The organism is Nostocoides sp. (assembly GCF_037045025.1).
Classification (GTDB): Bacteria; Actinomycetota; Actinomycetes; order Actinomycetales; family Dermatophilaceae; genus Nostocoides_A.
The window spans coordinates 115344-346029 of the sequence record NZ_JBAOHM010000013.1; the positions used below are offsets into that span (position 1 = coordinate 115344).

Annotated in this window: 206 protein-coding genes, 6 tRNA genes and 12 pseudogenes (2 of these 224 only partly in view); 153 read left to right on the forward strand and 71 right to left on the reverse strand. The window is 69.1% G+C overall.

Going from position 1 to position 230686, the window contains the following annotated elements; all coding sequences use genetic code 11:
* Together V9G19_RS16375 and V9G19_RS16380 are read left to right on the forward strand one after the other, a co-directional pair.
* On the forward strand, nt 1–2659 hold the 3' portion of the coding sequence (locus V9G19_RS16375) for a hypothetical protein (protein ID WP_462286504.1). The gene continues 485 nt to the left of window position 1, outside the view; only the last 2659 of its 3144 coding nucleotides appear in the window; its start codon lies off the left edge, out of view; the stop codon is at nt 2657–2659.
* Entirely contained in the window at nt 2656–4224 is a 1569-nt protein-coding gene (locus V9G19_RS16380; protein WP_462286505.1) for a DUF5719 family protein, read from the forward strand. Before V9G19_RS16375 ends, V9G19_RS16380 begins: the two co-directional genes overlap by 4 nt.
* A gap of 30 nt (nt 4225–4254) precedes the next feature.
* On the opposite strand, the gene V9G19_RS16385 is transcribed toward V9G19_RS16380, so the two are convergent.
* A complete protein-coding gene (locus V9G19_RS16385) occupies nt 4255–4656 on the reverse strand; it encodes a metallopeptidase family protein (protein WP_462286506.1) in 402 nt (133 codons plus the stop codon).
* A gap of 87 nt (nt 4657–4743) precedes the next feature.
* Here V9G19_RS16385 and V9G19_RS16390 point away from each other — a divergent pair, with 87 nt between their 5' ends.
* The 6 genes and pseudogenes from V9G19_RS16390 (at nt 4744) to V9G19_RS16415 (ending at nt 12222) form a co-directional block, all read left to right on the forward strand.
* Nucleotides 4744–5175 (forward strand): DUF3499 domain-containing protein, encoded by a 432-nt coding sequence (locus tag V9G19_RS16390; RefSeq protein ID WP_462286507.1) that lies wholly within the window; start codon nt 4744–4746, stop codon nt 5173–5175.
* 91 nt (nt 5176–5266) lie between these two features.
* Nucleotides 5267–6693, forward strand: a pseudogene (locus V9G19_RS16395) (phosphomannomutase/phosphoglucomutase); the annotation flags it as partial.
* A gap of 421 nt (nt 6694–7114) precedes the next feature.
* Nucleotides 7115–8272 (forward strand): SIS domain-containing protein, encoded by a 1158-nt coding sequence (locus V9G19_RS16400; RefSeq protein ID WP_462286508.1) that lies wholly within the window; start codon nt 7115–7117, stop codon nt 8270–8272.
* A 7-nt stretch (nt 8273–8279) separates the two neighbouring features.
* A complete protein-coding gene (locus V9G19_RS16405; protein ID WP_462286509.1) occupies nt 8280–9245 on the forward strand; it encodes an acyltransferase family protein in 966 nt (321 codons plus the stop codon).
* 206 nt (nt 9246–9451) lie between these two features.
* The gene (gene ligA / locus V9G19_RS16410) at nt 9452–11626 is read left to right on the forward strand and encodes an NAD-dependent DNA ligase LigA (RefSeq protein ID WP_462286510.1); all 2175 of its coding nucleotides are present in this window, start codon (nt 9452–9454) and stop codon (nt 11624–11626) included.
* A 110-nt stretch (nt 11627–11736) separates the two neighbouring features.
* Nucleotides 11737–12222, forward strand: coding sequence for an SRPBCC family protein (locus tag V9G19_RS16415; protein WP_462286511.1), 486 nt, complete (start codon nt 11737–11739; stop codon nt 12220–12222).
* Between the two features lie 12 nt (nt 12223–12234).
* Here V9G19_RS16415 and V9G19_RS16420 read toward each other — a convergent pair whose 3' ends face one another.
* The gene (locus tag V9G19_RS16420; protein WP_462286512.1) at nt 12235–13176 is read right to left on the reverse strand and encodes a phosphodiester glycosidase family protein; all 942 of its coding nucleotides are present in this window, start codon (nt 13174–13176) and stop codon (nt 12235–12237) included.
* A 1-nt stretch (nt 13177) separates the two neighbouring features.
* The gene (locus V9G19_RS16425; RefSeq protein WP_462286513.1) at nt 13178–14755 is read right to left on the reverse strand and encodes a carbohydrate-binding domain-containing protein; all 1578 of its coding nucleotides are present in this window, start codon (nt 14753–14755) and stop codon (nt 13178–13180) included.
* A gap of 116 nt (nt 14756–14871) precedes the next feature.
* Here V9G19_RS16425 and gatC point away from each other — a divergent pair, with 116 nt between their 5' ends.
* The 3 genes from gatC to gatB are packed head-to-tail and all read left to right on the forward strand — an operon-like array spanning nt 14872 to nt 18251.
* Nucleotides 14872–15168: an Asp-tRNA(Asn)/Glu-tRNA(Gln) amidotransferase subunit GatC gene (gene gatC / locus V9G19_RS16430; protein WP_462286514.1), complete on the forward strand. Its 297-nt coding sequence runs from the start codon at nt 14872–14874 to the stop codon at nt 15166–15168.
* A gap of 30 nt (nt 15169–15198) precedes the next feature.
* A complete protein-coding gene (gatA, locus tag V9G19_RS16435; protein WP_462286515.1) occupies nt 15199–16725 on the forward strand; it encodes an Asp-tRNA(Asn)/Glu-tRNA(Gln) amidotransferase subunit GatA in 1527 nt (508 codons plus the stop codon).
* Nucleotides 16726–16730: 5 nt separating this feature from the next.
* The gene (gene gatB, locus V9G19_RS16440) at nt 16731–18251 is read left to right on the forward strand and encodes an Asp-tRNA(Asn)/Glu-tRNA(Gln) amidotransferase subunit GatB (protein WP_462286516.1); all 1521 of its coding nucleotides are present in this window, start codon (nt 16731–16733) and stop codon (nt 18249–18251) included.
* Between the two features lie 151 nt (nt 18252–18402).
* Here the strand turns inward: gatB and V9G19_RS16445 are convergent.
* Nucleotides 18403–19714, reverse strand: a pseudogene (locus V9G19_RS16445) (ISL3 family transposase).
* 216 nt (nt 19715–19930) lie between these two features.
* On the opposite strand from V9G19_RS16445, the gene V9G19_RS16450 reads away from it, so the two are divergent.
* The 4 genes from V9G19_RS16450 to ahpF all read left to right on the forward strand — a co-directional run bounded on the left by V9G19_RS16450 (nt 19931) and on the right by ahpF (nt 23947).
* Entirely contained in the window at nt 19931–20233 is a 303-nt protein-coding gene (locus V9G19_RS16450; protein WP_462286517.1) for a hypothetical protein, read from the forward strand.
* 47 nt (nt 20234–20280) lie between these two features.
* A complete protein-coding gene (locus tag V9G19_RS16455) occupies nt 20281–21504 on the forward strand; it encodes a hypothetical protein (protein WP_462286518.1) in 1224 nt (407 codons plus the stop codon).
* A gap of 275 nt (nt 21505–21779) precedes the next feature.
* Nucleotides 21780–22343 carry an alkyl hydroperoxide reductase subunit C gene (gene ahpC / locus V9G19_RS16460; protein WP_462286519.1) on the forward strand — a complete coding sequence of 188 codons (564 nt, stop codon included), beginning with the start codon at nt 21780–21782 and terminating at the stop codon, nt 22341–22343.
* A 14-nt stretch (nt 22344–22357) separates the two neighbouring features.
* The gene (gene ahpF, locus V9G19_RS16465; RefSeq protein ID WP_462286520.1) at nt 22358–23947 is read left to right on the forward strand and encodes an alkyl hydroperoxide reductase subunit F; all 1590 of its coding nucleotides are present in this window, start codon (nt 22358–22360) and stop codon (nt 23945–23947) included.
* A gap of 76 nt (nt 23948–24023) precedes the next feature.
* On the opposite strand, the gene V9G19_RS16470 is transcribed toward ahpF, so the two are convergent.
* On the reverse strand, nt 24024–24743 hold the full coding sequence (locus tag V9G19_RS16470; RefSeq protein ID WP_462286521.1) for a DUF937 domain-containing protein: 720 nt from the start codon (nt 24741–24743) through the stop codon (nt 24024–24026).
* A 174-nt stretch (nt 24744–24917) separates the two neighbouring features.
* On the opposite strand from V9G19_RS16470, the gene V9G19_RS16475 reads away from it, so the two are divergent.
* From V9G19_RS16475 to ilvD, 3 genes are all read left to right on the forward strand, one after another.
* Entirely contained in the window at nt 24918–25436 is a 519-nt protein-coding gene (locus V9G19_RS16475; RefSeq protein WP_462286522.1) for a SixA phosphatase family protein, read from the forward strand.
* 120 nt (nt 25437–25556) lie between these two features.
* Nucleotides 25557–28529, forward strand: coding sequence for a S8 family peptidase (locus V9G19_RS16480; protein ID WP_462286523.1), 2973 nt, complete (start codon nt 25557–25559; stop codon nt 28527–28529).
* Between the two features lie 144 nt (nt 28530–28673).
* The gene (ilvD, locus tag V9G19_RS16485) at nt 28674–30518 is read left to right on the forward strand and encodes a dihydroxy-acid dehydratase (protein WP_462286524.1); all 1845 of its coding nucleotides are present in this window, start codon (nt 28674–28676) and stop codon (nt 30516–30518) included.
* A gap of 18 nt (nt 30519–30536) precedes the next feature.
* On the opposite strand, the gene V9G19_RS16490 is transcribed toward ilvD, so the two are convergent.
* A complete protein-coding gene (locus tag V9G19_RS16490) occupies nt 30537–32009 on the reverse strand; it encodes a hypothetical protein (RefSeq protein ID WP_462286525.1) in 1473 nt (490 codons plus the stop codon).
* A gap of 131 nt (nt 32010–32140) precedes the next feature.
* Here V9G19_RS16490 and V9G19_RS16495 point away from each other — a divergent pair, with 131 nt between their 5' ends.
* A complete protein-coding gene (locus V9G19_RS16495; RefSeq protein ID WP_462286526.1) occupies nt 32141–35236 on the forward strand; it encodes an AfsR/SARP family transcriptional regulator in 3096 nt (1031 codons plus the stop codon).
* 5 nt (nt 35237–35241) lie between these two features.
* Here the strand turns inward: V9G19_RS16495 and V9G19_RS16500 are convergent, their stop codons facing one another.
* Nucleotides 35242–36702 carry a hypothetical protein gene (locus V9G19_RS16500; protein ID WP_462286527.1) on the reverse strand — a complete coding sequence of 487 codons (1461 nt, stop codon included), beginning with the start codon at nt 36700–36702 and terminating at the stop codon, nt 35242–35244.
* A gap of 76 nt (nt 36703–36778) precedes the next feature.
* Entirely contained in the window at nt 36779–38506 is a 1728-nt protein-coding gene (locus V9G19_RS16505) for a hypothetical protein (RefSeq protein ID WP_462286528.1), read from the reverse strand.
* A gap of 422 nt (nt 38507–38928) precedes the next feature.
* Here V9G19_RS16505 and V9G19_RS16510 point away from each other — a divergent pair, with 422 nt between their 5' ends.
* From V9G19_RS16510 to ilvC, 3 genes are read left to right on the forward strand one after another with little or no spacing between them, the layout of a single operon-like run.
* The gene (locus tag V9G19_RS16510; protein ID WP_462286910.1) at nt 38929–40758 is read left to right on the forward strand and encodes an acetolactate synthase large subunit; all 1830 of its coding nucleotides are present in this window, start codon (nt 38929–38931) and stop codon (nt 40756–40758) included.
* Between the two features lie 28 nt (nt 40759–40786).
* The gene (gene ilvN, locus V9G19_RS16515; protein WP_462286529.1) at nt 40787–41299 is read left to right on the forward strand and encodes an acetolactate synthase small subunit; all 513 of its coding nucleotides are present in this window, start codon (nt 40787–40789) and stop codon (nt 41297–41299) included.
* 54 nt (nt 41300–41353) lie between these two features.
* Nucleotides 41354–42385, forward strand: coding sequence for a ketol-acid reductoisomerase (ilvC, locus tag V9G19_RS16520; protein ID WP_462286530.1), 1032 nt, complete (start codon nt 41354–41356; stop codon nt 42383–42385).
* Between the two features lie 29 nt (nt 42386–42414).
* Here ilvC and V9G19_RS16525 read toward each other — a convergent pair whose 3' ends face one another.
* Both V9G19_RS16525 and V9G19_RS16530 read right to left on the reverse strand, forming a co-directional pair.
* On the reverse strand, nt 42415–43188 hold the full coding sequence (locus V9G19_RS16525; RefSeq protein ID WP_462286531.1) for an SDR family oxidoreductase: 774 nt from the start codon (nt 43186–43188) through the stop codon (nt 42415–42417).
* Between the two features lie 35 nt (nt 43189–43223).
* Nucleotides 43224–43805, reverse strand: coding sequence for a TIGR03086 family metal-binding protein (locus tag V9G19_RS16530; RefSeq protein WP_462286532.1), 582 nt, complete (start codon nt 43803–43805; stop codon nt 43224–43226).
* Nucleotides 43806–43963: 158 nt separating this feature from the next.
* Between V9G19_RS16530 and serA the strand changes: the two genes are divergently transcribed.
* The 5 genes from serA (at nt 43964) to V9G19_RS16555 (ending at nt 50277) form a co-directional block, all read left to right on the forward strand.
* Nucleotides 43964–45550, forward strand: coding sequence for a phosphoglycerate dehydrogenase (gene serA, locus V9G19_RS16535; protein WP_462286533.1), 1587 nt, complete (start codon nt 43964–43966; stop codon nt 45548–45550).
* Between the two features lie 72 nt (nt 45551–45622).
* Entirely contained in the window at nt 45623–46684 is a 1062-nt protein-coding gene (locus tag V9G19_RS16540) for a 3-isopropylmalate dehydrogenase (protein ID WP_462286534.1), read from the forward strand.
* Nucleotides 46685–46748: 64 nt separating this feature from the next.
* Nucleotides 46749–47846 carry a branched-chain amino acid aminotransferase gene (locus V9G19_RS16545; protein WP_462286535.1) on the forward strand — a complete coding sequence of 366 codons (1098 nt, stop codon included), beginning with the start codon at nt 46749–46751 and terminating at the stop codon, nt 47844–47846.
* A gap of 26 nt (nt 47847–47872) precedes the next feature.
* Entirely contained in the window at nt 47873–48691 is an 819-nt protein-coding gene (locus tag V9G19_RS16550; protein WP_462286536.1) for an HAD family hydrolase, read from the forward strand.
* Nucleotides 48692–48753: 62 nt separating this feature from the next.
* Nucleotides 48754–50277 carry a hypothetical protein gene (locus V9G19_RS16555; protein ID WP_462286537.1) on the forward strand — a complete coding sequence of 508 codons (1524 nt, stop codon included), beginning with the start codon at nt 48754–48756 and terminating at the stop codon, nt 50275–50277.
* A gap of 69 nt (nt 50278–50346) precedes the next feature.
* On the opposite strand, the gene V9G19_RS16560 is transcribed toward V9G19_RS16555, so the two are convergent.
* From V9G19_RS16560 to V9G19_RS16570, 3 genes are read right to left on the reverse strand one after another with little or no spacing between them, the layout of a single operon-like run.
* Nucleotides 50347–51723: an MFS transporter gene (locus V9G19_RS16560; protein WP_462286538.1), complete on the reverse strand. Its 1377-nt coding sequence runs from the start codon at nt 51721–51723 to the stop codon at nt 50347–50349.
* Nucleotides 51724–51780: 57 nt separating this feature from the next.
* Nucleotides 51781–53286 (reverse strand): wax ester/triacylglycerol synthase family O-acyltransferase, encoded by a 1506-nt coding sequence (locus V9G19_RS16565; protein WP_462286539.1) that lies wholly within the window; start codon nt 53284–53286, stop codon nt 51781–51783.
* Nucleotides 53287–53310: 24 nt separating this feature from the next.
* The gene (locus V9G19_RS16570; protein ID WP_462286540.1) at nt 53311–54840 is read right to left on the reverse strand and encodes a long-chain-fatty-acid--CoA ligase; all 1530 of its coding nucleotides are present in this window, start codon (nt 54838–54840) and stop codon (nt 53311–53313) included.
* A gap of 147 nt (nt 54841–54987) precedes the next feature.
* Here V9G19_RS16570 and V9G19_RS16575 point away from each other — a divergent pair, with 147 nt between their 5' ends.
* The 3 genes from V9G19_RS16575 to V9G19_RS16585 are packed head-to-tail and all read left to right on the forward strand — an operon-like array spanning nt 54988 to nt 57821.
* Nucleotides 54988–55770: an esterase/lipase family protein gene (locus V9G19_RS16575; protein ID WP_462286541.1), complete on the forward strand. Its 783-nt coding sequence runs from the start codon at nt 54988–54990 to the stop codon at nt 55768–55770.
* Nucleotides 55767–56510: a maleylpyruvate isomerase family mycothiol-dependent enzyme gene (locus V9G19_RS16580; protein WP_462286542.1), complete on the forward strand. Its 744-nt coding sequence runs from the start codon at nt 55767–55769 to the stop codon at nt 56508–56510. The genes V9G19_RS16575 and V9G19_RS16580 overlap by 4 nt, the downstream gene beginning before the upstream one ends.
* Nucleotides 56511–56534: 24 nt before the next feature.
* Nucleotides 56535–57821 (forward strand): FAD-dependent oxidoreductase, encoded by a 1287-nt coding sequence (locus V9G19_RS16585; protein ID WP_462286543.1) that lies wholly within the window; start codon nt 56535–56537, stop codon nt 57819–57821.
* A 29-nt stretch (nt 57822–57850) separates the two neighbouring features.
* On the opposite strand, the gene V9G19_RS16590 is transcribed toward V9G19_RS16585, so the two are convergent.
* Complete coding sequence (locus V9G19_RS16590; RefSeq protein WP_462286544.1) at nt 57851–58261, reverse strand: MarR family winged helix-turn-helix transcriptional regulator; 411 nt, start codon at nt 58259–58261, stop codon at nt 57851–57853.
* 113 nt (nt 58262–58374) lie between these two features.
* On the opposite strand from V9G19_RS16590, the gene V9G19_RS16595 reads away from it, so the two are divergent.
* From V9G19_RS16595 to V9G19_RS16615, 5 genes are read left to right on the forward strand one after another with little or no spacing between them, the layout of a single operon-like run.
* Nucleotides 58375–59283, forward strand: a complete 909-nt coding sequence (locus V9G19_RS16595) for an SDR family oxidoreductase (protein ID WP_462286545.1) — start codon at nt 58375–58377, stop codon at nt 59281–59283.
* 8 nt (nt 59284–59291) lie between these two features.
* Entirely contained in the window at nt 59292–60173 is an 882-nt protein-coding gene (locus V9G19_RS16600) for an amidohydrolase family protein (RefSeq protein WP_462286546.1), read from the forward strand.
* Nucleotides 60170–60625, forward strand: coding sequence for a MaoC family dehydratase (locus V9G19_RS16605; RefSeq protein ID WP_462286547.1), 456 nt, complete (start codon nt 60170–60172; stop codon nt 60623–60625). The genes V9G19_RS16600 and V9G19_RS16605 overlap by 4 nt, the downstream gene beginning before the upstream one ends.
* 12 nt (nt 60626–60637) lie before the next feature.
* Nucleotides 60638–62461, forward strand: coding sequence for an acyl-CoA dehydrogenase (locus V9G19_RS16610; protein WP_462286548.1), 1824 nt, complete (start codon nt 60638–60640; stop codon nt 62459–62461).
* Nucleotides 62462–62504: 43 nt separating this feature from the next.
* On the forward strand, nt 62505–63248 hold the full coding sequence (locus tag V9G19_RS16615) for an IclR family transcriptional regulator (protein ID WP_462286549.1): 744 nt from the start codon (nt 62505–62507) through the stop codon (nt 63246–63248).
* A 5-nt stretch (nt 63249–63253) separates the two neighbouring features.
* Here V9G19_RS16615 and V9G19_RS16620 read toward each other — a convergent pair whose 3' ends face one another.
* The 3 genes from V9G19_RS16620 to V9G19_RS16630 all read right to left on the reverse strand — a co-directional run bounded on the left by V9G19_RS16620 (nt 63254) and on the right by V9G19_RS16630 (nt 67115).
* Complete coding sequence (locus V9G19_RS16620) at nt 63254–64792, reverse strand: acyl-CoA synthetase (RefSeq protein WP_462286550.1); 1539 nt, start codon at nt 64790–64792, stop codon at nt 63254–63256.
* On the reverse strand, nt 64789–66390 hold the full coding sequence (locus tag V9G19_RS16625; RefSeq protein ID WP_462286551.1) for a wax ester/triacylglycerol synthase domain-containing protein: 1602 nt from the start codon (nt 66388–66390) through the stop codon (nt 64789–64791). Before V9G19_RS16625 ends, V9G19_RS16620 begins: the two co-directional genes overlap by 4 nt.
* Before the next feature lie 155 nt (nt 66391–66545).
* Nucleotides 66546–67115 (reverse strand): DinB family protein, encoded by a 570-nt coding sequence (locus V9G19_RS16630; RefSeq protein WP_462286552.1) that lies wholly within the window; start codon nt 67113–67115, stop codon nt 66546–66548.
* A gap of 311 nt (nt 67116–67426) precedes the next feature.
* Between V9G19_RS16630 and cimA the strand changes: the two genes are divergently transcribed.
* On the forward strand, nt 67427–69022 hold the full coding sequence (gene cimA, locus V9G19_RS16635; RefSeq protein ID WP_462286553.1) for a citramalate synthase: 1596 nt from the start codon (nt 67427–67429) through the stop codon (nt 69020–69022).
* Here the strand turns inward: cimA and V9G19_RS16640 are convergent.
* Nucleotides 68983–70128: pseudogene (locus V9G19_RS16640) on the reverse strand (RtcB family protein). The gene cimA and the pseudogene V9G19_RS16640 sit on opposite strands and share 40 nt — an antisense overlap.
* Before the next feature lie 221 nt (nt 70129–70349).
* Here V9G19_RS16640 and V9G19_RS16645 point away from each other — a divergent pair.
* Nucleotides 70350–71078: a hypothetical protein gene (locus V9G19_RS16645; RefSeq protein WP_462286554.1), complete on the forward strand. Its 729-nt coding sequence runs from the start codon at nt 70350–70352 to the stop codon at nt 71076–71078.
* Nucleotides 71079–71080: 2 nt separating this feature from the next.
* Here the strand turns inward: V9G19_RS16645 and V9G19_RS16650 are convergent, their stop codons facing one another.
* The gene (locus V9G19_RS16650) at nt 71081–71959 is read right to left on the reverse strand and encodes a 3-methyladenine DNA glycosylase (protein ID WP_462286555.1); all 879 of its coding nucleotides are present in this window, start codon (nt 71957–71959) and stop codon (nt 71081–71083) included.
* Nucleotides 71960–72098: 139 nt separating this feature from the next.
* On the opposite strand from V9G19_RS16650, the pseudogene V9G19_RS16655 reads away from it, so the two are divergent.
* From V9G19_RS16655 to V9G19_RS16675, 5 genes and pseudogenes are all read left to right on the forward strand, one after another.
* Nucleotides 72099–72872, forward strand: a pseudogene (locus tag V9G19_RS16655) (fumarylacetoacetate hydrolase family protein).
* A 27-nt stretch (nt 72873–72899) separates the two neighbouring features.
* Nucleotides 72900–74417 (forward strand): glutamate--tRNA ligase, encoded by a 1518-nt coding sequence (gene gltX, locus V9G19_RS16660; protein ID WP_462286556.1) that lies wholly within the window; start codon nt 72900–72902, stop codon nt 74415–74417.
* A 42-nt stretch (nt 74418–74459) separates the two neighbouring features.
* A complete protein-coding gene (locus V9G19_RS16665; RefSeq protein ID WP_462286557.1) occupies nt 74460–75203 on the forward strand; it encodes an HAD family hydrolase in 744 nt (247 codons plus the stop codon).
* Between the two features lie 59 nt (nt 75204–75262).
* A tRNA-Gln gene (locus V9G19_RS16670) sits at nt 75263–75334 on the forward strand.
* A gap of 86 nt (nt 75335–75420) precedes the next feature.
* Nucleotides 75421–75493 (forward strand) — tRNA-Glu (locus V9G19_RS16675).
* A gap of 62 nt (nt 75494–75555) precedes the next feature.
* Here the strand turns inward: V9G19_RS16675 and V9G19_RS16680 are convergent.
* Nucleotides 75556–76308 (reverse strand): IclR family transcriptional regulator, encoded by a 753-nt coding sequence (locus V9G19_RS16680; protein WP_462286558.1) that lies wholly within the window; start codon nt 76306–76308, stop codon nt 75556–75558.
* Between the two features lie 97 nt (nt 76309–76405).
* Here V9G19_RS16680 and leuC point away from each other — a divergent pair, with 97 nt between their 5' ends.
* The 4 genes from leuC (at nt 76406) to murA (ending at nt 80574) form a co-directional block, all read left to right on the forward strand.
* Nucleotides 76406–77797 (forward strand): 3-isopropylmalate dehydratase large subunit, encoded by a 1392-nt coding sequence (gene leuC / locus V9G19_RS16685; protein ID WP_462286559.1) that lies wholly within the window; start codon nt 76406–76408, stop codon nt 77795–77797.
* 24 nt (nt 77798–77821) lie between these two features.
* Nucleotides 77822–78406: a 3-isopropylmalate dehydratase small subunit gene (leuD, locus tag V9G19_RS16690; RefSeq protein ID WP_462286560.1), complete on the forward strand. Its 585-nt coding sequence runs from the start codon at nt 77822–77824 to the stop codon at nt 78404–78406.
* Between the two features lie 174 nt (nt 78407–78580).
* The gene (locus tag V9G19_RS16695; RefSeq protein ID WP_462286561.1) at nt 78581–79117 is read left to right on the forward strand and encodes an HU family DNA-binding protein; all 537 of its coding nucleotides are present in this window, start codon (nt 78581–78583) and stop codon (nt 79115–79117) included.
* Between the two features lie 140 nt (nt 79118–79257).
* Complete coding sequence (murA, locus tag V9G19_RS16700; RefSeq protein WP_462286562.1) at nt 79258–80574, forward strand: UDP-N-acetylglucosamine 1-carboxyvinyltransferase; 1317 nt, start codon at nt 79258–79260, stop codon at nt 80572–80574.
* Nucleotides 80575–80615: 41 nt separating this feature from the next.
* Here the strand turns inward: murA and V9G19_RS16705 are convergent, their stop codons facing one another.
* From V9G19_RS16705 to cofC, 7 genes are all read right to left on the reverse strand, one after another.
* On the reverse strand, nt 80616–82004 hold the full coding sequence (locus V9G19_RS16705; RefSeq protein ID WP_462286563.1) for a hypothetical protein: 1389 nt from the start codon (nt 82002–82004) through the stop codon (nt 80616–80618).
* Nucleotides 82005–82128: 124 nt separating this feature from the next.
* The gene (locus V9G19_RS16710) at nt 82129–82839 is read right to left on the reverse strand and encodes an ExeA family protein (protein WP_462286564.1); all 711 of its coding nucleotides are present in this window, start codon (nt 82837–82839) and stop codon (nt 82129–82131) included.
* Nucleotides 82794–84416, reverse strand: a complete 1623-nt coding sequence (locus V9G19_RS16715) for a transposase (RefSeq protein WP_462286565.1) — start codon at nt 84414–84416, stop codon at nt 82794–82796. The genes V9G19_RS16710 and V9G19_RS16715 overlap by 46 nt, the downstream gene beginning before the upstream one ends.
* A gap of 87 nt (nt 84417–84503) precedes the next feature.
* Nucleotides 84504–84938 (reverse strand): hypothetical protein, encoded by a 435-nt coding sequence (locus tag V9G19_RS16720; protein WP_462283544.1) that lies wholly within the window; start codon nt 84936–84938, stop codon nt 84504–84506.
* Nucleotides 84939–85320: 382 nt separating this feature from the next.
* Nucleotides 85321–85584 (reverse strand): hypothetical protein, encoded by a 264-nt coding sequence (locus V9G19_RS16725; protein ID WP_462286566.1) that lies wholly within the window; start codon nt 85582–85584, stop codon nt 85321–85323.
* 441 nt (nt 85585–86025) lie between these two features.
* Nucleotides 86026–86253, reverse strand: coding sequence for a hypothetical protein (locus tag V9G19_RS16730; RefSeq protein ID WP_462286567.1), 228 nt, complete (start codon nt 86251–86253; stop codon nt 86026–86028).
* A 4-nt stretch (nt 86254–86257) separates the two neighbouring features.
* The gene (cofC, locus tag V9G19_RS16735; protein WP_462286568.1) at nt 86258–86899 is read right to left on the reverse strand and encodes a 2-phospho-L-lactate guanylyltransferase; all 642 of its coding nucleotides are present in this window, start codon (nt 86897–86899) and stop codon (nt 86258–86260) included.
* Nucleotides 86900–86979: 80 nt separating this feature from the next.
* Here cofC and V9G19_RS16740 point away from each other — a divergent pair, with 80 nt between their 5' ends.
* Nucleotides 86980–87765: a lysophospholipid acyltransferase family protein gene (locus V9G19_RS16740; RefSeq protein ID WP_462286569.1), complete on the forward strand. Its 786-nt coding sequence runs from the start codon at nt 86980–86982 to the stop codon at nt 87763–87765.
* Here the strand turns inward: V9G19_RS16740 and V9G19_RS16745 are convergent.
* A complete protein-coding gene (locus tag V9G19_RS16745) occupies nt 87762–88850 on the reverse strand; it encodes a trans-sulfuration enzyme family protein (RefSeq protein WP_462286570.1) in 1089 nt (362 codons plus the stop codon). The two genes, V9G19_RS16740 and V9G19_RS16745, sit on opposite strands and share 4 nt — an antisense overlap.
* A 92-nt stretch (nt 88851–88942) precedes the next feature.
* Here V9G19_RS16745 and V9G19_RS16750 point away from each other — a divergent pair, with 92 nt between their 5' ends.
* Nucleotides 88943–90088, forward strand: coding sequence for a D-alanine--D-alanine ligase family protein (locus V9G19_RS16750; protein WP_462286571.1), 1146 nt, complete (start codon nt 88943–88945; stop codon nt 90086–90088).
* A 22-nt stretch (nt 90089–90110) separates the two neighbouring features.
* Here the strand turns inward: V9G19_RS16750 and V9G19_RS16755 are convergent, their stop codons facing one another.
* On the reverse strand, nt 90111–90476 hold the full coding sequence (locus V9G19_RS16755; RefSeq protein ID WP_462286572.1) for a DUF3515 family protein: 366 nt from the start codon (nt 90474–90476) through the stop codon (nt 90111–90113).
* Between the two features lie 62 nt (nt 90477–90538).
* On the reverse strand, nt 90539–90772 hold the full coding sequence (locus tag V9G19_RS16760; protein ID WP_462286573.1) for an Lrp/AsnC family transcriptional regulator: 234 nt from the start codon (nt 90770–90772) through the stop codon (nt 90539–90541).
* 120 nt (nt 90773–90892) lie between these two features.
* On the opposite strand from V9G19_RS16760, the gene thiL reads away from it, so the two are divergent.
* Complete coding sequence (gene thiL / locus V9G19_RS16765) at nt 90893–91876, forward strand: thiamine-phosphate kinase (protein ID WP_462286574.1); 984 nt, start codon at nt 90893–90895, stop codon at nt 91874–91876.
* A gap of 63 nt (nt 91877–91939) precedes the next feature.
* Here thiL and rpmB read toward each other — a convergent pair whose 3' ends face one another.
* Nucleotides 91940–92134: a 50S ribosomal protein L28 gene (rpmB, locus tag V9G19_RS16770; RefSeq protein ID WP_462286575.1), complete on the reverse strand. Its 195-nt coding sequence runs from the start codon at nt 92132–92134 to the stop codon at nt 91940–91942.
* 179 nt (nt 92135–92313) lie between these two features.
* On the opposite strand from rpmB, the gene V9G19_RS16775 reads away from it, so the two are divergent.
* From V9G19_RS16775 to V9G19_RS16850, 16 genes and pseudogenes are all read left to right on the forward strand, one after another.
* Nucleotides 92314–94479 carry an ATP-dependent DNA helicase RecG gene (locus V9G19_RS16775; protein WP_462286576.1) on the forward strand — a complete coding sequence of 722 codons (2166 nt, stop codon included), beginning with the start codon at nt 92314–92316 and terminating at the stop codon, nt 94477–94479.
* 4 nt (nt 94480–94483) lie between these two features.
* The gene (locus tag V9G19_RS16780) at nt 94484–95125 is read left to right on the forward strand and encodes an RsmD family RNA methyltransferase (protein WP_462286577.1); all 642 of its coding nucleotides are present in this window, start codon (nt 94484–94486) and stop codon (nt 95123–95125) included.
* A gap of 11 nt (nt 95126–95136) precedes the next feature.
* Entirely contained in the window at nt 95137–95622 is a 486-nt protein-coding gene (gene coaD / locus V9G19_RS16785; RefSeq protein WP_462286578.1) for a pantetheine-phosphate adenylyltransferase, read from the forward strand.
* A 148-nt stretch (nt 95623–95770) separates the two neighbouring features.
* The gene (locus V9G19_RS16790) at nt 95771–96403 is read left to right on the forward strand and encodes a YceD family protein (protein WP_462286579.1); all 633 of its coding nucleotides are present in this window, start codon (nt 95771–95773) and stop codon (nt 96401–96403) included.
* 1 nt (nt 96404) lies between these two features.
* Complete coding sequence (gene rpmF, locus V9G19_RS16795; protein ID WP_462286580.1) at nt 96405–96599, forward strand: 50S ribosomal protein L32; 195 nt, start codon at nt 96405–96407, stop codon at nt 96597–96599.
* A 12-nt stretch (nt 96600–96611) separates the two neighbouring features.
* Nucleotides 96612–97346 (forward strand): ribonuclease III, encoded by a 735-nt coding sequence (gene rnc, locus V9G19_RS16800; protein ID WP_462286581.1) that lies wholly within the window; start codon nt 96612–96614, stop codon nt 97344–97346.
* Nucleotides 97347–97450: 104 nt separating this feature from the next.
* Nucleotides 97451–98323 (forward strand): bifunctional DNA-formamidopyrimidine glycosylase/DNA-(apurinic or apyrimidinic site) lyase, encoded by an 873-nt coding sequence (gene mutM / locus V9G19_RS16805; RefSeq protein WP_462286582.1) that lies wholly within the window; start codon nt 97451–97453, stop codon nt 98321–98323.
* A 59-nt stretch (nt 98324–98382) separates the two neighbouring features.
* A complete protein-coding gene (locus V9G19_RS16810) occupies nt 98383–99669 on the forward strand; it encodes an ATP-binding protein (protein ID WP_462286583.1) in 1287 nt (428 codons plus the stop codon).
* 33 nt (nt 99670–99702) lie between these two features.
* Nucleotides 99703–99909, forward strand: coding sequence for a hypothetical protein (locus V9G19_RS16815; RefSeq protein ID WP_462286584.1), 207 nt, complete (start codon nt 99703–99705; stop codon nt 99907–99909).
* A gap of 151 nt (nt 99910–100060) precedes the next feature.
* Nucleotides 100061–100321 (forward strand): type II toxin-antitoxin system Phd/YefM family antitoxin, encoded by a 261-nt coding sequence (locus V9G19_RS16820; protein ID WP_462286585.1) that lies wholly within the window; start codon nt 100061–100063, stop codon nt 100319–100321.
* A complete protein-coding gene (locus V9G19_RS16825; protein WP_462286586.1) occupies nt 100318–100581 on the forward strand; it encodes a type II toxin-antitoxin system RelE family toxin in 264 nt (87 codons plus the stop codon). The genes V9G19_RS16820 and V9G19_RS16825 overlap by 4 nt, the downstream gene beginning before the upstream one ends.
* A 125-nt stretch (nt 100582–100706) precedes the next feature.
* Nucleotides 100707–101582: an Nmad2 family putative nucleotide modification protein gene (locus tag V9G19_RS16830; RefSeq protein ID WP_462286587.1), complete on the forward strand. Its 876-nt coding sequence runs from the start codon at nt 100707–100709 to the stop codon at nt 101580–101582.
* A 44-nt stretch (nt 101583–101626) separates the two neighbouring features.
* Nucleotides 101627–102423, forward strand: a pseudogene (locus tag V9G19_RS16835) (Nmad3 family putative nucleotide modification protein).
* A 224-nt stretch (nt 102424–102647) separates the two neighbouring features.
* Nucleotides 102648–103871 carry an ATP-binding protein gene (locus tag V9G19_RS16840; protein ID WP_462286911.1) on the forward strand — a complete coding sequence of 408 codons (1224 nt, stop codon included), beginning with the start codon at nt 102648–102650 and terminating at the stop codon, nt 103869–103871.
* A 378-nt stretch (nt 103872–104249) separates the two neighbouring features.
* Nucleotides 104250–104462 (forward strand): type II toxin-antitoxin system RelB family antitoxin, encoded by a 213-nt coding sequence (relB, locus tag V9G19_RS16845; RefSeq protein ID WP_462286588.1) that lies wholly within the window; start codon nt 104250–104252, stop codon nt 104460–104462.
* Nucleotides 104462–104728, forward strand: coding sequence for a type II toxin-antitoxin system RelE family toxin (locus V9G19_RS16850; protein WP_462286589.1), 267 nt, complete (start codon nt 104462–104464; stop codon nt 104726–104728). Before relB ends, V9G19_RS16850 begins: the two co-directional genes overlap by 1 nt.
* Before the next feature lie 41 nt (nt 104729–104769).
* Here V9G19_RS16850 and V9G19_RS16855 read toward each other — a convergent pair whose 3' ends face one another.
* Nucleotides 104770–106683, reverse strand: coding sequence for an acyltransferase family protein (locus V9G19_RS16855; protein ID WP_462286590.1), 1914 nt, complete (start codon nt 106681–106683; stop codon nt 104770–104772).
* 132 nt (nt 106684–106815) lie between these two features.
* On the opposite strand from V9G19_RS16855, the gene V9G19_RS16860 reads away from it, so the two are divergent.
* The 12 genes from V9G19_RS16860 (at nt 106816) to V9G19_RS16915 (ending at nt 119258) form a co-directional block, all read left to right on the forward strand.
* Complete coding sequence (locus V9G19_RS16860; protein WP_462286591.1) at nt 106816–107106, forward strand: acylphosphatase; 291 nt, start codon at nt 106816–106818, stop codon at nt 107104–107106.
* 33 nt (nt 107107–107139) lie between these two features.
* Complete coding sequence (locus tag V9G19_RS16865; protein ID WP_462286592.1) at nt 107140–107463, forward strand: chorismate mutase; 324 nt, start codon at nt 107140–107142, stop codon at nt 107461–107463.
* A gap of 68 nt (nt 107464–107531) precedes the next feature.
* Nucleotides 107532–111086 carry a chromosome segregation protein SMC gene (gene smc, locus V9G19_RS16870; protein WP_462286593.1) on the forward strand — a complete coding sequence of 1185 codons (3555 nt, stop codon included), beginning with the start codon at nt 107532–107534 and terminating at the stop codon, nt 111084–111086.
* A 119-nt stretch (nt 111087–111205) separates the two neighbouring features.
* A complete protein-coding gene (locus V9G19_RS16875; protein WP_462286594.1) occupies nt 111206–111439 on the forward strand; it encodes a hypothetical protein in 234 nt (77 codons plus the stop codon).
* A 418-nt stretch (nt 111440–111857) separates the two neighbouring features.
* Nucleotides 111858–112313, forward strand: coding sequence for a hypothetical protein (locus V9G19_RS16880; protein WP_462286595.1), 456 nt, complete (start codon nt 111858–111860; stop codon nt 112311–112313).
* A 213-nt stretch (nt 112314–112526) separates the two neighbouring features.
* On the forward strand, nt 112527–113735 hold the full coding sequence (gene ftsY / locus V9G19_RS16885) for a signal recognition particle-docking protein FtsY (RefSeq protein WP_462286596.1): 1209 nt from the start codon (nt 112527–112529) through the stop codon (nt 113733–113735).
* Between the two features lie 5 nt (nt 113736–113740).
* Entirely contained in the window at nt 113741–114304 is a 564-nt protein-coding gene (locus V9G19_RS16890) for a hypothetical protein (RefSeq protein ID WP_462286597.1), read from the forward strand.
* Complete coding sequence (locus V9G19_RS16895) at nt 114301–115167, forward strand: hypothetical protein (RefSeq protein WP_462286598.1); 867 nt, start codon at nt 114301–114303, stop codon at nt 115165–115167. The genes V9G19_RS16890 and V9G19_RS16895 overlap by 4 nt, the downstream gene beginning before the upstream one ends.
* Nucleotides 115168–115703: 536 nt before the next feature.
* A complete protein-coding gene (locus V9G19_RS16900; RefSeq protein WP_462286599.1) occupies nt 115704–116444 on the forward strand; it encodes a hypothetical protein in 741 nt (246 codons plus the stop codon).
* Entirely contained in the window at nt 116441–117511 is a 1071-nt protein-coding gene (locus tag V9G19_RS16905; protein ID WP_462286600.1) for a peptidoglycan-binding domain-containing protein, read from the forward strand. Before V9G19_RS16900 ends, V9G19_RS16905 begins: the two co-directional genes overlap by 4 nt.
* Entirely contained in the window at nt 117508–118158 is a 651-nt protein-coding gene (locus tag V9G19_RS16910; protein ID WP_462286601.1) for an ABC transporter ATP-binding protein, read from the forward strand. Before V9G19_RS16905 ends, V9G19_RS16910 begins: the two co-directional genes overlap by 4 nt.
* Nucleotides 118134–119258: an FtsX-like permease family protein gene (locus V9G19_RS16915; RefSeq protein WP_462286602.1), complete on the forward strand. Its 1125-nt coding sequence runs from the start codon at nt 118134–118136 to the stop codon at nt 119256–119258. Before V9G19_RS16910 ends, V9G19_RS16915 begins: the two co-directional genes overlap by 25 nt.
* A gap of 1 nt (nt 119259) precedes the next feature.
* Here the strand turns inward: V9G19_RS16915 and V9G19_RS16920 are convergent, their stop codons facing one another.
* Nucleotides 119260–119655, reverse strand: a complete 396-nt coding sequence (locus V9G19_RS16920; protein ID WP_462286603.1) for a thiol-disulfide oxidoreductase DCC family protein — start codon at nt 119653–119655, stop codon at nt 119260–119262.
* A gap of 156 nt (nt 119656–119811) precedes the next feature.
* Here V9G19_RS16920 and V9G19_RS16925 point away from each other — a divergent pair, with 156 nt between their 5' ends.
* From V9G19_RS16925 to ffh, 4 genes are read left to right on the forward strand one after another with little or no spacing between them, the layout of a single operon-like run.
* On the forward strand, nt 119812–121215 hold the full coding sequence (locus V9G19_RS16925; protein ID WP_462286604.1) for an ammonium transporter: 1404 nt from the start codon (nt 119812–119814) through the stop codon (nt 121213–121215).
* Entirely contained in the window at nt 121212–121550 is a 339-nt protein-coding gene (locus tag V9G19_RS16930; protein WP_462286605.1) for a P-II family nitrogen regulator, read from the forward strand. Before V9G19_RS16925 ends, V9G19_RS16930 begins: the two co-directional genes overlap by 4 nt.
* Before the next feature lie 33 nt (nt 121551–121583).
* Entirely contained in the window at nt 121584–123935 is a 2352-nt protein-coding gene (locus tag V9G19_RS16935; RefSeq protein ID WP_462286606.1) for a [protein-PII] uridylyltransferase, read from the forward strand.
* 39 nt (nt 123936–123974) lie between these two features.
* A complete protein-coding gene (ffh, locus tag V9G19_RS16940) occupies nt 123975–125573 on the forward strand; it encodes a signal recognition particle protein (RefSeq protein WP_462286607.1) in 1599 nt (532 codons plus the stop codon).
* Between the two features lie 60 nt (nt 125574–125633).
* On the opposite strand, the gene V9G19_RS16945 is transcribed toward ffh, so the two are convergent.
* Nucleotides 125634–126056: a hypothetical protein gene (locus V9G19_RS16945; protein WP_462286608.1), complete on the reverse strand. Its 423-nt coding sequence runs from the start codon at nt 126054–126056 to the stop codon at nt 125634–125636.
* Between V9G19_RS16945 and V9G19_RS16950 the strand changes: the two genes are divergently transcribed.
* On the forward strand, nt 126046–126240 hold the full coding sequence (locus tag V9G19_RS16950; protein WP_462286609.1) for a hypothetical protein: 195 nt from the start codon (nt 126046–126048) through the stop codon (nt 126238–126240). The two genes, V9G19_RS16945 and V9G19_RS16950, sit on opposite strands and share 11 nt — an antisense overlap.
* 50 nt (nt 126241–126290) lie before the next feature.
* On the opposite strand, the gene V9G19_RS16955 is transcribed toward V9G19_RS16950, so the two are convergent.
* Entirely contained in the window at nt 126291–126470 is a 180-nt protein-coding gene (locus tag V9G19_RS16955; protein WP_462286610.1) for a hypothetical protein, read from the reverse strand.
* A 294-nt stretch (nt 126471–126764) separates the two neighbouring features.
* Between V9G19_RS16955 and V9G19_RS16960 the strand changes: the two genes are divergently transcribed.
* Entirely contained in the window at nt 126765–127226 is a 462-nt protein-coding gene (locus V9G19_RS16960) for a peptidoglycan-binding domain-containing protein (protein ID WP_462286611.1), read from the forward strand.
* A 1-nt stretch (nt 127227) separates the two neighbouring features.
* Here V9G19_RS16960 and V9G19_RS16965 read toward each other — a convergent pair whose 3' ends face one another.
* Complete coding sequence (locus V9G19_RS16965; protein WP_462286612.1) at nt 127228–127536, reverse strand: hypothetical protein; 309 nt, start codon at nt 127534–127536, stop codon at nt 127228–127230.
* A gap of 1176 nt (nt 127537–128712) precedes the next feature.
* Nucleotides 128713–130350, reverse strand: a complete 1638-nt coding sequence (locus tag V9G19_RS16970; RefSeq protein WP_462286613.1) for an alpha/beta hydrolase — start codon at nt 130348–130350, stop codon at nt 128713–128715.
* 197 nt (nt 130351–130547) lie between these two features.
* Here V9G19_RS16970 and V9G19_RS16975 point away from each other — a divergent pair, with 197 nt between their 5' ends.
* The 3 genes and pseudogenes from V9G19_RS16975 (at nt 130548) to V9G19_RS16985 (ending at nt 133568) form a co-directional block, all read left to right on the forward strand.
* Nucleotides 130548–131357, forward strand: coding sequence for an alpha/beta fold hydrolase (locus V9G19_RS16975; protein ID WP_462286614.1), 810 nt, complete (start codon nt 130548–130550; stop codon nt 131355–131357).
* 50 nt (nt 131358–131407) lie between these two features.
* Nucleotides 131408–132361: pseudogene (locus V9G19_RS16980) on the forward strand (glycosyltransferase family 4 protein); the annotation flags it as partial.
* A 112-nt stretch (nt 132362–132473) separates the two neighbouring features.
* Nucleotides 132474–133568 carry an amidohydrolase family protein gene (locus V9G19_RS16985; protein WP_462286615.1) on the forward strand — a complete coding sequence of 365 codons (1095 nt, stop codon included), beginning with the start codon at nt 132474–132476 and terminating at the stop codon, nt 133566–133568.
* Between the two features lie 147 nt (nt 133569–133715).
* Here the strand turns inward: V9G19_RS16985 and V9G19_RS16990 are convergent, their stop codons facing one another.
* Nucleotides 133716–134639: a sulfite exporter TauE/SafE family protein gene (locus V9G19_RS16990; RefSeq protein ID WP_462286616.1), complete on the reverse strand. Its 924-nt coding sequence runs from the start codon at nt 134637–134639 to the stop codon at nt 133716–133718.
* A gap of 178 nt (nt 134640–134817) precedes the next feature.
* Here V9G19_RS16990 and V9G19_RS16995 point away from each other — a divergent pair, with 178 nt between their 5' ends.
* From V9G19_RS16995 to V9G19_RS17020, 6 genes are all read left to right on the forward strand, one after another.
* Entirely contained in the window at nt 134818–135318 is a 501-nt protein-coding gene (locus tag V9G19_RS16995) for a sigma-70 family RNA polymerase sigma factor (RefSeq protein ID WP_462286617.1), read from the forward strand.
* A complete protein-coding gene (locus V9G19_RS17000) occupies nt 135318–135773 on the forward strand; it encodes a hypothetical protein (protein ID WP_462286618.1) in 456 nt (151 codons plus the stop codon). The genes V9G19_RS16995 and V9G19_RS17000 overlap by 1 nt, the downstream gene beginning before the upstream one ends.
* Nucleotides 135774–135922: 149 nt before the next feature.
* A complete protein-coding gene (locus V9G19_RS17005) occupies nt 135923–136717 on the forward strand; it encodes a hypothetical protein (RefSeq protein WP_462286619.1) in 795 nt (264 codons plus the stop codon).
* Nucleotides 136718–136901: 184 nt separating this feature from the next.
* A complete protein-coding gene (locus V9G19_RS17010; protein WP_462286620.1) occupies nt 136902–137366 on the forward strand; it encodes an RrF2 family transcriptional regulator in 465 nt (154 codons plus the stop codon).
* A gap of 223 nt (nt 137367–137589) precedes the next feature.
* Nucleotides 137590–138108 (forward strand): 30S ribosomal protein S16, encoded by a 519-nt coding sequence (gene rpsP, locus V9G19_RS17015; RefSeq protein WP_462286621.1) that lies wholly within the window; start codon nt 137590–137592, stop codon nt 138106–138108.
* On the forward strand, nt 138105–138353 hold the full coding sequence (locus tag V9G19_RS17020) for an RNA-binding protein (RefSeq protein ID WP_462286622.1): 249 nt from the start codon (nt 138105–138107) through the stop codon (nt 138351–138353). Before rpsP ends, V9G19_RS17020 begins: the two co-directional genes overlap by 4 nt.
* A 161-nt stretch (nt 138354–138514) precedes the next feature.
* Here the strand turns inward: V9G19_RS17020 and V9G19_RS17025 are convergent, their stop codons facing one another.
* Nucleotides 138515–139597: an ISAs1 family transposase gene (locus V9G19_RS17025; protein WP_462286623.1), complete on the reverse strand. Its 1083-nt coding sequence runs from the start codon at nt 139595–139597 to the stop codon at nt 138515–138517.
* Nucleotides 139598–140031: 434 nt separating this feature from the next.
* On the opposite strand from V9G19_RS17025, the gene V9G19_RS17030 reads away from it, so the two are divergent.
* The 3 genes from V9G19_RS17030 to V9G19_RS17040 all read left to right on the forward strand — a co-directional run bounded on the left by V9G19_RS17030 (nt 140032) and on the right by V9G19_RS17040 (nt 141267).
* Nucleotides 140032–140277, forward strand: a complete 246-nt coding sequence (locus V9G19_RS17030) for a ribbon-helix-helix protein, CopG family (RefSeq protein WP_462286624.1) — start codon at nt 140032–140034, stop codon at nt 140275–140277.
* Nucleotides 140274–140519 carry a toxin gene (locus V9G19_RS17035; RefSeq protein WP_462286625.1) on the forward strand — a complete coding sequence of 82 codons (246 nt, stop codon included), beginning with the start codon at nt 140274–140276 and terminating at the stop codon, nt 140517–140519. The genes V9G19_RS17030 and V9G19_RS17035 overlap by 4 nt, the downstream gene beginning before the upstream one ends.
* A gap of 127 nt (nt 140520–140646) precedes the next feature.
* Nucleotides 140647–141267, forward strand: a complete 621-nt coding sequence (locus tag V9G19_RS17040) for a GDSL-type esterase/lipase family protein (protein ID WP_462286626.1) — start codon at nt 140647–140649, stop codon at nt 141265–141267.
* A 309-nt stretch (nt 141268–141576) separates the two neighbouring features.
* On the opposite strand, the gene V9G19_RS17045 is transcribed toward V9G19_RS17040, so the two are convergent.
* Nucleotides 141577–142656: a hypothetical protein gene (locus V9G19_RS17045; RefSeq protein WP_462286627.1), complete on the reverse strand. Its 1080-nt coding sequence runs from the start codon at nt 142654–142656 to the stop codon at nt 141577–141579.
* A 199-nt stretch (nt 142657–142855) separates the two neighbouring features.
* Nucleotides 142856–144100 carry a hypothetical protein gene (locus tag V9G19_RS17050; protein WP_462286628.1) on the reverse strand — a complete coding sequence of 415 codons (1245 nt, stop codon included), beginning with the start codon at nt 144098–144100 and terminating at the stop codon, nt 142856–142858.
* Nucleotides 144101–144259: 159 nt separating this feature from the next.
* Between V9G19_RS17050 and V9G19_RS17055 the strand changes: the two genes are divergently transcribed.
* The 6 genes and pseudogenes from V9G19_RS17055 to V9G19_RS17080 all read left to right on the forward strand — a co-directional run.
* Entirely contained in the window at nt 144260–144562 is a 303-nt protein-coding gene (locus V9G19_RS17055) for a transposase (protein WP_462286629.1), read from the forward strand.
* 387 nt (nt 144563–144949) lie between these two features.
* A complete protein-coding gene (locus V9G19_RS17060) occupies nt 144950–145363 on the forward strand; it encodes a transposase family protein (RefSeq protein ID WP_462286912.1) in 414 nt (137 codons plus the stop codon).
* A pseudogene (locus V9G19_RS17065) lies at nt 145294–145663 on the forward strand (transposase family protein). Before V9G19_RS17060 ends, V9G19_RS17065 begins: the two are co-directional and overlap by 70 nt.
* A gap of 405 nt (nt 145664–146068) precedes the next feature.
* A complete protein-coding gene (ltrA, locus tag V9G19_RS17070) occupies nt 146069–147286 on the forward strand; it encodes a group II intron reverse transcriptase/maturase (protein WP_462286913.1) in 1218 nt (405 codons plus the stop codon).
* Nucleotides 147287–147415: 129 nt separating this feature from the next.
* Nucleotides 147416–148297 (forward strand): IS3 family transposase, encoded by an 882-nt coding sequence (locus V9G19_RS17075; RefSeq protein WP_462286630.1) that lies wholly within the window; start codon nt 147416–147418, stop codon nt 148295–148297.
* 422 nt (nt 148298–148719) lie between these two features.
* Nucleotides 148720–149871, forward strand: a pseudogene (locus V9G19_RS17080) (IS701 family transposase); the annotation flags it as partial.
* 275 nt (nt 149872–150146) lie between these two features.
* Here V9G19_RS17080 and V9G19_RS17085 read toward each other — a convergent pair.
* Nucleotides 150147–152924: a DUF4153 domain-containing protein gene (locus V9G19_RS17085; RefSeq protein WP_462286631.1), complete on the reverse strand. Its 2778-nt coding sequence runs from the start codon at nt 152922–152924 to the stop codon at nt 150147–150149.
* Nucleotides 152921–153604: a response regulator transcription factor gene (locus tag V9G19_RS17090; protein ID WP_462286632.1), complete on the reverse strand. Its 684-nt coding sequence runs from the start codon at nt 153602–153604 to the stop codon at nt 152921–152923. The genes V9G19_RS17085 and V9G19_RS17090 overlap by 4 nt, the downstream gene beginning before the upstream one ends.
* Before the next feature lie 81 nt (nt 153605–153685).
* On the opposite strand from V9G19_RS17090, the gene rimM reads away from it, so the two are divergent.
* The 3 genes from rimM (at nt 153686) to V9G19_RS17105 (ending at nt 157113) form a co-directional block, all read left to right on the forward strand.
* Complete coding sequence (gene rimM / locus V9G19_RS17095) at nt 153686–154207, forward strand: ribosome maturation factor RimM (RefSeq protein WP_462286633.1); 522 nt, start codon at nt 153686–153688, stop codon at nt 154205–154207.
* Nucleotide 154208: 1 nt separating this feature from the next.
* Complete coding sequence (trmD, locus tag V9G19_RS17100; protein ID WP_462286634.1) at nt 154209–155453, forward strand: tRNA (guanosine(37)-N1)-methyltransferase TrmD; 1245 nt, start codon at nt 154209–154211, stop codon at nt 155451–155453.
* A gap of 124 nt (nt 155454–155577) precedes the next feature.
* Entirely contained in the window at nt 155578–157113 is a 1536-nt protein-coding gene (locus tag V9G19_RS17105; RefSeq protein ID WP_462286635.1) for an IS1634 family transposase, read from the forward strand.
* 135 nt (nt 157114–157248) lie between these two features.
* On the opposite strand, the gene V9G19_RS17110 is transcribed toward V9G19_RS17105, so the two are convergent.
* The 3 genes from V9G19_RS17110 to V9G19_RS17120 form a co-directional block, all read right to left on the reverse strand.
* Nucleotides 157249–157959: an ExeA family protein gene (locus V9G19_RS17110; protein WP_462286564.1), complete on the reverse strand. Its 711-nt coding sequence runs from the start codon at nt 157957–157959 to the stop codon at nt 157249–157251.
* A complete protein-coding gene (locus tag V9G19_RS17115; RefSeq protein ID WP_462286565.1) occupies nt 157914–159536 on the reverse strand; it encodes a transposase in 1623 nt (540 codons plus the stop codon). Before V9G19_RS17115 ends, V9G19_RS17110 begins: the two co-directional genes overlap by 46 nt.
* Nucleotides 159537–159623: 87 nt before the next feature.
* Nucleotides 159624–160058, reverse strand: coding sequence for a hypothetical protein (locus V9G19_RS17120; RefSeq protein WP_462283544.1), 435 nt, complete (start codon nt 160056–160058; stop codon nt 159624–159626).
* A gap of 332 nt (nt 160059–160390) precedes the next feature.
* Here V9G19_RS17120 and V9G19_RS17125 point away from each other — a divergent pair, with 332 nt between their 5' ends.
* The 4 genes from V9G19_RS17125 (at nt 160391) to V9G19_RS17140 (ending at nt 163408) form a co-directional block, all read left to right on the forward strand.
* On the forward strand, nt 160391–160705 hold the full coding sequence (locus V9G19_RS17125; RefSeq protein WP_462286636.1) for a hypothetical protein: 315 nt from the start codon (nt 160391–160393) through the stop codon (nt 160703–160705).
* 91 nt (nt 160706–160796) lie between these two features.
* On the forward strand, nt 160797–161129 hold the full coding sequence (locus tag V9G19_RS17130) for a DUF3039 domain-containing protein (RefSeq protein WP_462286637.1): 333 nt from the start codon (nt 160797–160799) through the stop codon (nt 161127–161129).
* 148 nt (nt 161130–161277) lie between these two features.
* Nucleotides 161278–162246 (forward strand): zinc metalloprotease, encoded by a 969-nt coding sequence (locus tag V9G19_RS17135; protein WP_462286638.1) that lies wholly within the window; start codon nt 161278–161280, stop codon nt 162244–162246.
* Between the two features lie 217 nt (nt 162247–162463).
* The gene (locus V9G19_RS17140; protein ID WP_462286639.1) at nt 162464–163408 is read left to right on the forward strand and encodes a zinc metalloprotease; all 945 of its coding nucleotides are present in this window, start codon (nt 162464–162466) and stop codon (nt 163406–163408) included.
* Between the two features lie 93 nt (nt 163409–163501).
* Here V9G19_RS17140 and V9G19_RS17145 read toward each other — a convergent pair whose 3' ends face one another.
* Nucleotides 163502–163993, reverse strand: coding sequence for an Lrp/AsnC family transcriptional regulator (locus V9G19_RS17145; RefSeq protein ID WP_462286640.1), 492 nt, complete (start codon nt 163991–163993; stop codon nt 163502–163504).
* A 109-nt stretch (nt 163994–164102) separates the two neighbouring features.
* Between V9G19_RS17145 and hppD the strand changes: the two genes are divergently transcribed.
* Nucleotides 164103–165320: a 4-hydroxyphenylpyruvate dioxygenase gene (hppD, locus tag V9G19_RS17150; protein ID WP_462286641.1), complete on the forward strand. Its 1218-nt coding sequence runs from the start codon at nt 164103–164105 to the stop codon at nt 165318–165320.
* Between the two features lie 51 nt (nt 165321–165371).
* Here the strand turns inward: hppD and V9G19_RS17155 are convergent, their stop codons facing one another.
* The 3 genes from V9G19_RS17155 to gabT form a co-directional block, all read right to left on the reverse strand.
* Entirely contained in the window at nt 165372–168965 is a 3594-nt protein-coding gene (locus tag V9G19_RS17155; protein ID WP_462286642.1) for an ATP-binding cassette domain-containing protein, read from the reverse strand.
* 156 nt (nt 168966–169121) lie between these two features.
* Nucleotides 169122–169709: a histidine phosphatase family protein gene (locus tag V9G19_RS17160; protein WP_462286643.1), complete on the reverse strand. Its 588-nt coding sequence runs from the start codon at nt 169707–169709 to the stop codon at nt 169122–169124.
* 233 nt (nt 169710–169942) lie between these two features.
* A complete protein-coding gene (gabT, locus tag V9G19_RS17165) occupies nt 169943–171289 on the reverse strand; it encodes a 4-aminobutyrate--2-oxoglutarate transaminase (protein ID WP_462286644.1) in 1347 nt (448 codons plus the stop codon).
* Nucleotides 171290–171356: 67 nt separating this feature from the next.
* On the opposite strand from gabT, the gene V9G19_RS17170 reads away from it, so the two are divergent.
* Together V9G19_RS17170 and V9G19_RS17175 are read left to right on the forward strand one after the other, a co-directional pair.
* Nucleotides 171357–172229, forward strand: a complete 873-nt coding sequence (locus V9G19_RS17170; protein ID WP_462286645.1) for an RDD family protein — start codon at nt 171357–171359, stop codon at nt 172227–172229.
* Between the two features lie 99 nt (nt 172230–172328).
* The gene (locus V9G19_RS17175; protein WP_462286646.1) at nt 172329–172820 is read left to right on the forward strand and encodes a hypothetical protein; all 492 of its coding nucleotides are present in this window, start codon (nt 172329–172331) and stop codon (nt 172818–172820) included.
* A 327-nt stretch (nt 172821–173147) separates the two neighbouring features.
* Here the strand turns inward: V9G19_RS17175 and fahA are convergent, their stop codons facing one another.
* Nucleotides 173148–174365, reverse strand: a complete 1218-nt coding sequence (gene fahA, locus V9G19_RS17180) for a fumarylacetoacetase (protein WP_462286647.1) — start codon at nt 174363–174365, stop codon at nt 173148–173150.
* 1 nt (nt 174366) lies between these two features.
* A complete protein-coding gene (locus tag V9G19_RS17185) occupies nt 174367–175287 on the reverse strand; it encodes a hypothetical protein (protein WP_462286648.1) in 921 nt (306 codons plus the stop codon).
* Between the two features lie 163 nt (nt 175288–175450).
* Between V9G19_RS17185 and V9G19_RS17190 the strand changes: the two are divergent.
* Nucleotides 175451–175561: pseudogene (locus V9G19_RS17190) on the forward strand (hypothetical protein); the annotation flags it as partial.
* Between the two features lie 90 nt (nt 175562–175651).
* Here V9G19_RS17190 and V9G19_RS17195 read toward each other — a convergent pair.
* Nucleotides 175652–175792, reverse strand: a complete 141-nt coding sequence (locus tag V9G19_RS17195; protein ID WP_462286649.1) for a hypothetical protein — start codon at nt 175790–175792, stop codon at nt 175652–175654.
* 279 nt (nt 175793–176071) lie between these two features.
* Nucleotides 176072–177142, reverse strand: a complete 1071-nt coding sequence (locus V9G19_RS17200) for a DNA polymerase IV (protein WP_462286650.1) — start codon at nt 177140–177142, stop codon at nt 176072–176074.
* An 82-nt stretch (nt 177143–177224) separates the two neighbouring features.
* On the opposite strand from V9G19_RS17200, the gene V9G19_RS17205 reads away from it, so the two are divergent.
* Nucleotides 177225–177455, forward strand: coding sequence for a ribbon-helix-helix protein, CopG family (locus tag V9G19_RS17205; protein ID WP_462286651.1), 231 nt, complete (start codon nt 177225–177227; stop codon nt 177453–177455).
* Entirely contained in the window at nt 177455–177877 is a 423-nt protein-coding gene (locus V9G19_RS17210) for a TA system VapC family ribonuclease toxin (protein ID WP_462286652.1), read from the forward strand. The genes V9G19_RS17205 and V9G19_RS17210 overlap by 1 nt, the downstream gene beginning before the upstream one ends.
* 263 nt (nt 177878–178140) lie before the next feature.
* On the opposite strand, the pseudogene V9G19_RS17215 reads toward V9G19_RS17210, so the two are convergent.
* A pseudogene (locus tag V9G19_RS17215) lies at nt 178141–179043 on the reverse strand (aminotransferase class I/II-fold pyridoxal phosphate-dependent enzyme); the annotation flags it as partial.
* A gap of 89 nt (nt 179044–179132) precedes the next feature.
* On the opposite strand from V9G19_RS17215, the gene V9G19_RS17220 reads away from it, so the two are divergent.
* From V9G19_RS17220 to V9G19_RS17230, 3 genes are all read left to right on the forward strand, one after another.
* Nucleotides 179133–180365: a homogentisate 1,2-dioxygenase domain-containing protein gene (locus V9G19_RS17220; protein ID WP_462286653.1), complete on the forward strand. Its 1233-nt coding sequence runs from the start codon at nt 179133–179135 to the stop codon at nt 180363–180365.
* 86 nt (nt 180366–180451) lie between these two features.
* A complete protein-coding gene (locus tag V9G19_RS17225; protein ID WP_462286654.1) occupies nt 180452–181075 on the forward strand; it encodes an RNA polymerase sigma factor in 624 nt (207 codons plus the stop codon).
* Nucleotides 181072–182046 carry a hypothetical protein gene (locus V9G19_RS17230; protein ID WP_462286655.1) on the forward strand — a complete coding sequence of 325 codons (975 nt, stop codon included), beginning with the start codon at nt 181072–181074 and terminating at the stop codon, nt 182044–182046. The genes V9G19_RS17225 and V9G19_RS17230 overlap by 4 nt, the downstream gene beginning before the upstream one ends.
* A 243-nt stretch (nt 182047–182289) precedes the next feature.
* Here the strand turns inward: V9G19_RS17230 and V9G19_RS17235 are convergent, their stop codons facing one another.
* Entirely contained in the window at nt 182290–184083 is a 1794-nt protein-coding gene (locus V9G19_RS17235; RefSeq protein ID WP_462286656.1) for an IS1634 family transposase, read from the reverse strand.
* Between the two features lie 140 nt (nt 184084–184223).
* Here V9G19_RS17235 and clpS point away from each other — a divergent pair, with 140 nt between their 5' ends.
* From clpS to rdgB, 6 genes are read left to right on the forward strand one after another with little or no spacing between them, the layout of a single operon-like run.
* Nucleotides 184224–184514: an ATP-dependent Clp protease adapter ClpS gene (gene clpS / locus V9G19_RS17240; protein WP_462286657.1), complete on the forward strand. Its 291-nt coding sequence runs from the start codon at nt 184224–184226 to the stop codon at nt 184512–184514.
* Nucleotides 184515–185168: a DUF2017 domain-containing protein gene (locus V9G19_RS17245; RefSeq protein ID WP_462286658.1), complete on the forward strand. Its 654-nt coding sequence runs from the start codon at nt 184515–184517 to the stop codon at nt 185166–185168.
* A 16-nt stretch (nt 185169–185184) separates the two neighbouring features.
* The gene (gene murI / locus V9G19_RS17250) at nt 185185–186003 is read left to right on the forward strand and encodes a glutamate racemase (RefSeq protein ID WP_462286659.1); all 819 of its coding nucleotides are present in this window, start codon (nt 185185–185187) and stop codon (nt 186001–186003) included.
* Complete coding sequence (locus tag V9G19_RS17255; RefSeq protein WP_462286660.1) at nt 186004–186780, forward strand: MBL fold metallo-hydrolase; 777 nt, start codon at nt 186004–186006, stop codon at nt 186778–186780.
* 11 nt (nt 186781–186791) lie between these two features.
* Nucleotides 186792–187538, forward strand: coding sequence for a ribonuclease PH (gene rph / locus V9G19_RS17260; protein ID WP_462286661.1), 747 nt, complete (start codon nt 186792–186794; stop codon nt 187536–187538).
* Nucleotides 187535–188320, forward strand: a complete 786-nt coding sequence (gene rdgB / locus V9G19_RS17265; RefSeq protein ID WP_462286662.1) for an RdgB/HAM1 family non-canonical purine NTP pyrophosphatase — start codon at nt 187535–187537, stop codon at nt 188318–188320. The genes rph and rdgB overlap by 4 nt, the downstream gene beginning before the upstream one ends.
* Here rdgB and V9G19_RS17270 read toward each other — a convergent pair.
* Together V9G19_RS17270 and V9G19_RS17275 are read right to left on the reverse strand one after the other, a co-directional pair.
* Entirely contained in the window at nt 188267–188812 is a 546-nt protein-coding gene (locus V9G19_RS17270) for a YceI family protein (protein WP_462286663.1), read from the reverse strand. The two genes, rdgB and V9G19_RS17270, sit on opposite strands and share 54 nt — an antisense overlap.
* 81 nt (nt 188813–188893) lie before the next feature.
* Nucleotides 188894–188975, reverse strand: a tRNA-Leu gene (locus V9G19_RS17275).
* Nucleotides 188976–189070: 95 nt separating this feature from the next.
* Between V9G19_RS17275 and bcp the strand changes: the two genes are divergently transcribed.
* The 3 genes and pseudogenes from bcp to V9G19_RS17290 all read left to right on the forward strand — a co-directional run bounded on the left by bcp (nt 189071) and on the right by V9G19_RS17290 (nt 190179).
* A complete protein-coding gene (gene bcp / locus V9G19_RS17280) occupies nt 189071–189556 on the forward strand; it encodes a thioredoxin-dependent thiol peroxidase (protein WP_462286664.1) in 486 nt (161 codons plus the stop codon).
* Nucleotides 189553–189828 carry a DUF3618 domain-containing protein gene (locus tag V9G19_RS17285; RefSeq protein WP_462286665.1) on the forward strand — a complete coding sequence of 92 codons (276 nt, stop codon included), beginning with the start codon at nt 189553–189555 and terminating at the stop codon, nt 189826–189828. Before bcp ends, V9G19_RS17285 begins: the two co-directional genes overlap by 4 nt.
* A gap of 9 nt (nt 189829–189837) precedes the next feature.
* Nucleotides 189838–190179, forward strand: a pseudogene (locus V9G19_RS17290) (GroES family chaperonin).
* A 109-nt stretch (nt 190180–190288) separates the two neighbouring features.
* Here the strand turns inward: V9G19_RS17290 and V9G19_RS17295 are convergent.
* On the reverse strand, nt 190289–190642 hold the full coding sequence (locus V9G19_RS17295) for a YbaK/EbsC family protein (protein ID WP_462286666.1): 354 nt from the start codon (nt 190640–190642) through the stop codon (nt 190289–190291).
* A 222-nt stretch (nt 190643–190864) separates the two neighbouring features.
* Between V9G19_RS17295 and V9G19_RS17300 the strand changes: the two genes are divergently transcribed.
* The 3 genes from V9G19_RS17300 (at nt 190865) to V9G19_RS17310 (ending at nt 191793) form a co-directional block, all read left to right on the forward strand.
* Nucleotides 190865–191614, forward strand: a complete 750-nt coding sequence (locus tag V9G19_RS17300; protein WP_462286667.1) for a copper resistance CopC family protein — start codon at nt 190865–190867, stop codon at nt 191612–191614.
* Nucleotides 191605–191677: transfer RNA gene (locus V9G19_RS17305), tRNA-Lys, on the forward strand. Before V9G19_RS17300 ends, V9G19_RS17305 begins: the two co-directional genes overlap by 10 nt.
* 40 nt (nt 191678–191717) lie before the next feature.
* Nucleotides 191718–191793 (forward strand) — tRNA-His (locus tag V9G19_RS17310).
* On the opposite strand, the gene orn is transcribed toward V9G19_RS17310, so the two are convergent.
* Complete coding sequence (orn, locus tag V9G19_RS17315) at nt 191786–192424, reverse strand: oligoribonuclease (RefSeq protein WP_462286668.1); 639 nt, start codon at nt 192422–192424, stop codon at nt 191786–191788. The two genes, V9G19_RS17310 and orn, sit on opposite strands and share 8 nt — an antisense overlap.
* A 42-nt stretch (nt 192425–192466) precedes the next feature.
* Here orn and V9G19_RS17320 point away from each other — a divergent pair, with 42 nt between their 5' ends.
* From V9G19_RS17320 to V9G19_RS17350, 7 genes are all read left to right on the forward strand, one after another.
* The gene (locus V9G19_RS17320; protein ID WP_462286669.1) at nt 192467–193690 is read left to right on the forward strand and encodes a PrsW family intramembrane metalloprotease; all 1224 of its coding nucleotides are present in this window, start codon (nt 192467–192469) and stop codon (nt 193688–193690) included.
* A gap of 36 nt (nt 193691–193726) precedes the next feature.
* On the forward strand, nt 193727–194953 hold the full coding sequence (locus tag V9G19_RS17325) for a M20 metallopeptidase family protein (protein ID WP_462286670.1): 1227 nt from the start codon (nt 193727–193729) through the stop codon (nt 194951–194953).
* Nucleotides 194954–194980: 27 nt separating this feature from the next.
* Nucleotides 194981–195054 (forward strand) — tRNA-Arg (locus V9G19_RS17330).
* A 97-nt stretch (nt 195055–195151) separates the two neighbouring features.
* Complete coding sequence (locus V9G19_RS17335; protein WP_462286671.1) at nt 195152–196093, forward strand: EamA family transporter; 942 nt, start codon at nt 195152–195154, stop codon at nt 196091–196093.
* 80 nt (nt 196094–196173) lie between these two features.
* Nucleotides 196174–197286, forward strand: a complete 1113-nt coding sequence (locus V9G19_RS17340) for an alkaline phosphatase family protein (protein WP_462286672.1) — start codon at nt 196174–196176, stop codon at nt 197284–197286.
* 51 nt (nt 197287–197337) lie between these two features.
* The gene (locus V9G19_RS17345) at nt 197338–199053 is read left to right on the forward strand and encodes a GTPase family protein (RefSeq protein WP_462286673.1); all 1716 of its coding nucleotides are present in this window, start codon (nt 197338–197340) and stop codon (nt 199051–199053) included.
* Nucleotides 199050–200702 (forward strand): GTPase, encoded by a 1653-nt coding sequence (locus V9G19_RS17350; RefSeq protein ID WP_462286674.1) that lies wholly within the window; start codon nt 199050–199052, stop codon nt 200700–200702. The genes V9G19_RS17345 and V9G19_RS17350 overlap by 4 nt, the downstream gene beginning before the upstream one ends.
* Before the next feature lie 15 nt (nt 200703–200717).
* Here the strand turns inward: V9G19_RS17350 and V9G19_RS17355 are convergent, their stop codons facing one another.
* Entirely contained in the window at nt 200718–201281 is a 564-nt protein-coding gene (locus V9G19_RS17355; protein WP_462286675.1) for a single-stranded DNA-binding protein, read from the reverse strand.
* Between the two features lie 180 nt (nt 201282–201461).
* On the opposite strand from V9G19_RS17355, the gene ettA reads away from it, so the two are divergent.
* Together ettA and V9G19_RS17365 are read left to right on the forward strand one after the other, a co-directional pair.
* Nucleotides 201462–203144: an energy-dependent translational throttle protein EttA gene (ettA, locus tag V9G19_RS17360; RefSeq protein WP_462286676.1), complete on the forward strand. Its 1683-nt coding sequence runs from the start codon at nt 201462–201464 to the stop codon at nt 203142–203144.
* A 117-nt stretch (nt 203145–203261) separates the two neighbouring features.
* Nucleotides 203262–203810: a Uma2 family endonuclease gene (locus V9G19_RS17365; RefSeq protein WP_462286677.1), complete on the forward strand. Its 549-nt coding sequence runs from the start codon at nt 203262–203264 to the stop codon at nt 203808–203810.
* Nucleotides 203811–203963: 153 nt separating this feature from the next.
* Here the strand turns inward: V9G19_RS17365 and V9G19_RS17370 are convergent.
* Nucleotides 203964–204425 (reverse strand): annotated as a pseudogene (locus V9G19_RS17370) (GNAT family N-acetyltransferase); the annotation flags it as partial.
* A gap of 29 nt (nt 204426–204454) precedes the next feature.
* On the opposite strand from V9G19_RS17370, the gene V9G19_RS17375 reads away from it, so the two are divergent.
* Nucleotides 204455–205150 carry a hypothetical protein gene (locus tag V9G19_RS17375; RefSeq protein WP_462286678.1) on the forward strand — a complete coding sequence of 232 codons (696 nt, stop codon included), beginning with the start codon at nt 204455–204457 and terminating at the stop codon, nt 205148–205150.
* A 9-nt stretch (nt 205151–205159) separates the two neighbouring features.
* Here the strand turns inward: V9G19_RS17375 and V9G19_RS17380 are convergent, their stop codons facing one another.
* Both V9G19_RS17380 and V9G19_RS17385 read right to left on the reverse strand, forming a co-directional pair.
* A complete protein-coding gene (locus tag V9G19_RS17380) occupies nt 205160–206164 on the reverse strand; it encodes a TolB family protein (RefSeq protein WP_462286679.1) in 1005 nt (334 codons plus the stop codon).
* 166 nt (nt 206165–206330) lie between these two features.
* Entirely contained in the window at nt 206331–206972 is a 642-nt protein-coding gene (locus tag V9G19_RS17385) for a TetR family transcriptional regulator (RefSeq protein WP_462286680.1), read from the reverse strand.
* Between the two features lie 117 nt (nt 206973–207089).
* Between V9G19_RS17385 and V9G19_RS17390 the strand changes: the two genes are divergently transcribed.
* Both V9G19_RS17390 and V9G19_RS17395 read left to right on the forward strand, forming a co-directional pair.
* Entirely contained in the window at nt 207090–208235 is a 1146-nt protein-coding gene (locus V9G19_RS17390; RefSeq protein WP_462286681.1) for an acyl-CoA dehydrogenase family protein, read from the forward strand.
* A complete protein-coding gene (locus tag V9G19_RS17395; protein ID WP_462286682.1) occupies nt 208232–208990 on the forward strand; it encodes an SDR family oxidoreductase in 759 nt (252 codons plus the stop codon). The genes V9G19_RS17390 and V9G19_RS17395 overlap by 4 nt, the downstream gene beginning before the upstream one ends.
* Before the next feature lie 349 nt (nt 208991–209339).
* Here V9G19_RS17395 and V9G19_RS17400 read toward each other — a convergent pair whose 3' ends face one another.
* From V9G19_RS17400 to V9G19_RS17410, 3 genes are all read right to left on the reverse strand, one after another.
* Nucleotides 209340–210446, reverse strand: a complete 1107-nt coding sequence (locus tag V9G19_RS17400; protein WP_462284535.1) for an IS110 family RNA-guided transposase — start codon at nt 210444–210446, stop codon at nt 209340–209342.
* A gap of 482 nt (nt 210447–210928) precedes the next feature.
* The gene (locus V9G19_RS17405) at nt 210929–211825 is read right to left on the reverse strand and encodes a hypothetical protein (protein WP_462286683.1); all 897 of its coding nucleotides are present in this window, start codon (nt 211823–211825) and stop codon (nt 210929–210931) included.
* Nucleotides 211826–212038: 213 nt separating this feature from the next.
* Nucleotides 212039–212794, reverse strand: coding sequence for an SDR family oxidoreductase (locus V9G19_RS17410; RefSeq protein WP_462286684.1), 756 nt, complete (start codon nt 212792–212794; stop codon nt 212039–212041).
* A 69-nt stretch (nt 212795–212863) separates the two neighbouring features.
* Here V9G19_RS17410 and glgX point away from each other — a divergent pair, with 69 nt between their 5' ends.
* Nucleotides 212864–215050, forward strand: coding sequence for a glycogen debranching protein GlgX (gene glgX, locus V9G19_RS17415; protein ID WP_462286685.1), 2187 nt, complete (start codon nt 212864–212866; stop codon nt 215048–215050).
* On the opposite strand, the gene V9G19_RS17420 is transcribed toward glgX, so the two are convergent.
* Complete coding sequence (locus V9G19_RS17420; protein WP_462286686.1) at nt 215017–215946, reverse strand: acyl-CoA thioesterase; 930 nt, start codon at nt 215944–215946, stop codon at nt 215017–215019. The two genes, glgX and V9G19_RS17420, sit on opposite strands and share 34 nt — an antisense overlap.
* Before the next feature lie 31 nt (nt 215947–215977).
* Between V9G19_RS17420 and V9G19_RS17425 the strand changes: the two genes are divergently transcribed.
* The 4 genes from V9G19_RS17425 to V9G19_RS17440 all read left to right on the forward strand — a co-directional run bounded on the left by V9G19_RS17425 (nt 215978) and on the right by V9G19_RS17440 (nt 220535).
* Entirely contained in the window at nt 215978–216427 is a 450-nt protein-coding gene (locus V9G19_RS17425) for an acyl-CoA thioesterase (RefSeq protein WP_462286687.1), read from the forward strand.
* Nucleotides 216424–217935, forward strand: coding sequence for an inositol monophosphatase family protein (locus V9G19_RS17430; protein WP_462286688.1), 1512 nt, complete (start codon nt 216424–216426; stop codon nt 217933–217935). Before V9G19_RS17425 ends, V9G19_RS17430 begins: the two co-directional genes overlap by 4 nt.
* Nucleotides 217936–218004: 69 nt before the next feature.
* The gene (locus tag V9G19_RS17435; protein WP_462286689.1) at nt 218005–219744 is read left to right on the forward strand and encodes a glycoside hydrolase family 13 protein; all 1740 of its coding nucleotides are present in this window, start codon (nt 218005–218007) and stop codon (nt 219742–219744) included.
* Nucleotides 219745–219746: 2 nt separating this feature from the next.
* A complete protein-coding gene (locus tag V9G19_RS17440) occupies nt 219747–220535 on the forward strand; it encodes a glycerophosphodiester phosphodiesterase (RefSeq protein ID WP_462286690.1) in 789 nt (262 codons plus the stop codon).
* Nucleotides 220536–220555: 20 nt separating this feature from the next.
* Here V9G19_RS17440 and V9G19_RS17445 read toward each other — a convergent pair whose 3' ends face one another.
* Genes V9G19_RS17445 through pepN form a run of 3 tightly spaced genes read right to left on the reverse strand, consistent with a single transcriptional unit; the run spans nt 220556 to nt 224369 of the window.
* Nucleotides 220556–220942, reverse strand: coding sequence for a globin (locus tag V9G19_RS17445; protein ID WP_462286691.1), 387 nt, complete (start codon nt 220940–220942; stop codon nt 220556–220558).
* The gene (locus V9G19_RS17450) at nt 220939–221823 is read right to left on the reverse strand and encodes a mechanosensitive ion channel family protein (protein WP_462286692.1); all 885 of its coding nucleotides are present in this window, start codon (nt 221821–221823) and stop codon (nt 220939–220941) included. Before V9G19_RS17450 ends, V9G19_RS17445 begins: the two co-directional genes overlap by 4 nt.
* The gene (gene pepN, locus V9G19_RS17455; protein WP_462286693.1) at nt 221820–224369 is read right to left on the reverse strand and encodes an aminopeptidase N; all 2550 of its coding nucleotides are present in this window, start codon (nt 224367–224369) and stop codon (nt 221820–221822) included. The genes V9G19_RS17450 and pepN overlap by 4 nt, the downstream gene beginning before the upstream one ends.
* Before the next feature lie 116 nt (nt 224370–224485).
* Here pepN and V9G19_RS17460 point away from each other — a divergent pair, with 116 nt between their 5' ends.
* From V9G19_RS17460 to trmB, 7 genes are all read left to right on the forward strand, one after another.
* Nucleotides 224486–225124 carry a mycothiol-dependent nitroreductase Rv2466c family protein gene (locus tag V9G19_RS17460; protein WP_462286694.1) on the forward strand — a complete coding sequence of 213 codons (639 nt, stop codon included), beginning with the start codon at nt 224486–224488 and terminating at the stop codon, nt 225122–225124.
* Nucleotide 225125: 1 nt separating this feature from the next.
* Nucleotides 225126–225599, forward strand: a complete 474-nt coding sequence (locus V9G19_RS17465; protein WP_462286695.1) for a ribose-5-phosphate isomerase — start codon at nt 225126–225128, stop codon at nt 225597–225599.
* Between the two features lie 34 nt (nt 225600–225633).
* On the forward strand, nt 225634–226716 hold the full coding sequence (locus V9G19_RS17470; RefSeq protein WP_462286696.1) for a PP2C family protein-serine/threonine phosphatase: 1083 nt from the start codon (nt 225634–225636) through the stop codon (nt 226714–226716).
* A gap of 94 nt (nt 226717–226810) precedes the next feature.
* Entirely contained in the window at nt 226811–228268 is a 1458-nt protein-coding gene (locus tag V9G19_RS17475) for an FAD-binding oxidoreductase (protein WP_462286697.1), read from the forward strand.
* Between the two features lie 120 nt (nt 228269–228388).
* On the forward strand, nt 228389–229135 hold the full coding sequence (locus V9G19_RS17480; RefSeq protein ID WP_462286698.1) for a hypothetical protein: 747 nt from the start codon (nt 228389–228391) through the stop codon (nt 229133–229135).
* A 184-nt stretch (nt 229136–229319) separates the two neighbouring features.
* The gene (locus tag V9G19_RS17485) at nt 229320–230060 is read left to right on the forward strand and encodes a hypothetical protein (RefSeq protein ID WP_462286699.1); all 741 of its coding nucleotides are present in this window, start codon (nt 229320–229322) and stop codon (nt 230058–230060) included.
* A gap of 108 nt (nt 230061–230168) precedes the next feature.
* A protein-coding gene (trmB, locus tag V9G19_RS17490; RefSeq protein WP_462286700.1) for a tRNA (guanine(46)-N(7))-methyltransferase TrmB crosses the window boundary here: on the forward strand, nt 230169–230686 show its 5' portion. The gene runs 196 nt beyond the window's last position; only the first 518 of its 714 coding nucleotides appear in the window; it begins with the start codon at nt 230169–230171; its stop codon lies off the right edge, out of view.

Consider the following 230686-nt stretch of genomic DNA (forward strand, 5'->3'; position numbering starts at 1 on the left):
CCAGGCCACCCGCTCCGGCCGGCTGCGGCCCGCGCCGGCACCGGGGCAGCCCGACCAGCAGCAGTTCGACGACCAGCGCGACGCGGTCGCGGTGCCGATCGAGGGCGCGTTGATCCGGCGGGATGCCTTCCTCGGTCTCGGCGGGTTCGACCCGGCCTTCACCGGGCCCGCCGCCGACCTCGACCTCGGCTGGCGCGCCCATCGCGCCGGCTGGTCCGTCGGCCTCGCCCCGGCTGCCCGGGTTCACCTGCGCGGCCGGCCGGCCCACCCGGTGCCCACACGGGACCGGCGCGAGGCCCGGCGAGTCGCCTTGACCCGCAGCCCACTGGCCCTGGCGCCCGTTCCCGCCATCTGGATCGCCCTGTCCCAGCTCGCCAGCGCGGCCGGGCTCCTGCTGCTCAAACGCCCGCGCGCCGCCGGTCGCGAGGTCGCCGACATCGGAGCACTGGCCGCTCCCTGGCGCTTACTCGCCGCCCGCCGCCGCGCCCGCGCCACCACCCGCCGCGGCAAGCGGCACCGAGTGCCGTTCGTGCCTGGTCGCACGGTCCTCGCCGGCGGCCTCGATCGGCTGCCCGAGTTCCTCGTCCCGTCCGCGCGGCCCCCGGTGCGCCCGGGCAGCGACGACCTGGCCGCCGGCGCCGACCCGAACACCCAGGCCGTCATTGCCGAGCCGGAGGAGCACGAACAGGCGGTGCGCAATCCCGGCCCCTGGGCCGTGCTGATCGCGGCAGTCGCCGCCGTCGTCGCCGGCCGAACCCTGCCCAGCGGGCTGACCGGCGGACTCCGGGACGGCTTCGCCGGTGGCCAGCTCACCGGCATCAGCTCCACCGCCGCCGGACTCTGGCACGGCTGGCGTGATCGCTGGCGCGGCCCCGGCCTGGGCACCGATGCCCCGGGATCGACGGCGCAGGCGCCGCTGGCCGCGGCCACCTGGCTCTGGCAACACCTGCCCCTGCACGACTCCGGCCCGAACCCCGCGGGTGGCCTGATCGGGCTGGCGCTCCTGCTCGGAGCCCCCGCTGCTGCTACGAGCGCCTATCTCGCCGGGCGCGTCCTCACCCGGCGGCGCTGGCCGCGGGCCGTGGCCGCGCTCGTCTGGGCCCTCTCCCCAGTGAGCGCCGCCACGATCGGCGAGGGCCGCATCGGCGGCCTCGCCCTGCTCGTCCTGCTGCCGCCGGTGCTGGCCGGTTTCGCGGCGCTTGCGGGCAGCCGCCGCTCCGGGGTGAGCGCCGCGGCCGCCTTGCCGACCGCTTTGCTCGCCGCCTTCGTCCCCGGGACCCTGGTCCTGGCCGCGGTTCTCGCGATCGGTATGGCCCTGGGAGGCGGCGCGCGCACCAAGCGGCGCGCCGCGGCATACCTGTTCTGCACGGCGCTCGCGAGCGCTCCGGTCCTGTGGGAGTTGCGCACCGACCCCCTCCGGATCCTTGGCGGCTGGGGCCTGCTCGCCACCAGCGATGCCGCGATCACCCCCCTGCAGCTGTCCCTGCTCTCGCCCGAGCTGCCCACCACGCTCTGGCCGTATGCCGTGCTCCCCGTCCTCGGGCTCGGCGCCCTCGGTCTGCTGCGCCGCCCGTCGCCAACCGGCCCGGCGTGGTTCGCCGGGGCGGTGATCGTGCTCGGAGTGGCGCTGGCCGTGGCCGCGCCGCGCGTGCTGATCAGCCGCGGAGCGGGGGAGAGCATCGTCACCCCATGGAGCGGCACCGGCATGCTGCTCGCCCTCGCCGGCGTGCTCGCCGCCGGGCTGCACGGGAGCGACCGGATCTCCGGGACGGCACGCCGAATCGTCGGCGTAACGGCCGCCCTCGCAGCGGCGATCGTCGTCGTCGGCTTCGCAGCCGGCGGACTCGGCGATCAGCTGCGCCCGGCCCGCGACCCCCGCCCCGCCGTGGCCGCCGACCAGGCCGGCGGGCCAGCGGCCGGCCGCTCGGTCGTTGTCGACATCTCGCGGGGGTCGGTCTCCTATGCGTTGATCGGTCGGGAACCCGCCGCGCCCGCACCTGAACTGGCCGACGGTCCGCTCGCCGACCCGGGGATCGAGTCGGCGATTGGGGCCCTGACCGCGGCCAGCGGTGCCACCGCCAGCTCGTCAGTCCAGGAACTGGCCCGGTGGGGCGTCGGCTTCGTCGTCGTCCGGCCCCCGGTCCCGGTCGACGTCGAGCACCGCCTCGATGCCACCGAGTTCCTCAGCCGCATCGGTGACTACGACCAGGGCCTGGTATGGCGCATCGAGCCCGCCGCCGCCGGTCCCGGTTTGACCGCGCCCGCCCGCGCCCGCCTGGTCACGAGCACCACCGGTGGCGGCGCCCCCGGCGACCGGCTCGTCCCCGTCACCGGCCAGCACGGCGCCACCCGGACCCACCTGGAGTTGCCCGCCGCCGCCCGCCTCGAGATCGCCGAACCCGCCGCCTGGGCCAACTCCGCTCGGGTCGTCCTCGACGGCACCCGGCTGGAGGGGGCGATCGTCGACGGCCGCCCGAGCTACGTCCTGCCCGCCGGTGAGCACGATCTGCGCATCGCCGTGGCCAACCGCTTCCCGGCGCCCGTCGGGGCCTACCTCGTGCTCTTGGCCGTGCTCGCCTACCTCGCGATCCCGCTCGGGTCGCGCCCGAACCAGCCGGCCGGGTCGCGGCCGGACAAAGCGGCGGGGGCTACCTCATGACCGCTGGCACGCTCCAGGCAGCGATCCGCGGGCTGACCGTTGCCGGCGCCTGCGCCGCGCTCGTCGGCCTGAGCGCGACCACCGACCGCGCGGTCACGCTCGGAGCCACCCGCCCCGGCCCGGCCGCCGCCCGGGTCGCCCTCGACACCAACGCCCTGGCCTGCCCGGGACCCGAACTCGCCGGGGTTCCCGGAGTGGCCGATATCGCGACCCGGCCCCTGGCCGTGGCCGACAGCGCACCCGCGACGGTCAGCAGGGCCGAAGGAGTGCGGCCCGCCGGCGGGCCCCGGCTTGACCTCGGTCCGCTCGGCGACCCCGAGGAAGGTGCCGGCCAAGAGGATGCTGCCCAGGTTGGTGGCGCCCAGCGCGACGGCGCAAGCTCGGACGCCGCGACCGGCGACGTCGCCTGGCGCGCCCGAGGCGACCAGGCGCTGCTCGCAACCGCCAGCGGCTCCCGCGCGCCCGGGCTGATCGCCGCGCAGGAGAGCGCGATCAGCGATACCGCGAGCGCCCGCGTGGGCATCCGCGGCCTGATCGGCGCCGCCTGCGCGGACCCGAGCGCCGACGCCTGGCTAATCGCCGGCGGCGGCGATACCGGACGGCAGGAACGGTTGATTCTCGTCAACCCCGGGGCCAACCCCGCGGTCGTCGACCTCGCCCTGCACGGCCGCGGCGGCGCGATCGAGGCGCCCGCGGGACGCGGCGTGAGCGTTCCCGCCCACGGCCGCACGAGCGTCCTGCTCGACGGACTGGCAAGGCAGGAGTCGGCACCGGCGGTCCACGTCACCAGCCGGGCCGGGCTCGTCGTCGCCACCCTGGTCGACACCTGGGTCGAGGGGGTCACCTCGCGCGGAGCTGACGCGACCGGACCGACCGCCCCCGCCGCGCTGCGCAATGTCATCCCCGCGGTCTCCGGGCCGGGCCCGGCCCGCGTGCGGATCGTCGCGACCAGCGGCAAGGACACCATCGCCCAGGTGCGGCTGCTCACCCGCACCGGCCGGCGTCCGCTGCCCGACGGCGCGGGTGTGCAGCGGGTCGTGGGGGAAGCCAGCGCGGACGTGCGCCTGCCCGAACTGGCCAAGGATGTCGTCGCGATCGAGGTGACCAGTGACCAGCCGGCGATCGCGGCCGCGATGACGACGCGCGAGGATGACGACGGCACGACCGACTTCGCCTGGATGCCCGCCGCGCCGCCGTTGCCGACGGCCGGCGGCACCACGCTTCCGGTCCGGGGGCCCAGCAGCCCCGACACCGAGCGCACGCTCTGCCTCGTGGCCACCGGCGGCCGCGCGGAGGCCGACGTGACGCTCGTGGCGCCGGACGGCAGCACCGAAACCCAGCGGATCGCGGTCAAACCGGACACCTCGACGACGCTCACTCTCGGCTCGGCCACCGCCGTCTGGGTGCGGCGCGCCAACGGTGGCGGCGCGCTGCGCGCCGCCGTGCTGACGACGACCGATCTGCCGGCCGGAGGCAGCCGTCGCGCGCCGGCGCTGACCAGCCGTCCCCTTGTGCCCGCCCGGTTCGCCGCGCGCGAGTTGCCGGTGCGGCAGGACCGACCGTGACCGCGGGGCACGACCGGCTCTGACCGCGGGTCACTCGTCGAGCAGGTCTTCCGGCGACACCCCGAGCAGGGCCGCCACGTGCTCAGTGAGGATCTCCTCGACCAGCAGGACGCGGTCAGTGTGGTCCAGGGCCCGCGCCTCGATCGGGCGGCGATAGAGCACGATCCTGGCAGGCAGCTGCCCCTGGGCCGGGAAGAGCCGCCCGAGCAGCACGCTGGGGGTTTCCCATGGTGCCGGATCGCTGGGCGGCACGTCCTCGACGGCGAACTCGGTTCCCGCGTGCCGCGTCCCCAGCGCCGGTTCCAGGCGGGCGGCCACCTCCACGACGAGGTCGTCGAAGGCCTGCGCCCGAGTCGTCATCGCCGGCACCGCCGGCCAGGCGAGCGGCCCTCGACTGCCGCGCCCGCGCCGATCGCGCGTCGAAGAGGTCATGCCCGGAATGCTACGGGGGCTGGCTGCGGCGCAGCATACGGCGCGGTGGCGGACGGCTGTCGGCGCCATGGCCTAGGCTCCCGGAGTGTGACGTTGTCCCGGAAGTGCTCGCGGACCGCCTGCGGGCGCGCCGCCGTCGCCACGCTCACATATGTGTATGCCGACTCCGTCGCCGTCCTCGGTCCGCTCGCGACCTATGCCGAGCCGCATTCCTACGATCTGTGCGACGCCCACGCCGAGCGGCTGACCGCCCCACGCGGGTGGGAGGTCGTCCGCCTGGCCACCGACACCGCCCCGCAGACCCACGACGACTTGGTCGCCCTGGCCAATGTCGTCCGCGAGGCTCGACCGAGCCGGCCGGTGTCCAACCCGCGCGTGCCGCCGCCCGGCGCCCCGGGCGTCCGCGCCCCCAACCAAACGCCCAGCCGGTCCAGCTCCGGCCGGGCCAACTCCGGCCGGCCCCCCCGCCCCGGCCCCCGCCCGACGCACCTGCGGGTGATCGGCCCACCCACCGACTGAGCCCGACCGACAGAGCCCGGGACCGGGGGAGCAAGTGATCGGGGGAGGCGACGGCCATCCCAGCCGCCGACGCCCATTAGGGTTTTCTCTCGTGGCTGCCCGTGATCTGACCGACATCGTCAAGGCCTACGACGTTCGCGGCGTGGTGCCGGAGCAATTCGACGAGGCCGTGGCCGCCGCCTTGGGGGCGGCCTTCGCCGAGGTGATCGCCCGGCCCGAGTCGGCCGGAGGCGATCGTCATCGGCCACGACATGCGCGCCTCCTCCCCGGATCTGGCGGCCGCCTTTGCCGCCGGCGCCCGCGCCCGCGGCATCGACACGATCACGATCGGGCTGGCCAGCACCGACGAGCTCTACTTCGCCTCCGGGAGGCTGGACCTGCCGGGCGCGATGTTCACCGCCAGCCACAACCCCGCGCAATACAACGGGATCAAGCTGACCCGGGCCGGCGCCCGGCCGGTCGGCCAGGACACCGGGCTGGCCGACATCCGTGCCCGCGCCGCCGCGATCCTGGCCGGCGAGGACACCGCCCCCGACGCCACCTCGGGCCTGGACGAGCAGCGCGACCTGCTCCCGGACTACGGCACCTTCCTGCGCGACCTCGTCGACCTCCGCGGCATCCGCCCCCTCAAGGTCGTCGTCGACGCTGCCAACGGCATGGCCGGGCTGACCGTGCCCGCGGTTCTCGGCACGGCATCCGGGCTCCCCGCGCTGCCGCTGGACATCGTCCCGCTGTATTTCGAGCTGGACGGCACCTTCCCCAACCACGAGGCCAACCCACTCGACCCGGCCAACCTCGTCGACCTGCAGCACGCGGTGGTCGAGCACGGCGCCGACATCGGGCTTGGCCTTCGACGGCGACGCCGACCGCTGCTTCGTCGTCGATGAGCGGGGCGAGCCGGTGAGCCCCAGCGCGATCACCGCTCTCGTGGCCGTCCGCGAGATCGCCAAGGAGGCTGGCAGGGGCGTCCCGCCCGAGCAGGTGCACATCGTTCACAATGTGATCAGCAGCGCCGCCGTCCCCGAAGTCATCCGCAAACACGGAGCCGTTCCGGTCCGAACCCGGGTCGGGCACTCGTTCATCAAGGGCGAGATGGCCGCCGCCAACGCCGTCTTCGGCGGCGAACACAGCGCCCACTATTACTTCCGCGACTTCTGGTTCGCCGACACCGGCATGCTCGCCGCGATGCACGTGCTCGCCGCGCTCGGCGGCCAGGACGGCCCGCTGTCCGCGCTCGTCGCAGACTTTTCCCCGTATGCCGCTTCCGGCGAGGTCAACTCAACAGTCACCGACACGCCCGCCGCTCAGGAACGGATCCGGTCGTGGGCGGCGAGTCGGGGCCTGGTCGCCGAGGAGCTGGACGGGATGACGTTCACCCACCCGGGCATCGGCAGCGAGCCGATGTGGTGGCTGAACGTGCGCCCGTCCAACACCGAGCCGCTGCTGCGCCTGAACGTCGAGGCCGCCGACCCGCAGACCATGGCCCAGATCCGCGACGAGGTCCTGGGCATCATCCGCACCGACTCCGACCCTGGCTCCGGCTCCGACCCTGGCTCCGGCTCTGGCTCTGTCTCCAGCTCCGGGACCGGCTCCGGCTCCGGGAGCGGTCCGGCCAACCCGAACGCGGACGCGAGCCCCGCGACCGAAGCGCCAGCCCGCGTGGCTGGCCAATCCGGCGACGCCCAACCGGCCGGCGAGCCCGCTCAGGCCGAAAGCCTGCAACCGGTGGGCGCGATCGCCGGCTGGGTGCGGGAGCTGTTGCGCTGTCCGGCGTGTCTGTCCGAGTTGCGCGACGAGGATGGCCCCGAGGGCCCGGAGCTGGCGTGCGTCGACGAAACCTGCGCGCGCAACTATCCGATCACCGACGGCATACCGGTGCTGCTCATCGACGAGGCGCGCACCCGAGTATGAGCCGGCCCAGCGCGCAGGAGCAGCGGCGATGAGTTTCGCGACCGAACGGCTGGACGACCAGGAGCAGCTGGCGGCGATCGACCGGTCCGGGATGCTGCGGGCGCTTGCCGGGGCCGGTGCGCAGATCCGCCGCGCCGTCCTCGCCGCCCGGGAGGCCGGCATACCCGATCCGGGAACGGGGGATCGACCGCGCGGCGTGGTGATCGCCGCGATGGGCGCCGACGACCTGGTCGCGGACGCCGCGGGCACGCTGGCGGCCGGCATGTCGCCGATCAGCGTGGTCCATGCCCGCAATGCGCCGCTGCCCGGGTGGGTCGGCCCGCTTGACCTGGTCGTCGCCGTGTCGCTGTCGGGAGCCGCGCCGGGGCCGTTGCGGCTGGCGCTCGAGGCCGGCCGGCGCGGGGCGAGCGTCGTCGGCATCAGCGTCCCCGATTCGCCGCTCGCGCAGGCGACCGCGGCGGCGCGCGGCATTCACGTGCCCGTGGAGGGCACCGGGCGCCACTCCCGGGCGGCGGCCTGGGCGCTGCTCTCGGCGACCGTGGTCGCGCTGGAGGGCTATGACGTCCTCAGCGGCATATCATCTGGTCTCGAGGCCGCCGCCGACCGGCTCGACACCGTCGCCGCCGAGTCGCGGCCGTCCTCGGAGGCCTTCGTCAACCCGGCCAAGCTGCTCGCGGCCGACCTGGCCGGGACGATCCCGCTCGTGCTCGGCGACGGTCCGCTGACCGGGGTCGCCGCCCGCCGGGCCGGATTGATGCTCGCCCGGACGGCCCGCACGCCCGCGATGACCGGGGAACTGCCCGACGCCGCGGCGGCGCTGCTCGCCTGTCTGGACGGGCCGTTCGCTTCGCAGGCCGGCGTCGACGGAGGCCGGGACATCTTCGCCGATCCCTATCTCGACGCGCCACGCACCGAGCCGGCGCTGCTCGTGCTGCGCGACGTCCTGCCCGATGCCCCCGAAGTCCCTGACGAGGCCGACGTGGCCCGGCACGGCCTGGCCCAGACGGTCGTCGACCTGGCCGCCGACCGCGGCACCGTCGTGCGCGAGGTCACCCCGAGCGCCGGCCCCGACCTCGCTCGGCTGGCCGAGCTAATTGCCCGGGTGGACTACACCGCGACCTATCTGGCGTTCGGGCTGGGTCTCGACCCCGCGACCGCCCCGGCCCTCTCGGCGCTCGCGAGGTGACCTCGTCGTGGTCGGTCATTCGGCGCCCCTGGGGGGCTTCCAAACACCGCAAACCTGGCAGTGGGACCGGCTGGTGGTGTGGTCGGTCAGGGGCTTCTTCGCCATCTCCTGCTATCTGATCAGCGACTCCCGCGTCCGACTGCCGATCGGCGAGTTCTTCCGCCGCCGCGCCTTGCGAATCCTGCCCGGATTCTGGGTGTGCCTGGTGGGAATCGCCGTCGGCTTCGCCCCGGTGTCGAGCCTGCTCGGCGGCGGCGAGATCGAACCCGTCTCCGCGTGGGGATATGTCTGGCGCAATCTCGCCCTGTGGATCTTCCAACCGGTGATCGACGCCACCCTGGCCGATGTGCCCCACGGCGGGGTGTGGAACGGCTCGCTGTGGACGCTGTCCTTTGAAGCCATGGCCTATGTCGTCGCGGGCCTGGTTCTGGGCCGAGCGCTCGCCCGGCGCCACCCGTCCGCGACGGGAGCCGCTCTGCTGGTGGCGGCGATCGGCATCCGGCATCTGTTCTCGCGCCTGGGTGGGGCCTGGCTGCTGATGGTGCCGGGGCTGGAGTTGGCCAACTTCTTCTTCGCCGGCATGATCCTGTGGGGGCTGCGTGCCCGGGTCCGCCTCGACGGGCGCTGGGCGCTGCTCGCCGTGCTGGCCTGTGTGGTGGGAATCGTTGCCGGACAGACCGATATCGTCACTCCGTTGCCGCTCGCCTATCTCGTGCTGTGGGCCGGGGCGGTCAGCCCCACCCGGATCGGCGCGGTCAACGACCTGTCCTACGGCATGTACGTCTATGCCTTCCCCACCCAACAGCTGATGGCTGTCGCCGGTGGACCCCGGCTCGGCCATGTCGCGTATGCCGCTCTCGGCCTGCTCGCCACCGCCCCCTTCGCGTGGCTCTCGTGGTTCGGCATCGAACGCCCCGCGCTGCGGCTGGCCCACCGCCGCCGTGCCTGCGCCGCCAAGCGCCAGGGAGTGTGAGGCGTGGTCGTCTCGTTGCTGGGTTTCGCCACGGGTGCCGGTGTCCGGCAATGGGTGAGGTATACGGCACCTTCTGCAGGACGGCAACGCTTGCCTGCGTTGGGGTGACCTGCAGAGGGTGAGGTATACGGCACCTTCTGCAGGACGGCAACCGGAGCCGGGTCGACCTAACCCGGACTGTCGGCGCTGTGGTGCAGGATGGCCCCGTGACCGAGGTCCCCGACGACAGCCAGCACCGCTGGGCCGCCCTGGCCGAGGAGGTGCGCGGCCATCAGTTCGCCTATCACGTCAAGGATGCGCCGACGATCAGCGACGGCGAATACGACGCGCTGATCCGCGAGTTGACCGCCCTCGAGGATGCCTACCCGCAGCTGCGCACCCCCGACAGCCCGACGCAGCAGGTCGGCGGGGCGATCTTCTCGACCGATTTCCAGGCGGTCGACCACCTCGAGCGGATGATGAGCCTCGACAACGCCTTCTCCCCCGAGGAGCTGGCCGCCTGGGCGGCGCGGGTCGAGCGGGAGGCGGGCGGAGCGGCATACCACTTCTTGTGCGAACTCAAGATCGACGGGCTGGCGGTCAACCTGCTCTATGAGCGCGGTCGGCTGACCCGGGCGCTGACCCGCGGCGACGGGCGCACCGGCGAGGATGTCACGCTCAACGTCCGCACGATCGCCGGCGTGCCGACCACACTCACCGGGGCGGACGTGCCCGGGCTGGTCGAGATCCGCGGCGAGGTGTTCTTCCCGATCGAAGCCTTCGGCGGCCTCAACGCGAGCCTGGTGGCGGCGGGCAAGAACCCGTTCGCCAACCCGCGCAATGCCGCCGCCGGCTCGCTGCGGCAAAAGGACCCGCGGGTGACCGCGACCCGCCCGCTGCACCTGCTCGTACACGGCATCGGGGCGCGGCGGGGGTTCGACATCGCCACCCAGTCACACGCCTACGCGCTGCTCAAAGCCTGGGGGCTGCCGGTCTCGACTCACTATCGCGTCCTGGACACGATCGAGCAGGTCCAGGACTTCATTGCCGCGTATGCCGAGCGTCGGCACAGCGTCGAGCACGAGATCGACGGGGTCGTCGTCAAGGTCGATGAGATCGCCGTCCAGCGCCAGCTCGGCTCGACCAGCCGGGCGCCGCGGTGGGCGATCGCCTACAAATACCCGCCCGAGGAGGTCAACACCAAGCTTCTTGACATCCTGGTCAACGTCGGGCGCACCGGGCGTGTGACGCCATATGGCGTGATGGAGCCGGTCGTCGTCGCCGGGTCGACGGTCGCCAACGCGACCCTGCACAACGCGCACGAGGTCGAGCGCAAGGGCGTCCTGATCGGCGACACCGTCGTGCTGCGCAAGGCCGGCGACGTCATCCCCGAGATCCTCGGTCCCGTGGTCGAGTTGCGCGACGGCAGCGAGCGGGCGTTCGTCATGCCGACCACGTGCCCGTCCTGCGGCACCGCGCTGGCGCCGGAAAAGGAGGCCGACAAGGACATCCGCTGCCCCAACGCGCGCACCTGTCCGTCCCAACTGCGCGAGCGCCTATTCGCGCTCGCCGGCCGCGGCGCGCTCGACATCGAGGCGCTCGGCTGGGAGGGCGCCAATGCGCTGCTGGAGTCCGAGGTGATCACCGACGAGTCGGGGCTGTTCGCGTTGGACGCCGCCGAGGTCGCACGGGTGCCGCTCTATACGCGGGCAGCCAAGAAGGGGGACGACCCCGATGCGGTCGTCGGCGGCCGGGTGCTGTCGGCCAACGGCCAGCGGCTGGTCGCCAACCTCGAGGCCGCCAAGGCCCAGCCGCTGTGGCGGGTCCTCGTCGCGTTGTCGATCCGGCATGTCGGCCCGACCGCCGCCCGCGCGCTCGCCCGGCATTTCCGGGCGCTGCCAGCGATCCGCTGCGCGAGCGTCGAGGAACTTGCTGGCGTTGAGGGCGTCGGGCCGGTGATCGCCGAGTCGGTCCGCGACTGGTTCGACCGCGCCGGCAACGAATGGCACGCCGAAATCGTGGAGCGCTGGGCCGAGGCGGGTGTCCGCATGGCCGACGACGGCGGCGAGGCCACCGCGCAGACGCTCGCCGGCAAGACCGTCGTCGTCACCGGCTCGCTGGAGGCGTTCAGCCGCGACTCGGCCAAGGAGGCGATTCTCGCCCGCGGTGGCAAGGCCGCCGGCTCGGTGTCCAAGAACACCGACTACGTCGTCGTCGGCCCAGGCGCCGGCTCCAAGGAGACCAAGGCCCGCGACCTGGGCCTGACGATCCTCAACGAGGCGGGCTTTGTGCGGCTGCTCGCCGGTGAGGAGGCGGTCGGGGGAGGGTCAGAGGCGGGGGATGATCCAAATGAGCAGGGCAACGATCAGCAGGATGCCGACGATGGTCCAGATCATTCCTGAGCCGCGCATGGGTGGCACCTCTCGGTCGAGATTTACAGCGTAAGAACAGCCTAGGAGGTTCGCGCGTCGCGCGGGGCCTAGCGACCCGGTCACTCGCATACATTCTCCGTATGCCGCAGGTCAGCGCCGACGTCTACGTCCCGATCCCGCCGGACCTCGCCTTCGCCGTGTCCCAGACGACCGGAGCGACCCGGCTGCGCTGGGACCGGTTCATCCGTCGGCAGTACTTCCTCGGCGGTGCCACCGCGCCCGGCAAGGGGGTGCGGACCAGGACGTTCTCCCGCCTCGGCCCGAGCATGGTCAGCGAATACGCCTCCTACCGCCCACCGACCAGCGTCGGGATGACGATGGTTTCCGGGCCGTGGTTCTTCGCCCGCTTCGGCGGCGGCTGGCGCTTCGCGCCCGAGGGCCCCGGCACCCGCGCGGTATGGAAGTACACCTACGAGGTCCGCCCCCGCTGGCTGCAGCCGATCGGCCACCGCCTCGGGCAGATCGTCCTCGGCCGCGAGATCCGCCGCCGGATCAAGGGGTATGCCGCCGGCTGCGCCGACGAGGTCGTCCTCGCCGCCGCGCGAGCGAGCCTCCCCCCAAGTTGAGCTGCACCGGGCTCAACCGGCGATGTAGAGGATGTCGCTGGTGCCGCGTTCCTGGCCACGGCCGAGGGGGTTGTTGACCAGCGCGCCGTTGAACACCATCGTCGTCGACCCGCCGCCGTCGAGGTTGTAGGCGACCTGGGCGCCCAGGCCGGTGAAGATCTGCGCGAACTCGGTCATCGTCACCCCGCGGCTATACCCGCTGCTGCGCCCGTCGACGGCAACGAAAAGCAGGTGGTTGGTGTCGATGTAGCCGACGCCGGTGCGTGGCTGCTGGCCCTGGATCGAATGGTTGCCGAAGTTGGTGTCGACCTCGACGCTCTCGATCCCGCTGACCACCCTGCCGCCCGAGACGATCCCCGGGCCGAAGGACAGCGTCTGCCAGACCCCGTCGGCAAGGAGCTTGGCGGCGGACGTGGCGGTCTCGTCATACAGCCGCATGGAGCCGTCGGCAAAGAACGCGAGGCCCTCGCGGGCACCCTTGTCGCGATAGATCACGCCATTGCGGATCTCGATCCCGGTCTCGCGGAAGCCGTAATAGTCGCCGTTGATTGCCAGCACCGCGCCGGCCTGGTTGGCGATGACCGAGGTGTTGGCGACGATGTTGGAGCCGAACTCGTCATTGGCGAAGGCCGACCGGACGATCGTCGCGTCGCTCACCGTGATGTCGGCAACGTAGTAGGTGACGGTGTCGGTGCCGCTGCCGGTCGCAACCGTGGTGATCGTGATCGTGGCCGTGTCGCTCGTGTAGGTCGTGCCGGTGGATGTCCCGTTGGTGGCGGCCTGGGTCGCCTCGACGGTGTCCGAGGTCTGGGCCGAGGCGTTGGTCACCTCGACGTGGTCGATGACGTAGCGGTTGAGGGCCCACCCGCTCGCGGCCCCGGCGGTGCCAAAGATCGCGGCGATCCCCCCGCCGAGGGCGGTGCGCCGGCTGACCCGACTGGTCGTGGCTGGCATGTCAGCGGCCCATCCCGCCGCCGGTGGACACACCTGCGGTCACCGAGCCGGCCTCGGTGGCGCCGTCAACGGACCCGCCGGCCGAATAGGTTCCGACGACCTCGTCGGCGAGCTTTCCGCCGATGTAGATCTGGTAGCTCTCCTCGGCGGTGATCCCCGCGCCGGAGAAGACGAAGTTGGCGACCTCCTTGACCGTGGTGTAGCTGGCGATCACGGTGCCGTCCTGGACGACGCTGATCGTCTCACCGGCGGCGACCGACGGGCTGAAGTTCAGCTGCAGCCAGCCCTGGGAGGAATCGGAGCTGGGGGATTCGGCCATACCCGCCGAGCCGGCCGCGACGAGAGTGCCGCCGCTCACGTCGAAGCCGCCGTTGACGTCGATCGTTCCGTTGCCGTTCATGGTCGGGCCGGAGGCGATCACGGTGCCGCCGGTCATCGTCGCCGAGCCGTTGGAGTCGAGCGCGTCCCCGTCCGCGTTCACGACGAGGGTGCCGCCGCTGATCTGCAGCAGCGAGCCGTCGTCCTGCCCACCGCCGCCCATACCGCCGCCGCTGGAGGTCCCGGAGGTGACGTTGACGCCATCATCGCTGCTGGTGATCGTGGTGGCGCCGCCGGCAATGACGATGTTGGCGCCCTCGATGCCCTCCACGGACTTCGCGATGGTGAGCGTGCCGCCGGTGATTCCGAGGTCGCCCTCGGCGTGGATGCCGTCGTCTCCGGCGTTGACGGTGACGGTGCCTCCGGTGACCAGCACATAGCCGACGGTGTCGTCGGTTTCGTTGTCGGACTTCAGGGAATCGCCGCCCGAGGTGACGTCGAGCTTGCCGCTCTCGACAATCAGATAGTCCTTGCCGCGGACACCGTCGTCGGTCGCGTGCACCGTGATGTCCCCGCCGAGGATGACCAAGCCGTCCTTGCTGGCGATGCCGTCGTTGGTGTTGCCGGTGACGGTCAGGGAGCCGCTGCCGGCGATCGTCAGGTCGGCCATCGAGAACAGCGTCGCGTTCGGCGCGTCTTCGGCGCTGGTGTCGTATGCCGTTCCGTCGGCCAGCGCATTCTCGCTCCCGTCCCCGAGGATCACCACCGCTTCGTCGGCCGCGGTGATGTTTATCGCCGCACCTTGGGAGTTGGTGATGTTTGTGCCGTCGAGGACGAGGTTGACCTTGCCCTCGGCGTCGCTGGTGACGACGACCGAGCCGTCGGAGAGTGTGCCGGACAGCACATAGGTCCCGGGCGCGGTGATCGTCACCGTGTCGCCGTCAATGCTGACGCCGTCGCCGGAGGCTGTGCTGGCGCCGTCGGCCAGGGTGATCGTCACGGCATCGCTGGTGTCGACGTCAGCGTCATCGGTCTGGGCGTGGCTTTCGGCATCGTCGGCGAGCAGTTCCGACGCGGAGGCGGCGCTGCTCGCGTCGCTGCTGGCGTTCTGGGCGCTGGCCCCACTCGTGGCCGCTGACGTCACCGAGGTCGTCGTGGCAGACGATGTGGAGGAGTCGGCGACGGTCGTGCTGCACGCCGCCAGCCCGAGGGCGGCGACCGCGGCGACGATCGAGGCGGTGATCTGCTTGGGGGACTTCATGGTGTGGCTCCTGCGGTCGGTGGCTTGTTGACCTCCACTGAACCGGCCGCGTCTGTCCCTGCCCGCTGGTGATGCTGTGTGCTTGCTGTGCGGCGCGGCCACATAGACTGCCCCTCGTGTCCGAACTGACCCGCGACGATGTCGCGCACCTGGCCGGGCTGGCCCGCATCGAGCTCAGCACCACCGAGCTGGACAAGATGGTCGGCGAGTTGGGGATCATCCTCGAGTCGGTGGCGCAGGTGCAACAGGCGCCGATCGGCGACGTCGAGCCGATGTCGCACCCGATGCCGTTGGTCAACGTCACCCGGCCCGATGTCGTGCGCGAATCACTCGCCGCAACCGCCGCGCTGGCCGGTGCCCCTGAGCAGGACCAACAGCGTTTCGCCGTCCCCCGCATCCTGGACGAAGACTGAGATCCTCACGTGACAAGCGAAACCACTTCCGTGACAACCGAACTCAACACCAAGACCGCGGCCGAACTCGCCGATCTGCTCGCCTCCGGGCAGGTCTCCTCGCTCGAGATCACCCAGGCCTGCCTCGACCGCACAACGGTCGTCGACGGCCTCGTGCACGCCTACCTGCACGTCGACGCGGACGGTGCCCTCGCCACGGCGCGGTCGATCGACGAGCGGCGGGCGGCGGGGGAGAGCCTGCCGGTGCTCGCCGGTGTCCCGATCGCCGTGAAGGACGTCATGACGACCCGCGGCCTGCCGACGACGTGCGGCTCGAAGATCCTGCACGGCTGGATTCCGCCCTATGACGCGACCGTTGTCGCGCAGATCAAGGCGGCCGGTATGCCGATCCTCGGCAAGACCAACATGGACGAGTTCGCGATGGGCTCCTCGACGGAGCATTCGGCATACGGGCCGACCCGCAACCCGTGGGATCTGGAGCGGATCCCGGGTGGGTCTGGCGGCGGCTCGTCCGCGGTGCTCGCCAGCTTCCAGGCGCCGCTCGCAACCGGGACCGACACCGGCGGCTCGATCCGCCAGCCGGCCGCCGTCACCGGGACCGTCGGCACCAAGCCGACCTATGGTGGCGTCTCACGCTATGGCCTTGTGGCACTGGCCAGTTCGCTTGACCAGGCCGGCCCGTGCGCCCGCACCGTGCTCGACACCGCGCTGCTGCACGAGGTCATGGGTGGGCACGACCCGATGGATTCGACCTCGATCGACGCGCCCGTCCCCGCAGTGGTCGAGGCGGCCAGGCGCGCGGATGTCGCAGGCATGCGGATCGGGATCGTCCGTGAGCTGACCGGCGAGGGATTCCAGGCCGGCGTCCAGCAACGGTTCGACGAGGCGGTGCAACATCTCGTCGATGCCGGCGCGCAGGTTGTCGAGGTGTCCTGCCCCAACTTCGTCTACGCGCTGGCGGCCTACTACCTCATCCTGCCGAGTGAGGCGAGCTCGAACCTCGCCAAGTTCGATGCAATGCGCTATGGCCTGCGGGTCTTCCCCGAGGGCATCGACGAGCCAACCGCCGAGCAAGTGATGGCGGCAACCCGCGAGGCGGGCTTCGGCGACGAGGTCAAGCGCCGGATCATCCTCGGCACCTACGCCCTCTCCAGCGGCTACTACGACGCCTATTACGGCTCGGCCCAGAAGGTGCGGCGGCTGATCGCCGACGACTTCGCCCGGGCGTTTGAGCAGGCCGATGTCCTCGTCAGCCCAACGGCGCCGACAACGGCGTTCCGCTTCGGCGACAAGATCGACGACCCAATGGCCATGTATCTCAACGATATTGCGACGATTCCGGCGAATCTCGCTGGGGTGCCGGGGATGTCGCTGCCGAGCGGAGTGGCACCCGAGGATGGGCTGCCGGTGGGCTTCCAAATCCTCGCTCCCGCAACGCAAGACGATCGACTGTATGCCGTGGGCGCCGCCCTCGAGGCGCGCTTGCTCGACGCGTGGGGCGCGCCAATCCTCGGCCAGGCTCCCGACCTGACCGCCGCGACCGTGACGGGGGCGTGAACAGCATGACCCAGACGACGACCGAAGCGACCCTGCCCTACGAAGATGCCCTAGCGGCATACGAGCCGGTGATGGGCCTGGAGGTGCATGTCGAGCTCAACACGGCGACCAAGATGTTCTGCGGCTGCGCGACCACCTTTGGGGCGCAGCCCAATACGCAGGTATGCCCGGTGTGCCTCGGGCTGCCGGGGGCGCTGCCGGTGGTCAACGAGAAGGGCGTCGAGTCGGCGATCCGGATCGGCCTGGCGCTCAACTGTCAGATCGCGCCGTGGTGCCGGTTCGCGCGGAAGAACTACTTCTACCCGGACATGCCCAAGAACTTCCAGACCTCGCAGTATGACGAACCGATCGCGCACGACGGTCACCTTGATGTGGAACTGGCCGACGGCACGACCTACCGGGTGGAGATCGAGCGCGCCCACATGGAGGAGGACACCGGCAAGTCGCTGCACGTCGGTGGCGCGACCGGGCGCATCCACGGCGCGACGCATTCGCTCGTCGACTACAACCGGGCCGGCATTCCGCTGATCGAGATCGTCACCAAGCCGATGACCGGCGCGGGGGAGCGCGCGCCGGAGATCGCGCGCGCCTATGTCGCGACGCTGCGCGATCTGCTTGCTGCGCTTGGAGTTTCGGACGTTCGTATGGAGCAGGGCTCGATGCGCTGCGACGTCAACCTCTCGCTGATGCCGCGGGGATCGGCGACCTTTGGGACGCGCAGCGAGACCAAGAACGTCAACTCGCTGCGCTCGATCGAGCGGGCGGTCCGCTTCGAGATCGGGCGCCACGCCGCGATCCTCACCGGCGGCGGCGCGGTGGTCCAGGAGACCCGGCACTGGCACGAGGACACGGGGATCACGACGTCCGGCCGGGTGAAGTCGGATGCCGAGGACTATCGCTATTTCCCCGAGCCCGACCTCGTCCCGGTCGCGCCGAGCGCGGAGCTGGTGGAGGCGCTGCGCGCCACGCTGCCGGAGCCGCCCGCCGCTCGTCGCAAGCGGCTGCAATCCGCCTGGGGCTACAGCGATTTGGAGATGCGCGATGTCGTCAACGCCAATCTCGTCGATCTCATCGAGGAGACCGTCGCCGCCGGTGCCAGCCCCGCCGCCGCGCGCAAGTGGTGGTCGGGCGAGATCGCCCGCCGCGCCAACGCCGAGGGCCTCGACGTCCCCGCGTATGCCGCGCAACTCGCCGTGACGCCAGCCCACGTCGTCGAGTTGGAAGGCCTGGTCACCTCGGGCCGATTGAACGACGCGATGGCCCGCCAGGTCTGGGACGGCGTCCTCGCCCGCGACGGCGCCCCCACCGTGGTCGCCGATGCCCGCGGGCTCGAGCTGGTCCAGGACAGCGGCGCCCTCGAAGCCGCGGTCGACAAGGTCATCGCCGCGAATCCCGATGTCGCGCAGAAGGTCCGCGACGGGAAGGTCCAGGCTGCTGGTGCCCTCATTGGCCAGGTGATGAAGGAGATGAAGGGCCAAGCCGACGCCGCCGCCGCCCGCGAACTCATCTTGTCGCAGCTGACCTGAGCGAGCGGGCTGATCGGCGCGCGCCGACACCGGCCGCGTTGTCCGCCTCGCCACGAAGCTGCTCTCCACACAGCCCGCTGGTCAACCTCTAGCCCAAGCTCAGGTGATGGTCGGCCGCGGCTGGCTGCAGTGCCGGGCGCCGTTAAGCGGCTCATCCCAAACGAGAGTGTAGTTGGGGTCTGAATCCGCCGGCTTCGAGCAGACTGCGGGCAATGTAGTTGGTCAGGTTCCGGAACCCGAGGGCGGAGCCGCGCAGGTGTTCGAGCCGGCCGTTCAGGGCCTCGGTGGGGCCCGTTTGAGGTGCCGGGCCGGTCGAAGTAGGCCAGGATGTCCGCGGCGCGCTTCTTCAGGGTCCGGCCCAAGGTGATGATCTCGGTGAGCGCGGCCGGGACGCCGGCGCTGATGGAGTCGATGACAGCCTGCATCCGGGCCTTGGCGGCGGCACGGTCGGGATCGCGGTAGGCGCCGATCATTCGCTGGTAGATGCCCCAGGTCGCTTCGACCTCGACATGGTCCTCAACGGCAAACAACGCCTCGATGCGGGCGCGTTGGCGGTCGGTGAGCAGATCGGCGCCGGTGTGCAGGGTCCGCCGCGCGGCATACAGCGGATCGCCTTTGCGGCCGCGGTGGCCGGTCGTGGCCTGCTGGACCCGGCGGCGTGTCTGATCGAGAGCGTCGCCGCCCAAGCGGACCACGTGAAACGGATCCATCACCGCGGTGGCGGACGGGAGTTCTTGGGCGGCCGCGGATTTGTACCCGGTGAAGCCATCCATCGCGACGACCTCGATCCCCTCCCGCCAGGCCGGGTCCCGCTCCGCGAGCCAGGTCGCGAACACCGCTGAGGAGCGGCCCTCGACCATATCCAGCAGCCGGGCCGGCCCCGTCTTGTCCCGCACCGGCGTCAGATCGATGATCACGGTGACGTACTTCTCGCCCTTGCGGGTGTGCCGCCAACAGTGCTCGTCCACGCCAACGACAGCCACACCATTGAACCGGTCCGGGTCATCGATCAACACCCGACGTCCTTCAGCCAGAACCGCGTCGTTCGCGGTGTCCCAGGCCACCGCCAACGCCTCGGCGACCCGGGCGACCGTCAGGTGGTAGAGGACCAACGCCTCCAACGCCCAGGCCAGCGCGGCCCGGGACAGCTTCGCGCGCGGCTCGGCTGCTCGGCTGGTGTCCTGGCGCCACACCTTCCCACACGCCCCGCAGCGGTAGCGGCGGACCGTGATCTCCAAAACTGTTGGCCGCCACCCGAACGGGACATGCGCCAGCCGGCGCACGACCGTGTCCCGCACCCGGCCTTCGCTCCCGCAGCGCCGACACCACGGATCGGGCTCGAGGACCCGGCAGGCCAGCACCGCACGATCGGTCTCAAGCCGCTGCCCCGTGATGACCAGACCGAGATCATCAACACCGGTGAAGGTGTCCAGGTCGGGGCAGGTGAAGGTAACGTCAGCCATGTCGAGGTCTTCCAGATGGGAAGTGTCAGAGCTTCCATCATCGGAAGACCTCGACCCTCAACCCGGCAGCGACGCGCCACCCCCCACACTCTCGTTTGGGAAGAGCCCGTTAAGCGCGTCTTAAGCGGCGGGCCTGAGAGTGGCTACGTCGACCCATCCTGGTTAGACGAAAAGGCGCTCGCATTCTGGTCGAGCGTGGACCTGAAAGGGGCCGTGATGGTCACCGAAGTCGGCACGCTGATGAGCAAGCTGCCCCCACCGCACGGCAAGAGCGCAGGTCTAGCTGCCGTGATCGGATTCCTGGCGGGAGGGATCGGCTTAGCCATCTACTTCCGCAATATCATCGACCTGCTGTTGCCCCTGGGCATTGCCATCGTGGCGGTGGCAATACTCGGCGATCCCGGTTGGTTGGCGGGGGCAGTGCTGTCCGCGATCTACGGGTTCTACAGGGTGGTGGAGGCTGAGGGCCGCTCCGATGCCGCTGGCCACGTCTCCATGACCAACCGGGCAACCGCCTGAACGAAGCTCGACTCGGGGGTCGAGCAGGAAGGGAAGGGGCGCACCTTATGGCCGCCAAGGATGTACCCGACTGGTGGTGGGACTTCTGGGCTGTTGCCGGTGAGGGCGAGCGGTTCCGGACATTTGTACTGGCGACGTTAGCGTTCGGAGCCTTCGTCATCGCGATAACCCTGTCCCGGCGGCGATTCTCGCTGCTGCCAATGAAGCATGTCCTCCTGGGCGAGAAGAAGCGAGTCGAGCGCGAACTCGAGCTCGAGCTTAACCCGAACCCGTCCTTGCCAACCCGAAAGGTCGCGCTCGGTGAGCTTGACTCGGACGCGGAGCTTGACTCGGACGCGGAGCTTGTCGAAGCGCTGATTGTTCTGGCTCAGTTTCGGGTCGAGGCCGAAGAGGCCAGGCTGACGAAGGACGCAAACCTCGCGCCGATGGCCACGGAGTATGCCGCGCGCCTGCCCGCATCGCATAAGTGGCTCGCCAACGGATTGCTGAAAACAGACTCCGAGCCAGCGGATCGTCGTGCGTGGTTGTCCTTGGCGATCCGCACGGCGGCCGAGCTTGGTGTTGCCGAGGACCGGCAGCGACTCACGACGTACCGAAAGGCGTATTGGCTGGCAATCCTGCTCGCCGGGTTTGTTGTAGCGATGGTAACCGTGTTGGGAAACCCCGGGTTTGCGGTCTGGGGGATCGCGGGAGCCTCGATCAGTCGTCTGCTCTTGGTCTTGCGGGCCGAGAACAACACTGACCGCCGCATTGGGTGGCCCATCCTCTTCCTCACGCCGGTCGTCGGTGCCCTCTCCGGAATGTCCAGCGTGCTCGCGGTGGACGCACTTCACGCCTGGGGCGCCTTGGGCGACATCTTTACTCGTGTCGACTGGGCCGATAGCACGATGCACGTCGAAGCGGCGTTCGTCGCATTCCTTGCCGGGTTCTCCGAACGCCTGCTGGACAAGCTCGCCAACCTGGGCTTGGGGAAGTTCGCTTCCGGAGTGGACGCTGAGGGGGCTGCGGTGCCGAATCCGTCATCCGCGCCCGCCCCGTTGCCGTCAGGTAGGAAGTCAGCTGAAGAGAGCGCAGCGGTTGTCAAGGCCACCCTGGACTTTGGGGGGATCTATCACCTGCCTGCGTGCGGCGAGTTATACGAACGGACCGAGGGTGCTCGATCGGCGACATTTTGCGACGAAGCGACTGCCCGAGAAGCTGGCTTCACTCACGGTTCCCACGACCCGCCGCTGCGGTCAGGGGACCGGGTTCAAACCTCTACCGGCGGTTAGGTCCAGAATAAGGTGCCCGGCGGCGCACCTTTGCTGGACCTTCCTCCTGTTGGCGCAGTTCGCCGAACGCGTGCCAACCATCGGCAGCCGATCAATGCAGCGGGCGCGACCCGGGACAGGGCGGTCAGCTGGACCGGGTTCAGGCTGTTCACGGGCCCGCGTCCAACCGTCCCATATCCGACGTGTAAACTGGAATCACTCCAGTTCACGACACGGTGAGTGCCAGCGTCGGCATACTGGAGTGACCACCCGCGTCGAAGGAGCGAACAGACTCGATGTCCCTCATCAACACCCCCCTCAAGCCGTTCACGACCCAGGCATTCCACAACGGCGCATACGTCGAGGTCAGCGACAAGGACGTGCTGGGCAAGTGGGCGATCTTCTTCTTCTACCCCGCCGACTTCACCTTCGTCTGCCCCACCGAGCTCGGCGACCTGGCCGACCAGTACGACGAGCTGCAGCAGCTCGGCGTCGAGGTCTACTCCGTCTCGACCGACACCCACCACGTGCACGCCGCGTGGCACAAGGAGTCCGAGACCGTCGGCAAGATCACGTACTTCATGCTCGGCGACCCGGCCGGTGTGATCACCAACAACTTCGAGAACATGCGTGAGGGCCAGGGCCTGGCCGACCGCGCCACCTTCCTCATCGACCCCGACGGGATCATCCAGGTCATGGAGGTCACGTGTGAGGGCGTCGGCCGCAACGCCGCCGAGCTCGTCCGCAAGGTCAAGGCCGCGCAGTATGTCCGCAACCACCCCGGCGAGGTCTGCCCCGCCAAGTGGGAAGAGGGCGCCGAGACCTTGAAGCCGTCCATCGACCTCGTCGGCAAGATCTGAGGCCGACACCACCAATGCTCGACCCGGCACTGAAAGACCAGCTGCGGACCTATCTGACCAACGTCCGGCAGCCCATCGAGTTGATCAGCTCGCTCGATGACTCCGCGAAGTCGGCAGAGATGGCCGAGTTACTCGACGAGATCGCCGGGCTGAGCGAGCAGGTCACGCACGTCCGGAACGGGGACGACGCGCGTCGTCCCTCGTTCCGGATCGCGCGGACCGGCACCGACGTGTACGTGACCTTCGCCGGCATACCGCTCGGTCACGAGTTCACCTCGCTCGTCCTCGCCCTGCTGCACGTCGGCGGCCACCCGCCGAAGATCGAGGACGACACGGCCGAGCAGATCAAGGCGCTGACCAAGCCGCTGCAGTTCGAGACCTATATGTCGCTGTCGTGCCAGAACTGCCCCGACGCGGTGCAGGCGCTGAACATCATGAGCGTCCTGAACCCGGATCACGTCTCGCACACGGCGATCGAGGGCGGGCTCTTCCAGGACGAGGTCGCCGAGAAGGGCATCCAGGCCGTCCCGACCGTCTACCTCAACGGCGAACTCTTCGACTCCGGCCGGATGAGCCTGGAGCAGATCCTCGGCAAGGTCGACGAGGGCGCCGACGCCAAGGCGGCGGCCAAGGTCGACGCCAAGGAGCCCTTCGAGGTGCTCATCATCGGCGGCGGCCCGGCCGGCGCCAGCGCGGCGATCTATACCGCCCGCAAGGGCATCCGCACCGGCATCGTCGCCGAACGCTTCGGCGGCCAGCTCAACGACACGATGGCGATCGAGAACTACCCGTCGGTCGCGCACACCGAGGGGCCGCGGATGGCGGCCGACCTCGAGCAGCACGTGCGGTCGTATGGCGTGGAGGTCGTTCTCGGCCAGCATGCCGCCAAGCTCATCCCGGCCGAGCAGCCGGGTGGCTACCACAGCGTCGAACTCGCCTCCGGCGCAACACTTCAGGGCCGCACCGTCATCATCGCCACCGGCGCCCGCTGGCGCACGATGGGCTGCACCGGCGAAGAGGACTACCGCAACAAGGGCGTCACCTTTTGCCCGCACTGCGACGGCCCCCTCTTCACGGGCAAGCGCGTCGCCGTCATTGGCGGCGGCAACTCCGGCATCGAGGCGGCGATCGACCTGGCCGGCATCGTCGGGCACGTCACGGTCGTCGAATTCCTCGACCAGTTGCGCGCCGACGACGTCCTCGTCGACAAGCTCGAGAGCCTGCCCAACACCGAGGTCCACCTCGGCCGGCGCACCACCGAGGTCATCGGCGACGGCACCAAGGTCACCGGCCTGACCACCGAACCGCGCGAAGGCGGCGACGCCGAGACGATCAACCTCGACGGTGTCTTCGTCCAGATCGGCCTGCTGCCCAACGCCGAATGGGTCAAAGGCACCCTGGAACTCAGCGACCGCGGCGAGGTCGTCGTCGACGGCCGCGGCGTGACGTCCATCCCTGGCGTCTTCGCCGCCGGTGATGTCACGACCGTTCCGTTCAAGCAGATCACCATCGCCAGCGGAACCGGTGCGACGGCCGCCCTATCGGCGTTCGACTACCTCATTCGCACGCCCGCGCCCCAGGAGGCCGCGCTCGCGATTGCCTAACGGCTCGTATGCCGCGAAGGCCCGGACCGACATCGGTCCGGGCCTTCGGCGCGACCGGCCGTCGGCGCGACGAACGCTACCGGCGACCGCCGCCGAGCAGGCCGCCGAGGATGTCGCTCAGGATGCCGCCGCCACCACCTTGCTGCTGCTCGGTCCGGCTGGACTGGCTGCCCGCGCCCTGGCCGAGGACGTCCTTGAGGATCGAGTCGAGGTTGGGCTGGCCCGACGACTGCTCCGGCGCCGATTGGGGTGCGTCGGTGCGCTGCGGGAGGGCGTTCGGGTCGACGCGGCTGTCCTGCGGGGCCGAGGCGGCGCCGCCGCCCCCCAGCACCTGGCCGAGGATGTCGCCGAGCCCGCCGCCGGACCCGCCGGCCGGGCCACCACTGCGCTGGCTCATCTGCTTCATGACATAGGACAACACGATCGGTGCGAGGATCGGCAGCAACCGCCGGAACAGGCTGCCGCCGAGGCCGCCGGCAGCGCCATACTGCCCGAGCTGGTTATAGACAGCATCGGTGTTGCCGCCGAAAATGTGCTGGGTGATCGCCTCGCCGTCGGCGGGGTCCACCTGAGCGAGGTCGACGCCGCCGTCGAGCAACGACGGGTCGTGCTGGCCGAGGGCATCGAGGATCGATGCGGCACCGGCCGGGTCTTGCGCATTGGCGTCCAACCCGCCAAACAACGCGGGCAGGGCCGCCGCGGTGGCCTGCTCCACCTCGGCGGGGTCGGCGCCGACCTGGGCGGCGAGCTGGTCGATATCCAGGCTGTTGAGGATGTCGTCAACGGGGTTGGTCATCGGTGGGCTGCCTCGTTCTCGTCGGGCGTCCGTGGACGCGGCTCGCCCGGCTCCGCTGCCGGGCGATTTCTTCCGCAGAAGGTATCAAGCCAAACCCACCACGGGGCGGCTCAGCAAGCAGGCTTCTTGCCTCCCGCCGCTGTGTTTGACCGAGGATTGGAGCATGCTGGGGGTATGACCACGGCGGCCATGGACCGGACCCTCATCCTGTTGCGGCATGCGGAGGCGGTCGCGTCCAGCCCGGAGGGTGACCACGAGCGCGAGCTGACCGAGACCGGCCACACGCAGGCGCAGTCGGCCGGCCGCTGGTTGCGCGAGCACGCCCTCGGCGTTGATCAAGTGCTGTGCTCCACCGCCGAGCGAACGCGGCAGACCGCCGAAGGGATCTGGGACGGTGGGTGCGGCGAGGCCGATGTCCACTTCGACCGGCAGATCTACAACGCGCCCGCCGACGCGCTGCTCGCCGTCGTGCGGGGGGCGGACGACGACGCCGATGTCGTCATGCTCGTCGGTCACGCCCCCGGTGTGCCTGCCCTGGCCAGTTTCCTGGCCGACGGTCAGGGCCGGGGCACGGCCCACGAGCAGATGTGCCATGGATTTCCGCCGGGGGCCTTCGCGGTGTTGCGCTACTCCGGGCGCTGGTCCGGTCTCGGTGCCGGTGCTGCATTGCTGCGCTACTTCGTCAGGCCCTAGCGGTCCGGGAAAATTCGCAGTTCACAGCCCCTTCCCCCGAAGGACACACGACGACTACGGTGCCGGTGTCCACTCTTTAGTCTTTGGACGCTTGTTACCCATTGGAAGGAATTCCCCCGTATGCCGCACTCACCGCTCCGCCTGAAGGTGGCCGCCGCCACCGCCGGGGCCGCCGTGCTGCCGCTGGCCTCCCTGGCCGCCAGCACACCCACCGCAGCCGCCCCCGCGGCTGACACAGCACGAACCACGACCTACATCGTGATGACCGACGACAGTCCGCTCGCCAGTTTCAACGGCGGATCGGGCTTCGAGCGGACCAAGCCCGCCGACGGCGAGCGCATCGACACCAGAACCACCAATGCACGGGCATACACCCGCCACCTCGTCGAGCGGCACGACGCCGCCCTGCGCAGCGCCGGAATCTCCACCGCTGCCAAGCGGAGCGACTACACGGTGGCGTTCAACGGCTTCAGCGCCAAGCTGACGTCGGCGCAGGCAGCCAAGCTGAAGAAGACGGCAGGCGTTGCCCACGTGTGGGAGAACGAGACCCGCTACGCGGACACGATCTCGACGCCCGACTTCCTCGGGCTCACCGGGACAAACGGGGTGTGGGCCAAGCAGTTCCGCAACAAGGCCCGGGCGGGCCTGGGCATCATCGTCGGTGACCTCGACTCCGGCATCTGGCCGGAGAACCCTTCCTTCGCTGCCCTGCCCGAGCCGCGTCCGGACTGGGCGCTGATCAACCGCAAGTGGCGTGGCGCGTGCGTGTCGGGCACCGAGGAACCGGTCCCGTGCAATAACAAGCTCATCGGCGCCCGCTACTACACCGAGAACAACACGATCAACAGCTTCGAGTTCAACTCGCCACGTGACTACAACGGGCACGGCTCGCACACGGCAAGCACGGCGGCGGGCAACAATGGCGTCCAGGCAGTCATCAACGGCGGCGTCGTCGGAACCGCGTCCGGCATGGCCCCGGTGGCGCGGCTGGCGGCATACAAGGTCTTGTGGGCAACGACCGACGGGCGCGCCTCGGGCAGCACCGAGGGTATCGTCCACGCGATCGACGACGCAGTCGCCGACGGGGTCGACGTCATCAACTACTCGATTTCCGGCTCCCGGACCTACATTGTCGGCCCGGACGAGATCGCCTTCCTCGGAGCCGCCGACGCCGGTGTCTTCGTCTCGACCAGCGCCGGCAATGACGGCGACGCCGTGGGCACGAGCAGCGTCGCGCACAACGCTCCCTGGACCACGACCGTGGCCGCGAGCACGCACGACCGGGGCTCGACCAACACCGTCACCCTCGGCAATGGCTCTACCTATCCCGGTGTCGGGGTCTCCCCGACCGGCGTCGGGCCGGCGCCGCTGATCAACAGCACTGCCGCGGCCGCCGCTGGCGCCGACCCCAACCAGGCGACGCTCTGCTACGGCACCGCTGACGGCGGCCTGGCGCTCGACCCGGCCAAGGTGAACGGCAAGATCGTCATCTGCACCCGCGGAACGACCGCGCGCGTCAACAAGAGCGCAGCCGTTCAGGAGGCCGGTGGGATCGGCATGATCCTGGCCAACAACACCGACGCCGAGTCGCTCAACGCCGACTTCCACTCGGTGCCCACGAGCCACGTCAACGGCACCGATGGTGCCGCGATCAAGGCGTACGTCGCTTCGGCGACCAACCCGACGGCCACGATCAGCCCGCGGAACGCGAGCCAGGTGCGGGCTCCCCAGATGGCGGGCTTCTCGTCCTACGGTCCCGCCTTGGCGGGTGGGGGCGATCTGCTCAAGCCGGACATCACCGCGCCGGGCGTCGACGTCATCGCGGCCGTCTCTCCCGCCGGTGACGCGGGTGGGAACAACTTCAACGCGAACTCCGGCACCTCGATGTCGGCGCCGCATATCTCCGGTCTGGCCGCGCTGCTGATCCAGAAGCACCCGAACTGGCAGCCGATGTGGATCAAGTCCGCGATGATGACGACCGCGACCACCAAGGACAACACCGGCGCCCCGATCCAGCGGGCCGGCCACGACGCCACCCCGCTGGACTACGGCAACGGTCATGTCGTGCCGAAGAGCATGTTCAACCCGGGCCTGGTCTACGGCAACCGGCAGGTCGACTGGTACAAGTACGGCTGCGCCATCGGCCAGTTCCAGTTGGTGACCTCGGCGAGCTTCTGCCAGACCTACGGTGGGACCGACCCGAGCAACTTCAACTACCCGAGCATCGCGGTCAACGACGTCGCCGGTTCCCGCCAGGTCAAGCGCTTGCTGACCAATGTGACCGGGGCGTCGAGCACCTACAAGGGCAAGATCTCGGTGCCGGGCTTCACCGCCCGCCTCAGCGCCGCGAGCTTGACCATCGGAGCGCAAAAGACCAAGCCGTTCACGATGACCTTCACCCGGACCACCGCTCCGTTGGACCAGTGGGCCTTCGGGTCGCTGACCTGGACCGACACCAAGGGCCATGTGGTGCGCAGCTCGATCGCGCTCAAGCCGGTCGTGGTCGGTGCGCCGGCCGAGGTCACCGGCACCGGCACATCTGGATCGAAGCCGGTCACGGTCTCGCCGGGCTACACCGGCACGCTGTCCTCGACCGTGGCGGGCCTGGAGCCGGCGACGGTCAACACGACGACCACCCCCAAGGGGGCGGCGACGACCGTCACCGTCACCATCCCCGCCGGGACCAAGGTGGCCCGCTTCGCGACCTATGACGCCGACTACCCCTCGGGCACCGACGTCGACCTCGTCGTCCGGCGCGGCACCACGACGGTCGGTAGCTCCGGTGGCGCCACGGCCGAAGAGGCGGTCAACCTCAGTGGCAGCGACGTCGGCGGCACCTACACCGTTCAGGCCACCTACTTCGCCGGCACGCCCGCGACGCTCGACATCCAGGTAAACAGCTTCGCCGTCGGGACCACCGACGAGGGCAACCTGACCGTCTCGCCCGCCAGCGGGCCGGTCACGACCGGCCAGCCGGTGACGCGGACGTTCAGCTGGTCCGGGCTTAGCGCCAACACCCGCTATCTCGGCTATGTCACCTGGACCGACGGGACCAACCCGATCGGCCGCACGCTGGTGGCGATCCTGAAGTAGCGTCCAACAGAAGTAGCGTCCAACAGAAGTAGCGTCCGACACACGCAGACCCCTTGCCGGCGGGACCACCCCGCCGGCAAGGGGTTTTGCGTTCAGCACCCGATCGCCCACCCCCGCCAGCCACGGATGATGCGATCATCGGGTATGCCTGAACTGCGCTCGCGCACATCGACCCACGGCCGGACCATGGCGGGAGCCCGGGCCTTGTGGCGCGCGACCGGGATGACCGACGACGACTTCGGCAAGCCGATCGTCGCGATCGCCAACAGCTTCACCCAGTTCGTCCCGGGGCATGTGCACCTGAAGGATCTCGGTCAGCTGGTCGCCGGCGCGGTCGCCGAGGCCGGAGGAGTGGCCAAGGAGTTCAACACGATTGCCGTCGATGACGGGATCGCGATGGGTCACGCCGGGATGCTCTATTCGCTGCCCAGCCGCGAACTCATCGCCGACGCTGTCGAATACATGGTCAACGCGCACTGCGCCGATGCCCTGGTGTGCATCTCCAACTGCGACAAGATCACTCCCGGTATGCTGCTCGCCGCCCTCCGGCTGAACATCCCGGCGGTCTTTGTCTCGGGGGGCCCGATGGAGGCCGGCAAGACGGTGGCCATCGAGGGCATCGTCCACGAGAAGATCGACCTGATCGACGCGATGATCGCCAGCTCCAACGACGCCGTCACCGACGACCAACTCGGCGCGATCGAGCGCTCGGCTTGCCCCACGTGCGGCTCCTGCTCGGGTATGTTCACCGCCAACTCGATGAACTGCCTCACCGAGGCGATCGGTTTGTCTTTGCCCGGCAACGGATCCACCCTGGCCACCCATGCCGCGCGCAAGGATCTGTTCCTGCGCGCCGGGGCGCTGGTGGTCGACTTGTGCCGCCGCTACTACGACGGCGGCGATGACTCGGTGCTGCCCCGCAAGGTGGCCTCGTATGCCGCGTTCACCAACGCCTTCGCGCTCGACGTCGCGATGGGCGGCTCGACCAACACCGTGCTGCACTTGCTCGCCGCGGCCCGGGAGGCCGACCTCGACTTCCACATGGCCGACATCGACGCGATCAGCCGGCGGGTGCCGTGCCTGGCCAAGGTCGCCCCCAACAGCCCGAAGTACCACATGGAGGACGTCCACCGGGCGGGCGGCATACCGGCGATCTTGGGTGAACTCGACCGCGCCGGGCTGCTGCAGCGCGAGGTCCACGCCGTGCACAGCCCAAGCCTCGATAAGTGGCTGGGGGAGTGGGACATCCGCTCCGGCCAGGCGGGCGAGGCGGCATCCGAGCTGTTCCTCGCGGCGCCCGGTGGGGTCCGCACCACCGAGCCGTTCTCCACGAGCAACCGGTGGGCGAGCCTCGACGTCGACGCCGCCGAGGGCTGCATCCGCGACAAGGAGCACGCCTACACGATCGACGGCGGTCTTGCGGTTCTGACGGGGAACATTGCCCCCCACGGGTGCGTCGTCAAGACCGCCGGTGTCCCTGAATCCGGATGGCGGTTCACTGGCCCCGCCGTCGTCTTCGAGTCCCAGGACGATGCCGTCGACGGCATCCTCAACAAGCGCGTCGATGCGGGCGACGTCGTCGTCATCCGCTACGAGGGCCCCAAGGGTGGGCCGGGCATGCAGGAGATGCTTTATCCGACTTCGTTCCTCAAGGGGCGTGGGCTCGGGCAGGCGTGCGCGCTGATCACCGACGGCCGCTTCTCCGGAGGCACCTCCGGGCTGTCGATCGGGCACATCTCTCCCGAAGCCGCTAGCGGCGGGGCGATCGCGCTCGTCGAGGACGGCGACCCGATCGAGATCGACATCCCCGCCCGCTCGATCAACCTCGCTGTCCCCGAAGAGGTCCTCGCCGAGCGCAGGGCCAAGCAGGAGGCCCGCGAGCGGCCCTACACCCCGATGGATCGCGACCGGCCGGTCAGCGCCGCCCTGCGGGCATACGCGTCGATGGCCGCCTCGGCCGCCGACGGCGCGGTCCGGGTCGTCCCGTGACCGCCCCTGACCACAAGGTCAGGTCAGGGCGTCGTTGCGCGCGACCCACCGGCTGAACGTCGTGGTACGCACGGTGACCTGGGCGTCTCCCCGGTTGGCGACGGTGGAGTCGGTGTTGCTGAAGATCTTGGTCCAGGCCGCGCGCCGGTCTACGCACGATGTCTGACCGACGGGAATCGCGCCGTTCGAGCACGGGCCGATCTTCACGAAGGTGGCGCCCGCGGTGTCTTCCTTGCGCCAGATCGCGATCTTGTTGGCGGCCGTGATGCCCTTGCCGGACAATAGGGTCTTGTCAAACCGGAGGGTCAGGACCGCCGCCGACGTCGAGGTCGTCGTGAGTTCACCGGCCACCTGAACCCATACCGGTGAGGCGAAGGATCCGGCCGGACCGGTCTCCGTGGTTTCGGTGATCGTGACATCGGCCCCATCGGGGTCGACGCCCGGTGCCTGGACCGAAACCGCTACCGGATCGCTGGTGTTGACCTCGGGCCGGCATCCTTCACCTGCGCACTTCCCGGTGGCGATGGTGGCGGCCGCCAGCACGTCGGTTTTCGTCGGAGTGGTGTCGGGGAGGCTCAGTTGCCCGACGTCCACGTTCGCTCCACCCGTCGCGGTCTTTTGGTAGTCGACGGCGATCACGCTGGCTCCGGTCCCCGACGGCTTGGAGATCGAGCCACCGTTGACCAGTTTGCCTCGGGCGAGCGTCGCGGAAGTCCAGCCGTCGTAGACACTGCCGTCGCCGTCGAAAGCCAACTCTCCGACCAGTGCCGGGTTGGCGGACTGCGGCGACAGCTCGATCGCCGACCCATAGTCCTGCGCGACGTAGGCGCTGCCGTGGATCGTCAGCTGTCCCCGGACCTGGAGCTGGTACTGGTCGGAGAGATTGACACCGCGCTGCCGAGCGGTTTCAGCCACATCCAGGACGCCGCTGTCGGTGACAGTCAGGGCTCCCTCGGCGCCGGGAGCGAGGTTCATTGTGCAGCTGCGGGTCGCGGCGCACGGCCGCGACTGCAGGGCGCTCGCGCTGCTCGGGTCGCGTTCCCACTTCAAGGCGCCGCTGGCCAGGATGGCTCCGGTGCCGCCCAAGGTTCCCGACCAGCGCACGAGCGAACCCGACCGAAGGTAGGAGGTCAACACCGTCTTGTCCCCGTTGGCATAGAGCTTCGCTGCGACGGCGAGTTCGAGACTGGCTCCTGCATCAACGTCGATGGCCTGGACGCGAGCCGACTCGCCGGGCGCCATGACGACCGACTTCCCGGACGGGATGCAGACATAACCATTGGCGGAGTTCGCGTTGGTGGGGGCGAGGCCGCCGACCCAGTTCGACCCGGTCGACCACGCGGTGCCCGGCCCCTGGAACTCGAACTTCACCATACCGGCGAAGCCGTTTTGGCAGTACCCGTTGTCGAGGACGCTCGGTGTTGCGGTGGCGGGCGGTAGCCAGGCCAGCAGAGTCGTGACGCTGATCAGCGCGAGGGTCTTGCCGTTCATGCTCCATGCCTCTCCCGGCCGTTCGTGGGCCGGCCTGGAACAGATCTTGTTGTTGACCGCTTAACGGCCACTTAACGTCACGACTCAGAAACACGCAGGCGAGAGCCCCAAGAGCGGCTACCGTTGGCGGCGTGTTCGTCGGTGTGTTGGGGCCCCTGGTCGCCCGCGAAGGCGAGCGCGTCCTGCCCATCGGCGGACCCCTGCAACGCGGCCTACTCGCGATGCTCGCCCTCGAGACCGGGCGGATCGTCTCGACCGACCGGTTGATCGACGGGCTTTGGGGAGAGCATCCCCCGACCAAGCCCCTGTCCTCGCTCCAGGTCTACGTCCACGGTCTGCGCCGGGCCTTCGGCGGGCCGGGAGGCGGACGCGAGGTGCTTCGCAGCCAGCCACCGGGCTATCGCCTTGACCTCGACCCCGCAGGCACCGACCTCGTTCGGTTTGAGCAAGCCTGGGAGCGCGCGCGATCCCTCGCCAAGTCCGGGGACGCGGTCGCAGCGCGCGACGCCCTGAGCTTTGCCCTCGCTCAATGGCGTGGCCCGGCCCTAGAAGACCTCCGCGGGTTGCCCTTCGCCCAGGCCTATGTCGCGCGGCTCGACGACGCGCGGCTGCTCGCCGTCGAGGATCTGATCGACCTGCGGCTTGCCTGCGGGGAGCACGGCAGCGCAGCGCTCGAGCTAGAGAGCCTGGTCATCGACCATCCCACCCGCGAACGCTTCTGGGCGCAGCTGATGATCGCGCTGTATCGCGCGGATCGGCAGGCCGACGCCCTGGCGACCTTTGCTCGTGCTCGGGACCGCCTGGCCGACGAGTTGGGCATCGACCCGGGCGAGGCGCTGCGCGCCTTGGAGGTCAGCATCCTGCGCCACGATCCCGAGTTGGCCGCGCCCGAACTGGCCGACGCGCCCGCGACCGCGCCGACCGGTCGCCACGACGCGGAGGTGCCCGAGTCGACGCGCAGTGACAACTCCGCCTCGGCTCTCCCGCGGCCGCGGGCCGAGGCCAGGGTCCCGCGGCCGGTGACGAGGACCGTCGGGCGGGACGACCTGCTGACGCAGCTGAGGCAACAACTAGCCGACGGTGGTCCCAGGCTCCTCTCGCTCGTCGGTCCGGGCGGCACCGGCAAAACCCGGCTCGCGATCGAACTAGCCGCCGGCGCCGGCGGCTTCCCCGGGGGCGTCTTCTTTGCCTCGGCGACCGACGAGCAGGGTCCCGAGGAGATGTTCGGTGCCTTAGCGCTGGCCGCTGGTGGAGCCGAACCGAAGCGAGCGGGGCTCGAGGGCGCAGTGGACGCGGTGGCTGCGACGCTGCCTACCGGCAGGGTGCTCCTCGTCCTGGACAATCTCGAGGCTCTGGCCGAGCCGGGAGTGCCGGTCGCCGCGATCCTTGAGGCGATTCCGGCGCTCACGGTGGTCACCACCAGCCGGGTGCCGCTGCGGCTCTCCAGCGAATATGTCGTTATCGTCCCGCCGCTGCGCGTTCCTGAAAGCAGGGGGGAGATCGATCCCCAGACCGCGCTGGATTATCCCGCCGTCGAACTTTTCGTCGAGCGGGCCCGGACGAGCGGGCCGCGTTTCGAACTGACCGAGGCCACCGTTGGCCCGGTGGTCGAGCTGTGCCGCCTCCTCGACGGCATACCGCTGGCCGTGGAACTCGTCGCCGCACGAATGCGGCATTTGGCACCCGCAACCGCGGTCGACCGGTTGCGTCGCAGTCTCGACCTGGTCTCAACGACGGCCCTCGACCTGCCCGCGCGGCAGCGGACCCTCGCCGGGACGATCCAGTGGAGCATCGACTATCTGCCGGGAAGCGCTCGCAGCATCCTGGCCGATCTCGTGATCTTCGAGGACGGCTTCGACCTGGAGACTCTCGAAGCGGTGTCGGGGGCGCAGACAGCCGATGTGTTCAGCCCAATCGAGCACCTCGGGGTGCTTGTTGACGCCGGGCTCGTGCGGTTGAAAGACACCCGGGTCGAGCTGCGCTATCAAGTCCTCTCCACCGTGCGCGCCCAACTGCGTGCCACCGGCCAACTGCCGGCCGACCGCGAGGAGACCCTGCGCGTCCGGCACCTGGCTCTGTTGACCGAACGCCTGCAGGAACTCATCCCGCTCATCGACCGCGCGGATGGTGACCTCGTCCTCGCGCGCTTCGCCGACGAGCAGGAGGACATCCTGGCGCTGCTTGATTGGGCCATCGCCCACGGCCGGGCGGAGGCGGCCGCCGAATTGGGCGTTGGCGCCGCTGACGCGTGGCTTGCCACGGGCTGGTTGCGACGCGGGCGTGATGTCCTGGCCCGGCTCGGTTCGCTCGAACTGCCAGACTCGGTGCGTGACCGGGTTGATGTCGCGGAGGCTCGGCTCGCCTACCACCTAGGCGATGCTGGCGCCACCGAGGGATTGTGCCGATCCGTTCTGCAGCGGCCGGTCGAGCCGGCCGTTGAGGCCACCGCACGCTGTTATCTCGGTGCGGCGCTGGTCGGGCTCGGCCGGGTTGCGGACGGGATCGCCGCCGCCGAGGGGGCCTTGGCGTTGGCGCGCGAAACCGGCGACGCCGGCATCCAGGCGGTCACCCTGTCGGTCTTGGCCATCGGCGCGGCCATGCAAGGTGACTTCGCCGCCGAGCGGGCGCGCTATCTGGAGCGGCTCGACGTGGTTCGGGCCCAAGGGGATCGCACCCGGATCGCCGACACTCTGAACACGCTGGCGGAGATCGCCATCGACGAGGCCGACCTCGCCGCGGCCCGCGACCACGTCGACGAAGCGCTTCGTCTGGCCGGGCCCCACCGGCTGCTGGAACGGCGGGACGCGCTGATCACCGCTGCCCGGATCTCCGCGGCCACCGGCGAGCTGTCGCGACTGGCCGCCGAGCTGGGTGAGGCACTGGAGCACGCGACCCGCACCGAGCAGCCGCTGGCGCTGGCGCAGTGCGCCCGCACGGTCGCCACGGTTCTCGCGGGGCAGGGACGCTCCGGCGACGCGTTGCGGTTGTTCGCCCATGCCCATGCCTTGGCGCCGCCGCCGACCGGCGAGCGCGCACCCATGGAGAGCGACCTGGCTGGTGGGTATGCCGCCGCCGTTGCGGCGCTGTCTCCGGACACTCAGGAGCGGGTCTGGCTACACGCAGCGGCGCAACCAGCCGAGGTCGCCGAGTCGTTGCGTGCCGTGCTGGCCGAATTCGCTTTGACCCCAACGGGATCGGCCGGCGACGGCGCTCGCGTCGGTCCCTGAGCGCGTCAGGTGAAGCTGTTGTCCCGGGCAACCCACCGGCTAAAGCCGGTGGTGCGCACGGTGAGGTAGGCATCGCCGTTCACCTTCTTAGACCATGTGGGGCGGCGATCGACGCAGGCGGTCTGTCCTGCCGGGATGGCACCGGTATTGCAGTTGACCACCTTGGTGTAGGACGTCGCGGACTCGGGTTTGCGCCACACGCCGATGTCCGCGATGGCGCGAGTGCCGATCACTTTCTTGTCGTACTTGAGGGTGAGCACGGCTGGTGCCGCCAACGACGCGTCCAGGCCGGCCGCCTGGAGCCGCGCAGGCGGGGTGAAGGAGCCCGCGGGCCCGGTCTCGGTGGTCTCGGCAATCGTCATGGTCGCGCCGTTGGTGTCGGTGCCAGGCACCTGGACCGTGGTGATCAGCGTGTCCGTGCCCGTAGGCACCGGGGCGCACCCGTACACGTGACAGGTCCCGGTGCTCAACGATGCGCTACCGGCGACCAGGGCAGGAACGGGGGCACCGCCGGGCAGGCTGAGCGAACCGCTGTCGACCTGAGCCTCGCCCGCGATGAGGACACCCACCACGGTGGGGATCCGCTGATAGGTCACCTCCATGGTGCTGTTTCCCACGCCGGACGCCTTGATCAACCGACCCTCGTTGACGAGTTTGGGCAGGCCAAGCGCGGGAAAGAGGAAGCCCTGGTAGAACCCGCCGTTTCCGTTGATCGTCAACTGACCGAGTCCGGCGCCATCCTCACGAGGTCGCAACTCGGTGACCGTGCCGTCGTCGGCCGCGACGTATCCATCCGGATGAATGGTGGCCTGGCCGCGCACCACGAGCCGGAACTGGTCGCGCAACTGGACGCCTGGCGAGGTAGCGCCTTGGGCGATGGCAAGTGTGCCGGAGTCGGTCACCGTCAGCTGGCCGCCGCCACCCGAGGGCAGCGTGCCCGAGCAGGTGTTGGTCATCCGGCACGGGCGGCTGAGGATGGTGCTCGTCCCGCCGGCCGACTCGCTGTTCCACTTCAGCTGGCCGGAAACCACATACGCGCCGGTACCGCCGAGCGTGGCGCCGCTCACGGTGACGTTCGACCCCTGCCGGAAGTAAGACGGCCGGGTGGTCTTCGACCCGAAGACATAGAGCTTCGAGCCGCGTTGCAGGGTCAGCCTCGCCGTGCCGGCGATATCGATCGCCTGGATGTGGGCGCTGACGTAGGCGTCCGCGATGACGGTTCGGCCGGCCGGGATGCACACATATCCGGTGGCCATGTCGCCTTGGCCGGGAACGTGCGCGGGTGACCAATTCGACGCGACGGACCACAACGTCCCGGTGCCGCTGGTGGCCGTACTGGTCCACCGATACTTCGTCATCCCGGTGAGGTTGCAGTAGCCGGCGTCCGCCTGGCTGGGCGCAGCTCCCAGAACAAGAGCCGAGCCGGCGACGATCGCCTGGACGAGGAGCACACGCGGCGTGATCATGAGTTTCTCTATTCTTGACGAGAACTGGTGTGACTCTAGGGGAACCGGGGAGCTGTCGGAAGTCCGGCCGAGGGTGTCAGCCGCATACCGAGCTCCGCAGGTAGCCGGTGAGCGTGCCGCGGGCCGAGAGCACGCTCGCAGCACTCGGGAGCGCCTTGAACGTGGGATAGGTGGCGGCCACCAGGGCCTCGACTGCAGCCGAATGGCCGGCGCGTTTGGCGCACGTGAGCAGCTCGTTGTCCTCGCGTCCGTCCCGGAAGCGTTTGAGCCTGATGGACTCGATCGGGATCGGGGTACGCCCGCCCACCACGGCGGGGTTGGGAGCATAGAACAACAACCCGTCGCCGTTCATGCCGGACTCCCCGCCGACGGTGTAGAGGCAGTTGGTGGGTTTGACTCCGGCGCAGGCGTTCCAGGACTGCGCGAACCCGTGCACAGCTGCCCAATAATGCTCACCGGCAATGCCCAGGCGGATGCCATGCCAGCCCATCGCGCGCGCCGCCGTGGTGGGCTGGTCGATCCCGTAGCCGGGCCAGCCGCTCCAGAACGGGTCGGGAGTGTAGTCACTCGTGCAGCCGGCGCTCATGCACGAGGTGTAGGCCCACAGTTGTGCGCCAGGGTGACTGGCCGCCCAGGTCGCGAACTCACCCTCGTGGCCGTCGATGCCGTTGACAAGCGGCACGATCGTCGTGGCCCGCGGCTCGATCGTGCCAGGCAGGTTCGGGTCGTGCAGATAGTCGGGGATGTCTTGCAGCGCCAGGCCGGGGAAGCCGGCCAGGGCGTGGTCGTAGCTGGTGGCGCAGTCCGCGGTGGTCACCTCGTCGCAGAAGAAGCGGGCCGCGTCGGCGTGGCCGATCGAGGTCAGCGCCTGCCGCCACGCCGCCGCGGCGGGAGGGTAGCTGAACGGCACCGTGGTCAACCGTGCCCCGGCGAGGCGGACCACCGGGTCCCGGCCGTCGAGGAGCCGATCGAGCACCGCGGCGCCCGCGCGGGGATCACCACCCTCGATGACGACGCCGATCCGGTTGTCCAGGCCCAATTCGGCAAGCTGTGCATAGCGGGCCCAGGTGGCGCTCACGTCGATCGCCCCGTCCGTGCGGGCCGCGATGTCGTTGTAGCTGACCAGGATCTGGGAGGCCATCGACGGGGTGGACGGGATGCGTGCGGCGAGCACCGTGAGTGTCACGGGCATGTCACGGACGACAACGCCATCGGCGGTGACGCGGATCGTGCCGGTGTATGTCCCCGGCTTCGCGGAGCGGGGTACGAGAACGTCCACCCAGGCGACCCTGTTCTCGTGGGCGGGGATGTCGACGGGGAAGGCATTGCGGTTCTGGTGGACGAGCGCGTCCACCTCGGGGATCAACGCATCCGGTATGCGGCAGTCGCCGACGCAGGTGCCCGCCGCGTCGCGAGGGAACTGCGCGGACAGGTCGCTGTCGCTCATCGTCGTTGGCGTGTAGTAGGCCTCGCGATAGATCCGCACATTGCTTGCCGGGATGCGCGCGCCCGCCATGGTGAACGGCCGCAGCAGGGACACCCGTACGGAGCGCGCGGTCTTCGTCCGGGCAGCGACCTTGACCTGGAAGGACTCGAACTCGTTGCGGGCGGCGGTGAGCGCAACCGAGCCCACCCCGGTGTCGACCGACCGCGGGGTGATGAGCGTGAGCGAGTCGTACGCCGACGCCCCCGGGCTCGCCGACTGCTGCGCGGCGGAGGCGCCGAGGCTGGCGGGAGCGCTCAGGGCGGCGGTGATGCCGAGCGACACGGCCAAGAGGACAAGCCGGGCGGTGACGCGTCGCATGCGCAAGCCTTTCGTGATGACCGTCGAACTGGCTGGCTCCGAACCTTCCGGGCGACGCTTAAGCTCCGCTTAACCCAACCGTTCGCCGTTCATACGCCCGGATCCTGGCCGCCTCGGGGTCTAGTCCGTGAATGAGATCACGAGTCCGGTGTGTGAGACGGGAGGAGTCGCTCGTTGACGACGGTAGGGGTCAGGGAGCAAAGTTGCCGCCGTGGCCATCCTCCTTGTAATCGATAAGCGCGCCTAGCTACTCCGCACAGCAAAGCGCGCACCCCGACGTCCACCCGTGGACCGAGGGGTTTTTTGTTGCCAGGAATGGCCCCGACCACGCACATACAGGCACGAACAGATCCGAAGGCGAGACGCAGATGACAACCACAGACCACGCGCCCGCGCGATCCGCGGCGCCGAGTCCGGCGACGATGGCCCACAAGGCCCAGCCACCCGTCCGTGCAGTTCGTGAGGTCACCGGCGCCCAGGCGCTCGTGCTTTCGCTCGAGGCGGTCGGTGCGGAGACCGTCTTCGGGATCCCCGGCGGTGCGATCCTGCCGGCATACGACCCTCTGATGGACTCCACCAAGGTCCGGCACATCCTGGTCCGCCACGAGCAGGGCGCAGGACATGCCGCGGAGGGGTATGCCGCCGCCACCGGCCGGGTCGGTGTGTGCATGGCCACGAGCGGTCCAGGGGCGACCAACCTGGTCACCCCGATCGCCGACGCCTACATGGATTCGGTCCCGATCGTGGCGATCACCGGTCAGGTCGTCTCGCGCGCCATCGGGAGCGATGCCTTCCAGGAGGCCGACATCCGCGGCATCACGATGCCGATCACCAAACACAACTATCTCGTCACCGACCCCGACGAGATCCCGCGGGTCATCGCCGAGGCCTTCCACATCGCCGCGACCGGCCGTCCCGGCCCCGTGTTGGTCGACATCGCCAAGGACGCGCTGCAGGCCAAGACCACGTTCAGCTGGCCGCCGAAGATCTCGCTTCCCGGCTACCACCCGGTCCTCAAGCCGCACCAGAAGCAGATCCGCGAGGCAGCCAAACTGATCCAGGCCGCCGAGCGGCCCGTGCTCTATATCGGCGGCGGCATCATCAGGTCCCACGCGAGCGAGGAATTGGCCGCGTTTGTCGAGGCCACGGGCATCCCGGTCGTGACGACCCTGATGGCCCGGGGCGCCTTCCCCGACAGCCATGACCTCCATCTTGGGATGCCCGGTATGCACGGGTCGGTCGCTGCGGTCACCGCCTTGCAGAAGTCGGATCTGCTGATCACCCTCGGTGCCCGGTTCGACGACCGAGTCACCGGCGAGCTGAAGTCGTTTGCCCCGGGCGCCAAGGTGATTCACGCCGACATCGACCCGGCCGAGATCTCCAAGAACCGGGTCGCGGACGTGCCGATAGTCGGCGACTGCAAGGCGATCATCGCCGAGTTGCTCGACGCGGTCCGTGAGGGTGAATTCGCCGTCGACACCGCGGCATACGAGAGCTGGCGGGCGACGACCCGCGGGTGGCGCGCGACCTTCCCGGTCGGCTACACCGCACCCGAGAGACCGGATGTGCTTCTGCCGCAATATGTTATCGAGCGTCTCGGTGACATCGCGGGGCCGGAGGCGGTCTATGTGCCCGGAGTCGGCCAGCATCAGATGTGGGCCGCCCAATTCATCAAGTACGAGCGCCCGATGGCATTCGCCAACTCCGGCGGGCTCGGCACGATGGGCTACTCGGTGCCCGCCGCGATGGGCGCGCAGGTCGCCGAGCCTGACCGTGTCGTGTGGGCCATCGACGGCGACGGCTGCTTCCAGATGACCAATCAGGAGCTGGCCACCTGCGTGATCAACAAGATCCCGATCAAGGTCGCGGTCATCAACAACTCCAGCCTCGGTATGGTGCGCCAGTGGCAGACGCTGTTCTACAGCGAGCGCTACTCCAACACCGATCTGCACACCTCCGTCGGCGCGCGCGTGCCGGACTTCGTCAAGCTCGCCGAAGCCTACGGCTGTGTCGGCCTGCGCTGCGAGAAGCCCGAGGACGTCGACCACATCATCCGGAAGGCGATGGAGATCAACGACGTCCCCGTGGTCATCGACTTCGTCGTCGAGCGCGACGCCATGGTGTGGCCGATGGTCGCTGCCGGTGTCAGCAACGACCTCATCCAGATCGCCAAAGACACCGCGCCGCAGTGGGATCGTGGCGACGATGACGCGACGGAACAGCCCGAGGACCAAGACGGGGACGGCCGCTGAACGCGGCGCGGAAGGAACGGCAGACATCATGACCAAGCACACCCTGTCAGTCCTCGTGCAGGACAAGCCCGGTGTCCTCGCGCGGATCTCGGCGCTCTTCTCGCGGCGCGGCTTCAACATCGACTCCCTGGCGGTCGGCCCGACCGAGCTGCCCGACGTCTCCCGGATGACCGTCGTCGTCGACGTCGAGGCGCTGCCCTTGGAGCAGGTGACCAAGCAGCTCAACAAGCTCGTCGAGGTCCTCAAGGTCGTCGAACTCGACCCGCAGAACTCCATCCAGAGCCAGATCGTCCTGGTCAAGGTTCGCGCCGACGCCCCAATCCGCGGGCAGGTCATCGAGATCGTCCAGCTCTTCGGCGGCAAGGTCGTCGACGTCACCACCGACGCGATGAGCATCCAGGTGACCGGCAACGCCGACAAGGTGCGCGACTTCCTGCAACTGTTGGAGCCCTACGGCATCCGCGAGCTCGTCCAGTCCGGTCTCGTCGCGCTCGGTCGCGGCAGTCGGTCCATTTCCGATCGCGCCTTGCGGTCTGCGTAGGCTCTTTTCGTCCCCCTGCCACAACCCCCGAACGACATCCAAGGAGCAGCACCCATGGCCGACATGGTCTATGACGACGACGCCGATCTGTCGGTGATCCAAGGCCGCAAGGTCGCGATCATCGGCTACGGCAGCCAGGGCCACGCCCACGCGCTCAACCTGCGTGACTCCGGCGTCGACGTCCGCGTCGGCCTCGCCGAGGGCAGCAAGTCCCGGCCCAAGGCCGAGGAAGAGGGCCTGCGCGTCCTCACGGTCGCCGAGGCGGTCAAGGAGGCCGACCTGATCTGCATCCTGACCCCCGACCAGGTGCAGCGCAAGGTCTACGCCGAGCACATCGAGCCCAACCTGCAGCCCGGCGCCGCACTCCTCTTCGGGCACGGTTTTAATATCCGCTTCGGCTACATCACCCCCAAGCCCGACGCCGACGTCATCATGGTCGCGCCCAAGGGGCCCGGACACCTCGTGCGCCGCGAATATGTCGACGGTCGCGGCGTGCCGGTCCTGGTCTGCGTCGAGCAGGACGCCTCCGGTGGCGCCTGGGCGTTGGCGATGTCCTACGCCAAGGCGATCGGCGGCCTGCGGGCCGGCGGGATCAAGACCACCTTCACCGAGGAGTGCGAGACCGACCTCTTCGGTGAGCAGGCGGTCCTATGCGGCGGCGCCTCGCAGCTGGTCATGTACGGCTTCGAGACCCTGGTCGAGGCCGGCTACCAGCCCGAGGTGGCCTACTTCGAGTGCCTGCACGAGCTGAAGCTGATCGTCGACCTGATGATCGAGGGTGGCATCGCCAAGCAGCGCTGGTCGATCTCCGACACCGCCGAGTACGGCGACTACGTCTCCGGCCCGCGGGTCATCGACGGCCGCGTCAAGGACAACATGAAGCAGATCCTCGCCGAGATCAAGGACGGCTCGTTCGCCAAGCGCTTCATCGACGACCAGGACGCCGGCGCTCCCGAGTTCAAGGCGTTGCGCGAGAAGGGAGCCCAGCACCCCATCGAGGCCACCGGCCGTGAGCTGCGCAAGCTGATGGCGTGGGTCGACACCGACCGCGACACCGACTACGTCGAGGGCTCGGCGGCGCGCTAGGACACGTACTCAGGTTGGGAGGCCGCCGGTCACCGGCGCGGCAATCTCGCCGGCTGACGGGCGAGCCACTCCACGAACCGCTCGCCGCCGATCTCGGCCCCAGCCGCGGGCAGGATGACACCATCGGCGAAGGCGCGCAGAGTGCCCCCCACCGGGGGCAGGGCCAGTTTTCGTGGCGCCGGCCGGCCCTGGTGCGCGGCCACCAGGGCGGCGATGCGCTCCAGGTCGAACACGTCCGGGCCGGCCAGGTCGACATGGCGGACCGCTGCGGCGGGCCGCTGGCCGGTCGCGATCTCGGCGAGCCGGCCTGCGACCCAGGCGATGTCGACGGGCTGGATCCGCATTCCGCGCAGCCCGAAGGCCACCCGGCCGATGCGCAGTGTGCTGGCGAACGCCGCTGCGAGAGAATGGAACTGGGTTGCCCTCACGACCGTCGCCGGTGCCCCGATCCCGAGGATGGCCTGCTCCGCGGCGAGCTTGGCGCGGTAGTAGCGATAGGGGTGCCGGTCGACCCCGGCGATCGAAATGTAGACGAGGTGCGGCGGCACCGGCCGGGAGGCGGCCGCCTCGGCGACTCTGCGGGTGCCCTCGATCGTGACCCGGGTGAACTGCCACGGCAGCAGCGTGTCGGCGGTGTGGACGACCGCCTCCGCCCCCTCCAGCGCGTCAGCCAGCCCCGCTCCGGTTGTGATGTCCACTCCCGAGCGACGGCTGGCGCTGATGCCGTCATGACCCGCTGCCGTCAGCGCGGCGATCACCTGCCGTCCGAGATTGCCGGCTCCTCCGGTCACGACCACTCGCATGACCCCAGTGTGCCGCCTTGCTCGGCGACCCAGCCTCAGGCCGGCGGACTCCAGTAGGGGTCGCGGCCGATGAACGCGATGAACCGCTGCTGGATGCTCGCGTCCTCGCGGACCGGCTGCTGCTCACCGAATTGCCCGCTGGCGCGGATCCTGTCCTCCATCGCGGACATGCCGTGCAGCATCGCGGCGCACTGGTCCTCGTCCAGGGTGTCGTCCTGGCCGGATGCCCGGGCGAGGTCCCACGTGTGCATAAACACATCAGCCGTATAGAACTGATCGATCACCTCCGGTAGCGGCATTTCCGGGAGCATCTTGCTGCAATAGGTCCGGTGGCTCGTGGCCGGATGATCGAGCACGGCCTGGACCTCATCGCGCTGGTGCTCCCACGCCCCGACCGGATCATCCGTCGCCGACGGGCCGCTTGGCAGGTGGATGTCGGTCCCGGCCACGAGGAAACCCGGAAACCACTCGGTGAGATGGGCCACGACGTCGCGGGCCCGCCATTCGGCCACCGGGGTCGGGGCATCCCAATCGGCGACGCCGTGCACAACCTCGGTGAATCGCCTTGCCCGAGTGCGGTGATTGTGGCCCGGACCATGCCCGGATGCGTCCGTCATCCGGGCATCGTCCCACATCTCCCGACGACGGGGAGGGGGTCACCCGATCCCGGATACCGGAGCGCCCGGTCGGCAGGCGGGGCGCGGCATACGATGAAAGCAAACCGGCACAGCGGCGTGCCCACGGATCACTCCCCCTCGAAGAAGGCCCCACACAAGTGAGCAAGCCCGTCGTCCTCATTGCCGAAGAACTCTCGCCCGCCACGCTCGATGCGCTCGGTCCCGATTTCGAGGTCCGTCAGTGTGACGGTGCCGACCGGGTGGCGCTGCTCGCCGCCCTCCCGCAGGCCGAGGCCGTCCTCATCCGCTCGGCCACGACCATGGACGAGGAGGCGATCGCGGCAGCGCCGGCGCTGAAGGTCATCGCTCGGGCCGGGGTCGGCCTCGACAACGTCGATGTCCCGGCGGCCACTCGGGCCGGGGTTATGGTCGTCAACGCGCCGACGTCCAATATCACTTCCGCGGCCGAACTCGCGGTCGGACTCCTGCTCGCGTCCGCGCGCAACATCCCGGCAGCCAACCAGGCGCTCAAGGGGGGCAAGTGGAAACGCAGCTCCTACGGCGGCGTGGAGTTGCTCGACAAAACCGTCGGTATCGTCGGCTTCGGCCGGATCGGCCAGCTCGTCGCCGAACGCCTAAAGGGGTTCGGCATGCGCGTGCTGGCCTACGACCCGTTCGTCTCGGCGCAGCGGGCCGGTCAGCTTGGGGCGCGCCTGGTCAGCCTCGATGAGCTGTTGGTCGAGGCCGACTTCATCTCCATCCACCTGCCGCGCACCACCGAGACGATCGGTCTGATCGGCAAGGAGGCGTTGAGCAAGGTCAAGCCGACCGTTCGCATCGTCAACGCCGCGCGGGGCGGCATCCTCGATGAGGAGGCGCTCGCCGAGGCGCTACGCGAGGGCCGGGTCGCCGGAGCTGGCATCGACGTTTTTGCCACCGAGCCGACGACCCAATCGGCGCTCTTCGACTTCGAGTCGGTCGTGGTCACCCCGCACCTGGGTGCCTCCACCGACGAGGCGCAGGAAAAGGCCGGCATCGCCGTCGCCAAGTCCGTCCGCCTCGCGCTGGCCGGTGATATCGTCCCGGACGCTGTTAATGTGGCCGGCGGCGTCATCGCCCAAGAGGTCCGCCCCGGCATCGACCTGGTCGAGAAACTCGGCCGGATCTTTACCGCCGTGGCCGGCTCGGTCCCCGTGCAACTCGACGTCGAGGTCGACGGCGAGATCACCGAGTTCGACGTGAGCATCTGGAAGCTCTCGGCGCTCAAGGGCATCTTCATGGATATCACCGAGAATCCGGTGACCTATGTCAACGCGCCACTGCTGGCCAAGGAGCGCGGCATCGAGGCCCGGCTGATCACCAGCCCGGAGGCCGAGGACTTCCGCAATGTGACGGCATTGCGCGGAACGCTCGCCGACGGCTCGGTCGTCGAGATTGCCGGCACACTGACCGGCCCCAAGATGGTGCAGAAGATCATCGGGGTCAACGGATTCGATCTCGAGGTGCCGCTCAGCCAACACATGGCCTTCCTGTCGTATCTCGACCGTCCGGGCGTGATCGGCGCCTTCGGGCGGATGCTCGGCGATGCCGGCGTCAATATCGCCGGGATGCAGGTCTCCCGCAAGGAAGAGGGCGGCGCCGCCCTCGTCGTCCTCACCCTTGACTCGGCCATCCCCGGTGATGTGCTGACTGCAATCAGCCACGAGGTGAACGCCAACCTGGCCCGCGTGGCCGACCTCGACTGAGAGCCCAGTCGCCTCTGCCTGTCATGTGAGACGGTCGTATCACCAGTCGAGAAGCCAGCCTAGGCTGGCGCGATGGCCAGGGACGCTCGAACCATCCAGTTGGCGGTCATCGCGGGCGACGGGATCGGACCCGAAGTCGTCGCCGAGGGCGTGAAGGTGCTCAGCGTCGTCACCGGCCAATGCGGCGTCACCCTCGCAACGACGGACTACGACCTCGGCGCCACCCGATGGCATGCCACCGGGGAGACGTTGCCCGAGAGCGTCATCGACGAACTCCGCGGCCAGGACGCCATCCTGCTCGGTGCCATCGGCGACCCCACCGTGCCTAGTGGCGTCCTCGAGCGCGGTGTCCTGCTCCCGCTGCGGTTCGCCCTCGACCACTACGTCAACCTGCGCCCGGCCAAGCTCTTCCCCGGGGTGCAGAGCCCGCTCGCGATCGAGCGCGTCGCGCCGCACGGGATCGACTTCGTCGTCGTCCGCGAGGGCACCGAAGGCCCGTATGTCGGCAACGGTGGCGCCGTGCGCGTCGGCACGCCCAACGAGATCGCCACCGAGGTCAGCGTCAACACCCGCTTCGGGGTCGAGCGAGTCGTCCGCGACGCCTTCGCCCGCGCCCAAGCCCGCCCGCGCAAGCATCTGACACTGGTGCACAAACACAATGTCCTGGTCCACGCCGGGCATCTGTGGCGCCGCACGGTCGAGGAGGTCGGCGAAGAGTTCCCCGACGTCGAAACCGCCTATCAGCATGTCGACGCCGCGACGATCTTCCTGGCCACCGATCCGGGCCGGTTCGACGTCATCGTCACCGACAACCTCTTCGGCGACATCATCACCGACATCGCCGCCGCCATCGCCGGCGGCATCGGGCTGGCGGCAAGTGGCAATATCAACCCCGACCGCACCGCGCCAAGTATGTTCGAGCCGGTGCACGGCTCGGCCCCCGACATTGCCGGCCAGGGCAAGGCCGACCCGGCGGCCACCATCTTGTCGGTCGCCATGCTGTTAGCCCATCTCGGCTTCGCCGCCGAGGCGCAACGCGTCGAGCACGCCGTCGCCGACGACCTGGCCGAGCGCGGCGCCACCAGCCGATCAACGGCCCAGATCGGCGACGCGATCATCGCCCGCCTGACCTGAGGTTGGTCGAAGGCCCAGCCACGGAAGTACCGTTGGACCCAGACCCGACGGAAGGACCCCCGCGATGGCGCTCAGCTTCGACCTCTTGCCCAACCCGGCTCCCGCCAGCGACACCGAGCGCTCGGCGATTCTCGACAACCCGGGGTTCGGCAAGCACTTCACCGACCACATGGTGACGGCGACCTGGACCGAAGGGCGTGGCTGGCACGACGGGGCGGTCACGGCATACGGGCCAATCACGCTGATGCCGGCGGCGGCAGTGCTGCACTATGCCCAGGAGATCTTCGAGGGCCTGAAGGCCTATCGGCACGCGGACGGCTCGGTGTGGTCCTTCCGGCCCCAGGCGAACGCCCAACGGCTGGCACGCAGCGCGGCGCGGTTGGCGCTGCCGGTGCTGCCCGAGGAGGACTTCATCGCCTCGCTCCAGGCGATCGTGGCGGCCGACCTGGCCTGGGTGCCCGACCCGGGCGAGGGCGGGGAGAAGAGCCTCTATCTGCGGCCGTTCATGTATGCCTCCGAGGCCTTCCTCGGGGTCCGCCCCGCCCACGAAGTCACCTATAGCGTCATCGCTTCTCCCGCTGGCCCCTATTTCGCCGGCGGCCTGAAGCCGGTCACCTTGTGGATCTCGCAGCATTTCGCCCGGGCCGGCGCCGGCGGCACCGGCGCCGCCAAGTGCGGCGGCAACTACGCCTCCTCGTTGGCCGGTCAGCTCGAAGGCATCGAACACGGCTGCGACCAAGCGGTCTTCCTCGACTCCTCCACCCAGACCTATATCGAGGAACTCGGTGGGATGAACCTCTTCTTCGTCACCAAGGACAACCACCTGGTGACGCCCGAGATCACCGGCACCATCCTCGAGGGCGTCACGCGCAGCTCGATCCTCGACCTCGGCAAGGAGCTCGGTCTGGACCCGCACGAGCGGCGGATCGAGATCGAGGAATGGAAGGAGGGCGTGCGCACCGGCGAGATCCTCGAGGTCTTCGCCTGCGGCACCGCTGCGGTCGTGACGCCGGTCGGTGAGTTGCGCTGGGAGGGCGGCTCGGCGCCGTCCACGGCCGGCGAGTCCGGCGGCGAGGTCACCGGCACGATCCGGGCCCGGCTGCTCGACATTCAATACGGCCGCGCCGAGGACACCCACGGCTGGCTGACCCGGCTCGCCTGAGCGCGGCCCCGGACTCCTTTGCGCGTATGCCGCCTGCTCGCCCCCGGGTGATCGCGACCGATCTCGATGGGACCTTGTTGCGGTCGGACGGGACCGTGTCCGATCGCACGGTCTCGTCCCTGAACAACGCTGCTGCCGCGGGGATCTTGACCATCCTGGTCACCGCGCGGCCCCCCCGGTGGCTGCACGACCTGGCACATGTCGTCGGCGAGCACGGGGTCGCCATCTGTGCCAATGGCGCCTTCGTCTATGACGTGGTGGCCCGACGCGTGACCGAGGCGCACGTCTTCGACCCGTCGTTGCTGGCGCGGGTGGTCGCGGAACTGCGAGCGGTCATTCCGGGCATCCGATTCGCCGCCGAGTCGCCGTCGGGGTGCACGGTCGAGCCGGGCTGGCCTGATCCCCACCGAGACGCGGCGTCCGGCCGTGCCCGGCGCGAGCGCATCGAAGAGGTCGTCTTGAGCCCGGCGGCCGCCGATGGGGTGGGAAAGCTCCTTGCGCTCGCGCCGGGAATCGCCGTCGAAGACTTCTTTGCTGCCGTCAGTGTGACCGTGGGCCAGCGCGCCCTGCTCGCCTACTCCGGAGCCACCGGGCTCGCGGAACTCAACCCACCCGGCGTGACCAAGGCGGCCGGCCTGGAGCGGTGGTGCCGGGAGCGTGCCATTGCGGCCGCCGACGTGTGGGCGTTCGGCGACATGCCCAACGATATTCCGATGCTGCGGTGGGCCGGGCGCTCTTTTGCCGTGGCGAACGCCCACAACGAGGTGCACGCCATCGCCACTCACTCGTGCCCCAGCAATGACGAGGATGGTGTCGCTCGGGTCATCGACGCCGTGCTGGGCTAAATTCGTTCCGCAGAGCGGCAGCGGCTATTCGCCCGACAACTGGGCGGTTAGGCTGCCGACGCATGACTGACGGTGTGACCTTTGCGTTGACCGGAGCCAAACGGTCCAGTGTCGCTGCGGCCAAAACGATTCTCGCTCGGTCGGTCGAAGTCGATGATCCCGCTCTCGCTCAACGGATTCCCGGAGTGGGCGATTGGCGCCATGACTATGCAGCTGCCTTCACCGAGATCACCCGCCTGGAGGCAAGTTCCCCCGAGGCGGCGGTGCGGATCGCCGAGCGTGGCCTGGCCGCCGTGGCCGAGGTGATGTGCTTCGCGACCGACGACGGTGACCAGCCGTTGGCTCACGCCCTGGCTGTCGACGCCCCGGTTTTTGAGACCGTGGAGGTCCAGGGCAGCACGCCACGCGAGGACGAACTGATCGTCAACTACCGCGGCCGGGCCCTGCGCGGCGATGCCTTGCTGGCCCAGCTCGACGACTTTGTTGCTCGCGGGATCACCGAGCCGTCCTTTGCCGAGGCCGTTGGCGCGGTCGTGCGCAATCCGGGCTGGCTTGACCTTCGCGGGCGCACCTTCGCGGTTATCGGCGCCGGTTCGGCGATGGGTCCCTTTCCCCAGCTGATGAAGTGGGGTGCCACCGTCGCCGCGGTCGACCTGCCCCGGCCAGCCACCTGGTATCGCCTCGCGAGCGTCGCCGCCGGAGGGGCCGGAAGGCTGCTCGGGCCGGCGCGCGCCGGTGCGGGGTCGGGAATCGAAACGTGTGGCGCCAACCTGTTGACCGAGGTCGGCCCCATCGCCCGCTGGCTGGCGACCGCGCCGGGACCGCTGACGCTGGGCAACTATTCGTATGCCGACGGCGCCCTTTTCGTGCGCCTCTCGGTTGCCGTCGACCTCGTCATCGAGCACATTCGTCGCGCCCGCGACGATGTGTCCCTTGCCTACTTAGCCAGCCCGGCGGACGTCTTCACCGTCCCCGTGGACGCGGTTGTCGAGGCTCGTCGTCGCTTCGCGACCCCGCGGCCGGTCAACATCGCCGCGCGCGGGATTCACGCCGCCACCAAGGGCCGCATCGCTCGGCCCAACTACTCCGACGCGAGCATCATCACGACGGCGACCGGCCAATACGGTCTCCTTGACGCGATCATCACCGAACAGGGGCCGAATTACGTCCTGGCCAAACGGCTGCAGCGGTGGCGCATGGAGGAGACTCGCGCGCACGGACTCCTCACCTCGGTCCACGTGGCGCCGCCGACCCGGACGGCGTCGGTGACCAACAACCCGGCGATGGCCGCTCGGCAGCTCGCGACCGCCCACTTGGGAATCGAGACGTTCGACAGCGAGGCAACCGAGGCGTTGGCCGGCGCCGTCCTCGTCCACGACCTCAACAACCCCGACTCTCCGGCGAACCCGTCGAGCATCCTCAATCACCCGTTGGAGAGTTTCCATTTCGCGGCCAACCCGGGCGGCCGGTGGCGCATCGCCTTGGATGTCTCCTCTTCGCTGCCGGCAGTCGATTCGCTCTCCTCGGCGGCTGGAACCGGTCGCAATGCGGTCAATTGGGTGCGCGGGAGGGCACGCCGACGGTGAGGGCACCACGCAGCTGCCCCGGCCGATCGGCCGGGGCAGCACGCGGGGGAGGCGGGACGGGTTGGGCCTCTACTGCGCGTCGACTGCCGTGGTGCGGTCTGCGTGTGCGGCTGCCTGAGCCTCCAATTGCATAGCGTCGAGGGCATGCTCGCCGCGATAGGTCTTGTGCAAGGCATAGACGGCAAGACCGGAGATCAACAAAACCACGCCATAGACCTGATAGACGTTGGGCGGCGTCAGGCCACGGTTGAGCATGAACGCCGCGATATTGGGCGCGAGGAAGGCCACCGCCCGGCCACAGCCCATCATCAGCCCGACCGCGCTGGCGCGAATCGCCGTCGGATAGATTGGCGGGCTGATCGCGTAGTAGGCCGCGATGCCGCCATTGGCGGCCAACCCGATGAGCACCGCGAGCACGAAGACCATCGACGTCTGCTTGAAGAAGAACGCGAACAGGAAGAACGCGATCGTCCCGAAGAACATTGTCATCGCGGTCACCAGCCGCGGATGCCAGCGGGTGGCCAGGGCGGCGAACAACAGCGCGCCAGCGACGCCGCCGGCCGCCACGAGGGCTTGCGCAGTGATGCCGATATCGGTGTTGCCGGTCGACTCGGCGACCAGCTTCGCGGTGAAGCTGTTCGCGAAATAGAAGGCGGCGGTGAGCAGAGCGTAGGAGAACCAGAGCAGCAGGGTGCGCTGGAGCATGATGCCTTGCCACATGTCCTTCGCCAGCGACGGACGCAAGGCAGCCGATGTCGGCTCCGGCAACGCAGCGGCGGGGGGAACACCGAGGTGGCGGCCGATCTTGTTGTACGCCTCTAAAGCGCCGGCCGGACGCTTCTCCACGAGATAACCGACCGACTCCGGCAGCCACAGGATCACGGTGACGAGCATGATCGTGGTCATGCCGGCGGAGAACAGGAAGGGACCGTGCCAGTCGAAGTTGCGGATCAGCCAGATGGACAAGAACCCGCCGACAGCGGCGCCGAGTGGGAAGCCGATGCCGTAAACACCCATGACGGCGCCGCGGCGGCGGTCGGATGCATACTCGGCCACCAGGACGTTGATGCTCGGCACGATGCCGCCGAGGAAGAGCCCCGCCAGGAACCGGAAGACGAGAAAGAGGCTGAAGCTCGGTGCCAGACCGCTCGCGACCATCCCGATGATGATCGCGATGAGGGAGCCGATGATGTGCTTGCGGCGACCGATCCGGTCGGCCATTGGGCCGAGGATGGCGGCGCCGATCCCCATGCCGAGTGTCCCGATAGAGGCAACCAGACCAGCTTGGGAAGTGGTCAGACCCCACTCCTTGGTCAAGGTCGGGAGAGTGAAGGCGGCGATGAGAATCTCATAGCCGTCGATGACGGTGAGCAGGATGCAGATGACGACGACTCGCCACTGGAATCCCGTCATCTCGTTACGCCGGATGGCATCCCTGAGTTCCATATGGCTCCTTTCTCGGATGCGCCCGACCTCCTGAGGGCGGGCTGTTAGGGCAAGGGGTTACGGTGCCGTGTGCGCGGCCGCCGCGCTTAGCTCGGCCAGCGCGTCCGTCATGTAGTCGGCCAGGACCCACAGGTCCGGGGTAAGGTCGGGACAACCGATGAAACCGAAATTGATCCGGTCCCGGTAGCTCTGCAGGGTGATGTTCAGGCCGATGCCCGGGGTGAGGAAGGCGACCGGCCAGTAGCCGGCCATCTCCCGCCCGCAGAGGCGGAGGGTCTTTGCCGGGCCGCGGACGTTGGAAATCACGACATTCCAGGGCCCGGCCGGGAACCAGTCGGGTCCGTGCGCCATGAGTTTGACGGACACATTCCAAAACGTCTGCGGCACATAGGCCATGACATCGCGCAGGAGGTGCGTCGGGGTCGCGTCGAAGTTGGCCTTGGCCGCGGCCAGCTCGGTGTGCACGGCCCGGATCCGTTCCGCAGGATCGGCTAGGTGCGTGGGGAACTCGGCAAAGAACATGCTGACGTGATTGGCCCAGCGCAGCGCGCTCTCCTCCGAGCGCAGCGCCGCGGGGACGCACACGACCAGAGGCTGCTCAGGGACGCTCCCGAAGTCGGCCATGAAGCGACGAACGGCCCCGGCGCACACGGCAACGACGGCGTCGTTGAGGGTGGCGTCGAAGGCCTTGCCCGCCGCCTTGACCTCACCCAGCGGCAGATCGGCGAAGGCATAGGTCCGGCGCGAGGTGATCGTCCCATTGAATGGCGTCGGGACACTGGCCGACTTGGGCACCAGCGGCTGGACGTCCGCCTTGCCCCGCCGTCGGCGCAGGGCGTTCAGCGGCTTGTTCACGACCGGTGCGATCTGGCCGGGCACCATCCTGCCAACGAAGGACGGCAAGGCTAGCAGTGCGCCGTCATCCCCGCGTTGGTTGATGAGGTGTTTGACGGTCTTGACGTGGATGCGCGCGAGGTCGACGGGGGTGCGGAGGCGGTCGACTACGCCGCGCGCTGCCGCCACCGGGGCGGCGCCAATGGACGGTGACGAACCACTGCGGGCGTCATCGGGATGGGCCGGCGTGGTCGGCTCATCCGAGAGCAGGTCGAGAACGAGCGGCACGGTCGCGCCGTCGACGGCGCTGTGGTGCAGACGGATCAGGTGAGCGATCCGATCGCCCTGAAGGCCGCGAATGATGTAGTACTCCCAGGGCGCCTGGGTGATATCGACGCTGGTCTCCTGGATCTGTGCCGCGAAGGCCGCCAGGTCGTGGTCACTTCCGTCACCCGGTAGGGCTACTTCGTGCACATGGCTTGCCACGTCGAGGTTTGGGTTTTCGACCCAGTGCTGGTTGTTGATTCCGAGTTTGGACGAGACATGTTTCCAGCGCAGCGGCGGGATCGCATCCAGACGCTCGGTGATCCGCTGGATAACTTGTTCACGCCCGCCGGCACCGGGATCATTGCTTGGCTCAAATATCATCAAGCCGGCCATGGTTCCGTGGGTTGTCTCTGCCTGGTCGACGCTGAGGAACATCCCGTCAAGGCCGGAAAGCCGCCGCATCTACTGGTATCCTCTCGTGCCGAACTAGGCTTTGGACTCGACGTCGAGTAGTTCGCGCTTGAGGATCTTCCCGGTAGGACCCTTGGGGAGTTCGCTCAAGAAAGTGACGGTCCGGGGGTACTTGTATGCCGCCACCCGTGCCTTGACGAACTCGATGATCTCCTCGGGACTTGGGTCGAATCCAGGTTTGAGCGCGACGAAGGCGGCAACCTCCTCGCCGAGCCGATCGTTGGGCTTTCCGATGACCGCTGCTTCGCTGACCGCCGGGTGCTGATAAAGCACCTCCTCGATCTCGCGTGGGTAGACGTTGTATCCGCCCCGAATGATCAATTCCTTCTTGCGGTCGACGACGAAAAAGAAGCCGTCCTCATCCTCGTAGCCGAGGTCGCCGCTGTGCAGCCAGCCGCCGGTGAACGCTTCTGCCGTGGCCTGGTCGTTGTGGAGGTAGCCACCCATCTCATTGTGGCCGCGGATGACGATCTCGCCGACATGGTCCTTTCCTCTTGGCAGGCGATTGCCGTCGTCATCCCAGATCTGCACCTCGGTGCCCCAGATCGGCTTGCCGATGCTGTACGCGCGCCTGTCCCCAGGGACATTCGCCGTCGCGAGCGGGCCGCTCTCGGTCAGTCCATACATCTCGGTGATCGACACTTGGAGTGCCTTCTCGATCTCATCGAGCAGCTCGGCGGCGATCGCCGCGCCGGCCGACCCACAGGCCAGCAGCGTCGAGGTGTCATAGGAGGTCCGCTCCGGGTGATGAAGGAGCGCGTGATACATCGTCGGCACGCCGTGCAATACCGTGGCTTTGTCGGATTGGATGACCTCTAGAACACGCGTCGGGTCGAACTTGGCCAGCAAGCGGACGGCGCCACCGCCGAGCACGGTGGCGTTGAGAATTCCGGACAGGCCGAGGGCGTGGAAGAGCGGCATGACGGCGATCGTGACCGTGTTTCCGTCGAGATTGAATGACGTTCGGTGGGCATCGGCGTTCATGTAGAGCTGGAAGTGAGTCAGCTTGACGCCCTTGGGCTTTCCAGTCGTCCCGGAGGTATAAAGCAGGACAGCGATATCCGTGGGCTCGGTCGCGGCAAACGGGTCGGGACCGGAGTCCTCGCCGGCAAGCAAATCGGAGAACGGCCGTGCGCCCTCGGGAAGATCCCCCTCCCCGCGCACATACAGGTGGTTGGCACCTGCCGCCGTCAGGCCTTTATGGGCCTCGTCGGCGCAGCTTACGTCCGTGATCAGGAAATCGGCGCCGGCGAGTTGGAGGAAGTATTCGATCTCCGGTCCCTTGTTGAGGGTATTCATCGGAATCATGAAGCCGCCCGCCTTGATGATCCCATAGAAGGCGACGAGGAACTCGGGCACATTGGGCAGTTGAAGGCCGACCGCTCCGCCCCGCTGCAGGCCCTCGGCGAGCAAGTTTCGGGCAACCCGGTCGGACTGCTTATCGAGTTCGCGATAGGTGAGTTCTCCACCATCGAAGATCACCGCCACGTGGTCCGGAGTCCGACGCGCGGCTTCGCGGACGATAACCGAAAGGTTGAAGCTCATGCTGTTGCTCCTCATGATGACGTCGGCACATGCAACCCGCGCGGCGCCTCGCACCCGATGGCCGGGAGTTGCTAGGGGCGAACCTAGCCGCATGCCCGGCTCACGAGGAATGACGCCAGCGGAGTATTCCACTGTGAGGAATGGAAGATGCGCCGCTTCGATGGGCTTGCCAATCTGAGCCCGATGTCTCTTCATGCCAACGTCGTGCGACCCGCGGGGTGGATGGCAGCGCGCTCTGCCAAGCTGCTCGGGCCCCTGGAGCCGCACCGGGTGATGCTGGAGGCGGCCGCCTTGGCCGCCACCTTGCCCGGACTGCTGACCGCGCCCACTGCGGGCGACGGGCATCCCGTGCTGGTCGTCCCGGGAGTCAGCGGCGGGGCGGGGTGGTGCGCGGCCCTGCGCGCCTACCTTCGCCACCTTGGCCACAACGTCCACCAGCCGGCGGCGTGGGCGACCAAAGGGCGTCCGCGCACGGTCGTCCACCGCCTCGTCGATCAGGTGGCTGAGCTGAGCCGCGTCCACGGTGACGACGTCAGCATTATCGGCTGGAGCGTCGGCGGCGCGCTCGTGCGTCAAGCCGCGCTGTTGTCCCCCGAACCGCTTCGCCGGGTGATCACGCTGGGCGCACCGGTATCCGGCTTGTGGTACCGGGATGTTTTCGGAACGGGGGCCCGGGCGATGCCGGTCCCCACGTCGGCGATCTATTCCAAGACCGACCCCGTCTTCCACTGGCGCACGTGCGCCCAATACCGAAGCCCCCGATGCGAGGACATCGTCATCCCGTCCAGCCATATGGGCATGGCCACCAATGTGTACGCCTATCACGCCATCGCCGATCGGTTGGCGCAACCGGCCGGGTCGTGGACGCTCTATCGGCCCCCGCGCAATCTGCCGGTCCGAGCCACCCCCGCCCGTGGGCGAGTCCGGTGACCGGCGCGGGCACGCACACCCCGCCGCGCCGCACCCTCGAACAGTCGCTGGACTGGGTGGCCGAGGGGAGCGAGTTGCTGCTGGCATCCGTTGAGAGCCTCGCCGATCGGCGGCTCGAGGGCCCCAGCGGGTTGCCGGGGTGGTCCCGCACCCATGTGATCGCGCACGTCTGCGGGAATGCCGAGGCTCTCGCGCGGCTGGCCGAATGGGCCGCGAGCGGGATCCCGACGCCGATGTACGGCTCGTCCGACAAGCGGGCGGCAGACATCGCGGCCGGCGCCGCGTTGGCGCCGGAGGCGCTGCGATCGTGGGCCGTCAGTTCCGCTCAGGCGCTTGCCCGCAAACTGGCCGAATTGACGCCCACGGCGTGGCAGAGCGTCGTCACGGCGACGCCGGGGCGCACCCTGCCGGCAACCGACATCCCGTGGATCCGGGCGCGGGAGGTCTTGGTCCACGCGGTCGACCTGGGAACCGGGCTCGGCTTCCGGGACCTGCCCCGCGATTTCCTGATTGCCCTGCTCGATGACGTCGTTGCCAAACGCTCGGCGGGCGCGGATGGCCCTGCCCTCTCGCTGGCGATCAGCGACGTCGGCGAGCACCGCCTGATCCTCGGGACTGGCGAGATGCGCCGCGTCAGCGCCGGGCTGGCGCCCATGGTGGGATGGCTCACCGGTAGGTCCGCTGGACGGGTTCGGATGGCGAGCGGCGCTCCGGCGCCGGCCTTGCCCCCTTGGATGTAGCTAGATCGGACGAAGGAGATCGAGATGGAATCTGCTGACCGGGTTGATGTCGTCGTGGTCGGCGGCGGTATCGGCGGGCTGAGCAATGCGGTGGCGCTGACTCGCAAGGGACTGCGTGTGCGGGTCCTGGAGCAGGCACCCGAGTTCGGTGAGGTCGGTGCGGGGCTGCAAATCGCCCCGAACTGCACGCGCATCCTCAATCACTGGGAGTTGCTCGACGAGGTCAAGTCCCTCGGCGTCCAGCCCGACAACATGATCATGTTCGACGCGATGGACGGGCACGAATTGACCCGAATCGACCTGCGGGACGCCGAGGAGCGCTACGGCTTCCCCTACATGGTCATCCACCGCAGCGATCTGCACGCGACCTTGCTGCGCGCGGCGCAGCGGCTTGGCGTCGACCTGGTCACCGATGCGCGGTGTGTGGGCTACGAGAACGGCGAGGGCGGTGCGACGGCGGTCTTTGCCGATGGGCGCCGCGAGAGCGCCGAAGTCGTCATCGCCGCCGATGGCATGCACTCGGTTGCCCGGCCGATGGTGGTTACAGACGAGCCGGTCAGCTCGGCATACGTCGCCTATCGCGGCGCCGTCCCGATCGACCTCGCCCGGACCAATGACATCCACGAGGATGCCGTCGTCGTCTATGTTGGTCCGGCGCGGCACTTCGTTCAGTATCCCCTGCGCAGCGGCGAGATGTTCAACCAGGTCGCTGTCTTCCAGTCGCCCAAGGCCCTTGCCGGAGAGGAGGATTGGGGCACTCCGGACGAGATGGACGCCGCTTTCGACGGCTCGTGCGAGCAGGTCATTCGGGGTCTGCCGCTGATGTGGCGCGATCGTTGGTGGCGGATGTTCGATCGCGACCCGATCGACAACTGGCTCGCCGGCCGGGTCGTCCTGAGCGGCGACGCCGCTCATCCGCCGCTGCAATACATGGCGCAGGGCGCGATCATGGCGATGGAGGATTCCTACGTGCTCTCCGAGCACGTAGGAAACCAGCAGTTCACCCGCGCCGGCGAAGGCCGCCAGGCGGGCGAGGCGACGGGCATCGACTGGGAGACGGCGCTCGCGGCATACAACGCCGTGCGGCCCCCGCACTGCCGTCGCGTCCTGTCCACCGGGCGGGTCTGGGGGGAGCTGTGGCACGTCGACGGCGAGAAGCGCGAGATCCGCAACGCGTTGTTCGAGAAGCGGGACACCTACGACTACTCGTTCGTCGATTGGATCTGGGGTCCGACCGCGCTGGTGCCGGCGGACGAGCCGCCGCTCTACACCCCGATCCCCGTGGAATGGTCGTCGGTGCCGTCCGAGTGAGGCCTAGGGCCCCTCTGCCCAGGGGGTGACTATGCGCCGGTAGTCACGATCTTGGCGAGCAGGGCAATCAGTTGGCGGCGCTCCGGCGCCGACAGCGCACCGATAGTCTCGTTCGTCGCCTGTATGGCGGCGTCCTGGGCGCCGGCCAGATGCGCGCGGCCGCTCTCGGTCAAGGCGATCAGGCGCGTGCGGCGGTCGCGCGGGTCCGGCGAGCGGCTGATGAGTTTGGCCGCTTCCAACTCATCAATGAGATTGACGACATTGCTGGGGTCCAGGCCGAGGTTGGTGCTGATCTCGCGCTGGGACAGCGCCGCCCGGTCCACCAACCGCATCAGCGTCAGGTGCCGAGCACGCAGGCGATGCGGCTCGAGGGCTCCGTTAGCGGCCCGCACGACCATCCCGGAGGTGCGTGCCAAGAGGAAGCCGAGGTCCTCCGTCAAGACCGCCGGCAGGACGCCTGGATGTGACATGCTCACCACCATAGCCTCTTCCAATTGTGGTATCTTGCAATTAAGGTAAAGCACAAGTACTCAATATTCGAGGAGGAAGTGGGATGGACCTCACCGGGAAGGTCGCCATCGTCACCGGAAGTGGCCGTGGCCTTGGCTTGGCCTACGCCAAGCGATTGGCCGCGGCCGGGGCCGCCGTCATCGTCAACGATGTGGACGCAGCGGTGGCCGAGCAGGCCGCCGAGGAGCTGCGCGCCGCCGGGGGCAAGGCCGTCGCCGTCGCCGCCGCGGTGGGCTCGAGCGAGGCCGCCCAGCAGCTGGTCAACGCCGCCAAGGACAGCTTCGGGCGCCTCGATGTGCTCGTCGCCAACGCCGGCGTGCTGCGCGACAAGGTGCTGTGGAAGATGACCGACGAGGACTTCGACACGGTCATCGGCGTGCACCTGCGCGGCACCTTCACCACAGCCCGCGCCGCCGTGGTCGCGATGAAGGAGCAGGGCGAAGGCGGCCGGCTCATCCTGATCGGGTCCCCAGCCGGGCAGTACGGCAATTTCGGGCAGACGAACTACGCCGCGGCCAAGGCGGGCATCATCGGTTTCACCAAGGTCTGGGCGATGGAGCTGTCCCGAGACAAGATCACGGTCAACGCCGTCGTCCCGGTGGCGGCAACCGCGATGACCGCCACGGTCCCCTTCCTCAAGCCGTATGTCGAGGCCCTCGAGGCCGGAGAACCATTGCCGCAGTTCGCCCGCCGCGAGCTGGCGTTCGGCACGCCCGAGGATGTCGCGGGCCTGGTCGCCTTCCTCGCCTCCGACGCCGCCGCCGATGTCACCGGCCAAGCCATCGGTGTCGGCGGCGACCGCCTGTCGCTCTATGCCCACACCGACCAAATCGTCAAGGAGTACTCGGAGGGCGGGTGGAGCGAGGACGAGATCGCCGCGATCTGGCCGACCGCTTTCGCTCCGCACCTGCAATCGGTCGGGGAGAAGCTGCCGACCCCTCCTGAGAAGTGAGCAAACCAGTGAGTATCGACCTCGACAAGGTCGTCGCCATCGACACGCACGTGCACTGCGAAATCGACGACCAGGGTCACGCTGCCTTGCCCCAAGAGTTCCTCGACGCCTCGGCCAAGTACTTCAAGGCGGGCACCCGCACGCCGACGATCGCCGAGATCGGCGAGCGTTATCGCGCGCTCAATCTCGCCGCCGTCATCTTCACGGTCGATGCCGAGAGGAAGCTCGGGCACAAGCGGGTGGCCAATGCCGACGTCGTCGCCAGTGCGGCCGAGTTCCCGGATGTCTTCATCCCGTTCGCGAGCGTCGACCCGCACAAGGGCGAGGAGGGCGTGGCCGAGCTGCGCGAGCTGATTGCTTCCGGGTCGGTCAGCGGGCTCAAGCTGCACCCCAGCGTCCAGGAGTTCGCCCCCAATGACGGCACGGCATACGGCCTGTATGACGTGCTCGCCGAGCACCGCCTGCCCGTGGTCTTCCACACGGGGCAGACCGGCATCGGTGCCGGCATGCCGGGTGGTGGCGGCATCAAGCTGCGCTACTCGCAACCGATGCTCGTGGACGACGTCTGCGCTGACTTCCCGGACCTCACGGTGATCATGGCTCATCCGTCGATCCCGTGGCAGGATGAAGCGATCTCGATCGCGACCCACAAGCCGAACGCCTATATCGACTTGTCCGGGTGGTCGCCGAAGTACTTCCCGCCGCAACTGATTCGGGCGATGAACGGCATCCTGCGGAGCAAGGTTCTCTTTGCCACCGACTTCCCCGTGATCGACCCGGAGCGGTGGCTGAGTGACTTCGAGAGCATCGATCTGAAAGACGGCGTGTTCGAACTCGTCATGAAAGACAACGCCGCGCGCATCCTGCACCTGAAAGGCGAGTCCGCATGACGACCACCGTTGCCCTGACCGACCTGGCGAGCTTGATCGGCCAGGAGTTGCCACCCAGCGAATGGTTGACGATCGACCAGGCGCGGATCAACGGCTTCGCCACCGCGACCGACGACCAGCAATGGATCCACTGCGACCCCGACCGGGCCAAGGGCGGTCCGTTCGGGACGACGATCGCCCACGGCTATCTCACGCTGTCGCTGGTCATCCCGCTCTTCGGCGACCAGCTTGACGTCACCGGGGTCACGACCAAACTGAACTACGGCCTCAACAAGGTTCGCTTCCCCTCCCCAGTGCCGGTCGACTCACGCGTGCGCCTGGTGTCGACGATCCGCGAGGTTGAGGAACTGGCCGGCAATGGTTACCAGCTGACCTTCGACGCCGTCGTCGAGGTCGAGGGGCAGGGCAAGCCCGCCTGCGTCGCCCAGCCCGTTTTCCGGTTCTACGCCTAGGGGGTTTCGCTCGTGAGCCACTACAAGTCCTCGCGCCAGCACACCGAGTTCCTGCTCTTCGACGTCATGCGGGACGAGACCGTGCACGCCCGCACCTTCCCGGACTTCGACGAACACACCGCGCGCGATATTCTCGCCGGCGCTCAGGAGTTCGCCGAGACTCATCTGGCGCCGAGCTTTGGCGCGGGTGATCGCGAAGGACTCAAGCTCGATCCGGCCACCGGCGTGGTCACGCTGCCGGCGGACTTGAACAAGGCCCTGCGAGAGCACCTGGCGTCGGACTGGTTGCGGCTCGATTTGCCGCCGGACATGACCGGCCACCATGTGCCGCCCTCGCTGCGGTGGGCGGCAACGGAATTCATCCTCGGCGCCAACCCGGCCGTGGCGATGTGCACGCAGTTGGTGCCGCTGGTGGTCGGGGTGTTGCGCGACAACGGCACCGCCGAACAACGCCGGCTCGCCGAACTCATCGTCGAGAAGGGCTGGACGGTCACGATGGTGTTGACCGAGCCGGAAGCCGGCTCGGATGTCGGCGCCGCTCGCGCACGCGCCATCCCGCAGGACGATGGCACCTGGCACATCGAAGGGACCAAGCGGTTCATCACCTGGGCCGCCCACGACGCCACCGAGAACGTCATCCACATGGTGCTCGCCCGGCCGCAAGGTGTCGAGGGCGTGGGAGGGCCCGGCACCAAGGGACTGTCGCTCTTCGTCGTGCCGGAGCACACCTTTGACCCCGAGACCGGCGAGATCACCGGTCGCAACGGCGCCTACGTTCGGGCGCTGGAAAAGAAGATGGGGATCACCGGCACACCCACGTGCGATCTCGTTTTCGGTGACGACCACCCCGCCGTCGCGACCCTGCTCGGTGACGTCCACGACGGCATCAGGCAGATGTTCGAGATCATCACCTATGTCCGCATGATGGTCGGCGCCAAGACCGCCGCAGCCATGTCCACGGGATATCTCAACGCCCGTGACTACGCCGAAGAGCGGGTCCAGGGCCGGGCCCTGGTCGGCCTGGAGTCGATCGGGGAGCCGATCGAGATCATCGATCACCCCGACGTGCGCCGCTCGATCCTCACCCAGCGCGCGTATGCCGAGGGCTCGCGAGCGCTCGTGCTCTATACGGCCACCCAACTCGACCGGGTCGAGTCGGCCCGGGCACACGGCGAGCGCGACAAGGCCGCCGAGGACCGCCACCGGATGCTGCTGCCGATCGTCAAGACCTGGTGCGCCGAGAAGGGTTTCCAGATCCTCGCGCAGGAGTCGCTGCAGACCTTCGGCGGTGCGGGATACACCCGCGAGACCCCGCTGGAGCAATACGTCCGGGACACCAAGATCGACTCCATCTACGAGGGCACGACGGGGATCCAGGCGATGGATCTGCTGGTTCGGCGCATCGTTCGCGACCGGGGAGCGACCTTGGGGTTGCTGCTGGACGAGGTGGAGAAGTCGGCGCACAACGACCTGATCGAGCGGGACTTCCACGTGGAGGCCGAGCTGCTCCAAGACGCCGTCGCGGCCTTGCGCGATTATGTCCAATTGTCGCTGGACCGCGCCGACTCCGAGCCGGTGCTCGCCGCTTTGGGCGCCACCCGGTTACTGCTCGCGATCGGCGACGTCGTGGTGGCCTGGCTGCTGCTGCGCAGCGCGGAGGTGGCGCACGAGCTGCTCAAGACGGAGGAGGACGAAAAGATGGCGGGCGAGCTGAACAAACGCATCGCCGGTGCCGTCTGGTTTGCTCGCCAGGTGATGCCGCGGGTGCGCACCGACTATGTCTGCGCCGTCTCGCTGAGCACCGAGGCCATGGATCTCTCTCGGGACCACCTCTGAGCGCGGGGGGCCCGCTCCGTCGTGTCCGCGGACTTGGGATGTCGTGTCGCACCTAGAGAGCGTGGACAACGCGCTCAAACTCATCCTCATCCTGTCGCAGGGCCGGCGACTCACCGTGACCGAGGCGGCCCGGGAACTGCAGATCGCGCCGTCGACGGCGCATCGACTGTTGCGTACCCTCGTGCACCGGCACTTCGCCCAGCAGGCGGGTGACCGCAGCTACGGGATGGGGCCGGCGCTGGCGTCGATGCGCGGAACCCGGCGCATCCACACTCGCCTGCTCGATCTGGCCGAGCCGCAACTGGTGCAGCTGACCGAGCGCACCAAGGAGACCTCCCACCTGGCGATTCTCGTCAATCGTGAGATCCGTTTCCTGGCCAGCGTGGAGTCTCATGAAGTGTTGCGCATCGGTTCGCGCGCCGGCGAGGTTTTGGGCGCCCACGTCACGGCGGCCGGCAGAGTGCTGCTGGCCGACCTCGCCGAAGGCGAACTCGAACTCCTCTATCCGCGCGCGGGGCTCCTCGAGCTGAATCTTGCTCCCGACCGGATCGCGGCGCTCCACAAGGACATTGCCCTCGTGCGCCGGCGTGGGTATGCCGTCAACAAAGGCCAGAGCGAGCGCGGGCTCAGTGCCGTCGCGATGGCAATTCGTCGCCGCGACGGGCGCGCACTGGCCGCGCTGACGGTGTCCATGCCGACCGTGCGCTATTCCAGCGCGAAGGTCGAAGTGACCATCGAGGCCTTACGGGCTGCCTGCCTCAGCCTCGCCGGCGACCTAGCGAACTGAGCCGGCTACTCGGTCGACAGATCGTCCCGCAACTGGAACTTGAGCACCTTGCCCGTGGGATTGCGCGGCAACTCATCGACGACGAAGAGCTTCTGCGGCAGCTTGTAGCGGGCGAGCGACTCGTTCGCGAACTCCCGGAGCTCGGCCAGGGTCAGCGTCGCGCCTGGGTGTAGGGCGACGACGGCGGTCACCGCCTCGCCCCACTTCTCGTCGGGGAGGCCGATGACGGCGGCCTCGGACACAGCGGGGTGGCCGAAGAGCACATTCTCGACTTCGGCGGGATAGACGTTTTCGCCCCCGCTGATAACCATGTCCTTGACCCGGTCAACGATCGAGATGATCCCGTCATCGTCGTATTGGCCGACATCCCCGGTGTGGAACCAGCCACCTGGATCGAACGCGGCGGCCGTGGCCTCCGGGCGATTCCAGTAGCCCGTGGTGATATTCGGCCCCTTGAGCAGGATCTCGCCGCGCTCGAATGGTGCGGTGACTTCCCGGGTGCCGTCCATGAGCTTGGCCTCGATGTACAGCGGCGGCTGGCCGGCAGCGCCAAGCTTGGACAGGGCGTATTCGGCCACCAGGAAGATCGCGGCCGGCGCGGTCTCGGTCAGCCCGTAGCCCTGGAGAACTCCGATGCCGCGGTCGGCGAAGATGCGCAGCAGCGGCTCAGGGGCGGGCGCGCCACCGCATACGGCCATGCGAACGGTGGACAGGTCGGCGTCGGCGAAGCCGGGAAGCTGGCTGATCGCGATAAACATCGCGGGGACCCCGAAGAGCGTCTTGATCCGATACTTCTGGATGTCGTCCAAGGTCGCCTGGGCATCGAAGGAGCGGTGCAGGACGACATGTCCGCCGCGCATCCAGGTGATACCGATCATGAAGTTGAGGCCAGCGATGTGGAAGAGGGGGGAGAAGGCCAAGGTGACGTCGTCGGCACTGATGTCGATCCAGCTCAACAAGGCGATGTCGCTCCACCAGAGATTCTCGTGGCTGAGCATCACCCCCTTGGGGGTCCCGGTCGTCCCCGAGGTATACATGATGACCGAAAGTTCTTCGGGGCGAACGACATCGGGAGAATCGAGGCGCCCGTTTGCGGTGATGAGTTTCTCGTATGACGCCCACCCCTCGGGCCGCTGCGCGCCTTCGTCCACGCCGATGTAGTGCCGGACGTTGACCTGTTCGCGGATCGCGTCGATGCCCGCCATCTGCGCAGACCCGGCGACGACGGTGTGGATGCCCGCGTCCTCAATGATGAACGCGAGTTCGGGGCCGGCGAGGCGGAAGTTGAGCGGGACGTAGATCGCACCCAGGCGGGAGCAGGCGACCCAGGTTTCCAGTGACGCCGGCTGGTTGAAGCCGATGAAGGCCACCCTGTCGCCGTGCTTGACGCCGGAAGCGCGCAGTGCCGCAGCGAGCCGGTCGATCCGCTCGAGCAGTTCGCCGAAGGTCCACGTCGTGCCCTCGAAGGTCAGCGCCGGCCGCCTCGGGGAGCGGGCGGCGCGGCCGGAGAACCAGCCGCCCAGCGTGATGTCGGGGCTGCTCATGAGGAAGTCCTTCGTGCTCGCTGGCTGGTTGCTCGGGGTCGGCGGGCGCGGGGAGCGGGTGTCGTCCGCTCGGTCTCACGCCGCGGCACCAAGGGGGTCGGCGCGCTTGCCTTGACCGCCGCGACCGTCTCGGCGAGGACCTCGCCGAGGGCGTCAACGAGCGGCTGGAGGTCTCCGGCCTGTTCCGGTGCACCGACGATCCCGAAACAGATCCGGTCGGTGTAGCTCTGCAAGGTGATATTGATCCCTCCACCGATCGACAAGAACGACGCCGGCCAGTAACCCTTGACGCGCAGGCCGTCGACATGGTTCGGCTTCGACGGGCCTTTGACGTTGGACACCACAACATTCCAGGTGCCCCGCGACCAGTTGCCCGGCAGCTTCACGAACGCTTTGACCATGAGGTTGAACGTGGGCGGCGGGATGAACTTGAACATCTCGCGCAGATGGACGGTCGGCATCGCATCGAAGCTGCCCTTGGACAGCTTCACCGCCTCGCTCGACTTGCGCACCCGCTCGACGGGGTTTTCGATGTCGACCGGGAAGGGCGCGAAGATCATGTGCACGAAGTTCGCCCACTGGATCTTCTCGTCGGGCTGGCGGATGGAGACCGGCACACAGACGATCAGCGGTTCGTCGGTGGAGATGCCGCGTTGGGTCATGTAACGGCGCAAGGCCCCGGCGCACACGCCCAACACCATGTCGTTGATCGAGGCGCCGATGAGCTTGCCGCTGTCCTTGAAATCCGCGAGCGGCAGGTCGGCGAAGACGAATGTGCGCTGCGCGGTGACGCGGCGGTTGAATGGGGTCTTGGGCGCGACCAGACGCGGCACGTAGGGCACGATCTCGGGCGTGCCCCGCTTGCGGAGCATCGGATTGAAGGCGGCCTGGATGGGTTTGGCGGCCTTGCCGGGCAACATGATCCGGGTCGGACCGAGCAAGGCCCCGACGACGCCTTGCTCCTTGACTGCCTTGACCATCCAGCCGGCCATCTTGGCGCTGAAGAGGGTCCAGTCGACCGGCCGCTTTGCCACGCCAACGGCCTCGCGGACGAGCATCTCCGGCGTGCCGAACCTGGGCTCGGGGAAGCCTGGCTCATCCTCCTTGACGAGCGGCATCGTGGGCTCGTCCTGCAGCGCGTCCCACAAGCGGGGCATCGAGCCGCCGTCGACCACGAGGTGGTGGACCCGCAGGAGGTGGGCGACCGATCCGTCCTCCAGTCCTTCGATCACGATGTAGTCCCACGGGGGACCTGACATGTCGAGGTCGGTGCTCATCAGCCGGCTGACCTCGCGGGCCAGCTGGTCGTGCGTGCCCGGTGCCGGCAGAGTGAGCGTGCGGACGTGCTTGGTCAGATCGACCCGCTTGGCCCGGCCGAGCCAGTCGTGGTCCATCCGCAGTGGAGCCTTTTTGACCTCGCGGTAGAGCGGGGGCAGGTAGTCGATGCGTTCCGCGATTCGCTCACGCATGAAGCCGGCATCCGCTGCTCGCCGCCCGTCCTGCGGCGGGTCATAGAGAACCAGCCCGCCCAGAACGCCGTTGGTGGTCTCGCTGTCCAGTGAACTGAACATGCGATCGAGCGTCGTGAGCTTCTGCATCCGCAACCTCATCGTCGAAGGAACGCCGTGGCCGTTGAGGTCGTGCCACGAGCTTTGGGCGCCGAAGGGTCACCTTAGCGAGCAGGCGTCGGCCGTGGCTACGGCATGCCGCTCAGCGGAAAACACCGTGACCTCGGCCTGCGCCGGCGCGCCGCTCACCCCCAGGAGGGGTAGTCCTCGTCGTCGGCGACGAGGCCGTCCGCGCGGTCGTTCAGTTCGTAGGCTCCCTTGCCGTCGATCGACTCGCGGATGATGTCGGCGTGGCCGGTGTGGCGCGCAACTTCGGCGATCAGGTGGTGCAGCACCCACCGCGACTGCCAGCCGGTCAGGTCCTCGGGATACCACGGCGCCTTCGGCGTGGGAACGATCGCGTCGAGATCGGCGGCCGCGACGATGCCGGCCAGCTCATCGACCGCGGCATCGAACTCGGCGAGGAGATCGGTCAGCGTCTCGGACGGATCGACCGTGTAGTCGCCGCCGTCAGTCTCGGCGCCCGCCTCCGACGGGAACTCTGGCGCGGCGGCCACACTGCGTCCCCAGTCACGGGCGACCTGCCCCAGGTGGCGCAGCAGCGACGCCAGGGAAAAGGCGCTGGCGGTCGGGGTGAGGTGGATCTGCTCGTCGCTTAGGCCATAGACGGTCGTCCGTGCCTGCGCGAATTGCTGCCTGAGGAAGGCCGTGATGACCTCGCGCTCGCCGGTGCCATTCGGGGTCAGGAAGGACATCCATACTCCTTGGTCGTCGCTGTTGTGGTGCCCTCAGCCTCGCATGCCTTCCGGTCACTTCCTGATCTCTCATCAGGATTCGACGTGGTCCAGGGCGCATTCTCGCGCGCAGGGCGGGACTGGAACCGCGACGGCATACGGACACCTCTTGGCAGCAGCGCGGGGATGTGTTTGAGTAGCTCCGTGACCTCCGCGAGCATCATTATCGACTAGCGCAACGAGCCCCCTCGTTGCGCTGACCTCCCGGCTCGGGAGGTTTTTTGTTGCCCCGGCGCACACCACAACCACCGATCCCGAAGGCGAACGAAGCGATGACCGACCTGCATGTCTACGACACCACGCTGCGTGACGGCGCGCAGCAAGAGGGGCTCAACCTCTCGGTGATGGACAAGCTCGCCATTGCGGCGCAGCTCGACGAGCTCGGCGTCGGCTTCATCGAGGGCGGCTGGCCGGGCGCCAACCCCAAGGACACCGAGTTCTTCCGGCGCGCCCAGAGCGAACTCCACCTGAAGAACGCGACTCTGGCGGCCTTCGGTGCCACCCGGCGCGCCGGCGGCCAGGCGCACAGCGACCCGCTCGTGCGTGCGCTCGTCGACTCCGGAGCCCCGGTCGTGACGTTGGTCGCCAAGAGCCACGTCGGTCACGTCGAGCGGGCCCTGCGGACCACGTTGGCCGAGAACCTCGAGATGATCCGCGACACGGTCACCTTCCTGCGCGGCGAGGGGCGACGGGTCTTCCTCGACGCGGAGCACTTCTTCGACGGCTACCGGACCGACCGGGCATACGCCCTTGAGGCCGTGCGCGCTGCCGCGGAGTCCGGCGCCGAGGTCGTTGCGCTGTGCGACACCAACGGTGGCATGCTGCCCTCCGAGGTCGCCGACGTCGTCGGTGAGGTCCTGGCGGGCACCTCGGCCCGCGTCGGCATCCACTGCCACAACGACACCGGCTGCGCGGTCGCCAACTCGATGGCCGCGGTCGATGCGGGCGCCACGCACGTCCAAGGCACGATCAATGGGTATGGCGAGCGCACCGGCAACGCCAACCTGGTCACCGTGGTCGCCAACCTGCAGATCAAGCAGGGCCGGGAGCTGATCGACTCCCACCGCCTCGCCGAGGCTACGCGGATCTCGCACGCGATCAGCGAGATCACCAATGTCGCGCCATACAGCCGCCAGCCCTACACCGGCTCGAGCGCCTTTGCGCACAAGGCCGGCTTGCACGCCAGCGCGATCAAGGTCGACCCCGATCTCTATCAGCACACCGACCCCAAGGCGGTCGGCAACGACATGCGGATGTTGGTCTCCGACATGGCCGGCCGGGCCTCGATCGAACTGAAGAGCCGCGAACTCGGGCTCGGCCTCGACGGCGCCAACGAGGAGGACGCCGCCAAGGTCGCGAGCGTGCTGGCGACGGTCAAGGACCTGGAGTTGCGCGGCTACACCTTCGACGCCGCCGACGCGAGCTTCGAGTTGCTGCTGCGGCGCGAGCTGAACGGCGGCCTCCCGGAGTATTTCGAGGTCGAGTCGTGGCGGGTGATCACCGACGCTCGCGGCGAGGACGAGGCCCTCTCGGAGGCGACCGTCAAGGTCCGCGCCGCGGGGGAGCGGATCGTCAAGACCGGCGAGGGCAACGGTCCGGTCAACGCCCTCGACCAGGCGCTGCGCGGGGCCCTCGCGCACGCCTACCCCGAGATCGGCCACCTGGAGCTGGTCGACTACAAGGTCCGCATCCTCGACACCGAGCACGGCACCGACGCGATCACCCGCGTGCTGATCGAGACGAGCGACGGTTCGACGACGTGGTCGACGATCGGCGTCGCCGCCAACATTCTCGAAGCCAGCTGGGACGCCCTGCTCGAATCGGTCACCTATGGGCTGATCCGGGCCGGCGTCGAGTCCCGCACCTGAGCCCGATGAGAGTCCCGGCGCGCGGGGACGCATCGCCGGGCCCGCCGACCAATCGTGTTCTGCCGCCCGGGGTATTCGCCCTTGACGTTGACGAGCTGGCGCAGGGTGCGCCGGATCTCGACGAGATCCGCCGCGTCCGCTATCACCTGATCGATGTCCTTGTATGCCGCGGGGATCTCGTCGATGAAGCTCGCCGTGTCGCGGAACTCGATGCCCGTCATCGCCGCGCGCAACTAGTCGATCGTGAAGGTTCGCCGGGCCGAGGAGCGCGAATGCACCCGGCCGGCGCCGTGCGGTGCCGACATCAGCGCACGCGGGTTGCCCAGTCCGGCAACGACATACGACGCCGTGCCCATCGATCCGGGGATCAGTCCGGGCTCACCGGGCCGTGCCGAGATGGCGCCCTTGCGGGAGAGCCAGACCGTCTTGCCGTAGTGCTTCTCCTGCTCGGTGTAGTTGTGGTGGCAGTTGATCTCCCCCTGCCGCTCCACCTCGACGCCGATCCAGCCGGCGACGCACGCGATGAGCCGGTCCATCATCTCCTCGCGGTTGAGCAGGGCATAGGTCTGCGCCCACCGCATCTGGCGGACATCGGCCCAGAACTCGTCGGTACCCTCGGCGAGGTAGGCAAGATCCTTGTCCGGCAACGGGATCAGCCATTGCGCACACAACCGCCGCGCGACCTCGATGTGGTGCTGGGCGATCTTGTTGCCGACGCCGCGCGAGCCCGAGTGCAGGAACAGCCAGATCTGGCCGGTCTCGTCACGGGTGATCTCGATGAAGTGGTTCCCGGATCCGAGCGTGCCCGGCTGCAGCGGCCAATGCCGGAGGTAGGCCGCCGGGTCGAACTGCGCGTCGGCCGCCGCCTCGGTCAGCTTGACCGCGATCATCCCGCACCCGATGTCGACGCCGACGGCGGCCGGGATGATCGCGCCGAGGGTGGGGATGACCGACCCGACGGGCGCTCCCTTGCCCAGGTGGGCATCCGGCATCAGCGCCACATGCGGATGAATGAACGGCAGCGACGCGGTCGCCTCCGCCTGAGCCCGCGTTCCCGGGTCGAGGATGCTCGCCCAGTTCAGCAGGGTGGGCTGCAGCTGCTCCATGGTGTTTTGCCTTCTCGTGACCCGCGCATGAGTGCGGTTACCGGCACGGTGCCGAGCCGGTTCACTGTAGTCGCTGCCGGGTCCCGGCCGCCCGTGATTTCCTGCGACTACCGACTTTGGTCGGGGGCCCGGTCGGGCGGGCATAGACCGCTGGCCGACGCGCCGGCAGCCGCGGACACGGTGCACTGGGGTGACCAACACACCGGAGGAGGAGATTCGCGGTGGGCCAAGCGGTGCAGGAGTGGACGCTCGATGTCGGCGGGAGCATCCATACAGTCACCACCCGGGAGACGTCGTGGACCAAACGGGAGATCGTCTGGCGCCGTGACGGCGCGCTTGTTGCCGAGAAGGAGTCGAGCGAGGAGAAGGTCGTGCTCACCCCGCACGGGCGGGCGGGCGAGGGGGCCGGGGCGATGCGACTGATCTTCTCCGGTCTTGGCGCGCCGCGCCGCGCGGTGTGGTTCGAGGGCGAGAACGCCGCGGGCGCAGCGCATCTGGGTGTTGGGGGAGTCGACCTCGAGCCGGTCACCGGCTCGCCGCTCGCCCTCCGTGATGAGCGGATGGCTCGCCGCCCGCGCCTGTATGCCGCCCGCCACGTCGCCGCGGGCGTCGCCAAGGTTGTGCTGCCGATCATCGGCGTCTGGCTGCTGGCTCAGCTGGCCGGCCTGCTGCCGGACGTCTCGCTCAATGTGCCGTCGATTCCCTGGCCGGACTGGGACCTCCCGTCGATTCCGTGGCCGGAAATCACCCTGCCCTCGATCCCGTGGCTCGATTGGGATCTGCCCGGCTGGGTGCGGTGGATCCTCGACCACGCCAAGTATGTCGTCCCGATCCTCATTGGTATCGGCTTGGCGCGCAGCGAAATCCGCCGCCGCGCCGCCCAGCCGGCCAAGCGCGAGGAACTGCGCGGTCGCGGCGCTGATGAGCGGCGCGAACCGGACAGGGGCTGAGGTTAGAGCGCGGACTCGGCCCTGGTGATTGACTCAAGGAGACGCTCCCGCAACGCATTCGACCGTTCGGCGAAGACCCGCTGCGCGCTCGCATAGGTCAGCTTGCCCGCCGCGGTCTCGATCTCCACCGGTGCCAGACCCAACGCGCTCAGGTCGTAGGGCGAGGCGCGCATGTCGAGGATCCGGATCTCGCGCGCCAGCTCGAACGCGTCGAGGGTCAACTCGCTTGGCGTCAGTGGCGACAGCTTGTGCGCCCACTTGTAGACATCCATGCCGGCGTGCAGACAGCCCGGCTGCTCGTTGGTGACCTGCTCGCCGCGCGTTGGCTGGATCGTGTTGCGGGAGAGTGCTTCCGGGGTGAAGAACCGAAAGGCGTCGAAATGGCTGCAGCGGATGGTGTGGCTCTCGACGACGTCATTGGTCTCGCTCGGCGACAACCGCAGCGGGTATGCCGCGTGCCGGATCTCTTCGGGCGCAAGCCGATAGACCATGGCCCATTCGTGCAGACCGAAACATCCGGTGAATGCGGGACGATCGAGGGTCGCCTGCAGCAGGGACCGGACGAAGCCCATCGCTTCGCCGCGCCGGGCGACGAGACCGTGGACATCCAGCAGCACGCCGCCGTCGGCGCGGGTGAGGTATCCCGGCCACCGCGCCCGCTCCTCGCCGCTGGCGTCCTCCAGGACGACCCCCGCTCCGGGATGCCAGCGCCGCAGCTTGCCAGGGGTGAAGTTGTAGTACTCGAAGAGGAAGTCCTCGACCGGATGTTTGGCGCCCGTGCCTCGTCGGGCCCGGCGGCCGGCGGTCAATTCATCCGCGCGCAGGACGTGTTCGGCCTGGACCGCGAGCCACCGCCGTCGGCTGATGTGGACCTCCTGCACTCCCTAACGCTATGCCTTCCTGTCGCGGCGGCCCCCGAGGACAAGCCCCCGGTCCCGACTCGAAGATGACTGGCGGCCGGTCTTCAGCCTAGTCCTCAGGCGCCGAACTCAGCGACACCCTCGACGTAGGGTGACGGGCATGCGGATCGTGCGCTTCTCGACCGGGGAGAACCCGGCATACGGCGTGTTGGAGGACTCCGGGCGGGTGATCGCCGAGATCGTCGGGGACCCGCTCTATTAGGGAGTGCAGTTCACCGGGCAGCGGGTGCCGATCGACGACGCGCGGCTGCTGGCGCCGGTCATCCCGCGCAGCAAGATCATCGGGATCGGCCGCAACTATGCCGACCATGCGGCCGAGTTCGGCAACGAGGTGCCGGCCGCGCCGATGGCGTTCATCCTGCCCAATACGGCCGTGATCGGCCCGGACGACCCGGTGGTCATCCCGCCGTTTGCCAAGGAGGTGGACTACGAAGGTGAGTTGGCCGTCGTCATCGGCCGGATCGCCAAGGACGTGCCCAAGGAGCGTTGGCGGGAGGTCGTTTTCGGCTACACCTGCGCCAACGACGTCTCGGCCCGCGACCTGCAGCGCGGGGACGGGCAGTGGGCCCGCGCCAAGGGCATGGACACCTTCTGCCCCCTGGGGCCGGCCATCGAGACCGACCTCGACCCGTCGGACCTGCGGCTGATCACTCGGCGCGACGGCGAGGTCGTCCAGGACGCCACCACGGCTGACCTGATCTTCGACATTCCGGCGCTGATCGAGTTCCTCTCTGCCGCGTTCACGCTGCTACCCGGCGACGTCATCCTCACCGGCACCCCGGCGGGCGTCGGCCCGGTCGATCACGGCAGCCGGGTGGAGGTCGAGATCGAGGGCATCGGCATACTGGCCAATCCGTTTGTGCTGCGTGGGTGACCGCGCGTCCCTAGACTGAGCGGCACTATGAGCAAGCACAACCTCGGCCCGGTCCGCCTCCGCGTGGCGCCGTCGCCCACCGGCGACCCGCATGTCGGCACCGCCTATATGGCGCTGTTCAATCTGGCGTTCGCGCGCCAGCAGGGCGGTCAGTTCCTGCTGCGCATTGAGGACACCGACCGGGCGCGCTTCCGGGAGGGCAGCGAGCAGCAGGTGTTCGACACCCTGCACTGGCTCGGGCTGACGTGGGACGAGGGCCCCGATGTGGGCGGCCCGGTCGGCCCCTATCGGCAGTCGGAGCGGCTGGCGACCTACCGCCCCTACGTCGAGAAGCTGCTCGCCGCGGGCCACGCCTACAAGTGCTGGTGCAGCCCGCAGCGATTGCAACAGATGCGCGAGGAGCAACAGCGCGCCAAGCAGGCCACCGGCTATGACCGGCTGTGCTACGGCAAGACCGAGGAGGAGCGGCGGCAGCTGCCGGGCTTCAGCGAGACCCCAGTCGTGCGGATGCTCATCCCCGACGACGTCGAGTTGGAGTTCAACGACCTGATCCGCGGCCGGGTCAACGCGCCCCGCCCCGACGACCAGGTGATCCTCAAGGCCGACGGCTTCCCGACCTATCACCTGGCCGTCGTCGTCGACGACCACGAGATGCAGGTGACCCATGTCGTGCGCGGGGAGGAGTGGATCTCCTCCACGCCCAAACACATCCTGCTTTATCGCTGGCTCGGGCTGGATCTGCCGAAGTTCGCCCATATGCCGGTGCTGCGCAACGTCGACAAGTCCAAGATCTCCAAGCGCAAGAACCCCGAGGCGCGACTGACCTGGTTCGTTGAGCAGGGCTATGTCCCCGAGGCGATCGTCAACTTCCTTGCGCTGCTTGCCTATCCGCCGGCCAAGGACGCCGAGGGCAATGACCTGGAGAAGTTCACCTTCGCCGAGTTCTCCCGAGACTTCGCGTGGGACAAGGTCAATCCGATCGGCCCGATGTTTGACCTGAAAAAGCTGGACTGGCTCAACGGTGTCTATATCCGCGACCTCGAGCTCAGTGACTTCACCTCGCGGCTGCTGCCCTATCTGGAGCGGGAGGGTGTCCTGTCGGGCAACCCGTCCCTCGGCGAGTTGGGCCGGCTGAAGGACATCGCGGCGCTCATCCAGACGCGGATCGTGCTGCTTAAGGACGCGGTGCCGCTCGTGCAGCCCTTCTTCGTCGGCGACGACATGCTCGAGATCGCCGAGGACGCGCGGCGCGACCTCGGCCCAAACGCGGCGCACGTCCTCAGCGCCGCCATCGACGTGCTCGGCGACATCGACGACCACCTGGCCAGCCTCACCGAGCCAAGCGCGTGGAACGTCGCCCGGATCGAGGCGGCCCTACGCGCCGAACTCGTCGAGAAGCTGGGGCTCAAGGCGCGCGCGGCGTTCGGGCCGCTGCGCACCGCCGTCTCGGGCGCCAAGGTCTCGCCGCCGCTCTTTGAGTCGATGGCGATCCTCGGCAAGACCTCGACCCTGGCCCGGCTGCACGCGCTGCGCGACTCGCTCTGACGCGTGCCAGTCGGTATGCCGCCGGCGGCGCCTATCCAGGGCGTGCTGCTCGACCTGGACGACACCCTGATCGACACGCGGACGGCCATGCACGCCGCCGGGACGTATGCCGCGGGCCGGCTCTGGCCGGGCGCGTCCCCCGAGCGGCTGGCCCGCTCGGGAGAACGCTTCCGCGCCGACCCCGGCCGGCACTTCGGCGCGTTCACCCGCGGCGAGGTGGACTTTGCCGAGATGCGCCGCCGCCGGATCGCCGAACTCGCGGCCTGGCTCGGCCAGGCCGAGGTGAGCGGGCAGCGGGAGGCGTTCGAAGCGGCATACGAGCCGGAGTTCACGGCCGGGCTGCGGGTCTTTAACGATGTGGCCGCCTGCCTCGCGGCGCTGGCGAACTGTCGGCTACCGGTGGGGGTGCTGACCAATTCCGGCGCCGACTACACCCAACGCAAGCTCGCCGAGACCGGGTTGGCCCCGCTGCTGGGCACAATCTGCACGCGAGACACCCTCGGCATTGGCAAGCCCGATCCGCGGGCCTTCCATGAGGCCTGCCGACAACTCGGGACGGCGCCGGCGCAGACCCTCTATGTCGGGGACGAGTGGCTGCCGGACGCGCTCGGCGCGGCGGACGCTGGGCTGATCGCGGCCTGGCTGGTGCGCGATCCGGACACGCTCGATGACCCGAGCCGGGAGCGGGCTGCCGGGCGCGGCATACCGATCCTGCCCGATCTGTTGGCGGTGCCGGCGCTGGCGGGTTGCGCGAGCGATTTGGGAGCCCGCGGGAGCGGCCGGTAGTATCACCCTTCGGTTCGTCGCCCGCGCGTGCTCCGGCACGAAGGGGCTCCGATACCCCTTGGGGTATAGTGTAATTGGCAACACTAGTGATTCTGGTTCACTCATTCTAGGTTCGAGTCCTGGTACCCCAGCTCACGCCCCTGGCGTGATTCGGTGGCAACCCGCTGCGTCGAGTATGGTTGCTCCCCGGTGCCCGCCCGTGGCGAGCACCCAGCACGGCCCCGTTGTGTAGCGGTCTAGCACGCCGCCCTCTCAAGGCGGTAGCGCGGGTTCGAACCCCGTCGGGGCTACGCACCTCGCTTCGGCCCCCTGCCTCGCGCAGGGGGCCTTTGCTGTGGCCGGGTGCGCGCTGCTACTCGGCCTGGGCCTTGGCCGCAGCCTCCTGCGCGGCAGCGTGGCGGGCGAGCACCTCGGTCAGCTTGTTGGCGCCGGCGATCACGGTCGCGGCGTGCAGCCGGCCGGGCTGGCGGGAGAGCCGCTCGATTGGGCCGGAGATCGAGACGGCGGCGATGACTCGACCCGAAGGAGAGCGCACCGGCGCCGAGACCGAGGCGACGCCGGCCTCGCGCTCGCCAACGCTTTGTGCCCAGCCGCGGCGGCGCACCCCGGACAACGTCGTCGCGTTGAACGCCGCGCCCTGCAGCCCGCGGTGCAGCCGGTCCGGCTCCTCCCAAGCAAGGAGCACTTGGGCGGCCGACCCGGCAAGCATCGTCATCGTCGCGCCGACGGGGATCGAGTCGCGCAGACCCACCGGCCGCTCGGCGGCCGACACACAGACCCGGTGATCGCCTTGGCGGCGGAAGAGCTGTGCGCTCTCGTTGGTGTGGTCGCGCAGGGCGCCGAGAACCGGCCCGGCGGCGGCGAGCAGCCGGTCCTCGCCGGCGGAGGCCGCCAGCTCGGCCAGGCGCGGACCGAGGACGAAGCGGCCCTGCAAATCGCGCGTGACGAGCCGGTGATGCTCGAGCGCGACGGCCAGCCGGTGGGCCGTGGGCCGGGCCAGGCCGGTGGCCGTCACCAACTGCGCGAGAGTCGACGGGCCCGCTTCGAGCGCGCTCAACACGACGGCTGCCTTGTCGAGGACACCGACCCCACTAGAACTGTCCATGGATTGATATTGCCGTCTCATTGCCTGAGACGCAAGTCCCGGACCAAGAGTCCCGTGCGAGCCTGCTCACGTTGGCAGGCGCGTCGAGGAGGCAGCCATGGCGGGAACGCTCGCGGAGAAGATCTGGGCCGACCATGTCGTCCGGTCGGCGCCGGGGGAGCCGGACATCCTCTACATCGACCTCCACCTGGTCCATGAGGTGACCTCACCGCAAGCGTTCGACGGCCTGCGCCTGTCCGGGCGCACCGTGCGCCGCCCCGAGTTGACCTTGGCCACCGAAGACCACAACGTCCCGACCACCCCGGGCCCGATCCTCGACCCGGTCAGCCGCACCCAGGTCGAGACGCTGCGCACCAACTGCGCGGAGTTCGGCGTGCGGCTCTATCCGATGGGCGACGCCGAGCAGGGCATCGTTCACGTCGTCGGCCCGCAGCTCGGGCTGACCCAGCCGGGAATGACCGTGGTCTGTGGCGACAGCCACACCTCGACGCACGGCGCGTTCGGCGCGCTCGCCTTCGGGATCGGCACCTCCGAAGTCGAGCACGTCCTGGCCACCCAGACCCTCCCGCTCACACCGTTCAAGACGATGGCGATCACCGTCAATGGCGAGCTGCCCGAAGGAGTCAGCGCAAAGGACGTGATCTTGGCGGTCATCGCCGAGATCGGCACCGGCGGGGGTCAGGGTTACGTTCTCGAATACCGCGGGCAGGCCATCGAAGCGCTGTCGATGGAGTCGCGGATGACGATCTGCAATATGTCGATCGAGGCGGGCGCGCGGGCCGGCCTGGTGGCCCCAGACGAGACGACCTTCGCCTACCTCAACGGCCGCCCGCACGCGCCGAGCGGTGCGGACTGGGATGCGGCCGTTGACTATTGGCGCTCACTGCGCAGTGACGACGACGCGGTCTTCGACGCGGAGGTCGTCATCGACGCGGCGAGCCTGACCCCCTTCGTCACCTGGGGAACCAATCCCGGCCAGGGCGCCCCCCTGGGGCGCAGCGTCCCCAACCCCGAGCACATCGTCGACGAGGTCGAGCGGACCTCCGCCCAGCGAGCGATCGACTACATGGGCCTGACTCCTGGTATGCCGCTGCGCGACATCGCGGTCGACACCGTCTTCGTCGGGTCGTGCACCAACGGCCGGATCGAGGACCTGCGCGCGGTCGCGGGAGTCATCGCCGGTCACCAGGTCGCCGACGGGGTGCGGATGCTCGTGGTGCCGGGGTCGGCGCGGGTGCGGGAGCAGGCCGAAGCCGAGGGCCTGCATAAGGTCTTCACCGCGGCGGGCGCCGAATGGCGCCTCCCGGGCTGCTCCATGTGCCTGGCCATGAACCCGGACAAGCTCGCCCCGGGCGAGCGCTCGGCGTCGACATCCAACCGCAACTTCGAAGGCCGCCAAGGCAAAGGCGGGCGCACCCACCTGGTCAGCCCCCTTGTCGCCGCGGCCACCGCGGTGCGTGGCACCTTGTCCAGCCCCGCCGATCTGTAGCCCGAGCGAAAGAGGTAGGCCACGATGCAGGCCTTCACCAGCCACACCGGAATCGGAGTCCCGCTGCGGCGCAGCAATGTCGATACCGATCAGATCATCCCTGCCGAGTACCTCAAGCGGGTCACGCGCACCGGGTTCGAGGACGGCCTGTTCGCCGCGTGGCGCAAGGACGACGACTTCATCTTCAATGATCCGGCCTTCAGGGCGGGATCGGTCCTGGTCGCCGGGCCGGACTTCGGCACCGGATCCTCACGGGAGCACGCCGTGTGGGCGTTGATGGACTATGGGTTCCGAGTCGTGATCTCCTCCCGCTTCGCCGACATCTTCCGGGGCAACTCCGGCAAGCAGGGACTGCTGAGCGCCGTTGCCTCCCAAGACGACATCGAGCTGATCTGGAAGTACTTGGAGAATGAGCCGGGTGCGTCGGTGACCGTCGACCTCGAGTCGCGCACGATCACGGCCGGGGACATCGTCGCCGCCTTCGAGGTGGACGACTACACCCGCTGGCGGTTGTTGGAGGGGCTCGACGACATCGGCCTGACTCTGCGTCACGAGCCCGAAATCGCGGCATACGAGGCGAATCGGGCGGCTTTCAAACCCACCGTGTGACTTCCCCGCGCGGGCCGGGGCAAAAAAATCCTTGCGACACAACGTGTCAACCGGGCGAAATGTTGGACACGCGTGCCGTTGGGGCCCTACCGTCAGACAGTGGATCAAAGCAGCCGCTGCGATTCCTGGTTCGCCGGCGTCGGCCGGCCCGAGTGACACGATGGAGTGGACCCAGTGAACAAGCAAGATCTCGTGGCAGCGGTCGAGGGACGTCTCGGCAACCGCCGCCTCGCGGCCGACGCAGTGGAGGTCGTCCTGGAGACGATCGTCAAGGAGGTCGCCAAGGGAAACCGGGTGTCTCTCACCGGCTTCGGCACCTTCGAAAAGGTCGCGCGGGCAGCGCGGACCGGACGCAACCCCCGCACCGGTGAGACCGTGCGGATCCGCAAGACGTCGGTGCCGCGGTTCTCGGCGAGCACCAAGTTCAAGGACTACGTCAAGAACCCCAAGAGCATGCCCAAGGGCACCCCCGTGCTCGCGCGCGCCTCCGCCAAGACCGCGGCCCCGGCCAGCACGGCGAAGGCCGCGACCACCTCCAAGGCGGCCACCGCCAAGTCCACCGCCCGCAGCGCCGCCAAGACCGCCCCCGCCCGCGTCGCCAAGACCGCCGCCGCCAAGACGGCATCCAAGGCGACGGCCTCCAAGGCAGCTGCGAAGTCGGCCACGCGTCCGACCGCCAAGCGCGTGACCAAGGCCGCCAAAAAGGCCTGAGCCAACAACGCATCCGACGCGCGCCGCCCTGATGGGTGGCGCGCGTCGGGTTTCTCGCCCACGGCGAACGACGCGACTCGCCGGGGCCGGCCTGGGGGTGTCGGCGGCGAGAATAGGTCGACGTTTGTCATGCTTGGGGCATGTCCGCGACGCTGATCGTGCACGGAGGGACGCCCCTGGTCGGGGATATCGACGTGCGGGGGGCCAAGAATCTGGTGTCCAAGGCCATGGTTGCCACCATGCTGGCTGAGGAGCCGTGCCGGCTGCGGGCCGTCCCCGAGATCTCCGACGTGCAGATCGTCTCCGGCCTGCTCGAACTGCACGGGGTGCGAATCGATTCCACCGATGAGGACGGCGAACTCATCCTTGATCCCACCAACATCGCTCAGGCACAGATGGCCGATATCGACGCACACGCGGGATCCTCTCGGGTGCCGGTGTTGCTGTGCGGGCCGCTGCTGCATCGCCTCGGGGAGGCGTTCATTCCCGACTTGGGCGGATGCCGCATAGGGGAGCGGCCGATCAACTATCACCTCGACGTCCTCCGCCAGTTTGGTGCGGTCGTCGAGAAGCGGCCCGAGGGCCTGCGCCTGACGGCGCCCCACGGCCTCGTTGGCACCAAGGTCGTCCTGCCCTATCCGTCGGTCGGGGCAACGGAGCAGGTGTTGCTCACTGCCGTTCGGGCACAAGGCAAGACCGAACTGCGCAATGCCGCCACCGAGCCGGAGATCCTCGACCTGATCGCGGTGCTGCAAAAGATGGGCGCGATCATCTCCGTCCCCAACGACCGGGTGATCCGCATCGAAGGCGTCGACCGTCTCGGCGGATTCACCCACCGAGCGATCCCCGATCGCATCGAGGCTGGCTCCTGGGCATGCGCGGCGCTGGCCACCGGGGGCGACGTCTATGTCCGCGGCGCCCAGCAACAGCCGATGATGACCTTCCTCAACGTCTTTCGGCAGGTGGGCGGGGCGTTCGACATCGACGACGAGGGAATCCGGTTCTGGCACCCCGGCGGTGAGCTCAATTCCATTGTGCTGGAGACCGACGTGCATCCCGGGCTGATGACCGACTGGCAACAGCCCCTCGTCGTCGCGCTCACCCAGACGACCGGGCTGTCGATCGTCCACGAGACCGTCTATGAGAACCGGCTCGGCTTCACAGCAGCACTGGCCGACATGGGCGCCCGGATCCAGGTCTATCGCGAGTGTTTGGGCGGACTGCCGTGTCGCTTCGGGGAGGCCAACTTCCTCCACTCGGCGGTCGTGTCGGGTCCGACTCCGTTGCGGGCGGCCGAGATCGACGTCCCGGACCTGCGCGGCGGCTTTAGCTATCTGATCGCCGCGCTCGCGGCCGAAGGCTCCTCCAAGGTGCGCGGCATCGAGCTGATCTATCGCGGATACGAACGCTTCAGCGACAAGCTCGACGCGCTCGGCGCCGACTACTCGGTTGCCTAACCCTAACGCGGATTTCCATGCAGGGGGTTCGGCGCAAGGGGTTAGTCGAGTTGGTAGCTGATGGTTCGGTTGTCGAGCCAGGGGATGGGGGTGTTGGTGGGTAGCTGGGCGGCGCGGAGGACTGGGGTGTAGGCGCGGCGTTCGAGTCGGACGGTGATGGTCTGGCTGGTGGTGGTGATGGTGCCGGGGGTTTCGAGGAAGCGTCGTTGGATGACGTCCGGGGTGATGGTGGCGTAGCCGGGTAGGCGGGCGCGGAGCGCGGCGAGCAGGGCTTGGGCGAGCACGGTGAGCATGATGTCTAGGTCCACGTTGAGGTTGACGGTTGAGGATAGGGCGTCGGCGCAGAATGCGCGGATGATCTCGGCGAGACGTTGGTCGATGGTCATCCGGCGGGCGTATCGGCTGACCAGTTCGCGGGTGGTTGAGGTGGTGTCGTTGGTGATGATGACGGTGGGTGCTTCCCGGCCGAGGCCGGTGACGATGAGTTGCCGGACGGTGGCGGGGTAGTCGGTCAAGGTGGTGTGGGGGTCTTCGTGGACGCGGGGTTTGTTGTGCGGGCCGGGCCGGTCCAAGGTGATGGTCTTGTAGGCGGCTGTGGGTAGGGCGTTGATGTGCCGCAGCAGCGCGGGTGAGCGCATCCGCAGGGTCAGGAATTTCACGCCGCGGGCGTCGAGTTCGCCGAGGACGCGGTGGGTGGTGACTTTCTGGTCCATGATCAGCATGGCCGGGTCGTGGCCGCTGGCGCTGGCCCAGTGGTCGCAGAACGCGATGAGTTCGCGGGCTTGGGTGGCTTTGGAGGTGTCGGCGTTGGCGTAGACCAGGTTGTGGGTGTCGGTGTCCTGGGCGAAGAACGTCAGCACGGACCGGGCTCGTTGGGAACGCTTGGGCACGTAGTGCTTTTCCAGGACGGGGTCGTGGCCCCAATGCATGACGGCGTGGAAGTCCAAGTCGAAGATGGCCTGGTCACTGGTGGCCAGCCCGTGGGCGATCATGGTGGTGTCCAAGGCGGCTAGGAACCGTTGCTGGTGGTCGTGGGCTAGCCGGTAGGAGTAGCTGGTCAGCGCGGACTTCTTGGGCAGTGCGGCCATCCCGGTCAGTAGGGCGGCGGCCGGGTCGGCGATCAGGTCGTCGACGTGGGAGACCCGTCGGGTGCGGGTCAGTTTGAGGGCCAGCAGGGTCAGCACCCAGGAGATGGCGGGAATGATCCGGGTGCCGGGGTAGCCGGCCTGCTTGACTAGGTCGGGAAGGTCCAAGGTGGCTAGGTCGGGCAGCACCAGCAGCAGCCCGGCGCGGGTGGACTCGAGGCGTTCGGGCCAGGCCGACAGGTCGATGACTCGGGCGGGGGGCAGGTGGGTGTCGCGGCCTGGGGTGGCCGGGTTGATGCTGGCCTCGGGTTCGGGTCGTCGCAGGAGTTGTTGACCGTCGCTCATTCTGCGGATGGCGGCGTCATCGGGTTTGCCGATGGTCTGGGTGTGGAACGGCCCCGTCCGCGGTTGGCGGGCGGGGCCGTGGTCGGCGTGGTGACGGGGTGCTCGGCGTGGTGACGGGGGTTGGTTAGTCCGCGCCGGTTTCGGAGATCGCGATGCGGGCGGCTTTCTCGTCGACGATGTTGGTGTCTTTGGCGAATGCGGCCATCAGGGCGTTGACGGCGAGGTTGTTGATGGCGCGTGGGTATCCTCGGGAGGCGTTGTGGATCAGGGTGATCGCGTCGTTGCTGAAGAGGGTGTCGGTGCGTCCGGCGATCTTGACGTGGTGGGTGATGTAGTCGCTGGTTTCGTCGGGGGTCATCCCGGTGAGGGTGTATCGGACGGCGATGCGTTGGTCGAGGGCGGCGAGCACGCCGAGGCGGAGTCGTTGGCGCAGGGTGGGTTGTCCGACTAGCAGCGCGGCGAACGGGGCGCCGGAGTCCATGCCGTGGTTGGTCATCATGCGGACGGCTTCGAGTTGGGGGTTGTCGAGCAGGTGTGCTTCGTCGAAGACCAGGACGGGGGTGCGGCCGCGTTCGGCGTGTTCGGCGGCGAGGGCCTCGGCGGCTTGGGGGACCAGGGTGGCGGTGTAGAAGGTGGGGGTTTGCCCGAGGGCGGAGGTGATGTGGTGCAGCATGCCGCGGACGCCGACGGAGGGGTTGGGCAGGTAGATGACCACGTGTCGGGAGGTGTCCAGGGCGGCGGTGGCGGCGCGGATGGCGACGGTCTTGCCGGCGCCGACCTCGCCGGTGATCACCCCGAGGGCGTGTTGGCTGATGCACCAGTCGATGCGGGCCATGGCCTCGGCGTGCCCGGCGTGGCGGTGCAGCATCGAGGGGGCCAGGGACCGGCCGAACGGCATGGCCGTGAATCCCCAGTAGGATTGCAGGCGTTGGATACTCCCCGGGCCGCGTCCTGCCGCGAGGTGGTGTCGGTGAGCATTTCATCGAGGGACAGTTGCCCGGGGATCTGCTCGGTGGTGGCTTCGGGGCTGTTGGCGTAGAGGGCGTGGAAGCCGATCCGTTCGTCGTCGGCGACGTGGGTGTGGTGGGTGTCGGTGAGCAGGTTCAGGTAGTTGATCCCGGTCGTGGCGGGGGCTGGTTCGGGGGTCTCGGGTCGGGCCTTGGGGTGGGTGTGTCGGGTGATCACGTGTGGGACGGCTTGGCCGTAGGAGCGTCCGCTGTGGCGGACCTCGATCTGTTCGAGGTTGAACGGGGAGAAGACGAGTTCGACCTTGCGTCCGACCAGGGCGGGTTCGACCTGGTAGGTGTTGCCGTGCAGGCTGATGGTGGCGGTCTTGGTGACGGTGCGCAGCTGGGACCATAAGAACGCCTCGGTCAACGCGTCCGCGGCTGGCATGGTCGGGCCGTGCCCGGCGGCCTGCCAGCCGTCGTTCCAGCGGGTCAGTGGGCTCTGACCGGTTTCGGAGTGCACCTGGTGGTGATAGAGCGACTCGACCCAGGCGGTGAACTGCGCGTTCAGTTCCAGCAGCGCCGCCGCGGCGGTGGTGGCCTGTTCGGCCAGGTCGGCGGCGCTGGTGTCGGGGACCTCGACGAGGAACTGCTCGCGTACGGTGCGGAAAAATCGTTCGATTTTGCCTTTGCCTTGGGGTCGGTGTGGGGTGGCGTGGATCAGCCGGATACCGAGCTTGGCGCAGGCTCGCAGCAGCCACGCATCGACGTAGGCCGAGCCGTTGTCGACATAGCAGGCGCCGGGCACCCCGCGGCAGGCCAACGCGCGCTCCAAGGCGACGGCCAGTCGGATCACGTCCTCGGCGAACCCGAACCGGTAGCCGACCACCAGGCGGGAGTGATCGTCCAAGAAGGCGAACAGGTAGGTCTTGCGCCCGCCGATCTTCGGCCCGTGCAACGCGTCCCCGACCCACCGCTGGTTCGGCGCGTCGGCCTCGTACCGGCCGAACACCGGCGCCTGCCCGGTCGCTGGGCCGATCAGCTCGTGCCGGTGGAAGAGCCGCAGCAGCGTCGACTCGGACGGGGAGTACCCCGAGGAAGCCCGCAGGATCCGCGCGACCTGCGCCGCTGTCCGGGCCGGGTTCTCCCGTTTGAGCGCGACCGCCAGCTCCAGCACCGCCGTGTCGATCCGGGAACCCGGCTGACGCAGCGAGGGCGTCAACGCCTCGAACCCGCCGGCGCGGTACCGGCGGATCCACCGATCCAATGTGTCCCGCGAGTAGGTCTGCTGCCCACCGAACGGGCCGACGTGGCTGCGGGCCGCGATCGCGCGCACCACCTTCCCGCGGGCCTTGCGCGACAAGCCCGGATCCAGGGCCGGACTAATCAGCTGGTAGCGGAACAACGCCACCAGCTGCGCGCGCTCACGCCGCTTGTGCGCCTCCTGCTCGGGTGTGCACTCCACGACAACTCCTCTGAAGCAAGGGGAATACCTGACCGCGGCACGGTCAGGGACAACCCTTACGACGATGCCGCCTGCCCGGGCCAGGCGTCAGGGGCAACTCGTGTTGCCGCCCCGCCCCGGCCAGACCGGCGGCCACCCCGGCGCCAACAGCCGACCACCGGAACAGGCGACGGCGACCTGCCAGCCCGTCACCGGGCCGAGCACCCCATCCCGGCCGAACCGGCCCGTGACCGCCTCGCTCGCCGCGGCCAGGGCAGCCAACAGGTCCCGCCACCGACACCCCTGCGCTTGGGGCACCACCCAGTCCACCCCGGCCAGGGCCGCGACCTGCAGCAACCACGACCGGACCGGGTCAAGCCGGGAGCCCATCACCCGCAGCCAGCCTCGGACCGTCGCCCCCGGCACCCCCAACGCCTGCCCGATCGGCCGGTGTCCCAACCCCCTCGCGCGAGCGGTCAGCGCGGCACCGACCACCCCGGCCGCGTACCCCCGCCGCAACAACAGCGTCACCGGCAACAGCACGTGCGTCAGCAAACACCCCGGACAGCGAGCCCGCCGCGGACGCACCACCGCCTCGATGCCATGCACCCGCCGCGGCCGCGCCCACCCCCACGGGCGCAGCTCTCCAGAACACCCCGGACAACCGATCTGTCCGGACACCAACCGCGACTCGACCCGAGCCTGATCACCTTCTACTGTGAGCACCGATGCCTCCGCGCATCCGGCACGGCCCTCCCGCGACGTCTTCCACGACACCTCACGCGCGAGGGCCGTGAACGTCCAATACCCCACCCATCTTGCCCGAGCCCGGCACAGTGATGGCGCCGAGGACCACGAACACCACACTCAAACCAATGCGACCGCCCGTCGGCAACCTCGATGACAGATCACGGCCCCCACGTCGTCACCCAGAGCGACGGTCAACAAGGAGTCGGCCGAACCCTTCTTCGGCGAGGATCTCGGCGACCCCGGTGCGGTTGAGCGGGGTGGCTTCGGTGGCCAGCCGGGCGGAGATCTCGTAGGTGGACAGGCCCTCGCGGCGCAGTTCGATGACCCGGGCGCGGGCGCGGTCCTTGGCCGGCGCGGTGCCCGCCGCCGGGCCGGGTTTGCGGGGTGGGGCGAACAGGGTTAGCTTTCCGGCCTTGTATTGGCGGACCAGGTCGATCATCGCCCAGCGGGTGTAGCCGTAGCGGTCGCCGGCCTGCTGGTAGGTCAGGCCCTCGACGTAGTAGGCGCGGATCGCTTCGTCGCGGCGTTGGTTGATCTGGTCGGGCGCGGTGAACGCTTCCGCTCCAGGTCGTTGAGGTGATTCCGCTGCTATATGCCGATGATGTCAGATCATCTGTTGTCGACGAGGGCGACGCGCTGGAGCTGGATTCGTCTGTACTGGTGATAGTTCGGCTGTCTGGTATCGCTGAGCACGTCACTTCTTGATCAGCAGTTCACATACCGGGACGGTGCATGACAGCATGACCGACACAACTATCGACTCCCACGTGGGCGTAGCGGGATCCCGCGATGGGCCTGGCCTGCAGCGTGGTTTCCATCCGCACCTGATCAATCCGCCTCGCTCAGGTATTGAGGTCAACCGGCCACCTGGAAATCCGCGCTAACCAATGCGCTGGCCGGCACCGATACCGACGATCCACAGCCGCCGCACCCGCGGTCGCTCCGCGTCCGGGTCATCGGCCTCGAGACTCAGTCGCTGACCGACGCGAAGGAGCCGCAGGCCGCTGTCGTCGAGTGCCTCGGCGGCAAAGCTCACCACCCGGCCGTCGTCGAGCAGCACCTCGCCGGATCGGGTCGGCGGGTCATAGCGATGGACGGTCGCCTGCATGGCGTCACGATACCGACGTGGCGTCCAGCACCGCCCGGGTATGCCGACCGCAGCCGAGTGCCGCCACGACGTCAAGATCCGCGCGCAGGTCGACATCGGTGCGCAACCGGGGCAGGTCGAGATCAAGCCGCACGTATCCGGCCTGCTCGTGCCGGTCGGCCGATCCGGCCCCGAACGCCGGCTCGAGCACTCCGCTCCGGTCGGTCAGCAACACCGTGCCCCGGCCGTCGCGATCGGGCACGAAAGCGCGCTCGTGCTTGCCCGCGAGCGTGAGTGCTGTGCCCAGATCCGCGGGGCGCGCGGCCGGAACGTCACCCAAGAGCACGGCGACGGCGCGGGAATCGTCGTGGTCCCGGGAGCGAATCCAGTTGTGCGCGTGCCGGATAGCGCCGTTCAGGCCGGCGCCCGGGTCGGCGAGCAGGTGGCAGCCGAGGCCCTCCGCTCCTGCCCGAAGGACCGGGTCGTCCGAGACGACCACGATGCGTTCGGGCCCAACGACCGCGGCCGCGGTCTCGATGGAGTCCAGGGCAAGCGCCCGGCTGAGCCGGTGGCGGTCAAGGCCCGAGCCCGCTAGGCGCGTCTTGCCGAGCGGCGCGCCCTTGGCGGGGACGATCAGCCACCACGCGGGGTCGCGGGGCGCGGGCATGGGCGGGATGGTTTCACGTCCGCCCGGGAGCGCATAATCCACCTGGCGACCGGAGGCGGGAGCCAGGGACAAGGAGCGATGTGAAGGCACCGATGATCGACGAGGACGACGACCGCAGCCGGATGCCGCGGGCATACCGCAACGTCGTGCGCACCCTGCGCCCGGTGATGATGACCGTGACCAAACGGCACTGGACCGGCGTGGAGAATCTGCCGCGCACGGGGGGATTCATCGTCTGCCCCAACCACATCTCCTACACCGATTTCCTCGCCCTGGCGCACGTCATGTTCGACTGCGGCCGCCCGGTGTATTTCCTCGGCAAGTCGGGGCTGTTCGAGGCGCCGGTCATCGGCAAGATCATCACCGCGGCCGGACAGATCCCGGTCTATCGCGGCACCGAGCGAGCAGCGGACGCATATCGTGCCGCCGTGGCCGCGGTCCGGGCGGGCAAGGGGGTCGCCATGTATCCCGAGGGCACGCTGACGCGTGACCCCGGCTGGTGGCCGATGCGCGGCAAGACCGGCGCCGCCCGGGTCGCGCTCGAGACCCGCTGCCCGGTGCTGCCCGTCACGATGTGGGGCCCGCAGGACATGATGGCGCCCTATGCGCGCCGGTTGTCGCTGTTCCCGCGCAAGACGATGCGGATCCATATCGGCCCGCCGGTGCCGCTCGATGACCTGTACGAGGGGATGTCGGACGCGGAGGCGGCGCGCGTGGCGACCGACCGGATCATGGCCGCCGTGACCGCTTCGTTGGAAAGCATCCGTGGCGAACGTGCTCCGGCCGAGCGGTTCGACCTGCGTACCCAGGGCAAAGCGGAATACGGCCGGCCCGAGCGCACGCGCAAGCGCTGGCGGCGGCGTTAGTCCGCGAGCCTCTTATCGAGCGCCCGGGCCAGGTCGGCCCACAGGTCCTCGCAATCCTCGATCCCGACCGAGATGCGGACGAGGTTGTCCGGCGTCGTATGCGGCTCGGAGGGGTAGCGGCGGCGGCGCTCCCATTGCGTCTCGACGCCGCCGAGCGAGGTCGATCGGCTGATCAGCCGGGCCGCCGCGCAGGCCCGGTCGGCGGCGTCGGCGCCGCCGGCAACCTCGATCGAGATAATCGCTCCGAAACCGGGATAGCGGACGCGCTCGACCGCCGGATGCCGCCCCAGCCGCGCCGCCAGCACCGCGGCAGTGCGGGTCGCCCGCTCCAGCCGCACCGCGAGAGTCCGGATGCCGAGGGCCGCCAGCCAGGCCTCCATCGGGCCCGGGATTGCCCCGCCGAGACGGCGGCTGCGGACCAGGTGAGCCTGGAGTTCACGGCCGCGTTCGGTCGGTGCGGTGACGCAGGCGCCGAGCACGATCGCGGAGTGGCCGGCGAGGTATTTGCTGACCGAGTGGACGACGACGTCGACGCCATCGCGCAGCGGCCGCTGCAGCAGCGGCGTGGCAAAGGTGTTGTCGCAGATGACGATGAGGCCGCGTTCGCGTGCCGCTGGGGCGAGCGCCGGGATGTCGGCGAGCTCCAGCAGCGGGTTGGTCGGCGACTCCAGCCACAGCAGGTGCGCGCCGTCAAGGGCGGCGATCGTCGCGGCTGTGTCCGCCGCGTCGACCCAGCGCACGGTGAATCGGCCGCTGTCAGCGGCCTCGGTCAGGCACTCGTGAACACCGTTATAGGGGCCCGCCGGCGCGACCACGGTGGCGCCGTGACCGACCAGGTCCACGGCCGCGGCCACCGCCGCCATCCCGGAGGCGAAGAGCAGCGCCTCGCCACCTTCCAACGCCCCGAGGATCTCTTCGACCGGCTCCCACGTGGGGTTCTCCGAACGGCCGTAGACATAATCGCCGTCGGCGGCAAAGGTCGAGGCGAAGGTGACCGGGGGATTCACCGGCGCGCCCGGACGCGGTTCCGGACGCCCCGCAGACACCACCGCAGTCGCCGGTCGCAGACCGGTCTCGCGTTCCATGCCGACACCCTAAGCCGGGGCAACTCGACACCGGTGGGGGCAACGCCATGGGGTCCCGGGGCAGGAGCAGGTGCCGGGATATGGTCGAGCCGATGAGCGCCGACCAGCCGGACCCGACCACGCCCGGGCGCAAGCTGCGGGTGGCGCTGCTCTTTGGCGGCCGCTCCTCCGAGCACGCCGTCTCGTGCGCCACGGCCGCCGGGGTGATGCGGGCGATCGACCGCACGGCATACGAGATCATCCCGATCGGGATCGCCCCCGACGGGCGCTGGGTGCTGGCCGCGGACGATCCGGCGCCGCTGGAGCTGACCGCCGTGCAGCGACCCACGGTCTCGGATCAAGCCGACGCGATCATCGTGCCGACCAGCACCCGGGAACGCACCCTCAAGGCGCTCAGCGCCGAGCAGGTCCCGCGCGAACTCGGTGCGGTCGACGTCGTTTTCCCGCTGCTGCACGGGCCCTTCGGTGAGGACGGGACGATCCAGGGACTGCTCGAGCTGGCCGATATCCGCTATGTCGGTTCCGGCGTCCTGGCGTCGGCGGCGGGCATGGACAAGCACTTCATGAAGGTCGTCTTCCAGGGCGCCGGGTTGCCGGTGGGGCCTCATACGGTGATCACCGACGCGCAGTGGCGACACGACCGGAGCGGGGCCTGCGCGGCAGTCGCCGCTCTCGGGATGCCGGTCTTTGTCAAGCCGGCGCGGGCTGGCAGCTCGATGGGCATAACCAAGGTCACCGACCTGGAGGACCTGGACGCAGCCGTGGACGCGGCCCGCCAGCACGACCTCAAGGTCGTCGTGGAGGCCGCGATCGCCGGCCGCGAGATCGAGTGTGCGGTCCTGGAGGGTCGCGATGGCGCCGCCCCGCGGACCTCCGAGGTCGGTGAGATCGTCGTCAAACCCGGCCACGGGCACCTGTTCTATGATTTCGAGGCCAAATATCTCGACGACGGCGCGGTCGAGCTGAGCTGCCCGGCGCGCGTGCCGCGCGAGGTCAGTGACCGCGTCCGGGAGCTGGCCAGCGCCGCCTTCCTCGCGCTCGGGTGTGAGGGCCTGGCCCGGGTGGACTGCTTCTATACCCCCGAGGGCGATGTGATCGTCAACGAGATCAACACCATGCCGGGGTTCACCCCACACTCGATGTATCCACAGATGTGGCTGGCGAGCGGGCTTTCCTATCCCGAACTCATCGACGAACTCATCTCGTTGGCCATGCACCGGCCGGTCGGCCTGCGCTGATCGGCGCGCCGCCGCGGTGTCGTCATTCGCAGGAGTGGCCGGTATGGGGAAGGGTGGCGGCGGCCGCCGCCAGATCGGGCAGCCACCGCGGCTCGGGGGCATAGGCGTCCGGGATCAGCACCTCGATCGCCGGTTGGCGCCCGTAGGTCGTAAACGCCGCCCCGTCGCTCAGTTCCTGCACCAACCAGTCGACGTCGTCGACGCGCAGGCAGTCCGTCGTCGTCGGTGGCGGCGCCTCCAGGCCGCAGCGGGCGATGATCGCCGGGTCTCCCCACGCGGACAGCGCCGGATCGTCGGGGTCGGTCGCGCGCCGGGGCTGATCGGCCACGGCGTCGGGCCAGGCGATCGCGGCGCACGCCGGATCGGCTGCCAGCGCGGGGCGTGCCACGTCGACGGCCCCGGAACAGCCCGCCAGAATCAGCAGCAGGGTGCCGACCCCCGCGGCGAGGCTCAGACGTGGACGACGGTGCAGGTCAGGGTCCGGGTGATGCCGGGGACTTCTTGGATCTTGGCGATGACCAGCTTGCCGAGGTCGTCGACGGATTCGGCTTCGATGCGCGCAATGCAGTCATAGGGACCGGTGACGTCTTCGGCGGTCGAAACCCCGGCGAGGGCGGCGATCGCCTCGGTCACCGATGCCGACTTGCCGACTTCGGTCTGAATGAGGATGTAGGCCTGGACCACCGAGTGTCGCCACCCTTTCCGTGTCGCAGTGGCCCGCAGCCGACCGGCTGCGGCACCACCGTTGGTTTGCTCCCGGCCCTGGCGGGGGCGGGGTCTGGCGTGAACGCTACCGTGCCCATCATGTCATCGTCTTCTCCGGAGCGTGTCGGCGACGTGTCCGAAGCCGAGCTGCTGGCGCGGCTCCTTCCGGTGCTGTCCGGAGGGGAGGAGGTCCGCCTCGGCCCGGGGGATGACGCGGCGCTGCTCGAGCTGGGCGCGACCGCTGTGGTGACGACCGACAGCATGGTCGCCGGGGTGGATTGGCGCGATGACTGGTCGAGCCCCCAGGACGTCGCCGCCAAGCTCCTCGTCTCCAACCTGGCCGATATCGCGGCGATGGGGGCAACCACGCAGGCGATCCTGCTCAGCCTGATGGTCGATCCGGACAGCCCCTTGGACTGGACGATCGAGTTCGCCGCAGGGATGGGGGAGCAGTGCCGCCGGTATGGCGTGGCCGTGGCCGGTGGAGATCTGTCCGCCGCCCCGACGGGGGTGCGCGTCGCGAGCGTGACGGCGCTGGGCAGCCTCGGCGACCAGGCCCCGGTCACTCGCTCCGGCGCCCGGCCCGGTGACGCCGTCGCGGTCACCGGCCCGCTCGGCCGGTCCGGTGTCGGGTTGGCGCTGCTCATCGGGGCAGCCGATGCGGAGGCGGTGGCGGCGCTGCCCGCCGAGGCGCTCGCCCACCACCGGCGGCCGAGCTGCCCGCTCAGCCAGGGCCCGGCTGGGGCGGCAGCCGGTGCCCGCGCGATGATCGACATCTCCGACGGCCTGCTGCGCGATGCCGAGCGGGTCGCGCTCGCGAGCGGTGTTGCGATCGCGATCGACTCGCAGCGATTGGGGGCGGACCTCAACTGGGCCGAGCGCTATCTGCCGCGCGCCCAGGCCCGCGCCTGCGTGCTGGGCGGCGGCGAGGAGCACAGCCTGCTCGCGGCCTTCCCGCCCGAGAGCGGGGCGCCGCCGTGGTGGCGGGTCATCGGCGAGGCCCGCGACGGCAGCGGATTGCTGCTCGACGACCGGCCGGCCGCGGCCGCGGGCTGGGACCATTTCGCCGGGCGCCCGGCATAGCGAAACGCCCCCGAGATCGGTCGGGGGCGTCGGCGTGGGGTGCGTGCGTGGACCTTCGTGGAATTACCTGGTGACCTTGCCGGCCTTGAGGCAGGAAGTGCACACGTTAACCCGCTTCGGCGTCTTGCCCGTCTCGCCGACCATGACGCGCACCCGCTGGATGTTGGGGTTCCAGCGGCGCTTGGTGCGGCGGTGGGAGTGCGAGATCGAATGACCGAAACCGGGACCCTTGCCGCAGATTTCGCAGTTGGCAGCCATGGGTGTTCTCCTCGGACGGTGGTGATGGCGCTTTGGCCCGCAGGCCGCGGGCGCGGCTCGGGCAACCGCTCAAGCTTAGCCGAGGCACCAGCACAGACCAAACGAACGGGATTCGCATCGTCGGCGGCACTGGGTACCCTGCCAGGCGTGCGGGTAGGCGGACAGCGAGGTGAGGGCCGATGGTCACATTAGCGACCGACCTCAAGGCGCTGATCGCCGGCGCGGCCGGGCCGTTGAAGTCGGCCCGAGGGATCACGACGGTCGGCGATCTGCTCGCCTTCTATCCGACTCGTTATGTGACCTATGACAGCGATCTCGCCGGGCTCGTCGAGGGCCACTTCGTCGTCGTGGTCGGCGAGGTCAAGAGCGTTCAGCTGCGGCCGATGACGGCCCGCAAGGGCATGATGCTCAACGCGATCCTGACCGATGCGGCGGGCAACGAGGTCACGATGACCTTCTTCAACGCCCGCGGCCACGAAAACAAGCTGCATCCTGGCGTGCGGGTGATCGCGGGGGGACAGGTGACGCGCTACAAGCGCACCTGGCAGCTGGCCCACCCCGGCTACACCCTCCTCAGTGACCTCACCGAGGCCGACCAGCCCGGCCTCTACCCGCTCTATCCCGCCGTGCCCAAGATGCACAACTGGACGCTCGTCTCGTCGGTCAAGCTCGTCTTGGACGCGATCGGCGAGCTGCCCGACCCGATCCCCGGGGACCTGCGGCGCCGCCACGGCCTGCCGAGCCTGCACGCCGCCCTGACCGGTTTGCACCGGCCCGACAGCCACGCCCACCTGGAGGCGTCGCGCCGCCGCATGCAGTATGCCGAGGCGCTCGTCCTGCAGACCATCCTGGCCCGGGCACGCCGGGCCCGGGAGCAGGAAAGCGCGCAACCCCGGGTGGTTGTGGACGGTGCCGCGCTCGGCGTCTTTGACGGGCGCCTCCCGTTCACGCTGACCGACGGTCAGCTGGCCGTCGCCGCCGAGATCGCCGACGACCTGGCCGGAACCCACCCGATGTATCGGCTGCTGCAAGGCGATGTCGGCTCGGGCAAGACCGTGCTCGCGCTGCGGGCGATGCTGACCGCGGTTGACGCCGGCGCCCAGGCGGCGTTGCTCGCGCCGACGGAGGTGCTCGCCGCCCAACACCACCGCACGATCACGACGCTGCTCGGGGACTTGGCCACCGGCGGCGTGCTCGGCGGCCACGAGGGGGGAACCAAGGTCGTGCTGCTCACCGGCTCGCTCACCCAGGCCGAGCGCCGCCGCATCCTTCTCGATATCGCGTCCGGGCAGGCCGGGATCGTCGTCGGCACCCACGCGCTGCTGCAGGACAAGGTCTCCTTTGCCGACCTGGCGCTGGTGGTGATCGACGAGCAGCACCGGTTCGGGGTCGAGCAGCGCGATGTCCTCCGGGCCAAGGCAGCCACGCCGCCGCACGTGCTCGTGCTGACGGCCACCCCGATTCCGCGGACGGTGGCGATGACGGTCTTCGGCGACCTCGACGTCTCCACGCTCACCGAGTTGCCCGCGGGCCGGACCCCGATCACGACCCACGTCGTGGACGATCGCAAACCCAATTGGGTGGCGCGCACCTGGCAGCGGGTGGCCGAGGAGTGCCGGGCGGGCAAAGCGGCATACGTCGTCTGTCCGCGGATCGGCGACGAAACCGGGGCCGACGGCGGGGAGGATCTGGACGCCGAGGATCTGCTCTTCGACCTCGATCCCGGGCTGCGGCCACCGGCCGGCGTGGTGGCGACCCTCGCCGAGCTGCGCGACGACCCGGCCCTGGCCGGGTTGCGGATCGAGTGCCTGCACGGCCGGCTGCCGACCGAGGACAAGGACGCGCTCCTGGCCGGGTTCGCGGCCGGCGACATCGACATCCTCGTCGCGACCACGGTCATCGAGGTGGGCGTCGACGTGCCGCGCGCCACCGTCATGGTGATCCGCGACGCCGACCGCTTCGGGGTCTCGCAGCTGCACCAGTTGCGTGGGCGCGTCGGCCGAGGGAGCGATCCCGGGCTGTGCCTGCTGATGACCGCGGCCGACCCCGGTCCCGCGCTGCGGCGGCTGGAGGCGGTGGCGGCGACCACCGACGGCTTCGTGCTCGCCCGGCTCGACCTGGAGCAGCGCCGCGAGGGTGACGTGCTCGGCGTCCACCAAAGCGGCGGGCATCGGCGGCTGCGGTTCTTGTCGCTGGTGCGGCACGAGGAGCTGATCGCCGCGGCCCGGGCCGACGCCGCAACGATGATTGCCGACGATCCCGACCTGGAGCGGCAACCCGTGCTGCGCGCGGCGGCAGAGCAGTGGCTCGAGCCCGAGGTCGCCGAATTCCTCGAGAAGGGCTGAGGCGGTGACCCGGATCATCGGCGGCAGCGCCGGCGGGCGGCGCCTGCGCGCCCCCCGGGGCCAGGCGACCCGCCCGACGTCCGACCGAGTCCGCGAGGCCCTGTTCTCCCGGTTGGAGGCGCACGATGCGCTGGCCGGCGCCCGGGTCCTCGATGCCTATGCCGGATCCGGTGCCCTCGGGCTGGAGGCCGCCAGCCGCGGCGCGGCCGCGGTCGTGTGCGTCGAATCAGATCGTGGGGCCGCCGCCGTGATCGGCGCGAACGCGCGCGAACTCGGCTTGGCGGCTCAGGTGCAGGTGCGGGCCACCACGGTCGCCCGGTTCGCCGCCGCGGCTGGCGACCGGGCGGCGGCTGCGGGTGGGTCGGCGGCCGGCGACGGAGTGGCGGCTGGCGACGGGCCGGCGGAAGCGGCATACGACCTCGTGCTCGGCGATCCGCCCTATCCGATGTCCGAGGCCGACCTTGCCCGTGACCTGGCGGCGCTAGCGGCGGCCGGCGTCCTCGCCGACGGGGCGCTGGTCGTGCTTGAGCGTTCATCCCGCTCGCCGGTGCCGGCGTGGCCATCCGGCTGGTCGACCCAGGACAGTCGCCGATATGGCGAGACGACCCTCTGGTTCGCCCGTGCGGCCGCGCAGGCGGCTTGCTAAGTTCTTGGCTCGTGCCGACCCTCGCCGTCTGTCCCGGATCCTTCGACCCGATCACGGTCGGGCACCTGGATGTCATCGAGCGGGCGAGCCGGCTGTTCGACGGGGTCCTCGTCGCCATCTTGCACAACCCGGCCAAGCAGGGGACCTTCCCGGTGGATCAGCGGATCGCGTTCATCGAGGACGCCACCGCGCAGCTGAGCGGAATCTCGGTTGCCGCGTTCGCCGGCCGGTTGATCGTTGACGTCGCCCGCGACGTGGGCGCCAGCTGTCTGCTCAAGGGGCTGCGCAACGAGAGCGACTTCTCCTATGAGGTGCCGATGGCCAGCATGAACCGGGCGCTGACCGGCATCGACACGGTCTTCCTGCTCGGCGACCCGGCGACCGCGCACATCTCGAGTTCGCTGGTCAAGGAGGTATGCCGGTTCGGCGGGGACATCAGCGGGATGGTGCCCGACCCGGTCCGGGACGCGCTGGTCGCCCTCCGCGCCGCGGGCTGAGCCAGGGCGCTCGAGGGGCGGGCGCCGGGAGCAGGGGACGATTTTGGGCTCGGGTGGCCCGCCCCGTAGACTGAGATCTTGGTCCGCGCCCTGCGCCGCGCGCCGCCCACCCCAGCAAGCACCGCCCCACCAGCACGACCACGCCATGATGACCACGCATGATGACCACGCCACGATGACCCCCGGAGCCATGAAGCGCCTCGACCCTCGCTCGCCCTTGCTGTTCGACACCAAGGAGCTGAGCCGACGCCCAGGGGCGATGCTGACGGTCACCCGCAGCGTGGCGGTTCCCGAGCCGGTAGGCACCGACGTCATCGCCGTCCCCGCCAACCGGTCGATCGACATCGAGCTGCGCCTGGAGTCGGTCGTCGAAGGAGTCCTGGCCACCGGCGCCGTGACCACCGTCGCCGCCGGGCTGTGCGTGCGCTGCCTTGAGCCGCTCACCTTGCCGGTGACCGCCACCTTCCAAGAGCTGTTCGTCCACCCCGACAAGGCCGCTCATCATCGCGAGGTCGCCGCCGACGACACCGAGATCCCGGACTACGAGCTGGTCGATGACCTGATCGACCTCGAACCGGTGCTGGTCGACGCCCTCGTGCCGGCGCTGCCCTTCCAACCGGTGTGCCAAGCGGACTGCCCGGGCCTGTGCGTCGAGTGCGGCGTCCCGTTGGCCGACAACCCCGGACATATTCACGAGAGACTCGACCCGCGCTGGTCGGCGCTGGCCTCCCTGGCCGGCGACCGCGGCAGCGCCGACCCACCTTCGACGAAAGGGACCTGACGTGGCCGTTCCCAAGAGGAAGACCTCGCGATCCAACACTCGCTCGCGCCGTGCGAACTGGAAGGCGGCGCCGGTGACGCTGACCACGTGTCCCCAGTGCAAGTCGCCGGCCCAGCCGCACATCGCCTGTCCCAGCTGCGGGTCCTACAAGGGCCGGCAGTATGCCGCTGCCGAGCGCACCGAGCACCAGTCCTGACCCCGGGCGCCCATGGCCCGGTCGCTCGAAGAACTGTGCACCTACCTGGATGAGGTCACCGACGCACGCGTCGACGGTGCGCTCATCCAGGTTGCGCTGACGCATCGCTCGTTCGCCTACGAGAATGGCGGCGTTCCGCACAACGAGCGCCTGGAGTTCCTCGGTGACGCGGTGCTCGGCCTGGTTGTGACCGACACCCTGTTCCGGGCGCACCCGGACAAGAGCGAGGGCCATCTGGCCAAGCTGCGCGCCGCGGTTGTCAATATGCGCGCGCTCGCCGATGTCGGCCGCGCGGTCGGCCTCGGCGACTATCTGTTCCTCGGCCGCGGTGAGGAGACCACCGGCGGCCGGGACAAGGCCTCGATCCTCGCCGACACGACCGAGGCGGTGATCGGGGCCGTCTATCTGTCCGCCGGCCTCGACGCCGGCACCCGTCTGGTCCACCACCTGCTCGACCCGCTCCTCGAGCAGTCCGCGGCGCTGGGCGCGGCGCTGGATTGGAAGACCTCGCTGCAGGAGGCCAGCGCCACCCGCGAACTCGGCGCCGTCGAATACCGCATCGAGGAGGCCGGCCCCGAGCACGAGAAGGTCTTCACCGCGCAAGCCGTCGTCGGTGGGCAGGTGCGCGGCGCCGGCACCGGGCGGACCAAGAAGGACGCCGAGCAGGAGGCCGCCGCCGCCGCGTGGCAGGCGTTGCAGGACCTGCCGGTGCCAGACGCGGCCAGCCCGGGCCCATCGCTGGCCTGAGTTCCTGGTCTGAGTCGCTGGTCTGCGTTCCTCGTCTGATTTGCCGTCACCGACTGCCGTTGCCGAGATGGCCCTGCTGAGTTTCCGGATGGTTGAGTCTCCCCATGCCTGAACTGCCCGAGGTCGAGGTCGTCCGGCGTGGCGTGGCAGCCCACGCGGTGGGCCGCCGCATCGAGAACGCCGAGATCCGCGGCACCCGCGTAGCCCGGCGCCACCTGCCCGGCCCGGAGGATCTGGCCGCGCGACTGACCGGCCGCTCGGTCGTGGCCGTGGCCCGCCGCGGCAAGTTTCTGTGGCTCGCTCTCGATGCCGACGAGGCCCTGGTGGTCCACCTCGGCATGAGCGGCCAACTGCTCGTGGCCGATCCCGAGCGCCCCGATCCCGCGCACCTACACGCCCGGTTCGTCCTCGACGACGGGCAGGAGTTGCGTTTCGTCGATCAACGCACCTTCGGCGGCCTGGCGCTCGCCGGGATGGACGCCGACGGCATCCCCGAACCCGTTCGGCACATCGCCCGCGATCCCTTCGACCCGCTCTTTGCCCCGGCCGAGGTCGCCGCGCGCATGGTGCGCAGCAGCAGCGGCATCAAGCGGCTGCTGCTCAACCAGCGCCTGGTCTCGGGCATCGGCAACATCTATGCCGACGAGGCGCTGTGGCGCGCCCGGATTCACGGCGAACGCCCGGGCGAGCGGCTGACCCGCCCCGCGATCGTGCGCCTGCTCGGCCACGCCCGCGACGTCATGGCCGCCGCCTTGGAGCAGGGCGGGACGAGCTTCGATGCTCTCTATGTCAACGTCAACGGCCAGTCCGGCTACTTTGACAGACGGCTACGGGCCTATGGGCAGGAGGGGCGGCCCTGTGAGCGCTGCGGGACGTTGATCCGGCGAGAGCACTTCATGAACCGATCGAGCCACTTCTGCCCTCGCTGTCAGCCAGTCCCCAGGTGCGGCTTGCCTCATTCAGCTCATCAGGGTTGATCAGTTAAGATCATCACGTTTGCTAGGTTAGAGCGTTCAAGTTTGCTAGGTTCAATGCCATGATCCTGGATGCACTGGTGCCGCGCCGGATCGGCGGAGTGCTCGCGGGCCTGGTGACGGATGAACCGGTCATCGCACTCCACGGGCCACGCTCGGTGGGCAAGTCGACGGTGTTGCGGCGCTTCGCAGCCGACGCGGGCGTCGCGGTGGTGGATCTGGACGACATCGAGGTGCGCGAGGCTGTCATCGGCAATCTCGCGTCAGTTGCCAGCGGTCCGTCTCCCCTGTGTGTGGACGAGTATCAGCGGGTGCCTGAGATCCTGGACGCGCTGAAGGGGTGGTTGAACCGCGAAGGGAGTGTCCCCGGCACGGCGATCCTGACCGGGTCGACGCGGCAGGATGCGTTGCCCACCACCGCTCAGGCCCTCACTGGGCGGCTCCACGCAGTGACGATCTGGCCCTTGTCGCAGGGCGAGATTGCTGGAGTTCACGAGGATCTGGTGGCGAGGCTGCCTGGCGATCCGGCGGGCGTTGTGAGCGCTGTGCCGGCCTCGAAGACGCCTCGTCATGAGTACGCGGAGCGCGTCTGCGCCGGCGGCCTTCCCTTGGCCTTGCGTCGCTCCGCCGCAGCCCGATCTCGGTGGTTCGACGATTTCGTTCGGGCTTCGATCGAGCGGGATGCCCTTGAACTGAGCAGGATTAGAGAGCGCCGGGCCATGAACGATCTGCTTGGTCTCACCGCGGCGCAGACGGGTCAGCTCCTCAACATCTCCGCCTCCGCTGACAAGCTTGGGGTCAGCCGTGCCACAGTGGAGGGGCACCTGCGACTTCTGGAGGATCTCTTCCTCGTCGTGCGACTTCCCGCGTGGGGAACGACGCTTCGCTCACGCGTCAGCGCGAAGCCGAAGGTGCACGTCGTGGACTCGGGGTTGGCGGCGAGGCTGCTGAGGGTCACGCCGGACAAGCTGGCTGGATTCGACCCGTCTGCCTTGACCGAATTCGGTCGTGTGCTGGAGACGTTCGTCGTCGGGGAGATCCGGAAGCAGATCTCGTGGCTCGACGAATCGGTCACACTGGGCCACTGGCGCACCAGCGACGGTGAGGAGGTCGACCTGGTCATCGAGTTCGACGACGGTCGGGTTCTCGCCTTCGAGGTCACGTCCAGTGAACGTGCCTCTGGTTCCGACTTCCGAGGATTGACTCAGCTGCGAGATGCGCTCGGGGCACGATTCGTGGGCGGGGTGGTCTTCACGACGGGGACTCGCGCCTACACGTACTCAGATCGTCTCCACGCCATGCCTGTGGACAGACTCTGGACCTCAGTGGCAGATGCAGCGGAGCGCTGAGCCGCCCCGCCAGAGCGGACAGGTGACCGGGTCGTGGAACCGCGGCACAGCGCCGAGCACGCGGCCGCGCTGCATGAGGTTGGCGCGGATGATGAGTTCGTCCTGGTTGAGGGCGCTGGGCATGGGGTGTGGCCGGCGCTGTGGTCGGCCGAACTCGCGGACATAGTGGAGCGCTTCGTGATCCGGGTGGGACGGAAGGGGAAAGCCTTGTCAGCGTTGCGGGGCGCCGACTGCGCGTGAGACGTTCGCGAACCGATCGTCGACGCGAGCCCGCGCTGCCAGCCCACGCCGCGCTGTTCCGGCGGGCTGGCCCCGGCGCGGGCTGAAAACCGCGCAGTGCATGTCCCCGGGTGAAATGTACATTTCAGCGCTTGCAACTTAGGATGACGCCATGACTGAACTGACCGTCACGGACGCACGCGCACGACTGGCGGACGTCGTTGATCAGGCGCGCGTGCGCCACGATCCGGTCTACCTGACGCGCCGTGGGCTGCGCGTGGCGGCCGTCATCGACGCCGACGACCTCGAACGTCTCATCGCGGCCGCCGAGGAGTTGGCGGACATCGAGGCCGCGCGCACGGCCCGCGCGGAGATTGCGGCTGAGGGATCCATCCCGTGGGAGCAGGTCAAGGCCGACCTCGCGCTTGCATGAGTTATCGCATCGAACTGAGTCCTGGTGCAGCGCGCCAGCTGCGGAAGCTGGACGGTTCGGCCCGACGGCGCGTTCAGGCGGCCATCGAGCTGCTCGGTGATGAGCCGCGCCCGGCGGGCGCGAAGAAACTGGTCGGCGGCGACGGCGAGTGGCGGGTGCGGACGGGCGATTACCGGATCATCTACGACATCAATGAAGGCGTCCTGTTGATCCTGGTTCTCACAGTTGGGCACCGGCGAGAGATCTACGAGCGCCGCTGATCCGGCAGCTAGAGGTCCCTCCCGCTCCAGCCTTTATCCCCGATACCGTTGTCGAGGTGGCCCAAGCACAGGAGTTGGATTTGATCGAGTGCCCCTCATGCGGTGAGGACGAGGAACTGCGAGGTATGGCGCTCGCCGACGGGCGCCGTCAGATCACGTGCGAACGCTGTGGTCACTCGTGGACTCGTGGGTCAGCGACACGGGCAACGCCATCCGGTGTCACCCAACGGTCTCCCCGCCGATCGACCGCAACATCCTGCGCACCGCGATGGGGAGATGACGAGGTTGTTGCGACGCTGAACCGGGAGGCACCTATCCTGCGGGCATCCGGGCTTGACGGCACTCCTTTGGCGCCCGTTCCTAGGCGCGAGCCGACCTGGACGGTTGGAGACCCCGTCCTGGCAAGCAGGGTCTTCTCCTACATAGTGGCTCACGATTCCGGCTTCGCGCCCAACCCGTTCCACGGGCTCCTCACACTCGCCTGCTGCAAGCCGGGCATACGGCGCAGCGCCAACGTCGGCGACATCGTCGTGGGATTGTCGAGCAAGGGTGAACGCGTCGTCTATGCGGCGCAGGTCGCCGACGTGATCAGCTTCGAGGAGTACTGGACGGACCCGACCTATGCGTCACGCCGACCGGCCATGGAGTCTGCGCGGATCATCGATCGCGTGGGAGACAACATCTACCAGCCTGTTTCGGGCGGTTACCGCCAGCTCCATTCTGTCCACTCCAAGCGGAACGGGCCGGAAGACGTTGGGCGGAAGCGCACGGATCTCAAGGGCCAACACGTCCTCGTCTGCGAGCGCTTTACTTACTGGGGAGGTGCCGGGCCAAGGTTGCCTGACGAGCTCCGGTTCCTGGTCGTGGGACGCGGTTACCGCGCCAACTTGACCACGGGCCAGGTCGACACGGTTGCGCGCTGGTTCGCCAACCTCCCGGGGGGCGTCCTGGGACCGCCGGATGAGTGGAGGGTCGGCGACCAAAGCTGGCGCGAGACGTGAAGCTGATCTTTAGCCGCAAGGCGTTTGACTCATCCGCCGGCAAGGTGGCCAACCCGATCTTGGATGACGGCTCGTTGATCCCCATGCCGATCCCGGACAAACAGTCACCGATCCGCTACGAAGACGTGACAATCGCCGGTCAGAATCTCGGCAAGGTGGCGTCGGACCTCACGCGAGGTCGGCTGCGGGCGGAGCATTTCGCACACCTCGACCCGACTTGGTTCAATCTGCCTACCGCCGCGAGCCCGGTTGGCGCCCGCTCTTGGGTCAAGTGGGCGCCGCCCAAACTGTCCTCGCCCGGGAACGCGTAGGGCCCGGGGATCTCTTCCTGTTCTTTGGCTGGTTCCGGAGCGTGACCTCGACGGGCGGACGGCTTGGGTTCGTGCCGGGTGCTCCAGACATGCACGTGCTGTGGGGGTGGATGCAAGTCGACGATGTGATCCCGGTCGGCAACTGCTCGCTCGCCAGTTGGATGGCCTACCACCCGCATCTTGCCGGCTTCCGTGGACCCAACAACACCCTCTATGTTGCCAGCGAGACGCTCGCCCTTGACGGAGCGTGGCTCGACCTTCCGGGTGCAGGGGTCTTCAGCCATTACGACGACCGGCTCCGCCTCACCAAGCCCGGCCATAAGCGCTCGATGTGGGAACTGCCCGCCTGGTTCGCTCCCCGTGGCTCCAGGCCCGCCCTCGGCTACCACAGCGATCCGGGCCGCTGGGAACTCGACGGTGAGCGGGTCACCCTGCACAGTGCCGCGCGCGGCCAGGAGTTTGTCCTCGACACCCGCCTGTATCCGGAAGCGCTCGAATGGCTCGGTGGCCTCTTGCAGGCGGGTGGCTGACGATGGTGTCGTCGAGGTGCGCACATCAGCCTCCAGGTCAAGTGCGTCGAGCACCGAGAGGAGCTGGCGTTCCTCGTAGGCGAAGTAGGACGGTCCGGTGTCGCCCCGGCGACTCGCCAGGTCGGTGCAGGCGAATCGGTCGTTGAGTAGCAGCGAATCGTCAGAGACGAAGCGGCGAATCGTCGATTTGGGGCCGACGAAATGGTAGTCTGAGGGTCGTGGAGATGTTGTCTCGGGGTGTGGAACCGTGGACGCTTGAACTCTTGAGTGCGTCTCCGGTGGTGGTGGTAGAAGGAGCGCGCCAAGTCGGGAAATCGACCCTGGTCGGGATGCTGGCAGACTCAACCACTGTCAACGCCACGATGGATGACGACGTGACGCGGGCATTCGCGCGCGATGATCCGACCGGATTCCTCCGCTTTGCTGGCGAAGGCCGTCTGGTGATCGACGAGATCCAGCGCTGTCCGGAACTCATTCTCCCCCTCAAAGCTGAAGTCGACCGGGACCGGAGGCCAGGGCGCTTCCTGCTGACTGGTTCAGCAGACTTGCTGCGTCTCCCCGAGGCCGAGGACTCCTTGGCGGGCAGGGCCATGACCGTCCGACTGCACCCATTCTCACAAGGGGAGTTGGCCGAGACGGCCGGGGATTGGGTGACGGACGTTCTTGAGGGAGCGCAGCCGGCGGCCTTCTCCAGCGATCGAGCGGATGTGGTTGCCCGCGTGGTCAAGGGGGGGTACCCCGTGGTTCAGGACATGAGCCAGCGGTTGCGCGATGCGTGGCTACGCGAATACGCGAATCGTTTGGTGGAGCGCGACGCTTCTGACGTGGCGAAGACACAGGTGCCTGCGCTGCGGCAACTCCTGAGGTTGATTGCGGCCGCACCGATGGCGGAGGTGGTCCTTGAGCGCATGGCGCAAGGGCTGGGTGTTGCTCGTGGCACCGTCCTGCGGTACCTCGAGATCTTGGAGGCCCTCTTCCTCGTCCAGCGGTTGCCTGCATGGTCCCGCAACCTAACGAAGCGACAGATCCAGCGACCGAAAGCTCTCCTGACGGACTCGGGATTGGCTACGGCGCTCTCGGGGATGACCAGTGAGCACTTGGCGTCGCCGCATGGGTCTGATCACTTTGGACCCCTGCTGGAGAACTTCGTGGTGTGTGAGCTCCTGCGGCAGCGGGGCTGGTCCGCGACGCCGTTCGAACTGTCCCACTATCGCGACAGGCACGGTGCCGAGGTGGACATCGTCATCGAAACGCCGCACGGTGTGGTGGCCGTCGAGGTGAAGGCCGCGACCGCAGCTCGCGGTGAGCACTTCAAGCACCTGATCGCGCTACGGGATCGGCTCGGTCCTGAATTTCTGGCGGGGATCGTGCTGACGACGGGGACGGGGCAGCAGGCAGGTGATCGGCTCGCCGCGATGTCCGTGGCGTCGCTGTGGCAGCCACTGTAACCGGAGCTCGTTCTCGTGCCCGCGCTGTTAGAGATCACCTCGGACATGGCTGATGACCCCTGCACCCGGGAGCCGGCAAGATGGCGGTGGTAGGCCATCCACCTGGGGAGCGAGCATTACGACGACCGGCTCCGCCCTCGGCTACCACAGTGATCCGGGCCGCTGGGAACTCGACGGTGAGCGGGTCACCCTGCACAGGGCCGCGCGCGGCCAGGAGTTGTCCTCGACGCCCGCCAGAAGCGTTCGAATGGCACCGTGATCTCTTGCAGGTGGGTGCAGGGGCGAAACCCCTGGGCCAAGCCGCGACGTCAGGGCTCTCGGACAGCCGTGGCGCCGCGCCGTCCGCCAGCGTAGTCTGTAAACATGTCTACAGCAGTGGTGAGCGTCCGTCTCGACGCCGCGACGAAGGAACGGCTCGACGCCCTGAGTGCGACGACCGGGCGATCTGCGGCGTACTACGTGCGCGAAGCGCTGATCGAACATCTCGACGAGCTGGAGTACGCGTATCAGCTCCGCGGCGAGGCAGAAGCCCTTCGCCGCGGCGAGATCGAGACCATCTCGAGCGCGGACCTCGCCGCTGAACTCTTCTGATGGCCTGGCGGGTCGAGTACGCGCCCCGTGCTGTCAAGGCGATGCGAAAGTTGGACAAGCCGGTCGCTCGACGTGTCTTCGACGGCGTCGAAGGGCTCGCGTCGTTGGACGACCCGACCACACGGTGCAAGGCGCTGTCCGGTCCGCTCGTTGGGCTGTGGCGTCTTCGCGTGGGCGACTACCGCGTCATCCTCGACATCCGCCGTGGCGAGGTTGTCATCGTCGCGCTTGACCTCGGCCACCGATCAACCGTCTACAACGACTGAATGCGCGCTAGGCCTTCCCCCCTTCTGGCGGGCACCGAGGGTCAGGGAATCGGCTTGGGCTTCAGGACGACCGCGATGCCCGTATGCCGTTGCGAGAGATCCGCGAACGCCTGCCGGATCGTGCTCGCATAGAGGTGCTGGCCAGTCAGGCTTGGATGGATCCCGTCGGGCTGCAACTGGCCGGGGTCGGCGGTGACCGCGGCATTCCAGTCGGCCAGGATGACATTGGGCCGGCTGGCGGCGGCCGCGGCGAGGGCGGCGTTGTCGCCAGACGTGCGGGCCATATTGAGGTGCAGGTTGACGAGCACGACCATCCGCTGCGGCCCGAGCCGGTCGAGGATGGCGCCGAGCTGCGCCGCGTCCACCCCGGCGTTGGTGCCGAACGAGAGCACGACCGCGCGGCGGATGTTGCTGCCGGAGGCGGTCACCGCGGCCAGTGCGTCGCCCCAGCGCCGGTTGGATTTGGCGTCGATCCGGATCCCGGGGAAGTAGTACTTCAGGGCTGGCACCGACCCGACGGCCATCGAGTCGCCATAGAGGTCGATCTCCTTGCCGGTGGGCATCGTCCAGTTCTGCGTGACCGAGCCCGACCCGCCCGCGCCAGTGCTCCGGGGCCGCGAGGCACCGCCCGCGGCGGCGGCCGTGGCGTTGGCGTCGATCATCCGCTGGGTCGAGGTCTGCGCCGGGGCGGTCGCGGCGACGGCGGCCACGGCCACCGCCCAGATGGCCAAGCCGGCCACGACAACGGTCGCCGGTCGCACCCGGCCGAGCGGGGCGGCATCGCGGACTCGGCGGGCCACCGCGCGGAAGCCGTCGCGCCGGATCGGGGTCTCCACGAAGCGATAGGACAGGTCGGCGATCGCGAGCGTGACCAGCACACACCACAGCCGAGAGCCGAGATAGCCGTCGGCGCCAGGCGTGGTGCGGATGTCCTGGCTGACCACGAGGATGACCGGCCAGTGCCACAGATAGATGCCATAGGACCGCTCGCCGATCCAGCGCAGCGGCGGCAGGTCCAGCGCCCGCGGCAGGCTGCCCTGCCCGGTGACCGCGAGGGCCACCAACCCGGTGGTGACCAGGCAGGCCAGCGCCAACCCGCCGCGGAAGGTCCAGGCGCTCGCCTCGTCGGCGAACCACAGCAGCAGCGCCAACTGGCCCGCGAGCGCCACAGTCAGCGGGCGGCGCACCCGCTGGAAGGCGGCACCGTCGAGCAGCAGCCGGTCGGGCCCGGCATACGCGAAGGCGAGCGCGGCGCCGAACATCAGGCCCATCAGGTGGGTGTCGGTGCCGTAGTAGACACGCGTCGCCCCGGCGTCGGGGTCGAACCGCAGCGCCATCAGCGCGGTCGAGGCCACCCCGGCCCCGGCCGCGATCGCGGCCCGTGCCCGCGGGCTGTGGACATACCCGAGCAGGGCGAGGCTCAGCAGCGGCCAGATGAGATAGAACTGCTCCTCGACTGCCAGCGACCACAAATTCATGAACAGCTGTGGGGTCGTGGAATGGAAGTAGTCGGACCCGGCGGCGATCTCGACCCAGTTGGTCGAGAACGTCAGCGCGCCGAGAATCTGCCGCCCGATGCCCACGAGCAGGTCGGTCTCGACCAGCCGGGCCAGCAGGACGCTCGCGCCGACGCAGGCGATCAGCGCGGGCAGCAGCCGCCGGGCCCGGCGCGTCCAGAAGGCGCTCAGGTCGACCCGACCGGTGCGGGCCCGCTCGCGCACAAGCAGCGTGGTGATCAAGAACCCCGAGACCACAAAGAAGATGTCGACGCCGAGGAACCCACCGGGCAGCCACGCGGGGTTGAGGTGGAAGATCAGCACCGCGGCGATCGCCACCGCGCGCAGGCCGTCCAGACCCGCCAGCCGCGATCCCGAAGCCGGACGCGGCGCGCTCGGGCGCGGATCCCCGCCGGCCTGGCCGTCGGGCCGGGCGTCCAGAACCGGCGAAGCGCTCACCATGGCTCCTGCGGGTCTCGGGCGGCGGCGGGAGGGCCACCGCGGACGGGCGTTGTCTTAGGGCACACCGTAGGAGCGAGCACCGACAGTCGGTGGGAGCCACGCGGGAAGAGCGCGGCATACGCTAACCGGGTGAGTGAACCGGTCCGCATGACGGCCGTCGTGTCCGGCCGCGTCCAGGGCGTCGGCTTCCGCTGGTGGACCCGCAGGCAGGCGCTGGCGCTGGGGCTACGCGGCTCGGCGCGCAACACCGACGACGGCAAGGTCGAGGTCGTCGCCGAAGGGACCCGCGAGGCGTGCGAGCGGCTGCACGGGCTGCTCGAAGAGTTCCCGTCCACGAGCGACCGCCCGGGCTGGGTCCGGTTCGTCTCCGCCCCCTTCTGGGGGGTGCCGCGCGAGCCGGACGGCTTCCGCGAGCGGTGAAACGGGCCGCGCCAAGCGCCATACGATGATCGAATGAGCGAGGGCGAGCAGAGCGCGATCCCGGCCGAGCTGATGCGCTGCCGGGCGACGATCGACAACATCGACGCCGCGCTGGTGCACCTGCTCGCCGAGCGGTTCAAGGCCACCCAGGAGGTGGGCAAGATCAAGGCCGACGCCGGCCTGCCGCCTGCCGACCCCGGCCGGGAGGAGCGCCAGATCGCCCGCCTGCGGGCACTGGCCGACGAGGCCGGTCTTGACCCGCACTTCGCCGAGAAGTTCCTCGCGTTCATCATCGCCGAGGTCATCCGTCACCACGAGGCCATCCAGGCCGCCCACGGCTCGCCGCCGGAGCGCTAGTCCCGGCTCGCTCGGGACGCGGCGACTACAGTGAGGCGCTGATCGCCGCAGCCGAGCCGAGGACCCGTGTGTTCGTTAAGACCCTGACCCTCAAGGGATTCAAGTCGTTCGCGTCCTCGACCACGCTGCGGCTCGAGCCGGGCGTGACCTGCATCGTCGGTCCCAACGGATCGGGCAAGTCGAATGTCGTCGACGCCCTCGCTTGGGTGATGGGTGAGCAGGGCGCCAAGAGCCTGCGCGGCGGCAAGATGGAGGACGTCATCTTTGCCGGCACGGCCGGGCGGGCGCCCCTCGGGCGGGCCGAGGTGTCGATGACGATCGACAACAGCGACGGGGCGCTGCCGATCGACTACACCGAAGTGACGCTCTCGCGGACGATGTTCCGGACCGGCGGCTCGGAATACGCGATCAACGGCACGCCGGCCCGGCTGCTCGATGTCCAAGAACTGCTCTCCGACAGCGGCCTCGGCCGCGAGATGCACGTCATCGTCGGCCAGGGCCAGCTCGACACCGTCCTGCGAGCAACCCCGGAGGAACGCCGCGGCTTCATCGAGGAGGCCGCGGGCGTCCTCAAACACCGCAAGCGCAAGGAGCGGGCGCTGCGCAAGCTGGACTCGATGCAGGCCAATCTGACCCGGGTCGCCGACCTGACCGGCGAGATCCGTCGCCAGCTCGGCCCGCTCGGGCGCCAGGCGGAGGCGGCCCGCAAGGCGGCGGTGATCCAGGCCCACGCGCGCGATGCCCGGCTGCGGCTGCTCGCCGACGACCTCGTCCAACTGCTCTCCGCGCGCGAGCAGGAGGCCGCCGACGAGAGTGCCCTGCTCGCGCGGCGCACCGAGCTGGAGGCCGCGCTGGCCGGGACCCGGGCGCGGCTGGCCGAGGTGGAGGCGCAGGCCGCCGCGGCCGCGCCCGAGCAGCGGGCCACCCGGGAGCGGTGGATCGCGCTCCGCTCGGTCCGTGACCGGCTGGAGTCGACCGCCGATGTGGCGGCCGAGCGGCTGCGGCTGCTGCAGGGCGACGACGCCGAGGAGCGGGTCAGCGGCCGCGACCCCGAGGAGCTGCTCGCCCAGGCCGCGCACGCGCGCGAGCAGGAGGCCGCGCTCGTCGCCGAGGTCGCGCTCGCCCAGGACGCGCTGACCGGGGCGCTCGCCGCCCGGGAGCAGGCCGAGGCCGCCGCGTATGCCGAGCAGCAGCGCATCGCTCGCATCGCCCGCGCCGAATCGGATCGCCGCGAGGGCCTGGCCCGCCTCACCGGGCAGATCGCCTCCAGGGCCGCCCGGATCGAGGCGATCGACGCCGAGGTGGGCCGGTTGCGGGCCGCCGCGGCCGCCGCCCACGACCGCGCCGCCGAGGCCGAGCGCGAGTTCCAGGGGTTGGAGGGCTCGATTGCCGCCGACGAGGAGGGCGAGGAGGGGCTCGATGCGGCATACGAAAAGGCGAGCGCGCAGCACGAGAAGCACGCGCAGGCGGTCGAGGATCTGCTCGAAACCGAGCGCGGCATCGACCGGGAGCGGCTGACGCTGACCGCCCGCCTGGACGCCCTGCGGCTCAGCCTGCGCCGCCGCGACGGCGCCCAGGCATTGCGTGAACGCGCCGGCGAGGTCGGCGGGCTGGGCGAGTCGCTCGCCGCACAATTGCGGGTGACCCCGGGCCACGAGGTCGCGATCGCCGCCGCGCTCGGCGAGGCGGCGGACGCGCTGGCCGTCGCCGACCTCGCGACGGCATTGCGAGCGTTGACGTCGTTGCGGGAGAGCGAGTCCGGCCGGGCCGCGCTCGTCATCCTCGGCACTCCGCCGGATGCCGCGGGGCCGCGTCCCGCGCTCCCGGACGGGTGCGTCTGGGCTCGCGATCTGGTCGATGTTCCTGAGGAATTGCGGAACGCGCTCGACCACATCCTCGAGGGCATCGCGGTCGCCGCCGACGCGGATGCGGCCGCCAACCTGGTGGCCGAGCACGGGCTGACCGCGGTCACGGCCGGCGGGGATGTGCTGCGCCCCGGCCTGGTGTGCGGCGGCAGCGCCGACGTGCCGAGCGCCATCGAGCTCGAGGCCGAGGTCGCCGACGCCGAAGCCGGCCTGGCCGAGTGCACGGCCGGCCTGGAGCGGACCCGGTTCACGCTCGCCGGTGCCCGGGCCGAACTCGCCGAGGCCGCCGCCGCCGTCGAGGGGCACATGGAGCGACTGCACGAGTCCGACGCGCGGATGGCGGCGCTCGCCGAGCAGCTCGGTTCGCTCGGCGGGGCCATCCGGGCGGCCCGCGGTGAGGTCGACCGGTTCGAGCGTTCGATCGCTCAGGCCCTGCAGACCGCCGAGCAGGCGCGCGTGGAGCGGGATCAGCTGGCCGAGCGGCTGGCGGCGGCCGAGGCCGAGCCGGCCCATGACGAGGAGCCGGGGCGCGACGATCGCGAACTTCTTGAAGCCGCGGCGACGGCTGCCCGCGCCGGGGAGACCGAGGCCCGGTTGGTTGTGCGAACCAAGGAGGAGCGGGCGCGGGCGCTGCAGGGCCGGGCCACCTCGCTCGAAGGCGCCGCCCGCAACGAACAGGCAGCCCGCGAGCGGCTGCGTCAGCGCCAGGAACGGCGCCGCCGCGAGGCCGCCGTCGCCGAGATCGTGCTCAGCGCCGCGCGTAGGGGTGTCACTCATGTCGCCGCGGCCGCCCAGGCCGCCGGGAGCGCCGTCGCCGCCGCGGACGCCGACCGGGAGGCGCGCGAACATGACCTGGGCGAGTTGCGTGCCCGGATCGATGAGCAGCGCGAGGAACTGGCGACGTTGACCGACGACCTGCACCGCGACGAAGTCGCACGGGCGGCGGCCGATGCCCGGATCGAGCAGTTGCAAACCCGGGCGGTCGACGAGCTGGGTATCGATCCCGAGGTGCTCGTCGAGGACTTCGGTCCCCACCAGCTGGTTCCCGTGGTCGTTCCGGAGGGGGAGGAGGCGGGCGAGCCGGCGGCATACGTGCGAGAGGTGCAGGAAAAGCGTTTGCGCAAGGCCGAGCGCGGGCTGCGCGACCTCGGCCGGATCAATCCGCTCGCGCTGGAGGAGTATGCCGCCTTGGAGGAGCGGCACGCGTTCCTCACCAAGCAGATGGAGGACCTGAAGGCCTCCCGGCGCGACCTGCTCGACATCGTCCGCGAGGTGGACGAGCGGGTCGAGGAGGTGTTCACCGCCGCCTATCACGACACGGCGGCGCAGTTCGAGCAGGTCTTCGCGCGGCTCTTCCCGGGGGGTGAGGGGCGGCTGTCGTTGACCGACCCGGACGACATGCTGACGACCGGCATCGAGGTGGAGGCGCGGCCGCCGGGCAAGAAGATCAAGCGGCTCTCGCTGCTGTCCGGTGGCGAACGCTCGTTGGTCGCCGTCGCCCTCCTGGTGGCGATTTTCAAGGCCCGGCCGAGCCCGTTCTACATCATGGACGAGGTCGAGGCGGCCCTCGACGACACCAACCTCGGCCGGTTGCTGACCCTCTTTGAGGAGTTGCGCGACTCCAGCCAGCTGATCGTCATCACCCACCAGAAGCGGACCATGGAGATCGCCGATGCGCTGTATGGCGTTTCGATGCGCGGCGACGGCGTCACGACCGTGGTCTCCCAACGGCTGCGCGCGGTCGAGGACATCGCCTAACTCGGCTCCCGCCCGGACGGCCCGGGCGATTGCTGGGGCGGCTGGGACGACAGATAACAATTGAGACGAGGACGTGTCAAAGTTGCTCGGAGCGGCCCGGCTGAGGCAGCCTTGTCGCCATGCTGGCCACGCTCGCCGTTCTGTTGTTGTGCCTCGCCATCGCCGTCACGGTGCTGGTGCTCGTCGCCGTGCCGGCTCGCCGGCAGGGGCGCGACCTGCTGACCGACCGCGGCGAGGCGGTCTTTGTGCGCGTGCGCACCAGTGCCGAGAACGCCGGCCCCAAGGCGGGCGAGTTGGTCTCCACGGCCGCCGCTAGCCTGGCGCGCGCCGTGCCGCGCGAGCGCCGCCATTGACCCGGCGCACTGATCCGGCGTCGCTGACAACCCGTCACTGACCTCGCCACGTCGGCTCTGGCCTTCGTCGGCGAGACCGCTGCGGGGCACTGGCGCACGGTCGCGACCAAGGAGCGCGACTGCACCAACGTCGGCCCGGGCCAGACCTGCTCAGCGATGGCCTCGATCCCGTATGCGCCGGGCAACTACCGAACGGTTGCCTTCACCACGGTCTGGCTCGATAACGTTCAGGGCAGCAGTGCCAGACAAACCAGCCCCGCGCGCGAACTGTAGGTGCCCGCCGACGCCCGCCCGGCTAGGTAGGGGGATTCGGCCAAGATGAGTAGGAGTACTGGTGCGCCCCCCGCAGTGAGCCGCAAAGAATATGCGCACCGGCGGACAACGGGTCCGCCGGATCGCAACAAGTGAGGGGAAACACATGAAGCGAGTGCTGATGTCCGTTGCTGCCGCGACCGCGGTGGCCGCCGGGGCTCTGGCTCCGGCAACCACGGCCAGCGCGGCTGCGGAGCCGGCACCGTCGGCTCAGGTCGGCGCCTCCGCCAAGGGCGCGCCGAGCCTGCCGTGCTGGGTCCAGGGGGTTGCGCCCCGCGTGGTCCGCGGCAAGGTCCAGGCCCGAGAGAATGTCTGGTGCACGCCCGGGGCCAGCCAGGTCTTCGAGCGGGTGCAGCTGCAGAAGCTGGTCGCCGGTAGCTGGCGCAACGTCGCCGCCAAGCAGGGCTACTGCTACGACCTGAGCTCGAACCAGAAGTGCTACACGCTGGCCGCCACCTGGTATGCGCCCGGCACCTACCGCACGGTCGCCTACGGCAAAGTCTGGCTGTATGACGGCCGGATCGGCACCGGCACGCACACCAGCCCGGCAGTCCGCCTCTAGGCCCAGCAGCTGCTGCGGCCGGTGGGCGCGGGGGCTTGCCCATGGCCCCCGCGCCCGCCGGCCAACCCCCACTGACGGCAACAGTGCTGTCGGTACCAAGAACACGCCAAGAATCCATGAACACGCCAGGTCCGGCGTGTTCATGGTGAATTGGCGTGTTCATGTTTGGAGGAGCGGGGCCCAGCACGGCGACGGCGATGTGAGGATGGGCGCGTGGACACCTTGTCGGAGTGGCTGATCGTCGCGGGCATTGCCCTCGTCCTGCTTGTCGGGCTGGTCATCGGGCTGCGCCGCCCCGGCCGCGCCGCCCCAACCAAGGAGATCCCCCGCCCGCAGCCGCCGAGCACCCGCGCCCAAGAGGGCGACGGCGGCGGCCTCCTGGCCCCGCCCGCGCCCGAGCGCTCCAGCGCCGCGCCACCGGTGCAGGAGGCGTCGGTCGAGGAACTGCCCGAACTTATCGAGCCGGTGGAGGACGAGCCGGCCCTGCTGGAGCGTCCGGAGGCCCCGGCCGGCCGGCTGCAACGGCTGCGGGCCCGGCTGGCGCGCAGCAACACCGCACTCGGCAAAGGACTGCTCGGACTTCTCACCCGCGGTGGGCTGGACGAGACCGTCTGGGAGGAGGTCGAGGACACCCTCATCGGGGCCGACCTCGGCGTCGAGGCCAGCACCGAACTCGTCGACTCGCTGCGCACTCAGGTTCAGGTCGCCGGCACCCGCGACGAGGCGACCGTCCGCAGCTGGCTGCGCCAGGACCTGCTCACCCTCGTCGACCCCACCATGGACCGCAGCGTCGCCTCCTCCCGCGTGGACATGCGCCCGGCCGTCGTGCTGGTCGTGGGCGTCAACGGCACCGGCAAGACGACGACTGTCGGCAAGCTCGCCCGGGTGCTGGTCGCCGAGGACAAGGACGTTCTGCTCGGTGCCGCCGACACCTTCCGCGCCGCCGCTGCGGACCAGCTGGAGACCTGGGGCGCGCGCGTCGGCGTGCCGACCGTCCGCTCCCACAAGGACGGCGCCGACCCGGCCTCGGTCGCCTTCGACGCTGTCAAGGCCGGCATTGAGATGGAGGCCGACGTCGTGCTGCTCGACACCGCCGGCCGGCTGCACAACAAGGCCAACCTGATGGACGAGCTCGGCAAGATCAAACGCGTCGTCGAGAAGCAGTCGCCGATCGACGAGGTGCTGCTCGTCCTGGACGCCACCACGGGGCAGAACGGCCTGCGCCAGGCCGAGGTCTTTGCCCAGGTCGTCGGCATCACCGGCATCGTGCTAACCAAGCTCGACGGCACGGCCAAGGGCGGGATCGTCGTCGCCGTGCAACGCAAACTCGGGGTGCCGGTCAAACTCGTCGGCCTCGGCGAGGGACCCGACGACCTGGCGCCCTTCGACCCCGAGGCGTTCGTCGACGCCATCGTGGCGTAGCCGCCGTGAACCAGCCGGCAGCGGCCGATGCGCACCGGCCGCAGCGGAGCACAATCGGCCTGAATGCGACCGGCCTGGACGCGGCCGGCCAGAGCGCTGCCAGCGCTGTCGGCGTCAGCGCCGTCGGTCTCAGCCCCATTGGCAAGGCGTGGCGCACCCTGGTCCTCCTCGCCCTGGCAGCCCTCTTCCTCGGCGGCACATTCGTCGGCGACGACCACTGGTGGCCGTTCTCGCCGTGGCGGATGTTCTCGACGTCGACCGGCCCCAACGCCTCGGTCCGCTCCACGCTGATCGAGGTCCGCGACGCCGCGGCCCCGGCCACCTGGCGCGCAGCGCCGATCGAGCCGGACTCCGTCGGGCTCAACAGGGCCGAGGTGGAGGGCCGCCTGGACCACATTCAGGGCCGACCCGACATGCTGGCGACGCTCGCGGCGAGCCATTCGCGGCTGGAGCCGGACGAGCCGGCGTGGATCGGCATACGGGTTGTCGTGCGTCATTATCTGCTGCGCGATGGGGCGCTGACGGGCGAGCACCGCGACCAGCTGATCGCGCAGTGGAGCGTGCGATGAGCGCCCGCGGCTGGCTGTTCCCGGCGCTGCCCCTGGGCAGGCTGGCGATCTTCCGGTCGATTACCTATGCCTTCGTCGTGCTCGACGTGCTTTGGCTGCACACCAGCGGGTGGTGGCACGGCTACGCCGACCCGGTCTGGTACCAGCCGCTCATCATGGGCGAGCTGCTGCACCTGCCGGCGGCCACCGTGACCCTGGTCAACGCGCTGAAGTGGGCGACGGTCGCCGCGGCCCTGGTCGCGATGACCGGCAGGCTGCCCCGCCTGGCCGGCGGCCTCGTCGCGGCGGGCTGGATCTGGTACCAATACGTCGCCTTCGCCTATGGCAAGGTCGACCACGACCGCGGCGACTTCGTCGTCGCCCTGTTGCTGCTGCCCACCGTCGGCAGCGCCTGGTGGAGCGACCGGATCCGATCTCAGGCCGCCGGCTTCGTGATGCGGGCGGTCCAGCTGGCCGCGATCGCCACCTACTTCCTCTCGGCCTGGGCCAAGGTCCGCTTCGGCGGCTGGGAGTGGGTGAACTCGGCGACGATGGTGCGCGCGGTGGTGCGTCGCGGCACCCCGTGGGTCAAGTGGCTGCTCGACCTGCCCTGGCTGCTGCAGGCGACCCAGTGGGGACTGTTCGCCGCCGAGATGGCCTCCCCGCTGATTTTCGCGCTGACCGAGAAGTGGCGCCGACGCGTGGTTTACGCGTGGTTTGCCTTCCACGCCGTGACCTTCGCGTCGATCACGATCGCGTTCTGGCCGCACCTGATCATACTGCTCGCGTTTCTCCCGCTGGAGACGTATGCCGATCGCCTCCGCGCGTGGTGGCGCCGCCGTGCGGTGGCCCAGGATTCGTCCTTTGGTGCCCGTAACCGTTGAAATCTGGTGCCGGGGGGGGGTACTTTGGCTGCGACGCCTTGGGCGTTTCGGGGCCTGCACAACCGTGGAGGCGGCGGCCAGGGCGGCCGGGAGGTGGCGGATGAAAAGACTTCATCGAGCCGGCGTCCTCAGCGTTCTGTCAGTGCTTCTCATCGCACCCGCGGCGTTCGCGGCTGGTGCAAAAGGCGGTTCCATCGAATGCCGAGACGGCTACCGCACCAAGGTGAGCAGTAACACCACAAAGGTTGGCAGTACGATTCAAGTGGTTCACACTCTAAACGGGAGTTCAGTTTCGTGGACCACCGATGGTGCCCATGCATACACCTGGAACGTGCCGGGCGGCGCCTGGCTCGCTTCCACCGATGACATCCTCAATTCAGCGTGGGCGTCTTGCGTCCGCTAGCGTGAATCGGTCATGAGGAGTGCCGGCGTGCTCGGGGTCTCTCGGCGCGCCGGAGGCTCTTCCGAAGGAACCATGTATGGGGCCGCAACTGATAAGATGCGCTGGCCTTCCAGCGGGCCGAGCAGGGGGTGAAATGTATCCACCGCTGCGGGTGTTTGGGGCCATTCGCCCCCGGGCAACGGGCCGGGGGGCGGCTCTGGTTTCGACCGCGGCCATAGGCGTGTCCAGCATGGTGGCCTGCACGGGATCCGCCACGCCCAGCACCACCTCGGCAACGTCGGTTGCAGACGAGGCCCAGGAGAAGGCGGCCGTCCTCGCAGATATGAAGAAGAGCCTCAGTGGGCTGTATCAGCTCGACGATCCACCCGAAGTGACGCCCGTGCGCTGGGTGTTGCCGGAGGAAAGGCAAGACCTAATCGATTCCTGCCTGGCGGGTGAGGGTTTCGAGAAGGATAGCGGCGGCGCGATCAACACCGCGGGCCGGATGGAGCAATACAATCTCGCCAATTACGTCTGCAATATGAAGTATCCGCCGGTCCCCCGATATTCGAAGACCTGGGAACGAACTCAAAAGAGCGCCCAGTACGCGTGGACCAGAGACTACATTATTCCCTGCCTGTCGGCGCACGGGTATTCATTGCAGAAGCCGCTGCCGAGTGAGGCCGCGTTCGTGGACTCCTGGGACACGGCGGCCTACCGGCCGTTCGCCGAGCTGGATGAACGCTATGAGGAACTGAAGCTCGACAACTCCATCTGGAACCGACTGGAGCGAGAGTGCGCGCAAACGGCACCGTCGGCGGTGCTGTGGGATGGCGTCTCGGTGGCCGAGTGGAAAGAGACCCATCCGATCCGGCCGGCTTCCAACCCCTCGTGACCCGCTCGGTTCGGCGGCTCCTTCTCGCTCGCCTCGCCCTCGCGGTGCTCCTCCTCGCGCTCGGCGGCGGTGCCGGCCTCGCAGTGGGACGGCTGACGGCCAGACCGGCCGACCCGCAAGCTCACGAGCGCGTCATCACCGCAGCGGTCGAGTCGGGAGAGCTGTCCGAGACCCTGTCGCTGACCGTGGAGGCCACCTGGCCCGCTCGGGCCTTGTCCAAGAGTTGGGCCGCGGGCGTCGTGACCAGCGTCGAGATCCGCAATGGTGACCGGATCCGAAGTGGGCAGCAGCTGTTCGCCGTGGATCTCGAGCCGGTCACGGTCATAGCGGGCGCGATTCCCATGTTTCGCGATATCACCCCGGGCGTGAAGGGTCCGGACGTCAGCCAGGTCCAGCGCTTCCTCGCGGCCGAGGGCCTCTATTCCGGGCCCGCGGACGGGATCGCAGGACGGGGAACCGCAATGGCTGTGCGCGCGTGGCAATCGCGTCTCGGTCTGAACCAGACGGGCGTGCTGCAGCGGCGAGACCTGATCGTCGTCCCCACGCTGCCCCTGACCGTGCAGGTCGACCCTAGGGTGTTGACCGTGGGCAAGGAACTCTCCGGCGGAGAGGTCCTCGTTCGTGCCTTCGCGCCGGAGCCGGAGTTCTCCATCCGCACGACCAAGGCCGTGGAGGCGCGACTGACCCCACAAACGCCGATCACCGTCGACGCCGGCGCTGCGTCCTGGGCCGCCCGCGTCCGCAGCAGTTCACCGGACGTCGACAGTGGTCAGGTCGTCCTTCGCCTAGCGGGCGAGCGCGGAGCTGTTTGCGCGGACGCCTGCGATCTGGTCCCGCGCAGCGGGGTCGTGCGGTATCCGGCCGGGGCCGAGTTGCAGCGGCCGGTCCGAGGCAGTCTCGTTCCGAGCGCCGCCATCCTGACTGATGCCGATTCCCGGACCCTGGTCGTCCTCGCCGACGGTTCGCGGCGCCCGGTCCGCATCCTGGCAACCGTCGCCGGTCGCTCCTGCGTCACCGGCGTTTCGGCGGGGCAACGGGTGCGCGTGCCGGGAACGCTGGCCGGGTGATCCGCGTGTATCCCCGGCTGGCCGTCCGTGACCTGACCTTCGGATACACCGCGAAACGACTGCTGTTCGACGGCTGGTCACAGAGCTTTCCCGCGGGCGAGATGACCGCCGTCGTCGGCTCCTCTGGGCGCGGGAAGTCGACCTTGCTCTATCTGCTCGGGCTCATGGTTCGCCCGACGGACGGATCGGTCCTGGTCGACGGGGTGGATCACGCCAGGGCCTCGGACCGGAAGCGTGCCGAGGTGCGCGCTCGCCACTTCGGCTTCGTCTTCCAGGATGCCGCCCTGGACACGACGCGGAGCGTCCTGGACAACATCGTGGAAGCTGCGCTGTATCGCGCGCAGCCCCGCAGCCAAGCCGTCCGGCGAGCACGGAACCTCCTCGACGCCTTCGACCTGGACATCGAGGAGACGGCTCGCCCCGGGCAGATATCGGGAGGCCAAGCCCAGCGCATCGCCCTGTGCCGCGCCATGCTCGCTCGCCCCCGGATCGTCCTGGCTGACGAGCCGACCGGGAACCTCGACGCCGCTGCCGCCGGGGTCGTCGTGGACGCCCTGCGTGCTGCCGCAAGCGACGGGGCGGCCGTCGTCGTCGTGACGCACTCGCAGGGGGTGGCGGCGCAGTGCGACCGGACTGTCAGGCTCTGAGCGACGCGCAGCCGATCGCCTATCTGCGCGAGGCCTTCGCCTCCGCCCGCAGCCAGACGACCGCGTCGGCATTGGTCATTCTGGTCCTCGCCGGGCTGGTCGTAGCCGTGTCGCTGACAACGGGCAGGGCAGCTGCGGCACAGCGTCAGATCCTGGCCGTCATCGACGACGAAGACACCCGCAGCATCATGATCCGTGCCACGGTTGATGCGGGTGTCGCGGCGCACCTGGTCACCGATGCGGCCGCGCTCTCGGGAGCTTCGTGGGCCCTGGGGGTTGGCCCCGCCCGGGACGGCGTCAATGCCCGCCGCCTCGGCGACGTTGCGGCCGTGGGGGTCCGTGCCATGTATGCCAGCTCGCTGCAAGCCATCGGAGTGTCGGGTCCGCCAGCCGTGCCCGGCGCGGCATACGCCAATCGCGAGGCCGAGCGTGTCCTGGGCTTCATCGACGGGGTCGGTGGTGTCACGACGACGGACGGGACGTCGTTCAGTGTCGTCGGCCGCGCGGAGATTCCGCCGGCGATCGACTTGTCTGAGCCGCTGGTCCTTGCCCCGGTGTCGCCGGCGGGATCGCAACCGTTGACCGCGTTGCTCGTCCGGGCCCGTACGCCCGCTGATGTCGCGCCGCTGATGCGAGCCTTGTCTCGGATGGTCACCGTCGACGACCCGTCCAAGGTCACCGTGGAGTCCAGCGCTCGGCTGGCTGCCTTGCGTGCCGATGTCGACGCGAATCTGACCAGCTACGGGCGCAGTCTCCTTTTGCTGATCCTCACCAGCGGGGTCGGGCTGGTCACGATCATCCTCAGCGCTCTGGTGTTCCTGCGGCGACGCGACTTCGGCCGACGGCGCGCGCTCGGGGCGACGCGGGGGATGATCGTCGGGCTGTTACTGCTGCAGGTCGCTCTCCTGTCCGTGGCGGGCCTGGCGTTGGGCGCCGCCACGACCGTTATCGTTGCTCGGCTTCGTGGCCTGGTGCTGCCGGGAGCGGACTTCTTCGCCGCGGTCGGCGTGCTGACCCTCGTCGCGGCCCTGACCGGTGCCGTCATCCCCGCCGCCCTCGCGGCCCGACGCGAACCGCTCAAAGAACTGCGGACCCCGTGAGTCAGGCTCCCGGGCCTCGCAGGTCGGGCATCGAGCAGGCCGGGGTGCCGCCGGGGAGGCGGTGGCGATTGGCGGCGACCCAGCGATAGACCCAGCCGGCCAGCTGGTTGACACCGGGAACAAGCAGCAGCAGCCCGAGCGGGCGCTGCCAGACGCGGCCGGCGAGCAGCACCTTGGCGACGGCATCCTCCGCACTGCGGATGCGGCCGTCGGTTCCCACCCACTGCAACGCCTCGAGGCATTGGGCCTCGGTCAGGCCCAGATCCGCCAGGTCGGCTCGCTGGAAGGGCATCACCTCGAAGTCGTCCGGTGAAGGGCGCACGTGCCGCTCGACGACCCCGGCGAGCGTGGTGCAGATGCCGCAGTCACCGTCAAAGATCAAGACACGAGCGCTCACCGGCCCATTCTCGCATCCGCTCCCAGATCGCCCATCGTCCGGGATGTGAGACCCGCGGCCCACGGTTACCCGTTGCTTACCTGGACGCGGACTTCGCAACACCCACGTAACACGGCGCGCCACGGTCCGAAACCGAGCGGGCGCAGGCTTGCCATCATGCTCTCAACCCTGATTTCAGCGGAGAGCGCTGAGCCGACGATCGACTATGCGTCGACCGGATTCCTCATCGTGTGCGCATCCCTTGTGCTCTTGATGACGACGCCAGCACTCGCCCTCTTCTATGGCGGCATGAGCCGCGCCAAGTCCGTCCTGAACATGATGATGATGTCCTTCGGCGCCGCCGGCCTGGTCGGCATCATCTATGTGCTGTGGGGCTACTCGATGTCCTTCGGCCCGTCCGACATCGCTGGCCTGTTTGCCAACCCGTTGACCAAGTTCGGCCTGCAGGACACCGCCGGCCTGGTCAACCCGTTTGGGTATGAGGGGTATGGCTGGATCCCCGAGCTGGCGTTCGTCGGCTTCCAGTTGACCTTCGCGGTCATCACCGTGGCACTGATCAGCGGCGCGATCGCCGACCGGGTCAAGTTCTCCACCTGGATGGTCTTCACCGGGCTGTGGGTGACCCTGTGCTACTTCCCGATCGCCCACATGGTCTGGGGTGGCGGGCTGCTGTCGGCCGCCGAAAACGGCTTGTCCGCCAAGATCTTCGGCTCGACCGATGGCGCAGCCGATGTCGTCCCGATCGACTTCGCGGGCGGCACCGTCGTGCACATCAACGCCGGTATGGCGGGCCTGGTCCTCGCGCTGATCATCGGCAAGCGCCTCGGCTTCGGCAAGACGATCATGCGCCCGCACAATGTGCCGCTCGTGATGATCGGTGCCGGGATGCTGTGGTTCGGCTGGTTCGGCTTCAACGCCGGCTCGGAGCTGGCGCCCGACGGCACTGCGGCGATGGTGTGGGTCAACACGACAGTCGCCACCTGCGCCGCGATGCTCGGCTGGCTGCTGCTGGAGAAGCTGCGCGACGGGCACGCCACCTCGATCGGCGCCGCATCCGGCGTCGTGGCCGGGCTGGTCGCCATCACACCCGCCTGCGGCGCGCTGTCTCCGGTCGGCTCGATCATCCTCGGCCTGGTCGCCGGCGCCCTGAGCGCCTACGCGGTCGGCCTGAAATACAAGCTCGGGTATGACGATTCCCTCGACGTCGTCGGCGTGCACCTCGTCGCCGGCCTGTGGGGCACGATCGGCGCCGGCCTGCTGGCGACGGGCACCGGCCTGTTCTATGGCCACGGCATCAAGCAGACAATCATCCAGATCCTCATCGCGCTCGCCTCGCTGCTCATCTGCGGCGTCGTCACCACCGTCATCGGCCTCGCTCTCAAGGCGACCATGGGCTGGCGGATCGACGAGGAGACCGAGATCTCCGGCATCGATCAGGCCGAGCACGCCGAATCGGCATACGACCTGGTCGACCGTGGCGGCCGGATCGGTGTCACCGGCAGCGGCAGCCAGAATGATGCCCGTCACCACGAGGAGACCACGATCGGAGCGAACGCATGAAGCTGGTCACCGCCATCATCAAGCCCCACCAACTGGACGAGGTCAAGGCCGCCCTGGAAGCCTACGGCATCGCCGGTATGACGATCAGCGAGGCCAGCGGCTACGGTCGCCAGCGCGGGCACTCCGAGATCTACCGGGGCGCCGAGTACACCGTCGACTTCGTCCCCAAGATCCGGCTCGAAGTGCTCGTTGAGGACATGGATTCCGCCTCGGTCGTCGACGTCATCGTCAAGTCAGCCCAGACCGGCCGGATCGGCGACGGCAAGGTGTGGGTCATCCCCGTCGAGGATGTCGCCCGGGTCCGCACCGGCGAGCACGGCAGCGACGCCATCTAACCCAACGCAACGCGCCACCATCAAAGGGAGCCCATGCCTGCATCGCTCGATGTCAGCAGCGCTCGCCTGGACCTGGCCGGCACCCGCGCCTTCACGGCGCCGGGTGCCGGCCCGGCTCGCCGGGCAGCTATCAGCGCCTATACCCACGACTGGTTGCGGCACGTGTGGGACCGCGCCGCGCGGGGCAGCGACCGGGGGATCGCCCTGGCCGCCGTCGGGTCGCTGGGCCGTGAGGACGCCGGCCCGCTCAGCGACCTTGACCTCGTCCTGCTCCACGACGGACGAACCCTGGCCGCCCGGGACCTGATCGGCTTCGCCGACCGAATCTGGTATCCCGTCTGGGACGCCAAACTCAAGCTCGACCACAGCGTCCGGACCCCGGCGCAGTGCCGCTCGGTCGCCGGCGAGGACCTGTCCGCCGCCGTCGGGCTGCTCGACATCGCCCCGATCGCCGGCGACACCGAGCTGGTCGCCGCCACCCGCGCGAGCCTGGCCCACGACTGGCGCGCCAACGCCCGCAAGCGCCTTCCCGCCCTCATCGAGGACGTCCACGCCCGCCATCACCGGCACGGCGAACTGTCCCAGTCGCTCGAACCGGACCTGAAGGAGGCGCGCGGCGGGTTGCGCGATATGACCGTATTGCGCGCGCTGGTCGCGGCCTGGCTGACCGATCGCCCGCACGGCGAGGTCGATGCGGCATACGCGCGGCTGCTCGATGTGCGCGACGCGCTGCACGTCGTGACCGGCCGGGGACGCACCCGGCTGACCCGCGAGGACCAGGACGCGGTCGCGGCCCTGCTCGGCTTCCCCGACAGTGACGCGCTGCTGACGATCGTCAGTTCCAGCGCCCGCACGATCGCCTACGGCTTGGAGTCCACCACCCGCCGAGCAGGGCAGAGCCAGCGAGCCCGCACCCTCCGAGTCGGGCCGCGCCGCCCGCAGCTGCGCAGCCTCGGGTATGGCGTGCACGAGCACGATGGGGAGGCGGTGCTGTCCGCCGGCCGGGTCACCGACCCGCTGATGCCGCTGCGCGCCGCCGCCGTCGCCGCGCGTGCCGGGCTGCCGCTGGCCCCCGCGACGCTGACGAACCTTGCCGCGGCACCCGACCTGCCGACCCCCTGGCCGGACCTGGCCCGTGACCTGCTCACCGATCTGCTCGCTGCTGGACCGGGATTGGTCCCGGTGTGGGAGGGGCTGCACCAGGTCGGGCTGATCGAGCGGTGGCTGCCGGAGTGGGCGGCCGTGGACTCGCGGCCGCAGCGCAACCCGGTGCATCGGCATACCGTCGATCGGCATCTGCTCGAGTGCGTGGTCGAGGCGAGCGCGATGATCCGCGAAGTTGCCCGCCCCGACCTGCTGTTGCTCGCCGCGTTGTTGCACGACATCGGCAAGGTCGCCGGCGCCCACGACCACAGCCACGAAGGGGCGCGCATCACCAAACGACTGCTGGCCCGGATCGGGTTGCCGCAGGCCGATGCCGACGTCGTCGTCCGGCTCGTCCGGGAGCACCTGACGCTGATCGAGCTGGCCACCCGGCGCGATCTGGCCGACCCGGCCACGGTCGCCGCCGCCTGGGCCGCGGCGGGTGAGGACGTCGACACTCTCGATCTGCTCCGGGTGCTGACGATCGCCGACGCGATGGCGGCCGGCCCGGCCGCCTGGACCGACTGGCGGGCCCAGTTGCTCGGCCGGTTGATGGCGGCGCTGGACGCGACGCGGTCGGCGGCGGGGGAGGCGCGGCCGGCGAGTGTCCCGGACAACCGGCTCGACCCGGACATCGTCTCGCTCGTGGCCGATGGCGAGCCGCAGGTCACCGTCACCGCGCTCGCCGGCGCCTTCCAGGTCGACATCGTCGACCGCGACCGGCTGGGGCTGTTTGCCGACACCGCGGGGCTGTTTGCCGCGCTCGGCCTGACCGTCCGCAGTGCGGTCCTGCACACCATCGACGGAATGGCGGCCGACGAGTGGCATGTCGAGACGCCGTCGGGAGATGCGCCGGACGCCGCCGGGCTCGCGCGCGGCCTGGCCGCACTCACGCGCGGTGACCGCGGCCCCGTGGCCGCCCTGGCCCGCCGACGCGCGTATGCCGCCCCGGCCGCGCCGGTGCCCGGCCGCCAGACCCGCGCCTTCGTGCTGCCCGAGGCCGCGACCGCGGCGACGGTCATCGAGGTGCGCAGCCAGGACCGGGTCGGGCTGCTGCATGACCTCGGGCTGACCTTTGCCCGGCTCGGGCTGTCGGTGCATTCGGCGCACATCGCGACGTATGCCGGGCAGACGCTCGACACCTTTTATCTCACCGAGTTCCGTGGGTTGCCGCTGACGCCGGGCAAGGTCGCCGCGACCGTCGCCGCGATCATCGACTGCTGCGATGGCGTCGATCCCTGACCGGACACCGCCGAGCCGCCGCCCGGTTAGGCTTTGACCGTGTTTTCCTCACTCTCCGATCGGCTTGCCGCCACCTTCAAAAACCTGCGGGGCAAGGGGCGCCTGAGCGAGTCGGACGTCAACAAGACGGTGCGGGACATCCGGATGGCCCTGTTGGAGGCCGACGTCGCGCTGCCAGTCGTCAAGGACTTCACGCATGCGGTGCGCGAGCGGGCGATGGGGGCCGAGGTCTCCCAGGCGCTCAACCCGGCACAGCAAGTCATCAAGATCGTCAACGAGGAATTGATCGACATCCTCGGCCAGCACACCCGGCCGCTGCGGCTGGCCAAGACCGCCCCGACGGTCATCATGGTCGCCGGCCTGCAGGGCTCGGGCAAGACGACGCTCGCCGGCAAGCTCGGCAAATGGTTCAAGGACCAGGGCGACACTCCGCTGCTCATCGCCGCCGACCTGCAGCGACCGAATGCCGTCACTCAGCTGCAGGTGGTCGGCGAGCGCGCCGGGGTGCCGGTCTTCGCGCCCGAGCGGGGCAACGTCGGCGGCCACGATGCGGTCGGGCCGACGGGGGAGGGGACCCGCTCCTTCGGTGACCCGGTCGAGGTCGCCGAGGACGGCATCCAATACGCGATCTCCAAGCTCTACAACGTCGTCATCGTCGACACCGCCGGACGCCTGGCCATCGACGAGACGCTGATGCAGCAGGCCGCCGACATCCGCGATGCGATCGAGCCCGACGAGACCCTCTTCGTCATCGACGCGATGATCGGCCAGGCCGCGGTCGAGACCGCCCAGGCCTTCCAAGAGGGCATCGACTTCAGCGGCGTCGTGCTGACCAAACTCGACGGCGACGCCCGCGGCGGTGCGGCCTTGTCGGTGGCCAAGGTCACCGGCCGGCCGATCATGTTTGCCTCCACCGGTGAGGGCGTCAAGGACTTCGAGATCTTCCATCCCGACCGGATGGCCTCGCGGATCCTCGACATGGGCGACATGCTCACGCTGATCGAGCAGGCCGAGCGGGCCTTCGACCGCGACCAGGCCGCCGAGATGGAGCGCAAGTTCCTCGCGGCTGAGGACTTCACCTTCGACGACTTCCTCCAGCAGATGGCGGCCATCAAGAAGATGGGCTCGCTGAAGTCGATGCTGCGGATGATGCCCGGTATGAACGAGATGCGCGCCCAGCTCGACGCCCTCGACGAGCGCGAGTTCGACCGGATCGAGGCAATGATCCGCTCGATGACGCCGTTCGAGCGCAATCATCCCAAGCAGATCAACGGCTCCCGCCGCCAGCGCATCGCCACCGGCTCGGGCGTCCAGGTCGGTGACGTCAACGAGCTGCTCAAGCGCTTCGGCGAGGCGCAAAAGATGATGAAGCAGCTGGCGCGTGGCGGCGGCATACCGGGAATGCCGGGGATGCCAGGGATGGGCAAGCGCGGGCGGCAGCAGGCGCCACAGCGGCGCAAGGGCAAGTCCGGCAACCCCGCCAAGCGAGCCGAGCAGGAGCGGGCCGCCGCGGCGGCCGCGACCAACCGGCCGCCCGCGGGCAGCGCCTTCGGCGCCGGGGCAACCCCGAGCGATCCGTATGCCGGGCTCGACCCCAGCAAGCTGCCGAAGGGATTCGACAAATTCCTCGGCAAGTGATCACTGGGGGCTTATCCGTTGACGGTCAGCACACGGAGCTAAAACCGCGCAGGGACGCGATCAGGGAGAAGCCGGTTCGTAGTCGCCCCAGACTGTCCGATCCGGGCACGCGCCGACCGCCTTGGCCCAATTGGTTGGGTCCTTCGGCAGGGCTTCATAGGGATCCCATGGCGGGTTGGCGGGATCATTGGCGAGGAGCGCGTCGACGTAGGCGGAGCGGCTCGGGACCTCGCCGACGTCGAAGCCCTCCTTGGTCAGGCACTTGCCTCGGGCCACAGCCGCTGCGTACACCTTTGCCGCCAGCTCGGCGGTCATTTGCGTTCGCGGCTTGGGTCCGACCGCCTCTTCGCACGCTGACATCGCCTTCATCATCGCGTCTCGCTGGCCGGGCGGGGTGTTCATATCGAAGCCTGGGCCTTCGCTGTCGGAGTTCGCCGTCAGCGTCCAACCCTTCTCTGCCATGCAGGGGATCATGGCATTCATCCACTTCTTCCACGCTACCCGCCGTGGGCTGTCGCCTGGCCCGATCGTCGCGAGTCCTGGCCGCGCGCTCGGTGAGGAAGCAGTTGGGGAGCGGGCGCTGCTGGGCGACGAGCCCGCCCGCGAGCACCCAGTCAAGGCCACTGGCGATAGCAAGCAGACCGCCAGGGCCGCTGCGACGGCTTGACCCCTCATAACGGTGACCTCGGCCACGGACTCCCTAGCGTTCGCGCACTCTCACGGCAGCGTGGGCGCGCCCTGAGCATACGTGGAAGCGTAGTAGACGGCGCCCTCGGCGTACACGAACCAAAACCCGCCGCCCTTCGAGGTCGCCCACTTCGATCGGGTGGTGGGTGTGGTGGAATCGGTGTACCACCACCAGTCTCCCGTGCCGGCAGGGTCGATCCACGTATCCAACGTCGTTCGTGCTGTTACCCCTTGATACTGATTTGAGCAGGGCTTGGTGTCCGACTTCGTCATTGATGCGAAGGCTGCGGGTGCGAGCCCGAAAGCAACAAGTAAGTACTCCGGTCATGGCAGCGATCGTTCGTCTCACCTGTGCACCTCCACTGGAACCAGTGGGCAACTCCGGGCTCCCAGTTCACACCCGTGTGCGTGTGTGTCAAGGGGCGGCGCCAAGCGGTCTCACCGCGCAGCAGGCGGCTCGCGGCCTGACTGCCGCGAATCCACCCGCTATGGCAACCTTGGCCAATGGCAGGGCAGCGGTGGGCCACGATCGCGGTGCCGCTGGCGGTCGTTCTCGGGGCCGGCTTAGGGTGGTCAGGCCGCGAATTGTTTACCAACCCCCCGGCCGCCCAGGAGGGGCCCGGCTTCTCGCTGATCGACGTGACCGAGGGCACGGTCGGTCGCTCCTTCAACCTGGGCGCGGCGGTCGCTTGGTCGGGCGGCACAGCGTTCCCGGGAGCAGCTGCCGGGACGGTGACCGCTGTGGCAGCCAAGAATGGAGTTGACGTCGACCCCGGTGATCGTTTGTCTGACGTTGATCTCACCCCCGTCGTCGTCGCGAGCGGTCGGGTCCCCAGCTTCCGGGATCTCCAGATCGGGGTTCGCGGCGCGGATGTACGTCAGCTGCAGGACATGTTGCGGCAGTTGGGCTTCCGCACATCGCCGGCAACGGGAACGTTCGACACGACGACGGCCAACCAGGTGTAACTCACGCTCTGTTCTCGACAACATCCTCGAAGCCACGCTCTACCGCGGCGAAGGCGCGCGAGACAGCCGCGTTCGCGCCCTGGAACTGCTCGCCGAACTGGATGTAGCCATCCCCGCCGACCGGAAGCCGGGACAAGTGTCCGGCGGGCAGGGTCAGCGGATCGCGACGTGCCGTGCGCTTCTGGGTTAACCCGATCTTGTTCTGGCCGACGAACCTACCGGAAACCTGGATCAGGGAAGCGCCCAGGTTGTTCTGTCTGCGATGCGTCGACACGCCGACGCCGGTGGCTGCGTGATCATCGTCACCCACGACCCAGCGGTCGCCACCTGGGCCGATCGGCGACTCGATCTCACAGCCACAGCATGAGGTCGTATGCCGGTCGCAGCCCGCTGCGCGAAATCTTGGCTTCTATCCGCACTCAACCAACGTTCACGCTGGTCACGCTCCTGCTGGTGGGTGCGAGCACGTTGACGGTGATCATGACGGCCGGCTGGTCCGCTGCGTCCGAGGCGGCTGTGCTCGCCACGATCGATGCGCAGGGGACACGCACGATCGTTATTCAGGCGACGGGGAGCCAATCGGGGATCGACGAACAACTGGTTGCCACACTCGCGCGTCTCTCAGACGTAGAGGCGGTCACAGGGTTCGGTGCCGTTACCGACGTCACCGCTGCGGCAAATCCGGCGGGCAGCCGTATCGGCCTCCGGACCGGTTACGGCACGATCAACGGGATTCCTTTGACACAGCCGTCGCCTGGCCGGATCGGTCCGGTGGTTTGGGCTTCTCGGCCCAGCACGCAGGTAGTGGGTCTTCCGGACGGAGCCGGGAGCCTACGGGCCATAGACGGGCCCGAGTATCTCATCGCTCGCACTCTAACCGTCCCGGACTACCTCGCTGAGCTCGAGCCTCTCAGCGTTGTTCCCGCCGTCCCCCGGAAGTCAAACCAGCCGCCCCGTCCGATTTCGACGATTTATGTGCTGGCGTGCACCCCGCAGTCGGTCGCCCAGGTCAGCACCGTTCTCGAGGGTCTTCTTACGGATGTCCCGCGCGACGATGTCGCGATCAGTACCTCAGAATCCCTGGTGAGCCTGCGCGACGCCATCGGCGGCGAGATCACGAGAAGCTCGCGTGGCCTCATCCTCGGGGTACTCGGAGCATCAGCACTGACTAGTGCCCTCACTGTTCTTGGCTACACCATGATGCGTCGCAAGGATTTTGGTCGACGCCGAGCCCTCGGCGCCACCCGCCTGACCATCGTCCTGCTCATTGCCTGTCAAGTCCTGATCACCGCCGCGATGGCAACCTCGCTCGGAGCTTTCATCGCGCACATATGGCTATCCGGCCGGGGTCATCCCACTCCACCCATCCGCTTCACGGTCGCCGTGGCCGTCGCCATCGCCGCCCTCGCCACGCTCGGCGCCGTCCTCCCCGCAACCATTGCCGCGAGACGCGACCCCGTTAGGGAGCTACGGGTGCCCGTAGCCGTCAGTGCTCAAAGAGTCCCTGGTCCGGCTGGCAGACGGTGCCGGCGGACGGGAGGGTGCCGGTGCCGTAGAAGCGGTTGTAGATCGCGCCGGCGCAGTTGCTGGCGCCGAGTGCGCCGTGGCCCCACCCGTTGTAGCGCAGCAACCGGGAGCTGGGGAAGAGCGAGGCGACCTTGCGGGCGCCGTGGATCGGCGTCGCGGGGTCATAGGTGCTGGTCACGACCAGGATCGGGTTGGCGGTGCGGCCGCCCATCGGGCCGAACCACGCGTCGGCCTGGGCCGAGGGGCGCCAGTTTGCGCACGCGGCGCTCATCCAGGTCCACATCGAGCCGAACCAGGGGAAGCTCGCGTCCTGGCCCTTCCCGGCGCGCCACCAGTCGCTGCGCTCGGTCGGGTTGTGCGTATCCGCGCACCCGACTCCGTTGAACGCGCTGACCGGCACCTCCGCACGCGCCAGCGGGCTGAGGAAGGGCGCCCGGGCCACTCGCTCGGCCTGCGCGCTCAATGCGGAGGCCGCGCCCCGGTCGGCCGCGCCGCGGCGGTCCCGGTTGGCCCACACCTCCTGCATGGTCGCCGCCATCGTGGAGTAGTTCTCCATGTAGAGGTAGCCGAGGACGCCGCCGACGAGTTCCTGGTAGGAGATCGGCTGGCCCGCATAGGACAACGTCCCGGCGCGGGCTTCGGCGACCAGGGTGCGCCACTTGCCGGCGGCGTTGCCCGCGAAGACGCACTCCGGCTTGCCGACCTGGTCGCACACCCGCAACCCCGTCGTCAGCGCCTCATAGGCCCCCTTGGCGCTGCGCAGCCGGGTGGTGAACGGCGTGGTGTCAGGGTCGGTGCCCACCCAAGCGATCGGGTCGAGCACGCCGTCGATGGCGAACCGGCCGACGCGGCCGGGGAACATCGAGGCGTAGACCGTCCCGAGATAGGTGCCGTAGGAGAAGCCGAAGTAGTTCAACCGCTCATCTCCGACAGCCTGGCGGATCAGGTCCATGTCCCGCGCAGTGTCCGCGGTGCTCATGTGATCGATGACGTGATTGGGGTCGTCCTGGCACCCCCGCCGGATCCATTGGGCGACCCGCCAGACGCTGGTGGCCTGGGTCAGGGTGATCGGGAACGGCGGCGCCTCCGGTGGCGCCGGCATCGACGTCGAACAGCTGATCTGGGAGTGAGCGCCGACGCCGCGGGGGTCGATGCCGATGACGTCATAGCGCTGCCGCACAAGGGCCCCGAGTTCCTGGGCGGCGCTCGGGGCGAAGTCGGTCGAGCTGCCGCCCGGACCGCCCGGGTTGACGAACAGCGATCCGAGCTTCGCGGCGGGCCGGGTTGCCGGCACCTTGACCAGGTCGAGCAGCAGCGTCGCGCCCGTCGGCTTGTCGTAGTCGAGCGGCACCCGCGCCAGCGTGCAGCGCAGTTCGGGCTTGCCCGGGCACGGCTTCCAGCGCAGCGCCGGCACCGGCGCGGACACCTCCGTCGCGGCCGCAGCGGCTGCCGTCGTGGTTCCCGCCACTGTCGTGGTCGCGGTCGTGACGCCCGTCGTCGTGCCGGCCGCGGCCGGACCGGCAGCCACGCTGCCCACGCTCGCCGTGAGCGCGATCGCCGCAGCGGCATACCGCCGCCACCTCGTTGAAATCGTCACCGCATCCCCTTCGGATGTGCAGCGCCACCGGGGCGCCGGGCGCCGCCGCCGTGGGGCGCCGCGCTCAGCCAACCCGGACCGTGACAACAGCGCAACACGCATCCGGGACGCGGACACGACGCGCCGCGGGTCCGGCGGCCGGCGGTGGGCCATGCTTGTGCCATGCGCGACGACGCGATGACCTCAGGCCGCTGGTGATGAGCCTGTTTACCCTGTCCCACGGCAGCGCCGGGGAGCGGATCGCGTTCCTGCACGGCCTGTTCGGCCAGGGCCGCAACTGGATGCAGATCGCCAAGGCGCTCGCCGGACCGGACGGCGACCAGGCCCGTTGCCTGTTGATCGACCTGCCCGACCACGGCCGCTCGCCGCGGTCGGACCGCTTCTCCTACCCCGCGTATGCCGACGCCATCGGCCGCACGCTCGCCGACTGGTCCGGTGGGGAGCCGGTCACGCTCGCCGGCCACTCGCTCGGCGGGAAGGTCGCGATGCTGTCGGCTCTGGCGCATCCCGACCGGATCGGCAAGCTCGCCGTCGTCGACATCGCCCCGAAGAGCTACGGCAGCCTCGCCCACTTCGACGGTTACATCGCCGGGATGCGGATGCTGCGGCTGGATGACCTGGCCACCCGCGCGGAGGCCGATGCGCGGTTCGCCGAGGTCGAGCCGGACCAGAGCATCCGGGCCTTCCTGCTGCAGAACCTGCGCCGCTCCAGCAACGGCTGGCGCTGGCAGGCCAACCTCGATCTCATCGCCGCCGACGCGGCGCGGGGCGACCGCTCGCGGATCGCCGACTTCCCGGTCGCGGCGGGGGACTACCCGGCATACGAAGGCAAGGTCGTGTGGATCGCCGGTGGCGAGTCGCGCTATATCAAGCCGGAGGACAGCGCCACGATGCGCGCGCTCTTCCCGCAGGTGCGCAAGGTGACGATCAAGGGAGCCGGGCACTGGGTGCACACCGATGCACCCGAGGTCGTCGTCGAGACCCTCACGCGCCTGCTCCAGGCCTGACGACGAGCGTCTGCCGCGTGGCCGAGTGCCTCACCCTGCTCGGCCACGCGGTGGTCGTCATCGCGCCGGAGCCGGCGCCCGCCTGGTTCGGCCCGGTGCCGGTCCACACGGTGCGCTCGGTCGCGGTGCGCCAATTCCCCACCGGTGTGCCGACCGGCCGGGTCGGCGCGCTGCTCGCCGAGATCCGGCCGGACGTCGTGCACGTCGCCTCGCCGTTCGTGATCGGCGCGCGAGCCTTGGTCGCGGCGCGGGATCTCGGCATACCGAGCATCGCGATCTATCAGACCGACATGCCGCGGTATGTCGAGCAGCACGCTCCCGGCCCGCTGGGCCCGCGGGTGGCGGACCTGGCCTGGCGGTGGGTGCGCCGGATGCACGGGCTGGCCGGGCTGACGCTCGCGCCGTCGACGACCAGCCGCCGGGCGCTGGTGGAGCACGGCGTCGAGCGGGTGGCGTTGTGGGGGCGCGGTGTCGACACCGCGCTCTTCGATCCGGCCTGGCGCTCCTCCCCGGCCGTGGCGGCGCTGCGTTCCCAGCTGGCGCCCGCCGGCGAGGTGCTCGTCGGCTACGTCGGGCGGCTCGCGCCGGAGAAGGAGCTGGACCGGCTGGCCGAGCTGATCGGCATACCGGGAATGCGGCTCGTGCTCGTCGGGGACGGGCCGAGCCGGGGGGAGTTGGCCGCGCAGCTCGAGGAGATCGCCCGGGAGTCAGGCGCGGCGGCGCCGGTCTTCCTCGGGCTGCGCACCGGCGTCGAGCTGGCCCACGCGTATGCCGCGCTCGACGTCTTCGTCCACCCCGGCACGACCGAGACCTTCGGGCAGACCCTGCAGGAGGCGGCGGCCAGCGGGCTGCCGGTGGTCGCCGCGGCGGTGGGCGGGCCGCTCGACCTCGTCGCGCACGGCGTGAGCGGCTACCTGGCCGACGGGAGTTCTCCGGGCGCGTTGTCAGCGTGCGTTGGGAACCTCGTCGACGATGCGTCCTTGCGCGCCCGGATGGGGAGCGCCGGCCGGGAGCGGGTGGCCGGCCGGTCGTGGGCGCGGCTGACCGAGGAGTTGATCGGGCACTACGACACCCTGGTGCGCGGCAGGGTGGGCGCCCGAGCCCTAGGCTGCCGTTATGTCGGCGACGCTGCACCTGACGGGGCCGGTCCTGGTCGGGCCGGAAGAGGTCCAGGACGAGCTATGGATCATCGACGGGCGGATCAGCTTCACCGCCCCGTCAGCGGGCGAGGTGACCCGGATCGACGGCTGGGTGCTGCCCGGCCTGGTCGATGCCCACTGCCACGTCGGGCTCAACAACCGCGGGGCCGCCTCGCGCGAGGAGGCCGAGTGGCAGGCGCTGACCGACCGCAGCGCCGGAACCCTGCTCATCCGCGACTGTGGCTCGGCCTCGGACACGCGCTGGATCGACGACCGGGCGGATTTGCCCAAGATCATCCGCGCCGGGCGGCACATCGCCCGGACGCGGCGCTATATCCGCGGCTACGCCAACGAGGTCGACCCGGATCAGCTGGTCGACGCAGTCCGCGAGCAGGCCCGGCGCGGCGACGGCTGGGTCAAGATCGTCGGCGACTGGATCGACCGGGACAGCGGCGATCTCGCGCCCTGCTGGCCGCGTGACGTGGTCGCTGCCGCCGTCGTGGCCGCGCACGAGGAGGGGGTGCGGATGACCGCGCACTGCTTCGGCCAGGACGTGCTCTATGACCTTGCCGCCGCCGGCATCGACTGCGTCGAGCACGCCACCGGCCTTGAACCCGACACGATCGAATCGTTTGCCGCCCAGGGCATCTCGATCGTGCCGACGCTGGTCAACATCAACACCTTCCCGGCGATCGCCGAGCCGGCCCGGGAGAAGTTCCCGAACTACACCCGGCGGATGCTCGATCTGTATGAGCGCCGCTACGCGACGATAGGCGCGGCCCACGAGGCCGGCATGCCGATCTATGTCGGCACCGACGCCGGGGGCGCGCTGCGCCACGGCCTGGTTGCGTATGAGGCTGCCGAGCTTTCTCGGGCGGGCCTGTCGCCCCAGGCGGTGCTTCAGGCGGCAGTGTGGGGTGCCCGGTCCTGGCTGGGCCGGCCCGGAATCGAGGAGGGCGCCGACGCCGATCTGGTTGTCCTGCGGGCCGATCCGCGCGCGGACCTGGCCGCGCTGCATGGCCCGCTCGCCGTCATCCTGCGTGGCGCCGTCCTCGACCCGGTCTCGCGCTGAGCCTGGTCCGGCCTCCCCCGTTTGGAGCCGGACCGGGTCACTGGACCGCAGTCAGTGGATGGCGTGGGTTCGAGAGCTGATGATCGTGTAGGTCTCTGGTCGCCAGGACAACCAAAGAGCTACACGATCAAGCGCTTGCGGCTCAGGTCAGTGGGTGGAGGAGCCGATGAGGGCCGAGTTCTCTTCGTCGGTGGTGACGCCCTGGGTGGCGTCGAGCCGGTGCTGCATGACCGACCAGGCGATGGCTCCCGCCCAGGCGGCCCAGATCACGCCGTAGATCGTCCAGGTGGTGGCGGTGGACGGGTCGACCCAGTCCGAGCGCAGGATCGTGCGGGTGTTGGTCAAGATGATCAGCCCGCCGACGGCCGAGCCGAGGATGCGCGCCGGGACGTGCTTGGCCAGCCAGGCCGCAATGGGAGCGGCGATCACGCCGCCGGCGAGCAGGGCGAGAACCCAGGACAAGCGGATGCCCTCGGAGCCGAGCGAGAGCAGGAAGCCGATGCTGGCGGCGACGGTGACGAGGAACTCGCTCGCCGAGATGCTGCCGATGACACGGCGCGGCTCGATCCTGCCGCTGGCGAGCAGGGCGGGGGTGCCCACCGGGCCCCAACCGCCGCCGCCGGTGGCGTCGATGAAGCCCGCGAAGAGACCGAGCGGAGCGAGGAAACGGGCCCGCAGGCGCTGGCCCATCCGGTCGGTGCGCACGCCCTTGAACGTGAAGCGGAGCAGCACATAGAGCCCGAGGACCAGCAGGATCGTCGACATGACCGGCTTGGCGACCGCCGCGTCGAGGTTCGACAACGCGGTCGCGCCGAGGAAGGCCCCGACCGCGCCCGGGAGCCCGACCTTGAGCACGACGTGCCAGTCGACATTGCCGAACTTCCAGTGCGAGGCGCCGGATACGAACGTCGTCCCGATCTCGGCCAGGTGGACGGTCGCCGAAGCCGCGGCCGGGTTGGTGCCGATGAACAGCAGCAGCGTCGAGGTGGTCACGCCATAGGCCATGCCCAGCCCCCCGTCGACGAGCTGCGCCGCCAGGCCGACCATGCCCAGCAGGATGAGCTTGCGCATCTTCTCCCCTTTAAGAGCTAACTCCTATCGGAATGATAGGAGATTGAGAGGACGCTAACTCTCCCCGGCCCGCAATGCAAGTCCGGATCTCCGAGTGCCCGTGCCGGCAGCTTCCACCCTCGGCGGGGCCGCCGTCGTTTAATGCGGTGTGGGCCAGGACGTGCGCTTCGAGCGGTTCGTGAGCAGCAGCAGCGGCGCCCTGCTGCATGCGGCATACCTGCTCACGACCGACCGCGGCCATGCTCAGGATCTGGTGCAGGACACCTATGCCCGGGTCGCCCAGCACTGGCCGCGCCTGGAACGTCAAGGTGGCGACCCCACGGCATACGCCCGGGTGGTTCTCTATCGGCTGGCGATCGACCGGTGGCGGGCGCGGGCGCGCCGGTCCGAGCGGCTCGTCGATGACGTCACGTCCGTGGACCGGGGAGCAACGACCGTGTCCGGCGTGGAAGATCGCATCCTGCTCGAGGCGGCGTTGGCCCGGCTGACCCCGCGGCAACGGGCGGTGCTCGTGTTGCGCTATGCCGAGGATCGCAGTGAGGCCGACACCGCGGCGGTGCTCGGCTGCTCCGTCAACACGGTCAAATCGCAGACCCGGCATCCGCTGGCCCGGTTGCGCGTTCTCGCGCCCGACCTGCTCGCCGAGTTCGCGCCCGCACTGGAATCGAGGGAGGGCTGATGACCACCCGACTGGAAGCTGCCCTGCGCGGGGTCCGCACACCGGCGGATCTGGACCTGCCCGACGACCTCGCTGCCACGGCGTGGACAGCCGGCGAGCGCCGTCGGCTGCGGGCTCGAGCGGCGGCCCTCGCCGGTGTCGTCGGTGCGTTCGTGCTCGTCGTTGCCGTCGTCGGTGGTCTGCCGGGCGGCACGGGGTCGGCCCCGCCAGTGGGCGCGGATTCGGCCCCCGGTGCCCACGCCTATCCGCGCCGGATCGGGCCCGCACTTGTGCCACCCCGGATGCTGCCGGACGCCCCCGGGCCCTTGGCCGGCATCTTCAAGGGAGTGGTCGGGTGGCCCTGGCAGCGCGATCCATCCAGCCCACAGGCGTGGTTCGGCTTCGATGCCGAGGGGCACGTATGGCGCTTACCCCACCCCTCGCGCGTGGATAGCTATCCCCGCGCTCTCCGATGATGGCCGCTGGCTGGCCACGCTGACGACACCCGAGGGAGGGAGGGCGGCGGCTGCGCAACCTGGTCACCGGCGCGGTCACGGACTATCCGCGGACGGCCGCCCGCGAGGAGGTCCACGGCGAGGACCGGGTCTTCCTCCCCCAGGGAGGCGTGCAAACCCCCTCCCGGTTCTCGCCGTCCGGTGCCCTCGTCGTCCCGGGCAATGCCTCGATGACGTCCGGGGCGACCGACCTGGTCCTCACGCCCGGCGATCCCGATGTTATCCGTGAGGTGTCGGACGTACACTTCTTGGCGGGCTGGCTGGACGATGAGCGAATCCTCTATGTCGACGCCAACGTCGGCACCGCGTGTGGGAACTATCCGAAGGCCGGCCGCGCATGCCTGCCGCAGGTGGCCCTGGTCACCGTCGATCTAGCGAAGCAGCGCCGGTCGACTGCCACCATCACCTTGCCGCCGCTGGAGCCGATCGCGAGCATGACCGTCGCGGTCCCGGGCGGAATCAATCGATGGACGCCGCGCCTGAGTGCCGACCGACGCACCCTCTGGCTGCACCTTTGGGACGACGAGAATCGGCTGGCGTTGGCGGTGGACATCAGCGACCCGTCCCGCCCGGTGATCTCGGCCCCCGACCCGGACCGGCCCTATCAATTCCTCGGGGACGGCGACGGTGTCAGTGAGGGCGGCGTAATCCCGGTTGGCGATCGCCCCGGAGCGCTGACCAGGCACGGCCTGGTCATCAAGCAGCCGTTGCCGCCCCCGGCCGGGGGAGGAGCGCGCTACACAGAGCAGACGGTGACGCTCCTGGCGCCGCGATGGCGGGCCACCCTCGTGCTGGTGGCCGGGGACGCCTACGCCGGCAAGGCCACTGGCCGGGCTACCGCGGACACGGTCCTCGGCTGGTGGTGGCAACATCTTGTTGCCGGCGCGCCGTGGCCGCGGTCCTGATCGCGTTGGCGACGAGGTGGGTGTGGCGCCGACGCGTCCGGGCAGCAACTTGTGCCAGGAGGGAGCTTCCCTGAGCCGGCGCGATCCACCGGAAGGCATGGTGGGGGAGTTCGGGCGGGTTGAAGGATTGGGAGGGACCGGGCTGCAATGCCAAGATGGCCGGCTGCAATGCCAAGATGGCCGGGTGAACATCTCGGCGCGGACGGACTACGCGATCCGCGCCCTGCTCACCCTGGCCGCATCGCAGGCCGACGGCTCCGGGCCGGTGTCGGCCGATGCGCTCGCGGGGGCGCAGGGCCTGCCCAAGAAGTTCCTGGAGGCGATCCTGCTCGACCTGCGCCGCGGGGGGCTGGTCAGCTCCCGGCGGGGCAGCGCCGGCGGCTATCAACTCGCGGCACCGGCCGAGCAGATCGGGCTGGGCGCGGTGGTGCGCGTCGTCGATGGACCCCTCGCGGAGGTGCGCGGCGAGCGGCCGCAGCATGCGGCATACGAGGGGGATGCGGAGCATCTGCCGGTGGTGTGGGTGGCGCTGCGCGCGAGCATCCGGCACGTCCTGGACGAGGTCAGCCTGCGTGACGTCCTGACCGGCGACCTGCCCGAGCACGTGCGCGCGCTGGCGGCGTCCCCAGGGGCGTGGGCCAACCGGTGAAGGAGGGTGACCTGCAACGGGTGAGCTATACCTCACCTCTTGCCGGTCACCTCCGCCCTGCTCCACCACGATTCGGTGACGGGCGGCGGCCTCTGGCACAATGGCCCCTCGTACACCTTCCGCCGGGGCCCATCCTGGCCGGATACCTACCCCGAGTCACGGTTCCCCGGGCACGTCTGCGCGGTCTCGCCGAACTCACAACGAACGAAAGAGGACCACCGACGTGGCCGTCAAGATCCGCCTCAAGCGCATGGGCAAGATCCGCACCCCGTTCTATCGCGTCGTCGTCATGGACTCCCGCACCAAGCGGGACGGCCGGGCGATCGAGGAGATCGGCAAGTACCACCCCACCGAGGAGCCCTCGCTCATCGACATCGACTCCGAGCGCGCGCAGTACTGGCTTGCCCAGGGGGCGCAGCCGACCGAGGCCGCGCTGAACCTGCTCAAGGTCACCGGCGACTGGCAGAAGTACCGCGGCGAGTCCGGCGCCGAGGGCACCTTGAAGGTCGCCCCGGCCAAGCCGAGCAAGCGCGATCTGTATGAGGCTGCCGTCGCCGACGCCGGCAAGTCCGTCGACGCCGCTCCGGCGACGACCCGGCGCCCGCGCAAGGCCGCCGAAGAAGCTCCCGCCGCTGAGGCTCCGGCCGCCGAGGCCCCCGTCGCCGCGGACACCGACGGCAGCGGCGCCGCTGCTGTCAGCGTCGACGCCGACGCCGACGCGAGCACCCCGGCGCAGGCGTGAGCGTCCTCGAAGAGGCCCTGGAGCACCTGGTCACCGGCATCGTCGACCACAAGGACGATGTGCGGGTCCGCTCTAAGGATCTGCGTCGCGGCAGCCTGCTTGAGGTCCGGGTCCACCCCGAGGACCTCGGCCGCGTGATCGGCCGCTCCGGCCGCACGGCCAGCGCGCTGCGCACCGTCATGTCCGCCCTTGCCGGCGGCCAGAACGTCCGCATCGACATCGTCGACACCGACCGGGTCCGCTGACGGCCCCCCTCCCGTGGCGGGGTCGGTGACGCGCCCCACCGACAGTTCCTGCACGTGCCGAGTCCTGCCACCGGGGAGGGTGGGAGCAGCCGCGACAAAGTCAGGGCGGTTTGGTACTGCCGGACGGGCCGTGCCTGGTGAGCGAGACGGGAAGGTCAGGGTCATGGCAAAGTCCAGTTTGTGCTGGTCAGCAGGGTGATGACTTTGTCTGGTCGTCTGTTGTGGTGGCGTAGCGCGGCGGTGATGTTGGTCGCGCCATCGAGGCGGAGCAGGCCGATGGCGATGTTGCGCAGGGTGGCCATGATGTGGGGTGCGTGGCCGGTCCTGATCCGGGAGGCGTCCTGACCGAAGGCGACGTCGCGGACGTAGTGCAGCTTGTTCTCGATTCCCCAGTGGCCTTGGACCATGGCGGCCAGGTCGGCCGCGTCTGTGTTGGTGGAGGTGATCAGGTAGACGACCTCGATGGTCTTGGTCCCGTTCACGGTCACGGTCCGGCGCAGCTGGGCGACCTGGGTCGCGCCGGGGAAGGTGATCCAGTCGGGCACGAGCACGGTCTTGATGGTTCGCCGGACGCGTCGGCCTTTGGTCTTCTCCACGCTGGCGTGGCCGGGGACCTCGGCCCAGGGGAGGGCTTTCAACGCGGCGCGCAGCTTCGGGCGGTTGGCCTTGACGGTGAAGATGTAGTCCGCCCCGGCTGTGGTGATTGTGGTCGCGGTCTGGTCCTGGCAGTGCATCGCGTCGATCGTGATGACGCTCCCGGCCAGGTCGAACACGGCGGCCAGGTGCGTCAGCAGTGTTCTCACAGTGGGGATCTCGTTGGTCTTGTCGGCTACCGCGAGTTGTCCGACCACGACACCGCGTAGGTGGTCGAACGCGGCAACCAGATGCGGGGTGAGCGCGCCGGCACGGCGGGCACCCCGGATGGTCTTGCCGTCCAACGCGATAACTCGGCGACCGCCCACCGTGACGGTCGTGGTCCACATCCACACCGAGATGACCGCATCCAGGGACGCTGGGTCCAACCGTTGGAACAGGCGCCGGAACACCGAGGCCTCCGGCGTCCGACGCCGCTGGCAGAACCCCAACGCGGTAGCCGTGGCGGCGTCCTGGTCGGCCAACCAGGACGCGATCGCCACGAACGACGACGCCCCGGCCAAAGTGGCCGCGAGCGCCGCAGCAACCAACGGAACCAGGTCGTCGCGGCGTCCACGCCGAGCCCGAGGGTCGACCAGCCCGGACAGCACCGACATCAAGGATCGGCTCGAGACCAACCGGGAGGCGGAAGTAGGCGATGATGACCTGAGCGGGTGTGGCCTCTCGGCTCGACGGCAGGACTGAACACCGCCAGTCAAAGCCTGTAGGTCACATCCGCCCCACACGCCACGCCGGTCACGGCACCACAAACCCCCAGGTCAGTGCCCCGCGGCCGGACTTTGCCACGACCCTGCCGTGCAACCCGATCGGCGATCGTCCGCGCGTTCACATCAGCCTCGTAAGGATCGTGACCCGCCGTACTTGCGATGGACTGCCTGCTTGCTCACCCCCGAGTTCCAGTGCGATCTCCGCCCTGGACAACCCCGCCGTCCGTGCTCTCCAGAGCAGGACTGCCTCCTGGCGCTCCACGAAGCGGCGCAACTCGGCACCGCCTCGCAACGCCTTTTCGTTTACGATATTGGACATGCGTGAGGATGAGGTCACTGAGGCGCAGATCCAGCAGTGGACCGGCGAGGCAGAGGCCGGGTATGACGTCGAGGAACTCAAGCGTCGCGGGCGGGGTCGCCCCGGTCGTGGTGCTGAGCCCATGCAGGTCGTTGCGGTGCGGCTCACGGTCGACGAGCTTGTCGCCCTTGATGCTGTCGCTGGTCGGGACCACGTCAGCCGTTCCGAGGCGATCCGCCGCGCACTCGCCCACTTTGCGGCGTGAAGGTCCACCCGAGCGCACTCGAACACGGAGTCAGCCACGAGGATGCTGTGCAAGCAGCCGACTGGCCACAGTGGATCGAGCCACTGGATGACGAGGACGACTGGCCCCACCGCCAGCTGCGCCTTGGTTTCGACACTGAAGCGCGATTTCTGGAGACCGTCGTGGTGGTCTTCGAAGGCGGCGAAGAGACGGTGATCCACGCGATGCCCGCCCGGAAGCAGTTCTGGGACCTCTTGCCCTGATCTGCTGCAGGCAGGGCGCGATCACTGGCTCGGCGGGTCGGCGCGGATCTTGACCGACCCCTTACCGGGAAGCGAGTTGTGCGAAGTGTGCCGCACGAGGTCGTGCAATCTTGGCAAGATCTCGACAATGAGCTACGAATCCCGCCTGGCCATCCCGCAGAACGGCCTGATCGTCTTCCCCGGCGACAGCATCACCGAGACCGGGCGCACGCCCGGCGCAGGCGACCTCGGCATCGGGTATGTCGCTATGGTCGCCTGCCGGTTTCCGGGAGTGCGGGTGATCAACGCCGGCGTGGGTGGTGACCGGGTCAGCGATCTGCGGCGCCGCTGGCCGCGCGATGTGCTTTCCCACGAGGCCGATCTGGTGTCGGTCTTCATCGGCATCAACGACACCTGGTGTCAGTGTGAGGGTGGGATCGCCAGTCCGTATGCCGCCTACGAGACCGACTATCGCGCGCTGCTGGAGCCGCTCGCCGACCGCGGGGTGCGGCTCGTTCTCGTCGAGCCCGTTGTTGTGGTCGTCGAGCCCGGCCAGGAACGCTGGCTGCCGGACGTGCGCCGCCGCCAGCAGATCGCCGCCGATCTGGCGGGCGAGTTCGGGGCGACGCTGGTGCCCCTCGCCGCGCCGCTGGCCGCCCTGGCCGCGCGAATCGGCCCGAGCGCGGTCGCTGAGGACGGGGTGCACCCGACGTCGGCCGGTCATCGGGCGATCGCCGACGCGTGGTTCGCCGCCGTCTGGCCGAGCTGAGACTCAGTCCGCGAACGAGCCCAAGCTGCAACCGCCCCCTCGACCGACTCAGAGACGGTGATCCCGCGAGCGGTGGGAGCCGCACTCTTTCCCACGGCCCGGACAGGGAGGCAGTCGCGGAATCGCCTATTCCACCGCGCTGCAACCGACGACGGCCGCGGCGGATGCGATGGTGCTGTCACGGCATGCCTTAAACGAACTCGGCTACCGGCGGTACGAATGGAATTGCGACTCGCTCCGGTGGCCGGTCAGTCCTACGTGACCGGCGGCAGAGTTGGTCCAGTTAACGGCAGAGTTGGTCCAAGGTAATTAACGACAGCGGTGGGCCTCTGGGGTGGTGACCGCGAAGACGTCGACGTTGTCGGTGATTTCGCCGTCGTCGGGGATGTCGCCGGGGACGATGTCACCGGCGTGGGAGGTGAAAATGGCGGTGGCGCCGTCCTCGGTGATCGCCACACCGAAGCTGTCGCCCGAGGGTGGGCGCCCGGCACGGGTGATCGAGACCAGGACCCGCTGCCCGGTGGTGCGGTCCCACCGGTAAACGTCGACGTTGCCGCTGCCGTCGGGGCGCAGCACGCTGAGCAATACCCAGCGGCCGGTGTAGCTGACGGCGTCGGCGCCGGTGACGTGGTTGCCGTGCAGGGAGTTGACGACGGCGAGGTCGCTGGTGCGCCGGACGACGACGTTCATGTCGTAGGTCTCGGGGTTGCGGTTCCAGGTGGTGACCATCACCCGTCCGTCGCCGCTGAGCTGGGTGTGGTAGTGGCGGGCGGCCGGCCCGGCCGGGCCGCGCCCGACGTGCCGGGTGACGCCGGTGGCCCGGTCGAGCAGGTAGAGCTCCCGCTCGTGCCCGGGGATGTTGGTGGCGGTGTAGGCCAGGTAGCGGCCGTCGGCGCTCATCGCCTGCAGGAGGCGGACCGCCCCGAACGAGCCGAGCATCGCCCAGCGGTGGCTGACCCAGTCGAAGACCGCGATCCGCACGGCCCAGTGGCTGTAGTCGGCGCTGACGTACCACACCTCGCCGGCGGAGAGGCGGCCGTCCGCGGAGAACGCCATCAGGTCGAAACCGCTCAGCGGCAGCCCGGTGGCGGGCCCACTGGCCTGAGGTATGCGGTGGGTTTCCACCCGCCCGGTGCGCAGGTCCTTGCGCAGCAGCCACCGGCTGGAGACGGTCCCCGGCGGGGTCAGGCTGGAGAACTGACCCGCCAACGCGACATACCGGCCGTCGCCGCTGATCAGCCCCCCGTAGTCGCCTGTGGCCGGGCGGCCGGCGCTATCGCTGGAGACCAGCCGGGTGCGGTCGTTGCCCCGCTCGCGCAGATACACGCGGTTATCGGAGTTGTACGGTGCCCCGGGCTGCAGGATGCGGGTGCCGGTGCCGAACGCCACCCGGCAGCCGTCCGCGCTGGCCGACGCGCCGCCGTAGTTGTTGTTGGCGGGCCGGCGGCCAGCGTCGCCGATAACAACTCCACCCGCAGCCGGGCCGCGCTGTCGGCCCCCGCCGCCGGCGCCGCCGAGAAACCAGCGGTGGCCGCCAGCGCCACCGCGATCGCGCGTCTGCTGGAGATCCCCACACGCTGCCGCCGACTCACTGCACCGGCTCCCACCGGGAGATCCTGATGTTGTCGATGTCGCCGGCGTAGGCGTCGCCGGCCTTGGTGTCCCGCGGCTTCTTCCCGATCGATATCTCATCGGTCGGGGCCACCCAGATACCCGACTTGGCGGTCCCCGTCCACCCGGCCGTGTTGACGTCGACGAACTTCGTGTTCTCCCAGTGGAAGACGTGGAGGATGGCCTGACCGCCTGCGGACAGCTCGCAGGTGAGTCTGTAACGGTCACCAATCGTCAGTTGGCCTGGCGCACCCGCGAAGACCTCGGTGCGCACGAGCTGGGGGTCGGTCTTCGATTTCGCCCCTTGGAAGGTGCAGGCCGGGGTCATCCCGCCGGCGTTGATCGACACCTTCCACTGGTGCTTGTTGCCTTCATCGACGCGGCCCTTCTGGATGATGTTGGGTGACTCCGTATCGTCATACTGGGCCTGCGGCCGCACGTACACGGAGATCTTGAACCGTTTCCCGAGCGGGTTGAACCTGTCCTGATGCGGCACCCACACCCGGCTGGCGTTCTGGTCAACAACACCGTTCCCGGGGGTGCCGTCGTTCCAGCCGGGGAACCGCAGCGCGCTGGCACCGTCCGCGGCGACCGGCGGGACATTCACCCCAGTGACCTTCGCTTTGACGATCGTGTTGTCGGCCAGGATGCCGTCGTCGACGCCGGGTCTGATGACGCTGGGGGTAGAGTTGTGGCCGTTCCGGGTTCGGTAGTCGTTGAACGCCCAGATGCCCTTGGCGTACTCCGCTGTCTGGGTGGCGTTCTCGTCATCGCTCAACCGCGCCGCCGCGGTGACATCGGCCCAGTTGATCGCGTTGCCGAGCAACTGCAGCCCGTCGGCGGACAGGTCAGCCGAGGTGGCGTCGGTCAATCCCAACGCCACCCGGCGCGCCGGCGTGGCCGTCCCGTCGCCGCGCACGTCACCCGGGCCCATCGTGCACACCACGTGCGCGGTCTCCACCCCCGCGCGCACCGCCACCGTCGCGGCCGAGGCGGGCACGTAGGCGTCACCGACCGACTGCACCAGCGTCGCCGTATTGGCCGGAGCGAACACCTCCGGCAGGCCGTTGGCGATCGGGTGCACCGAATCCACCACCAGCAGGTTGCTGGTCAGGTTCTGCGCCCACCCCGCGCCCGCGGTCAGGCCCATCCCCACCCAGCTGCCATACCCCAGGGCGACCACCCCGGTCGGCGCGTCCCGGTAGGTGGTCCGATCACCCACCACCAACACCACCGGTGACCCGAATGATGACCTCCGCCGCCTGCGCGCTCCCCATTCCCGCGACCACCAGGCCCACCGCCGCCGGGCTGGCGTGCCTGATTCCTTCTGGAGTTGGAGCCCAATAGAATAGGTTTCCATGGGAAGGGAGCAATGAGTTTCATGAGTACGAGCAGAGGGAACTTCTCACCGGAGTTCCGTGAGCAGATGGTCGAGTTGTACTTGAGCGTCAAGGGTCGTAAGAACCTGTCCCAGGTCGCTCGGGAAAATGGTATCGGCGCGGAGACGTTGCGGAACTGGGTGAAGAAACACCAGGAGGCGAACCCGACCGACGAGGCGCCGTTGACGATTTCCGAACGCGCACGACTCGAACAGCTCGAACGCGAAGTTCAGGAACTCCGGCTGGAACGGGAGTTCCTGGGAAAAGGTGTGCCACGAACGTTGGAGGTCGCGATGTGTAGGTGATCGTGGCTGGTGGCGGTGCTGTGCAGGTGATGAAGGTTTGGCCCTTTGGAGTCGCCCTGTGGGGGGAGGCTTCAAACCACCTCATGCTGCGCGGGTTTGAATACTGTGCGTGGTGAGCGATGAGGAAAAGGCGCCGTTCAGGTGTCAGGTGGGCGACCAGGAAGGCGAACGTGAGTGAATCGCTGTTGACGTGTCGAAACGGAATGAGGCTTATTCAGGGGGAGGAACGTAATACAAACGCGACATTCTGAGCCGGGAGCGCCTAACAAAGCGACAGCCCGCCCTTAGAGAGAATTGGGTTAGCACACTCAAACACTCCAGAACGGGCCGTCGCGAATGTATTCTACCACCGGTTTCACCAGGGGCCAGATCGACCGTCTCGTCATCATGATCCGCGACCTGCAGAACGCAGGATATTCGCTGGCCTACCCGCCGTCGCTGGGGCTGCGGAAGTCGATCATCATCACCATGACCTATCTGCGCCGAAACCACACCCAAGCAGACCTGGCCGACCGGTACGCCACCTCCCAGCCCACGATCTCGCGGACCATCGCCGCGATGACCCCCGCGCCTCGGCCGACGCCACCGCCGACTGGATCCCGGTCGCGGACGACCTCGACCCCGAGCGTCCCGCCTGATCATCGACGAAACCCTGCTCCCGTGCTGGTCCTGGGCCGACAGTCCCCGACCTGTACTCCGGCAAACACCACACCACCGGTGTCAACGTCCAAATCGCCGCCACCCTCTCCGGCCGGCTGCTGTGGGTCTCCGATCCCCTTCCCGGGTCCACCCACGACCTGACCGCCCTGCGCGCCAGCGGCCTCCTGGACGGCAACCGTGCCACCACGATCATCGCTGACAAAGGCTACATCGGCGCCGGCCTGATTACCCCCATCAAAAAGCCACCCAAGGGAGAACTGCACCGACGACCGGAAACAATTCAACAAAGAACTCAACGCGATCCGCGCCACCATCGAACGAACCATCGCGCATTTGAAAACCTGGCGGATCCTCCACACCGACTACCGGCGGCCCTACCACAAATTCGCTCAAACCATCACCGCCGTCCTCGGGCTACAATTCCTGAAACTAGCCTCGTGAATAAGCCTCAATATAGGTGACATCGAAACCAGGGCTTCTTTTCGGTTCTGGGATGAGCCTGGCGGGTGCCCGCTTACTGGCCAGGTGGTGTCCGGCATGGAGGCGACGCGAGCTTGGTCTGCTGGATCTGCATGGAACGTGGGAAGGCATGTCTCGATAGTTCCGACTCTGATGTTTGTTTGGGGTTGGTGTGAGGGAGCGCGCTGGGCAGCGGAAACTGTGAGGCGTTGAGTACCGATGCGGGGCGTGCTGGCGGACTGGTTCGTAGTAGTGGTGAAGCATCTGTAACGGGTGTGGAGCGAAGGGGCCAGACCATCAAGATTTGTTCAATCGGTCAACCAGAGTGCCTGGGAGGAATCGGGTGGACACGTCAGTGTCGCAGGGAAAGTCGTTCGATATTTCGAAGTGGGAGGTTTGGGAGGCGTACCAGCGGGTTCGGGCGAACAAGGGCGCACCGGGTGTGGACGGGGTGACTCTGGAGGACTTCGAGAAGGATCTGAAGAACAATCTGTATCGGATCTGGAATCGGATGTCGTCGGGGTCGTATTTCCCGCCGCCGGTGCGTGCGGTGTCGATCCGAAACAGGGTGGTGGTGTGCGGGTGCTTGGGGTGCCAACGGTCGCCGACCGGGTCGCCCAAACGGTGGTCGCTACCCGGTTGGAGAAGGTGGTGGAACCGGTGTTCCACCCCGACTCCTATGGGTATCGGCCCGGGCGGTCGGCGTTGGACGCGGTCGCGGTGGCGCGGCGGCGGTGTTGGGAACGCAACTGGGTGGTTGATCTGGACATCCGGGCGTTCTTCGACAGCGTCGATCACGCGCTGCTGATGACGGCGGTCCGGGCGCACGCGCCGGTGTCCTGGGTGGTGTTGTATGTCACCCGGTGGCTGGCTGCCCCGCTGGTCGGCGGTGATGGGCTCGCGGTGGCCCGGGACCGGGGGACCCCGCAGGGGTCTGCTGTCTCCCCGGTGCTGGCGAACCTGTTCCTGCATTACGCGTTCGATGCGTGGATGGCCCGGGAATTCCCGAGCGTCCCGTTCGAACGGTATGTCGATGACGTGGTCGTGCATGCGGTCACGCGGCGGCAGGCGGAGCAGGTCCGGGCAGCGATCGCCGCGCGGATGGTCGAGGTCGGACTGGAGCTCCACCCGGATAAGACCAAGATCGTGTACTGCAAGGACAACAACCGGCCCGGGCACTATGAGCACGAGTCGTTCACGTTCTTGGGTTACACATTCCGCACCCGCACGGCACGGGACAAGAACGGGGCTCTGTTTCCCTCGTTCCTGCCCGCGGTCAGCCGGGAGGCGCTGAACGAGATGGGCCGGACGGTCCGCCGATGGCGGGTCCATCTGCACGTCTCGTGGAGCTTGGCTGAGCTGGCGCGCTGGCTCGGCCCGATCATTCGAGGCTGGATGAACTACTACGGCCGGTTCTACCAGACGGCGTTGTATCCCCTCCTGAAACGCATCAACACCTACTTGGTGCGGTGGGCCCGCCGGAAATACCGGAGACTCCACGGGTTCAAGAAAGCCAAAGCATGGTGGGACGCGTTGTGTACGCGGTACCCGAATGGGTTCCCCCAGTGGCGGTGGACCCGGGCATTCCTCGCGGCTGGATGGTAAGAGCCGTGTGACGGGAGACTGTCACGCACGGTTCCGTGGGAGCCCGGAGGTGCGATTCCTCCGGGCTACCCGACCCACCGCCTTCTTCGCGAGGAAGTACCGGTAGTTGACCGGTACGCGCACATTCTCGTGGAGAAGGCGATCAAGAACAGTGACGGCACCGCGCGGTTCACCGTGGCGGCGATGTGCGGTTGGATGGGGGTGTCGGAATCCGGGTTTTATGACTGGCTGAAACGGCCGGCGTCGGCGACCGCGAAACGGCGCCGGAAACTGGGCCGGCTGATCCGCACGATCTTCGATCGTCACCAGGGCCGGTACGGCTACCGTCGGGTCCACGCCGAGCTGCGCCGGGCGGGTCAGTACTGTGACCCGGAGACGGTACGTTCGATCATGGCGGAGCTGGGCTTGGAAGCCTGCCAGCCGCGGACCTCACGCCGGCAGACGACCAAGGCCTCCCGGGAGGCGGTCACGATCCCGGACCTGGTCGGTCGGGACTTCACCGCGGCCGTGCCCGGGGCGAAGATGGTCGGCGACATCACGTATGTCCGCACCGATGAAGGCTGGTTGTATCTGGCGTTGGTCATCGATTGTTTCTCCCGCGCTATTATCGGGTGGGCCATGGCCGATCACTACCGGACCGAGTTGATCACCGACGCCATTCAGATGGCCGCCCGGAACGTCAAGCTGCCGGCCGGCGCGGTGTTTCATTCGGACCGGGGCAGTAATTATACGTCCGACGAGTACGGCCGCGTGTTGGGCGAGTTGGGGATTTCCCGGTCCGTGGGTCGGACCGGGATCTGCTACGACAATGCCCTGGCCGGGTCCACCAATGGGGCGATCAAGGTCGAGTTAGTCAACCGGGAGAAGTGGCCGACCCGGAAATCAGCGTCCGCGGCTATTGCGGCGTACATCGAAATCTACTATAATCATCAAAGGATCCACTCCGGACTGGGATACCAGACCCCGCGGGAAATGTTGGACGGGTACCAAAACCACCGGCCAGCCGCCTGAGAACCAAAGCCACCGACTCCGAAAACAGTCCGGCACCCCAGGCGCCGAATCATCAACCACCGCCACCTCGTAACCGGTCTCGGCCAGGTTCGCCCGCACCGCCACATCACCCGCGGTCAGGGCCGACGGATCACCCACCACCAACACCACCGGACCCGAATGATGACCTCCGCCGCCTGCGCGCTCCCCATTCCCGCGACCACCAGGCCCGCCGCCGCCGCGCACACCACAACGGCCCGCGGGGCCGCTTTCGCCATGAACCGCACCGGGACACCCCTTCCCTCAAACCCCAAGCCAGCGCACACGCGCCGACCCAAAACCAACCTAGTACTACAGCCGCATTTATTTGTGGTTGACCGGCGTGTCGTGGATGTCAGACTGATGACTGGGGCCATGGTGCTTATGTGATCAGTGAGGTTTGTGTGGCGGAAGTGGAGTTGTGGGCGGAGGGGCTTGCGGCCGTGCATGCCCGGATCGCGTCGCGGTTCGCGCGGTCTGAGCCGCGGGAGCGGGCGCTGGAGTACGTGCGCGGGTTGCTCTCGCCGGTGGAGCGCAAGAACGGGTGGACGCTGTCGGAGCGGGCCGGAGCGGCGAACCCGGATGGGATGCAACGCCTTCTCGCGGCGGCGGATTGGGACGTGGACCTGGTTCGTGACGACGTGCGTGGGTACGTGGTCGAGCACTTGGGCGACCCGGCCGGGGTGCTGGTCGTGGACGAGACGGGGTTCCTCAAGAAGGGCACGAAGTCGGCCGGGGTGGCCCGGCAGTACTCCGGCACCGCGGGGCGGATCGAGAACAGTCAGATCGGGGTGTTCCTGGCATACGCGACGCCCGTCGCCCGCACGTTCCTGGACCGGGAGCTGTATCTGCCAAAGGCGTGGACCGAGGACCGGGACCGCTGCCGAGAGGCCGGGATCGGCGACGAGGTGGCCTTCGCGACCAAACCGGAGCTAGCGATCGCGATGATCGGTCGGGCATTGGATGCGGGGGTGCCGGCCGGATGGGTCACCGGCGACGAGGTATACGGCCAGCACGGCGGGCTGCGCGCCACCTTGGAGAGTCGTGGCATGCCGTACGTGCTCGCGGTGCCGGTCAACCAGCGCGTCATCGCCCGTGTCGAGACGGACACCGGCGACCGGGTCGCCAAGCTGCGTGCGGACGAACTCGCGAGATCGCTTCCAGCGCAGGCGTTCAAGAAAATCTCCGCAGGCAACGGCGCCAAGGGTCCCCGGCTCTATCACTGGGCCCGCGCCCAGATCCGTCCGCTGGAATCTGCCGATGGCTACTGGCTGCTGGTGCGCCGTTCGATCAGCGACCCCACCGACCTGGCTTACTACCTGTGCTGCGGGCCCGAGGACACGCCGCTGCGCGAGCTTGTCCGTGTCGCCGGGGCCCGCTGGGCCATCGAGGAGACCTTCCAGAGCGCCAAGGGACAGGTCGGCCTGGACCAGTACCAGGTCCGCCGATACGAATCCTGGTACCGGCACATCACCCTGGCCATGCTCGCCCACGCCTTCCTGACCATCACCACCGCGGCCACGGCAACCCCCAAAAAGGGGCCATCGAGCCAACCCCACGGACCTGATCCCGCTCACCGTCCCCGAGGTCAAACACCTTCTGGCGCAACTGATCTGGAAACACAACCCAGACCCGGCCGAAGTTCTTCACTGGTCATCCTGGCGTCGCCGGCACCAAGCCCGAGCCCGCCGATGTCATTACGCCAGCCGTGGCGCATTCCCATAAATGCGGCTGTAGTACTAGGCACCCAGCCGACCCCCCGAACAGACCACCGCAACGTGATCCACGTCCCGTTGTGACGAAACCACCGGGTCAGGCAACCGCTGAGCGCTCAGTCCGCGAACGACTCCCGGCTGCAGCCGCCCGCCTCGACCGACTCGGGGATGGCGATGCCGCGAGCGCGATGGCGGCCGAGGTTCCACTCGAGGATGTCGTCGGGCGGGGGCGACAGCTCATAATCACGCTGGCCGTGCAGGACACAGTCGCGATCTCGGGTGCCGGTCAGCCGCTCGGCGACGGTCGGCATGGCATCGGCCGAAAGCGTTGCGAGATAGGCGGTGTCGATCTTGCCGGTGGCGGCGTAGCGGTCGATGTTGCGGCCGGCCACCCACGCATCGGGGTTGAGCAGCGCCAGCGCCAAAATCATCGCCGCCCCGGACAGGGCCGCGGCGCGCGGGACCCAGCGAGCCCGAAGCCGGATGCCGGCAACGAGGACGAGCAGGACGACCAGGCCCACCCACGCCTCGAAGACATCGACGGTCAGCCGCAGCGTCGTATAGCCATAGGCCTGCTGGTAGAGCGCCATCCGGCCGAGCGCCGAGGCGACGACGACGAGCGTGAGCACGCCCAGCACGCCGACGAGCACCCGGAAACCCAGCCGCCCCTCCGGCGAGGCGAGGTCGGCCTTGCGGGCCGCCAGCCCGATGACGACCAGGGTGAGCAGCGTCGCCAGCGTCAGCTGGCCGAAGCCCTGGTGGACATAATCGGCATACGTCAGGCCGGTCGTCTTCTCGACATAGTCGTGACCGGCCAGCCACGCGGTCGCCTGAGCGGCGATAAACAGGCCGTATGCCGCGGCCACCAGCCCCACCGGGACCGCCCACTCCCACGCCCGGGTCACCGGACGGCCGGGTGGCAGGGTGAGTTTCTCGTCGGCGATCGGGTTGGACGCGAGGTAGACCCCGGCCAGCGTGATACCCCCGATCGCGCAGAACAGGAAGGCCCGCAGGATCGCGCTGTCCACGCTCAGGTCGGGGACGAGGGCATCCACCCACGAGGCGACCAGCGCGTCGGCCGAGGCAAACAATGCCCCGAAGATCCCGAGGGCCAGGACGCTGAGGACAACCGTGCGTGCCACCGGCCACCACTGCCGCGGCCGGCCGGTGCGGGCGAGCATCCGGCCGAGCCAGGGCAGGCCGCGCAAACCGGCGAGCGGCCACGCCGCCGCCGATCCGATCAGCGAGGTCACGCTCGTCGCCGGCGTGATCCCGATGACCACGACGACCGCGCCGGCGAGCAGCACGAGCGGGGTGAGCCATTCGGCGGCCCGCAGCGTGGGCACCAAGGCCAAGCCCATCCCGAGCAGGCCGCATACGCCGGTGAGCGCAGACCGGCGGCGCACCGCCGCGGCCAGGGTCGCCCCGGCGGCCAGGATGACGATCGAGCTGCCGATGCCGAGGCTGCGGAAGGGCAGCACGAGCGCCGCGAGCAGGCCGACGCCCGCGGAGGCGGCAAGCAAACCTGGTCGTCCGGGCACATCGCGTTCCGGCCACAGGCTGCCGAACAGCCCGTCGATGAGCGGGGGCGCCGGCTCGCCCGGACGCATCCGGCGGTAGTCCGGGCGCTGCGCCTGGCCAGCTTGCCTGTCCCGGGCTTGGCTGGCGGCAGGCCGCGCGCCGGGATACGGCTGATCGGCCGACCCCAGGGGGGCAGGTTCCTCACTGAGTCGCGGCGGCGGCGTTGACCCGTGGGGCGTCGAGGACGGCGTGGCCGGCGGTATCTGGTGCACTCCTGGTGTCGTATGGATGGCGTGATGGGGCATGGCAGGCGAGGGGAGGGCCGGCGCGTCCTGCGGCGTCGTCCCTGGGCGGTCCGCGTGTTCGCCGGGTCGCGTGCGCGGCGGCGGCTCCAGCGGGAGCGTCAGCCGCAGCCGGGCTCCCGGGCGGTTCGGCCCGGGGTCGATCGCGGCGACGCGGCCGCCGTGGATCTCGGCAACCCAGCGGGTGATGGCCAGGCCGATCCCGCTCCCGCCGGCCGAGGCGGTGCCGAAGCGCTCGAAGATCCGCTCGCGATCGGCATACGCAATGCCGGGGCCCTCGTCGGCGACGTCGAGGACCCAACTCTCGCCCTCGCGACGGGCGCTCACGTGCACCGTGCTCCCCGCGGGCGTATGCCGCGCGGCATTGTCGAGCAGGTTGGTGACGGCCTGGCGAAGCCGCCCCGGCTCGACCTGCGCGCGCAATCCCGGAGGCTCGACGCGCACGTCGACGCGCAGCGCGCGGCCGGTCAGGTTGACGTCGGTGACGCTCTGCTGCACCAGATCCCGCACATCGACGGCGACCAGGTTCAACGGCACGAGGCCCGAATCGAGACGAGAGAGAGCGAGCAGGTCGGCGAGCAGATCGCTGAGCCGTTCGGCCTGGCCGAGGACCGACCGCAGCGCGGGCTCGTCGGCGGGGGTGACGCCGTCGGCCAAATTCTCCAGCACGGCGCGCAGGGCCGCGGCGGGCGTGCGCAGCTCGTGGGAGACATTGGCGACCAGGTCGCGGCGGTGCTGGTCGACGTCGTGCAGTTCCCGGGCCATCGAGTTGAACGCTCGGGTCAGGGTTGCGACTTCATCGTTGCCGGACACCGCGATTCGCGTCGAATAGTCCCCGCGTGCCATTCGCCGCGAGGCGGTGGTCATCTCCCGCAACGGCGCCGTCATGCCGGCGGCCAGCCACTGGGTCAGCAGCATGGCCACGGCGACCGAGACCGGAATGACGAGCCACGGGGTCACCTTGGAGGTGGCGCCCACGGTGGCGACGATTGTGGCGACCAGCACGCTGATCCCGACGAGCGCGCCGAGTTTGACCTTGAGCGAGGCCAGACGGCCCAGTGGTGTCTTCACGACCGCGTCTCCAGTGCGTAGCCGACGCCGTGTGCGGTGCGGATCCGGGCGCCACCGACCTTGGCGCGCAGCGTCTTGACGTGGGTGTCGACGGTCCGGGTGCCCGAGGCGTCGGCCCATCCCCAGACCTCGGCCAGCAGCTGCTCGCGGGTCAACACCGTGCCCGGGGCGGAGGCGAGCATCGACAGCAAGTCGAATTCCGTTGGTGTCAAATGTACTTCGTTGCCGTCGACGCGAACACGGCGGGCAGCCGCGTCGATCTCCAGCCCATCGAGGCTCACCCCCGCCCGGGGCGCCCGGGCCAACTCGCCGGCCCGCTCCACCCGGCGCAGCAGCGCGTGCACCCGGGCGACCAGCTCCCGCATCCGGAACGGCTTGGTCAAATAGTCGTCGGCGCCGACCCCGAGCCCGACGAGGATGTCAGATTCGTCGTCACGGGCGGTGAGCATGAGCACGGGGACCGGGCGGCGGGACTGGACCCGTCGGCATACCTCGATGCCGTCGAAGCCCGGCAGCATGATGTCCAGGACGACCGCGTCCGGCTCCTCGGCGTCGGCGAGAGCGACGGCCTCGGGGCCGGTGAAGGCCTGGGTGACGGCATACCCCTCGGCGCGCAGGCGGTCGGCGACGGCCTGGTTGATCAGCGGCTCGTCCTCGACGACCAGCAGGCGAGCGGGCATGACTCCAGGCTAGGAGGCCCGGACCGCGGTGGCCGTGAGTGACGTGTGAGGATTGTGTGCGGATCGGCGGCCGCTGCCATCATGTGCGGCGTGAGCTTCCTCGTCGCCCAGATCGGCAAGCCACACGGCCTGCGCGGCGAGGTCACCGTCCGGCTGCACACCGACGATCCGCAGGGCCGGTTCGCGCCGGGCAGCGTGCTGCGTGCCGACGGGCCGGGGGCGCCGCCGCAGCTGACCGTCCGCAGCGCGCGCGTCCACCGGGAGACCTGGCTGCTCGCCTTCGACGAGGCGCCCGACCGCAGCGCCGCCGAGTCCCTGCGCGGGGTGCGCCTGTCGGCCGAGGCCGAGGTCAGCGACGACGACGGCTGGTATGAGGATGAGCTCGTCGGCCTGCGTGTCCTCGACCCCGCCGGCGCCGAGATCGGCGAGGTGAGCGGGTTGGCGATCGGCGCCGCCCAGGACCGGCTGGTCATCCGGCTCGCCGACGGCGCCGGCGCCGAGGTTCCCTTGGTGGCGGCGCTCGTTCCCGTCATCGACCTCGACCGGGGAATCGTCGTCGTGGACGCGCCGCCGGGCCTGCTCGAGCTGAACCGCGAGGACTGACGTGCGCATCGACATCGTCACGATCTTCCCTGAATACCTTGCCCCGCTTGAACTTTCGCTAATCGGGACGGCGCGCCGCAACGGCCTGATCGACCTCGCCGTGCATGACCTGCGGGAGTTCACGCATGACCGGCACCGGACGGTCGACGACACTCCGGTCGGCGGCGGCGCCGGGATGGTGATGAGGCCGCAGCCGTGGGCCGAGGCGCTCTCCCACGTGGCGGGCCTGGCGCCCGGGCGTCCCCGGCTAATCGTCCCCACCCCCTCCGGGCGGCCGTTCACCCAGGCGTTCGCTCGCGAGCTAGCCGGGGAGTCGTGGCTGGCGTTGGCGTGCGGGCGCTACGAGGGGATCGACGAGCGGCTGTTCTCGTATGCCGCGGCCGACCTCGGCCTGGACGTCGTCCCGGTCTCGCTCGGCGACTTCGTCGTCAACGGCGGCGAGGTGGCCGCGCTCGCGATCGTCGAGGCGGTCGCCCGGTTGTTGCCGGGTGTCGTCGGCAACGCCGAATCCCTCGTCGAGGAGTCGCACGAGGGCGGGCTGCTGGAGTACCCGGTCTATACCAAGCCTGCCCGCTGGGTGCCGGCGGCGCCCGCGGCGTCTGGGGGAGCGGCATACGAGGTGCCGGCGGTGTTGTTGTCCGGCAACCATGCTGCGATCGCGCGCTGGCGCGACGAACAACGTGCGGAGCGGACGGTCGCGCGCCGGCCGGACCTGTTGGCCGGCACGGCGCTGGTGGGTGGGCTGGCCGATCTGGAGGGTCGCGAGGCCACCGCAGCGGACCTGCCCGAGCTGATCGTGCTGACCCGAGCGTGTTGGGTGCCGGAAGCCCGGGAAATGGAGACGGTGGACTTCCCGCCGATGACGGACGGGCCGGTGGAGCACGCTCGTGCGCTGCGGGAGTGGACCATCTGGGTGTGGCGCAGCGGCGGCCGGCTGGTCGCCTCCGGACGCGGCCGGCGCGACCCGGACGATCCGTCCGTATGGCAGGTGGGCCGGCTGATGGTCGCCCCGGACCTGGCCGGCCGCGGGATCGGCCGCGCCGTGCTCGCCTTCGTCGAGTCGCTCGCCCCGGCGGATGTGACGAGCTATTGGATCAACACCGGCCGCCGGTCGTTGCGCAACCAGCGAATCTACAAGAAGGCCGGCTACCGGCTCGCGCCGTGGGAGTCCGCCGTCCACCCGGAGACCGTCGATCTGATCAAGCCCCGGCGGTTAGTCCGAAGTTGCGAGTGGTTTGAGGGCTGATCCCCGTTTTGACCTGCAGTGATGCGGCTTCTAACCCCTCGGTGTGTCGTCACTAAAGTGGATCGATCGATCCGGCACGGTGTGATATTTTGGCGGTATGGCGAAACGTGGTGGAGCGGTTCATGTGACCACGCACCGTCGTCACTATGTTGGTAAGGACGGGGTGGCCCGGGACTACGAGACCCACCTGTTGCGGCGTTCCTGGCGGGAGAACGGCAAGGTGCGCAACGAGACGGTCGCGAACCTCTCCCACCTGCCGGCCGAGCTGATCGAGGTGATCCGGGCCTGCCTGGCCGGGCAGGCGTTCATCCCGGCCGACCAGGCCGCCACCATCACCCGCTCCCTGCCGCACGGGCATGTGGCCGCGGTGTGGGCCCAAGCCCGGGCCCTGGGCCTACCCGGGCTACTCGGGCCGCCCGGGCGGGCCCGGGACCTGGCGATGGGGCTGATCATCGCCCGAGTGCTGGCACCCGGCTCGAAGCTGGCGACCATCTCCTGGTGGGCCGACACCACCCTGGGCGTCGACCTCGACCTGGCCGGTGCCTCCACCGACGAGGTCTACGCGGCGATGGACTGGCTACTCGGGCGCCAGGACGCGATCGAGAAGCAGCTGGCCCGGCGCCACCTGGCCGCCGACGCCAACCCCGCCCGGATGGCGCTGTTCGACCTATCGTCCTCGTGGATGGAAGGCAGCCACTGCCCACTGGCCCGGCGCGGCTACTCCCGCGACGGGAAGAAGAACCGCACCCAGATCGAGTACGGGCTGCTGACCGACCCGGCCGGTCGCCCGGTCGCGATCCGGGTCTTCCCCGGCAACACCGCCGACCCCACCGCGTTCATCGAGGCCGTCACCCTGGTGCGGGACACCTTCAAACTCACCGAGATGGTCATGGTCGGCGACCGCGGCATGATCACCACCGCCCGGATCACCGCGATCCGCCACACCAACACCGACCCGGCCACCCGAGCCGACCTCGGCTGGATCACCGCGCTGCGCGCCCCCGCGATCAAAACCCTTGCCGCCGAGGGCGGCCCGCTTCAACCAACCCTGTTCGATGAACACAACCTGGCCGAAATCAGCCACCCCGACTACCCCGGGGAACGGCTGATCGCCTGCCGCAACCCGTTCCTGGCCACCGAACGCGCCCGCAAACGCGAGGACCTGCTCACCGCCACCGAAACCGCCCTGGCCCCCACCCAGCGAGCAGTGGCCGAGGGCCGGCTAGCCGGCGCCGACACGATCGGCCTGCGGGTCGGCAAACTCCTCAACAAATACCGGATGGCCAAACACTTCGACCTGACCATCACCGACACCACCGTGGTGATCACCCGCAAAACCAGCCAGATCGCCGCCGAAGCCGCCCTCGACGGCATCTACGTGCTACGCACCCCAACGCCCGCCGAGACCCTCACCCCCGCCAGCATCGTCCAGGCCTACAAAAACCTCGCCCACGTCGAACGCGACTTCCGCAGCATCAAAGCCACCGACCTCGACCTGCGCCCGATCTACCACCGCCTCGAAGACCGCGTCCGCGCCCACGTCCTGATTGTGATGCTCGCCGCCTACCTGACCTGGCACCTACGCGCCACCCTAGCCCCCCTGACCTACACCGACGAACACCCGCCAACACCCGCCGACCCGGTCGCCCCCGCCTGTTGACCGTCGCTCATTCTGCGGATGGCGGCGTCATCGGGTTTGCCGATGGTCTGGGTGTGGAACGGCCCCGTCCGCGGTTGGCGGGCGGGGCCGTGGTCGGCGTGGTGACGGGGTGCTCGGCGTGGTGACGGGGGTTGGTTAGTCCGCGCCGGTTTCGGAGATCGCGATGCGGGCGGCTTTCTCGTCGACGATGTTGGTGTCTTTGGCGAATGCGGCCATCAGGGCGTTGACGGCGAGGTTGTTGATGGCGCGTGGGTATCCTCGGGAGGCGTTGTGGATCAGGGTGATCGCGTCGTTGCTGAAGAGGGTGTCGGTGCGTCCGGCGATCTTGACGTGGTGGGTGATGTAGTCGCTGGTTTCGTCGGGGGTCATCCCGGTGAGGGTGTATCGGACGGCGATGCGTTGGTCGAGGGCGGCGAGCACGCCGAGGCGGAGTCGTTGGCGCAGGGTGGGTTGTCCGACTAGCAGCGCGGCGAACGGGGCGCCGGAGTCCATGCCGTGGTTGGTCATCATGCGGACGGCTTCGAGTTGGGGGTTGTCGAGCAGGTGTGCTTCGTCGAAGACCAGGACGGGGGTGCGGCCGCGTTCGGCGTGTTCGGCGGCGAGGGCCTCGGCGGCTTGGGGGACCAGGGTGGCGGTGTAGAAGGTGGGGGTTTGCCCGAGGGCGGAGGTGATGTGGTGCAGCATGCCGCGGACGCCGACGGAGGGGTTGGGCAGGTAGATGACCACGTGTCGGGAGGTGTCCAGGGCGGCGGTGGCGGCGCGGATGGCGACGGTCTTGCCGGCGCCGACCTCGCCGGTGATCACCCCGAGGGCGTGTTGGCTGATGCACCAGTCGATGCGGGCCATGGCCTCGGCGTGCCCGGCGTGGCGGTGCAGCATCGAGGGGGCCAGGGACCGGCCGAACGGCATGGCCGTGAATCCCCAGTAGGATTGCAGGCGTTGGATACTCCCCGGGCCGCGTCCTGCCGCGAGGTGGTGTCGGTGAGCATTTCATCGAGGGACAGTTGCCCGGGGATCTGCTCGGTGGTGGCTTCGGGGCTGTTGGCGTAGAGGGCGTGGAAGCCGATCCGTTCGTCGTCGGCGACGTGGGTGTGGTGGGTGTCGGTGAGCAGGTTCAGGTAGTTGATCCCGGTCGTGGCGGGGGCTGGTTCGGGGGTCTCGGGTCGGGCCTTGGGGTGGGTGTGTCGGGTGATCACGTGTGGGACGGCTTGGCCGTAGGAGCGTCCGCTGTGGCGGACCTCGATCTGTTCGAGGTTGAACGGGGAGAAGACGAGTTCGACCTTGCGTCCGACCAGGGCGGGTTCGACCTGGTAGGTGTTGCCGTGCAGGCTGATGGTGGCGGTCTTGGTGACGGTGCGCAGCTGGGACCATAAGAACGCCTCGGTCAACGCGTCCGCGGCTGGCATGGTCGGGCCGTGCCCGGCGGCCTGCCAGCCGTCGTTCCAGCGGGTCAGTGGGCTCTGACCGGTTTCGGAGTGCACCTGGTGGTGATAGAGCGACTCGACCCAGGCGGTGAACTGCGCGTTCAGTTCCAGCAGCGCCGCCGCGGCGGTGGTGGCCTGTTCGGCCAGGTCGGCGGCGCTGGTGTCGGGGACCTCGACGAGGAACTGCTCGCGTACGGTGCGGAAAAATCGTTCGATTTTGCCTTTGCCTTGGGGTCGGTGTGGGGTGGCGTGGATCAGCCGGATACCGAGCTTGGCGCAGGCTCGCAGCAGCCACGCATCGACGTAGGCCGAGCCGTTGTCGACATAGCAGGCGCCGGGCACCCCGCGGCAGGCCAACGCGCGCTCCAAGGCGACGGCCAGTCGGATCACGTCCTCGGCGAACCCGAACCGGTAGCCGACCACCAGGCGGGAGTGATCGTCCAAGAAGGCGAACAGGTAGGTCTTGCGCCCGCCGATCTTCGGCCCGTGCAACGCGTCCCCGACCCACCGCTGGTTCGGCGCGTCGGCCTCGTACCGGCCGAACACCGGCGCCTGCCCGGTCGCTGGGCCGATCAGCTCGTGCCGGTGGAAGAGCCGCAGCAGCGTCGACTCGGACGGGGAGTACCCCGAGGAAGCCCGCAGGATCCGCGCGACCTGCGCCGCTGTCCGGGCCGGGTTCTCCCGTTTGAGCGCGACCGCCAGCTCCAGCACCGCCGTGTCGATCCGGGAACCCGGCTGACGCAGCGAGGGCGTCAACGCCTCGAACCCGCCGGCGCGGTACCGGCGGATCCACCGATCCAATGTGTCCCGCGAGTAGGTCTGCTGCCCACCGAACGGGCCGACGTGGCTGCGGGCCGCGATCGCGCGCACCACCTTCCCGCGGGCCTTGCGCGACAAGCCCGGATCCAGGGCCGGACTAATCAGCTGGTAGCGGAACAACGCCACCAGCTGCGCGCGCTCACGCCGCTTGTGCGCCTCCTGCTCGGGTGTGCACTCCACGACAACTCCTCTGAAGCAAGGGGAATACCTGACCGCGGCACGGTCAGGGACAACCCTTACGACGATGCCGCCTGCCCGGGCCAGGCGTCAGGGGCAACTCGTGTTGCCGCCCCGCCCCGGCCAGACCGGCGGCCACCCCGGCGCCAACAGCCGACCACCGGAACAGGCGACGGCGACCTGCCAGCCCGTCACCGGGCCGAGCACCCCATCCCGGCCGAACCGGCCCGTGACCGCCTCGCTCGCCGCGGCCAGGGCAGCCAACAGGTCCCGCCACCGACACCCCTGCGCTTGGGGCACCACCCAGTCCACCCCGGCCAGGGCCGCGACCTGCAGCAACCACGACCGGACCGGGTCAAGCCGGGAGCCCATCACCCGCAGCCAGCCTCGGACCGTCGCCCCCGGCACCCCCAACGCCTGCCCGATCGGCCGGTGTCCCAACCCCCTCGCGCGAGCGGTCAGCGCGGCACCGACCACCCCGGCCGCGTACCCCCGCCGCAACAACAGCGTCACCGGCAACAGCACGTGCGTCAGCAAACACCCCGGACAGCGAGCCCGCCGCGGACGCACCACCGCCTCGATGCCATGCACCCGCCGCGGCCGCGCCCACCCCCACGGGCGCAGCTCTCCAGAACACCCCGGACAACCGATCTGTCCGGACACCAACCGCGACTCGACCCGAGCCTGATCACCTTCTACTGTGAGCACCGATGCCTCCGCGCATCCGGCACGGCCCTCCCGCGACGTCTTCCACGACACCTCACGCGCGAGGGCCGTGAACGTCCAATACCCCACCCATCTTGCCCGAGCCCGGCACAGTGATGGCGCCGAGGACCACGAACACCACACTCAAACCAATGCGACCGCCCGTCGGCAACCTCGATGACAGATCACGGCCCCCACGTCGTCACCCAGAGCGACGGTCAACACCCGCCCACCGCTCCCCGGCCGCGGACCGCAAAGCCTCCCGACACACCGACGACCACGACCAGCCCGTGCGGTCCTTCCCGGCCCTGCTCAAACACCTCGCCACCCTGACCCGCAACGACCTGCGCTACGGCACCGACCACACCACACCCCTCGTGCCCACCCTGGCCGAACCCACCCCCACCCAACGCCACACCTTCGCCCTCCTAAACGCCCCCATCCCCCTAACCATCAACGGCAAGTAGACAGAACCACCAACACCCAAACCAGCGAACCCCCTGCCCAGCAGGGGGTTCGCCACGTCAACCAGCCGTAACTTCGGCCTAGACTCGCGGAATGGAGCACTCCGCGACCGACCGCCCCAGCTCGGCGAGCCTCTCCGACCCCGACGCACCCGGTCCGCCCGGAGCACCCCAGGGGCCGAGCACGGCCACGTCGGTGCTGGAGCGGGAAGAGACCCTGCCCCAGGTCCAAGAGCCCGGAGACCGAGAGCGCTTCGCCCACTATGTCCGCAAGGAAAAGATCCTCGAGTCGGCGCTGTCGGGGGACCCGGTCGTCGCGCTGTGCGGCAAGGTGTGGGTGCCCGGCCGAGACCCGAAGAAGTTCCCCGTGTGCCCGGTGTGCAAGGAGATCTACGATGGCTTGCGGCCCCCCGCCGACGGCGAGTGACCGGCAGCAGAGGCCGGCGGTTCACCCGGTCGCGCGGCGTTGACCTGCAGATTTGTCGGGCGCTAATCCGCCTGGAGGGTGCCAACGCGGGCTAGGTTTCCTGAATCCGCCGCCTGATCCGAGGCGGCGAGGAGGGAAGAGAACAGTGATGAACAAGAGCAAGCGCCTCGCGATCGCACTGCCCAGCGCCGCGATGCTCGCCGCCGGCCTCGGCGCCATCCCGGCGGGCGCCCAGCCGATGGGAGCCACCGAGACGGCCACCGCCGAATGCGCGCCCGGTAGCACCGCGCCCAACGCGCGCGTCCGGCCTGGGGGAGAGATCCGGCACGACCCCAACGAGGGCTCGGGGGCGGATGTCGCCAACGCCGAACGCGCCTTCCAGGCCGCCCTGGCCGTGCGCGGCCTGCACGTCAACGCCACCGGCGATGTCGTCGACGCTCAGGGCCGGTCCGACGCCGCGAAGTGGAAGCCGGTTGAGGTCTACGTCCACGTCATCCACGACGGCGCGAAGGGCAATGTGTCCGACGCCCAGGTGCGCGCCCAGGTCCGCACGCTGCGCCAGACCTTCGGCAAGGCGGCCTTCAGCTTCGAGTTGAAGGCGATCACCCGGACCAACAACGCGAACTGGTACAACAACATGGCACCCGGGAGCAACGCCGAGGCCGCCGCCAAGCGTTCGTTGCGGCGCGGCGGAACCGACACGCTCAACCTCTACACCGCCAACCTCAGCGGCGGGCTTCTCGGCTGGGCGACCTTCCCGTTCGACGGGAACGCCGGGGACAAGATGGACGGCGTCGTCATCCTCGATGAGTCGCTTCAAGGCGGCAACGCCGCGCCATACAACAAGGGTGACACCGGAACGCACGAGGTCGGGCACTGGATGGGCCTGTGGCACACCTTCCAGGAGGGCTGCGCGCGTCCCGGTGACATGGTCGCCGACACGCCGTATGAAGCCGCGCCGGCCTCGGGCTGCCCGGTCGGGATCGACACCTGCACCGCGCCCGGCAAGGACCCGGTCCGCAACTTCATGGACTACTCGACCGACAACTGCATGATCGAATTCACGCCTGGGCAGTATCAGCGGATGCGCAACATGTGGAACGCCTTCCGCGCCTGAGCCACCCCACCCAGCCAGCTCGGCACTCTGGCACGCGCGCCCCGTCGACCGTCGTCGGCGGGGCGCCGCCTTGTCCGTAGGAGATCCGGCGGCAGGGTCCAGTTGAGCATTCAGTTTCCCCATTTTGCTGTCGATCAGCGAGAAACAGGCTAGGTTCTGATACGCAATCGGCGCATCCCTGCGCCGCTGAGGGGAACCGAAAGGAAAAACTCCAGTCATGTCACGTCGTCTTGCCGTCGCGCTTCCGGGCGCGGCCCTGCTCGCCCTCGGGATGGGCGCCCTGCCCGCCACCGCCAAGCCCCTGGGCGCAAGCGAGAGCCCGCAGTGCATTCCCACGCACGCTTCCGCGCGGGTGATGCCCGGCGCTCACGTCGATGACCCCAACTCGGTCACGGCCGCGGACGTTGCCTCCGCCGACAAGATCTTCCGGGCCGCCCTCGCGGCCAAGGGCCTGCACCTGAACGCCGCCGGCGAGGCCGTCGACGCCTCGGGGCGCGCGGCAGCCGCGCCGGTCACGACTGTTCCCGTCTACTTCAACGTCATTACCTCGGGATCCAACGGCAATGTCTCCAATACCCGCATCACCCAGCAGATGACGGTGCTCAACAACGCCTACAGCACCGCCGGGTTCAAGTTCGTCCTCAAGGGCACCAAGCGGGTCAGCAACTCCTCGTGGTATAACGTCTCGCCGGGCAGCTCGGCCGAGCGCGCGATGAAGACCGCGCTGCGCAAGGGCGGCACCAACACCCTCAACGTCTACACCGCCAATCTCGGCGGCGGGCTGCTCGGGTGGGCGACCTTCCCGTTCGACGGCAACGCCGGCGACAAGATGGACGGCGTCGTCGTGCTGAACCAGTCGCTGCCGGGTGGCAACGCGGCCAACTACAACCTCGGTGACACCGCCACCCACGAGGTGGGCCACTGGATGGGGTTGTGGCACACCTTCCAGGGCGGCTGCGCCAGCCCGGGCGACCAGGTCAAGGACACCCCGGCCGAGGACAGCCCCGCGTTCGAGTGCCCGATCGGACGCAACACCTGCTCCGCTCCGGGCAACGACCCGATCCGCAACTTCATGGACTACACCTACGACTCGTGCATGAACATGTTCAGCGCGGGCCAGAAGGCGCGGATGCGCAGCATGTGGTCGGCCCACCGCGCCTGAGCCGCAGCTGACCTGCCGCCGGGACTGACCGGCGGACAAGACCGGGGCCGGGTGATCCGTGGTGGTTCACCCGGCCTCGTCCTGTCTGCGCCGTTAAGGCCGAAGGGCGCGGCCGACCAGCGGCCCGGTGCGGTGGTGCAGGTGGGTGCGCAACGAGATCGAGGTGTTGGCGCGGATGACGTGTACGTCGTCGACCACGAGATCGACGACCCGACCGAGATCGGTGTTGTCCGTGGCGACCACCTTGATCAGCAGGTCGCCCTGGCCGGTGATCGTGTGGATCTCCAGCACCTCCGGGATCGCGGCCAGGTGCTCGACGACCGGGCCGTGACCCGAGCGCTGCCGGATCTCCAGGGTGCAAAAGGCCGTCACCGGAAAGCCGAGTGCCGCCGGGCTGATCGTCGGGGCGAAGGAGGCGATCACTCCGCGGGACTGCAGCCGGTCCAGGCGCGCCTGAACCGTGCCACGCGCCACCCCGAGCCGGCGGGAGGCGCCGAGGACGCCGACGTCGGGGTCCTCGGTGAACAACGCGAGAATGCGGGCGTCGAGGGAGTCGATCCGCGCCGAGGCGTGTTGAGGTGGCACGAATCACATTGTCCATTATGTTTCCTGGTCGTGCGACCGTAGTGGGCGAAATGTCCAATCCATACTGTTGCGGTTGCGCATCCTGACTGGTCTCCGTCACTCTCTCGACATGACGGACACTGTGGTTCTCACCGAGCAAGAGCAAGATGCGGGCCTCGACCAGCAGCAGTTGCGCCAGCTGGTCGGCCTGGTTGAGTATGACGCGGACAACGACCCCTTCCCGGTCACCGGCTGGGACGCCATCGTCTTTGTGGTCGGCAACGCCACCCAGGCCGCGCACTACTACCAGTCGGTCTGGGGGATGGAGCTGATCGCCTACTCCGGGCCCGAGAACGGCAACCGCGACCACAAGGCGTTCGTGCTGAAGTCCGGCTCGATCAAGTTCGTGCTCAAGGGCGCGGTCAGCCCGGACAGCCCGTTGATCGCCCACCATGCCAAGCACGGCGACGGCGTCGTCGATATCGGCCTGGAGGTCCCCGACGTCGACAAGTGCATCGCCCAGGCCCGACTCGCCGGTGCCCAGGTGATCGATGAGCCCTACGACGTGTCCGACGCGTTCGGCACCGTGCGCCTGGCGAGCATCGCGACCTACGGTGAGACGCGGCATACGCTCGTGCAGCGGGTCGTCGACGGCGTCCGGTATGCCGGCCCCCACGTCCCCGGCTATCTGCCGCGCACCTCCGGCTTTGAGAAGCGCGAGGGCGCCCCGAAGCGGCTCTTCCAGGCCCTCGACCACGTCGTCGGCAATGTCGAACTCGGCAAGATGGACGAGTGGGTCGCGTTCTACAACAAGGTGATGGGTTTTGTGAACATGGCCGAGTTCGTCGGCGACGACATCGCCACCGAATACTCCGCGCTGATGTCCAAGGTCGTCGCCAACGGCAACCACCGGGTGAAGTTCCCCCTGAACGAGCCGGCGATCGCCAAGAAGCGCAGCCAGATCGACGAATACCTCGACTTCTATGCCGGCCCGGGCGCCCAGCACCTCGCCCTCGCCACCGGCGACATCCTCGGCACCGTCGATGCGCTCGTGCGCGAGGGCGTGGAGTTCCTCGACACCCCGGACGCGTACTACGACGACCCCGTGCTGCGCGCCCGGATCGGCGAGGTCCGCGTCCCGATCGAGGAGCTGAAGAAGCGCGGCATTCTGGTGGACCGCGACGAGGACGGCTACCTGCTGCAGATCTTCACCAAGCCCCTCGGCGACCGCCCCACGGTCTTCTTCGAGATCATCGAGCGGCACGGCTCCCTCGGCTTCGGCAAGGGCAACTTCAAGGCGCTCTTTGAGTCGATCGAGCGCGAGCAGGACAAGCGCGGCAACCTCTAGGACCTCAAAGGGCGATTCGACCCCGTTGACGGCCTTGCGAGGCGCCGTGCGTCAGCCGGCGAGGTGGCCCCACTCATCCGACAGGTGCGACCACGCCCCGGCCGCCTCGACCCGGCCGTCGGCGAGCACGACAACCCGGTCGGCCCGCGCGAGCGCAGCCCGCTTGGAGGTGGCCCCCACGACGGTTGCGGAGCGGCGACGCAGCGCGTCCCACAGCTCGATCTCGGTCTTGGCGTCGAGGGCGCTGGAGACGTCGTCGGCGAGCAGTAGCTCGGCGTCGGCCGCGAGGGCACGCGCCAGCGCCAGTCGCTGCACCTGCCCACCGGACAACCGCACCCCGCGGTGGCCAACGAGCGCCGTGGCCCCACCGGCAGCGGTCACGTCCGGTGTCAGGCGGGCATCGGCGACCGGGTCGTCGAAGGCGCGGGTGAACCCCAACTGGACGTTGTCGGCAAATGTCCCGGACATGACGCGCGGCACCTGGGCGACATAGGCGACTTGTCCTGGCCGCAGGAACAGCTCGGCGTCGTCGACGATCTCGCCGTTCCACAGGACACGGCCCTCGTAGTCGATCAGGCCGGCGAGTGTGCGCAGCAGGCTGGACTTGCCGGAGCCGACCTGCCCGAGAAGCAACACGAGTTCGCCGCGCCGGATCGTCAGGGACACGTTCTCGACGCCGACCGTCCCGTCCTCGTGAATGGCTGTGACGTTGTCGACGACCAATTCGCGCAAGGGCACCCGCTCGACGGCCGGTGCCGGGGGAGCCGTGCCGGTGACCAGGTCCACCCCCGGCGGGATCCGCATGAGATCGACGCCACCAGCCATCTGGCTGGTGGCGGCCTGCCAGGAGCGGGTGCCCGGTGCCTCGGTGACCACGGCGCCGGCGACGCGGCCGAACCACTCGAAACCGTTGAGGGCATTGGCGACGAGCAGCGCTGTCGCCAGGCCCCACCAGTGCCCCACGACCGCCGCCCACACGACCACGACACCGACCTTGATCATGACCGTCGGCACCGAGTCGAGCACGGCCTGCACGTGGTGTTCGCGCACCGCAGCATCGACGCGGCCGGCGTCGACCCGCTGCAGGTGACGGTGCAGCTCCGGGGTGCGCCCGGCGAGCTTGACCGTGCGCGCCGACTCGAGGGTGGATACGAGCGCCCGCCCGAACCGCGCCCGCATCGCCGAGGCCTTGGTCGCCGTCCGCCCGGCAATCGGCCGCCCGATCGCCGAGGTCAGCGTGGCCGCGACGATGACCCCGAACAGCACGAGACCGGCCAGGGGAGTGGCCGCCGCGATGCCCGTGACGGCCACGACGATGAGCCCGTTGACGAAATCCACCCAGCGGTCGGCATACCGGGCGTAGCGATCGGAGTCCATGGCCCGGGCCACGACCTCACCGGCCGGCACCTTTTCCAGCCGGCGCTGAGCGGTCTGCCCGACGAGCACCGCCATCCGGACCCGGAGCAGCACCTCGACCCACCACCGCGGGTAGCGCGAGATTGCCTCGGCGAGCATCAGTGGACCGGCGAGCACCATGAAGACCACCGCGGCGAGCCACCACCACGGGTCTTCTCCACGCGCGATCCGTTCGACGGCGTGACCCCAGGCGAACCCGGTGAGTGCCCCGGCGCCACCGGTCAGCGACATGCCCAGGAAGAGCACGACAGCGAGCAGCCCCCACCCCGGGCGCACGCGCAGCACGCTGGTGACGCCCCGTGCAAGCGAAGGCCCGGTCCCGGTCTCCGGTCGCTCCAAGGCAGCCCGACGCCTCCTGGCCGACCCGACCCGCTCTCCTGCCCAGTCCGCCACCGAGGTGAGCGCTGCCGCTTCGGCGTGGGCGGCAACGGGACCAGGGTCGTCAACCGTTGCGGGAGTCTCCGCCACCGCTTCGGACTGCGCGACCTCCGTTCCGTCGACGTTGGCCGAGCGCAGCAAGTCACGGAAGGGGCCGTCGACAGTGGCGAGGCGGGCCTGCGCCCCGAACTGGACGAGCCGACCGGCAGCCAGGACCGCCACCAGGTCGGCACGGGCGATCGTCGAGAGGCGGTGGGCGACCAGCAGGCCGGTGCGGCCACGCAGCAGCCGGTCGGCGGCGGCGACAACCCGGGCCTCGGTGAGCGGGTCCATGCGGGCCGTGGCCTCGTCGAGGACGACGACATGGACGTCGCGGATGAGCAAGCGCGCGAAGGCGACCAGCTGCTCCTCGCCCGCGGACAGGGTCGTGCCGCCGGGGCCGAGCACGGTGTCGAGGCCGTCCCCGAGGCCGGCGAGCCAGTCGCCCAGGCGCAGCTCGGCCACGACGGCTTCGATGCGCTCGCGGGGCAGGTCGGCGAAGAGGGCGATGTTCTCGGCGAGCGTGCCCGCGAGGATTTCGGTGCGTTGCGTGACGACGCCCACCTGGCGGCGCAACGACTGCAGATCAAGGTCGAGCACATCGATACCGCCGACGAAGACCGTGCCGGGAGCTGGGTCGACGGCCCGCGAGAGCAGCGAGGCGAGCGTGGACTTGCCGGAGCCGGACCTGCCCACGAGCGCCAGGGTTTTCCCGGCGGGCACGTGCACGTCGATATCAGCGAGGGCGAAGGTGCCCTCGTCATAGGCGAAGTCCACGTGGTCGAAGTGCACGTCGACGTGCTCGGTGTCGAGGCGCTTTCCCCCGACCGGCTCGGGCGCCAGGGCGAGCATCTGCCGCAAGCGGGTCACGGCACCCAGGCCCGCCTGAATGTCGGGCAGCTGCTCGGCAACGAAGCCGACGACGCCGACGAACTGGCTCGTGATCAAGAAGATCGTCACGAGTTGGGCGACCGAGACGGTGCCGTCGCTGGCCATGGCGACGCCGATGCTCGCGACGGCCGCCAGCAAGGCGTTGAGCACCAGGACTGCGCGTAGCACGATCTTCTTTTCGAGCACGATGACGCTGTGGAATGTGGCGTGCACCCGGGCGGACAGCTGGGCGAGCCGGCCGATGGCGAAGGACTGGCCGAGGCTGGTGCGCAGGTCGTCCCGGCCGGCGATGGCCTCCTCGAGGGCTGCGGCGTGGTCGGTCCACGCCGCCTCTTCGATGATTTTGCGTTCGGCGATCGGCCGCAACAGCGAGCGCATCCCCAGCCAGGTGAGGACGGCGAAGACGGGGAACATGAACCACGCCGGCCACCAGGTCAACCCGCCGATGATCCACATGGGGACGGCGCTGAAAAGGGAGCGCAGAATCATCCACGACTGCCACCGCATCAGGTTGCCGACCTCGCGGGTGTCGTCGTCGACACGGTCGAGCACCTCCCCGACGGCCTGCTCACCGAGGGCGGCGAGGGGCTGGCTGAGCGCCGCGTCGAGCAGATCGGCCCGCAGGCGCCCCTCGACGCGGTCGATTTCACCGAACCACACATACCGCCCGCCCATGTCCAACATCGAGCCACCGACCATGGCGACGGCGAGCCAGCGGAGCAGCTCCCACGTCGGTGCCTCGGCGATCTGTCCGGCAAGGACATTGCCGAGGACCTGTGCAATCGAGCCGACGAGCAGCACGGCCAGCGCCGCCATATTCAACGGGGTGCGGACCCGACGCCACGTCACCGTCCGGCGCGGGTCGGGCGGCGGCGGGCTGGTGACCGAGATGGTCGGTGACTCGATGACGGGACTGCTCATGGCAATACTCGAGCCTACGGCGCATCCCCGACAGCCCGCCCCTGATTATCCGCGGGCGCCGGCTACCCACGCTGAGCCGACGCTCCCGGTCCACCTCGACCTGACCGGACGCAGCGCCATCGTCCGGGATGGTCGGCCTCACGCGCGCGCTCGCCGCTAACGCAGGTCCTCCAGCGGTCGCCAGGTGTGACGGACCGCGCGGGTGTCGCGGTCGAGCGCGAAGTAGTGGCCCTGGCCGGGCTGATCGCGGCGGCGGGTGATCGGCTCGCCGAGCAGGTGGCAGAGCAGCAGGGTGCCGACGCCGCCGTGGGCGACGATCACCAGGTCCCGCTCGCCGGCGCGGGGATCGGCGAGCACGGCCTCGACCGCCGCGACGATCCGGTGCTGCTCGTCGGCGGCGGTGGCCCAGCCGCGGACGCTCTCCTGCGGGCGTGCAAAGAAGGCGTCGGCCAGGCCCTCGAACTCCTCGGGCGGGACGAACCCTGTTGCGCTGCGGTCGTTCTCGCCGAGGTCGTCACGGACGAATCGGGGGAGATCGCCGGCCAGGAGTTCCGCCGTGCGGACCGCCTTGACCTCGGCCGAGGACCACACCGAGTCGACCCGCTCCAGGAAGGGCGCACCGGCCAGCGCTGCGGCGCGTCCGCGGCCCACCGCCGACAGTTCCCACTGCGGGACCGGGGTGTCGGGATCGACGGCAACTTGGGGATGGGTGAGAAACCACACCGTCCGGTCGGGGCGCGTCATACCCACCATTCTCGCGCGGCGGCGAGGTCACATGCCACAGCGCGGATGTGAGGTGACAGCACTCAGCAGTCGCGCTGGCGTCAGAAGTCGCACGGTTTCGCAGAAGTCGGGCGTTTTTCAGAAGTCGCGGGGTTTTGCAGAGGTCACACGGAAAACCGTCACACCTCTGCGAAAGCGTGCGACCTCTGCAAAACCGCGTGACCTCCTCGGCCGACTGCCGGACTCGCCGGACGTCAGCCGCCGGCGGCCGTCGCGCCGAGCGCCTCGTCGAACGCCTCGTCGAGCAGACCCAACCCCTCGTCCAGCAACTCGGGGGCGATCGTCAACGGCGGGAGGAAGCGGAAGACATTGCCGAAGGTCCCGCAGGTCAGCGTGACCAGGCCGCGGGCGTGACAGGCCTTGTTGACCGCCGCGGTCAGCTCGGGATAGGGCGTCTTCTTCTCCAGGTCGCTGACCAACTCGATGGCCAGCATGGCGCCGCGGCCGCGGACGTCACCGATCACCTCGGTCCGGTCGGCGATCTCCTTCAGCCGGGGGACGACGGTATCCTCGATCGCCCGCGCCTTGGCGCACAGGTCGTCGGCGCGCATCGACTCGATCGCCGCCAGCGCGGCCGCGCACGCGACCGGATTGCCACCATAGGTGCCGCCGAGGCCGCCGGAGTGGACCGCGTCCATGAGGTCAGCGCGCCCGGTGACGGCCGCGAGCGGCATACCACCGGCCAGGCCCTTGGCGGTCGTGACCAGATCGGGCACGACGCCCTCGTGATCGCACGCGAACCAGTCACCGGTGCGGCACAGGCCGGACTGGATCTCGTCGGCGATGAAGACGATCCCGTGCTCGCGGCAGTAGTCGGCGATCTGAGTGAGGAAGCCGTCCGGCGGGACGATGAACCCGCCCTCGCCCTGAATCGGCTCGATGATCACCGCCGCGGTGTTCTCCTCCCCGATCTGCGCATGCACCATCGCGGTGAACTCGGCGAACGCCTCGGTCAGGCAGTTCTCGGTCGGCCAGCGGTAGGGGTAGGCCATCGGCACGCGATAGATCTCGCTCGCGAACGGGCCGAAATGATGCTTGTAGGGCATGTTCTTGGCGGTCAGCCCCATCGTGAGGTTGGTGCGCCCGTGGTAGGCGTGATCGAAGGCGACAACCGCCTGCCGGCCGGTTGCCGAGCGGGCGATCTTGACCGCGTTCTCGACCGCCTCCGCGCCGGAGTTGAACAGCGCCGAGCGCTTTTCGTGCTCGCCCGGGGTCAGCTTGGCGAGCTCCTCGGCGACCGCGACATACTCCTCATACGGCGTGACCATGAAGCAGGTATGCGTGAAGTCGGCGATCTGCCGCTGCACCGCATCGATCACCCGCGCGCTGCCATTGCCCACGCTGGTGACGGCGATGCCGGAGCCAAAATCGATCAGCTGGTTGCCGTCGATATCGCGCAGGATCCCGTCCTGGGCGGCCTCGATATAGACCGGCAACGCGATCCCGACCCCGGCCGAGACCGCGGCCAGCTTGCGCTCGGCGAGGGCCTGCGAACGCGGACCGGGAAGGGGTGTTGCTAGGATGCGCCGCTGCTCGATCATGGGCCAATCCTAGGACCGGGCCCTGATGCGCGCCGGACCGTTCGGTAACCCGTGCGAGGATGAGGCGGTGACGACGCCGACCGCGCCAGGGTGGTACGACGACCCGCACCAGCCCGGGCAACTGCGCTACTTCGACGGGATCGTCTGGACCGCGCACGTCGTGCCGCGCAGCACCCGCGAGGCAACCCCTCCCGCGAGCGCGCCGACCCAGCCGCTGCCGCAACCCCCGGCCGACCCGTATGGATGGGGACCGCCGCAGCCGGGCCCGCCGCCCGCCGATCAGCGACCGGCCCCAGGTCCGCCGTCGTGGCAGCAGGGGCAGCCGGGCCAGCAGTGGCGCGGCGGCGCGGCTCCGGGCGTATCCGGCCCCACGACCCCTGACGGTGTCCCGCTCGCCAGCTACGGGCAGCGGGTCGGCGCGGCCCTGCTCGACGGGCTGCTGACCGGGCTGCTGGTGACGATCTTCGGTGGCTGGTTCCTGTGGAAGGCGATGCAGCCGTGGTGGACCGAGTTCATCCGCGCCGTCGAGACCAACGACACCAACGCCATGGACAATCTGTCGCTCAATCTCGCCGACACGATGAACGGCGGCTACTTCCTCGCGTATGCCGTGGTCGCCCTCCTCGTGCAACTCGCCTATCAGGTCTACTTCCTCACCCGTGACGGCGCGACCCCGGGCAAGAAGGCGCTGGGAATCAGCGTGCGGCTTCGGGAGCGTCCCGGCCCGCTCACCCTCGTCGACGCCCTCCGCCGGCAACTGCTCAACATCGGCATCTCGCTGGTCAGCCTCCTGCCTGGGATTGTCAGCCTCCTCGGCTCGCTCGTCGCTCTCGCCGACGTGCTGTGGCCCCTTTGGGATCCCAATCGGCAGGCGCTGCACGACAAGATCGCCGCCACCAATGTTGTGCGAGGCAAGCAGCCGAAGCGCCCGAGCGCCTGACTCCACTAGGCCCGCCCCAATCCTCGAGGGTGATCGGCTTTTGCCGGACCTTCTGTGAGCGGGTCTGAGAGCATAGAGACGAGGAAGGAGGCGTGGTCAGTGGGGTTCCAGGGCGAAGTGCTATCAGTCGGCGCGTTGCTCGACGCCGCCTTCACGACACCCGAGACCGCGCCGAACCACAGCGTCGGGGTGCGTCACACCGCCGCGCAGAACGCCGCTGCCTGCCGTGCGCTCCTCGCCGCCGGTGAAGCGCTCGACGCGTGCTGGCGGTTCGGCATCCTCCAAACCCTGGACGACTACACCTCCGCCTTGCGTCGCGGCGGCCCCGACCTCGCGGCCGGGGTGTTCGCCGACGAGCCGCCCCGCACGGGCGCGTCGGAGGTCGATGCCGCGTTCGCCGCACTCGCGGTCCACCTTGCCGAGCGTGACGGCTGGCAGGAACCGGCCTGGGCGCTTGACTCGGAGCGTCGCACCGATGGCTGGTACCCGGCAGTTCCGGCGATCTTCCGCAGCGAGGCCGACCGCGAGAGCCCCGAGGCATTCCGGAGCCGCGGGATCCTCATCACCTCCCGCTTCCTGGCGAGGGCATGACCCCGACCGGGCAGCTCGACGCTGTGGGAGTACGCGCCCTACTCAGCACTGTTCGTTCCCGCCCCGGAGGTCAGGCGGATCGCGGAGGAGATGAGCACCGCACACGGTGTTCGAGTCCGAGTCGCTGCTGGTGCAGGTGCCCTCCCCGGAGTATCTGCTGGCGATGAAGCTGCACGCCTCTCGCGACGACCGCGACGTCGACGACGCCGCGCTCCTGTTCAACTGGCTCTCCTACTCCACCGCACGAAAGTGCATCGACCTGCTGACCGTCACCTACCCAACCGGGCAACTCCTGCCACGCCACCGCTACGTTCCAAGACCCGGAGGTCACACCGTCTCCCGGACAGACCCCAGGATCCGACCGCGGCATTCGCCGAGGGCGATGACGGCCCCGTCGGGGCCGGGGGCGGTGGCGCGGAGTATGACGGTGTCGCCGTCCTCGAGGAAGGTGCGGGTGGTGCCGTCGTCGAGGGTGATCGGTTCCTGACCCGACCAGCTCAGCTCGAGGAAGCAGCCGCGGGTCTCCTTCTGCGGGCCGGAGATCGTGCCCGATCCGACGATGTCGCCCGAGCGCAGAGTGGCGCCGTTGACGGTCATGTGAGTGAGCATCTGGGCGGGGGAGTAGTACATGTCGCGGTACTCCGGCCGAGAAACGATCGTGCCGTTCCATTCGACCTCGCAGTGGATGTCCAGGCCGTATGCGGCCTCGCCCGTCAGGTAGGACAGCAGCGCCGGATCCTGGCCGGGGAGAGCGACTTTCGCCTCCGCCAGGGCAGCCATAGGGGTAATCCACGCGCCGATGGAGGTGGCGAAGGACTTGCCGAGGAAGGGGCCGAGAGGGACGTACTCCCAGGCCTGGAGGTCCCGGGCGGACCAGTCGTTGAGGATGGTGACGCCGAAGATGTGGTCCCACGCCTGGTCGAGCGGGACGGGCTCGCCGAGGGTGGTGGCGCCGCCGACGACGAAGCCGAGTTCGGCCTCGATGTCGAGGCGGACACTGGGGCCGAAGACGGGGGCGTCGGCCTCCGGCGGCTTCCGCTGGCCGCAGGGGCGCACGATGTCGGTGCCGGTGACGACGATGGTGCCCGAGCGGCCGTGGTAACCGATGGGCAGGTGTTTCCAGTTCGGCGTCAACGGGGCCTGGTCGGGCCGGAACATCCGCCCGACATTGGTGGCGTGGTGCTCGCTGGCATAGAAGTCGACGTAATCGGCTACGACGATCGGCAGCCGCAGAGTCAGGCCGTCCAACGGGTGCAGGTTCGCGGCGACGCAGTCGTCGTATTCGGCGTTGGCGAGTGTCTCCTGCAGCCAGGTGCGGGCCGCCGCCCAGGCCTGCGGGCCCTGGTCGAGGAACGTGTTGAGCGAGCCGCACTGCCATACTGCCCCCGACTCCATCCCCGCCCGCTCGGCGAGCCCGCCGATGGCCAGGGCGTGGTCGCGGACGCGGACGACGACGCGCGGGCCGTCGGGGAGGTCGGCCACGGCATACGGGAGATTGTCGAGCCCGAAGGGCTCCTCGGGGGGCAGCTCGTGCCACCAGCTCATATCAGCGATCCCCTTCCAGGACAACGAGATCGGTCAGCTCGCCGATCGGCTCGCGCACATCGCAGCAGCCGTATGCCGCGAAATCCGCCCGCAGCCGGGTCACGCTCGTCGGGCCCAGGCTCGCGAGAGACGCGATCAGCGGGTCAGGGGTGCGCTGGGCGAGGATGGCGGCGAGCGCGTCGACCGGGCGGCCGACGCGCGCGGCGGCCACGCAAGCCAGGACGTTGAGGAGGCCGTGGTGCTCGCCGTCGGCGAGCGTGCCGCGCACCGCGTGGTGCAGACCGCCGGTCAGCTTGAGCGGGATCTCCATGGCGATCGCGTCCTGGATGACGTGGGCCAGCTCGCGCTCGGCCGGCCAGTCCCAGGTCTCGGTGCGGCCGGTGCGGAATTTGGCGAGGTGGCGCCGGCCGGGGACCTCGTCCTGCGCGATCGCGGTGGCGATGTCGGTCAGGGCGAGCGCCTGCTCGGTGCCGCGGGGGAGTTCCAGGACGATTGCCGGCGCCTGCAGGTCCAGCTCGCGCCAGTCGTCCTGCCAGCCAAGTTCGACGCCGTGCAGGTCCAGGCGGGGATCGTTGTGGGCCAGCGCCGTCGCCGCGACGAGCTGAGTCAGGTCGGCTCCGAGGCGGGCGATGACAGCGACGCCGAGGGGGCCGTCGTCCTGCTCCGCCTCGTCCTCCGGCGATTGGTCACGGGTCGCGCCGCCAGGGGGCAGCGGATCCGCGGCGATGTCGGCGAGCCCGGCGAGGTCAGCCGCCGCGGGGATCGCCGCGGCCGGCAGCAGCAGCGGGCCGACCAGATCGGCATACGAGCTGCGCCGCAGGCGGCGGTGGTTGGCGACGGCAGCATCGAGCGGGCTGTTGCCCGGCGGGAAGACGGCGGCATCGTCGAAGAGGGCGGCGAAGATCGCGCGGGGCAGTGACACGCGCTTCAACCTATCCGCTCGGGAGCTGTCCGCGACGGCTGTCGACACCGCGCTCCGGCTCGCGCGTGACGGTGGCGGCGCGGGCTTGTTCGCGTTGCCCGAGGGCCAATACTTCGAGCGGACGTCGTGGCGCGTGAGCCCCAAGGATCTGGCCATCCCCCTCGTGGCGATGGCCAACGCCGAAGGCGGCACCATCCTCGTCGGGCTGCACGACGGGGTGGTTGGCGGCGTCGATCCGACGCGAGCCAACGCGCTGCGACAAACAGCCCTCGATCACACGACACCGCCGGTGAGGGCTGGGGTCGAGGAGCTTCCCATCCCGGTGGACGAGGCGAATGAGGTGCAGCTGACGTCCGCATCGGCCTCAGCCGCGGTGACCACCTGCCGGACCGAGTTCGGGATCGAGGACGGGCGCGCTCGCTTTGTGCTCGGCGAACGTCGCGGCGGATGGACCCTCGTTGTCCTCGGCGGCGATCGCGCGGATGGCGTGTGTCTGACGCGCCACAGCATCGCCAGCGAGGGTAGATCACGAAAGCACGGCTTCTTCGGCTCATACACCAACGACGCTCCCGAGGCGCCGACGCCAGCGCGCGACAGCATCATCCAGACGGACAGTATGAGCAGTGCCGTCGAGAGTCCCAGCCGAATTCCGTTCCGTACGAACAACGACTGGTTCGCCTACGTCAGCGGGTACGCGGGCGCCGACGTCACCGCCGTGATTGGTCACCCGCCGGTCGGCCCAGCCGCGATTATGGAACTGGCCGAGGTCCTCCCCCGCGATCGCTCAGACCCGGGCGCGGGTGGGGGCGCGCTCGCGGGTGTCGTCGGGGGGCATGACCATCTCGCCGCGCACGCCGAGCAGGCGCACCTCCCGGCCGGTGTCCAGGGCGGCCACGAGGGTGAGGACCGCGTCGAGCACCGGTGCCGTCTCGTGGGTCGGTGCGGCCAGCTTCTTGCTCCGGTTGACGGTGAAGAAGGGCGCATAGCGGACCTTCAGGCCGACGCGGAAGATCGGGCGGCCCTCGGCGGCGCAGTCCTCGATGACCTGCTCGACGAGGGCCGCCACCGCCGCGCGGATCTCCTCGGGGGTCACCAGGTTGGTCTGGTAGGTCGTCTCCCGGGAGTGGCTGCGCGCGACCCAGGGGGTGTCGTCGACGACCGCGGAGCCCTCGCCGCGGCCGAGCGCGGCATACCACAGGCCCATCTTGGGGCCGAATTCGCCGGTCAGGACCTCGAGGTCGGCGCGCGCCAGCTCGGCGACCGTGCGGTAGCCGTGCTTGTCCAGCCGGGCCGAGATCCGCGAGCCGACGCCCCACAGCTCGCGCACCGGCCGCTCGCCCATGACCGCCAGCCAGTTCTCCCGGGTCAGCCGGAAAACCCCGCGTGGCTTGCCAAAGCCGGTCGCGTTCTTGGCGCGAATCTTGTTGTCCCCGATGCCTATCGTGCAGTGCAAACCGGTGGCCTCCAGGACGGTGGCCTGGATCCTCCGGGCCAGGGCCTCGGGATCCTCGTTCGAGGCGCCGATGAATCCCTCGTCCCAGCCGAGTGGCTCCAGAACGACATCGGGCACGGTCCGGACGGCGGCAAAGGCCGCCCGGGACGCCTCGTCATAGGCCGCGTGATCCACCGGCAGGATGATCGCGTCCGGGCATTTGCGCGCGGCCAGGCGCAGCGGCATACCGGAGTGGGCGCCGAAGGCGCGGGCCTCGTAGCTGGCGGTGGAGACGACCGCCCGCTCGGTCGGGTCGCCGCGCCCGCCGACAATCAGCGGCTTTTCGGCCAGCTCCGGCCGACGCAGGATCTCGACCGCCGCGATGAACTGGTCCATGTCGAGATGGAGCACCCAGGCCGGCATGCCTCCATCATCGCCGCTCAGGAGCCCGTGACCGGCGCAGCTACGCGATCACGAGAACGCACGGGAATGCTAGATTTGGCGCATGCGCACGACCGTGGAGTTCGACCCCGACACCGCCAAGGCCGTCGAGCAACTCCGCCGCGAGCAGGGCAAGGGAGTCAGCGAAGCGGTCAACGAGCTGATCCGCCGCGGGCTGCTGGCGGAGGGCAGGCGGGAGCCGTTCGTCCCGCGGACCCACCATCTCGGCATCCGGATTGATGTCTCCAATGTCGCCGAGGCCCTGGACTTCCTCGAAGGCCCGAGCGCTCGCTGATGCTGGTCGACGCCAACATCCTGCTGTATTCGGTGGATGCGGACTCGCCGTTCCACGAGCGGGCACGAGACTGGCTGACCCAGGCGCTCAACGGGCCCAAGCGGGTCGGACTGCCCTGGGTGTCCCTGTGGGCGTTTGTGCGGATCGTGACCAACCCCCGCGCCCTGCGCGACCCCCTGCTCCCGGCCGAGGCGTGGGATCACGTCACCGACTGGTTGGCTGCCCCGGCCGCGTGGGTGCCTGGCCCGGGCTCCGGCCACCCCGAAATCCTCGGCAATCTGCTTGTCGAACGGGATCTGCGCGCCGGGGTGGTCACCGACGCCGTGCTCGCCGCGATCTGCATCGAGCACGGCTTGGCGATTGTCAGCGCCGACAGCGATTTCGCGCGTTTCCCGGACCTCGTCTGGATCAACCCGCTCTGACGCTGATCACAGGGCCGCGCCGAGGCGACGCACGATCTCGGCCAGGCGCTGCGGTGAGGTCGCGATGTTGAGCCGGGCGTGTCCGGCCAGGCCGGGGTGATAGGCGTGGCCGGGCGACAGTTTGACCCCGCCGGCGAGCGCCGGGATCGTCGGATCGGGATGGCCGTATGCCCGCAGGTCGAGCCAGGCGAGGAAGGTCGCCTCCAGCGGGCGCGCATCCGGCCCCGCGGGAGGTGCTCGGGCAACAGCCGGCCGAGCAGCGCTCGGTTGGCGTCGAGGCGCTCGATCAACGCGGCCAGCCAGGGATCGCCATCGGTGTATGCCGCGACCGCGGCGACCACGCCGAGCGGGGACCAGGACTCGTTGCGGGCGGTGGGTTCGGCCTCGAGACGTTTGAACGTGCCGCGGTCGGTCGTGACGATCTGAGCGCATTTCAGGCCGGCGATGTTGAACGCCTTGGACGCCGCCACCACCGCGACCGCGTGGCCGGTGGTGCCCGGAACCGACAGATACGACACGTGTTCCGCCCCGGGCAGCACGAGGGGGGCGTGGATCTCGTCGCTGACCACCCGCGCCCCGTGCCGAGCGACGACATCGCGCAGGGCCTCCAGTTCCGATCGCCGGTAGACGCGTCCGGTCGGGTTGTGCGGCTGGGTGAGCAGCACGGTCCGCGCCCCCCGGCGCAAGGCCGCGTCGATGCCGGCGACGTCGAGTTCCGCTGTGGGAGAGTCGGGATCGGCCTCGACGAGGATGTGTTCGCGGCGGCATACGTGGGCGACGCCGAACTGCGGGTCGTATGCCGGTGCCGGTAGCACGATCGGGCCCGGCTCGCTGAGCACGTCGATCGCGATCCGCACGCCCATCGTCACGTCCGCGGTGGGGATCACCTGCTCCGGGTCGAGGTCCTGGCCGAAGTGGCGGGCGGCGAAGGCGGCATACGCCGACCCGAGCTCGCCACCAGCGGCGAACACCGGATAGCTGGTGAGCTGGTCGCGCACCGCCCGCTCCACCGCAGCGGCGATCGGCGGGGCGAGCGCGAAGTCCATCTCGGCCACCCAGGCGGGGATGACGCCCTCGGGAACCAGGCCCCACTTGAGCACGCTCGCGGCGCGCGCCTGCTCGTCGGTGTAGTCCCGGATCGCCACCTCGCTCATAGGCGCCATCATCGCCGGTATGGCATCACCGGCGCGCGCCGATACAGTGGCTGGCGGCGACGGGGGAGACCCTCCCGGCCGGTTCACGAAGAGGTGTTCACGTGGCGCACTACCAGCGCATGGGGAATGTCCCGCCCAAGCGGCATACGCAGCACCGCGATCCGAGCGGTCAGCTCTACTACGAGGAGCTGATGGGTGAGGAGGGCTTCTCCTCCGACTCCGCGCTGCTCTACCACCGGCGGATCCCGAGCGAGATCAGCGCCGCCGACGCCTGGGAGCTGCCCGACCAAAGCCTGACGCCGAACCATCCGCTCAAACCCCTGCATCTGAAGCTGCACGACCTCTTCCCCGCCGACCCGAGCGGCGTGGACGCGGTCACCGGGCGGCGGCTGGTGCTCGGCAACTCCGACGTCCGGATTTCGTATGTCGTGGCCGGCGCGCCGAGCCCGTTCTACCGCAACGCGATCGGCGACGAACTGGTCTATGTCGAGCGCGGTGGCGCCCGGGTCGAGACGGTGTTCGGTGCTTTCGACGTATGCCGCGGCGACTACTTGATCCTCCCGCGCGCCACCACTCACCGCTGGCTCCCGGTCGCCGCCGCCGACGATCCCGACGGCGAGCCGCTGCGCGCCTACTGCATCGAGGCAGCCAGCCACATCACCCCGCCGAAGGGCTATCTCTCCCGCTACGGGCAGCTGCTGGAGCACGCGCCCTATTGCGAGCGCGACCTGCGCGTCCCGGCCGGGCCGCTGCTCGCCGAGGACCTCGGCGCCGACCCGGGGCAGCAGACCCAGGTCTACGTCAAGCACCGCGGGCCGGGCAGCGGCGGGCTGGCCGGCACGATCTATACCCACCCCTTCCACGTGCTCGACGTCGTCGGCTGGGACGGCTGCCTGTTTCCCTATGCGTTCAACGTCTCCGACTACGAGCCGATCACCGGGCGGGTGCACCAGCCGCCGCCGGCGCACCAGGTGTGGGAAGGCTGGAACTTCGTCGTGTGCAATTTCGTCCCGCGCAAGGTCGACTACCACCCCCTCGCCATCCCGGTGCCCTACTACCACTCCAATGTCGACTCCGACGAGGTGATGTTCTACGTCGACGGCAACTATGAGGCGCGCAAGGGCTCCGGAATCGGGATGGGCTCGGTCTCGCTGCACCCGGGCGGGCACGCGCACGGCCCGCAGCCGGGCGCGATGGAGCGCTCGATCGGGGTCGAGGCGTTCGACGAGCTCGCGGTGATGGTCGACACCTTCAAACCGCTGGAACTCGGCGAGGGCGCGCTGGCGTGCGACGACGGGCGCTACCTGCTCTCCTGGAACACCCCGGCCGAGTGAGCCCGCCGCGCTAAGGACGTGGTGTAACGCCCGGCGGCATCCCGGACATGAGCCGAGCGAGAGGCCACCGGACGAAGGGGAGGGCCATGCCGCCGCCCAGGCGCCCGCCGAGCAGCGGGGTCGACCGCGGTGACGCCGACCGGTTCACGGAGCTGTTCGAGCGCACGCACCGCCCACTGCTCGCGTATGCCGTGCGCCGCGTCACCGACCCGGCCGACGCCGCCGATGTTGTCGCCGAGACCTTTGTGGTCGCCTGGCGGCGCATCGGCGAGGTCCCCAGCCCGGGGGACGACCGGCCCTGGCTGTATGGCGTAGCCCGCCGGGTGCTGGCCAACCACCACCGCGGCGAACGGCGCCGCGACGCGCTCGCCGACCGGCTACGGGACTCGCTCACCGAAGTCTCGGTCCCCGGACCGGAGCCCCGCGATATCTCCCCCGTGACCCGCGCGCTGGCCACGCTCGGTCCAGGTGACCAGGAGATCCTGCGGCTGCTCGCCTGGGAGGAGCTGACCCACGAGGAGATCGCTGTCGCGCTGGGGATCAGCCGGGGGTCGGTTCGGGTGCGCCTGCACCGCGCCCGCGCGCGCCTGGCCAACGCGATGACGGCACAAGGCGAGGAAAAAGACGCTGGGGTGCAACGGCATACACCTGCCGGACATGTCGTGAGTGGACGGAGATTCGCTCCGTCCGATGCGAAGGAGTTGTCATGACCGACGACCTGCTCACCCAGCTGACGGCCGCCGACCCGGCCACCCGGGTCGACCTCTCCCGCATCGACGAGACGGCGTTCGCGCCCCTGCGGGAAGGCATCCCCATGACCCCACGACCCACGACCACCCCGCGCAAGAGGCTGCGCAGGCGCACCATTGCCCTCGTTGCGGGAGCCGCGCTGCTCCTGGGCGGCACCGCGACTGCTGCCTACGACAAGTGGTATGCCGGCGGAGCCGCGGACGGGCTGACCTGCATGACCACCTGGGTCGATCCGCTGACCACCGAGAACGCCCCGTCGACGGGCGGCCCAGCCCTGACGACCGATCCCGTCGCCGACTGCCAGCGCTATCAGCGCGAGTCGGGGGAATCCGAGATCGCCAACCCCGTTGCCTTCAGCCGAAACGGTCAGGTCTTCGTCGTCCCTCGGGATCAGGTGCCCGCCGACGGGAATCCCCTGGGGGAGGCCCCTGCCGACACGGCGGCCGCCATGGAGTTGCGGTCTTCGCTCGGTGACTGGGTCGATGGTGGGGAGAGTGGATGTTACGACCGCACCACCGGCCCCGCCTTCATCCGGAAGGAGCTCGCCCGCCTCGGGTTGACCGGCTGGGAAGTCACGATCATGCCGGACAACCGTCCTTACGAAGAGGGCCCCTGCGGCTTCTTCGATGTCGACATGGCCAACTCCGAGGCCCGGTTCTTCCCCGATCGTCAGGAAGAGCGCAGCGCCGATGAGCCGCAGGGTGCCCTACCGTTCGTCTACGAGGTTCGTGAGGCCTTGCGCTCGAGCATCACGGACACCTGCCTGTCGGTCAGCGAGGCGGGGGCTGCGGCGAAGCGAGCCGTCGGCGCCGAACACCACTGGCCGACAACCGCGGTGGTCGACAATTCCGCGGACTGTGCACGGGTCGACATGCAGGTTGGTGGCAGCATCCAGATCACCGTCTACGGCCCCACGACCGCGACCGGCTGACCAGCCCAGCTCCGGCGGGGAATCTGAGGACCGTTCCGACCAGGAGGGGGCAGTCGAGCGCGCATACGGGAAGTGACCCGAGCGCGAGCCGTGGCGCGCGAAACTCCTGCCCCCGATGGTCCGGACGGTCCCCATCATCCAGACCGGCTGGGCACGCTCGCCTAAGCCGAAGTTACGGCTGGTTGACGTGGCGAACCCCCTGCTGGGCAGGGGGTTCGCTGGTTTGGGTGTTGGTGGTTCTGTCTACTTGCCGTTGATGGTTAGGGGGATGGGGGCGTTTAGGAGGGCGAAGGTGTGGCGTTGGGTGGGGGTGGGTTCGGCCAGGGTGGGCACGAGGGGTGTGGTGTGGTCGGTGCCGTAGCGCAGGTCGTTGCGGGTCAGGGTGGCGAGGTGTTTGAGCAGGGCCGGGAAGGACCGCACGGGCTGGTCGTGGTCGTCGGTGTGTCGGGAGGCTTTGCGGTCCGCGGCTGGGGAGCGGTGGGCGGGGGCGACCGGGTCGGCGGGTGTTGGCGGGTGTTCGTCGGTGTAGGTCAGGGGGGCTAGGGTGGCGCGTAGGTGCCAGGTCAGGTAGGCGGCGAGCATCACAATCAGGACGTGGGCGCGGACGCGGTCTTCGAGGCGGTGGTAGATCGGGCGCAGGTCGAGGTCGGTGGCTTTGATGCTGCGGAAGTCGCGTTCGACGTGGGCGAGGTTTTTGTAGGCCTGGACGATGCTGGCGGGGGTGAGGGTCTCGGCGGGCGTTGGGGTGCGTAGCACGTAGATGCCGTCGAGGGCGGCTTCGGCGGCGATCTGGCTGGTTTTGCGGGTGATCACCACGGTGGTGTCGGTGATGGTCAGGTCGAAGTGTTTGGCCATCGGGTATTTGTTGAGGAGTTTGCCGACCCGCAGGCCGATCGTGTCGGCGCCGGCTAGCCGGCCCTCGGCCACTGCTCGCTGGGTGGGGGCCAGGGCGGTTTCGGTGGCGGTGAGCAGGTCCTCGCGTTTGCGGGCGCGTTCGGTGGCCAGGAACGGGTTGCGGCAGGCGATCAGCCGTTCCCCGGGGTAGTCGGGGTGGCTGATTTCGGCCAGGTTGTGTTCATCGAACAGGGTTGGTTGAAGCGGGCCGCCCTCGGCGGCAAGGGTTTTGATCGCGGGGGCGCGGAGCGCGGTGATCCAGCCGAGGTCGGCTCGGGTGGCCGGGTCGGTGTTGGTGTGGCGGATCGCGGTGATCCGGGCGGTGGTGATCATGCCGCGGTCGCCGACCATGACCATCTCGGTGAGTTTGAAGGTGTCCCGCACCAGGGTGACGGCCTCGATGAACGCGGTGGGGTCGGCGGTGTTGCCGGGGAAGACCCGGATCGCGACCGGGCGACCGGCCGGGTCGGTCAGCAGCCCGTACTCGATCTGGGTGCGGTTCTTCTTCCCGTCGCGGGAGTAGCCGCGCCGGGCCAGTGGGCAGTGGCTGCCTTCCATCCACGAGGACGATAGGTCGAACAGCGCCATCCGGGCGGGGTTGGCGTCGGCGGCCAGGTGGCGCCGGGCCAGCTGCTTCTCGATCGCGTCCTGGCGCCCGAGTAGCCAGTCCATCGCCGCGTAGACCTCGTCGGTGGAGGCACCGGCCAGGTCGAGGTCGACGCCCAGGGTGGTGTCGGCCCACCAGGAGATGGTCGCCAGCTTCGAGCCGGGTGCCAGCACTCGGGCGATGATCAGCCCCATCGCCAGGTCCCGGGCCCGCCCGGGCGGCCCGAGTAGCCCGGGTAGGCCCAGGGCCCGGGCTTGGGCCCACACCGCGGCCACATGCCCGTGCGGCAGGGAGCGGGTGATGGTGGCGGCCTGGTCGGCCGGGATGAACGCCTGCCCGGCCAGGCAGGCCCGGATCACCTCGATCAGCTCGGCCGGCAGGTGGGAGAGGTTCGCGACCGTCTCGTTGCGCACCTTGCCGTTCTCCCGCCAGGAACGCCGCAACAGGTGGGTCTCGTAGTCCCGGGCCACCCCGTCCTTACCAACATAGTGACGACGGTGCGTGGTCACATGAACCGCTCCACCACGTTTCGCCATACCGCCAAAATATCACACCGTGCCGGATCGATCGATCCACTTTAGTGACGACACACCGAGGGGTTAGAAGCCGCATCACTGCAGGTCAAAACGGGGATCAGCCCTCAAACCACTCGCAACTTCGGCCTAAGCTGGTCGGTATGTCGATCGCGCCCGTCGAGCAGGAGGTCACCTCCGCCGGCACCGACGAGGCCCTCGACGTCCCGTGGATCACGCTGGTCTGGAACGACCCGGTCAACCTGATGTCCTATGTCACCTACGTCTTCCAGAGCTACTTTGGCTATCCCCGCGAGAAGGCCGAGAAGCTCATGCTCGATGTGCACAACCTCGGCAAGGCCGTCGTGAGCACGGGCCCGCGGGAAAAGATGGAGATTGACACCGAGGCGCTGCAGGGATACGGCCTGTGGGCGACCTTCCAGAAGGACTCCTGAATGGCCCGCGCCTTCGCCCGCCGCGGCCGCGGTGACGCCGCCCGATTCGTTGCCAAACTGGACGCCGAGGAGCGGGTGGTCGTCACCGGGTTGCTGCAGCAGGTTCTCGACCTGATCATGCCCGAGGAGCCCGTGCTCGACGCGAGCGTCCCGATCGATGATTTCGATGCGATTGTCGCCGGCCTGGGCCGCGACTTCGGTAGCACCCCCGAGTCACCGGGCGTCGGCGAGCTGGGCGGTCGCGGGCTGCCGGAGACACCCCGCGACCCCGCGCTCGACCGGCTCTTCCCGTCGGGCAACCGGGTCGATGCCCAGGCCGCCGCGGAGTTCCGCCGGCTCACCGAGGGAAGCCTGCGCACCCGCAAGGTCGCCGCCCTGATGGAGTGCATCGGGCTGCTCGACGACGTCCGCGGCGACAGCCTCGAACTCACCCCCGACCAAGCGCGCATCTTCCTCGTCGCGCTGACCGATGTGCGTCTGGTCGTCGGCGATCGGCTCGGGCTGCGCGAGGACGCCGACGCCGACGCTCTCGATGAGCGGGCCCTCGCCCTGGCCCCGGACGACCCGATCGTTTATGCGATCGCCGTCTATGACTTCCTCACCTGGCTGCAGGAGACGCTCGCCACGGCCATGCTCCCGAGCGCGGGTCGGTGATCTAGGCTCTCAGCTCGTGGCGGACGCACCGATCGGAATCTTCGATTCCGGCTACGGCGGCCTGACCGTCGCCCGCGCGGTGCTCGACCAACTGCCCCACGAGTCGATCGCCTATCTCGGTGATACCGCCCGGGCACCCTATGGCCCGCGCCCGATCGCCGAGACCCGTCGCTTTGCCCTGGAGTGCCTCGACCGGCTCGTCGATCACGGCGTCAAGATCCTCGTCATCGCGTGCAACACGGCCAGCGCCGCCGTCCTGCACGACGCCCGCGAGCGGTATGCCGTGCCCACCGTCGAGGTCATCCGCCCGGCCGTGCGCCGCGCCGCAGCGGCAACCCGCAACAAGCGGGTCGGCGTGATCTCCACCATGGGGACCCATCGCTCCCGGGCCTATATTGATGCGTTCGCCGCGGCGCCCGACATCCAGGTGACTTCGCAGCCGTGTCCGCGCTTCGTGGAGTTCGTTGAGTCGGGGGTGACCGGCGGCGCGGAGCTCCTCTCGGTTGCCAAGATGTATCTCAATCCGTTGGTGGACAAGGGAATCGACACCCTCGTCCTTGGTTGCACCCATTACCCGCTGCTCACCGGCGTGATCTCGTATGTCGTCGGTGAGGACGTGACGCTCGTGTCCTCGGCCGAGGAGACCGCCAAGGACGTCTATCGCACCCTCGCCGATCTCGACGCGCTGCGCCCCGACTCGCTGCCCAGCCCGTCGCACGGCTTTTCCACCACGGGAGACCCGCAGGAGTTCCGGCGGCTGGCGCGCCGCTTCCTCGGCCCCGAGGTCGACGATGTCTTCGGCAATCTCGCCCATCCGGCGCGGAAGGGGGCCTGAATGCGGCTGACGATCATCGGCTGTTCGGGCTCGTTCGCCGGCCCGGAATCGCCCGCCTCGTGCTATCTCATCCAGGCCGAGTCGGATGGGCGCACCCACCGGGTGCTGGTCGACCTCGGCAGCGGCGCGCTGGGCGCCCTGCAGCGCCACCTCGACCCGGCCGACATCGACGCGATCCTGCTCACCCACCTCCACCCCGACCACTGCCTCGACCTGACCGGGCTCTACGTCTACCGCAAGTACCACCCGACCCACGTCTTCGACCACCCGCTGCCCGTCTACGGTCCGGCGGGGGCACGGGAGCGGTTGCACGCGGCATACGAGGGAATCGACGCCGGCGGGATGGACGGGCAGTACCGCTTCCAGGTCATCACCGATGGCGACCGGCTCGGGTTCGGCCCGGTGCGCGTCACCGCCCGCGAGGTCCGGCACCCGGTGCAGGCCTATGGCTTCCGTGTCGAGGCCGACGGCGTCGTGCTTGCGCTGACCGGCGATACCGACTCCTGCCCGGCCCTGACCGACCTGTGTCGCGACGCCGACCTGGTCCTCGCCGATAGCGCCTTCGTCGAGGGCCGCGACGCCGAGCGCGGCATCCATCTGACCGGCCGCCGCGCCGCGGAGGCCGGGCTGGCCGGCGGTGCCCGCCGGCTGATGCTCACCCACATCCCGTCATGGAACGACCCGCAGGTATGTCGCGCGCAGGCCGGCGAGGTCTGGCCGGGCGAGGTCGAACTTGCCGAGCCGGGCGCGTCCTACGAGCTGCGAATCCGCGACTAACGTTGCCCGTCATGACCCGACATGACGGCCGCGCCCCTGACCAGCTGCGCGAGGTGCGCCTGACCCGCAACTGGCTCGATCACGCCGAGGGGAGCGTGCTCGTGGAGTTCGGGCGCACCCGCGTGCTGTGCGCCGCCTCCTTCACCGAGGGCGTGCCGCGCTGGCTTAAGGGCAAGGGCAGCGGGTGGGTGACCGCGGAATACGAGATGCTGCCGCGCTCGACCAACACCCGCAACGACCGGGAGTCGCGGCGCGGCAAGATCGGCGGCCGCACCCACGAGATCTCCCGCCTCGTCGGGCGCTCATTGCGGGCAGTGATCGACACCAAGGCCTTGGGGGAGAACACGATCGTGCTCGACTGCGACGTCCTGCAGGCCGACGGCGGCACCCGCACGGCGGCAATCACCGGCGCCTATGTCGCGCTCGCCGACGCCATCAGCGACGCGCGCGCCCGCGGGCTGATCCGGGAGCAGGCCGACCCATTGACCGGCTCGGTTGCCGCGGTCAGTGTCGGCATCGTCGCCGGCGCTCCGGTCCTGGACCTGGACTATCCGGAGGACGTCGGCGCCGCGACCGATATGAACGTCGTGATGACCGGCGACGGCCGGTTCGTCGAGGTGCAAGGCACCGCCGAGGGCGAGCCGTTCGACCGCGACCTGCTCGGCCGGCTGCTCGACCTGGCCACCTCCGGCTGCGCCGAGCTGACCCGGCTGCAGGCGATGGCGCTCGCCACGCCGGCGCGCGAGCGCCTCCGGTGAGCCGAACGCTGGTGCTCGCCACCCGCAACGAGCACAAGGTCGCGGAGCTGCGCCAGATCCTCGCGGACGTATGCCGGGATCTCGGTCTGGAGATCGTCGGCGTGGATGCCTTCCCGGGCGTCCCGGACGTGCCCGAGACCGAGGTCACCTTCCTCGGCAACGCCCGGCTCAAGGCCGTGGCGGTGACCGCGGCGACCGGTCTCCCCGCGATCGCGGACGACTCGGGCCTGGCCGTCGACGTCCTTGGCGGCTGCCCTGGCGTCTTTTCCGCCCGCTGGTCCGGGTCGGCGGCCGGCCCAGGCGCCACCCGGCAGGACATCGACGGGGCCAACCTGCGACTGCTGCTGGAACAACTGGCCGATGTGCCGCCGGACCACCGCCGGGCGGCGTTTGTGTGCGCGGCGGTGCTCGCGGTCCCGGGCGAGGACGGCCAGGTGGCCGAGGGCGCCGAGGGGGGCGTCATCGGTGTCGAAGGCCGGGTCGAGGGCGTGCTCGCCCACGAGCCACGCGGCACCTATGGCTTCGGCTATGACCCCTTGTTCATCCCCGATGTCGACCCGAGTCGCACGCTGGCCGAATTCAGCGACGCCGAAAAGAACGCGATCTCCCACCGCGGCAACGCCTTCCGGGCGATGGAGCCGATCCTGCGGGGACAGCTTCGGCGACTGACCGAGGCCGCGGGCGGGATCGGGTGGCGCCGGGCGGGATCGGGTGACGCCGTGGCCGCCTCAGTCGCTGAAGGCCACCTCCACTTCGACGTCGACGGCGTCGCGCAGCCGTAGCGTCCCCAGCATCGTCGAGAACGGTTTGATCCCGAAGTCGCTCTGCACGATGCTGCCGTGCAGTCGGGCGGTGCCGGGCTCGGGCTCGTCGAGGACGAGTTGGACGGGGTGGGTTTGGCCGTGCGCGGTCAGTTCGCCGGAGACGACCGCATCGGCCCAATTGCCCGATAGGCCGGTCGAGGTGAACGTCAGCTGCGGGTGGGTGGCGCTGCCCAACGACTTGGCCGCGTTCTTGCAGATGTCCCGCTTGTTGGACGCGGTGAGCGGCGTTGCCCCGCCGGAGCCGCCGATCACCTCGATGCTGGTCAGGTCGGCGGTTACCAGCAGATGCGACTCAGCGGCGGACGCGCCGACGTCCACGGTTGCCGACCAGGAACCGACCCGCAGGGTCAGGTTGTGGCCCATTGCCGCGGCCGCGCCCTCGGTGTAGGTCTTCAGGAGCAGATCGGCATGCTCCGGGGTCAGGTCATAGGTTCCGGCCGGGATCGCCACACCCATCAGTCTGGCCGCGCCGCGGGCCAGGGCAAGGGGAGTGTGATGACCCGAACACGTGTGACGACTCCGACATCGTCGTGCGCGAGGCGGGACTTGAACCCGCACACCCGAGGGCACCAGAACCTAAATCTGGCGCGTCTGCCAATTCCGCCACTCGCGCGTGGAAGCAACTCTAGTTCGGGCGAGCCTTCGGGCACTCGGCAGTTTCTCCTGGGATAGGTTGGCGACAGACCCAACCTGGCGAGAGGATGCCCCGTGACCGACCGGCTTCAGCCCGGCGACCGCGCTCCGGACTTCACGTTGCCCGACGACACGGGCACCGATGTCAGCCTGGACGACCTGCGCGGACACAAGGTCATCGTCTACTTCTATCCCAAGGCGATGACCGCGGGCTGCACGACCCAGGCCTGCGATTTCTCCGATTCGCTCGCCGGCTGGCAGGCCGACGGCTTCGAGGTGGTGGGCATTTCGCCCGACAGCCCGGCGGCGCTGGCGAAGTTCCGCGCCAAGGAGGGTCTGGGGATCCGGCTGCTCGCCGATCCCGCCAAGGAGGCCCTCACCGCGTGGGGCGCCTTCGGGGAGAAGAAGAACTACGGCAAGGTGGTCCAGGGCGTGATCCGTTCCACGTTCGTCCTCGACGAGCAGGGTGTCATCACCCATGCGTGGTACAACGTCAAGGCAGCCGGGCACGTCGCCAAGCTGCGCCGGGACCTCGGACTCGATCAAGGAAGTGCGCGATGAGCGACGAGAAGCCAGCCAACCAGTCGATCGCGCAGTTGCAGCAGGAGATCGAGGCCGCGCGCGGGCGCCTGGCCGTCACGATCGACGAGCTGACCGCCAAGGCTGCCCCCCGCGCGCTGCTGCAGCGGGAGAAGGACAACGCCAAGGCCCGGTTCGCCGCGGCCACCAAGACGCCCGAGGGCGACCTGCGAACCGAGCGGCTCGCCGCGGTGGCGGGTGCCGTGATCGTGGTGCTCGTGGTGCGTTGCATGCTGCGTCGACGCGGCCACTGACGCCCCTCGATGCCCAAGTCCAAGTCCGCGTCATCCCCGGGGCTGCCGATCCGGATGTTGCACGACCGGCTGCTGGTGAACGTCGAGGGTGAGCCGGGGGAGCGGCGCTCCGGCGGCGGCATCCTCATCCCGGCGACGGCGAGCGTCGGCAAACGCCTGGCGTGGGGCAGCGTCGTGGCAGCCGGCCCCAATGCGCGCCAGGTCGAGTCCGGGCGACCGGGTGCTCTTCGACCCCGAGGACCGCGCCGAGGTCGAGATCCAGGGCAAGGACTATCTCCTGCTGCGCGAGCGGGACCTGCATGCCATCGCCGCCGAGCGGGTGACCGAGGGCCCTCCGGCCTCTATCTCTGACCCCGTCCGGCAGCCCCGATCCGACCGGCTCCCGCTTAGATCCCCAAGCCGGGGACGATCTCCGCGCCGGGCAATGTCGGCGAACGCGGCACCGGGCAGGAGGATCTTGCTAGCGGCGCAGGCCACTGCCGATGATCGCCTGCTCCTGCGCCAGCAGACGCTCGTCGACGAAGAGCCGCCACCCGTCGGGCAGGCCGATCGGGGTGATCCCGCCATACTCCATCCCGGTCTCGGCGACGGCCCGGTCCATCGGGTGGAAGGAGGCCTTGCGCACGTCCAGTCGGCGCTTGGCCAGGTTGTTGACGTCGGCGCGCGTGTCGGCGGCGACCACGCACGCCGCCACCCGCTCCTGACCGTCGCGGCGCCCGGAGATCACGACGCAGTTGGCGCTGGCCGCCAGCGGCAGGTCGTATGCCGTGGTCAGCGCCTCGGTGTCGGCCAGCCCTGGGTCGATCGCGACCACGGCCAGCCGGAGGCGAGGGCAGGGTCCTCGGCCAGCACGGCTGCGACCGGCGGCGCGAGCAGATCGGTGTGCGCCGGCAACCGGGAGTGACTCCAGACCGGAGAACGAGAGCAGGTTCACCGGGTCACGATAACCGGCGGGCGGTCCACCCGGGCCCGTCGGGGCACTTGCCCGGCCAGGGCCGTCTCGAGGACACAAACAGCTTGAGGACACAATGAGAGCGTGCCCCTCACCGACTCGTTTCGCGGCTACCCACGCGCCCGCGTCCTGCCCGCGCTTGTCCTGTCCCTGCTCGCTCTCGCCGCCGCCCTCGCCCTCGCCGCTGCCCCGCCGGCGCAGGCACACGCCGCGCTCGTCTCCAGCGACCCGGCTGCCGACGAGCGGGTCAGCGCGGTGCCGACCCAGGTCGTGCTGCGGTTCAACGAGCAGGTCGCCGCGGGACTGGCGCAGGTGAGCGTCACCGACGGCGAGGGCCTGGCGATGACCGACGGCGAACCGAAGGTGTCCGGCGAGTCGGTCACCCAGCCGTTGCGCCCGGATCTCGCCGCGGGCAGCTACCTCGTCCGGTTCAAGGTCACCAGCGCCGACGGCCACCCGATCTCCGACGCCTACTCCTTCACGATCCCCGACGACGTGGCCCCCGCCGGCGAATCGAGCGCCCCGACCGGCTCGGCGACTCGCGACCGACTCGGCGACTGCGCCACCCTCCTCGGCGACCTCAGCCCCGAGCGCAGCGACCCCGTCCGCGACCGCCACCAGCGCCGCGGCGCCCGCGTCGGAGGTCTCCCCGCGCGCCCGGGCGATCACCACGCTGTGGCTGATCCTCATCCTGTCGATCCTCGCCCTGGTGACCGTGCTCGCGCTGATCGCGCGACGCGGCCGCAAGGCTCGCGGCAGCCACGGTGGCCACGGCCGATTCGATTAGGGCGGCCCCCGGCTGGGGTGCTAATGTCTCCCCTCGCGCGCCATTAGCTCAATTGGCAGAGCAGCTGACTCTTAATCAGCGGGTTCGGGGTTCGAGTCCCTGATGGCGCACGGGGCCGCCTTCGGCAAGACGCCACGTCCGGCCCGCATGGTGGGCGTAGCTCAGCTGGTAGAGCACCTGGTTGTGGTCCAGGATGTCGCGGGTTCGAGCCCCGTCGCTCACCCCACCGACGCATGCCGGGCGGCAATCGCCCGGGCGGTTGGCGTGTCCGGCCCCGGCTGAGCCACAAAGACCGCCTCCCGGTAGTAGCGCAACTCCTTGATCGACTCGCGGATGTCGGCCAACGCCCGGTGCCCACCGCACTTGGGCGGGGCGCTGAAGTAGGCCCGGGGATACCACCGGCGCGCCAACTCCTTGATCGACGAGACGTCGATGATCCGGTAGTGCAGCCAGTCGTCGAGGTCGGGCATGTCCCGGGCGAGGAAGCCCCGGTCGGTGGCGACCGTGTTGCCACCCAGCGGCGCCTTGCGCGGCTCGGGCACCCAGGCCTTGACGTAGTCGAGGACCGCCGCGGACGCCGCCGGCAGCGTCACTCCCTCGGCGAGGGCATCGAGCAGGCCGGAAGTCGTGTGCATCTGCCGGACGACGTCGCTCATCTGCGCCAGGGCCTCGGGCGGGGGAGCGATGACCAGGTCGACGCCCTCACCGAGCTGATTGAGGTCGAAGTCGGTGACCAGGGCGGCAACCTCGATGAGCGCGTCGGATACCAACGAGAGCCCGGTCATCTCGCAGTCGATCCAGACGATCCGATCCTTGCTGGCGCGATCGGGTGCGGTGGAGGCGACGGGTTCGGTCACGTCGCCCACCCTAGCCCCGGCCCCTCGACTAGCCTGCTCATCATGTCCTGGCCGAGCCAACCCGCCGTTCCGACCGGCTCCACGCCGCCCGGTCCGTATGCCGCGGGCTCGCCAGCTCCATACGACCCCGCCTATGACCCCGGTCCGGTGCGCCCGACCAGCCGCACCGGCATCCGCAGCTGGTTGCTGACCGGTGTCGTCGTGACCGGCTTCGCGATCGCGACGCTCGCCCTGACCGCATACTTCGGGGCGTCTCTCGGGGTGGTCACGGCCTTCTTCGGGCTCGTGCTCGCGGCGATCCCGCTCGGCGTCGTCGTCCCGACCTTCTTGTGGCTCGACCGTTTCGAAGCCGAACCGACGAAATACCTGGTCACCGCCTTCCTGTGGGGCGCCCTGGTCGCGGCCCTGCTCGCCGGCCTGTTCAACACCGGCGCAATGCTCGTCATCCAGGCCTCGACCGACGCCTCGTCGGCGATGCTGACGACAGCCGTTGTTGTCGCACCCGTGGTCGAAGAGAGCCTCAAGGGTGTCCTCGTGCTGCTCGTTTGGCGGCTGCGGCGGCGCGAGTTCGACGGGCTGACCGACGGGATGGTTTATGCCGGGATCACCGCCGCCGGGTTCGCGTTCACCGAAAACATCCAGTATCTGGGTCAGGCCTATCTCGAGGGCGGCAGCCAAATGCTCGCGGCGACCTTCGTCGGGCGCGGGCTGCTCTCTCCCTTTGCCCACCCGATGTTCACGATCCTGACCGGCATCGGCGTCGGCATCGCCGCGAGCGCCCGGTCCGCGGGCGTTCGGGTGTTCGCGCCGGTCGTGGGCTGGCTGCTTGCGGTCACTGCCCACGGCCTGTGGAATCTGTCGGCCGTCACCGGCGGCGCGGGGCTGCTCGTCGGCTATTTCATCGTGGGCGTGCCCATTTTCCTCGGCTTTGTCTGCCTGATCATCTGGACCCGCCGCCGCGAGGGCCGGGCCATCGGCCGCCATCTGAGCCCGTATGCCGACGCCGGCTGGCTCAGCCCGAGCGAGGTTGCGATGCTCGCCCACATGGGCCATCGACGGGAGGCGCGGATGTGGGCCAAGACCAACTCCGGCCGCCCGGGATTGGCGGCGATGCGAGAGTTCCAGGACGCCGCCTCGGAGCTGGCGCTGCTGCGCCAGCGGATGTATCACCACGCGGCCGACGACCACGCCCTGCAGGCCGAGCGCCGACTGCTCGACACCATGACCGTGGCCCGCCGGGCGTTTGTCGGAACGCCGGCGCGCTGAGCCCGACGCCTCGGGAAGCAACGAAAGGACCCTGCCGTGACCGCCCCCGCCCACTGCCCGCCGGCCGGCGTCCCCGGCGCCCTGGCGAGCGCCCTGATCGCCCTGCGCCGGGCAATCCACCGCGACCCGGAGATCGGGATGCACCTGCCCGCGACCCAGCAGCGGATCGTCGATGCGCTCGCCGGATTGGATCTGGAGATCACCCTGGGGCGGGAACTCAGCTCGGTCGTCGCGGTGCTGCGCGGCGGCGCCGCGCCCGACGGGGAGCGGCGACGGGCGGTGCTGCTGCGCGGCGACATGGACGCGCTGCCGCTGGCTGAGCGGCTCGACGTCGACTATGCCTCCGAACGTGACGGGGTCATGCACGCGTGCGGGCACGACCTGCACGTCGCCGGGCTCGTCGGCGCGGCCCACCTGCTGCGCGCTCGCCGAGACGAACTCGCCGGCGACGTCGTGTTCATGTTCCAGCCCGGGGAGGAGGGCCCGGGCGGGGCCGTGGTGATGCTCGACGAGGGCCTCCTGGAGGCGGCGGGCTCGCCGGTCGTGGCGGCATACGCGCTGCATGTCGGCTCGGCGGGCCATCCGCTGGGAACGTGGTATGGCCGGCCCGGGCCGATGATGGCCGCGGCCGACGAGTGCGTGATCCGAGTCGTGGGGGAGGGCGGCCACGGCTCCCAGCCGCACCTGGCCAAGGACCCGGTGCCGGTCGCGTGCGAGATCGTGCTCGCGTTGCAGCTGATGGTGACCCGCCAGTTCGACGCGATGGACCCGATGGTCGTGACCGTCGGCAAAATCGCCGGGGGAACCAAGGACAACATCATCCCCGACGACGCGAGGATCGAGCTGACCGTGCGAACCTTCTCCACCGCCAACCGCGACCGGGTGCACGAGGCGATCCGCCGGGTCGCGGACGGCATCAGTGCCGCCCACGGGCTGAGCGCCGAGGTCACAACGCTGATGGGCTACCCGGTGACGGTCAACGATGACACCGAATACGCCTTCCTGCGGGCGACCGTCGAGGACATTTTCGGCGCGCAGCGGCATACCGAGATGGCCCATCCCGAGGCCGGGGCCGAAGACTTCGCGTTCGTCGCGCAGCGGGTGCCCTCGGCATACGTCTTCCTCTCCGCCTGCCCGGCCGAGGACCCGGCGAGCGCGCCCGACAACCACTCGCCCCGGGCGCACTTCGACGACGTCGTCCTGCCCGACCAGGCGGTCCTGCTTGCCGAACTCGCCATCCGGCGGCTGGCCGACCCGCGCTGACCCCGCCGTGCATACACTCTCTGCGTTGCCTCCGTAGCTCAGGTGGATAGAGCAAGGGCCTTCTAATCCCGAGGTCGCAGGTTCGAGTCCTGCCGGGGGCGCAGAGCCGGGCCGGCCCGGCGGTAACTGGAGGACTCCACACCCGAGGCCGGGCCGCTCGACCTGCCGCAGTCGCAACGGGCGCGATGATGACTCGTTGTGACGACTCCTCGAGCCACTGGAGCGCCGCTCACCGGCGGGGTCTGGCTGGCGCTCGCCGTGGTCTACGCCGCGTGGGGCTCGATCTTTGTCGGCATCAAGCTGACCATCCAGGGCTTTCCACCATTGGGCTCGATGGCAGTTCGCTTCCTCATCGCCGGGGCACTGATGCTCGTCTGGGTCGGCTGGCGCGACGGGCGCGGCGCGATCGCGCTGGGGAGCGTGCACGAGGTTAACGTCGCCACCTTGGGGGTGCTGCTGCTCGGGTTCGGCAACGGCGGCAACGCGATCGGGCAACTGCTCGGCGTCCCCTCCGGGACCACCGCCTTGATCGTCGCGACCGTGCCGATGTTCGTGGTGGCTCTGGGGCTGTTCGAGGGCAACCGCCCGAGCCCGTGGTCGATGGGAGCGATCGCGCTCGGCGTCATCGGTATGGCGATCCTCGTCGGCGGCGGTTCAGGTGCGGCGCTCCCGACGACGGGCGTCCTCGCCGTGCTGCTGGGCTGCCTGACCTGGGCGTTGGGCTCGTGGCTGCAGCCACGCCTGCTCCGGCCGGAAAACCCGATCGCCACCGCCAGCTACCAGATGCTCGCCGCGGGGGTGTTCTTGCTCTTCTGCGCTGTCGTGCGCGGTGAGCGGTTGCCCTCCCGGGTCGAGCCGGTGTCGGTTGCGGCGCTGGGCTACCTCATCGTCGTCGGATCGATCGTCGGTTTCACGTGCTATTCCTGGTTGCTCGGGCGGGCCCCGCTCAACCTCATCGCGACCCACACCTTCGTCAACCCGGTGGTTGCGGTCTCGCTCGGCGCGGCCATCGCCGGTGAACAGCTCAGCGGCCGGGTCCTCGCTGGTGGCCTGGTCATTGTGCTGGCGGTCGTGCTCACCATCGCCGATCACGTCCGGCGGCCCGGCAGCGCGGCAAGCCCGCCAGCCGAAACGCGCTGAGAACGAACGCTAGGATTCGGCTTGCCCGGGATTGCCTCGCCAAAGCAGGCGATGGACCGGGCCCGACGGCGGAGGTCGACATGCGTGCTCGAAGGTGGCTGGGCGTCGCCGCAGTGGCGACGGCAGGGATCGCCGTGGGCGGGGCCGGGGCAGCGAACGCCCGGGTGGACGCACCCGCGGCCAACCCGGCCGCAGCGGCCCCCCCGATCAAGCACCTGTTCATCATCAACATCGAGAACAAGGGCTACGCCAAGACGTGGGGCCCGACGTCCAAGGCGCCCTACCTCGCCCGCACCCTGCGCAGCAAGGGGGTGCTGTTGAGCGACTACTACGGCACCGCCCACAACAGCCAGCCCAACTACATCGCCCAGATCTCCGGGCAGGGCCCCAACCGCAAGATGCAGTACGGCTGCGTCGTCTACTCGCCGTTCAAGGTCACCGGGACGGCGGCGTATGGCCAGTATGTCGGCTCGGGGTGTGTCTTCCCCGCGCAGGTCAAGCATCTGCCCGGGCAACTGCAGGCCAAGGGACTGCGGTGGAAGGGCTACATGCAGGACATGGGCACGCCGTGCCGGCACCCGGCCATCGGGGCCAAGGACGACACCCAGCACGCGGAGGTCGGCGATCAGTATGCCGCGCGGCATAACCCGTTCGTCTACTTCCGCTCGATCATCGACTCGCCCAGCTGCGAGAAGAATGTCGTCGACCTGAGTCGGCTGACCACTGACCTGCGCAGCGTCGCGACGACGCCCAACTACGTCTATATCTCTCCCGACCTGTGCAACGACGGCCACGACATCCCGTGTGTTGACGGGAGAGCAGGTGGGCTGCCGCAGATCGACAAGTGGATGAAGGCCTGGGTGCCCAAGATTCTGGACTCGCCGGCGTTCAAGCAGGACGGGGCATTGGTCATCACCGCCGACGAGGCCGAGACCCGCGACTCCACGGCGTGCTGCGGCGAGGGCCCCGCCCCGAACGCGCCGCTGCCGGGCATCGACGGCCTCGGCGGTGGCCGCATCGGCGCGTTGGTCATCTCCCGCTTCGCCCGCCCGGGCACAGCGACCACGCGGGACTACAACCACTACTCGCTGCTCGCCTCAACGCAGGACATCTTCACCGTGCCCTACCTCGGGTATGCCGCCAAGCCCGCCCTGCCCCGCTTCGGCCGGGATGTGTGGAACGCCGCGTGGTGAGGCAGCCCGGTAAGGCCGGGTGAAGGGCACCTGGTGCCATAAGGTGCGCATGTGAGCGACGAGCGAGCCGACAGCGCCCAGCTGCTCGCCGCCGTCCGAGGCTTCCGTGAGGTCGTGGCCGCCTCGACGCTGCCGCTGGATCTGCCCAGCACCGCCGCCGCCAAGGACAATCGCGCCGCGCTGCTGCGCCAGCTCGACGACTACGTGATCCCCAGGCTGTCCTCGATTGACGCGCCGCTGCTCGCGGTCATCGGCGGGTCGACGGGCGCGGGCAAGTCGACGCTGGTCAACTCGATCCTGCGCCGCGAGGTCAGCGCCTCGGGCGTGATCCGGCCGACGACGACCAGCCCGGTGCTCGTCCATCACCCCCAGGACGCGCACTGGTTCACCGATACCCGGATCCTGCCCGGTCTGGCCCGGGTCACCGGACCGCAGCCGCACGACGATGCCGGCGAGACCGTCCGCCTGGTCGACTCGAGTGAGCTGCCGCCCGGGCTGGCGTTGCTCGATGCCCCCGACATCGACTCGGTGGTCGCGGCCAACCGCGGCCTGGCGCGCCAACTGCTCGCCGCCGCCGACCTCTGGCTCTTTGTCACGACTGCCGCCCGGTATGCCGATGCCGTCCCGTGGGAGCTGTTGCGCCAGGCCTCCGATCGCGGGACGGCGGTCGCGATCGTCTTGGACCGCGTCCCCCCGGAGGTGATGGGCGAGGTGCGGCCGCATTTCGTGGAGATGCTGCGCGAGCAGGGTCTCGGCACGGCGCCGGTCTTCCCGATCCCGGAGACCACGCTCGACGAGCGCGGGCTGCTGCCCGAGACCGATATCGCCCGGCTGCGGTCCTGGCTGAGCGATCTGGCTGCCGACGCCGGCGCCCGGGAGAGCGTCGTGCGACAAACCCTCGACGGGGCATTGGCCTCCCTCGACGAGCGCTCCGAGGAGCTGGTTTCGGCCAGCCGCACCCAGCAACGCGTCGTCGCCGAGCTGCAAGAGGTCGTCGACCGCTCCTACCGGCAGGCAGGCACCGGCATCGAGGATGGGATGTCCGATGGGCGCCTGCTGCGCGGCGAGGTGCTCGCCCGCTGGCAGGACTATGTCGGCACCGGCGAGTTCTTCAAGAAGGTCGAGGCCGGCGTCTCCCGCATCCGGGACCGGATCACCGATGCCCTGACCGGGCGGGGCTCGGCGCAGAAGGCCGAGGCGGTCGACGACGCTCTGCAGACCGGGGTGGCTCAGCTGATCGAGGCCAACGCGGACAGCGCGGCGATCGAGATCGCCCGCACCTGGCGCGGCCTGCCCGCAGGCGAGGAAATCCTCGGCCTGCACCCCGAGCTGGCCCGCGCGTCCACGGGGTTTGCCGCCGACGTCGACCGTGCCGTCCGCGCGTGGCAGGGCGAGGTGCTCGACCTGGTGCGGGCCGAGGGCGGCGAGCGGCGCACCAACGCCCGGATCGCGGCATACGGGATCAACGGGGTCGGCGTGTTCTTGATGCTTGTCACCTTCACCCACACCGCCGGGCTGAGCGGCGCCGAGGTCGGCATCGCCGGCGGCACTGCGGTCTTGGCCCAGCGGGTGCTCGAGGCGATCTTTGGCGACCAGGCCGTCCGGACGATGGCGACCAGGGCGCGGGAGGCGCTGCGCGGTCACGTCGATGCGCTCATCACCGCCGAGGCGCAGCGGTATGCCGCGGCCATCGGGTCGGTCCACGTCCCGGCCGATCAGGCCGACCGCCTCTCCCGGGCGCTCGACCGGGTCCAGGCGGTGCGATGAGCCCGTTGAAGTTCGGCCGCGGCGGCGCGTCCACGGTCACCGCGGAGAGCCTGCGCGCCCACGCAGACGCCCTCGATCAGGCCCTGCAGAGCGGGGGAGGCGATCTCGACCCCACCAAGGCCGGCGAGGCCAGGGCGGTGTTGACCAAGGTCACCGAGCGGGGCCGCCACTCGGCGTCGCACACGGTGGTCGCCTTCGCCGGCGCCACGGGCAGCGGCAAGTCCTCGCTGTTCAACGCCGTCGTCGGCGCCAACATCGCCACGATCGGCGCTCGGCGGCCCACGACATCGACACCCACCGCGGCGATCTGGGGCGCCGAGCCCGCCGGTGACCTGCTCGACTGGCTCGAGGTCGGCGCCCGGCATCACGTCGCCGACGACGCCGGCTCGCCGCTCGAGGGCTTGGTGCTGCTCGATCTGCCGGACTTCGACTCCCGCGAAAGCGCCAACCGCGCCGAGGCCGAGCGCGTCCTGGAGCGGGTCGACGTCTTCGTCTGGGTGACCGATCCGCAAAAATATGCCGACGCCCGCCTGCACGACGACTATGTCGCGGCGATGCGGCACTACGACGCGGTCACGCTGGTCGTGCTCAACCAGGCCGACCGGCTCACCGAGTCGCAATTGGCGCAATGCCTCGCCGACCTCAAGCGGCTGCTGGAGCGAGACGGCCTGGTCAAGGCGCAGGTGCTCGCGACCTCGGCCCGGACCAAACTCGGCGTCCCCGAACTGCGCGCCCGGCTCGCCGCGGCGGTCGAAGGCGCGAACGCCGCCCGCACCCGGCTGGATGCCGACGTGCGCACCAGCGCCGATCAGCTGCGCACCGACGTCGCCGACAGCGAGGTCGGTGTCTCGGAGGAGACCACCCGAGCCCTCATCGACGCCCTCGGGCGCGCCGCCGGCATCCCCGCGGTCGTCGACGCCGTCGCCCGTGACTACCGGCGCGAAGCGATCGCGGCGACCGGCTGGCCGTTCACCCGGTGGCTGGTCAAACTGCGTCCCGCCCCGCTGCGCCGGCTGCGCCTGGAGCCCGGGGAGCGGCCACCGGCCGAGATCACCGACGCGGACATCCGGCGCAGTGTCGGCCGCTCCTCGCTCCCGGTGGCCACGCCGGCCGCCCGGGCCGCCGTCGACTTGGCGGCGCGACGCCTGGCCGACACCGCAGCCGCCGGCCTGCCGCGACGGTGGGCCGAGACGATCGCCGCGGCCGCGCTTCCCCGCCAGGACCGTCTCGCCGACGATCTCGACCAGGCGATCATGACGACCCCGCTGCGGGGACACCGGCCACTGTGGTGGGCGGTCTTCCGGTTCCTGCAGTTCCTCGGTGCGCTGGCCGTGGTCGCCGGCCTGATCTGGCTGCTGGTCATCATGGCCTTCGGCTGGTTGCAACTGCCCGACCTGCCGCTGCCTCACCTCGGCCCGTTCGCGCTGCCGTTCGTGCTGCTCGCCGGGGGCCTGCTCCTCGGGTGGCTGCTCGCGCTGCTGTCGCGGTGGCTGGCTGGCGTCGGCGCCCGCCGCCACGCCCGCCGCGCCGAGCGCCGGCTGCACGCGGCCATCGAGCAGGTCGTCGCCGCCGTCATCCTCGACCCGGTCCGGGCGGTCTTGGCACGCCACCGCGCGACCCGCGAGCGCCTGGACGCGGCCCGAACCTAGCCGGGGCACCGCGACCTACACGACGGCGAGCCCGCGGCCCGGATCCCCAGTGGCGGCGCTGTCGGCGTCGGCGTCACCGAGTGCGTCGGCATCGGCGAAGGGGTCGAACTCGTGGTAGCCGTCCTCGTCGATCGGCTCGATGTCGGGAGCACCCCAGTCGTTCTCCCGCTCCCGGTTGACCGCCGGATCGCTCCACCGATCGCCCTCGATGACGACCTGCCGTGGCCCCTTGGTGTAGGTCGTGGTGCCCTGCACGAGATTGTGGCCGACGCTATATCCGTCGATCTCGATCGCCAGACCGGGTATGCCGTCCTTGCGGGTGAATTCCTTGACCCGCAGCTTGCCGTGGACGACAACCGGGTCGCCCTTCTTCAACGACGCCAGGACGTTCTGCGCGAGCCGGTTCCAGACCCGGATCTTGTAGAAGTTCGTATGGCTGTCGACGTAGCGGCCGTCGGCGTCGCGATACCGCTCGTTCGAGGCCATCCGGAAGGTCGCGAAGGGCGCCCCATTGGTTGCCGTGTGCCCCTCGGGTTGGGTCGACAGGTTGCCGGACACCGTCAGATAGGACTCGTTCATTCCCCCACCTCATCGTCGTGGATTCCCGGATGGGACCGTCCCAGCCGGGCCGCCTCCATCGTGGGCCGGTGGGCCGGATTTGGCCAGCATGACTTCTCGCGCCTGTGGAAAGCTGTCGGACCTCGCCCGGTCAGCCTGTGGATTTCGGTGCCACGGGGCGGCCCGACTAGCCTTGCGGTTATGCCTGAGTTCATCTATGTCTTCTCGCGCGCCCGCAAGGCGCACGGGGACAAGGTCATCCTCGACGACGTCACGCTGTCCTTCCTCCCCGGCGCCAAGATCGGGGTCGTCGGGCCCAACGGCGCCGGCAAGTCGACCGTCCTGAAGATCATGGCCGGGCTGGAGCAGGCATCCAACGGCGAGGCCCGGCTGACCCCCGGCTACAGCGTCGGCATCCTGATGCAGGAGCCGCAACTCGATGAGACCAAAACCGTTCTCGGCAACGTCGAGGAGGGTGCGGGGGAGATCAAGCAGGCCCTCGACCGCTACAACGAGATCTCCGAGCAGATGGCCGATCCCGACGCCGACGTCGACGCCCTCATGGCCGAGATGGGCCAGCTGCAGGAAAAGATTGACGCCGCCGACGCCTGGGATCTCGACTCCCAGCTCGAGCAGGCAATGGACGCGCTGCGCTGCCCGCCGCCGGACGCCGATGTGTCGGTCCTGTCCGGTGGCGAGAAGCGCCGGGTGGCGTTGTGCAAACTGCTGCTGCAAAAGCCCGACCTGCTGCTGCTCGACGAGCCGACCAACCATCTCGACGCCGAGTCCGTGCTCTGGCTGGAGCAGCACCTCGCGGCATACGCGGGCTGTGTCGTTGCCGTCACCCACGACCGCTACTTCATGGACAACGTCGCCGAGTGGATCCTCGAACTCGACCGCGGCCGCGCCTATCCCTACGAGGGCAACTACTCGACCTATCTGGAGAAGAAGCGCGCCCGCCTGGAGGTCCAGGGCCGCAAGGACGCCAAGCTCGCCAAGCGGCTCGCCGACGAATTGGAGTGGGTGCGCTCCAACGCCAAGGGCCGCCAGGCCAAGTCCAAGGCGCGACTGCAGCGGTATGAGGAGATGGCCGCCGAGGCCGAGCGGACCCGCAAGCTCGACTTCGAGGAGATCGCGATCCCACCGGGCCCGCGGCTGGGCTCCCAGGTCATCGAGGTCGCCAAGCTGCGCAAGGGATTCGGCGAGCGGGTGCTCATCGACAACCTCTCCTTCACCTTGCCCCGCAACGGCATCGTCGGAGTCATCGGTCCCAACGGCGTCGGCAAGACCACGCTGTTCAAGACGATCGTCGGGCTGGAGCAGCCCGACGCCGGCTTGGTCAAGGTCGGCAACACCGTGAAGATCTCGTATGTCGATCAGTCCCGCGCCGGCCTCGACCCCGGCAAGAACGTCTGGGAGGTGGTCTCCGACGGGCTCGACCACATCAAGGTCGGCAATGTCGAGATCCCGTCGCGCGCCTATGTCTCCCAGTTCGGCTTCAAGGGGCCCGACCAGCAAAAGCGCGCCGGCGTGCTCTCTGGTGGGGAGCGCAACCGGCTCAACCTCGCGCTGACCCTCAAACAGGGCGGCAACCTGCTGCTGCTCGACGAGCCGACCAACGACCTCGACGTCGAGACGCTCGGCTCACTCGAAAACGCGCTGCTCGACTTCCCCGGCTGCGCCGTCGTGATCTCCCACGACCGCTGGTTCCTCGACCGGGTCGCCACCCACCTGCTCGCCTACGAGGGCGACGAGGACGATCCGGCCAAGTGGTACTGGTTCGAGGGGAACTTCGAGGCCTACGAGAAGAACAAGGTCGAACGACTCGGCGAGGAGGCCGCCCGGCCGCACCGGGTTACCTATCGCAAGCTGACCCGCGACTGAGGAGTCCGACGTCCGCTCAGCGCCCCGGGGCGCAGGCGGCGGGCCACCCGAGGCCGCCCACTGTCGGGGCCTTCTGCCAGGCTGATGGGATGACACCGGACGGCAAGAGGAGGGACCATGACTGCTATGACCGCCTTACCCAGGAGCCGGCCGCTGACAGTTGCCGACCTGGAGAGCACGCCCGATGACGGGCACCGCTATGAACTTATCGACGGGGCCCTGATCGTGACCCCGGCACCGGTGACACGCCACCAGCGTGCTTCCTTCCGGCTTGGGGTTGCCCTGCTGCCGGGTCTGCCCGAGGGTTATGAGATCTTGCACGCCCCGTTCGATGTGGTATTGGCGCAGGACACCGTGCTTCAGCCGGATGTCGTCGTGGTGCGGGTTGCCGATCTGACTGAGCGCAATCTGCCGACCGCTCCGGTGCTCGCGGTCGAGATTCTTTCGCCGAGCACGCGGCGGATCGATCTGCTGCTGAAGCGCTCCCGGCTGGAGGCTGCCGGGTGCCCGTCGTATTGGGTTGTCGATCCGGATGTGCCGAGCATCATCGCCTGGGACTTGCGCGACGGCGGGTATGTCGAGGTGGGGTCCGCTGCGCAGGATGAGGCAGTGACTTATGAGCTTCCCTACCCGGTCACGATCCGCCCGGCCGACCTGATCGCCTGAGGGCTTCAGCCGCTGCCGGAGCCGAGCGCGGTCAGATCGAGCGTCATGAAGACGCTTCCGCGGCCGGCTCTCCCAGTCGGCGAACGGCCCGCACTCGACGAAACCGTGCCGGGCATACAACCGGCGTGCGGTCGCGAACGCCTCGGTGTCGCCCGTTTGCAGGCTGACCCGACGGTAGCCGCGCTCGCGGGCCTCGTCGAGCAGTTTGCGCAGCACGAAGGTCGCGACCCCCTGGCCGCGGTGCTCCATCGGGGTGCGCATCGAGGTGATCTCGCCATTGCCGTCGGGCAACTCCCGAAGCGTCCCGAGCCCCAGCAGCACGCCGTCGCGCCAGACGGTCCAACTGGTCTCGTCGGGATCGCCCATGTCTTCCATATTGAGCGCGTGATCGTCTTCTAGGAGGGAGTCGCCGCCGAGGCTGCGGTCCTGCGCCATGAGCTTTCCTAACCTCTGGCCGGACCCGGGGCCAATGTCCGGCCGCTGTGCCTCTAATCTACTCCGTTCTGCCCCAACCGGACCGAGAACTGTGACCCGGTCCATGCACAAGCGCACAATCCAGCCAGCCCCCCCAACCCGCTCGCCCCCTGCGGCGTCCCCTCCGGTAAGGCGCGGCATCCGGCCGCGCGCGGGCAGAGGAGAACATCATGGCCTTGAGGATCATGTCGGCCGCGGTGGCGGCGGCAGCGCTGGCGGCGGCCCCCGGGGCGGCCGCGTCGACTCCTGGGGAGACCCAACGAACCACGAATTCGGTGTGCAGCGAGGCGTTCGGGTCGGTCCAGCAGCTGCCGGCGGTGACCTACGGAAACCGGTTCATGGCCGCGGTCGGCCGCGCCGATGGGTTCGTCGCGGGGTGCTACGGCGACTTCGCGGTCATCCGTGTGCTGCGTGCGCAGGGGCTGACCGGGACCCGGTGGACCTGGGTGTCGAGCCAGTCCGGCTTCGGCTACACCTACAGCACCTACCGGGACGGCTCGGGGCGTCAGGTCGAGATCGCGATCCTGCTCGGCGATCGCGAGCCGGGCGGCTGGCACGCCGTGGACGCCGTCCGCGCCCAGGGTTCGCGCGGCGATCTGTCGCGGTATGCCGACCGCTTGCTGCAGGCCTGGCGTGCCGGTGACGCGGCCGCCGTGCGGTCGCTGGCCTGCCCGGGCGCGGCGGCGGCCCTGCTCGGCAGCGACGCGGCGGACCGTGGCTGGCGCCCGGAAGCCGTCCGTTTCGACCAGGGCGAGACCTGGGTGGAGTATGCCGATCCGGCCGGCACGCCGCTGTCCTTCCGCCTCATCCCGCCCGCCGCGCTCGCCGGCACGTCCCACGCGGTCGTCCAGGTGCTGCTCCCGTGACGCCGAGGCTCAGCGGGCGCGCCAGTCCATCGGGATCAGTCGCGCCGTCTCGCTCCCACTGGCGAGGACCCGCGCGCCGGTTCCGTCCGGTTTGATCGTCACGAGTTCGTATCGTGGGGGATCGGGGTAGGGCCAGTGCGACCGGTACGCCGCAATCAGGGCGCCATTGGGCGACCAGACCGGGTAGTCGTACGACTTGTCGGCCGGGTCCGTGATCTGGGTCATCGTGCCGGCTTCTCGGTCGAACACGCTGAGGAAGGGGTCTGGGTTCTCCTGGATCGAGTCAAAGGACGAGAACACGATCTTCTTGCCGTCCGGCCGGAAGTCGATCTCGCCCATGTTGGCGACGTGCGCGGAGGTGTGCAGTCGCCGTCCGCGCAGCCCGACAATGTCGATAGTGGAGGTGTAGTTGGGTTCGTCGAGGCAGCTGTGGGCGACAGCCAGACTGTCACCCAGTGGTGACCAGGTCGGGCTGTCGAAGCGCCCCGTCGGCCATGCGGCCGTGCAATAGATGTGCGGGTCGTCGTACGGCACGGAGAGGATCTCGGTGACGGGCGCCTCGGCTCGGGGCGCCAGGTAGCCCAGATACTGGCGCCGTTCGCCAAAGTCATAGCCTAGGAACGCGATCTTGCTGCCGTCGCGCGAGAAGGACGGAAAGCCCTCGTTGACGGTTGGCGTGTTGGTGAGCCGGGCCACGCGGGTGCCATCGGCGCGCATCAGGTAGAGGTCGCCCACGTCAGGATTGGCCGTCTCCGACTTGGCGAACACGATTCGACGACCGTCGGGCGAGAACGCCGCAGACAGGATATCGCCGGTCCTGGTCAACCGGCGCTTGTTGCGGCCGGAACTATCGAAGAGATAAAGGTCGCCCAGATACGTCTCGGTGGAGCCGATGTTGACGAGCAGGTCGCCGTTGCCGATCGGCGCATTCGATGGTGCCTGCGGTGCCAACGCGGTGGTCGGTGTCACCGAGGCGGCGGCGAGCGCCGCGCCGGCGGCGAGCGCGAGCAGCATACGGCGGCGGGCTTGCGGGCGATGGTGGGTGCGGTTCATGATGCCTCCCCAAAAGAGCGGCCGGAAGGCGCCTTTGGCGGCCCTCCCCGGGCCTGGGATCCACGCTAGGCAGGTATGCCGCACCTGTCGATGGGGCGATCACCCCATGGCCGCCGGGCCAGCCGGGTCAGCGGCCACCCACGAGCCGCAACGCGAGCGCCGCGTTGGTTGCGCCAATCTCCTCCGGGCGGCGCCGGATGCCTGGCTGGTACCAGCGGGCGACGTCGACGCACAAGGACAACAGCGCGAGCACGGTCGAGGGCACGTCGGGCACGTCGAACTCGCCCGCCGCCACCCCCCGGGTCAGCACATCGTGCACGACCGCGTTGATCTCCTTGCGCAAGCCCATGACGACTTCCTGGTGCTCGTGCGTCAGGTGCCCGAACTCGTACTGCACGATCCGGCCCACGCGGAACTGCTCGGCGTGCCAACGGGAGAAGTTCGACACGATGGACAGCACCGCTTGGGTGGGGCCCGAGGCCGTCTGCACCGCCTCGACCAGCATGTCGCGAGCGGCCGTGTGTCCCCTTTCACAGAGCGCGAAGAGCAGCTCCTCCTTGGAGGCAAAGTGGACATAGACCCCGGCGGGGGACAGGCCCGCACGACCGGCGATGTCACGTGTTGTCGTGCCGTGGAAACCCCTGTCCGAGAACGCATCTGCAGCGGCTTCCAGGAGGCGCAGGGCGGTGCCGGTCACTCCCTCGGTGAGGGGGATCGCGGGCACGTCATAGGTGCGCACGCGGCCTGCGGACCGGGGCGCCTCGCTCATACGACAAATATGCCGCACCTGGGCCGGTGACGGTGGCTGGGCCCGTCGATTAAACTAAGCAAGCGCTTAGACACCCCGCTGTCGGCTGCCTGGTCACCTTCAACAAGGAGCGTTGTCATGCCCCGCAACATCTATGGCCCGGACCACGAGGCCTTCCGCGAGTCGTGTCGTGAGTTCGTTGAGCGCACGCTCAAGCCACGTGCCGAGGAAATGATCAAAGACAAGGTCATCGCCCGCGACATCTGGCTCGAGGCGGGCAAGCAGGGCTTCCTCGGACTCGACATCCCGGAGGAGTATGGCGGGGCCGGGATCGACGACTACCGGTTCAACGCCGTCTTCGCCGAGGAGATCGCCGGCTTCACCGCCGCCGCGGCGTCGTGCTTCGGCATCCACGGTGACATCTGCGCGCCCTATATCGTCCACCTGGGCACCGAGGAGCAGAAGCAGCGGTGGCTGCCGCCGATCGCCTCCGGCGAGAAGATCATCGCGATCGGGATGACCGAGCCCTCCGGTGGCTCCGACCTGGCGGCGCTGAAGACGACGGCCGTGCGCGAAGGCGACAACTGGATCGTCAACGGGTCCAAGACCTTCATCACCAACGGCCACCAGTGCGACCTGGCGATCATTGCCGCCCGGACCGATCCGGCCAAGGGGGCCAAGGGCATCTCGCTGTTCGTCCTCGAGGCCGACATGCCCGGGTTCACCAAGGGCAACAAGCTCGACAAGGTCGGCCAGCCCGAGTCCGACACCTCCGAACTGTTCTTCGACAACGTCCGGGTTCCGGCCGAGAACCTGCTCGGTCCCGAGGGCATGGGCTTCATCGAGATGATGAAGCACCTGCCCCAGGAGCGCATCGGCGCCGCCGCCGGCAACATCGGCAACGCCAAGCAGATTCTCCTGGAGACGATCGAGTACACCAAGCAGCGCAAGGCGTTCGGGCAGCCGATCGGGACCTTCCAGCACAACAAGTTCAAGATCGCCGAACTGGTGACGATGGTCGAGGTCAGCGAGGCCTATATCGACGACTGCGTCGCGGCGCACGCGGAGCACAAACTCTCCCCGGTCGACGCGGCCAAGGCGAAGTGGTGGTCCTCGCACATCCAGTGCCAGGTCCTCGATGAGTGCGTGCAGCTGCACGGCGGCTATGGGTTCATGAACGAATACCGCGTCGCCCGTGCGTGGCGGGACGCCCGAGTGCACAAGATCTGGGCCGGCTCCAACGAGATCATGAAGGAACTCATCGGCCGGGACCTCGGCCTGTGACCGGATCCCTCGACGGCTCGGTGGCGATCGTCACCGGCGCCTCGCGAGGCATCGGGCTCGGGATCGCCGAGCGGTTGGTTGCCGATGGCGCGCGCGTCGTGATCACGGCGCGCAAGCCGGAGGCGCTGGACGCCGCGGTCGCCCAGCTCGGCGGACCGGACTTTGCACTCGCGGTCTCCGGGAACGCCGCCGACCCCGAGCACCAAGAGGCCGCCCTGGAGGCGGCGCACGCGGCATACGGGCACGTCGATCTGCTGGTCAACAACACCGGGATCAACCCGGTCTATGGCCCGATCATCGACACCCCCATCGACGCGGCCCGCAAGATCATGGAGACCAATGTGCTGGCCGCGCTGTCGTGGACCCAGCAGGCGGTCGCGGCCGGCCTGGGGCGCGAGCGACCCGGCGCGATCGTCAACGTCGCCTCGGTCGCCGGCCTGGGCGCCACCGGGGTCATCGGGATGTATGGCGTGAGCAAGGCCGCGTTGATCGGCCTCACCCGCGAGCTGGCCTACCAGCTCGGCCCGTCGATCCGGGTCAACGCGGTCGCCCCGGCCGTTGTCAAAACCGCCTTCGCCGAGGCGCTGTATGCCGGCAAGGAGGAGCAGGTCACCGCCCCCTATCCGCTCAAGCGGCTGGGCGTCCCCGAGGACATCGCCGGCGCCGTCGCCTTCCTGCTCTCGCCCGCAGCCGGTTGGATCACCGGCCAGACCCTCGTCGTCGACGGCGGCGTCACGCTCGCCTGCGGCATCTAACGGCCGCCGAGGAGTTGCCCCTTCCCGCCGAGGAACTTCTGCTGATATGTAGGGCCCGTTTGTCAAGTGGCAGGGTGAAGCGGGGTCCTCTCTGGCCGGAGGGGACCCCGCTTCGTCGTTCATCGGAAAGTGGTGGCCGGGAGACAGCGTGTCAATCGACGCGCGGTCAGTCTGATATACGCGGGTTGGTTACCGCAGGGCCCTGGTTTCGGCTGGAGAGTCTCGGCTGGTCTAGGGTCGAGCGTCGCCCCGGCAAGGCTCGGGGTTACTCATAGCAGGTTCGCTGGTTCTCTCCTCGCGCTGCTGCCCGGACACCAGGGGTGTTCCGTGAACGAGGCGTGGTGTGCGGTTAGGTGTCCATGGTGGCCAAAGACCAGCACCAGCCGGCCAGTTCGCGGGCGATGGCGGTGTTGGCGACGGTGTGCCGTTTCTTGTGTGCGGTCATCCGCTGCCAGGACCGGTGCAGCCGCCGGTTGCCGGCGTCACCGCGTTCAGCGGCCACGGCCGGTGCCAGCGCCCACCGTTGCTGCATGGTTTTCCCGGGGGTGTAGGCCTTCTTGTGGTGCCAGGCGGCCTCGATCAGCAGCCGCCGGGCGTGGCTGTTGCCGGTCTTGGTGATCCCTCCTTGGACCCGGCTGGCGCCGGAGGACGACTCGGACGGCACCAGCCCGAGGTAGGAGCCGATCGAGGACCCGGTCAACCGGTGCCAGTCCCCGATCTCCACCGCTAACGCGAACCCCGTCAGTGTCGAGATCCCCCGCAGGCACCCCAACCGTCGGGTGATCGCGGTGTACTCGCTGTCCGCGGCCAACGCCAGGATCTGCTCATCGAGCCGGTCGCGGCGGGCCAGGAGCTGGGTGACCGCGGTGTAGCCATCATCGAACGCGGCCCGTGTCCCCACGCCGTCAGCCCCCAGCTCGTGCGTGCCGATCCGGCGCAGCCACCGGTCATGGCCACCGGTCCAGGCCTTGCCCTGCAGGTAGACATAGCCGTGCCGCAGCAACAACTTCGACAGCTGGTGGCGGGCGCTCATCAACGCCGCCCGGACATCCTCGCGGGCCCGGACCAGATCCCGGGCCGATTCCTGCGCCGGCGTCGGGATGGTCACCGCGACGATGTCGTCATTGCGGGCCAACCGCGCCAACAACATCGCATCCCGCCGGTCGGTCTTAACCCGCTCCCCGCTCGGACGCAACAACTTCGACGGAGCCGCCACCTGCGTGCGGTGACCAGCGGCTAGCAACCCCCGCGCCAGGCCATACCCGGTCGGGCCCGCCTCATAGGTCACCAGCACCGGACCATGCTGCCGCGTCAGATCCGTGACGAACCCGACCACATCCACGGTCCGCGGCCAGACCACCCGCTCGATCACCTCACCGGTCCTCGTGTCGATCGCGGCCGCCCGCACCGACCGGGCGTGGACATCCAACCCAAGACTTGTACGCTCGGTAAACACCGGAGCCTCCTATCCATCGGCCACCAGCCAGCCCTTCTGGCCAGGTGATCCCCGAGTTGTGGCATACGCGAGGCTCCGGCCACAACCCCCACAAGATCATCCACTCACCGGACCCGGGCCAAACCTGCCAACGCGCCAGAGGAGTCAACGTGGAGCACGCGCAGCGCAGCGAGCATGAACGACGTTGACACCGACAAGCGATGGCAGACAATCACCCGCGCCGGCGAATGGAACCTTGCCGAGACCGAACACCCGGAACACTCGCCAACCCCCATAGGGTCTAGCAGACCTTCCTTGCTCACCAATAGCTTGCTGCTCGGTGAGACCTTGACTAACTTGCGCTGAGTGGGAAGTGGAGGGCCCTAGGTCGCCCGCCGGCGTGCGCTGGCCATGGCGCGGGCGAGGTCGCGGGCTTGTTCGACCTTGAAGCGGACGACGTGCGGGTTGAACAGGTCGGACCAGACGATCCGGGCAAAGGCATACTACCCCTGGGCCCGGATGCCGTCCTCCCGGGTCTTCTCGCGCGACAGTTGCAGCCGCACCGCCGCGGGGTTGGGCGCGCGGTCCATCCCGCCATACTTCTCCAGGCCATCGAACTCGATCGCGACCTGCTCATCGATGAGTTCGAAGTCCACTTTGCGGATGACGCCGTTCACTGTGTGCGGCACCTGGGCTCGAAAGCTGTAGCCGAGGGCTCGCAGGCTCAGGGCGAGCAGGGTCTCGGCCACGGATTCGTGGTCGCCATTGCGGTGCTGGAGAACGGTTTTGACCCGGTGGATGCCCGGATGGTTGCGGAAGAGGGCGAGCGCGACGTTCACGGCCTCGGTCGTGACGATCCCGTCATGGAGGAGCCCGTCGACGGCGACGAGACTCACCACCGGGTCGGGCGCCCGGTCAGCGTGCTCGATGAGCCCCACCTGGATGGCGGCTAACAGCGGATGCACGGTGATCAGCCCCGACGGCGAGGTCACCGGAGGGAAGTCGGCAGAAACGAGCTTTGGATGGATCACCGCTTGGTCTCGGTGGCGGCTGAACACGGTGGCCATCCGGGCGACATGCGCCGTGGCGAAGTCGACGCCGTGGAGCCGTCCGCCGTTGAGCAGGAGCGAGCTGTGGTGGCTCGCGATGACGCGACCCTCAAAGGAGCGCACCAGGGCGGAGATCAGCAAGGTATGGCAATTGCACTGGGTCTCCCATGGAGTTCGTCCCTCCCACGGTGGGGGGTCCACGCCCGGCGGGCAGACGGCATACCACCCGCGGATCATGCGGCGCAGGGTGCACTGACGACACAGTCGAACGATGTCGGACGGGCTCAAGCCCAGCGCCGTGGCATCGCGAGTCGCAATCACTCCGTGCACGGCCAGATCGTGGATCTCCATGCGCACAGCGTGCCCTGGCGCACCGTGCGGTGGGAGGCGAACGAAACCGCCTGTGGACAACGTCCGCGCCTGGATCCGGCGGGCTGTGGACGAGTGGTGTCCGGCGAGGCAGGCCCGACCTAGCGCAGGTTGGTCGACCTCCCGATACGCAGCAAGGTATTGAGGCGCGAGGAACGTTTGCTAGCAGAAGTTCCTCGCGGCGCGCCGGGAGGGCTAATCGAGGGGACCGCCGGCGACGTAGATGACCTGGCCGGAGACGTAGCCGGCCTCCTCGCTGCACAGGAACGAGATGGTCGCGGCGATGTCGTCGGGCTGTCCGACACGCGCGACCGGGATCTGGGCGGCCGAGTGCGCGATGAAGTCCGCCATGCTGATCCCCATGCGCTCGGCGGTCGCGGCCGTCATCTCGGTTTGGATGAACCCAGGTGCGACCGCGTTCGCGGTGACGCCGAACTTGCCCAACTCGATCGCCAGGGTCTTGGTGAACCCCTGCAGGCCGGCCTTGGCGGCGGAGTAGTTGGCCTGGCCGCGGTTGCCCTGGGCCGAGGAGGAGGAGAGATTGACGATCCGGCCGAACTTCTCCTTGGTCATGAACGCCTGGCAGGCCTTGGTCATCAGGAAGGCGCCACGCAGGTGAACGGCCATGACGGCGTCCCAGTCGGCTTCGGTCATCTTGAAGATGAGGTTGTCGCGGATGATGCCGGCGTTGTTGATCAGGATGACCGGCGCGCCGAGTTCCTCGGCCACTCGGGCGATTGCGGTCTCGACCTGGGCGCCATCGCCGACGTCCGCTCCCACGGCCAGCGCCCGGCCGCCCGCGTCTTCGATCGCGGACACAGTTGCTGCGCAGGAGGATTCGTCCAGGTCAACAACTGCCACGGCATTCCCATCCGCGGCGAGTCGACGGGCGGTAGCTGCCCCGATTCCACGGGCGGCTCCGGTGACGACGGCGACCTTGGTATTGCTCACGGTTGTTCTCTCCTGCCGGGTGTGGGTTAGGTTTGGGCACGCTGCTTGCCACCTTAGCGAGGGGACCGAATGGATGTCTGGCCGGGTCGGCCCTATCCCTTGGGCGCGACCTACGACGGCTCCGGCGTCAACTTCGCGGTGTTCTCCGAGGTGGCATCGGCCGTCGAACTGTGTCTGATCCACGACGACGGCAGCGAACGCCGAATCGTCTTGCCCGAGGTCGATGGGTTCGTCTGGCATGCCTATCTGCCCGGGCTGCAGCCAGGCCAGCGCTATGGCTTCCGGGTCCACGGACCCTATGACCCCGCCAACGGCCACCGCTGCGACCCCGAAAAGCTCCTGTTGGACCCCTATGCGCGCGCCATCGACGGGGTGATGGAGGGGGATCCGTCGCTGTTCAGCTACCCGATGACCGACGCCAACCGCGGCACGACCGGGGAGCGAAACGGCCTCGACAGCCTCGGCCACACGCTGCTGTCGGTCATCGTCAACCCCTTCTTCGACTGGGATCAAGACCGCGCTCCCCGGCACGAGTATCACGAGAGCGTCATCTATGAGGCGCACGTCAAGGGCCTGACCAAACTGCACCCCGATGTCCCGGAGGAACTGCGCGGCACGTATGCCGGGATGGCCCACCCCGCGATCATCGAACACCTCGTCGAGCTCGGCGTGACCGCTGTCGAGCTGATGCCCGTGCATCAGTTCGTGCACGACTTCCACCTGCTCGATCGCGGCCTGACCAACTACTGGGGATACAACACGATCGGCTTCTTCGCCCCCCACAACGGCTATGCCGCCTACGGCACCCGCGGTGAGCAGGTGTTGGAGTTCAAGGCGATGGTCAAGGCGCTGCACGAGGCCGACATCGAGGTTATCCTCGACGTCGTCTACAACCACACCGCCGAGGGCAACCACCTCGGTCCCACGCTGGCTTTCCGCGGCATCGACAACAGCGCCTATTATCGGCTCGTCACGAGCAATCTGTCGCACTACTACGACACAACTGGCACCGGAAACTCCCTGCTGATGCGCAACCCCCATGTGCTGCAACTGATCATGGACTCGTTGCGCTATTGGGTCACCGAAATGCACGTCGACGGATTCCGCTTCGACCTAGCGGCGACGCTGGCCCGGCAGTTCCACGAGGTCGATCGGCTCTCTGCCTTTTTTGACCTGGTCCAGCAGGACCCGATCGTCAGCCAGGTCAAGCTGATCGCCGAGCCGTGGGACATCGGCGAGGGCGGCTATCAGGTCGGCAACTTCCCACCGCTGTGGACCGAATGGAACGGCAAGTTCCGTGACACCGTGCGTGACTTCTGGCGCGGCGAGGCCTCCACGATCGGGGAGTTCGCCTCCCGCCTGACCGGCAGCTCCGACCTTTACGAACACTCCGGGCGCAAGCCGATCGCTTCGATCAACTTCGTCGTCGCCCATGACGGGTTCACGATGAACGATCTGGTCTCCTACAACGAGAAGCACAATGACGCCAACGGGGAGCACAACCGCGACGGCGAGAGCCACAACCGGTCGTGGAACTGCGGCGTCGAGGGTCCCACCGAGGACGCCGGGATCATCGCCTTGCGGTCGCGTCAGCACAAGAACCTCCTGACGACTCTCCTGCTGTCCCAAGGTGTCCCGATGATCGCGCACGGTGACGAGATCGGCCGCACCCAACGGGGCAACAACAACGCATATTGTCAGGACAACCCGATCACCTGGATCAATTGGGAGCTGACCGATCACCAGTCCGACTTGCTCGACTTCACCCGGCGCCTGGTCCAGGTGCGACGGGAGAACCCGGTCTTCCGGAGGCGCCGGTTCTTTGCCGGGAGCGCCGACCACGGCGGTGAGAGCACGGTGCACGACATTTGCTGGTTCACCCCTGCCGGCCACGAAATGAGCGAGCAGGACTGGCGCAATGGGTATGCCCGCTCGCTGATGGTCTTCCTCAACGGCCAAGCGATCCCCGAGCCCGACCGTCGCGGCCAGCGCATCCGCGGGGACAGCTTCTTGATGATCTTCAATGGACACTTCGAAGCGCTCGACTTCGCCCTGCCGCGCAAGGAATTCGGCGCTTCCTGGGTTGTGGAGATCGATACGGCCGCGACCTCGGTGAGCAAGCGGATGCGCCGAGCGAGTTCGATCCTGCGCGCGGAAGCCAGGAGCGTCGTGCTACTGCGTGGCCCCGCCGACCGGGGCCTGACCCCGCCGCGCGGCTCGGCTCACTCGCCCTTGACGCGGACCATTCCCTCCTGAGCGACGCTCGCGACGAGCGCCCCGTCCCGGGCAAACATCTGCCCGCGACCCAATCCGCGCCCGCCCGAAGCGGAGGGGGAGTGTTCGGCATACAGCAACCAATCGTCCATGCGCGCCGGCCGGTGGAACCACATCGCGTGGTCGAGGCTGGCGACGCGCAGCCGGGGATCGTCCCAACCGAGCCGGTGCCGTCGCAGCACCACCTCCAGGAGCGTGTAGTCCGAGGCGAACGCCAAGACCGCCGCATTGATCAGGTCGTCGTCGGGGAGCGCCGTGACGGCTCGCAGCCACACATGCTGACTCGCGGCAGCGACGGCGGGCGGCGGGCCGAAGAGATGGCCCTCGACGTGTCGCAGGTCGATCAGGCGGCGGCGCCGAGCCAGCGCCTTGGGGCCTTCGAGGCTGCCATAGGCCTCCGCCAGGGGCGGTAGCTGCTCCGGGGCCGGGACGTCCGGCATCGGGTCCTGATGAGCCAGCCCGTCGGCGGGCTCTTGGAAGGAGGTGGTCATCGACAAGATCGCCTTGCCGTGTTGCAGCGCGTGAACTCGGCGAACGGAGAAGGAACTGCCGTCGCGAAGGTCCTCGACGGCGAAGCGGATCGGCAGCGCGGAGTCACCCGGTCGCACGAAGTAGGCGTGCAGACTGTGGATTCGACGGGCGGGGGCGACCTCGGCGACCGTGCGTCCGGCCGCCATCACGCACTGCGCCAGCACCTGCCCGCCGAAGACTCGCTCGTGCGGCGTGCGCTGGCTCTCACCGGAAAAGACGCGCATCCCGCGCTCACTCGGGCCGTCGGCGTCCTCGCTCGTGCCGGAGACCGCAAGCCGGGCCACGCCCACCTCGTCGAGGTCGAGCAGGCGCAACAGCCCATGCACGGATTCCTCGGCCTGCGTCATGTCGCCAGCCTATGAGGTCAAATAGGGGACTATGAGTCACACCCCTCACAGCGTCGACGTCGCCCTGCGGTGGAGCGACATGGACGCCTACGGCCACGTCAACAACGTCCAGTATCTGCGCCTGCTCGAAGACGCCCGCATCGTCGCTGTCGCGGACTGGCTCGGTGAGGGTGATCGCCTGCTCAAGGCCGGCCTCATCGTCAGCCGCCATGAGATCGAATACCTCGCGGCGCTGACCTTCCGCCATGCGCCGGTGCGGGTGGACATCTGGCCGACCCGCGTCACCGCGGCGAGTTTCGACCTGGCCTACGAGGTCCGCGACCCGGCCGAGGTGGGGGAGCAGTTGTATGCCCGCGCGGAGTCCACGCTCGTCGCCTACGACCTGGAGGCGGCCCGTCCCCGCCGACTCTCGGCCCACGAGCGGGCCCGGCTGCAGGACCTGGCTGGCGAGCCGGTTGCCTTCCGGTGGCGGCCACGATGAGCGAGATCATCCTTGCCGATGAAGAGACCTGCGCGGACCTGCACACGTATGCCGCCCGGATCCGCCACCTCGACGCCGACGCGGCCGTGCGGTTGCACGCCGACGGGCACGTGCTCGCCGTCTACGGCGGGGTCCTTCCTGGTCGCGGCCTCACCGGGAGCGGGGCCGTGCTCGGACTGCGCGTCCTCGCCCTCGCCGAGCCCGCCGATGTCGACGTCACGGTTCCGGTGGCCGCCGTCCTCGACCGCCTCGCCCGTGCCGCGGCCGACACCGACCGGCCCAGGCTGGTGATCCCGCCGGTGTCGGCGTTCGTGTCATGGGCGGGAATCTCCCCGCCGCGGGCCGGCTGGACGCCGGTGACGACCCTCGACGGCAGCGCCGTGATCGCCGCGGCAACCGCGGGCATCGCCGAGGTGGCGGGCGCCGGCAGCGGCCTGGCGGCTTCGGTGGAGGCCCACCGGGCGCGGGTCTGGTCTCAGCCGCTGAGCGAGGGGCTGAGCGCCCCCGCAGGGCTCGCGTTCGCGGCATACGGGCTGGGGTTTGTCCGCGGCGACGAGCAAGCATGGCTGCTGCAGGCGGGAGCGTGGTGGCGCCTGACGACCCAGGCGGGCCATTGCCTGGCCCGCGGCCGACCCGGTCAGCCGGCAGCGATTAAGGTCGAGAACATGTCCATCCAGCCACCGGCCCTGCCGACCTCTGCCGAGTGGCTGGAGGCACTCGCCGCCTTGCCCGGGGTGGACGACGACCTGGTTCTCGCCGAGCAGCTCGTCCGCCGCGGCGCCGAGATCGGGACCGTGCTGCGCCGCGGACGGCTCGAACGCAACCGCAAGACATCGATCTCCGATTTTGTCACCGCTGCCGACACCGCTGCCGAGGAAGACATCGCCGCGGCGCTGACCCTGCTGCGCCCAGCGGACGGGCAGCTGGGCGAGGAAGGAGCGGCGCGTGAGTCCACCTCCGGGCGGACCTGGATCATTGACCCGATCGACGGAACCTACAACTTCGCCTCGGGCCTGACCAACTGGTGTAGCGCGATCGCCCTGCGCGGCAACGATGAATCGGTGATCGGCGCGGTCCGACAGGAGACGACGGGGGAGACGTGGCTGGGCCGAGTCGGCGGGGACGGCAGCGGTGACGCCTGGCTCAACGGTGACCGACTCGCGCCGCTCCCGGACCAGCCGCTCACCGACGTCTCGCTGGCGACCTATCTGCACCCGACCCGGATCGCCGACCCCGATGTGCTGCAGCCGTGGCTCGCCGCCTGTAGCGAACCGGCAACCGTCCGGGTGCTTGGCTCCGGCTCGTGCGACCTGGCTGGGGTCGCGTCCGGCCGGCTGGGAGCCTTCCTGCAGCATTCGACCGCGGACTGGGATTGGTATCCGGGGACCGCCCTGGTCCGGGCGGTTGGCGGGCGGGTGCGGGTCGTCCACCACCGCGGCTTCCGCTGGCACCTGGCCGGTGGCGCCGCGGTCGTCGACCGGCTCGAAGAGCTCGTGACGGGCGCGTGAACCCGTGGGCCGCGAACCGCGTGCGGCGAAGCGGGTGCGATCACCTTCGGTGTGGTGGGATAGGTCCTCATGACCCTGTCCCTCCCCGTGCTTGCCACGCTCGACGCGACGTCCCTTCCGGGCACCGTCGTGCACCGGCACGATCCGGCGGAGGATGCGTGGTGGCGGCAGGCGGTGACCTATCAGATCTACCCGCGCTCGTTCGCCGACTCCACGGGCAACGGCATCGGCGACCTCCCGGGCGCACGCGCCAAATTGCCCTATCTCGTCGAACTCGGCGTGGACGCCGTGTGGTTCTCGCCGTTCTATCTCTCTCCCCAAGCCGACGGCGGATATGACGTCGCCGACTACCGCGCCGTCGACCCGCTGTTCGGGTCCCTCGCCGACTTCGAGGGACTGCTCGCGGACGCAACCGCTTTGGGGCTGAAGGTCATCATCGATCTCGTGCCAAACCACACCTCCGACGAGCATCCCTGGTTTCAGGCGGCCCTCGCCGGGGGCCCAGGCTGCCCGGAGCGGGAGCGCTACCTCTTCCGCGACGGCTTGGGTGCCGGGGGCGAGCTGCCACCGAACAATTGGCTGTCGGTCTTCGGCGGTCGTGGGTGGACCAGGGTGACCGAGCCGGACGGAACACCGGGACAGTGGTATCTCCACCTATTCGACGTCAAGCAACCCGACCTGAACTGGCAGCACCCGCAGGTCCGTGCCGAGTTTCTCGACATCATCGACTTCTGGATCCGCCGTGGCGTCGCCGGCTTCCGGGTGGACGTCGCACACGGCCTTGTCAAGAACCCGGCGCTACCGGACTGGGATGGCCCGCAGGAACTCCTCGGCCCCGACGACAAGCAACCGACCAATGCGGCGCCCATGTGGGATCAGGACGGCGTCCACGAGATCTACTCCGCCTGGCGAGCCCGGCTGGACGGCTACGGCGAGCCCGATCGGATCATCTGTGCGGAGGGCTGGGTCGACCCGCCGGAGCGGGCTGTGCGCTATATCCGGCGGGACGAATTCCACCAGGCGTTCAACTTTGACTTTTTGGAATGCCCTTGGCGCGCAGCGGATTTGCGTGAGGTCGTCAAGAAATCGTGGTCGATGTGCGATTTTGTGGGAGCACCGACCACGTGGGTGCTCAACAACCACGACGTCGTCCGCTCGGTGAGCCGCCTGGGGTTGCCGATCGGCGAGGGACGGCCCAATGGCATCGGCTCCGACGACACGCAGCCCGACGTCGTCCTCGGCCGACGGCGAGCCCGCGCCGCGACCGTGCTCATGCTGGGCCTGGCCGGCGCGGCATACCTCTATCAAGGCGAAGAACTGGGGTTGCCCGAGGTCACCGACGTGCCCGACGAGCTGCGCGAGGATCCCGTGTTCCTGCGGACCGACAAGCGCGAGATCGGCCGAGATGGTTGCCGGGTGCCGCTGCCGTGGGTCCATGACGCACCGGGCCTCGGTTTTGGTCCCACCGAGGCGACCTGGTTGCCGCAACCGGCTGAGTTCGCGAAGCTCGCCGTCGACGTCCAACAGGGCGCTGCCGGCTCGACGTTGGAGCTCTATCGGACGCTATTGCGGCTGCGGCGCGAGCGTCAGTTGGGTTTGGGTTCACTTGCCGAGGTCGACGGTCTCGGCGAGCACGTGGTGGCCTATCTCAACTCGGGCAAGGACGGGGCTCACCCCACCCTGATCGTCCTCAACCTTGGCCACGAACCGGTCGAGCTGCCTGCGGTCGGGTCCGTCCTCGTCTCTTCGGATGCCGTGGCGGGCACGACGCTCCCGGGCGACACGGCCGCGTGGTTGACAGTGGGCTAGCCGTGCGCGCGAGCGACTTCCCCTTCTTTGACCTCACCGGACCGGTGGGCCTCGCCCACCGCGGTGGCGCCTATTTCCGCCCAAACATGGGTCGGGAGAACACGATTGCCGCCTTCCGCAAAGCGGTGGACATGGGCTACCGATACATCGAGACCGATGTGAGGGCAACCTCGGACGGCGAGCTTGTCACTTTCCACGACGATCGGCTGGAGCGGGTCACCGACGGGCGCGGCCTGCTGCGCGAGCACACCTACGAGCAGATCCAACGGGCCCGCACCGTCGCCGACGACACGATTCCGCTGCTCGACGACGTGCTGGAGGAGTTCCCGGACACGAGGTTCAACATCGACTGCAAGTCCGACCTCGCGATCGAGCCGCTCGTCACGGTGATCCGTCGCCACCGGGCCATCCCGCGGGTCTGTATCGCCGCCTTCTCGGGCAAGCGTCTGGCCGCCATCCGCAAGGAGCTGGGGCCGACCTTGGCGACGGCCACCGGGGCGCCGGGGGTGGCCGGTCTTCGCCTGGCGCCGCTCACCCTCTCGCGGCTGCTGCGGTCGGCTGCGCCGGTGCTGCAGATCCCGGTGCAGCACGACGTGCGCGGCGCCACGATCACGCTCGTGACGCCGCGACTCGTGCGCCGAGCGCACGCACTCGGCAAGCAGGTGTTCGCCTGGACGATCGACGACCCTGCCGAGATGGGCCGGTTGCTCGATATCGGCGTCGACGGGATCATCTCGGACCGGATCGATGTCCTGCGAGACGTCTTCGCCGCGCGGAATCTGCCGGTGTAAGGCGCCGCGGTCGCGCCCGGTCAGCTGCCCGCGTCGAGGGAGTTCACCAGGGAGTGCGCGGCGCGGGTGAGGTAGTCGCGCAAGACGGCATCGTGGGCGGCATCGAGGCCGAGCCCATCCACGGCGGCGAGCATGTGGGTCAGCCAGCGGTCGCGCTGGCCGGGCGTGACGGCATACGGCAGATGACGCATCCGCAGCCGCGGGTGTCCGCGCTGCTCCGAATAGGTCGTCGGGCCACCCCAATATTGCTCGAGGAACATCCGTAGCCGAACCGCCGCCGGCCCGAGATCCTCCTCCGGATAGAGCGCGCGCAGCGCCGGATCCTCGGCGACCCCGGCATAGAAGGCGTCGACGAGCCGGACGAAGGTGTCGTGTCCGCCGATCTCGTCGTAGAAGGTGCTCGTCATGGGGTTGCTCCCTGGTCCGGAGGAAAGGCGAGGCGGGGGCCGGGGATGCCGGCGAGGTCAAGCGCATCCTTGGCCCGCCGGCGCAGCTCGCGCTGGATGTCGAATTCGGCTCCGGCCGTGCACTTGACGAGAATCCGCAGCGTCAGGGTTGCCCCGAGGATGGACTCCACACCCAGCACCTGTGGGGGTTCAACGAGCTGGGCGGACCACTGCGGATCGGCGGCGAATGCCGTGGCACTCTCGGCCAGGACACGCAGCGCGTCGTCCACATCGGCGTCGTAGGCAATCGGCAGGTCGACATAGGCGGTGGCCCAGCCCTGGCTCTTGTTGCCGATCCGCAGGATCTCACCGTTGCGGACATACCAGGTGACGCCATTGGCATCGCGCACGGTGGTCACCCGCAAGGTGACATCGACGACCGTCCCGATCGCCTCACCGGTATCGATGACATCCCCGACGCCGTATTGGTCTTCCATGATCATGAATATCCCGGAGAGGAAGTCCTTGACCAGGCTCTGCGCGCCGAAGCCGAGAGCGACGCCGCCGACGCCCGCGGAGGCGAGCAGCGGGGCGAGCGGAATGTCCAGCAGCGACATGACGGTCAGTCCAGCGATCAGGGACACAACGAGCGTGACCGTGCTGCGCAGCAGGGTGCCGAGCGTGGCGAGGCGTTGCCGGTGCCGCTCCCGGGACCAGCCGGTGGCATGGGCCAGGACCCGCTCGGCCCGGTTGCGGTCGGCGTCGCCCCGGGAGATCGCCAGATCGACCGCGCGGCGGATGACCCGATGGAGCAGCCACCGCAGGGCCACCGCCAGCAGGATCGTCGCGAGGATCCGGATCGGGACGCCCTGGAACCACTCCCAGGTCTCGGCGCGGCTCACAGTGCGGCGGCGTCCCGAGCCTGAACCCGCAGCGCCCGGGCAACCGCGTCCCGGTTCTCCGAAACGACGCGCCGCAACGCGGGCGGGGCGTCGGGGTGGGAGTTCAACCAGCCGTTGGTGGCATCGAGCAAGGGCTGGTCGGCCAGGGGTGCGGGGTAGAAGCCGTTGATCTCACCGGCGATCGCGTGTGTCCTGGTGTCCCAGACATCCATGATCGCGTCGTGGAACTTGCCGACATACGGTGCCAGGAGCGCGGGGTCACCGACCCGGGTGAAGCCGGTGGCCAGCGCCAGGATCACCGAGTTCGGCGTGTCCGGGTTGTCGACGCCTTCGGCCCACGCGGCGGCCTTGGCCGCGGCGGTTGGCCGACTAGCCAGCGCGAGGGCGGCCCGCTCCCGGCCCGTAGCGGTATTGTCACGCGCGACCTCGGCGTCGATGGCGTCCTGCGCGGCCACCCCTGCGGCCGCCAAGGCGGTCAGGAGCGTCCAGCGCATGTCGGTGTCGACGCCCAGACCGGGCAGGCTTACCGCGCCACTCAACAACTCGCTGACGTATGCCGTGTCGTCGCCTGCCTGGAGCAGGCTCGCGTAGCCGGTGATCAGCTGCAGCTGCGCGTCGCTGCCCGGCGGCGCGGTCTCGGCCAGCTCGCGCAGCCGAGCGAGCACGATCTGGCGCACCTGCGGCCGGCGAGGCTGGGCGAGGTAGAACGTCACACAGGTGTGCAGCTGCGCGAGCAACGTGCGTAGCAGCGCCGAGTCGTCTTCTTCGGCAAGCGCACTGAGCGCGTAGGTGACGTAGTCACTCGCCGCCATCTCCGCGTCGCGGGTCATATCCCACACCGAGGCGAGGACCAGGGAGTGCGGCAGGGTGTCGGTGAATCCGCGCGGGTGGGCCAGGGCGCTGCCGAGGGAGATGGGGTCGAGGCGGATCTTGGCGTAGGCGAGGTCGTCGTCGTTGGCGAGGATCAGGGCGGGTCGCGCCTTTCCGATCAGTTGCGGCAACTGCGTGAGGGCCCCGTCGACGTCGACCTCGAACTTCTCGGATCGAACGAAGTGGTCCTCGTCGAGGTCGAAAAGACCGATGCGCAGCCGGTGGGGTCGCAGCTGGTCGTCGCCCAAGGCGCAGGTTTGCTCGATCGCCGCGGTGGCGATCAAGCCGCGGTCGTCGGACTCGATGACCGGACGCAGAGTGTTGACGCCGGAAGTCTCGAGCCACATGCGCGCCCACGAACTCAGGTCTCGGCCCGAGGCGAGCGTCAGCTCGGAAAGCAGGTCGGGGAAGGTGGTGTTTCCCCACGCGTACTTGGCGAAATAGGTGCGCAGGCCGGCAACGAATGCGTCCTGGCCAACATAAGCGACGAGCTGTTTCAACACCGAGGCGCCCTTGGCGTACGTGATGCCGTCAAAGTTGACTTCGACGTCGTGGAGATCGTTGATCGGGGCTACGACTGGATGGGTCGAGCTGAGCTGATCCTGGCGATAGGCCCAGGCCTTCTCATGGGTGCAGAAGGTTGTCCACGCGGACGTCCACGGCGTCGCGTCCGTCTGGCAGGTGGTCGAGGCCCACTCGGCGAACGACTCGTTGAGCCACAGGTCGTCCCACCACTTCATCGTGACCAGATTGCCGAACCACATGTGCGCGAGTTCGTGCAGGACGATCAGGCTGCGCCGCTCGACCAGGGCGTCCGGAACCTTGCCGCGGAAGACGTACTTCTCGTTGACCGTCACGCAGCCGACGTTCTCCATCGCGCCCATGTTGTATTCGGGTGTGAACAGCTGATCGTATTTGGCAAATGGGTAGGGGCAGTCGAACATCTCCTCGAAGAATGCGAACCCTGCCTTGGTGCAGGTCAGTATTTCGTCGGCGTCGAGATAGGGCGTTAGCGAGCGGCGGCAGAAGACGCCCAACGGGATGACACCAGCACGGGTGCTCACCTCGTCACGGACCACGTCATACGGCCCGGCCACGAGCGCGGTGACATAGCTGGAGATCCTCGGCGTCGGGGGGAAGCGCCACACCGAGGCGTCCGCGGAGGCGGGTTCGGGCACCGGAGTGGGCGTGCAGGAGATGACCTGCCAGTGAGACGGGCCCGTGATGGTGAACGTGAACTCGGCCTTGAGGTCGGGTTGCTCGAAGACGGCAAAAACTCGCCTGCTGTCCGGAACCTCGAACTGGGTATAGAGGTAGGTTTCGTTGTCCACGGGGTCGACGAAACGGTGCAGGCCCTCCCCGGTATTCATGTAGGCGCATTCGGCTTCGATCCGCACCTCGTTTTCCGTGGCCAGGCCGGGAAGCCGCACCCGCGCGCCGGTGAAGTGGGTCGCCGGGTCCACGGCCGTTCCGTTCAGCGTGATGGCCGTCACCGACGGAGCGATCAGGTCGATGAAGGTCTCCGTGCCGGGCGCGGAACAGGAAAATCGCACTGTGGACACGCTGGTGAAGGTGGGCCCGACCGACGTCAGATCGAGGTCGATAGCGTAGGAAGCGACCGCAAGGACGTCGGCGCGGGCAGCCGTGTCCGCGCGGGTCAAATTGGTCCCTGGCACCTGATTCCACTCCTTGATTCCATTGCCCCGCAGCTGACGCTCGCTGGCCGGATGAACCGGCCAACCCATCCTGCCACGCGGCTTTCGGGTGGTGGAGATGATGGCAGAATTGGCCCATGTCCTCCGCCGTGGCAGCCGACACTCGCGCTCGAGCCGAGATGTGGTTCGACCCCATCTGTCCCTGGGCCTGGATGACCTCCCGGTGGTTGATGGCCGTTGAGCAGGTGCGGCCCGTCGATGTCACCTGGTCGGTGATGAGCCTGTCGGTCCTCAACGAGGGTCGCGACGGACTCGATCCGGACTACCGCGCCAAGATGGCTCGTGCGTGGGGCCCGGTCCGGGTCATCATCGCCGCCACGACCACGCATGGGGAAGCGGTGATCAAGCCGCTCTATGACGCGATGGGCACCCGCATCCATCACGAGGGCAACCAGGACTATCCGGCGGTGATCGAGGCCGCCCTGGCCGAGGTCGGATTGCCCCCCGATCTGGCCGCGGCAGCGACGGTCACCGACCATGACGAGGCCCTGCGGGCCTCGCATCAGCGGGCGATCGACCTCGTCGGTGACGACGTCGGCACGCCGGTCATCGCCGTCGAGGGGGTCGCCTTCTTCGGCCCGGTCGTCTCCCCGGCCCCGCAGGGCGACGCCGCCGGCCAACTATGGGATGGCTGCGTCCTGGTCGCCGGCACCGACGGCTTCTTCGAGCTGAAACGGTCGCGCAACCGCGAGCCGATCTTCACCCAGGAGGCATGACATGCGCGTTCACATCGGCGGCGACCACGCGGCATACGAGATGCACGGCGAGTTGATCGTTTTCCTCGAAGCCGAGGGGCACGAGGTGGTCAACCACGGGCCCTTCCGGTATGACGCTGAGGACGACTACCCCGTCTTCGTCTTGCGCGCCGCTGAGGCCGTGGCCGCTGACCCCGGGTCGCTGGGCATCGTGCTCGGCGGATCCGGCAATGGTGAGCAAATCGCCGCCAACAAGGTGGCTGGCATCCGAGCGGCGCTGTGCTACAACGACGAGCTGGTCAGCCTTGCCCGGCAACACAACAACGCGCAGGTCATCTCGATTGGGGCCCGGATGAATACCATCGCCCAGGCCAAGTCGATGGTCGCGACGTTTCTGGAGACGGCCTTTTCCGACGAGGCCCGGCACGCTCGCCGGATCGGCCTGTTGAGCGCTTATGAGTCGGACGGCACCTTGCCCGATCTGCCCGCGGACTGATGTGGTCGTGTCGGGGATGGCCGATGCTGCCCGAGTGCGGCAGCAAGGGGCGCGGTGGCGGCACGAATGGCGCCGCTTCCTCGGCGCCGGGTTATCGGTGCGGGCGCGGCTGTATCTTGTCCTGCTCGCGGTCACGGTCGCCGGCGCGGGCTATCTGAGCTTCCCCGACCACTTCCCACGCAGCGTCTTTGTTCCGTGCGTGCTGCTTGCCGGGCTGTTCTTGCCCCCCGGGCCGCTCTTGGTCAGTTTCGGTTATGTCTGGTGCTTCTTGACCGTCGGCACTCTCGTCGATGCCGCGACCCGCGGCCAGGCGCTCGTCTCCTTCTTGGTGGTCAGCTTCGGTATGGCCGTGATGTACCTCCTGTCCTCCTCGCGCGCTGCCTTGGGGTTGAGCGGGTTCAGCGGCGATCGGATGCTCGCCGATTTGCGGGCGCGCCAACGCGCGCTCGCCCAGCTGCCGCCGCTGCCGGAAGGCTGGCGCGCCGAGTGCCAGATTGCGGGCGCCTATGGCGATTCGTTCTCCGGCGACTTCTTGCTCTGCTCCCCGGGACGGGACGGCCACGAGATCGAGGTCGTGCTCGTCGATGTGAGCGGCCAGGGATCCCGCGCAGGCACCCGGTCGTTGATGTTGTCCAGCGCGTTGAGTGGCCTGCTCGGCCAGGTCGCCAGCGATCGTTTCCTTGCGGCCGCCAACTCCTTTCTCGTCAGGGAGCGGTGGCGCGAGGGTTTCGCGACCGCCGTTCATGTGGCCCTTGACCTGCGCACCGGCCGCTTTGTGATCGGCTCGGCAGGGCATCCACCCGCCATTCATTACAAGGCCGAGACCGGGCGCTGGGAGGCGGTCCTTTCACGTCCCGGTCCGGTGCTCGGTGTCATGGCGGACATGGAATTCCCCCAAACGATCCGCGAACTCGCGCCCGGCGACGCGCTGTTGCTTTACACCGACGGCGTCATCGAGAGCCGCACCAATCAGCTCGCCGACGGCATCGACTGGATGCTTGGGACCATCGAGCACATGGGCGGGGCCGGTTTCCCGGGCGTTGCGAGCACCCTCGTGGGTGATGCCCAAGGTGGCCTGGGCGACGACCGGGCCGTGCTGCTCATCTGGCGGGAGTGAGCGCACCGCGACCAAACTGGCCAGTTTGTTGACAGCTTTTCGGGGGCGTCCCGAATTCCTGGCGCGCTGTGGTTGCGTCGAGTAGCTTGCCAGCATGAGCACCCTCGATCGACGGCTTCTTCTGACCGGCGGGATCGGTTCCACCACCTTGGCCTGGGCGGCACCGACCGCCATCGCGGGCGTCCGCCCCGCCGGTCCGCCGGCATCTGCCTGGCGAGCGCTGGACGCCCAAATGGCGGGCAGCGTCGTGTTGCCCAGCAGCAGCAACTTCGCCACCGCCAAGCAGCTTTACAACCCGCGCTGGGACTCGCTGAGCCCGCTCGCGGTGGTTCGCCCGCTCAACCGCAACGACGTCGTGAAAGCCATGCAGTTCGCCGACAGCAATGACCTGATCGTCGCGCCGCGATCGGGCGGCCACTGCTATATCGGCAGCTCGTCCGGAAATGCCGTCATGGCGCTTGATGTGCGCGGCCTGAAGTCGGTCACGCTCAACGCCAGCAAGACCCAGGCAACGATCGGCGCCGGGACCGGCCTCTACAACGCCCACGTCGCGCTGAACAAGGGCAAGCGGACCATCCCGACCGGGACGTGTCCGACGGTCGGGGCGGCCGGCCTGACCCTGGGCGGTGGCCTCGGCCCGGAGTCACGCGGGCATGGCACGACCAGCGACCGACTCGTCTCGGCGACCTGTGTCCTCGTCGACGGCTCCCTCGTGACCGCCTCCGCGAGCCAAAACGCCGACCTGTTCTGGAGCCTGCGCGGTGGTGGCGGGGCGCAAGGAGCCGTCGTGACCGACCTGGTCTATGAGACGCACCCGACGACCCGGCTGGGCCAATTCTCACTGAGCTACCCGGCCTCGGCCGCCGAGGATGTCCTGCTCGCCTGGGCCGAGTTCTTCGCCAGCTGCCCACGCTCGACCAAGGCCAATGTCGCGATCAACAGCAAGCCGGACAAGAGCGGCTTTATGGTGTTGGTGCACGGCGTCACCGCCCCGGGGGCGCAGGATTCCCAGTGCGACGAGCTGCACGCCCTCGTGGGTGTGCCGTCCATCAAACGGAGCACCACCGAAGACACCTACATGAACACCGTCTTGGAGATCGCCAACGGCGACCCCACGCCACCGCGACGCGACTTCACCGCCGGGAGCGATGTCATCAAGACCATGACGTCGTCGGTCGCGCAGGCGATCACCGCGATTGCGTCCGAGGGCATCTCGCGCCGGGTCGGCTTCCAGTCCCTGATCGGGCCGCTCACCGGCGCGATCCAAGACCCCAGCGCCACTGCCACGGCCTTCCCCTACCGCAGCCACGCCGCGCTGATCCAGTGGTTCTGCCCATTGCCGACCAACAACACGGCGGCCTACAACGCCGCTCGCGGCTGGATCGGCTACGCGCACACCCGGTTGGGCTCCCTCAGTGCGGGCGCATTCATCAACTACGTCGAGCCGGGCCGTCCGGTGGGCAAGTACTTCGGGCCCAACCTGGCCCGCCTGCGCACGGTCAAGCAGCACTATGACCCGCAAGACCGGCTGAAAGGGTCGGTCACGTACTGACCAGGAGCCTGTCGCGCGGGTCAATTTTCCCATTCCCGGGACAAATGGACGCCCTCCTGGTGTGCTGGCTGCGTGGCCCGGTGTGGAAGGGCACCGGACAGGACTCCGGAAGGGGAGATCATGCAGCGCAGGAAATTCATCACGGGTGCGGCGGCGGCAATCGCGCTGGCGGGAGCGCCGATGCTCGCGACCGCGGGCGGTGCGCACGCCGTCGACACCGACAAGGCGGCCGGCTGGTCGAGCAGTTTCAACTCCAACTCCAGGGGCTGGAGCAGCGTCCGCGGGAGCTGGTATCGCTCGGCAGGCAAATGGCGGGCCGACGGCCAGCCCGGCTACTTCCTCTCGACCAAGCACACCGGTGTCTGGGAGAACTTCGTCTACCAGGCCAAGGTCAAACGCGACGGCAATGGCGGTGGCACCTGGGCGAACGCTCTGATCGTCCGAGCAAACCCCGGGAATCTGCGCTACGACTACCGCTGGCTGCCCGGCTACTACTTCCAATTCACCAACACCGGCTATTTCTCGGTCTGGTATATGGACGCCTCCGGCGGTGACGCAGCGGTCAAGGACTGGACTTACTCCAGCGTCGTCGAGAACGCGTACTGGAAGAACATGAAGGTAGTGGCCAACGACGGCTACCTGTCGTTCTCCATCAACGGCTATTCCCTGTGGTCCGGCTACGACTACCGCCTGTCCTACGGCAAGGTGGGCGTCGGCTTCTACACCGCGTCCGGCTACTGGGGGAAGTTGCAGATTGACCAGTCGAGCCTGCAGACCCTACCCGGCCGCGCGAAAGTCACGCCCGACCCGTCCGCGCCAATCGGCGCGACTGTCCCTGGTGGAACGATCCTGCGATCGCCGAAGTAGTCTGCAGCCCAACGCATGTGGTCCCGGCACTCGTGCCCGAGTGCCGGGACCGCATGGTGCCCCGAAAGATTGGGTGCGTTATTGACAAAAGGTGGACGAATTGCCAAAACTGCTGGTATCCGTCGCATTGTCCCTGGTGTGATTTGAGCACGGCCAAATGGGCCGAGAGGAAGGAGATCCAGGGATGAAAGCACGCAAGATGGTCACCGGGACGGTGGCGGCGTTCGCCCTCCTGGCGGCACCGGCAGCAATCAGCACGACCGGAGCTCAGGCCGCCGACACCGATCGGGCGGCAGGCTGGTCCAGCAGCTTCAACTACAACCACAATGGCTGGTCGGTGGTCAGCGGATCCTGGTATCACGACGCCGGCCGGTATTGGCGTTCTGAGGGTCGCCCGGACGCCTGGAACTCGGTTCGGCACGTGAACACCTACCGCAACTTCGTCTTCCAGAGCACCTTCAAGCGCGAGGGCAACGGCGGCGGCTACTACAACAACTCGCTCATCGTCCGTGGCCGCGTCAACCGGGACGGCGACGACAACTGGGGTCCGGCCTACTTCTTCTCGTTTGCCAACAACGGTTACTTCTCGGTCTGGAAGGAATACGGCGACGGGTCCTATGACCCCGTCCAGGACTGGACCTACTCCTCGGCCATCGACGACCTGATCTGGAAGAAGCTCAAGGTCACCGCGGTCGGCAACCGGATGACATTCTCGATCAACGGCCGCCAGGTCTGGTCCGGTTACGACTACTCGTTCACCGCGGGCCAGGTGGGCATCGGGTTCTACAGTGCTGCCGGCTACTGGAGCACCATGCGGATCGATTCGGCCAACCTGCAGACCCTGGCCGGCAAGGTCGCCGACGACCCGGCAGCCGATGTCGGCAAGACCGTGCGCGGAGGCTCGCCGACGGTGGCGCCGCACTGATCGGGGCCGCCTGACCACGGCCGGGCCGGTGCACCAGGTGCGCCGGCCCGGCTCGTTTTGCCGGGACCCCAGGGCGGCTGCAGGGTGCGGGATGATTCCCTTGACGCTATGCCGCCCGCATCCGCTGCGCGCGAGGGGCACCCGCCGCGCCCAATCCGCAGCTACACCCCGCGCTATCGCACCTCGGCCCTGACCCGCTCGCGGATGGAGCGCCTCTTGCCGAGGTATGGCGTCGGCCACCTACCCATCGACCCGCAGGCGCTATTCGACCGTCGGGCGGCCCTTGTCCTGGAGATCGGGGCGGGCCACGGCGCAGCGGCAATTGCCTATGCGGCCGCGCATCCGCAGGAGGACGTCCTCGTCGCCGAGGTGCATGTGCCCGGCGTCGTACGCATGCTGGCCGCTGCCGAAAATGCAGCGGTGGGGAACATTCGAGTTTATGTCGGCGACGCGGTCGACCTGCTCGGCGGCCTGCCGCCGGCGAGCGTCAGCCGGGTGCACCTGCTCTTTCCGGACCCGTGGCCTAAGCGGCGACACCAGAAGCGCCGCTTCGTGCAACGGCATACGCTCGCGGCGATCCGGCGCCTCTTGGTTCCCGGCGGGGTGCTGCTCGTGGCGACCGACCA

Bases quoted from the DNA above. Each gene is read 5' to 3' on its own strand.
- V9G19_RS16380 (WP_462286505.1), top strand. From the start codon at position 2,656: ATGACCGCTGGCACGCTCCAGGCAGCGATCCGCGGGCTGACCGTTGCC.
- V9G19_RS16385 (WP_462286506.1), bottom strand. From the start codon at position 4,656: ATGACCTCTTCGACGCGCGATCGGCGCGGGCGCGGCAGTCGAGGGCCG.
- V9G19_RS16400 (WP_462286508.1), top strand. From the start codon at position 7,115: ATGAGTTTCGCGACCGAACGGCTGGACGACCAGGAGCAGCTGGCGGCG.
- V9G19_RS16415 (WP_462286511.1), top strand. From the start codon at position 11,737: ATGCCGCAGGTCAGCGCCGACGTCTACGTCCCGATCCCGCCGGACCTC.
- V9G19_RS16420 (WP_462286512.1), bottom strand. From the start codon at position 13,176: ATGCCAGCCACGACCAGTCGGGTCAGCCGGCGCACCGCCCTCGGCGGG.
- V9G19_RS16425 (WP_462286513.1), bottom strand. From the start codon at position 14,755: ATGAAGTCCCCCAAGCAGATCACCGCCTCGATCGTCGCCGCGGTCGCC.
- gatB (WP_462286516.1), top strand. From the start codon at position 16,731: ATGACCCAGACGACGACCGAAGCGACCCTGCCCTACGAAGATGCCCTA.
- V9G19_RS16450 (WP_462286517.1), top strand. From the start codon at position 19,931: ATGGTCACCGAAGTCGGCACGCTGATGAGCAAGCTGCCCCCACCGCAC.
- V9G19_RS16455 (WP_462286518.1), top strand. From the start codon at position 20,281: ATGGCCGCCAAGGATGTACCCGACTGGTGGTGGGACTTCTGGGCTGTT.
- ahpC (WP_462286519.1), top strand. From the start codon at position 21,780: ATGTCCCTCATCAACACCCCCCTCAAGCCGTTCACGACCCAGGCATTC.
- ahpF (WP_462286520.1), top strand. From the start codon at position 22,358: ATGCTCGACCCGGCACTGAAAGACCAGCTGCGGACCTATCTGACCAAC.
- V9G19_RS16470 (WP_462286521.1), bottom strand. From the start codon at position 24,743: ATGACCAACCCCGTTGACGACATCCTCAACAGCCTGGATATCGACCAG.
- V9G19_RS16475 (WP_462286522.1), top strand. From the start codon at position 24,918: ATGACCACGGCGGCCATGGACCGGACCCTCATCCTGTTGCGGCATGCG.
- V9G19_RS16480 (WP_462286523.1), top strand. From the start codon at position 25,557: ATGCCGCACTCACCGCTCCGCCTGAAGGTGGCCGCCGCCACCGCCGGG.
- ilvD (WP_462286524.1), top strand. From the start codon at position 28,674: ATGCCTGAACTGCGCTCGCGCACATCGACCCACGGCCGGACCATGGCG.
- V9G19_RS16490 (WP_462286525.1), bottom strand. From the start codon at position 32,009: ATGAACGGCAAGACCCTCGCGCTGATCAGCGTCACGACTCTGCTGGCC.
- V9G19_RS16500 (WP_462286527.1), bottom strand. From the start codon at position 36,702: ATGATCACGCCGCGTGTGCTCCTCGTCCAGGCGATCGTCGCCGGCTCG.
- V9G19_RS16505 (WP_462286528.1), bottom strand. From the start codon at position 38,506: ATGCGACGCGTCACCGCCCGGCTTGTCCTCTTGGCCGTGTCGCTCGGC.
- V9G19_RS16510 (WP_462286910.1), top strand. From the start codon at position 38,929: ATGGCCCACAAGGCCCAGCCACCCGTCCGTGCAGTTCGTGAGGTCACC.
- ilvN (WP_462286529.1), top strand. From the start codon at position 40,787: ATGACCAAGCACACCCTGTCAGTCCTCGTGCAGGACAAGCCCGGTGTC.
- ilvC (WP_462286530.1), top strand. From the start codon at position 41,354: ATGGCCGACATGGTCTATGACGACGACGCCGATCTGTCGGTGATCCAA.
- V9G19_RS16525 (WP_462286531.1), bottom strand. From the start codon at position 43,188: ATGCGAGTGGTCGTGACCGGAGGAGCCGGCAATCTCGGACGGCAGGTG.
- V9G19_RS16530 (WP_462286532.1), bottom strand. From the start codon at position 43,805: ATGACGGACGCATCCGGGCATGGTCCGGGCCACAATCACCGCACTCGG.
- V9G19_RS16540 (WP_462286534.1), top strand. From the start codon at position 45,623: ATGGCCAGGGACGCTCGAACCATCCAGTTGGCGGTCATCGCGGGCGAC.
- V9G19_RS16545 (WP_462286535.1), top strand. From the start codon at position 46,749: ATGGCGCTCAGCTTCGACCTCTTGCCCAACCCGGCTCCCGCCAGCGAC.
- V9G19_RS16550 (WP_462286536.1), top strand. From the start codon at position 47,873: ATGCCGCCTGCTCGCCCCCGGGTGATCGCGACCGATCTCGATGGGACC.
- V9G19_RS16555 (WP_462286537.1), top strand. From the start codon at position 48,754: ATGACTGACGGTGTGACCTTTGCGTTGACCGGAGCCAAACGGTCCAGT.
- V9G19_RS16560 (WP_462286538.1), bottom strand. From the start codon at position 51,723: ATGGAACTCAGGGATGCCATCCGGCGTAACGAGATGACGGGATTCCAG.
- V9G19_RS16565 (WP_462286539.1), bottom strand. From the start codon at position 53,286: ATGCGGCGGCTTTCCGGCCTTGACGGGATGTTCCTCAGCGTCGACCAG.
- V9G19_RS16570 (WP_462286540.1), bottom strand. From the start codon at position 54,840: ATGAGCTTCAACCTTTCGGTTATCGTCCGCGAAGCCGCGCGTCGGACT.
- V9G19_RS16575 (WP_462286541.1), top strand. From the start codon at position 54,988: ATGCGCCGCTTCGATGGGCTTGCCAATCTGAGCCCGATGTCTCTTCAT.
- V9G19_RS16585 (WP_462286543.1), top strand. From the start codon at position 56,535: ATGGAATCTGCTGACCGGGTTGATGTCGTCGTGGTCGGCGGCGGTATC.
- V9G19_RS16595 (WP_462286545.1), top strand. From the start codon at position 58,375: ATGGACCTCACCGGGAAGGTCGCCATCGTCACCGGAAGTGGCCGTGGC.
- V9G19_RS16605 (WP_462286547.1), top strand. From the start codon at position 60,170: ATGACGACCACCGTTGCCCTGACCGACCTGGCGAGCTTGATCGGCCAG.
- V9G19_RS16620 (WP_462286550.1), bottom strand. From the start codon at position 64,792: ATGAGCAGCCCCGACATCACGCTGGGCGGCTGGTTCTCCGGCCGCGCC.
- V9G19_RS16625 (WP_462286551.1), bottom strand. From the start codon at position 66,390: ATGCAGAAGCTCACGACGCTCGATCGCATGTTCAGTTCACTGGACAGC.
- V9G19_RS16630 (WP_462286552.1), bottom strand. From the start codon at position 67,115: ATGTCCTTCCTGACCCCGAATGGCACCGGCGAGCGCGAGGTCATCACG.
- cimA (WP_462286553.1), top strand. From the start codon at position 67,427: ATGACCGACCTGCATGTCTACGACACCACGCTGCGTGACGGCGCGCAG.
- gltX (WP_462286556.1), top strand. From the start codon at position 72,900: ATGAGCAAGCACAACCTCGGCCCGGTCCGCCTCCGCGTGGCGCCGTCG.
- V9G19_RS16680 (WP_462286558.1), bottom strand. From the start codon at position 76,308: ATGGACAGTTCTAGTGGGGTCGGTGTCCTCGACAAGGCAGCCGTCGTG.
- leuC (WP_462286559.1), top strand. From the start codon at position 76,406: ATGGCGGGAACGCTCGCGGAGAAGATCTGGGCCGACCATGTCGTCCGG.
- leuD (WP_462286560.1), top strand. From the start codon at position 77,822: ATGCAGGCCTTCACCAGCCACACCGGAATCGGAGTCCCGCTGCGGCGC.
- murA (WP_462286562.1), top strand. From the start codon at position 79,258: ATGTCCGCGACGCTGATCGTGCACGGAGGGACGCCCCTGGTCGGGGAT.
- V9G19_RS16705 (WP_462286563.1), bottom strand. From the start codon at position 82,004: ATGAGCGACGGTCAACAACTCCTGCGACGACCCGAACCCGAGGCCAGC.
- V9G19_RS16710 (WP_462286564.1), bottom strand. From the start codon at position 82,839: ATGGCCCGCATCGACTGGTGCATCAGCCAACACGCCCTCGGGGTGATC.
- V9G19_RS16725 (WP_462286566.1), bottom strand. From the start codon at position 85,584: ATGATCGACCTGGTCCGCCAATACAAGGCCGGAAAGCTAACCCTGTTC.
- V9G19_RS16730 (WP_462286567.1), bottom strand. From the start codon at position 86,253: ATGCAGGCGACCGTCCATCGCTATGACCCGCCGACCCGATCCGGCGAG.
- cofC (WP_462286568.1), bottom strand. From the start codon at position 86,899: ATGCCCGCGCCCCGCGACCCCGCGTGGTGGCTGATCGTCCCCGCCAAG.
- V9G19_RS16745 (WP_462286570.1), bottom strand. From the start codon at position 88,850: ATGGAACGCGAGACCGGTCTGCGACCGGCGACTGCGGTGGTGTCTGCG.
- V9G19_RS16750 (WP_462286571.1), top strand. From the start codon at position 88,943: ATGAGCGCCGACCAGCCGGACCCGACCACGCCCGGGCGCAAGCTGCGG.
- thiL (WP_462286574.1), top strand. From the start codon at position 90,893: ATGTCATCGTCTTCTCCGGAGCGTGTCGGCGACGTGTCCGAAGCCGAG.
- rpmB (WP_462286575.1), bottom strand. From the start codon at position 92,134: ATGGCTGCCAACTGCGAAATCTGCGGCAAGGGTCCCGGTTTCGGTCAT.
- V9G19_RS16775 (WP_462286576.1), top strand. From the start codon at position 92,314: ATGGTCACATTAGCGACCGACCTCAAGGCGCTGATCGCCGGCGCGGCC.
- V9G19_RS16790 (WP_462286579.1), top strand. From the start codon at position 95,771: ATGACCACGCATGATGACCACGCCACGATGACCCCCGGAGCCATGAAG.
- rnc (WP_462286581.1), top strand. From the start codon at position 96,612: ATGGCCCGGTCGCTCGAAGAACTGTGCACCTACCTGGATGAGGTCACC.
- mutM (WP_462286582.1), top strand. From the start codon at position 97,451: ATGCCTGAACTGCCCGAGGTCGAGGTCGTCCGGCGTGGCGTGGCAGCC.
- V9G19_RS16810 (WP_462286583.1), top strand. From the start codon at position 98,383: ATGATCCTGGATGCACTGGTGCCGCGCCGGATCGGCGGAGTGCTCGCG.
- V9G19_RS16820 (WP_462286585.1), top strand. From the start codon at position 100,061: ATGACTGAACTGACCGTCACGGACGCACGCGCACGACTGGCGGACGTC.
- V9G19_RS16825 (WP_462286586.1), top strand. From the start codon at position 100,318: ATGAGTTATCGCATCGAACTGAGTCCTGGTGCAGCGCGCCAGCTGCGG.
- V9G19_RS16830 (WP_462286587.1), top strand. From the start codon at position 100,707: ATGGCGCTCGCCGACGGGCGCCGTCAGATCACGTGCGAACGCTGTGGT.
- V9G19_RS16840 (WP_462286911.1), top strand. From the start codon at position 102,648: ATGTTGTCTCGGGGTGTGGAACCGTGGACGCTTGAACTCTTGAGTGCG.
- V9G19_RS16850 (WP_462286589.1), top strand. From the start codon at position 104,462: ATGGCCTGGCGGGTCGAGTACGCGCCCCGTGCTGTCAAGGCGATGCGA.
- V9G19_RS16865 (WP_462286592.1), top strand. From the start codon at position 107,140: ATGAGCGAGGGCGAGCAGAGCGCGATCCCGGCCGAGCTGATGCGCTGC.
- V9G19_RS16875 (WP_462286594.1), top strand. From the start codon at position 111,206: ATGCTGGCCACGCTCGCCGTTCTGTTGTTGTGCCTCGCCATCGCCGTC.
- V9G19_RS16880 (WP_462286595.1), top strand. From the start codon at position 111,858: ATGAAGCGAGTGCTGATGTCCGTTGCTGCCGCGACCGCGGTGGCCGCC.
- V9G19_RS16895 (WP_462286598.1), top strand. From the start codon at position 114,301: ATGAGCGCCCGCGGCTGGCTGTTCCCGGCGCTGCCCCTGGGCAGGCTG.
- V9G19_RS16900 (WP_462286599.1), top strand. From the start codon at position 115,704: ATGTATCCACCGCTGCGGGTGTTTGGGGCCATTCGCCCCCGGGCAACG.
- V9G19_RS16925 (WP_462286604.1), top strand. From the start codon at position 119,812: ATGCTCTCAACCCTGATTTCAGCGGAGAGCGCTGAGCCGACGATCGAC.
- V9G19_RS16930 (WP_462286605.1), top strand. From the start codon at position 121,212: ATGAAGCTGGTCACCGCCATCATCAAGCCCCACCAACTGGACGAGGTC.
- V9G19_RS16935 (WP_462286606.1), top strand. From the start codon at position 121,584: ATGCCTGCATCGCTCGATGTCAGCAGCGCTCGCCTGGACCTGGCCGGC.
- V9G19_RS16950 (WP_462286609.1), top strand. From the start codon at position 126,046: ATGGCATTCATCCACTTCTTCCACGCTACCCGCCGTGGGCTGTCGCCT.
- V9G19_RS16945 (WP_462286608.1), bottom strand. From the start codon at position 126,056: ATGAATGCCATGATCCCCTGCATGGCAGAGAAGGGTTGGACGCTGACG.
- V9G19_RS16960 (WP_462286611.1), top strand. From the start codon at position 126,765: ATGGCAGGGCAGCGGTGGGCCACGATCGCGGTGCCGCTGGCGGTCGTT.
- V9G19_RS16975 (WP_462286614.1), top strand. From the start codon at position 130,548: ATGAGCCTGTTTACCCTGTCCCACGGCAGCGCCGGGGAGCGGATCGCG.
- V9G19_RS16985 (WP_462286615.1), top strand. From the start codon at position 132,474: ATGTCGGCGACGCTGCACCTGACGGGGCCGGTCCTGGTCGGGCCGGAA.
- V9G19_RS16990 (WP_462286616.1), bottom strand. From the start codon at position 134,639: ATGCGCAAGCTCATCCTGCTGGGCATGGTCGGCCTGGCGGCGCAGCTC.
- V9G19_RS17000 (WP_462286618.1), top strand. From the start codon at position 135,318: ATGACCACCCGACTGGAAGCTGCCCTGCGCGGGGTCCGCACACCGGCG.
- V9G19_RS17030 (WP_462286624.1), top strand. From the start codon at position 140,032: ATGCGTGAGGATGAGGTCACTGAGGCGCAGATCCAGCAGTGGACCGGC.
- V9G19_RS17040 (WP_462286626.1), top strand. From the start codon at position 140,647: ATGAGCTACGAATCCCGCCTGGCCATCCCGCAGAACGGCCTGATCGTC.
- V9G19_RS17055 (WP_462286629.1), top strand. From the start codon at position 144,260: ATGAGTACGAGCAGAGGGAACTTCTCACCGGAGTTCCGTGAGCAGATG.
- V9G19_RS17060 (WP_462286912.1), top strand. From the start codon at position 144,950: ATGATCCGCGACCTGCAGAACGCAGGATATTCGCTGGCCTACCCGCCG.
- V9G19_RS17090 (WP_462286632.1), bottom strand. From the start codon at position 153,604: ATGCCCGCTCGCCTGCTGGTCGTCGAGGACGAGCCGCTGATCAACCAG.
- rimM (WP_462286633.1), top strand. From the start codon at position 153,686: ATGTGCGGCGTGAGCTTCCTCGTCGCCCAGATCGGCAAGCCACACGGC.
- V9G19_RS17110 (WP_462286564.1), bottom strand. From the start codon at position 157,959: ATGGCCCGCATCGACTGGTGCATCAGCCAACACGCCCTCGGGGTGATC.
- V9G19_RS17125 (WP_462286636.1), top strand. From the start codon at position 160,391: ATGCGACCGCCCGTCGGCAACCTCGATGACAGATCACGGCCCCCACGT.
- V9G19_RS17130 (WP_462286637.1), top strand. From the start codon at position 160,797: ATGGAGCACTCCGCGACCGACCGCCCCAGCTCGGCGAGCCTCTCCGAC.
- V9G19_RS17135 (WP_462286638.1), top strand. From the start codon at position 161,278: ATGAACAAGAGCAAGCGCCTCGCGATCGCACTGCCCAGCGCCGCGATG.
- V9G19_RS17140 (WP_462286639.1), top strand. From the start codon at position 162,464: ATGTCACGTCGTCTTGCCGTCGCGCTTCCGGGCGCGGCCCTGCTCGCC.
- hppD (WP_462286641.1), top strand. From the start codon at position 164,103: ATGACGGACACTGTGGTTCTCACCGAGCAAGAGCAAGATGCGGGCCTC.
- V9G19_RS17155 (WP_462286642.1), bottom strand. From the start codon at position 168,965: ATGAGCAGTCCCGTCATCGAGTCACCGACCATCTCGGTCACCAGCCCG.
- V9G19_RS17160 (WP_462286643.1), bottom strand. From the start codon at position 169,709: ATGACGCGCCCCGACCGGACGGTGTGGTTTCTCACCCATCCCCAAGTT.
- gabT (WP_462286644.1), bottom strand. From the start codon at position 171,289: ATGATCGAGCAGCGGCGCATCCTAGCAACACCCCTTCCCGGTCCGCGT.
- fahA (WP_462286647.1), bottom strand. From the start codon at position 174,365: ATGAGCTGGTGGCACGAGCTGCCCCCCGAGGAGCCCTTCGGGCTCGAC.
- V9G19_RS17200 (WP_462286650.1), bottom strand. From the start codon at position 177,142: ATGCCGGCCTGGGTGCTCCATCTCGACATGGACCAGTTCATCGCGGCG.
- V9G19_RS17205 (WP_462286651.1), top strand. From the start codon at position 177,225: ATGCGCACGACCGTGGAGTTCGACCCCGACACCGCCAAGGCCGTCGAG.
- V9G19_RS17210 (WP_462286652.1), top strand. From the start codon at position 177,455: ATGCTGGTCGACGCCAACATCCTGCTGTATTCGGTGGATGCGGACTCG.
- V9G19_RS17225 (WP_462286654.1), top strand. From the start codon at position 180,452: ATGCCGCCGCCCAGGCGCCCGCCGAGCAGCGGGGTCGACCGCGGTGAC.
- V9G19_RS17230 (WP_462286655.1), top strand. From the start codon at position 181,072: ATGACCGACGACCTGCTCACCCAGCTGACGGCCGCCGACCCGGCCACC.
- V9G19_RS17235 (WP_462286656.1), bottom strand. From the start codon at position 184,083: ATGGCGAAACGTGGTGGAGCGGTTCATGTGACCACGCACCGTCGTCAC.
- clpS (WP_462286657.1), top strand. From the start codon at position 184,224: ATGTCGATCGCGCCCGTCGAGCAGGAGGTCACCTCCGCCGGCACCGAC.
- V9G19_RS17245 (WP_462286658.1), top strand. From the start codon at position 184,515: ATGGCCCGCGCCTTCGCCCGCCGCGGCCGCGGTGACGCCGCCCGATTC.
- V9G19_RS17255 (WP_462286660.1), top strand. From the start codon at position 186,004: ATGCGGCTGACGATCATCGGCTGTTCGGGCTCGTTCGCCGGCCCGGAA.
- rph (WP_462286661.1), top strand. From the start codon at position 186,792: ATGACCCGACATGACGGCCGCGCCCCTGACCAGCTGCGCGAGGTGCGC.
- V9G19_RS17285 (WP_462286665.1), top strand. From the start codon at position 189,553: ATGAGCGACGAGAAGCCAGCCAACCAGTCGATCGCGCAGTTGCAGCAG.
- V9G19_RS17320 (WP_462286669.1), top strand. From the start codon at position 192,467: ATGTCCTGGCCGAGCCAACCCGCCGTTCCGACCGGCTCCACGCCGCCC.
- V9G19_RS17340 (WP_462286672.1), top strand. From the start codon at position 196,174: ATGCGTGCTCGAAGGTGGCTGGGCGTCGCCGCAGTGGCGACGGCAGGG.
- V9G19_RS17350 (WP_462286674.1), top strand. From the start codon at position 199,050: ATGAGCCCGTTGAAGTTCGGCCGCGGCGGCGCGTCCACGGTCACCGCG.
- V9G19_RS17355 (WP_462286675.1), bottom strand. From the start codon at position 201,281: ATGAACGAGTCCTATCTGACGGTGTCCGGCAACCTGTCGACCCAACCC.
- ettA (WP_462286676.1), top strand. From the start codon at position 201,462: ATGCCTGAGTTCATCTATGTCTTCTCGCGCGCCCGCAAGGCGCACGGG.
- V9G19_RS17365 (WP_462286677.1), top strand. From the start codon at position 203,262: ATGACTGCTATGACCGCCTTACCCAGGAGCCGGCCGCTGACAGTTGCC.
- V9G19_RS17375 (WP_462286678.1), top strand. From the start codon at position 204,455: ATGGCCTTGAGGATCATGTCGGCCGCGGTGGCGGCGGCAGCGCTGGCG.
- V9G19_RS17380 (WP_462286679.1), bottom strand. From the start codon at position 206,164: ATGCTGCTCGCGCTCGCCGCCGGCGCGGCGCTCGCCGCCGCCTCGGTG.
- V9G19_RS17385 (WP_462286680.1), bottom strand. From the start codon at position 206,972: ATGAGCGAGGCGCCCCGGTCCGCAGGCCGCGTGCGCACCTATGACGTG.
- V9G19_RS17390 (WP_462286681.1), top strand. From the start codon at position 207,090: ATGCCCCGCAACATCTATGGCCCGGACCACGAGGCCTTCCGCGAGTCG.
- V9G19_RS17405 (WP_462286683.1), bottom strand. From the start codon at position 211,825: ATGGAGATCCACGATCTGGCCGTGCACGGAGTGATTGCGACTCGCGAT.
- glgX (WP_462286685.1), top strand. From the start codon at position 212,864: ATGGATGTCTGGCCGGGTCGGCCCTATCCCTTGGGCGCGACCTACGAC.
- V9G19_RS17420 (WP_462286686.1), bottom strand. From the start codon at position 215,946: ATGACGCAGGCCGAGGAATCCGTGCATGGGCTGTTGCGCCTGCTCGAC.
- V9G19_RS17425 (WP_462286687.1), top strand. From the start codon at position 215,978: ATGAGTCACACCCCTCACAGCGTCGACGTCGCCCTGCGGTGGAGCGAC.
- V9G19_RS17430 (WP_462286688.1), top strand. From the start codon at position 216,424: ATGAGCGAGATCATCCTTGCCGATGAAGAGACCTGCGCGGACCTGCAC.
- V9G19_RS17435 (WP_462286689.1), top strand. From the start codon at position 218,005: ATGACCCTGTCCCTCCCCGTGCTTGCCACGCTCGACGCGACGTCCCTT.
- V9G19_RS17445 (WP_462286691.1), bottom strand. From the start codon at position 220,942: ATGACGAGCACCTTCTACGACGAGATCGGCGGACACGACACCTTCGTC.
- V9G19_RS17460 (WP_462286694.1), top strand. From the start codon at position 224,486: ATGTCCTCCGCCGTGGCAGCCGACACTCGCGCTCGAGCCGAGATGTGG.
- V9G19_RS17465 (WP_462286695.1), top strand. From the start codon at position 225,126: ATGCGCGTTCACATCGGCGGCGACCACGCGGCATACGAGATGCACGGC.
- V9G19_RS17475 (WP_462286697.1), top strand. From the start codon at position 226,811: ATGAGCACCCTCGATCGACGGCTTCTTCTGACCGGCGGGATCGGTTCC.
- V9G19_RS17480 (WP_462286698.1), top strand. From the start codon at position 228,389: ATGCAGCGCAGGAAATTCATCACGGGTGCGGCGGCGGCAATCGCGCTG.
- V9G19_RS17485 (WP_462286699.1), top strand. From the start codon at position 229,320: ATGAAAGCACGCAAGATGGTCACCGGGACGGTGGCGGCGTTCGCCCTC.